Source organism: Pseudomonas sp. V88_4, assembly GCF_029967985.1.
Classification (GTDB): domain Bacteria; phylum Pseudomonadota; class Gammaproteobacteria; order Pseudomonadales; family Pseudomonadaceae; genus Aquipseudomonas; species Aquipseudomonas glycinae.
The window spans coordinates 286,717-517,402 of the sequence record NZ_JASCAF010000001.1; the positions used below are offsets into that span (position 1 = coordinate 286,717).

206 protein-coding genes, 1 tRNA gene and 2 pseudogenes (1 of these 209 cut by a window edge) are annotated in these 230,686 nt (G+C 60.2%); 109 read left to right on the forward strand and 100 right to left on the reverse strand.

Going from position 1 to position 230,686, the window contains the following annotated elements:
- The first annotated feature begins 35 nt into the window (after nucleotides 1–35).
- On the forward strand, nucleotides 36–1,553 hold the full coding sequence (locus tag QLG12_RS01295) for an MDR family MFS transporter (protein ID WP_197868548.1): 1,518 nt from the start codon (nucleotides 36–38) through the stop codon (nucleotides 1,551–1,553).
- 43 nt (nucleotides 1,554–1,596) lie between these two features.
- On the opposite strand, the gene QLG12_RS01300 is transcribed toward QLG12_RS01295, so the two are convergent.
- The 4 genes from QLG12_RS01300 to QLG12_RS01315 form a co-directional block, all read right to left on the reverse strand.
- Nucleotides 1,597–2,445: a cache domain-containing protein gene (locus tag QLG12_RS01300; protein WP_197868547.1), complete on the reverse strand. Its 849-nt coding sequence runs from the start codon at nucleotides 2,443–2,445 to the stop codon at nucleotides 1,597–1,599.
- Nucleotides 2,446–2,569: 124 nt separating this feature from the next.
- Nucleotides 2,570–3,445 carry an ATPase gene (locus QLG12_RS01305; protein ID WP_282473752.1) on the reverse strand — a complete coding sequence of 292 codons (876 nt, stop codon included), beginning with the start codon at nucleotides 3,443–3,445 and terminating at the stop codon, nucleotides 2,570–2,572.
- A gap of 116 nt (nucleotides 3,446–3,561) precedes the next feature.
- Entirely contained in the window at nucleotides 3,562–4,554 is a 993-nt protein-coding gene (locus tag QLG12_RS01310) for an NAD-dependent epimerase/dehydratase family protein (protein WP_282473753.1), read from the reverse strand.
- A gap of 108 nt (nucleotides 4,555–4,662) precedes the next feature.
- Nucleotides 4,663–5,550: a LysR family transcriptional regulator ArgP gene (locus QLG12_RS01315; RefSeq protein WP_282473754.1), complete on the reverse strand. Its 888-nt coding sequence runs from the start codon at nucleotides 5,548–5,550 to the stop codon at nucleotides 4,663–4,665.
- A 96-nt stretch (nucleotides 5,551–5,646) separates the two neighbouring features.
- On the opposite strand from QLG12_RS01315, the gene QLG12_RS01320 reads away from it, so the two are divergent.
- The 10 genes from QLG12_RS01320 (at nucleotide 5,647) to QLG12_RS01365 (ending at nucleotide 19,645) form a co-directional block, all read left to right on the forward strand.
- Entirely contained in the window at nucleotides 5,647–6,048 is a 402-nt protein-coding gene (locus QLG12_RS01320) for an ACT domain-containing protein (protein WP_197868544.1), read from the forward strand.
- Nucleotides 6,049–6,053: 5 nt separating this feature from the next.
- Complete coding sequence (locus tag QLG12_RS01325; RefSeq protein WP_011335710.1) at nucleotides 6,054–6,656, forward strand: LysE/ArgO family amino acid transporter; 603 nt, start codon at nucleotides 6,054–6,056, stop codon at nucleotides 6,654–6,656.
- A gap of 176 nt (nucleotides 6,657–6,832) precedes the next feature.
- Nucleotides 6,833–7,429 (forward strand): Fe-Mn family superoxide dismutase, encoded by a 597-nt coding sequence (locus QLG12_RS01330; RefSeq protein WP_003227660.1) that lies wholly within the window; start codon nucleotides 6,833–6,835, stop codon nucleotides 7,427–7,429.
- 355 nt (nucleotides 7,430–7,784) lie between these two features.
- Nucleotides 7,785–9,836 (forward strand): bifunctional diguanylate cyclase/phosphodiesterase, encoded by a 2,052-nt coding sequence (locus QLG12_RS01335; protein WP_064383811.1) that lies wholly within the window; start codon nucleotides 7,785–7,787, stop codon nucleotides 9,834–9,836.
- A 196-nt stretch (nucleotides 9,837–10,032) separates the two neighbouring features.
- Nucleotides 10,033–11,379, forward strand: a complete 1,347-nt coding sequence (locus tag QLG12_RS01340) for an imelysin family protein (protein ID WP_282473755.1) — start codon at nucleotides 10,033–10,035, stop codon at nucleotides 11,377–11,379.
- 293 nt (nucleotides 11,380–11,672) lie between these two features.
- Complete coding sequence (locus QLG12_RS01345) at nucleotides 11,673–13,100, forward strand: di-heme oxidoredictase family protein (RefSeq protein WP_282473756.1); 1,428 nt, start codon at nucleotides 11,673–11,675, stop codon at nucleotides 13,098–13,100.
- A 26-nt stretch (nucleotides 13,101–13,126) separates the two neighbouring features.
- Nucleotides 13,127–14,191 (forward strand): imelysin family protein, encoded by a 1,065-nt coding sequence (locus tag QLG12_RS01350; RefSeq protein WP_197868540.1) that lies wholly within the window; start codon nucleotides 13,127–13,129, stop codon nucleotides 14,189–14,191.
- A gap of 14 nt (nucleotides 14,192–14,205) precedes the next feature.
- Complete coding sequence (locus tag QLG12_RS01355; RefSeq protein ID WP_197868539.1) at nucleotides 14,206–15,306, forward strand: DUF1513 domain-containing protein; 1,101 nt, start codon at nucleotides 14,206–14,208, stop codon at nucleotides 15,304–15,306.
- A 147-nt stretch (nucleotides 15,307–15,453) separates the two neighbouring features.
- Complete coding sequence (locus tag QLG12_RS01360; protein ID WP_197868538.1) at nucleotides 15,454–16,602, forward strand: efflux RND transporter periplasmic adaptor subunit; 1,149 nt, start codon at nucleotides 15,454–15,456, stop codon at nucleotides 16,600–16,602.
- Between the two features lie 13 nt (nucleotides 16,603–16,615).
- Entirely contained in the window at nucleotides 16,616–19,645 is a 3,030-nt protein-coding gene (locus QLG12_RS01365; protein WP_282473757.1) for a multidrug efflux RND transporter permease subunit, read from the forward strand.
- 72 nt (nucleotides 19,646–19,717) lie between these two features.
- Here QLG12_RS01365 and QLG12_RS01370 read toward each other — a convergent pair whose 3' ends face one another.
- From QLG12_RS01370 to colR, 5 genes are all read right to left on the reverse strand, one after another.
- Complete coding sequence (locus QLG12_RS01370) at nucleotides 19,718–19,945, reverse strand: hypothetical protein (protein WP_236193576.1); 228 nt, start codon at nucleotides 19,943–19,945, stop codon at nucleotides 19,718–19,720.
- A 2-nt stretch (nucleotides 19,946–19,947) separates the two neighbouring features.
- On the reverse strand, nucleotides 19,948–20,661 hold the full coding sequence (locus QLG12_RS01375; protein WP_236193574.1) for a lipopolysaccharide kinase InaA family protein: 714 nt from the start codon (nucleotides 20,659–20,661) through the stop codon (nucleotides 19,948–19,950).
- Nucleotides 20,662–20,665: 4 nt separating this feature from the next.
- Complete coding sequence (locus tag QLG12_RS01380) at nucleotides 20,666–21,334, reverse strand: class I SAM-dependent methyltransferase (protein ID WP_197868535.1); 669 nt, start codon at nucleotides 21,332–21,334, stop codon at nucleotides 20,666–20,668.
- Between the two features lie 161 nt (nucleotides 21,335–21,495).
- Nucleotides 21,496–22,770, reverse strand: a complete 1,275-nt coding sequence (locus QLG12_RS01385; protein ID WP_236193573.1) for a HAMP domain-containing sensor histidine kinase — start codon at nucleotides 22,768–22,770, stop codon at nucleotides 21,496–21,498.
- Entirely contained in the window at nucleotides 22,760–23,443 is a 684-nt protein-coding gene (colR, locus tag QLG12_RS01390) for a response regulator transcription factor (protein ID WP_197868533.1), read from the reverse strand. The genes QLG12_RS01385 and colR overlap by 11 nt, the downstream gene beginning before the upstream one ends.
- 203 nt (nucleotides 23,444–23,646) lie before the next feature.
- Between colR and QLG12_RS01395 the strand changes: the two genes are divergently transcribed.
- Together QLG12_RS01395 and QLG12_RS01400 are read left to right on the forward strand one after the other, a co-directional pair.
- On the forward strand, nucleotides 23,647–25,596 hold the full coding sequence (locus QLG12_RS01395; protein ID WP_282473758.1) for an LTA synthase family protein: 1,950 nt from the start codon (nucleotides 23,647–23,649) through the stop codon (nucleotides 25,594–25,596).
- Between the two features lie 51 nt (nucleotides 25,597–25,647).
- On the forward strand, nucleotides 25,648–26,391 hold the full coding sequence (locus tag QLG12_RS01400) for a phosphatase PAP2 family protein (protein WP_282473759.1): 744 nt from the start codon (nucleotides 25,648–25,650) through the stop codon (nucleotides 26,389–26,391).
- A gap of 74 nt (nucleotides 26,392–26,465) precedes the next feature.
- Here the strand turns inward: QLG12_RS01400 and groL are convergent, their stop codons facing one another.
- The 4 genes from groL to QLG12_RS01420 all read right to left on the reverse strand — a co-directional run bounded on the left by groL (nucleotide 26,466) and on the right by QLG12_RS01420 (nucleotide 29,987).
- Entirely contained in the window at nucleotides 26,466–28,112 is a 1,647-nt protein-coding gene (gene groL / locus QLG12_RS01405) for a chaperonin GroEL (RefSeq protein WP_197868530.1), read from the reverse strand.
- A gap of 49 nt (nucleotides 28,113–28,161) precedes the next feature.
- On the reverse strand, nucleotides 28,162–28,455 hold the full coding sequence (locus tag QLG12_RS01410) for a co-chaperone GroES (protein WP_064383823.1): 294 nt from the start codon (nucleotides 28,453–28,455) through the stop codon (nucleotides 28,162–28,164).
- Nucleotides 28,456–28,713: 258 nt separating this feature from the next.
- A complete protein-coding gene (locus QLG12_RS01415) occupies nucleotides 28,714–29,190 on the reverse strand; it encodes an FxsA family protein (RefSeq protein ID WP_039765871.1) in 477 nt (158 codons plus the stop codon).
- 65 nt (nucleotides 29,191–29,255) lie between these two features.
- Nucleotides 29,256–29,987 carry a HugZ family protein gene (locus QLG12_RS01420; RefSeq protein ID WP_197868529.1) on the reverse strand — a complete coding sequence of 244 codons (732 nt, stop codon included), beginning with the start codon at nucleotides 29,985–29,987 and terminating at the stop codon, nucleotides 29,256–29,258.
- Between the two features lie 160 nt (nucleotides 29,988–30,147).
- Between QLG12_RS01420 and QLG12_RS01425 the strand changes: the two genes are divergently transcribed.
- Nucleotides 30,148–30,906 carry an SDR family oxidoreductase gene (locus QLG12_RS01425; RefSeq protein ID WP_011335726.1) on the forward strand — a complete coding sequence of 253 codons (759 nt, stop codon included), beginning with the start codon at nucleotides 30,148–30,150 and terminating at the stop codon, nucleotides 30,904–30,906.
- A 68-nt stretch (nucleotides 30,907–30,974) separates the two neighbouring features.
- Here the strand turns inward: QLG12_RS01425 and apbC are convergent, their stop codons facing one another.
- Nucleotides 30,975–32,069 carry an iron-sulfur cluster carrier protein ApbC gene (apbC, locus tag QLG12_RS01430; protein WP_011335727.1) on the reverse strand — a complete coding sequence of 365 codons (1,095 nt, stop codon included), beginning with the start codon at nucleotides 32,067–32,069 and terminating at the stop codon, nucleotides 30,975–30,977.
- Nucleotides 32,070–32,224: 155 nt separating this feature from the next.
- Between apbC and metG the strand changes: the two genes are divergently transcribed.
- The 8 genes from metG (at nucleotide 32,225) to QLG12_RS01470 (ending at nucleotide 39,260) form a co-directional block, all read left to right on the forward strand.
- Complete coding sequence (gene metG / locus QLG12_RS01435; RefSeq protein WP_197868527.1) at nucleotides 32,225–34,276, forward strand: methionine--tRNA ligase; 2,052 nt, start codon at nucleotides 32,225–32,227, stop codon at nucleotides 34,274–34,276.
- Between the two features lie 131 nt (nucleotides 34,277–34,407).
- On the forward strand, nucleotides 34,408–34,977 hold the full coding sequence (locus QLG12_RS01440) for an Rnf-Nqr domain containing protein (protein WP_197868526.1): 570 nt from the start codon (nucleotides 34,408–34,410) through the stop codon (nucleotides 34,975–34,977).
- Entirely contained in the window at nucleotides 34,974–36,188 is a 1,215-nt protein-coding gene (gene rsxB / locus QLG12_RS01445) for an electron transport complex subunit RsxB (RefSeq protein WP_197868525.1), read from the forward strand. Before QLG12_RS01440 ends, rsxB begins: the two co-directional genes overlap by 4 nt.
- Nucleotides 36,175–37,158: an RnfABCDGE type electron transport complex subunit D gene (locus tag QLG12_RS01450; protein WP_282473760.1), complete on the forward strand. Its 984-nt coding sequence runs from the start codon at nucleotides 36,175–36,177 to the stop codon at nucleotides 37,156–37,158. Before rsxB ends, QLG12_RS01450 begins: the two co-directional genes overlap by 14 nt.
- Entirely contained in the window at nucleotides 37,155–37,760 is a 606-nt protein-coding gene (locus QLG12_RS01455) for an RnfABCDGE type electron transport complex subunit G (RefSeq protein WP_197868523.1), read from the forward strand. Before QLG12_RS01450 ends, QLG12_RS01455 begins: the two co-directional genes overlap by 4 nt.
- Nucleotides 37,757–38,338, forward strand: a complete 582-nt coding sequence (locus QLG12_RS01460; protein ID WP_282473761.1) for an Rnf-Nqr domain containing protein — start codon at nucleotides 37,757–37,759, stop codon at nucleotides 38,336–38,338. Before QLG12_RS01455 ends, QLG12_RS01460 begins: the two co-directional genes overlap by 4 nt.
- Nucleotides 38,335–38,973 (forward strand): endonuclease III, encoded by a 639-nt coding sequence (gene nth / locus QLG12_RS01465; RefSeq protein WP_085647251.1) that lies wholly within the window; start codon nucleotides 38,335–38,337, stop codon nucleotides 38,971–38,973. The genes QLG12_RS01460 and nth overlap by 4 nt, the downstream gene beginning before the upstream one ends.
- A 107-nt stretch (nucleotides 38,974–39,080) precedes the next feature.
- Nucleotides 39,081–39,260: a hypothetical protein gene (locus QLG12_RS01470; protein WP_197868521.1), complete on the forward strand. Its 180-nt coding sequence runs from the start codon at nucleotides 39,081–39,083 to the stop codon at nucleotides 39,258–39,260.
- 88 nt (nucleotides 39,261–39,348) lie between these two features.
- On the opposite strand, the gene QLG12_RS01475 is transcribed toward QLG12_RS01470, so the two are convergent.
- Nucleotides 39,349–39,975, reverse strand: coding sequence for a response regulator transcription factor (locus QLG12_RS01475; protein WP_007953203.1), 627 nt, complete (start codon nucleotides 39,973–39,975; stop codon nucleotides 39,349–39,351).
- Nucleotides 39,976–40,376: 401 nt separating this feature from the next.
- Here QLG12_RS01475 and QLG12_RS01480 point away from each other — a divergent pair, with 401 nt between their 5' ends.
- Nucleotides 40,377–40,958 (forward strand): hypothetical protein, encoded by a 582-nt coding sequence (locus tag QLG12_RS01480; RefSeq protein WP_236193560.1) that lies wholly within the window; start codon nucleotides 40,377–40,379, stop codon nucleotides 40,956–40,958.
- A 114-nt stretch (nucleotides 40,959–41,072) separates the two neighbouring features.
- On the opposite strand, the gene QLG12_RS01485 is transcribed toward QLG12_RS01480, so the two are convergent.
- Nucleotides 41,073–42,290 carry an argininosuccinate synthase gene (locus QLG12_RS01485; RefSeq protein ID WP_007953201.1) on the reverse strand — a complete coding sequence of 406 codons (1,218 nt, stop codon included), beginning with the start codon at nucleotides 42,288–42,290 and terminating at the stop codon, nucleotides 41,073–41,075.
- 129 nt (nucleotides 42,291–42,419) lie between these two features.
- Nucleotides 42,420–43,328, reverse strand: a complete 909-nt coding sequence (locus QLG12_RS01490; protein WP_197868518.1) for an OmpA family protein — start codon at nucleotides 43,326–43,328, stop codon at nucleotides 42,420–42,422.
- 160 nt (nucleotides 43,329–43,488) lie between these two features.
- Between QLG12_RS01490 and pyrC the strand changes: the two genes are divergently transcribed.
- Both pyrC and rnt read left to right on the forward strand, forming a co-directional pair.
- Entirely contained in the window at nucleotides 43,489–44,535 is a 1,047-nt protein-coding gene (gene pyrC, locus QLG12_RS01495; protein ID WP_039765844.1) for a dihydroorotase, read from the forward strand.
- On the forward strand, nucleotides 44,532–45,206 hold the full coding sequence (gene rnt, locus QLG12_RS01500; protein WP_011335739.1) for a ribonuclease T: 675 nt from the start codon (nucleotides 44,532–44,534) through the stop codon (nucleotides 45,204–45,206). Before pyrC ends, rnt begins: the two co-directional genes overlap by 4 nt.
- Before the next feature lie 74 nt (nucleotides 45,207–45,280).
- Here the strand turns inward: rnt and QLG12_RS01505 are convergent, their stop codons facing one another.
- Nucleotides 45,281–45,883, reverse strand: coding sequence for a peroxiredoxin (locus QLG12_RS01505; RefSeq protein ID WP_007963972.1), 603 nt, complete (start codon nucleotides 45,881–45,883; stop codon nucleotides 45,281–45,283).
- A gap of 290 nt (nucleotides 45,884–46,173) precedes the next feature.
- Between QLG12_RS01505 and QLG12_RS01510 the strand changes: the two genes are divergently transcribed.
- Entirely contained in the window at nucleotides 46,174–46,392 is a 219-nt protein-coding gene (locus QLG12_RS01510) for a bacterioferritin-associated ferredoxin (RefSeq protein ID WP_007953193.1), read from the forward strand.
- 199 nt (nucleotides 46,393–46,591) lie between these two features.
- Entirely contained in the window at nucleotides 46,592–47,068 is a 477-nt protein-coding gene (gene bfr, locus QLG12_RS01515) for a bacterioferritin (RefSeq protein ID WP_085684506.1), read from the forward strand.
- A 105-nt stretch (nucleotides 47,069–47,173) separates the two neighbouring features.
- On the opposite strand, the gene grxD is transcribed toward bfr, so the two are convergent.
- The 3 genes from grxD to QLG12_RS01530 all read right to left on the reverse strand — a co-directional run bounded on the left by grxD (nucleotide 47,174) and on the right by QLG12_RS01530 (nucleotide 50,140).
- Nucleotides 47,174–47,515 (reverse strand): Grx4 family monothiol glutaredoxin, encoded by a 342-nt coding sequence (gene grxD, locus QLG12_RS01520; protein WP_039765841.1) that lies wholly within the window; start codon nucleotides 47,513–47,515, stop codon nucleotides 47,174–47,176.
- Between the two features lie 97 nt (nucleotides 47,516–47,612).
- A complete protein-coding gene (locus QLG12_RS01525) occupies nucleotides 47,613–49,718 on the reverse strand; it encodes a molybdopterin oxidoreductase family protein (RefSeq protein WP_282473762.1) in 2,106 nt (701 codons plus the stop codon).
- 131 nt (nucleotides 49,719–49,849) lie between these two features.
- Nucleotides 49,850–50,140, reverse strand: a complete 291-nt coding sequence (locus QLG12_RS01530) for a hypothetical protein (protein WP_007963969.1) — start codon at nucleotides 50,138–50,140, stop codon at nucleotides 49,850–49,852.
- Between the two features lie 406 nt (nucleotides 50,141–50,546).
- Here QLG12_RS01530 and argF point away from each other — a divergent pair, with 406 nt between their 5' ends.
- Both argF and QLG12_RS01540 read left to right on the forward strand, forming a co-directional pair.
- Nucleotides 50,547–51,467, forward strand: a complete 921-nt coding sequence (gene argF / locus QLG12_RS01535; RefSeq protein ID WP_039765834.1) for an ornithine carbamoyltransferase — start codon at nucleotides 50,547–50,549, stop codon at nucleotides 51,465–51,467.
- Nucleotides 51,464–52,573, forward strand: coding sequence for an ABC transporter ATP-binding protein (locus QLG12_RS01540; RefSeq protein WP_282473763.1), 1,110 nt, complete (start codon nucleotides 51,464–51,466; stop codon nucleotides 52,571–52,573). The genes argF and QLG12_RS01540 overlap by 4 nt, the downstream gene beginning before the upstream one ends.
- 49 nt (nucleotides 52,574–52,622) lie before the next feature.
- On the opposite strand, the gene QLG12_RS01545 is transcribed toward QLG12_RS01540, so the two are convergent.
- Both QLG12_RS01545 and ybaK read right to left on the reverse strand, forming a co-directional pair.
- Entirely contained in the window at nucleotides 52,623–53,405 is a 783-nt protein-coding gene (locus QLG12_RS01545; protein ID WP_197868516.1) for a PhzF family phenazine biosynthesis protein, read from the reverse strand.
- Between the two features lie 89 nt (nucleotides 53,406–53,494).
- Complete coding sequence (gene ybaK / locus QLG12_RS01550; RefSeq protein ID WP_007953184.1) at nucleotides 53,495–53,965, reverse strand: Cys-tRNA(Pro) deacylase; 471 nt, start codon at nucleotides 53,963–53,965, stop codon at nucleotides 53,495–53,497.
- A gap of 360 nt (nucleotides 53,966–54,325) precedes the next feature.
- Here ybaK and QLG12_RS01555 point away from each other — a divergent pair, with 360 nt between their 5' ends.
- The 4 genes from QLG12_RS01555 to glpD all read left to right on the forward strand — a co-directional run bounded on the left by QLG12_RS01555 (nucleotide 54,326) and on the right by glpD (nucleotide 59,508).
- Complete coding sequence (locus QLG12_RS01555) at nucleotides 54,326–55,177, forward strand: MIP/aquaporin family protein (protein WP_007953183.1); 852 nt, start codon at nucleotides 54,326–54,328, stop codon at nucleotides 55,175–55,177.
- A gap of 78 nt (nucleotides 55,178–55,255) precedes the next feature.
- A complete protein-coding gene (gene glpK, locus QLG12_RS01560; RefSeq protein ID WP_197868515.1) occupies nucleotides 55,256–56,758 on the forward strand; it encodes a glycerol kinase GlpK in 1,503 nt (500 codons plus the stop codon).
- Between the two features lie 261 nt (nucleotides 56,759–57,019).
- Nucleotides 57,020–57,775 (forward strand): DeoR/GlpR family transcriptional regulator, encoded by a 756-nt coding sequence (locus QLG12_RS01565; protein WP_007953179.1) that lies wholly within the window; start codon nucleotides 57,020–57,022, stop codon nucleotides 57,773–57,775.
- A gap of 197 nt (nucleotides 57,776–57,972) precedes the next feature.
- On the forward strand, nucleotides 57,973–59,508 hold the full coding sequence (gene glpD / locus QLG12_RS01570) for a glycerol-3-phosphate dehydrogenase (protein WP_197868514.1): 1,536 nt from the start codon (nucleotides 57,973–57,975) through the stop codon (nucleotides 59,506–59,508).
- Nucleotides 59,509–59,564: 56 nt separating this feature from the next.
- Here glpD and QLG12_RS01575 read toward each other — a convergent pair whose 3' ends face one another.
- Nucleotides 59,565–60,452: a LysR family transcriptional regulator gene (locus tag QLG12_RS01575; protein ID WP_197868577.1), complete on the reverse strand. Its 888-nt coding sequence runs from the start codon at nucleotides 60,450–60,452 to the stop codon at nucleotides 59,565–59,567.
- Between the two features lie 106 nt (nucleotides 60,453–60,558).
- On the opposite strand from QLG12_RS01575, the gene QLG12_RS01580 reads away from it, so the two are divergent.
- The 18 genes from QLG12_RS01580 (at nucleotide 60,559) to QLG12_RS01665 (ending at nucleotide 78,574) form a co-directional block, all read left to right on the forward strand.
- The gene (locus tag QLG12_RS01580) at nucleotides 60,559–61,926 is read left to right on the forward strand and encodes an MFS transporter (protein ID WP_197868513.1); all 1,368 of its coding nucleotides are present in this window, start codon (nucleotides 60,559–60,561) and stop codon (nucleotides 61,924–61,926) included.
- Nucleotides 61,907–62,323, forward strand: a complete 417-nt coding sequence (locus QLG12_RS01585) for a DUF4440 domain-containing protein (RefSeq protein WP_236193547.1) — start codon at nucleotides 61,907–61,909, stop codon at nucleotides 62,321–62,323. The genes QLG12_RS01580 and QLG12_RS01585 overlap by 20 nt, the downstream gene beginning before the upstream one ends.
- Entirely contained in the window at nucleotides 62,320–63,252 is a 933-nt protein-coding gene (locus tag QLG12_RS01590) for a PDR/VanB family oxidoreductase (RefSeq protein WP_282473764.1), read from the forward strand. The genes QLG12_RS01585 and QLG12_RS01590 overlap by 4 nt, the downstream gene beginning before the upstream one ends.
- Nucleotides 63,253–63,265: 13 nt before the next feature.
- Nucleotides 63,266–64,567, forward strand: a complete 1,302-nt coding sequence (locus QLG12_RS01595) for a Rieske 2Fe-2S domain-containing protein (protein ID WP_282473765.1) — start codon at nucleotides 63,266–63,268, stop codon at nucleotides 64,565–64,567.
- A complete protein-coding gene (locus tag QLG12_RS01600; RefSeq protein ID WP_236193543.1) occupies nucleotides 64,548–65,030 on the forward strand; it encodes an aromatic-ring-hydroxylating dioxygenase subunit beta in 483 nt (160 codons plus the stop codon). Before QLG12_RS01595 ends, QLG12_RS01600 begins: the two co-directional genes overlap by 20 nt.
- A gap of 28 nt (nucleotides 65,031–65,058) precedes the next feature.
- A complete protein-coding gene (locus QLG12_RS01605) occupies nucleotides 65,059–66,759 on the forward strand; it encodes an NAD(P)/FAD-dependent oxidoreductase (RefSeq protein WP_282473766.1) in 1,701 nt (566 codons plus the stop codon).
- Nucleotides 66,760–66,790: 31 nt separating this feature from the next.
- On the forward strand, nucleotides 66,791–68,128 hold the full coding sequence (locus QLG12_RS01610) for an amidase family protein (protein ID WP_236193539.1): 1,338 nt from the start codon (nucleotides 66,791–66,793) through the stop codon (nucleotides 68,126–68,128).
- Between the two features lie 69 nt (nucleotides 68,129–68,197).
- Nucleotides 68,198–69,466: a tryptophan permease gene (gene mtr / locus QLG12_RS01615; RefSeq protein WP_282473767.1), complete on the forward strand. Its 1,269-nt coding sequence runs from the start codon at nucleotides 68,198–68,200 to the stop codon at nucleotides 69,464–69,466.
- Between the two features lie 263 nt (nucleotides 69,467–69,729).
- Complete coding sequence (locus QLG12_RS01620) at nucleotides 69,730–70,656, forward strand: glutamate/aspartate ABC transporter substrate-binding protein (RefSeq protein WP_197868505.1); 927 nt, start codon at nucleotides 69,730–69,732, stop codon at nucleotides 70,654–70,656.
- A 193-nt stretch (nucleotides 70,657–70,849) separates the two neighbouring features.
- On the forward strand, nucleotides 70,850–71,596 hold the full coding sequence (locus QLG12_RS01625) for an amino acid ABC transporter permease (RefSeq protein ID WP_064383850.1): 747 nt from the start codon (nucleotides 70,850–70,852) through the stop codon (nucleotides 71,594–71,596).
- On the forward strand, nucleotides 71,596–72,267 hold the full coding sequence (locus QLG12_RS01630; protein ID WP_197868504.1) for an ABC transporter permease subunit: 672 nt from the start codon (nucleotides 71,596–71,598) through the stop codon (nucleotides 72,265–72,267). The genes QLG12_RS01625 and QLG12_RS01630 overlap by 1 nt, the downstream gene beginning before the upstream one ends.
- Nucleotides 72,264–72,998: an amino acid ABC transporter ATP-binding protein gene (locus tag QLG12_RS01635; protein WP_169842336.1), complete on the forward strand. Its 735-nt coding sequence runs from the start codon at nucleotides 72,264–72,266 to the stop codon at nucleotides 72,996–72,998. Before QLG12_RS01630 ends, QLG12_RS01635 begins: the two co-directional genes overlap by 4 nt.
- Nucleotides 72,999–73,155: 157 nt before the next feature.
- The gene (locus QLG12_RS01640) at nucleotides 73,156–75,069 is read left to right on the forward strand and encodes a sensor histidine kinase (RefSeq protein WP_197868503.1); all 1,914 of its coding nucleotides are present in this window, start codon (nucleotides 73,156–73,158) and stop codon (nucleotides 75,067–75,069) included.
- Nucleotides 75,066–76,394, forward strand: coding sequence for a sigma-54 dependent transcriptional regulator (locus QLG12_RS01645; protein WP_064383854.1), 1,329 nt, complete (start codon nucleotides 75,066–75,068; stop codon nucleotides 76,392–76,394). Before QLG12_RS01640 ends, QLG12_RS01645 begins: the two co-directional genes overlap by 4 nt.
- A 20-nt stretch (nucleotides 76,395–76,414) precedes the next feature.
- On the forward strand, nucleotides 76,415–76,744 hold the full coding sequence (locus QLG12_RS01650) for a GlpM family protein (RefSeq protein WP_162831789.1): 330 nt from the start codon (nucleotides 76,415–76,417) through the stop codon (nucleotides 76,742–76,744).
- Between the two features lie 123 nt (nucleotides 76,745–76,867).
- Nucleotides 76,868–77,788: an arginase gene (locus QLG12_RS01655; RefSeq protein WP_197868502.1), complete on the forward strand. Its 921-nt coding sequence runs from the start codon at nucleotides 76,868–76,870 to the stop codon at nucleotides 77,786–77,788.
- On the forward strand, nucleotides 77,785–78,159 hold the full coding sequence (locus QLG12_RS01660) for an EamA family transporter (protein WP_085730163.1): 375 nt from the start codon (nucleotides 77,785–77,787) through the stop codon (nucleotides 78,157–78,159). The genes QLG12_RS01655 and QLG12_RS01660 overlap by 4 nt, the downstream gene beginning before the upstream one ends.
- A complete protein-coding gene (locus QLG12_RS01665; RefSeq protein ID WP_096818487.1) occupies nucleotides 78,152–78,574 on the forward strand; it encodes an EamA family transporter in 423 nt (140 codons plus the stop codon). The genes QLG12_RS01660 and QLG12_RS01665 overlap by 8 nt, the downstream gene beginning before the upstream one ends.
- Before the next feature lie 45 nt (nucleotides 78,575–78,619).
- Here QLG12_RS01665 and QLG12_RS01670 read toward each other — a convergent pair whose 3' ends face one another.
- Nucleotides 78,620–79,486: a fatty acid desaturase gene (locus tag QLG12_RS01670; RefSeq protein WP_197868500.1), complete on the reverse strand. Its 867-nt coding sequence runs from the start codon at nucleotides 79,484–79,486 to the stop codon at nucleotides 78,620–78,622.
- Nucleotides 79,487–79,553: 67 nt separating this feature from the next.
- Nucleotides 79,554–80,315, reverse strand: a complete 762-nt coding sequence (locus QLG12_RS01675; protein ID WP_197868499.1) for a MipA/OmpV family protein — start codon at nucleotides 80,313–80,315, stop codon at nucleotides 79,554–79,556.
- A gap of 218 nt (nucleotides 80,316–80,533) precedes the next feature.
- Here QLG12_RS01675 and QLG12_RS01680 point away from each other — a divergent pair, with 218 nt between their 5' ends.
- The 6 genes from QLG12_RS01680 to QLG12_RS01705 are packed head-to-tail and all read left to right on the forward strand — an operon-like array spanning nucleotide 80,534 to nucleotide 87,842.
- Nucleotides 80,534–81,247 (forward strand): HAD-IB family phosphatase, encoded by a 714-nt coding sequence (locus QLG12_RS01680; RefSeq protein ID WP_197868498.1) that lies wholly within the window; start codon nucleotides 80,534–80,536, stop codon nucleotides 81,245–81,247.
- Nucleotides 81,240–82,634, forward strand: a complete 1,395-nt coding sequence (locus QLG12_RS01685) for an aminotransferase class III-fold pyridoxal phosphate-dependent enzyme (protein WP_282473768.1) — start codon at nucleotides 81,240–81,242, stop codon at nucleotides 82,632–82,634. The genes QLG12_RS01680 and QLG12_RS01685 overlap by 8 nt, the downstream gene beginning before the upstream one ends.
- Complete coding sequence (locus tag QLG12_RS01690; RefSeq protein ID WP_197868496.1) at nucleotides 82,631–83,512, forward strand: alpha/beta fold hydrolase; 882 nt, start codon at nucleotides 82,631–82,633, stop codon at nucleotides 83,510–83,512. The genes QLG12_RS01685 and QLG12_RS01690 overlap by 4 nt, the downstream gene beginning before the upstream one ends.
- 42 nt (nucleotides 83,513–83,554) lie before the next feature.
- On the forward strand, nucleotides 83,555–84,682 hold the full coding sequence (locus QLG12_RS01695; RefSeq protein ID WP_282473769.1) for a GNAT family N-acetyltransferase: 1,128 nt from the start codon (nucleotides 83,555–83,557) through the stop codon (nucleotides 84,680–84,682).
- Nucleotides 84,683–84,691: 9 nt separating this feature from the next.
- The gene (locus QLG12_RS01700) at nucleotides 84,692–86,464 is read left to right on the forward strand and encodes an ATP-binding protein (RefSeq protein ID WP_197868576.1); all 1,773 of its coding nucleotides are present in this window, start codon (nucleotides 84,692–84,694) and stop codon (nucleotides 86,462–86,464) included.
- The gene (locus QLG12_RS01705) at nucleotides 86,454–87,842 is read left to right on the forward strand and encodes a sigma-54 dependent transcriptional regulator (protein ID WP_197868494.1); all 1,389 of its coding nucleotides are present in this window, start codon (nucleotides 86,454–86,456) and stop codon (nucleotides 87,840–87,842) included. Before QLG12_RS01700 ends, QLG12_RS01705 begins: the two co-directional genes overlap by 11 nt.
- A 37-nt stretch (nucleotides 87,843–87,879) precedes the next feature.
- Here the strand turns inward: QLG12_RS01705 and QLG12_RS01710 are convergent, their stop codons facing one another.
- Together QLG12_RS01710 and QLG12_RS01715 are read right to left on the reverse strand one after the other, a co-directional pair.
- Complete coding sequence (locus QLG12_RS01710) at nucleotides 87,880–88,545, reverse strand: DsbA family oxidoreductase (protein WP_197868493.1); 666 nt, start codon at nucleotides 88,543–88,545, stop codon at nucleotides 87,880–87,882.
- Nucleotides 88,546–88,595: 50 nt separating this feature from the next.
- Nucleotides 88,596–89,630 (reverse strand): alpha/beta hydrolase, encoded by a 1,035-nt coding sequence (locus QLG12_RS01715; protein ID WP_282473770.1) that lies wholly within the window; start codon nucleotides 89,628–89,630, stop codon nucleotides 88,596–88,598.
- 205 nt (nucleotides 89,631–89,835) lie between these two features.
- On the opposite strand from QLG12_RS01715, the gene QLG12_RS01720 reads away from it, so the two are divergent.
- On the forward strand, nucleotides 89,836–95,370 hold the full coding sequence (locus QLG12_RS01720) for a DUF6543 domain-containing protein (RefSeq protein WP_282473771.1): 5,535 nt from the start codon (nucleotides 89,836–89,838) through the stop codon (nucleotides 95,368–95,370).
- Between the two features lie 42 nt (nucleotides 95,371–95,412).
- On the opposite strand, the gene metE is transcribed toward QLG12_RS01720, so the two are convergent.
- Nucleotides 95,413–97,725 carry a 5-methyltetrahydropteroyltriglutamate--homocysteine S-methyltransferase gene (metE, locus tag QLG12_RS01725; protein WP_197868490.1) on the reverse strand — a complete coding sequence of 771 codons (2,313 nt, stop codon included), beginning with the start codon at nucleotides 97,723–97,725 and terminating at the stop codon, nucleotides 95,413–95,415.
- Nucleotides 97,726–97,836: 111 nt separating this feature from the next.
- Between metE and metR the strand changes: the two genes are divergently transcribed.
- Nucleotides 97,837–98,754: a transcriptional regulator MetR gene (metR, locus tag QLG12_RS01730; protein WP_197868489.1), complete on the forward strand. Its 918-nt coding sequence runs from the start codon at nucleotides 97,837–97,839 to the stop codon at nucleotides 98,752–98,754.
- Here metR and QLG12_RS01735 read toward each other — a convergent pair.
- Genes QLG12_RS01735 through QLG12_RS01750 form a run of 4 tightly spaced genes read right to left on the reverse strand, consistent with a single transcriptional unit; the run spans nucleotide 98,738 to nucleotide 101,783 of the window.
- A complete protein-coding gene (locus QLG12_RS01735; RefSeq protein ID WP_011335759.1) occupies nucleotides 98,738–99,268 on the reverse strand; it encodes a GNAT family N-acetyltransferase in 531 nt (176 codons plus the stop codon). The genes metR and QLG12_RS01735 overlap by 17 nt on opposite strands.
- Nucleotides 99,269–99,270: 2 nt before the next feature.
- Nucleotides 99,271–99,909 (reverse strand): LysE family translocator, encoded by a 639-nt coding sequence (locus tag QLG12_RS01740; protein WP_282473772.1) that lies wholly within the window; start codon nucleotides 99,907–99,909, stop codon nucleotides 99,271–99,273.
- Between the two features lie 23 nt (nucleotides 99,910–99,932).
- Complete coding sequence (locus QLG12_RS01745; protein ID WP_282473773.1) at nucleotides 99,933–100,367, reverse strand: NUDIX domain-containing protein; 435 nt, start codon at nucleotides 100,365–100,367, stop codon at nucleotides 99,933–99,935.
- A 60-nt stretch (nucleotides 100,368–100,427) separates the two neighbouring features.
- Nucleotides 100,428–101,783 (reverse strand): HD domain-containing phosphohydrolase, encoded by a 1,356-nt coding sequence (locus QLG12_RS01750; RefSeq protein ID WP_282473774.1) that lies wholly within the window; start codon nucleotides 101,781–101,783, stop codon nucleotides 100,428–100,430.
- A 255-nt stretch (nucleotides 101,784–102,038) separates the two neighbouring features.
- Here QLG12_RS01750 and QLG12_RS01755 point away from each other — a divergent pair, with 255 nt between their 5' ends.
- The 5 genes from QLG12_RS01755 to QLG12_RS01775 are packed head-to-tail and all read left to right on the forward strand — an operon-like array spanning nucleotide 102,039 to nucleotide 110,335.
- A complete protein-coding gene (locus tag QLG12_RS01755; protein ID WP_282473775.1) occupies nucleotides 102,039–104,312 on the forward strand; it encodes an EAL domain-containing protein in 2,274 nt (757 codons plus the stop codon).
- On the forward strand, nucleotides 104,309–106,183 hold the full coding sequence (locus tag QLG12_RS01760; protein WP_282473776.1) for an EAL domain-containing protein: 1,875 nt from the start codon (nucleotides 104,309–104,311) through the stop codon (nucleotides 106,181–106,183). The genes QLG12_RS01755 and QLG12_RS01760 overlap by 4 nt, the downstream gene beginning before the upstream one ends.
- Entirely contained in the window at nucleotides 106,180–107,124 is a 945-nt protein-coding gene (locus tag QLG12_RS01765; protein WP_282473777.1) for a cytochrome c peroxidase, read from the forward strand. Before QLG12_RS01760 ends, QLG12_RS01765 begins: the two co-directional genes overlap by 4 nt.
- Nucleotides 107,124–108,935, forward strand: a complete 1,812-nt coding sequence (locus QLG12_RS01770) for a DAHL domain-containing protein (RefSeq protein WP_282473819.1) — start codon at nucleotides 107,124–107,126, stop codon at nucleotides 108,933–108,935. The genes QLG12_RS01765 and QLG12_RS01770 overlap by 1 nt, the downstream gene beginning before the upstream one ends.
- The gene (locus tag QLG12_RS01775; protein ID WP_282473778.1) at nucleotides 108,932–110,335 is read left to right on the forward strand and encodes an ATP-binding protein; all 1,404 of its coding nucleotides are present in this window, start codon (nucleotides 108,932–108,934) and stop codon (nucleotides 110,333–110,335) included. The genes QLG12_RS01770 and QLG12_RS01775 overlap by 4 nt, the downstream gene beginning before the upstream one ends.
- 7 nt (nucleotides 110,336–110,342) lie before the next feature.
- On the opposite strand, the gene QLG12_RS01780 is transcribed toward QLG12_RS01775, so the two are convergent.
- Complete coding sequence (locus QLG12_RS01780; RefSeq protein ID WP_282473779.1) at nucleotides 110,343–111,668, reverse strand: APC family permease; 1,326 nt, start codon at nucleotides 111,666–111,668, stop codon at nucleotides 110,343–110,345.
- Between the two features lie 144 nt (nucleotides 111,669–111,812).
- Entirely contained in the window at nucleotides 111,813–112,634 is an 822-nt protein-coding gene (locus QLG12_RS01785) for a carbon-nitrogen hydrolase family protein (protein ID WP_197868481.1), read from the reverse strand.
- Between the two features lie 125 nt (nucleotides 112,635–112,759).
- On the opposite strand from QLG12_RS01785, the gene QLG12_RS01790 reads away from it, so the two are divergent.
- Together QLG12_RS01790 and QLG12_RS01795 are read left to right on the forward strand one after the other, a co-directional pair.
- The gene (locus QLG12_RS01790) at nucleotides 112,760–113,560 is read left to right on the forward strand and encodes a LuxR C-terminal-related transcriptional regulator (RefSeq protein ID WP_011335770.1); all 801 of its coding nucleotides are present in this window, start codon (nucleotides 112,760–112,762) and stop codon (nucleotides 113,558–113,560) included.
- Nucleotides 113,561–113,596: 36 nt separating this feature from the next.
- Nucleotides 113,597–115,216, forward strand: coding sequence for an FMN-binding glutamate synthase family protein (locus tag QLG12_RS01795; protein ID WP_064383868.1), 1,620 nt, complete (start codon nucleotides 113,597–113,599; stop codon nucleotides 115,214–115,216).
- Between the two features lie 95 nt (nucleotides 115,217–115,311).
- On the opposite strand, the gene QLG12_RS01800 is transcribed toward QLG12_RS01795, so the two are convergent.
- From QLG12_RS01800 to QLG12_RS01835, 8 genes are all read right to left on the reverse strand, one after another.
- Entirely contained in the window at nucleotides 115,312–116,721 is a 1,410-nt protein-coding gene (locus QLG12_RS01800; protein ID WP_282473780.1) for a glycosyltransferase family 39 protein, read from the reverse strand.
- 43 nt (nucleotides 116,722–116,764) lie between these two features.
- Nucleotides 116,765–117,706 (reverse strand): lysylphosphatidylglycerol synthase transmembrane domain-containing protein, encoded by a 942-nt coding sequence (locus tag QLG12_RS01805; protein ID WP_197868478.1) that lies wholly within the window; start codon nucleotides 117,704–117,706, stop codon nucleotides 116,765–116,767.
- The gene (locus QLG12_RS01810; protein WP_197868477.1) at nucleotides 117,703–118,443 is read right to left on the reverse strand and encodes an SDR family oxidoreductase; all 741 of its coding nucleotides are present in this window, start codon (nucleotides 118,441–118,443) and stop codon (nucleotides 117,703–117,705) included. Before QLG12_RS01810 ends, QLG12_RS01805 begins: the two co-directional genes overlap by 4 nt.
- Entirely contained in the window at nucleotides 118,440–119,756 is a 1,317-nt protein-coding gene (locus QLG12_RS01815) for an FAD-binding oxidoreductase (protein WP_282473781.1), read from the reverse strand. Before QLG12_RS01815 ends, QLG12_RS01810 begins: the two co-directional genes overlap by 4 nt.
- Nucleotides 119,753–121,222 (reverse strand): UbiA family prenyltransferase, encoded by a 1,470-nt coding sequence (locus tag QLG12_RS01820; protein ID WP_282473782.1) that lies wholly within the window; start codon nucleotides 121,220–121,222, stop codon nucleotides 119,753–119,755. Before QLG12_RS01820 ends, QLG12_RS01815 begins: the two co-directional genes overlap by 4 nt.
- Nucleotides 121,219–121,593, reverse strand: a complete 375-nt coding sequence (locus QLG12_RS01825) for a GtrA family protein (protein WP_197868474.1) — start codon at nucleotides 121,591–121,593, stop codon at nucleotides 121,219–121,221. Before QLG12_RS01825 ends, QLG12_RS01820 begins: the two co-directional genes overlap by 4 nt.
- 108 nt (nucleotides 121,594–121,701) lie before the next feature.
- Nucleotides 121,702–123,207: a glucosyltransferase domain-containing protein gene (locus QLG12_RS01830; RefSeq protein ID WP_282473783.1), complete on the reverse strand. Its 1,506-nt coding sequence runs from the start codon at nucleotides 123,205–123,207 to the stop codon at nucleotides 121,702–121,704.
- Nucleotides 123,208–123,378: 171 nt separating this feature from the next.
- Nucleotides 123,379–124,800 (reverse strand): amino acid permease, encoded by a 1,422-nt coding sequence (locus QLG12_RS01835; protein WP_011335773.1) that lies wholly within the window; start codon nucleotides 124,798–124,800, stop codon nucleotides 123,379–123,381.
- 433 nt (nucleotides 124,801–125,233) lie between these two features.
- Here QLG12_RS01835 and QLG12_RS01840 point away from each other — a divergent pair, with 433 nt between their 5' ends.
- Together QLG12_RS01840 and QLG12_RS01845 are read left to right on the forward strand one after the other, a co-directional pair.
- Nucleotides 125,234–128,359: a transglycosylase domain-containing protein gene (locus tag QLG12_RS01840; RefSeq protein WP_282473784.1), complete on the forward strand. Its 3,126-nt coding sequence runs from the start codon at nucleotides 125,234–125,236 to the stop codon at nucleotides 128,357–128,359.
- 151 nt (nucleotides 128,360–128,510) lie between these two features.
- Complete coding sequence (locus QLG12_RS01845; RefSeq protein WP_282473785.1) at nucleotides 128,511–133,565, forward strand: NEL-type E3 ubiquitin ligase domain-containing protein; 5,055 nt, start codon at nucleotides 128,511–128,513, stop codon at nucleotides 133,563–133,565.
- A gap of 52 nt (nucleotides 133,566–133,617) precedes the next feature.
- Here the strand turns inward: QLG12_RS01845 and QLG12_RS01850 are convergent, their stop codons facing one another.
- From QLG12_RS01850 to QLG12_RS01875, 6 genes are all read right to left on the reverse strand, one after another.
- Entirely contained in the window at nucleotides 133,618–134,880 is a 1,263-nt protein-coding gene (locus tag QLG12_RS01850) for a hypothetical protein (protein ID WP_197868471.1), read from the reverse strand.
- Nucleotides 134,881–134,932: 52 nt separating this feature from the next.
- Nucleotides 134,933–135,436, reverse strand: coding sequence for a CS1 type fimbrial major subunit (locus QLG12_RS01855; protein WP_064383880.1), 504 nt, complete (start codon nucleotides 135,434–135,436; stop codon nucleotides 134,933–134,935).
- Nucleotides 135,437–135,494: 58 nt separating this feature from the next.
- Nucleotides 135,495–136,235, reverse strand: a complete 741-nt coding sequence (locus QLG12_RS01860) for a hypothetical protein (RefSeq protein WP_064383881.1) — start codon at nucleotides 136,233–136,235, stop codon at nucleotides 135,495–135,497.
- 33 nt (nucleotides 136,236–136,268) lie between these two features.
- Nucleotides 136,269–137,492 carry a hypothetical protein gene (locus QLG12_RS01865; RefSeq protein WP_197868470.1) on the reverse strand — a complete coding sequence of 408 codons (1,224 nt, stop codon included), beginning with the start codon at nucleotides 137,490–137,492 and terminating at the stop codon, nucleotides 136,269–136,271.
- 3 nt (nucleotides 137,493–137,495) lie between these two features.
- Entirely contained in the window at nucleotides 137,496–140,018 is a 2,523-nt protein-coding gene (locus QLG12_RS01870) for a CS1-pili formation C-terminal domain-containing protein (RefSeq protein WP_197868469.1), read from the reverse strand.
- Nucleotides 140,019–140,100: 82 nt separating this feature from the next.
- The gene (locus tag QLG12_RS01875) at nucleotides 140,101–140,595 is read right to left on the reverse strand and encodes a CS1 type fimbrial major subunit (RefSeq protein ID WP_011335783.1); all 495 of its coding nucleotides are present in this window, start codon (nucleotides 140,593–140,595) and stop codon (nucleotides 140,101–140,103) included.
- A 503-nt stretch (nucleotides 140,596–141,098) separates the two neighbouring features.
- Between QLG12_RS01875 and QLG12_RS01880 the strand changes: the two genes are divergently transcribed.
- Together QLG12_RS01880 and QLG12_RS01885 are read left to right on the forward strand one after the other, a co-directional pair.
- Entirely contained in the window at nucleotides 141,099–141,674 is a 576-nt protein-coding gene (locus QLG12_RS01880; protein ID WP_064383884.1) for a PadR family transcriptional regulator, read from the forward strand.
- Nucleotides 141,671–142,456 carry a siderophore-interacting protein gene (locus tag QLG12_RS01885; protein ID WP_197868467.1) on the forward strand — a complete coding sequence of 262 codons (786 nt, stop codon included), beginning with the start codon at nucleotides 141,671–141,673 and terminating at the stop codon, nucleotides 142,454–142,456. Before QLG12_RS01880 ends, QLG12_RS01885 begins: the two co-directional genes overlap by 4 nt.
- Nucleotides 142,457–142,474: 18 nt before the next feature.
- Here the strand turns inward: QLG12_RS01885 and QLG12_RS01890 are convergent, their stop codons facing one another.
- Together QLG12_RS01890 and QLG12_RS01895 are read right to left on the reverse strand one after the other, a co-directional pair.
- Nucleotides 142,475–143,113 (reverse strand): Pr6Pr family membrane protein, encoded by a 639-nt coding sequence (locus QLG12_RS01890; RefSeq protein ID WP_197868466.1) that lies wholly within the window; start codon nucleotides 143,111–143,113, stop codon nucleotides 142,475–142,477.
- Between the two features lies 1 nt (nucleotide 143,114).
- Nucleotides 143,115–143,345 (reverse strand): VF530 family protein, encoded by a 231-nt coding sequence (locus QLG12_RS01895; RefSeq protein ID WP_007956650.1) that lies wholly within the window; start codon nucleotides 143,343–143,345, stop codon nucleotides 143,115–143,117.
- 301 nt (nucleotides 143,346–143,646) lie between these two features.
- Between QLG12_RS01895 and QLG12_RS01900 the strand changes: the two genes are divergently transcribed.
- The 11 genes and pseudogenes from QLG12_RS01900 to cmoB all read left to right on the forward strand — a co-directional run bounded on the left by QLG12_RS01900 (nucleotide 143,647) and on the right by cmoB (nucleotide 155,919).
- Nucleotides 143,647–145,008, forward strand: coding sequence for a carbohydrate porin (locus QLG12_RS01900; RefSeq protein ID WP_197868465.1), 1,362 nt, complete (start codon nucleotides 143,647–143,649; stop codon nucleotides 145,006–145,008).
- A 137-nt stretch (nucleotides 145,009–145,145) separates the two neighbouring features.
- Nucleotides 145,146–147,557 carry a glucose/quinate/shikimate family membrane-bound PQQ-dependent dehydrogenase gene (locus QLG12_RS01905; protein ID WP_197868464.1) on the forward strand — a complete coding sequence of 804 codons (2,412 nt, stop codon included), beginning with the start codon at nucleotides 145,146–145,148 and terminating at the stop codon, nucleotides 147,555–147,557.
- 716 nt (nucleotides 147,558–148,273) lie between these two features.
- The gene (gene lon / locus QLG12_RS01910) at nucleotides 148,274–150,697 is read left to right on the forward strand and encodes an endopeptidase La (RefSeq protein ID WP_282473786.1); all 2,424 of its coding nucleotides are present in this window, start codon (nucleotides 148,274–148,276) and stop codon (nucleotides 150,695–150,697) included.
- 160 nt (nucleotides 150,698–150,857) lie between these two features.
- A complete protein-coding gene (locus tag QLG12_RS01915) occupies nucleotides 150,858–151,307 on the forward strand; it encodes a hypothetical protein (RefSeq protein WP_197868463.1) in 450 nt (149 codons plus the stop codon).
- Nucleotides 151,308–151,336: 29 nt separating this feature from the next.
- Nucleotides 151,337–151,768 carry a hypothetical protein gene (locus QLG12_RS01920; protein ID WP_282473787.1) on the forward strand — a complete coding sequence of 144 codons (432 nt, stop codon included), beginning with the start codon at nucleotides 151,337–151,339 and terminating at the stop codon, nucleotides 151,766–151,768.
- Between the two features lie 156 nt (nucleotides 151,769–151,924).
- Nucleotides 151,925–152,317: a protease inhibitor I42 family protein gene (locus QLG12_RS01925; protein WP_197868461.1), complete on the forward strand. Its 393-nt coding sequence runs from the start codon at nucleotides 151,925–151,927 to the stop codon at nucleotides 152,315–152,317.
- A 2-nt stretch (nucleotides 152,318–152,319) separates the two neighbouring features.
- Complete coding sequence (locus QLG12_RS01930) at nucleotides 152,320–152,976, forward strand: lysoplasmalogenase (RefSeq protein WP_282473788.1); 657 nt, start codon at nucleotides 152,320–152,322, stop codon at nucleotides 152,974–152,976.
- Nucleotides 152,977–153,295: 319 nt separating this feature from the next.
- A pseudogene (locus tag QLG12_RS01935) lies at nucleotides 153,296–153,376 on the forward strand (lysoplasmalogenase); the annotation flags it as partial.
- Nucleotides 153,377–153,566: 190 nt separating this feature from the next.
- Entirely contained in the window at nucleotides 153,567–153,998 is a 432-nt protein-coding gene (locus QLG12_RS01940) for a hypothetical protein (RefSeq protein ID WP_197868459.1), read from the forward strand.
- A 260-nt stretch (nucleotides 153,999–154,258) separates the two neighbouring features.
- Nucleotides 154,259–154,966, forward strand: coding sequence for a carboxy-S-adenosyl-L-methionine synthase CmoA (gene cmoA / locus QLG12_RS01945; RefSeq protein WP_236193704.1), 708 nt, complete (start codon nucleotides 154,259–154,261; stop codon nucleotides 154,964–154,966).
- Nucleotides 154,963–155,919 (forward strand): tRNA 5-methoxyuridine(34)/uridine 5-oxyacetic acid(34) synthase CmoB, encoded by a 957-nt coding sequence (gene cmoB / locus QLG12_RS01950; RefSeq protein WP_236193473.1) that lies wholly within the window; start codon nucleotides 154,963–154,965, stop codon nucleotides 155,917–155,919. Before cmoA ends, cmoB begins: the two co-directional genes overlap by 4 nt.
- Before the next feature lie 134 nt (nucleotides 155,920–156,053).
- Here cmoB and tadA read toward each other — a convergent pair whose 3' ends face one another.
- Nucleotides 156,054–156,551: a tRNA adenosine(34) deaminase TadA gene (tadA, locus tag QLG12_RS01955; RefSeq protein ID WP_282473789.1), complete on the reverse strand. Its 498-nt coding sequence runs from the start codon at nucleotides 156,549–156,551 to the stop codon at nucleotides 156,054–156,056.
- Complete coding sequence (locus QLG12_RS01960) at nucleotides 156,551–157,927, reverse strand: multicopper oxidase family protein (protein WP_197868456.1); 1,377 nt, start codon at nucleotides 157,925–157,927, stop codon at nucleotides 156,551–156,553. Before QLG12_RS01960 ends, tadA begins: the two co-directional genes overlap by 1 nt.
- A gap of 198 nt (nucleotides 157,928–158,125) precedes the next feature.
- On the opposite strand from QLG12_RS01960, the gene QLG12_RS01965 reads away from it, so the two are divergent.
- Complete coding sequence (locus QLG12_RS01965) at nucleotides 158,126–161,206, forward strand: membrane-targeted effector domain-containing toxin (RefSeq protein WP_282473790.1); 3,081 nt, start codon at nucleotides 158,126–158,128, stop codon at nucleotides 161,204–161,206.
- A gap of 79 nt (nucleotides 161,207–161,285) precedes the next feature.
- On the opposite strand, the gene guaA is transcribed toward QLG12_RS01965, so the two are convergent.
- From guaA to QLG12_RS01985, 4 genes are all read right to left on the reverse strand, one after another.
- On the reverse strand, nucleotides 161,286–162,863 hold the full coding sequence (gene guaA / locus QLG12_RS01970) for a glutamine-hydrolyzing GMP synthase (RefSeq protein WP_197868453.1): 1,578 nt from the start codon (nucleotides 162,861–162,863) through the stop codon (nucleotides 161,286–161,288).
- 99 nt (nucleotides 162,864–162,962) lie between these two features.
- The gene (gene guaB / locus QLG12_RS01975; protein WP_011335798.1) at nucleotides 162,963–164,432 is read right to left on the reverse strand and encodes an IMP dehydrogenase; all 1,470 of its coding nucleotides are present in this window, start codon (nucleotides 164,430–164,432) and stop codon (nucleotides 162,963–162,965) included.
- Between the two features lie 115 nt (nucleotides 164,433–164,547).
- Nucleotides 164,548–165,096 carry a hypothetical protein gene (locus QLG12_RS01980; RefSeq protein ID WP_011335799.1) on the reverse strand — a complete coding sequence of 183 codons (549 nt, stop codon included), beginning with the start codon at nucleotides 165,094–165,096 and terminating at the stop codon, nucleotides 164,548–164,550.
- 163 nt (nucleotides 165,097–165,259) lie between these two features.
- The gene (locus QLG12_RS01985) at nucleotides 165,260–166,027 is read right to left on the reverse strand and encodes a sulfite exporter TauE/SafE family protein (RefSeq protein ID WP_282473791.1); all 768 of its coding nucleotides are present in this window, start codon (nucleotides 166,025–166,027) and stop codon (nucleotides 165,260–165,262) included.
- 100 nt (nucleotides 166,028–166,127) lie between these two features.
- Here QLG12_RS01985 and QLG12_RS01990 point away from each other — a divergent pair, with 100 nt between their 5' ends.
- The 4 genes from QLG12_RS01990 (at nucleotide 166,128) to leuA (ending at nucleotide 171,253) form a co-directional block, all read left to right on the forward strand.
- Nucleotides 166,128–167,015: a LysR family transcriptional regulator gene (locus QLG12_RS01990; RefSeq protein ID WP_282473792.1), complete on the forward strand. Its 888-nt coding sequence runs from the start codon at nucleotides 166,128–166,130 to the stop codon at nucleotides 167,013–167,015.
- Nucleotides 167,016–167,025: 10 nt separating this feature from the next.
- Nucleotides 167,026–168,405: an exodeoxyribonuclease VII large subunit gene (gene xseA / locus QLG12_RS01995; protein ID WP_169431769.1), complete on the forward strand. Its 1,380-nt coding sequence runs from the start codon at nucleotides 167,026–167,028 to the stop codon at nucleotides 168,403–168,405.
- A gap of 3 nt (nucleotides 168,406–168,408) precedes the next feature.
- Nucleotides 168,409–169,230, forward strand: a complete 822-nt coding sequence (locus QLG12_RS02000) for a peptidoglycan DD-metalloendopeptidase family protein (RefSeq protein WP_236193456.1) — start codon at nucleotides 168,409–168,411, stop codon at nucleotides 169,228–169,230.
- A 343-nt stretch (nucleotides 169,231–169,573) separates the two neighbouring features.
- Nucleotides 169,574–171,253, forward strand: coding sequence for a 2-isopropylmalate synthase (leuA, locus tag QLG12_RS02005; RefSeq protein WP_197868449.1), 1,680 nt, complete (start codon nucleotides 169,574–169,576; stop codon nucleotides 171,251–171,253).
- 201 nt (nucleotides 171,254–171,454) lie between these two features.
- On the opposite strand, the gene QLG12_RS02010 is transcribed toward leuA, so the two are convergent.
- From QLG12_RS02010 to trmJ, 21 genes are all read right to left on the reverse strand, one after another.
- On the reverse strand, nucleotides 171,455–172,246 hold the full coding sequence (locus QLG12_RS02010; protein ID WP_282473793.1) for an amidohydrolase: 792 nt from the start codon (nucleotides 172,244–172,246) through the stop codon (nucleotides 171,455–171,457).
- Nucleotides 172,234–173,382: a pyridoxal phosphate-dependent aminotransferase gene (locus QLG12_RS02015; RefSeq protein WP_282473794.1), complete on the reverse strand. Its 1,149-nt coding sequence runs from the start codon at nucleotides 173,380–173,382 to the stop codon at nucleotides 172,234–172,236. Before QLG12_RS02015 ends, QLG12_RS02010 begins: the two co-directional genes overlap by 13 nt.
- Nucleotides 173,383–173,538: 156 nt before the next feature.
- Nucleotides 173,539–175,011, reverse strand: coding sequence for a ribosome biogenesis GTPase Der (gene der / locus QLG12_RS02020; RefSeq protein WP_197868447.1), 1,473 nt, complete (start codon nucleotides 175,009–175,011; stop codon nucleotides 173,539–173,541).
- A 136-nt stretch (nucleotides 175,012–175,147) separates the two neighbouring features.
- Nucleotides 175,148–176,299: an outer membrane protein assembly factor BamB gene (bamB, locus tag QLG12_RS02025; protein WP_039765728.1), complete on the reverse strand. Its 1,152-nt coding sequence runs from the start codon at nucleotides 176,297–176,299 to the stop codon at nucleotides 175,148–175,150.
- Entirely contained in the window at nucleotides 176,292–176,933 is a 642-nt protein-coding gene (locus QLG12_RS02030; protein WP_011335807.1) for a tetratricopeptide repeat protein, read from the reverse strand. Before QLG12_RS02030 ends, bamB begins: the two co-directional genes overlap by 8 nt.
- A gap of 41 nt (nucleotides 176,934–176,974) precedes the next feature.
- Nucleotides 176,975–178,264 carry a histidine--tRNA ligase gene (gene hisS / locus QLG12_RS02035; protein WP_064383908.1) on the reverse strand — a complete coding sequence of 430 codons (1,290 nt, stop codon included), beginning with the start codon at nucleotides 178,262–178,264 and terminating at the stop codon, nucleotides 176,975–176,977.
- A gap of 22 nt (nucleotides 178,265–178,286) precedes the next feature.
- A complete protein-coding gene (gene ispG, locus QLG12_RS02040; RefSeq protein ID WP_007956680.1) occupies nucleotides 178,287–179,396 on the reverse strand; it encodes a flavodoxin-dependent (E)-4-hydroxy-3-methylbut-2-enyl-diphosphate synthase in 1,110 nt (369 codons plus the stop codon).
- A gap of 3 nt (nucleotides 179,397–179,399) precedes the next feature.
- On the reverse strand, nucleotides 179,400–180,458 hold the full coding sequence (locus QLG12_RS02045) for a RodZ domain-containing protein (RefSeq protein ID WP_282473795.1): 1,059 nt from the start codon (nucleotides 180,456–180,458) through the stop codon (nucleotides 179,400–179,402).
- Nucleotides 180,458–181,216 carry a type IV pilus biogenesis/stability protein PilW gene (gene pilW, locus QLG12_RS02050; RefSeq protein WP_007956682.1) on the reverse strand — a complete coding sequence of 253 codons (759 nt, stop codon included), beginning with the start codon at nucleotides 181,214–181,216 and terminating at the stop codon, nucleotides 180,458–180,460. The genes QLG12_RS02045 and pilW overlap by 1 nt, the downstream gene beginning before the upstream one ends.
- 12 nt (nucleotides 181,217–181,228) lie before the next feature.
- Entirely contained in the window at nucleotides 181,229–182,377 is a 1,149-nt protein-coding gene (rlmN, locus tag QLG12_RS02055; RefSeq protein ID WP_064383910.1) for a 23S rRNA (adenine(2503)-C(2))-methyltransferase RlmN, read from the reverse strand.
- Between the two features lie 28 nt (nucleotides 182,378–182,405).
- Complete coding sequence (gene ndk, locus QLG12_RS02060) at nucleotides 182,406–182,831, reverse strand: nucleoside-diphosphate kinase (RefSeq protein ID WP_039765715.1); 426 nt, start codon at nucleotides 182,829–182,831, stop codon at nucleotides 182,406–182,408.
- Nucleotides 182,832–182,919: 88 nt separating this feature from the next.
- Nucleotides 182,920–183,120, reverse strand: a complete 201-nt coding sequence (gene iscX, locus QLG12_RS02065) for a Fe-S cluster assembly protein IscX (RefSeq protein ID WP_064383911.1) — start codon at nucleotides 183,118–183,120, stop codon at nucleotides 182,920–182,922.
- A 14-nt stretch (nucleotides 183,121–183,134) separates the two neighbouring features.
- A complete protein-coding gene (gene fdx / locus QLG12_RS02070; protein WP_007956685.1) occupies nucleotides 183,135–183,476 on the reverse strand; it encodes an ISC system 2Fe-2S type ferredoxin in 342 nt (113 codons plus the stop codon).
- The gene (hscA, locus tag QLG12_RS02075) at nucleotides 183,476–185,341 is read right to left on the reverse strand and encodes a Fe-S protein assembly chaperone HscA (RefSeq protein WP_236193453.1); all 1,866 of its coding nucleotides are present in this window, start codon (nucleotides 185,339–185,341) and stop codon (nucleotides 183,476–183,478) included. The genes fdx and hscA overlap by 1 nt, the downstream gene beginning before the upstream one ends.
- 51 nt (nucleotides 185,342–185,392) lie before the next feature.
- The gene (gene hscB, locus QLG12_RS02080; RefSeq protein ID WP_197868442.1) at nucleotides 185,393–185,914 is read right to left on the reverse strand and encodes a co-chaperone HscB; all 522 of its coding nucleotides are present in this window, start codon (nucleotides 185,912–185,914) and stop codon (nucleotides 185,393–185,395) included.
- An 8-nt stretch (nucleotides 185,915–185,922) separates the two neighbouring features.
- Complete coding sequence (gene iscA / locus QLG12_RS02085) at nucleotides 185,923–186,246, reverse strand: iron-sulfur cluster assembly protein IscA (RefSeq protein ID WP_003227904.1); 324 nt, start codon at nucleotides 186,244–186,246, stop codon at nucleotides 185,923–185,925.
- A 34-nt stretch (nucleotides 186,247–186,280) separates the two neighbouring features.
- Nucleotides 186,281–186,667 carry a Fe-S cluster assembly scaffold IscU gene (gene iscU, locus QLG12_RS02090; RefSeq protein WP_003227907.1) on the reverse strand — a complete coding sequence of 129 codons (387 nt, stop codon included), beginning with the start codon at nucleotides 186,665–186,667 and terminating at the stop codon, nucleotides 186,281–186,283.
- Between the two features lie 101 nt (nucleotides 186,668–186,768).
- The gene (locus QLG12_RS02095) at nucleotides 186,769–187,983 is read right to left on the reverse strand and encodes an IscS subfamily cysteine desulfurase (protein WP_282473796.1); all 1,215 of its coding nucleotides are present in this window, start codon (nucleotides 187,981–187,983) and stop codon (nucleotides 186,769–186,771) included.
- 50 nt (nucleotides 187,984–188,033) lie between these two features.
- Nucleotides 188,034–188,525, reverse strand: coding sequence for a Fe-S cluster assembly transcriptional regulator IscR (gene iscR / locus QLG12_RS02100; protein WP_007956690.1), 492 nt, complete (start codon nucleotides 188,523–188,525; stop codon nucleotides 188,034–188,036).
- A gap of 168 nt (nucleotides 188,526–188,693) precedes the next feature.
- Nucleotides 188,694–189,470: a serine O-acetyltransferase gene (cysE, locus tag QLG12_RS02105; protein ID WP_007956691.1), complete on the reverse strand. Its 777-nt coding sequence runs from the start codon at nucleotides 189,468–189,470 to the stop codon at nucleotides 188,694–188,696.
- 2 nt (nucleotides 189,471–189,472) lie between these two features.
- Nucleotides 189,473–190,243 (reverse strand): tRNA (cytosine(32)/uridine(32)-2'-O)-methyltransferase TrmJ, encoded by a 771-nt coding sequence (gene trmJ, locus QLG12_RS02110; RefSeq protein ID WP_282473797.1) that lies wholly within the window; start codon nucleotides 190,241–190,243, stop codon nucleotides 189,473–189,475.
- Nucleotides 190,244–190,388: 145 nt separating this feature from the next.
- Here trmJ and suhB point away from each other — a divergent pair, with 145 nt between their 5' ends.
- Complete coding sequence (suhB, locus tag QLG12_RS02115; RefSeq protein WP_007941397.1) at nucleotides 190,389–191,207, forward strand: inositol-phosphate phosphatase; 819 nt, start codon at nucleotides 190,389–190,391, stop codon at nucleotides 191,205–191,207.
- A gap of 97 nt (nucleotides 191,208–191,304) precedes the next feature.
- Here the strand turns inward: suhB and QLG12_RS02120 are convergent, their stop codons facing one another.
- The 6 genes from QLG12_RS02120 to queA all read right to left on the reverse strand — a co-directional run bounded on the left by QLG12_RS02120 (nucleotide 191,305) and on the right by queA (nucleotide 197,393).
- Nucleotides 191,305–191,853, reverse strand: a complete 549-nt coding sequence (locus QLG12_RS02120) for a glycine zipper 2TM domain-containing protein (RefSeq protein WP_011335818.1) — start codon at nucleotides 191,851–191,853, stop codon at nucleotides 191,305–191,307.
- A gap of 121 nt (nucleotides 191,854–191,974) precedes the next feature.
- The gene (gene secF / locus QLG12_RS02125) at nucleotides 191,975–192,889 is read right to left on the reverse strand and encodes a protein translocase subunit SecF (protein WP_197868441.1); all 915 of its coding nucleotides are present in this window, start codon (nucleotides 192,887–192,889) and stop codon (nucleotides 191,975–191,977) included.
- Nucleotides 192,890–192,898: 9 nt separating this feature from the next.
- On the reverse strand, nucleotides 192,899–194,770 hold the full coding sequence (secD, locus tag QLG12_RS02130) for a protein translocase subunit SecD (RefSeq protein WP_011335820.1): 1,872 nt from the start codon (nucleotides 194,768–194,770) through the stop codon (nucleotides 192,899–192,901).
- Nucleotides 194,771–194,834: 64 nt separating this feature from the next.
- Nucleotides 194,835–195,170 carry a preprotein translocase subunit YajC gene (yajC, locus tag QLG12_RS02135; RefSeq protein WP_007956696.1) on the reverse strand — a complete coding sequence of 112 codons (336 nt, stop codon included), beginning with the start codon at nucleotides 195,168–195,170 and terminating at the stop codon, nucleotides 194,835–194,837.
- Nucleotides 195,171–195,213: 43 nt separating this feature from the next.
- A complete protein-coding gene (tgt, locus tag QLG12_RS02140; RefSeq protein ID WP_161794909.1) occupies nucleotides 195,214–196,329 on the reverse strand; it encodes a tRNA guanosine(34) transglycosylase Tgt in 1,116 nt (371 codons plus the stop codon).
- 14 nt (nucleotides 196,330–196,343) lie between these two features.
- Nucleotides 196,344–197,393, reverse strand: coding sequence for a tRNA preQ1(34) S-adenosylmethionine ribosyltransferase-isomerase QueA (gene queA, locus QLG12_RS02145; protein WP_197868440.1), 1,050 nt, complete (start codon nucleotides 197,391–197,393; stop codon nucleotides 196,344–196,346).
- Nucleotides 197,394–197,501: 108 nt separating this feature from the next.
- Here queA and QLG12_RS02150 point away from each other — a divergent pair.
- From QLG12_RS02150 to QLG12_RS02160, 3 genes are all read left to right on the forward strand, one after another.
- Nucleotides 197,502–197,586, forward strand: a tRNA-Leu gene (locus QLG12_RS02150).
- 93 nt (nucleotides 197,587–197,679) lie between these two features.
- A complete protein-coding gene (locus QLG12_RS02155; RefSeq protein ID WP_085649337.1) occupies nucleotides 197,680–198,009 on the forward strand; it encodes a hypothetical protein in 330 nt (109 codons plus the stop codon).
- 110 nt (nucleotides 198,010–198,119) lie between these two features.
- Nucleotides 198,120–198,485 carry a hypothetical protein gene (locus QLG12_RS02160; RefSeq protein ID WP_197868439.1) on the forward strand — a complete coding sequence of 122 codons (366 nt, stop codon included), beginning with the start codon at nucleotides 198,120–198,122 and terminating at the stop codon, nucleotides 198,483–198,485.
- Between the two features lie 24 nt (nucleotides 198,486–198,509).
- Here QLG12_RS02160 and QLG12_RS02165 read toward each other — a convergent pair whose 3' ends face one another.
- Nucleotides 198,510–199,259 (reverse strand): hypothetical protein, encoded by a 750-nt coding sequence (locus tag QLG12_RS02165; protein WP_282473798.1) that lies wholly within the window; start codon nucleotides 199,257–199,259, stop codon nucleotides 198,510–198,512.
- Between the two features lie 120 nt (nucleotides 199,260–199,379).
- Between QLG12_RS02165 and QLG12_RS02170 the strand changes: the two genes are divergently transcribed.
- The 5 genes from QLG12_RS02170 to QLG12_RS02190 all read left to right on the forward strand — a co-directional run bounded on the left by QLG12_RS02170 (nucleotide 199,380) and on the right by QLG12_RS02190 (nucleotide 203,308).
- On the forward strand, nucleotides 199,380–199,754 hold the full coding sequence (locus QLG12_RS02170) for a hypothetical protein (protein ID WP_282473799.1): 375 nt from the start codon (nucleotides 199,380–199,382) through the stop codon (nucleotides 199,752–199,754).
- A 111-nt stretch (nucleotides 199,755–199,865) separates the two neighbouring features.
- Nucleotides 199,866–200,612, forward strand: a complete 747-nt coding sequence (locus tag QLG12_RS02175) for a hypothetical protein (RefSeq protein ID WP_282473800.1) — start codon at nucleotides 199,866–199,868, stop codon at nucleotides 200,610–200,612.
- Nucleotides 200,613–200,683: 71 nt separating this feature from the next.
- Nucleotides 200,684–202,603 (forward strand): alkaline phosphatase D family protein, encoded by a 1,920-nt coding sequence (locus QLG12_RS02180; RefSeq protein ID WP_282473801.1) that lies wholly within the window; start codon nucleotides 200,684–200,686, stop codon nucleotides 202,601–202,603.
- A gap of 199 nt (nucleotides 202,604–202,802) precedes the next feature.
- On the forward strand, nucleotides 202,803–203,057 hold the full coding sequence (locus tag QLG12_RS02185; protein WP_039765667.1) for a type II toxin-antitoxin system prevent-host-death family antitoxin: 255 nt from the start codon (nucleotides 202,803–202,805) through the stop codon (nucleotides 203,055–203,057).
- Complete coding sequence (locus tag QLG12_RS02190; protein ID WP_011335833.1) at nucleotides 203,054–203,308, forward strand: Txe/YoeB family addiction module toxin; 255 nt, start codon at nucleotides 203,054–203,056, stop codon at nucleotides 203,306–203,308. The genes QLG12_RS02185 and QLG12_RS02190 overlap by 4 nt, the downstream gene beginning before the upstream one ends.
- On the opposite strand, the gene QLG12_RS02195 is transcribed toward QLG12_RS02190, so the two are convergent.
- Nucleotides 203,302–204,489, reverse strand: a complete 1,188-nt coding sequence (locus QLG12_RS02195) for an aspartate aminotransferase family protein (protein WP_282473802.1) — start codon at nucleotides 204,487–204,489, stop codon at nucleotides 203,302–203,304. The two genes, QLG12_RS02190 and QLG12_RS02195, sit on opposite strands and share 7 nt — an antisense overlap.
- A gap of 102 nt (nucleotides 204,490–204,591) precedes the next feature.
- Here QLG12_RS02195 and QLG12_RS02200 point away from each other — a divergent pair, with 102 nt between their 5' ends.
- The 4 genes from QLG12_RS02200 to QLG12_RS02215 all read left to right on the forward strand — a co-directional run bounded on the left by QLG12_RS02200 (nucleotide 204,592) and on the right by QLG12_RS02215 (nucleotide 207,414).
- The gene (locus QLG12_RS02200) at nucleotides 204,592–205,497 is read left to right on the forward strand and encodes a LysR family transcriptional regulator (RefSeq protein ID WP_007956710.1); all 906 of its coding nucleotides are present in this window, start codon (nucleotides 204,592–204,594) and stop codon (nucleotides 205,495–205,497) included.
- A 45-nt stretch (nucleotides 205,498–205,542) separates the two neighbouring features.
- Nucleotides 205,543–205,947: a GNAT family N-acetyltransferase gene (locus QLG12_RS02205; RefSeq protein WP_282473803.1), complete on the forward strand. Its 405-nt coding sequence runs from the start codon at nucleotides 205,543–205,545 to the stop codon at nucleotides 205,945–205,947.
- A gap of 64 nt (nucleotides 205,948–206,011) precedes the next feature.
- A complete protein-coding gene (locus QLG12_RS02210; RefSeq protein WP_197868432.1) occupies nucleotides 206,012–206,536 on the forward strand; it encodes a hypothetical protein in 525 nt (174 codons plus the stop codon).
- 173 nt (nucleotides 206,537–206,709) lie between these two features.
- Nucleotides 206,710–207,414 (forward strand): hypothetical protein, encoded by a 705-nt coding sequence (locus QLG12_RS02215; RefSeq protein ID WP_197868431.1) that lies wholly within the window; start codon nucleotides 206,710–206,712, stop codon nucleotides 207,412–207,414.
- A gap of 70 nt (nucleotides 207,415–207,484) precedes the next feature.
- Here QLG12_RS02215 and QLG12_RS02220 read toward each other — a convergent pair whose 3' ends face one another.
- From QLG12_RS02220 to cyoA, 8 genes are all read right to left on the reverse strand, one after another.
- Nucleotides 207,485–207,976 (reverse strand): RidA family protein, encoded by a 492-nt coding sequence (locus QLG12_RS02220; protein ID WP_007956714.1) that lies wholly within the window; start codon nucleotides 207,974–207,976, stop codon nucleotides 207,485–207,487.
- A 198-nt stretch (nucleotides 207,977–208,174) separates the two neighbouring features.
- Nucleotides 208,175–208,489: a helix-turn-helix domain-containing protein gene (locus QLG12_RS02225; RefSeq protein ID WP_007956715.1), complete on the reverse strand. Its 315-nt coding sequence runs from the start codon at nucleotides 208,487–208,489 to the stop codon at nucleotides 208,175–208,177.
- A complete protein-coding gene (locus QLG12_RS02230; RefSeq protein ID WP_065261338.1) occupies nucleotides 208,486–208,830 on the reverse strand; it encodes a toxin in 345 nt (114 codons plus the stop codon). Before QLG12_RS02230 ends, QLG12_RS02225 begins: the two co-directional genes overlap by 4 nt.
- A 125-nt stretch (nucleotides 208,831–208,955) precedes the next feature.
- Nucleotides 208,956–209,843, reverse strand: a complete 888-nt coding sequence (gene cyoE, locus QLG12_RS02235) for a heme o synthase (protein ID WP_039765651.1) — start codon at nucleotides 209,841–209,843, stop codon at nucleotides 208,956–208,958.
- Between the two features lie 10 nt (nucleotides 209,844–209,853).
- Nucleotides 209,854–210,189: a cytochrome o ubiquinol oxidase subunit IV gene (gene cyoD / locus QLG12_RS02240; RefSeq protein WP_011335842.1), complete on the reverse strand. Its 336-nt coding sequence runs from the start codon at nucleotides 210,187–210,189 to the stop codon at nucleotides 209,854–209,856.
- Entirely contained in the window at nucleotides 210,189–210,815 is a 627-nt protein-coding gene (locus QLG12_RS02245) for a cytochrome o ubiquinol oxidase subunit III (RefSeq protein ID WP_007956720.1), read from the reverse strand. Before QLG12_RS02245 ends, cyoD begins: the two co-directional genes overlap by 1 nt.
- A gap of 3 nt (nucleotides 210,816–210,818) precedes the next feature.
- Nucleotides 210,819–212,849: a cytochrome o ubiquinol oxidase subunit I gene (cyoB, locus tag QLG12_RS02250; protein WP_007956721.1), complete on the reverse strand. Its 2,031-nt coding sequence runs from the start codon at nucleotides 212,847–212,849 to the stop codon at nucleotides 210,819–210,821.
- Between the two features lie 3 nt (nucleotides 212,850–212,852).
- The gene (cyoA, locus tag QLG12_RS02255; protein ID WP_011335843.1) at nucleotides 212,853–213,794 is read right to left on the reverse strand and encodes a ubiquinol oxidase subunit II; all 942 of its coding nucleotides are present in this window, start codon (nucleotides 213,792–213,794) and stop codon (nucleotides 212,853–212,855) included.
- A gap of 27 nt (nucleotides 213,795–213,821) precedes the next feature.
- Between cyoA and QLG12_RS28685 the strand changes: the two are divergent.
- Nucleotides 213,822–214,087 (forward strand): annotated as a pseudogene (locus tag QLG12_RS28685) (hypothetical protein).
- Nucleotides 214,088–214,618: 531 nt separating this feature from the next.
- Here the strand turns inward: QLG12_RS28685 and QLG12_RS02260 are convergent.
- From QLG12_RS02260 to hmpA, 3 genes are all read right to left on the reverse strand, one after another.
- On the reverse strand, nucleotides 214,619–215,128 hold the full coding sequence (locus QLG12_RS02260) for a disulfide bond formation protein B (RefSeq protein WP_007968385.1): 510 nt from the start codon (nucleotides 215,126–215,128) through the stop codon (nucleotides 214,619–214,621).
- Nucleotides 215,129–215,153: 25 nt separating this feature from the next.
- Nucleotides 215,154–215,714, reverse strand: a complete 561-nt coding sequence (locus QLG12_RS02265) for an ester cyclase (protein WP_282473804.1) — start codon at nucleotides 215,712–215,714, stop codon at nucleotides 215,154–215,156.
- 229 nt (nucleotides 215,715–215,943) lie between these two features.
- Nucleotides 215,944–217,125, reverse strand: a complete 1,182-nt coding sequence (hmpA, locus tag QLG12_RS02270; RefSeq protein ID WP_197868429.1) for an NO-inducible flavohemoprotein — start codon at nucleotides 217,123–217,125, stop codon at nucleotides 215,944–215,946.
- 163 nt (nucleotides 217,126–217,288) lie between these two features.
- Here hmpA and norR point away from each other — a divergent pair, with 163 nt between their 5' ends.
- From norR to QLG12_RS02295, 5 genes are all read left to right on the forward strand, one after another.
- Nucleotides 217,289–218,842, forward strand: coding sequence for a nitric oxide reductase transcriptional regulator NorR (gene norR / locus QLG12_RS02275; protein ID WP_197868428.1), 1,554 nt, complete (start codon nucleotides 217,289–217,291; stop codon nucleotides 218,840–218,842).
- A 124-nt stretch (nucleotides 218,843–218,966) separates the two neighbouring features.
- Entirely contained in the window at nucleotides 218,967–219,869 is a 903-nt protein-coding gene (locus QLG12_RS02280; protein WP_007956731.1) for a chemotaxis protein, read from the forward strand.
- A gap of 27 nt (nucleotides 219,870–219,896) precedes the next feature.
- The gene (locus QLG12_RS02285) at nucleotides 219,897–220,355 is read left to right on the forward strand and encodes a GNAT family N-acetyltransferase (protein ID WP_282473820.1); all 459 of its coding nucleotides are present in this window, start codon (nucleotides 219,897–219,899) and stop codon (nucleotides 220,353–220,355) included.
- A gap of 170 nt (nucleotides 220,356–220,525) precedes the next feature.
- The gene (locus QLG12_RS02290) at nucleotides 220,526–220,843 is read left to right on the forward strand and encodes a hypothetical protein (RefSeq protein WP_197868427.1); all 318 of its coding nucleotides are present in this window, start codon (nucleotides 220,526–220,528) and stop codon (nucleotides 220,841–220,843) included.
- An 87-nt stretch (nucleotides 220,844–220,930) separates the two neighbouring features.
- Complete coding sequence (locus tag QLG12_RS02295) at nucleotides 220,931–221,680, forward strand: YkgJ family cysteine cluster protein (RefSeq protein ID WP_197868426.1); 750 nt, start codon at nucleotides 220,931–220,933, stop codon at nucleotides 221,678–221,680.
- Here the strand turns inward: QLG12_RS02295 and QLG12_RS02300 are convergent.
- The 3 genes from QLG12_RS02300 to QLG12_RS02310 all read right to left on the reverse strand — a co-directional run bounded on the left by QLG12_RS02300 (nucleotide 221,650) and on the right by QLG12_RS02310 (nucleotide 224,070).
- Nucleotides 221,650–223,266: a PAS domain-containing methyl-accepting chemotaxis protein gene (locus tag QLG12_RS02300; protein WP_282473805.1), complete on the reverse strand. Its 1,617-nt coding sequence runs from the start codon at nucleotides 223,264–223,266 to the stop codon at nucleotides 221,650–221,652. The two genes, QLG12_RS02295 and QLG12_RS02300, sit on opposite strands and share 31 nt — an antisense overlap.
- Before the next feature lie 147 nt (nucleotides 223,267–223,413).
- Nucleotides 223,414–223,653: a hypothetical protein gene (locus QLG12_RS02305; RefSeq protein ID WP_197868424.1), complete on the reverse strand. Its 240-nt coding sequence runs from the start codon at nucleotides 223,651–223,653 to the stop codon at nucleotides 223,414–223,416.
- A 111-nt stretch (nucleotides 223,654–223,764) separates the two neighbouring features.
- Nucleotides 223,765–224,070, reverse strand: a complete 306-nt coding sequence (locus QLG12_RS02310) for a type 1 fimbrial protein (RefSeq protein WP_197868423.1) — start codon at nucleotides 224,068–224,070, stop codon at nucleotides 223,765–223,767.
- Between the two features lie 692 nt (nucleotides 224,071–224,762).
- Between QLG12_RS02310 and QLG12_RS02315 the strand changes: the two genes are divergently transcribed.
- The 4 genes in view from QLG12_RS02315 to QLG12_RS02330 are tightly spaced (at most 8 nt apart) and all read left to right on the forward strand, a layout consistent with a single transcriptional unit that may run on beyond the window.
- Nucleotides 224,763–225,923 carry an efflux RND transporter periplasmic adaptor subunit gene (locus tag QLG12_RS02315; RefSeq protein WP_197868422.1) on the forward strand — a complete coding sequence of 387 codons (1,161 nt, stop codon included), beginning with the start codon at nucleotides 224,763–224,765 and terminating at the stop codon, nucleotides 225,921–225,923.
- Nucleotides 225,920–229,021 carry a multidrug efflux RND transporter permease subunit gene (locus QLG12_RS02320; protein ID WP_282473806.1) on the forward strand — a complete coding sequence of 1,034 codons (3,102 nt, stop codon included), beginning with the start codon at nucleotides 225,920–225,922 and terminating at the stop codon, nucleotides 229,019–229,021. Before QLG12_RS02315 ends, QLG12_RS02320 begins: the two co-directional genes overlap by 4 nt.
- A gap of 8 nt (nucleotides 229,022–229,029) precedes the next feature.
- The gene (locus QLG12_RS02325) at nucleotides 229,030–229,707 is read left to right on the forward strand and encodes a heavy metal response regulator transcription factor (protein ID WP_282473807.1); all 678 of its coding nucleotides are present in this window, start codon (nucleotides 229,030–229,032) and stop codon (nucleotides 229,705–229,707) included.
- Nucleotides 229,697–230,686 carry the 5' portion of a heavy metal sensor histidine kinase gene (locus QLG12_RS02330; protein ID WP_282473808.1) on the forward strand. Its footprint extends 375 nt past the window's final position, so the window shows 990 of its 1,365 coding nt (coding positions 1–990); the start codon lies at nucleotides 229,697–229,699; its stop codon lies off the right edge, out of view. The genes QLG12_RS02325 and QLG12_RS02330 overlap by 11 nt, the downstream gene beginning before the upstream one ends.

The following is a 230,686-nucleotide window of genomic DNA, read 5'->3' on the forward strand; positions in this document are numbered from 1 at the left end:
ATCTGCGGGACCCTCACTGCCCGCAGGTTTTGCCCGTGACCAATCTCAACCATCCCGAAACGCCCAAACCGGCCATTCGCAGCGTGCTGGTCGCCCTGATGATGGCGATTTTTCTCGGCGCGCTGGACCAGACCATCGTCGCCGTTTCGATGCCGGCCATCTCCGCCCAGTTCAAGGACGTCAGCCTGCTGGCGTGGGTGATTTCCGGTTACATGGTGGCGATGACCGTGGCGGTGCCGATCTACGGCAAGCTCGGCGATCTGTACGGGCGGCGCAAGCTGATGCTGTTCGGCATGGGCCTGTTCACCCTCGCCTCGCTGTTCTGTGGCATGGCCCAGAGCATGGAGCAACTGGTGCTGGCGCGGATCTTCCAGGGCATCGGTGCCGGCGGGATGATTTCGGTGAGCCAGGCGATCATCGGCGATATCGTGCCGCCTCGCGAACGCGGGCGTTATCAGGGTTATTTCAGCAGCATGTACGCGGTGGCCAGCGTTGCCGGCCCGGTGCTCGGCGGTTACATGACCGAATACCTGTCGTGGCGCTGGGTGTTCCTGATCAACCTGCCGCTGGGTCTTGGCGCCTTCTGGGTTGCGCGACGTAACCTGATCGGCCTGCCGATTCCGCAACGCAAACCAATCATCGATTATCTCGGCACGCTGCTGATGATCATCGGCCTGACGGCGCTGTTGCTGGCGATCACTCAGGTCGGCCAGGGCCATGCGTGGCGCAGCAGCGAAGTGCTCGGCCTGTTCGCTTGCGCGGTGGCGGTACTGGCAGTGTTCGTCTGGCACGAGCGACGCGCCCGGGAGCCGTTGCTGCCGATGCACCTGTTCACCAATCGCAGTGCGCTGCTGTGCTGGTGCACGATTTTCTTTTGCAGCTTCCAGGCGATTTCCCTGATCGTGCTGATGCCGCTGCGCTTTCAGAGCGTAACCGGGGCCGGTGCCGACAGCGCTGCGTTGCACCTGCTGCCGCTGGCGATGGGTTTGCCGATCGGCGCGTATTTCGCCGGACGTCGCACCTCGATCACCGGGCGCTACAAACCGCAGATTCTGACCGGCGCGCTGCTGATGCCGGTCTCGATCCTCGGCATGGCCTTCAGCCCGCCCGATGCCACATTGCTCAGCAGCCTGTTCATGTTGCTCAGCGGGATCGCCGGCGGCATGCAGTTCCCGACCTCGTTGGTCGGTACGCAAAATTCGGTGGAGCAAAAGGACATCGGCGTCGCCACCAGCACCACCAACCTGTTCCGCTCCCTGGGCGGCGCGGTGGGTGTGGCGTTGATGTCGGCGCTGTTGCTGGCGTTGTTGCAGGACTCCAGTTTCGCCCACCTGGCCGGCAGCTCGCTGATGAGCGAAGGGCATTCCGGCAACGTGCTGCTCGATGGCCTGAACGCGGCACCCGGCGATGCGCAGGATGCCTTGCGTGCCGAATTGCTGGTGACATTCCGGCATTTGCTGATGGTCAGCGCGGCGGTTTCGCTGCTCGGGCTGGCGGCGGCGATTGCCATGCCCAACCGGTTGCTGCGCGGGCGTGAGCACGGCGCCCGCTGATTGATGCCGAAGGCTCCCACGCGCTGCGTGGGAGCGTTAGGAATCAAGCACTGTAATAACCGACCGCCACCAGGAAATTCCCGACCTTCTTCAGGTAGGCATGCTTGTCCTCGACCTTGCCGGTCACCGGGTTTTTCCAGCGGTACTCGTACTCGCCCTCATCCTGTTTGCCGATCAGCGCCAGAATCGGTTCGCCCACCGGTTTGCCTTCCGGGTCCTTGACCTTCGCGAAGTCAGTATTGATCAATCGCAGATTGGTGCCATGGGCGACGTAACGTTGCGTTTTCAGGTCCACCACGAACACGTAAAGGTCGTCCTGCAAGTAACCGCCCTTGAGCGAGTTGACTGCCGTCAGCGTGCCCTTTTCGTCCCTGGTCAAATCGGTGGAGGCCTTGTCGAGCAACGCTTTCGCCTGCTCCGCCGACGCACGCGGCAAGTAATAACCCACCGCCAGAATCCGCTGACCGATGCGTTGATAGTAAACGTGCTTGCGCTCGACCTTGCCGTCGGACCAGTTCTGCCAGCGGTACTCGGCCTGCTGGATGCCGTTGCCTTCCGGCACTTTCAAGGCGTCCTTGAAGGACTTCTGCAAGTCCGGCCCGAGCACTTCGCTGACGTCGCGACCGATCAACGCCGATGACGGCCCGCCGCTGGCGAGCATCACGCCCTTGGTGTCGACCACGAACACGTAACGGTCCTTGTCGACGAATTCGCCCTGGCGGCTGAACGCCGCGAACGCCTTGTCGCCGTTGTCGTGGTAATAGGCCAGAGCCTTTTCCAGCAAGGCGATGGCGGCCTTGCTGTCGTCTTTTTCCGTGGTGGCCGCGTTGGCCTGACCGAAACTCAACAGCAGCACCGCGCCGAGCCAGGCCAGCTTGTGCACAAACCCCATGACGCATCCCTCGTTCTTGTTGGTGTTTCAAGAGCGTAGACGGCCTGAAGGCATGTATGGATATTCAGATGGCTTCTGAATGTTGCTGTGGCGAGGGCATTCGCTCCCTCGCCACACGAGAGACTTACGGACGGGCGTTGAGTTGCTGTTGCAGGTTCTGGATCTGCGCTTGCAGGGTGTTGATGTTGCGGGTCATCTGCCCACGAAACGCGTCGAACTCGGCGGTGTTGGTGCCACCCTGGGCAGCGGCCGGACGGTTGTCCTGCTCGCTCTTGAGGATGACGATTTCCTGCTCCAGACGATCGATCGCAGGGTTCGACCCACCTTGTTTCTTCAGGGCCGTGATGTCGGCACCGAGGCTCTTGAACTGGGCATCGAAGCCTTTGACCTGTGCATCCAAGCTCTTGAGCTGGGCGTCGAGCTTGCTGGTGTCGGCCGGCGTGCTCTTCAGGGTCGCCAGTTCAGCGCTCAGGGTTTTGACCTGGGCCTGCAACTGGGCATTGGCAGTCTGGAGTTCAGTGGTCTGGGCGGTCATCTGCGCCAGGCGCTTGTCCAGATCCGTCGCCTGCCCGGCCACGCCCTGCTGCTGTTTACTCTGATCCTGAAGCGCGCTTTGCAGCTGTTTGATCTGCAACTTCAACGCTTCGCTGTCGGTGGTGACATTGGTCTGGCTGGCCACGACCTTGCCGGAAATGTCCTGCAGGCGCCCCGCCGCTTCCTCACTAATGCGCGCGAAACTTTCCTGGGTCGCCACCAGTTGCTGCTCCATCAGTGAAATCTGCTGGAAGCTCCACCAGGCCAGACCGATGAAGGCGAAGAACAATGCGCCGACCAGTGCCCACAACGGGCCGGTGCTGGCGGCCTTGACCTTGACCACCGGCGGCGTGCGTGAATGTACGGAGGTGCGGGCGGTGACCGGAAAATCGTCGTCATCGAGGGTATCGGCGCGCAGGCTCGGTACATCGTCGAAATCGTCGTGGGCATCGTTACGCATGGACATTGAGGCAACCTTTGTAAAACGCGGTGATGGCAGATTGGCGCGAAGTATAAACCCCGCGGCCGCTGGGGTTGACCCTCAACCCGTGGCGCGGTTCAGTGCCGGCCGGCAGATTCGTATCAACGAATGTCCTGAGCCTTCCACCAGCCACAGAACTCATCGAGGGCCGTCCACAGACTGACTTTCGGATCGTAGTCCAGATAATGCCGGGCGCGACTGATGTCGAGGGTGAAATTTTTGTTCATCACCTGCATGCCCAGGCGCGACAGGGTCGGCTCGGGACGCCCGGGCCAGAGCTTGCACACACCTTCGTTGAGTGCCGCCATGCTGTAGGCCAGACCGTAGGAACGGTACTTGGTGACCTGTGGGACTTCCATCTTGCGCATCACGTAATTGACCACATCCCACAGCGGCACCGGGGCGCCGTTGCTGATGTTGTAGGCCTTGCCCAGCGCCGAAGCGTCGGCCAGCAGACTGCTCAGCAACGCTTCGTTGAGGTTGTGCACGCTGGTGAAATCGACCTTGTTCAGACCGTTGCCGATGATCGCCAGACGGCCTTTGCGCTGCATCTTCAGCAGGCGTGGAAAGATGCTCATGTCGCCGGCGCCGGTGACGAAACGCGGGCGCAGGGCGAGGGTTTCGAGGCCGAACTCCTGGGCGCCGAAGACCTTTTGTTCGGCCAGGTATTTGGTCGCGGCGTAGTGATGTTTGAAGCGCTTGGGCACTTGCTCTTCGGTCAGGCCGAGATGGTCGCGACCGTCAAAGTAGATCGAGGGCGACGACAGATGCACCAGTCGCCGAACCCTTTGCTTCAGGCAGGCCTCGACCACGTTTTCGGTGACTTGCACATTGCCCTGATGGAAGTCCTGATAACGGCCCCACAAGCCGACCGCGCCGGCGCAATGCACCACGGCTTCGACATCGCTGCACAACGCACGCACCAGATCCGGGTCGCTCAAATCGCCCTGAACGAACTCGGCACCACGACGCACCAGATGCTCGACACCCTCGGCCCGGCGACCGTTAACCCTCACGTCCAGGCCCTGCTCCAGGGCGAAACGCGCAAAGCGTCCGCCAATGAAGCCGCTTGCGCCGGTGACCAGAATTTTCATGTAGAGCTCCAACAAAACCAGCTGCAAGCTTCAAGCTTCGAGCTGCAAGGTAAAAACAGTACGCAAGCGCTTTACTTGGCGCTTGCAGCTTGACGCTCACAGCTGCTTTCAGGCCACCAGCCATTGCCCCGACGAGCGCACCAATTGCTCGGTCAACAGCCCGAGCAACTGACCGCCATTGCGCCAATGATGCCAGTACAAGGGCACGTCGATCGGTTTATCTGGCAACAGTTCGCGCAGTACACCGCGCTCCAGTTGCTCGCGCACCTGTAATTCCGGCACCAGTCCCCAGCCGAGTCCCGCTTCGGTGAGGCGCAGGAACCCCTCGGACGACGGACACAGGTGATGTTCAAAACCGCCATCGACGCCGAGGGAGGCAAGGTATCGATGCTGGAGAAAATCGTCCGGGCCGAAGACCAATGCGGGGGTGCGCGGCAATTGTTCGGCCCGCACGCCGTCGGGAAAGTGCCGCTCGATGAACGCCGGACTGGCCAGCGCCCGATAGCGCATCGCTCCGAGCAGCACACTGCGCGCGCCTGCAACCGGGCGCTCACTGGCGCACAGGCAACCGGCCACTTCACCGGCGCGCATGCGTTTGAGGCCGACGGTCTGGTCTTCGACGATCAGATCGAGCAACAGATGTTGTTCGGCGCAGAAGTCGCCCACCGCCTCGGCCCACCAGGTGGCAAGACTGTCGGCATTCAGGGCGATTCGCAGCCGTTCCGGCAGGCCTTCTTCGTCCAGCGCCGGCACCAGCGTCTGCAAATCTCGCTCAAGCAGACGCACCTGCTGCACATGGTTGAGCAGGCGCCGGCCGATCTCGGTCGGCGACGGCGGTGTGCCGCGCACCAAAACCGGCTGGCCGACCCGCGCTTCCAGCAGTTTGATCCGCTGGGAAATCGCCGATTGCGAAAGGCCCAGCACCTGCGCCGCCCGTTCGAATCCGGCCTGCTCGACCACGGCGGCCAGAGCGGAAAGCAATTTGTAGTCGAACATCAGTTTTCCTAATGAGCGATCAGCACTATTGGTTTTTCTTATACAGCGTCAACCGGGAGAATAGCCAGCAAGCACTCTTTATCAAGGACTCCCACGATGGCTGGCGAAACCTCGTTGACCACCCTGCTGCGCAGCATGAGCCCGCAGCTCAATGCCGGCGAATACGTGTTCTGCACCTTGTCCGACGGCGAGTTGCCGAGCGGCCTGGAAATCGTCGGCAGTTTCCGTGAACAGGAAGGCCTGACGGTGATCCTGGAACGTTCCCACGCCGAGCGCGCCGGCTTCAGCTTCGACTATGTCGCAGCCTGGATCACGTTGAACGTGCATTCAGCGCTCGAAGCGGTCGGCCTGACCGCCGCATTCGCCACAGCACTGGGCAAGGCCGGCATCAGCTGCAACGTGATCGCCGGCTATTACCACGACCATTTGTTCGTCGGTCAGGCGGACGCCGAACGCGCCATGCAAGTGCTGCGCGACCTCGCAGCCAACGCGGAGTAACCGTCATGTGGCAAAGCTATACCAACGGTTTGCTGGTGGCGTTCGGGCTGATCATGGCGATCGGTACGCAGAATGCCTTTGTCCTGGCCCAGAGCCTGCGGCGTGAACATCACCTGCCGGTCGCTGCACTGTGCGTCGCCTGCGATGCGCTGCTGGTGGCGGCCGGTGTGTTCGGTCTGGCCACGGTGCTGGCGCAGAACCCGACCTTGCTGGCGGTTGCCCGCTGGGGCGGCGCGGTGTTCCTGATCTGGTACGGCAGCCAGGCGCTGCGCCGGGCCTGTTCGAAACAGAGCCTGCAACAGGGTGAAAACCAGACCGTACGTTCGCTGCGGGCGGTGATGCTCAGCGCTCTGGCGGTGACCCTGCTCAACCCGCACGTCTATCTCGACACCGTTTTGCTGATCGGCTCCCTCGGTGCGCAACAGTCGGTACCCGGCGCTTACGTCGTCGGCGCGGCGAGCGCTTCGCTGCTGTGGTTCTTCACCCTGGCGTTCGGCGCGGCATGGCTCGCCCCTTGGCTGGCACGGCCGAGTACCTGGCGGATTCTGGATCTGTTGGTGGCGGTGATGATGTTCACGGTGGCAGGGCAATTGATATTGGCTTCATGATTTATTCCAAACAGCTCTGGAACCTCTATCCCACACAGTTGTTGCGTGGTTAAGCCGCACCCCCGGTGCTATGATCCGAACCCTGCGCCGCAAAGAGTAAAAACTCGCCGGTGCATTTCTGGCCGCCCGTGATCGGCCTTGCGCTCACCGCAACAGACCTGATTAGGAGAATCATCATGGCTTTCGAATTGCCGCCGCTGCCTTACGCACACGATGCCCTGCAGCCGCACATTTCCAAGGAAACCCTGGAATTCCACCACGACAAGCACCACAACACCTATGTCGTGAACCTGAACAACCTGGTGCCAGGCACCGAGTTCGAAGGCAAGACCCTGGAAGAAATCGTCAAGACTTCCTCGGGCGGCATCTTCAACAACGCCGCTCAGGTCTGGAACCACACCTTCTACTGGAACTGCCTGGCGCCAAACGCCGGCGGTCAACCAACCGGCGCACTGGCTGAAGCCATCAACGCGGCTTTCGGTTCGTTCGACAAGTTCAAGGAAGAGTTCAGCAAAACCTCGATCGGCACCTTCGGTTCCGGCTGGGGCTGGCTGGTGAAAAAGGCTGACGGTTCCCTGGCTCTGGCCAGCACCATCGGCGCCGGCAACCCGCTGACCAGCGGCGACACCCCGCTGCTGACCTGCGACGTCTGGGAACACGCTTACTACATCGACTACCGTAACCTGCGTCCGAAGTACGTCGAGGCGTTCTGGAACCTGGTCAACTGGAAGTTCGTGGCCGAGCAGTTCGAAGGCAAGACCTTCACCGCTTAAGCTGCACGCCAGACAAAAACCCGGCTTTGCCGGGTTTTTTTATACCTGCAAAAATCATCGTGGGTGCGTTGCATCGCAAACATGGCCTTTTCCCACATCTGATACGGCCCTTCTCCCCTTGCTCCCAAGCCACGGCGGACTAACATCAAAAAAAGGAAAAAATGTCCGACACCCCTCAAGTTGGAGACCGAAACTACCGACACAGTACAACCAGGGCAAAGACTCCAGACAGCAGCATTTCGGCCAAGGCCACGGACAAATATTCTGCGGCTCGATTGTCCCTTTGACTGCCAACACGGGATTGCCAATACTCAGGGCAACTTGACGCTACCCGCACGGAACAAGGAATAACCCTTTGAAGCTGGAACTCAAGAACAGCTTGTCGGTGAAGTTGCTCCGGGTCGTGCTCCTGTCGGCATTGATCGTCGGCGTGGTCTTGAGCTGCGCGCAGATCGTGTTCGATGCCTATAAAACACGCCAGGCCGTCGCCGGCGATGCCGAACGCATCCTCGACATGTTCCGCGATCCCTCCACCCAGGCCGTCTACAGCCTGGACCGGGAGATGGGCATGCAGGTGATCGAAGGCCTGTTCCAGGATGACGCCGTGCGCCAGGCCTCCATCGGTCATCCCAACGAAGCCATGCTCGCGCAAAAATCCCGTGAGCTGCAGCAATCCAACAGCCGCTGGCTGACCGACCTGATCCTCGGCCAGGAGCGCACGTTCACCACCCAACTGGTGGGACGCGGGCCCTACAGCGAATATTACGGCGACCTCAGCATCACCCTCGACACGGCCACCTACGGTCAGGGCTTCATCGTCAGTTCGGTGATCATCTTCATTTCAGGCGTGTTGCGCGCCCTGGCCATGGGCCTGGTGCTGTATCTGGTCTATCACTGGCTGCTGACCAAACCGCTGTCGCGGATCATCGAACACCTCACCGAGATCAACCCCGACCGCCCCAGCGAACACAAGATTCCGCAACTCAAGGGCCACGAGAAAAACGAACTGGGGATCTGGATCAACACCGCCAACCAGTTGCTCGAATCCATCGAACGCAATACCCACCTGCGCCACGAAGCGGAAAACAGCCTGCTGCGCATGGCCCAGTACGATTTCCTCACCGGCCTGCCGAACCGTCAGCAATTGCAGCAGCAACTGGACAAGATTCTGGTGGATGCCGGCAAGCTGCAACGCAGGGTCGCCGTGCTTTGCGTAGGTCTGGACGATTTCAAAGGCATCAACGAACAATTCAGCTACCAGACCGGCGACCAGTTATTGCTCGCCCTGGCAGACCGGCTACGCGCCCACAGCGGTCGCCTCGGCGCCCTCGCCCGTCTTGGCGGCGACCAGTTCGCCCTGGTGCAGGCCGATATCGAGCAACCCTACGAAGCGGCGGAACTGGCGCAAAGTATCCTTGATGACCTGGAAGCGCCGTTCGCCCTTGATCATCAAGAGATTCGCCTGCGCGCGACCATCGGCATCACCCTGTTCCCGGAAGATGGCGACAGCACCGAGAAGCTGTTGCAGAAAGCCGAGCAGACCATGACCCTGGCCAAGACCCGCTCGCGCAACCGCTATCAGTTCTACATCGCCAGCGTCGACAGCGAGATGCGCCGCCGTCGCGAACTGGAAAAAGACCTGCGCGATGCGCTGTTGCGCGATCAGTTCTACCTCGTCTATCAGCCGCAGATCAGCTACCGCGATCATCGTGTGGTCGGGGTCGAAGCCCTGATCCGATGGCAGCATCCTGAACACGGTCTGGTGCCGCCAGACCTGTTCATCCCCCTGGCCGAGCAGAACGGCACCATCATCGCCATCGGCGAATGGGTGCTGGATCAGGCCTGCAAGCAACTGCGCGACTGGCACGATCAGGGTTTTGTCGACCTGCGCATGGCGGTCAACCTGTCCACCGTGCAACTGCACCACGCCGAGCTGCCCCGCGTGGTCAACAACCTGTTGCAGATGTACCGCCTGCCACCGCGCAGCCTGGAGCTGGAAGTCACCGAAACCGGCCTGATGGAAGACATCAGCACCGCCGCCCAGCACCTGCTGAGCCTGCGCCGCTCCGGCGCCTTGATCGCTATCGACGACTTCGGCACCGGCTATTCGTCGCTGAGCTATCTCAAGAGCCTGCCGCTGGACAAGATCAAGATCGACAAGAGCTTCGTCCAGGACCTGCTGGATGACGACGATGACGCGACCATCGTTCGCGCCATCATTCAACTGGGCAAAAGCCTGGGCATGCAGGTGATCGCCGAAGGCGTGGAGACCGCCGAACAGGAAACCTACATCATTTCCGAAGGCTGCCACGAAGGTCAGGGCTACCACTACAGCAAACCGCTGCCGGCACGCGAGTTGAGCATCTATCTCAAGCAGGCCCAGCGCAGCAACGCGGCCATCCTCTGAAATCTCCCTGCGAAGCCCGGCAAACCCCTTGATCCGCCAGGCTTGCTCTACGCTGTTGATCCAGCGCAAACCCCGCGCAAATAAGAAATATTTCCAGCTACAACCCTTTACACATAATGCGAAAGATTTGCATTATGTCGCAGCTTTTGCGCACCCCCGCGCCTGTCCACTCAATTACCGAAGCAGGATGTTCGCCATGATTCGTATGCCTCTGGCTACCGCCAGTCTGCTGGCCATCGCTATTTCCCTCGCCGGTTGCGGCGAAGGTAAAGACAAAGAAAAGGCCGCCGCTCCTGCGCCGACCCCGGCTGCCAGCACCGCTGCACCGGCTGCGCCTGCTGCCGCCGGTAAAGTCGACGAGGCCGCCGGCAAAGCCGTTGTTTCGCACTATGCCGACATGGTCTTCGCCGTTTACAGCGATGCCGAATCCACCGCGAAAACCCTGCAAACCGCCATCGACGCATTCCTAGCCAAGCCGAACGCCGACACCCTGAAAGCCGCCAAGGCTGCCTGGGTCGCCGCCCGCGTTCCTTACCTGCAGAGCGAAGTGTTCCGCTTCGGCAACACCATCATCGACGACTGGGAAGGTCAGGTGAACGCCTGGCCTCTGGACGAAGGCCTGATCGACTACGTCGACAAGTCCTACGAACACGCACTGGGCAATCCAGGCGCCACCGCCAACATCATCGCCAACACCGAAGTACAGGTCGGCGAAGACAAGGTCGACGTCAAGGACATCACCCCGGAAAAACTCGCCAGCCTGAACGAGTTGGGCGGTTCCGAAGCCAACGTTGCCACCGGCTACCATGCCATCGAATTCCTGCTCTGGGGCCAGGATCTGAACGGCACCGGCCCGGGCGCCGGCAACCGTCCGGCTTCGGACTATCTGGAAGGCAAAGGCGCCACCGGCGGTCACAACGATCGTCGTCGTGCCTACCTGAAAGCCGTGACCCAGCTGCTGGTCAGCGATCTGGAAGAAATGGTCGCCAACTGGAAGCCGAACGTGGCCGACAACTACCGCGCCACCCTGGAAGCCGAACCGGCTGAAAGCGGCCTGCGCAAAATGCTGTTCGGCATGGGCAGCCTGTCCCTGGGCGAACTGGCCGGCGAGCGCATGAAGGTGTCCCTGGAAGCGAATTCCCCGGAAGACGAACAGGATTGCTTCAGCGACAACACCCACAACTCTCACTTCTACGATGCCAAGGGCATTCGTAATGTTTACCTGGGCGAGTACACCCGTGTCGACGGCACCAAACTGACCGGCGCCAGCCTGTCGTCGCTGGTAGCCAAGGTCGACCCGGCTGCCGACACCGCGCTGAAAGCCGATCTGGCCGCCACCGAAGCCAAGATCCAGGTCATGGTCGATCACGCCAACAAGGGTGAGCACTACGACCAGTTGATCGCAGCCGGCAACACCGCTGGCAACCAGATCGTGCGCGATGCCATCGCTTCGCTGGTCAAGCAGACCGGTTCGATCGAAGCCGCTGCCGGCAAACTGGGCATCAGCGACCTGAACCCGGACAATGCCGATCACGAGTTCTGATCACAACGTCCGTGTTAAGAAAGGCGACCTTCGGGTCGCCTTTTTCATCACTGCTTTTTGTGATGCTGCTGATGGCCCCATCGCTGGCAAGCCAGCTCCCACAGGTTTCCGGGTGTTTGCAAAATCCATGTACGCCATCAATCACTGTGGGAGCTGGCTTGCCAGCGATAGGCACACCTCGGTCTCAAGTGAAACCCTGCCGCAAATCAAGCAAACGATAATTCCTCTTATTCAAACCCCCTAGCCCTGTTAGACTTTGCGCCTTTGATTTTGCCCCTCTTGCAGGATGTCTGATGCCCTCGCTGCCTCTTCGCTTGTCCGCACTGTTTCTGGCCCTGGGCCTGAGTGCCTGCGACGACGCCCCGCGTTTCACCAAGGCCGAGCCGGGTGAGGCCCGTTCCGGCGGCGCGGCGACCGTGCGCAAGAGCGATCAGAACGCGTTTTCCCTGCCGTCGGCCAATCTGCCGCCCTCGCGGCGGGTTGACTTCAGTGTCGGCAACAGTTTCTTTCGCAGCCCGTGGGTGATCGCGCCGTCGACCACCACGGCCCGCGATGGCCTGGGCCCGCTGTTCAACACCAACGCCTGCCAGAACTGTCACATCAAGGATGGCCGCGGCCATCCGCCGACGCCGGATGCAGCAAACGCGGTGTCGATGCTGGTGCGTCTGTCGATCCCCGATGCGCCGCAGTACGCCAAATTGATCGAGCAGGTCGGTGTGGTGCCCGAGCCGGTGTACGGCGGCCAGTTCCAGGACATGGCCGTCCCCGGCGTCGCACCGGAAGGCAAGGTGCGGGTCGATTACACGCCGGTGCCTGTCCGCTTCAAGGACGGCACCGAGGTCGAACTGCGCAAACCGGCCCTGCAGATCACCCAGCTCGGCTACGGCCCGATGCACCCGGACACTCGTTTCTCGGCCCGTGTTGCCCCGCCGATGATCGGCCTGGGCCTGCTCGAAGCGATTCCCGAAGAAGCGATTCTCGCCAACGCCGCCGCACAGGCCAAAGAGAACAATGGCATCAACGGCCGGCCAAACCGGGTCTGGGATGACGCGCAGCAAAAGACCGTGATGGGGCGATTTGGCTGGAAAGCCGGTCAACCGAACCTCAATCAACAAAATGTTCACGCGTTTTCGGGTGATATGGGCCTCACCACCAGCCTGAGACCGTTTGATGACTGCACCGACGCGCAAACCGCCTGTAAACAGGCGCCGAACGGCAACGGCCCGGACGGCGAACCTGAAGTCAGCGACAACATCCTGCGCCTGGTGCTGTTCTACAGCCGCAACCTCGCCGTTCCCGCCCGCCGTGGGGTCAACGATGCGCAAGTGCTGGCCGGCAAGAATCTGTTTTTCCAGGCGGGCTGCCAGTCCTGTCACACCCCGAAATACACCACCGCCGCCAACGCCGCCGAACCTGAACTGGCCAATCAAGTGATTCGCCCGTACAGCGATCTGCTGCTGCACGACATGGGCGAAGGTCTGGCGGACAACCGTACTGAATTCCAGGCCTCCGGCCGCGACTGGCGCACCCCGCCACTGTGGGGCATCGGCCTGACGCAGACGGTCAGCGGCCACACCCAGCTTCTGCATGACGGCCGCGCCCGCAACCTGCTCGAAGCCGTGCTCTGGCATGGCGGCGAGGCGAAAGCGGCGCAGCAACAGGTTTTGTCTTTCAACGCCGAGCAGCGTGCCGCGCTGCTGGCGTTCTTGAACTCACTTTAAACATTTGAACGAATCGGGAGCCCGACATGTTCCGTCCCAAGCTGTTGTTCACCAGCCTTGCCGCACTGGCCCTCGGCGCGTGCTCGCCGCAGGATCCGCAAGCCGTCACCTCGGCGGCCATCGCCAAATCGGTGATCCTGCCGACCTACACCCGCTGGGTCGAAGCCGACAGGCAACTGGCCGTCAGTGCCCTCGCCTACTGCCAGGGCAAAGAGACCCTGGACACCGCCCGCGCCGACTTCCTGCATGCGCAGAAAGCCTGGGCCGAGCTGCAACCGCTGTTGATCGGCCCGCTGGCCGAGGGCAACCGTTCGTGGCAGGTACAGTTCTGGCCGGACAAGAAAAACCTGGTCGGCCGTCAGGTCGAGCAACTGGTCACCACTCAGCCGCAGATCGACGCCGCCGCCCTGGCCAAATCCAGCGTCGTGGTTCAGGGCCTGTCCGCCTACGAGTACATCCTGTTCGACGCCAAGCCTGACGTCGCCAACGACGCGCAGAAAGCCAAATACTGCCCACTGCTGGTGGCCATCGGGGAGCGTCAGAAACAACTGGCCGAAGAGATTCTCAGCAGCTGGAACAACACCGACGGCATGCTCGCGCAGATGAGCAAATTCCCGAACCAGCGCTACGCCGACTCCCACGAAGCGATCGCCGATCTGCTGCGGGTACAGGTCACCGCTCTCGACACCCTGAAGAAAAAACTCGGCACGCCGATGGGCCGTCAGAGCAAGGGCGTACCTCAACCGTTCCAGGCCGACGCATGGCGCAGCCAGTCGTCCATGGAGGCGCTGGAAGCCAGCCTCGCGGCGGCGAAAACTGTCTGGGAAGGCGTCGACAACAAAGGCCTGCGTGGCCTGCTGCCGGCTGAACAGAAGCCGTTGGCGGACAAGATCGATGCCGCCTACGCAGCGTCGCTCAAACTGTTCGACAGCACCCAGCGCTCGCTGACCGAAATGCTCAACGATGACGCTGGTCGCCAGCAACTCAACGACATCTACGACAGCCTCAACGTCGTCCATCGCCTGCATGAAGGCGAACTGGCCAAGGCGCTGGGCATCCAACTGGGCTTCAACGCCAACGACGGTGACTGATGAGGGCACGTGCCATGCTGCGACGCCAGGCTCTGACTTTAGGTAGTTTGCTGCTGGGAGCAGTGACACTGGGCGGCTGGACGCTGTTCAAACGCAAGGACCAAAGCCCGCTGCTGCTGTCGGCGCGGGACGACACCGACGGCAAGCACTACGCCGTCGGCTATCGGCTGGACGGCACCCAGGTGTTCGCCACCGAAGTCGGCCAGCGCTGCCACGACATCATCAATCACCCGACGCTGCCGATCGCGCTATTCGTCGCCCGCCGGCCGGGCACCGAGAGCTACCTGATCGACCTGCGCAGCGGTGTATTGCTGCAAACCGTGACCTCGCAGCCGAACCGGCATTTCTACGGACATGCGGTGATCCACCACAGCGGCGACTACCTGTACGCCACCGAAAACGACACCACCGATCCGGGCCGTGGCCTGCTCGGGGTGTACAAGTTCGAAGGCGAACGGCTGGTGCACAGCGGCGAGCTTTCCACCCACGGTCTCGGGCCGCATCAGGTGTCGTGGATGCCCGACGGTGAAACCCTGGTGGTGGCCAATGGCGGGATCCGTACCGAGGCCGAAAGCCGGGTCGACATGAACCTCGACGCCATGGAACCAAGCCTGGTGCTGATGCAGCGCGACGGCACCCTGCTGAGCAAGGAAACCCTCGCCCAGCAGATGAACAGCGTGCGCCATCTGGGGATCGCCAGCGACGGCACCATCGTCGCCGGCCAGCAATTCATGGGGCCCTCCCACGAGCGCTCGGAGCTGCTGGCGATCAAACGTCCCGGCCAGCCATTTGTGGCGTTCCCGGTGCCGGAGCATCAGTTGCAGTCGATGGGGCATTACACCGCCAGCGTCGCCGTGCACAGCGACCTGCGTCTTGTGGCGCTGACCGCACCGCGCGGCAACCGCTTCTTCATCTGGGATCTGGACAGCGGTGAAGTGCGCCTCGACGCGCCATTGCCCGACTGCGCCGGGGTCGGTGCTGTGAAGGACGGCTTTGTCGTGACCTCCGGTCAGGGACGCTGCCGTTACTACGATTGCCGCCAGGATGAACTGCTGGCCAAACCGCTGGATTTGCCCGCAGGGCTCTGGGACAACCATCTTCATCTGATGGCCTGAAATTCGCCGTCGACCGCTCGGTCGGCGGCCCCGCTTTTTTGTATCGTCTCCTTTCATACCCTGTAAAAACTGGCAGTTGGAATCCCTGCCGGACTCGCGGTAATGTGCCCGCCTGTCTCGCCTGATTTTCTCCAAGGAACTGGAAATATGCTGCGTCGCCGCATGCTGATCATGTTGGGTGTTGTACTGCTGATCGTACTGCTTCTCGCCGGTTACAAGGCCTTCTCGATCTATACGATGATCCAGGGCTTTTCCAAACCGAAGCCGCCGATCAGCGTCGCCGTGGCCACCGCCGTCGAGCGCCCGTGGCAGATGCGTCTGCCCACCGTCGGCACGCTGAAGGCGCTGCAAGGCGTCGACCTGAGTCTGGAAAACGCCGGCACCGTCACCGAGCTGAAATTCGAATCGGGGCAAAAGGTCAAGGCCGGCCAACCCTTGCTGCAACTGGACAGTGCCGTCGAAGCCGCCTTCCTCGAAACCGCCAAGGCCGATCTCGGCCTCGCGCAGCTGGATTACGGTCGCGGCAGCCAACTGGTCGGCAGCAGCGCCATCTCCAAAGGCGAATTCGACCGGCTCTCGGCGCAGCTGCAAAAGAACAAGGCCACGGTCAATCAACTCAATGCGGCGCTGGCCAAAAAACGCATCGTCGCGCCCTTCAGCGGCACCATCGGCATCCGCCTCGTCGACATCGGCGACTACCTCGCCAGCGGCACCAAGATCGCCACCCTGCAGGATCTGAGCAGCCTCTACGCCGACTTCTACGTGCCCGAACAGTCGGTGCCGAAACTGGCCATCGGGCAACCGGTACAGATTACGGTCGCGGCGTATCCCGGCCAGAACTTCACCGGCGCCATCAGCGCGATCAACCCGATCGTTGAAAGCACCACCCGCAACATACTGGTGCGTGCCACCCTGGCCAACCCCGACGGCAAGCTGCTGCCGGGCATGTTCACCAGTGTCGAGGTGCTGCTGCCGGATCCGCAGAAACACATCGTGGTCCCGGAAAGCGCGATCACCTACACCCTCTACGGCAACTCGATGTACGTGGTCACCCAGAAGAAAGCCGAAGACGGCACCGTCGAAAAAGACGACAAGGGCCAACCGGTGCTGATCGCCGAGCGTCGGTTCGTCGAGACCGGCGAACGCCGCGATGGCCAGGTGATGATCAACAAGGGCGTGCAGAGCGGCGAACAGGTGGTGACGGCCGGCCAGATCAAATTGGACAACGGCGCCCACATTGCCATCAGCGACGACAAGACCCTCGGCGAGCAGAACAGTCCGCCCCGCGCCGACTGATCAAGGAAACCCCATGGCTTTTACCGATCCGTTCATCCGCCGCCCGGTGCTCGCCACCGTGGTCAGCCTGCTGATTGTGCTGCTGGGCTTCCAGGCCTGGAGCAAGCTGCCGCTGCGCCAGTATCCGCAAATGGAAAACGCCCTGATCACGGTGACCACCGCGTACCCCGGGGCCAACGCCGAAACCATTCAGGGCTACATCACCCAGCCGATGCAACAGAGCCTGGCCAGCGCCGAGGGCATCGACTACATGACCTCAGTCAGTCGCCAGAACTTCTCGGTGATTTCGATCTACGCGCGCATCGGCTCCAACAGCGACCGCTTGTTCACCGAACTGCTGGCCAAGGCCAACGAGGTGAAGAACAAGCTGCCTCAGGATGCCGAGGATCCGGTGCTGAGCAAAGAAGCCGCCGATGCCTCGGCGCTGATGTACATCAGCTTCTTCAGCAAGGAGTTGAACAACCCGCAGATCACCGACTACCTGTCACGAGTGATCCAGCCGAAACTGGCGACCCTGCCGGGCATGGCCGAGGCGGAAATTCTCGGCAACCAGGTGTTCGCCATGCGCCTGTGGATCGACCCGGTGAAACTCGCCGGCTTCGGCCTCAGTGCCGGCGACGTGACCAACGCCGTGCGTCAGTACAACTTCCTCTCCGCCGCCGGCGAAGTGAAAGGCGAGTACGTAGTCACCAGCATCAACGCCAACACCGAACTGAAGTCCGCCGAAGCCTTCGGCAAGATCCCGCTCAAGGTCAGCGGTGACAGCCGGGTGCTGCTCAGCGATGTGGCGCGGGTCGAGATGGGCGCGGAAAACTACAACTCGATCAGTTCGTTCGGCGGAACGCCTTCGGTGTACATCGGAATCAAGGCCACGCCCGGCGCCAACCCGCTGGACGTGATCAAGGAAGTGCGCAAGATCATGCCAGAGCTGGAAGCCCAGCTGCCGCCCAACCTCAAGAGCGAAATCGCCTACGACGCCACGCTGTTCATTCAGGCCTCCATCGACGAGGTAGTGAAAACCCTGTTCGAGGCGGTGCTGATCGTGATCGTGGTGGTGTTCCTGTTTCTCGGTGCCCTGCGTTCGGTAGTGATTCCGGTGGTGACCATTCCGCTGTCGATGATCGGCGTAATGTTCTTCATGCAGATGATGGGCTACTCGATCAACCTGCTGACGCTGTTGGCGATGGTGCTGGCCATCGGGCTGGTGGTGGACGACGCGATTGTGGTGGTGGAAAACATCCACCGGCACATCGAGGAAGGCAAGACACCGCTGGAGGCCGCGCTCGAAGGCGCCCAGGAAATCGCCATGCCGGTGGTGTCGATGACCATCACCCTGGCAGCGGTGTACGCACCGATTGGCTTCCTGACCGGGCTGACCGGGGCGCTGTTCAAGGAGTTTGCGTTGACCCTGGCCGGGGCGGTGGTGATCTCCGGCGTCGTCGCCCTGACCCTGTCGCCGATGATGTGCGCCATGCTGCTGCGCCATGACGAAAACCCCACGGGCCTGGCCCACCGCCTCGACCGGATTTTCGACAGCCTCAAGCGGCGTTATCAAAGCATGCTGCACGGCACGCTCAATACCCGGCCGGTGGTGCTGGTGTTCGCAGTGATCGTGCTGTGCCTGATTCCGGTGCTGCTCAAGTTCACCAAGTCGGAACTGGCACCGGACGAGGATCAGGGCATCATCTTCATGATGGCCAACGCGCCGCAGCCGACCAACCTCGATTACCTGAACACCTACACCGACGAGTTCATCAAGATCTTCAAGGAGTTCCCGGAGTACTACTCATCGTTCCAGATCAACGGCTATAACGGCGTGCAGAGTGGCATCGGCGGCTTCCTGCTCAAGCCGTGGAACGAGCGCAGCCGCACGCAAATGGAAATCCTGCCCGAGGTGCAGGGCAAACTCGAGGGCATTCCGGGCCTGCAGATCTTCGGTTTCAACCTGCCATCCCTGCCCGGCACCGGTGAAGGCCTGCCGTTCGAGTTCGTGATCAACACCGCCAATGACTACGAGCTGTTGCTGCAAGTGGCCGACCGGATCAAGAAGCGCGCCATGGAGTCGGGCAAGTTCGCCTTCGTCGACCTTGACCTGGCCTTCGACAAACCCGAAGTGGTGGTCGACATCGACCGCGCCAAGGCCGCGCAGATGGGCGTATCGATGCAGGATCTGGGCGGTACGCTGGCGACTTTGCTGGGTGAGGCGGAAATCAACCGGTTCACCATCGAAGGCCGCAGCTACAAGGTCATCGCCCAGGTGGAACGGGCCTACCGCGATAATCCGGACTGGCTGAACAATTACTACGTGAAAAACACCCAGGGCGAACTGCTGCCGCTGTCGACCCTGATCACCGTGACCGACCGCGCACGACCGCGACAGCTCAACCAGTTCCAGCAACTCAACGCGGCCAAGCTGTCCGGGTTCCCGCTGGTGAGCATGGGAGAAGCCATCGACAGCGTGTTGCAGATCGCCCGGGAAGAAGCCCCGGCCGGTTTTGCTTTCGATTACGGCGGCGCATCGCGGCAGTTCGTTCAGGAAGGCAGCGCGCTGTGGGTGACTTTCGCGTTAGCACTGGCGATCATTTTCCTGGTGCTGGCGGCGCAGTTCGAAAGCTTCCGCGATCCATTGGTGATTCTGGTGACCGTGCCGCTGTCGATCTGCGGGGCGCTGATTCCGCTGTTCCTCGGCTGGTCGAGCATGAACATCTACACCCAGGTCGGGCTGGTGACACTGATCGGGCTGATCAGCAAACACGGGATCCTGATCGTCGAGTTCGCCAACCAGTTGCGCAAGGAGAAGGGCCTCACGCCTCGGGAGGCGGTGGAGGAAGCGGCGGCGATTCGTCTGCGCCCGGTGTTGATGACCACGGCGGCGATGGTGTTCGGCATGGTGCCGTTGATCGTGGCTACCGGCGCCGGTGCGGTCAGCCGCTTCGACATCGGGACGGTGATTGCCACGGGGATGTCGATCGGGACACTGTTTACGCTGTTTGTCCTGCCGTGCGTTTATACCGTGCTGGCGAAACCCGATCCCAAGGCATGACGCAGTAACACGAGCCATGACGCAATAAAAAAGGCCTCGCATTGGCGAGGCCTTTGGCTCTTGTCGAACGATTCAACTTTGCGGCCTCATCCCTTGAGAAAGTCCGAACATGAACAGCAACAGATCATGGTCCGGCTGAGTCGCCACGGCGGCTTTCGCCACCCGTGGCATCGGGCAATGCGGGTCGCTGGCTGATGTGCCAATGACCTGCATGCGTGGCTGTTCCCAGGCCGCCACCGCCAATGATGCAACTGCCAAGGCTCCTACCAGAAACAAACCTCGTGCAATTTCTAGTTTCATCGCTATAAACCTTTGATAGCGCTGCCAAACGCCGTCTCATAAAAGTAGACGAGTTTTTTCCAGTCGGTAGCGCTGAACGACGAGTGGCGGCGCAATTGCTTCATGTCATGGGCGGCCGCGCGATAAGCGGTCAGGCGCTGACGGCATTTTTCCAGATCGATCAGAGCGACTTCGACCTTGGCCGACTCACCTTCGCCGGTCACGCTGACGAAGACGTGCTTGATGTAGATGCAGCTGTGCTGCCAGCGACCTTTGTGCATGCGGGCCAGGTTTTCGGCGAGGTCCTTGAGCACGCGTTCATAGACGGCTTCGCCATATTGCTCACGACCGCCGGCGGCCTCCCATTGCTCAAGCTCCTGAAAGCCATCGAGGGATTTGGTCACCAACAGCGCCCGCCACTTGTGCTGAGGATCGGGTTGAGCACCGCAAAAGACGATTTCAGGAACCCGAACCCCGAGACGGGAAACCCCGGTCAGCGCATCCAGTTCACGCAACACGGTCGGTCGCCCGAACGGATGCAGCCAGCTGCGATAAATATGTCCTGTCTGGCGTTTGGCATACAGCAGTTGACCATCGCGTCCCACCACCCGTTGCACACCACTTTCGCCACCACGACGCACGTTGGGTTCTTCCACCCACTCACCGCGCTGGTTCCAGTAGTAGTCGAAGCGGTCCTGGGGAGCGGCTTCCGTTTCTGCTGCAAATTGCACTGCCATCCTTTTACCTCTTGCGTAATACGTAAACTCGCCACATGGCATAGAGCGGAATGAAGTCCAGTTGTTCCTGGATGCGGAATCCCGCGTCTTCGAATTCCTTTTCAACTGTTGCGGCCGGTAACACAAACCGGTTCTGGTAACCCTCCTGCCCACGCTTTTGCTCGGCGCGCTTGCGTTTCCAGGCCTTGAAATTGCCGTCCACCCACAGCGAAATGATCACGCTGTCGCGGGTGACGCGCTCGAACTCACGCAGAATCGCCCGGCGGTGCTCGGCTTCACCGATGTGATGCAGCAGTCGCATGCAGAAAATGCTGTCGACGGCGTTATCAGGCAAGGCAATGTCGAACGCAGACGTGTGCAAGGGTTGTACCCGTTTCACCACATCCGCCGGTTGCGCCTGCATGGCGGTCTTGATCATCGACTTGGAGTTGTCCGCCCCGATGATCACCCGATTGGGTTTTTCCGCCAGCAATGGCCAGAAACGTCCTGCACCGCACGGCAGGTCCAGCACCAGCCCCGGCTCGCCGACAAGGGTCAACGCCTTGCGGGCCAACTGCTGATCCCGCCAGTTGGACAAACGACGCCCCAGACCGTCCTGATGCTTGCGCAAATATTTCTGCGCATGGTTGTCGTCGTACTTTTCGGAAAAATCGAGCTTGATCGGGCCGGCCATCACCAGAACTCCTGAATTACTGATGACGCCACCTTAAGCAGCGGCGTGTCAGTGTCAGGTCATCCCTTTGTGAAAAAAACGTCATGTAAATCGGCAAACTATTTCAAGCTTATACAGGATTTAGACAGGTTGAAGACACTCTCGTGTCAGATGCAACCCACTCAACGCTTGCCCAGATCCACCTCGAAACGGCAGCCATTGGGCTCCATCGTACTCAAAGTGACGCTCCAGCCCTGGTTTTCACAGATGCGCTGCACCAGTGACAACCCCAGTCCAAGGCCTTCTCCGCGTTTTTCACTGCCGCGCACGAACGGTTTGAACATTTCCTCGCGCTTTTCCTCGGGAATGCCGACGCCCGAATCCTCGACAACGAAACCGTTGGCATTGAGGGTCAAGCGAATGAACCCCTGCTCGGTGTAATGCAAGGCGTTGCGCAGCAAGTTGCCCATCACGGCATTGAGCAGCGTTGCGTTGTAACGGGTGTCGGGCGGATTGCCCGGTTCGAAAATCAGCTGCAAACCCTTGGATTCGATGGGCTCTCGCCACAGGCACAGCAAACTCTCAGCCACTTGCGAGAGGCTTTGCTGGGGCGCTGCGCCGGCGTCTTCACGTTGGGCGCGAGCGAGCATCAGGAAGGTCTGTACCAGCTCACGCATCTCTTCACTGGCCCGCGCAATGCGCTGAACCTGAGCCTTGCCGCGCTGATCGATGCCTGGATTTTCCAGCAGCAGCTCACAAGAGCTGGCCAGCACCATCAACGGCGTACGCAATTCGTGACTGACGTCGCTGGTAAACAAGCGCTCCCGCGTCAGTGCCTGACGCAGGCGCCCGAGCGTAGCGTCGAACGCCACTGCCAGCTCGCCCACCTCGTCTGCCGCATAATCCGGCGCCAGCGGAGGCGCCAGCCCGAGCAGTTGATCGCGATGACGCACCTGGCGTGCCAGCCGCACCACCGGGGCCATCACCTTGCGCGCCAGCACCCAGCCAAGGAACACCGCCAGCGCCAGACTGAGCACAAAGCCCACCAGCACCACGGCGAACAGCACACGCTCGCGCTCTTCGAAATCGCTTTGATCCTGCAGCAGCACATAGCGGCGACCGTCGACCACCTCGACCATCGCGTGGTACGACAGCTGCTCGCGAAAGACTTCATGGAAACCCGAATCCAGGTGTCGCAGGTCCTTGGGCAGCTCGAAGTCGCCCGGCCCGCCGCTGAAGTAGAAGAGTTGATCCGGTTCCGGCCGGTGGCTCCAGTCCGAGACGTTGTCCATCAGCAGCAGGCGTTGCAGGTCCCCGCCCAGCCCGGCGGAAATCAGTTTTTCCTCGACCAGGTGCACGGTCGCGACGATGCCCATGGCAAACGCCCCGGCCACCAGCGCACTCATCAACGCAAAAGCGATGATGATCCGCTGGGCAAGACTTTGCTTAAACTCCATCGCGGCCCTCGGCCAAGCGATAGCCCACGCCATGCACGGTGTGCAGCAACGGTTTGGCGAACGGTTTGTCGATCACCTGACGCAACTGGTGGACATGACTGCGCAGGCTGTCGCTGTCCGGGCAGTCATCGCCCCACAGCGCTTCTTCGAGAATTTCCCGACGCAGGACATGCGGGCTCTTTTGCATCAGCACCGCCAGCAGTTTCAGGCCGACCGGGTTGAGCTTGAGCAATTTGCCTTCGCGGGTCACTTCAAGGGTATCAAGGTCGTAGCTCAGATCGCCGACCTGCAGGGCACGACGACCGCCGCCCTGAGAGCGGCGCATCACCGCTTCGACCCGGGCCGCCAGTTCCGACAGCGCGAACGGCTTGACCAGATAATCGTCGGCCCCGGACTTGAAGCCCTGCAAGCGGTCATCGAGCTGGTCGCGCGCGGTGAGCATGATCACCGGCGTATCGCGACGGGCGTCTTCGCGCAGGCGTTTGCACAGGGTGTAGCCGTCGATGCCCGGCAGCATGATGTCGAGCACGATCAGGTCGTAATGCTCGGTGGCGGCCAGATGCAGGCCCGACAGACCGTCCTGGGCGCAATCGACGGTATAGCCTTTGAGCCCCAGGTAATCGGCCAGATTGGCCAGGATATCGCGGTTGTCTTCGACCAGTAGAATTCGCATGGGCACCTCCTCCGTACACGGTAGCGGCCGTCTTGGCCCGCGCAGCTTACGGCCATCGCCGACTCACGGCTAGGGCGGCAAGCAGCACAAATCCAGTCTTTCAACCAAATTCATTCGTTAACAAGTTTTTCACTATCGGTTCACAACCTGACTACAGTGACCTAGCGAAACTCTCGCGCCATTAGTTATAAGGAATGTAGACAATGGACTTCTTCAAGACGGCGCCCATGCGCTTTCTGCTGCTGGTCACCGGCGCCTGGCTGGTGGTGTTTCTCCTGACCCGAACCGTGTTGTTGCTGACTCACCTGGATGAGGCCGGCGGCGTAGCACTTTCCATGTTCGGCATTGGTTTGTTGTATGACTTGGGCTTCCTCGCCTATGCCGCGCTGCCGATGGGGCTGTACCTGTTGCTGTGTCCGCCGGCCCTGTGGCGTCGGCGCGGTCATCGCTGGTTCCTTCAGGGACTGCTGACCGTCAGTCTGTTCGCCATGCTGTTCACCTCAGTGGCCGAATGGCTGTTCTGGGACGAGTTCGGCGTGCGCTTCAATTTCATCGCCGTCGACTATCTGGTGTATTCCGATGAAGTCCTGAACAACGTGCTGGAGTCGTATCCCATCGGCATGTTGCTGAGCATCCTTGCGCTGCTCGCCATGGCGCTGAGTTTCGCGTTGCGCAAACCTTTCAACGCGGCGCTGGACGCCCCGCTGCCGCCACTGCGCGCTCGCCTGTTCAATGCCCTCGGCCTGTTGGTCGTCGCGGGACTGAGCCTGCAACTGCTCAGTCAGGACGCGCCGCGCGCTCAGGGCGGCAATGCCTATCAGAATGAACTGGCGAGCAATGGCCCGTATCAGTTCTTCGCCGCGTTCCGTAACAACGAACTGGACTATGGCCAGTTCTACAGCAGTCTGTCGCCGGAAAAAGTCGCCGGCCAGATACGTGCTGAATTGAGCGAACCCAACGCGCGCTTCATCGGCCAGGATCCACAGGACATCCGCCGGGTGATCGACAATCCTGGCACCGTGCGTAAACCGAACATCGTACTGGTCACCATCGAAAGCCTCAGTGCCAAGTATCTGGGCAGCAATGGCGATGAGCGCAACCTGACACCGAATCTGGATGCCTTGCGCAAGCAGAGTCTGTACTTCAACAATTTCTACGCCACCGGCACCCGCACCGATCGCGGCCTGGAAGCCATCACCCTGGCCATTCCGCCGACGCCGGGCCGGTCGATCGTCAAGCGCATCGGCCGCGAAAGCGGCTTCGCCAGCCTCGGCCAGCAACTCAGCGCCGTCGGCTACGACAGCGTGTTCGTCTACGGCGGACGCGGTTATTTCGACAACATGAATGCGTTCTTCAGCGGCAACGGCTACCGCGTGGTCGATCAGAGCAGCGTCGATGAATCGGAAATTCACTTCAAGAATGCCTGGGGCATGGCCGACGAGGATCTGTACAAACAGACCCTGAAACTGGCCGATGCCGATTACGCCAGGCAGCAACCCTTCCTGTTGCAGTTGATGACCACGTCCAACCACCGTCCTTATACCTATCCGGACAACCGGATCGACATCAAGTCCGGCAACGGTCGCGATGGCGCGGTGAAATACACCGACTACGCCATCGGCCAGTTCCTGGAGCAGGCGCGGCAGAAACCGTGGTTCGACAATACGATCTTCATCTTTGTCGCCGATCACACCGCCGGCAGCGCGGGCAAGGAAGACTTGCCGATCAGCAACTACCAGATCCCGCTGTTCATCTATGCACCGAAGCTGATCGAACCACGGGAAAACGCGCAACTGGCCAGCCAGATCGACCTCGCACCGACCCTGCTGGGCTTGCTGAACCTGGATTACCAATCGACGTTCTTCGGTCGCAACCTGCTGCAGGACAACCCACTGCCACCGCGAGTCGTGGTCGGCAACTATCAACATCTGGGACTGTTTGATGGGAAGGATCTGGCGATCCTCAGCCCGCGCCAGGGCCTGCGCCGGCATGACGATGCGCTGACCGAAAGTCGCGAGTCCAGGGCCGGCAGCGACGACCCGCTGATCAGCCGCGCCATCACCTATTACCAAACCGCCAGTTATGGCTTCAAGCAACAGCTGCTTGGCTGGAAAGCGCCCAGGGAGGGTGCCGAGCAAGTCAGCGAACGTTAATCGAAGCGCCCCGGGCTGATGCCCCGGGGCGTTTCCCGCTCTGGATATGTCATGTCATCAAGCGTTGTACGCCCTGCCCCTCGCCCACTGAATTTCTGGTTGTGCCTGGGGATTCCCGCCGTGGCGGCCGTCATTCTGGTGTTGCTGGAGCTGACCGATCTGGACATGGATCTGGCCCGGCTTTTCTATGACCCGGCTGCCGGTGACTTCATTGGCCGTCACAGCTACTTCCTGGAAAACATCCTCCACGACCGCGCCAAACAAGTGGTGATCGCCTTTTCGGTGTTCTCCATCATCGGGTTCATCGGCGCGTTTTTCATCGATCGGCTCAAACCGTTCAAACGCGAGCTGGGTTGCCTGGTGTTGTCGCTGGGTCTGGCCACGTCGTTTGTCACGCCGGTGAAAGCCGTGACAGCGGTGCAATGCCCATGGAGCCTCGAACAGTTCGGCGGTCACGAAACCTACAGCAAACTGCTGGAGCATCGCCCGCCGACCGACAAGCCCGGCCGTTGCTGGCCCGGCGGTCATGCGGCCACCGGTTTTACCTTGTTTGCGTTGTTCTTCGTGCTGCGTGACCGTCGCCCGCGGCTGGCCCGTCAGGCGTTCATCTTTGCCTTTGCGTTGGGGTCGGTGTTCTCGATCAGCCGGATGATGCAGGGCGCGCACTTCTTTTCCCACAACGTGTGGACGGCGATCTTCTGCTGGCTGATCTGTCTGGGGTCGTATTACTGGATTCTGTATCGACCGGCAGTAAAGGCTGAAACAGCAACACAGGCCCGGCCGGTCAACGCCTGAATCCTGGAACGCGGGCAATAAAAAACCCCGTCTGCTCACGCAGACGGGGTTTTTCGTTACTGGGTAAGGCTGGCTTACATCATGCCGCCCATGCCACCCATGCCGCCCATGTCTGGCATACCGCCACCAGCTGCACCTTCTTTCTTCGGTGCGTCAGCAACGGCAGCTTCGGTGGTCAGGATCAGACCGCCGATGGAGGCTGCAGCTTGCAGAGCCGAACGGGTGACCTTGGTTGGGTCCAGGATGCCCATTTCGATCATGTCGCCGTATTCGCCAGTCGCAGCGTTGTAACCGAAGTTACCTTTGCCGTTCTTGACTTCGTTGACGACTACGCTTGGTTCGTCACCGGAGTTGGCAGCGATCTGACGCAGCGGCGCTTCAACAGCGCGACGCAGCACAGCGATACCGACGTTCTGGTCAGCGTTGTCGCCGGTCAGTTCGGTCAGGGCTTCCAGAGCACGGATCAGAGCAACGCCACCGCCAGGCACCACGCCTTCTTCAACGGCTGCACGGGTTGCGTGCAGGGCGTCTTCAACGCGGGCTTTCTTCTCTTTCATTTCGACTTCGGAACCGGCGCCAACCTTGATCACTGCAACGCCGCCGGACAGCTTGGCCAGACGCTCTTGCAGTTTTTCACGGTCGTAGTCCGAGGAAGTCTCGGCCACCTGGGCACGGATCTGAGCGATACGGGCTTCGATGTCGCCTTGAACGCCAGCACCGTCAACGATGATGGTGTTTTCCTTGGACAGGGTCACACGCTTGGCGCTGCCCAGGTGTTCCAGGGTGGTGCTTTCCAGGCTCAGGCCGATCTCTTCGGAGATCACGGTACCGCCGGTCAGAACGGCGATGTCCTGCAGCATGGCCTTGCGACGGTCGCCGAAGCCTGGAGCCTTGACGGCTGCGACTTTAACGATGCCACGCATGTTGTTCACAACCAGAGTCGCCAGGGCTTCGCCTTCAACGTCTTCGGCCACGATCAGCAGTGGACGGCCGGCTTTGGCTACGGCTTCCAGCACTGGCAGCATTTCGCGGATGTTCGAGATCTTCTTGTCGACCAGCAGGATCAGCGGGCCGTCGAGCTCGGCGACCATGGTGTCCGGCTTGTTGACGAAGTATGGAGACAGGTAGCCACGATCGAACTGCATGCCTTCTACAACCGACAGTTCGTTCTCCAGGCCCGAGCCTTCTTCAACGGTGATCACGCCTTCTTTACCGACTTTTTCCATGGCTTCGGCAATGATGTCGCCGATGGAGTTGTCGGAGTTGGCGGAGATGGTGCCGACCTGAGCGATGGCCTTGGTGTCAGCGCATGGCTTGGACAGGGCTTTCAGTTCTTTGACGATCGCGATGGTCGCTTTGTCGATACCGCGCTTCAGGTCCATCGGGTTCATGCCGGCAGCGACGGCTTTCAGGCCTTCGTTGACGATCGACTGAGCCAGAACGGTAGCGGTGGTAGTACCGTCACCAGCGTCATCGTTGGCACGGGAGGCAACGTCTTTGACCAGCTGCGCGCCCATGTTTTCGAAGCGATCTTCGAGTTCGATTTCCTTGGCGACGGAAACGCCGTCCTTGGTGATGGTCGGAGCGCCGAAGCTCTTCTCGAGGATCACGTTACGGCCTTTCGGGCCCAGGGTCGCTTTTACCGCGTCAGCCAGAACGTTGACGCCTTTGAGCATCTTGGAGCGAGCGGCATCGCCGAACTTAACTTCTTTAGCAGCCATGATCGATATTCCTTAAATACTTTGTAGTAGCGGGAAAATGAGCGGGGTATCAGCCTTCCAGTACAGCGAGAATCTCGTTCTCAGCCATTACCAGCAGGTCTTCGCCGTCGACTTTCACAGTGTTGCTGCCGGAGTAAGGACCGAACACAACCTTGTCGCCGACTTTAACGGCCAGCGGACGCACTTCACCGTTTTCCAGAGTCTTGCCCGGACCTGCAGCGACGATCACACCGTGGTTGGCCTTTTCAGCAGCCGAACCTGGCAGGACGATACCGCCAGCGGTTTTCTTTTCTTCTTCGCTGCGACGGATAACGACGCGGTCATGCAGAGGACGAAGCTTCATTGTCGATCTCTCCTAATTGTGGTTTTCATCGGCCGGTGTAGTCCCGGCGGGTTTAACGAATCCGGCCTGCGCCGGTTGCGGCTCGTCGAGCGAACCGCGGAAGTCTGTCCGACTCATATGCCGGAACCTTGCGGTGACCGATACATAAGGGCGCATAAGCTGATTACAAGGGCTGAGGACAAAAAATTTTCATGCAGGCTGGCTGAATTCGTCCCATAAAAGAACACGGCACCCGAAGGTGCCGTGTCGATGCAGAAGTCACTTGCTGTCGCGGTGTTCGAATTCGCCTTCGATCACATCACCTTCGCGGCCAAGAGGCTGGCGCGGTGCAGGACCACCGCGAGGTTGAAGATCATCGGCGAACGCTCGCTGGCGCATGGCCTGTTCTTCGGCGCGCTGACGCATTTTGTTGGCGACCAGTCGACGACTGAACGGCAACAGCAGCACCAGACCGACCACGTCGCTGATGAAGCCCGGCAGGATCAACAGACCACCGGCCAGGGCCAGCATCAGGCCTTCAAGCATGGTTTGCGCAGGCAGTTCGCCGCGGTTCAGGCTTTCACGGGCACGCAGTGCGGTGGCCAGCCCGGCGACGCGCAGCACGAACACGCCGAACATCGAGCCGAGAATGATCAGCAGCAGGGCCGGGAAAAATCCGATCGATCCTGCCACTTTGACGAATACGAACAGCTCCAACACCGGGAACAGCAGAAAGAGCAACAAAAAAGGGCGCATCAAAGTTTCCTCAACGCAAGAAATGCCTTGCAGTAAGCCTTAGATGACGTCGCCCTTTCGTGAATTCAAGCGTCGGCCACCGCATTTTTTGGCCAGACCTCGGCGTGAGCCAGAGAAACCAAGGCCTCGCGCACTTGTATCGGCGTATGACAAGGCGCTTGAAACGGCAGCCAGTAGAGCGCCTGACCGATGCGCAAGTGCATGCCTTCGGTGTCGATCCCGGCCAGTTGCGCCGGGACGGTTTTCGGCAGGCCGGCGAGGTCGACGTAATGCGCAATGGCCTTGGCGTGGTCGCTGTTCATGTGCTCGACCATGCTGACTTCAGCCTTGCCGGCGAACGGGTTGGCCAGGGTCAGGTGATCGACCCAGTGGATCGCGCCAAAACCGCCGATGTAGCGATGACGCACCGGTTTGAGCACCCAGAAATCGAAATCGTGGGCCTTGTGGTAATTCTGCGAATCGGGAAAGTAGCGGTAGTAACGCTCGGCGGCAGCTTCGATGGCTGCGGCGTCCTCGAGCTTTTCCGCTTCAGCCAGATAGGTCAGGCGACCAACGGCTTGCACATCGTCAGCCTCGCGCTCACCCACCAGCAGCGAACATTTCGGATCTTTCTGCAGGTTGTGGGTGTGCTGGGCGATACGGCTGATCAGGATCAGCGGCCGGCCCTGCTCGTCCAGGCAGTAGGGAACCACGGAGCCAAACGGAAAACCGGGCATTGATTTGGAGTGGGTCGACAGCACGCCACGGTATTCCTTGAGAAGCAATTCTCGGGCATTCTTAGCCGCTTCAACGCTCAATTTATGACTCCTTAAATAGAATCCGTCGAAAAAACGGACAGGCGCATGGGTTTTGTCCCACTCGCCATCGGGCAGTTCTCATGTGCAACAGGCCACCGGCCGATGCAGATCGAGAGGCTACCTGTAAGGACCACTCTGATCTGCTCTCGGGGGCATGCGAATGCAACTCAACGACAAAGTAATCATTATCACTGGCGGTTGCCAAGGCTTGGGCCGCTCGATGGCCGAGTATTTCGCAGGCAAGGGCGCGAAGCTGGCACTGGTCGACCTGAACCAGGAAAAACTCGATGACGCCGTCGCGGCCTGCAAGGCCAAGGGTGTCGAGGCGCGCAGCTATCTGTGCAACGTCGCCAACGAAGAGCAGGTGACGCACATGGTCGCTCAGGTCGCCGAAGACTTCGGTGCGATCCACGGCCTGATCAACAACGCCGGGATCCTGCGCGACGGCCTGCTGCTCAAGGTCAAGGACGGCGAGATGACCAAGATGAGCCTGGCCCAGTGGCAGGCGGTGATCGACGTCAACCTGACCGGCGTGTTCCTCTGCACCCGTGAAGTGGCGGCGAAAATGGTCGAGCTGAAGAACAGCGGCGCGATCATCAACATCTCGTCGATCTCCCGCGCGGGCAACGTCGGCCAGACCAACTACTCCGCCGCCAAGGCCGGCGTCGCTGCGGCGACCGTGACCTGGGCCAAGGAACTGGCGCGCTACGGCATTCGCGTAGCCGGTATCGCACCGGGCTTCATCGAAACCGAGATGACCCTGGGCATGAAGCCGGAAGCGCTGGAAAAAATGACCTCGGGTATTCCGCTCAAGCGCATGGGCAAGCCGGAAGAGATCGCCCATTCGGCGGCGTACATCTTCGAGAACGACTACTACACCGGCCGGATTCTGGAGATGGACGGCGGGTTGCGCATCTGACCTCTGTCGCGCAATGCAAAACGCCCCGGTGCACAGGCACCGGGGCGTTTTTGTTTAAAACACAGCCATCAATCGTCGCTGATGGTGATGTTCGGCATCGCCGGCGAGGCTGCTTCCTGCAATACGATCCGCGCCCCCACATGTCGGGCCAATTCCTGGTAAACCATGGCGATCTGGCTGTCCGGCTCGGAAATCACCGTTGGCTTGCCGCCATCGGCCTGTTCGCGGATCAGCATCGACAGCGGCAACGACGCCAGCAGCTCGACGCCGAACTGGGTCGCCAGCTTCTCGCCACCGCCCTCACCGAACAGATGCTCGGCATGACCGCAGTTCGAGCAGATGTGCACGGCCATGTTTTCCACCACGCCCAGCACCGGAATATTGACCTTGCGGAACATCTCTACGCCTTTACGCGCGTCGAGCAGCGCCAGATCCTGCGGCGTGGTGACGATCACCGCGCCGGCCACCGGGACTTTCTGCGCCAGGGTCAACTGGATGTCGCCGGTGCCTGGCGGCATGTCGATCACCAGATAATCCAGGTCGCCCCAGGCGGTTTGCGTCACCAGTTGCAGCAGTGCGCCGGAGACCATCGGCCCGCGCCAGACCATCGGCGTGTTGTCGTCGGTCAGGAAGGCCATCGACATCACTTCCACGCCGTGAGCCTGAAGCGGTACGAACCACTTCTGATCCTTGACCTGCGGACGGGTACCTTCGGGAATACCGAACATGATGCCCTGGCTCGGTCCATAGATATCGGCATCGAGAATCCCGACCTTCGCACCTTCGCGGGCCAGTGCCAGCGCCAGGTTGGCAGCGGTGGTGGATTTGCCCACACCGCCCTTGCCGGAGGCCACGGCGACCACGTTCTTGACGTTGGCCAGCCCCGGGATCTGCGCCTGGGCCTTGTGCGCGGCGATCACGCTGTTGACCTCGACCCTGGCAGTCACCACGCCGTCGAGGTTTTCGATGGCCAGTTGCAGCAATTGCGCCCAGCCGCTCTTGAACAGACCGGCGGCATAACCGATTTCCAGCTGCACGCTGACGCGATCACCGGTGATTTCGATGTTGCGCACGCAACCGGCGCTGACCGGATCCTGGTTCAGGTAAGGGTCGGTGTATTGGCTGAGGACGGCTTCCACCGCTGCGCGAGTGACGGCGCTCATGGGCAACTCCGATAACAAGACTGGGAAAAGATGGCGGGTATCCTACCCCTTCTGTCCTCCGGACGGCATGTCCGGCAACGATTTGCAGAGGTGAAATATCTTTCCCGGCGCTTTATAGTGGCCGACCTCCGTTTCATCAAGTAGCGAAGCCCCACATGTCCGAACCACGCAAGATTCTCGTCACCAGCGCCCTGCCCTACGCCAACGGTTCGATCCACCTTGGCCACATGCTGGAATACATCCAGACCGATATGTGGGTGCGCTTCCAGAAGCATCGCGGCAATCAGTGCATTTATGTCTGCGCCGACGACGCCCACGGTTCGGCGATCATGCTGCGCGCGGAAAAGGAAGGCATCACCCCGGAACAACTGATCGCCAACGTCCAGGCCGAACACAGCGCCGACTTTGCCGAGTTCCTGGTGGACTTCGACAACTTCCACTCCACTCACGCCGAAGAAAACCGTGAGCTGTCGAGCCAGATCTACCTGAAGCTGCGTGACGCCGGGCACATCGCCCAACGTTCGATCACCCAGTATTTCGACCCGGAAAAGAAAATGTTCCTGGCCGACCGCTTCATCAAGGGCACCTGCCCGAAGTGCGGCACTGAAGACCAGTACGGCGACAACTGCGAAAAATGCGGTGCAACCTACGCACCGACCGACCTGAAGGATCCGAAGTCGGCCATCTCCGGCGCCACGCCGGTGCTCAAGGACTCCCAGCACTTCTTCTTCAAACTGCCGGACTTCCAGGAAATGCTCCAGGCCTGGACCCGCAGCGGCACCCTGCAGGACGCCGTGGCCAACAAGATCGCCGAATGGCTGGACGCCGGCCTGCAACAGTGGGACATCTCCCGCGATGCGCCGTACTTCGGCTTCGAGATCCCGGGCGAGCCGGGCAAGTATTTCTACGTGTGGCTGGACGCGCCGATCGGCTACATGGCCAGCTTCAAGAACCTGTGCAACCGCACGCCGGAGCTGGACTTCGACGCGTTCTGGGGCAAGGACTCCACCGCCGAGCTGTACCACTTCATCGGCAAGGACATCGTCAACTTCCACGCCCTGTTCTGGCCGGCGATGCTTGAAGGCGCGGGTTTCCGCAAGCCGACCGGGATCAACGTGCACGGCTACCTGACCGTCAACGGCCAGAAGATGTCCAAGTCCCGCGGTACGTTCATCAAGGCCCGTACCTACCTGGATCACCTGTCGCCGGAATACCTGCGCTACTACTACGCCGCCAAGCTGGGCCGTGGCGTGGACGACCTCGACCTGAACCTCGAGGACTTCGTGCAGAAGGTCAACTCCGACCTGGTCGGCAAAGTCGTCAACATCGCCAGCCGTTGCGCCGGTTTCATCCAGAAGGGCAACGCCGGCCTGCTGGTGGACAAAAACGCCGCACCGGAACTGACCGAAGCGTTCCTGGCTGCTGCGCCAAGCATCGCCGACGCCTATGAAGCCCGCGACTTCGCCCGTGCCATGCGCGAAACCATGGCTTTGGCCGACCGCGCCAACGCCTGGATCGCCGACAAGGCGCCATGGTCGCTGAACAAGCAGGAAGGCAAGCAGGATGAAGTCCAGGCGATCTGCGCCACGGCGATCAACCTGTTCCGTCAGTTGGTGATCTTCCTCAAACCGGTGCTGCCAGTGCTGGCCGCCGATGCCGAGGCGTTCCTCAACGTCGCCCCGCTGACCTGGAACGACCACACCACCCTGCTGGCCAACCACCAGTTGAACGAATTCAAACCGTTGATGACCCGCATCGACCCGGTAAAAGTGCAAGCCATGACCGACGCCTCCAAAGAAGACCTGACCGCCAGCCAGACCGACACCGGTGCCGCCGCACCTGCCGGCAATGGCGAACTGGCCAAGGATCCGCTGTCGCCGGAAATCGACTTCGACACCTTCGCTGCCGTCGACCTGCGCGTGGCGTTGATCGTCAAGGCCGAACACGTTGAAGGTGCGGACAAGCTGCTGCGTCTGACCCTCGACATTGGTGGCGAACAACGCAATGTGTTCTCCGGGATCAAGAGCGCTTACCCGGATCCGTCGAAACTCGACGGTCGCCTGACCATGATGATCGCCAACCTCAAGCCACGAAAAATGAAGTTCGGCATCTCCGAAGGCATGGTGATGGCGGCCGGCCCTGGTGGTGAAGAAATCTACCTGCTGAGCCCGGACAGCGGCGCCAAGCCGGGTCAGCGCATCAAGTAAGGTTCTGCCCTGACAGATCCCACAGGCGTGCTCCGTGCGCCTGTGGGATTTTTCATATCTGGCCCGCCCTCCCCGGCTGCCGGATAATGCCTAACCTTAAGTGACACCCGTCCGTTCCTGCCGGCAGAACCATGACCGAACTCGTGCTTACGCTCTTCAGTGCTGCACTGATCAACAACTTCGTGTTGCACTGGCCGCTGGGCGTCGATCCGCTGTTGGCGGGCGAACGCCGTCAGGTGCATGCGCTGGGGCTGGCAACGTTGTGTCTGATGCTGATTGTCGGCATGGCGGGTTATGCGATCTGGCATTGGCTGCTGGTGCCGATGCAACTGGAATTCCTGCGGCAGTTTGTGTTTCTGCCGTTGAGCGTCCTGCTGATCGCGCCGTTGCTGAAGCTGTTGGCACATTGGCGACCCACGCTGCCATTCGAAGGTTTGTGGCCGCTGCTGCTGGGCAATGCCGGTGTGCTGGGGCTGACGCTGATCAACGCGCAAACGGATAAAGGCCTGTTGCATGCGACAGCGCTGAGCCTTGGCGCCGGTCTGGGTTTCTGGCTGGTGTTGAGCCTGTTCAGCGATTTGCGCGAACGCACGGCCGACAACGATATTCCCCTGCCCTTTCGTGGCTTGCCGATCCTATTGATCGGCGCCGGACTGATGGCCGTGGCTTTTCTCGGATTCAGTGGACTGATCAAAACATGAGTCTGATTCAACGCATCGATGCCTTGCTGCCGCAGACCCAATGCGGCAAGTGCGGCCATCCCGGATGCAAACCCTACGCTGAAGGCATCGCCGACGGCGAGCCAATCAACAAGTGCCCGCCGGGTGGCGACGAAACCATCGCGGCGCTGGCCGAACTGTTGAAAATCCCGGTGCTGGAGCTGGACATCAGCCGTGGTTCGGCGCCGCCGCAAGTGGCCTACATTCGCGAGGCCGAATGCATCGGTTGTACCAAATGCATCCAGGCCTGCCCGATCGACGCGATCGTCGGCGCGGCAAAACTGATGCACACCGTCATCATCGACGAATGCACCGGTTGCGATCTGTGCGTAGCGCCCTGCCCGGTCGACTGCATCGAGATGCACCCGCTGCCGCTGGGCACGCTGCCGGTGGTCGGTGGGCTGGCCGCCAGCCTTGAAGAACAGCAGGCTCGTGCGGCCAAACGCGATCACGCCCGCCAGCGTTTCGAACGGCGCAACGCTCGCTTGCAACGCGAAGAACAGCAGAAGCAGGCCGAACGCGAAGCCCGGGCGCAGCGCGCGGCCCAGGCCGAAGCCACCGCCACCACACTCGATCCGGTGCAGGCGGCGCTGGAACGGGTGCGCGCACAAAAGGCCGCGACCGCCGATGCTGCGCTGAAAAAAGCCAAGATCGACGTGGCCATGAGTCGGGCGCAATTGAACAAGTCGCTCAAGGCATTCGGTCATCCGCCAACTTTCGATCAGCAATCGCAACTGATCGTCCTGCAACAACAGTTCGAAGCGGCCGAACAGGCACTGGCGAAGCTGGAAAGCAGCGCGGCACCCGCGCCGGTCGTGGCCACTCCGGCGAAGGACGCCGATCTGAAACGGGCAAAAATCCAGCTGGCAATGCGCCGCGCCGAGCTGAAAAAAGCGCAAAACGCGGAGGCTCCGCCAGCCGAGATCGCCGCTCTGGAGCAAGCACTGCGTGACGCCGAACAGGCTCTGCACAGCGCCGAAGCGTCCAGCGATCAACCGGCGCCCGAGCTTGTGCGTGTGGAGAAACGTCCGATCGACGACCATCTGCGTCAGTTGAAAACCGAACTGGCCTACGCTCGTGCCGATCTGAACAAGCTGCAACGGCGCGACGGCACACCCGCCGACATCCTCGAAAAGGCCCGCGCTCGCCTGCAAGAAGCAGAGCGGCTGGTACAAGCTCATGTCAGCCATTGAAACCAGAGACGAGCGCCTGCAACAGGCAATGAAGCTGGTGTTGCTGGCGACATTGCCGGGATGGCTGGCGTTGTTCTGGTTTTACGGCTGGGGCGTGTTGATCAACCTGATCCTCTCCGTCGGCGCGGCGCTGGCTGTGGAAGCTGCGGTGACACATCTGCGCCGCCAGCCATTGCAAGCTAGCTTGACCGATGGCAGCGCGGTCGTCAGCGCCACGCTGCTGGCAATTGCCCTGCCGCCTTATTGCCCGTGGTGGCTGACGGTCACGGCGATCGCCTCGGGCCTGCTGCTGGGTAAACATCTGTACGGTGGCGTGGGCCGAAACCCGTTCAATCCAGCCATGCTCGGCTTTGCCCTGGCGATGATAATGTTCCCGCAACCGATGACCCACTGGCCCGCCCATGGCATGGGTCTGGCGGCGACTTTTGGCCAGGTGTTCAATCCTGGCTCACAGCCGGATGCCTGGGTTCAAGCCACTGCTCTGGACAGTTTGCGCATCAATAAAAGCCTGACCATGGACGAACTGTTTGCCGCCAATCCGGCATTCGGTCGCGTTGGCGGGCACGGCGTTGAGTGGGTGAACCTGGCATTCCTCGCCGGCGGCTTGTTCCTGTTACAGCGTCGGGTGTTTGGTTGGCAGGCGCCGGTCGGCATGCTCACCAGCCTGTTTGTGATCGGCCTGTTGTGCTGGAACGGTTCGGGATCCGACTCCCACGGTTCGCCACTGTTTCACCTGCTGAGCGGCGCGACCATGCTTGGCGCATTTTTCATCGTCACTGAACCGGTATCGGGCGCCAGGAGTCCACTCGCCCGTCTGCTGTTCGGCGCGGGCGTGGGGCTGTTGACGTACGTGATCCGCACCTGGGGCGGTTACCCGGACGGCGTGGCGTTTGCGGTGCTGTTGATGAACCTCTGCGTGCCGGCGCTGGAGCGCTTTGCGATGGCCCGTCAGGCGCGGGTAACAACATGAACCGGACGAACAGCCTGATCACACTGTTGTTGATAAGCGCGCTGGGCATCGGCGTGACGTGGCTGGTGCAACGCAGCAATGCGCCGCAGATCGCCGCCGAACAGCGTCTGCGTGAGAGTCGTAAATTGCTGGACGTGCTGCCGGTCGACGCTTACGACAATCAGCCGCTTCAACAACCTCTGACGCTGACCGACATCAACCTGAGCCATAGTCAGCTGCTGGGCGGTTATCGGGCGAGCAAAAACGGACAACCCGTGGCAGTCCTGTTGCGCAGCCAGACCCAAGGTTACGCTGGCAATATCGAATTGCTGATTGCCATCGACGCCAAAGGCCGATTGCTCGGCGTGAAAACCCTCGAGCAGAACGAAACGCCTTCGCTGGGCGGGCATATCGGCGACTGGCCACATGGCTGGCTTCAGACCTTCAGCGGAAAATCGAGCAACCAACCGACGGATGTCGGATGGGCGCTGAAAAAGGATCAGGGAGAATTCGACCAGATCGCCGGGGCAACCATTACGTCTCGCGCGGCGATCAATGCCATCCACGATGCCCTGCGCTACTTCGATGAACACCGGACGACCCTGATCGGGAGCGCGTCATGAACACGTCAGCGACACTGTCGAACTCAATGATGCTGGTGCTATTGATCGGAGCCAGCGACTCCGTGGCGGGTGCGCTGGCGACGCTGTTGATATTCGCGGTTGTCGTGGGCGTTTACGGTGTGTGCATGGCACCGCTGCGCTCACGCCTGAGCAGCAAGAGCCTGTTGCCGGTCAGTCTGGTGCTGGCCGCGACGCTGACGGGCTGCGCCGATATTTTCCTGCAACGCAGTGCAATGCAGTGGCATCAACTGATCAGCCTTTATGTTGGGCTGATTGGCTTGCAATGCGTCGTGCTGGAGCACAATGGATTCTTTCGCCAACCTGTCCGCGCACCGCTGAACCTGTGTGGCCTGTTTGCCGCGCTGATGGTTGTGCTCGCGGTGTTGCGTGAGCTGATCGGGCAGGGCAGCATCGGCCATCATCTGTCGGAACACTGGCAAGGTTTGATTCTGCTCAGCAATGGCCTGCATTTTGCGACGCTGGCGCCCGGCGCCTTCATACTGCTTGGACTGCTATTGGCCGCCCGTCAGGCCTGGGCTCGCCCTGCCGACCTACCCGAGGAAACGCATCACCCATGAATGCCGCAAAACGTCTGGAGATCTTCCGCAGGCTGCACGAGGACAACCCCGAACCCAAGACCGAACTGGCCTACTCCTCGCCTTTCGAACTGTTGATCGCGGTGATTCTGTCCGCGCAGTCGACGGATGTCGGGGTGAACAAAGCAACGGCCAAGCTGTTCCCGGTGGCGAACACGCCGGCAGCCATTCATGCCTTGGGCGTTGAAGGTCTGTCCGAATACATCAAGACCATCGGACTCTATAACAGCAAAGCCAAAAACGTGATCGAGACCTGCCGCCTGCTGGTCGAGCTGCACAATGGCGAGGTCCCGCAGACGCGCGAAGAACTGGAAGCCTTGCCCGGTGTTGGCCGCAAGACCGCCAACGTGGTGCTCAACACCGCGTTCCGCCAGTTGACCATGGCAGTGGACACCCACATCTTCCGGGTCAGCAACCGCACCGGCATTGCACCGGGTAAAAATGTGGTAGAGGTGGAAAAAAAGCTGATGAAGTTTGTGCCAAAAGAATACCTGCTCGACTCGCACCACTGGCTCATTCTTCACGGGCGCTACGTGTGCCTGGCACGCAAACCCCGTTGTGGCAGCTGTCGGATCGAAGATTTGTGTGAGTACAAGCACAAGACTTCAGACGATTGAGCGGCTATTGGAATTATTGATTTATCGATTGAAAAAATCTTTTTTACCATCGGCGGGAATATCGATATAAGGAGCGCCAACGGCAGTCTTAGCCTGGAGTTAACCTTATGACTGACAGCAAAGAACAACTGGATGTAGACGACGATTTCATCGCTGCCGAAACCGACGACGCCGAACCGGTGGTTGAAGTCGCCAAGACCAATCTCAGCAAGCGTCGAACCATCGACAACCTGCTTGAGGAGCGCCGGTTGCAGAAGCAATTGGCCGATTACGATTTTGATCTCTGACATTTGAAAGCCTCCCGAAACGGAGGCTTTTCTCTTTCTGGCATACGCTGATTCCGATCCGCCCATGATCCGTCAGCCACAGAAACTCTCAGACCAGGCCGTTCCGCTGCGCCAACTCAATCAGATCCACCAACGACCGCGCGTTGAGTTTTAAAAGCAATCGGGTTTTGTAGGTACTCACGGTCTTGTTGCTGAGGAACATCCCGTCGGCAATTTCCTTGTTGGTCTTGCCTCGCGCCAGTTGCTGCAACACCATCATTTCACGCCCTGACAGGCGATCAACCATGTCCGCTTCGCTGGCGTTTCCCAGACTGGTTCGCACGGTGTGCAACGCCTGATTCGGAAAATAGCTGTATCCGGACAGTACCGCCTTGATTGCACTCAGCAACTCAGTGAGATCCTGTTGCTTGCAAACATAACCCGCCGCCCCCGATTGCATGCAACGCATGGAAAAGTGCCCCGGTGACTGTGACGTCAGCACGAGCACTTTCAACGGCATTGCACTTGTTGTAAGGCGCGCAATGACTTCCAGTCCATCCAGTTTCGGTATACCGATATCAAGAATGACAATATCGGGCATCTGGTCGCGGGCAAGCTGTAATGCATCCACTCCATTATCGGTTTCTGCAATGACTTCGTAGCCATGACGCTCCATCAGCATACGTACCGCAAGACGAATGACGGGGTGATCATCCACGATCAGCACTTTATTCATGGGCAAGTCCAGTTTCGCTGTTCGAATTTTTAGAACCGGCACAATAACGCAGTCATTTCATCCATGGCATGGATAAGTTCATTCACACCGGCATCAAGAGACACTTCCTACAATCCATAAAGATTAGTCCTACAGAAATGGCCCACCAGAGCAAAAGCATGAAGGCAAAAAGAACTAAAGCCTCACTTCCGACCGATCGATAACCAACGAGAATTCGACCACTCATTCCAGAAATGACAAACACATCCATCACAAAAGACCTGAAACAACAAACTGATGTTCACCCGGCCACTTTTAATATAAACACCCGTTAACGAGCAATGAATACACCACTCATCGCTCCCCTATACAAACCACTAAAAACATCACAACGAGAACAGCCAAGTTCATGAGAAAAGACCATGTTGAAAAAATACAAAAAAGTCACAAACCCTATAAGCATCATCGCCATATTTGCGTTGATAACCGAAACTTCGGCGGCGGTCTCCCTGCCTTTTCTTGATAATGAAGAGCGAAAAACATATATCTGGCTTTTGATCAGCTTCCCGTTCTTCTTGTCATTCCTGTTCTTCATCACACTCAACTTTAACTATCGTTCACTTTATGCACCGTCGGACTTCAATAACGAAAATAATTTTCTAAAGGCATTTGAAGATACCGCAACGAATTTGATGGGGGTACAACCGCAGCCCAATCCAGCACTGCATACGGTAAAACTGCCAAAACCATTCAGCACGCTATATATCATTGATACCAGGGGAGGAATTTCCGTATCGGAAACAGAAGTATTATTGGAAAAAATCCCACACCCGCCCAAGCACTCACTCAGGATATTCGTGTTTTTGAGCAGCTCGATATCAGACGATTCAGCAACGGAAAACATCTTCAAATCGTTTAAACAGGGAAAGAAAGCCGTCGGAACTACTTACTGTATTTTTTACGACGCGGACTCAATGAACATGATCCAGGCAGGGAAAGTTTGAGAAGGCGGAATATCGCGGAGATACTGACCATTGCTGATCAGGTCAAGCAGGGGAATTTGCGCAGTGGCGGCCTTGTCACACAGACAAGGCCGCCATTTTCATCACACCAAAAACTCAGAACAGCTTGCGGCCCTTGTTGGCAGCAATACGCATGCGCAGTGCGTTGAGCTTGATGAAGCCCGCCGCGTCGGCCTGGTTGTAGGCGCCGCCGTCTTCTTCGAAGGTCGCGATGTTGGCGTCGAACAGCGAATCGTCGGACTTGCGGCCGGTCACGATCACGTTGCCCTTGTACAGTTTCAGACGGACAACGCCGTTCACGTTGACCTGAGAAGCGTCGATCATCTGTTGCAGCATCAGACGCTCAGGGCTCCACCAGTAGCCGGTGTAGATCAGGCTGGCGTACTTGGGCATCAGCTCGTCTTTGAGGTGAGCGACTTCGCGGTCCAGGGTGATCGATTCGATGGCGCGGTGAGCGCGCAGCATGATGGTACCGCCCGGGGTTTCGTAGCAGCCACGGGACTTCATGCCGACGTAACGGTTCTCGACGATGTCCAGACGGCCGATGCCGTGCTCGCCACCAATCTTGTTCAGGGTCGCCAGTACGGTGGCCGGGGTCATTTCGACGCCGTCCAGCGCGACGATGTCGCCGTTGCGGTAGGTCAGTTCCAGGTATTGCGGGGTGTCGGGAGCCTTCTCCGGGGAGACGGTCCAGCGCCACATGTCTTCCTCGTGCTCGGTCCAGGTGTCTTCCAGCACGCCGCCTTCATAGGAGATGTGCAGCAGGTTGGCGTCCATCGAGTACGGGGATTTCTTCTTGCCGTGACGCTCGATCGGGATCGCGTGCTTCTCGGCGTAGTCCATCAGCTTCTCGCGGGACAGCAGGTCCCACTCGCGCCACGGAGCAATTACTTTCACGCCTGGCTTGAGCGCGTAGGCACCCAGTTCGAAACGCACCTGGTCGTTGCCCTTGCCGGTGGCGCCGTGGGAAATGGCATCGGCGCCGGTTTCGTTGGCGATTTCGATCAGACGCTTGGCGATCAGCGGACGCGCGATGGAAGTACCCAGCAGGTACTCGCCTTCGTAAACGGTGTTGGCGCGGAACATCGGGAACACGAAGTCACGCACGAATTCTTCGCGCAGGTCGTCGATGTAGATTTCTTTGACGCCCATGGCCTGCGCCTTGGCGCGAGCCGGCTCGACCTCTTCGCCCTGACCCAGGTCAGCGGTGAAGGTCACGACTTCACAGTTATAAGTATCCTGCAGCCACTTGAGGATCACCGAAGTGTCCAGGCCGCCGGAATACGCCAGAACGACCTTGTTTACGTCCGCCATGCCATCACTCCACGGGGTTCTACGGAAAGCCGAGGAGTCTACCGCCCAAACGCGATAATTTACAGAGGCGCGACAGCTTAAGACGACAAAGCGACAGAATCTGTCGAGAGAGCGACGATGACCGGCAGGTCAGGAAGTCGCCGCCGTGTTGGCAGGCGTGCTGGCCTGAGGCGCTGGAGCAGTCGTCGGTGCCACCCGTGCCAGGTGCACGTTGACCCGCCGGTTCTTGGCCCGGTTGGCGGCACTGGTGTTCGGCACCAGAGGATAACGCTCACCATGGAAACGCACGGTGATCTGCGACTCCTGGATGCCGTTGGCCTTGAAGAAGTCGACCACGGCCAGCGCGCGGCGGCGCGACAGCTCGCGATTGGTCAGGCGATTGCCGCTGTTGTCTGAGTGGCCATCGAGTTCGATGTGATTGACCGTAGGATCGGCCTTCATGTACTCGAGCATCACTTGCAACTTGGCCTTGGCGGCGGCGTCCAGTTCGACGCCTTCGCCGGGAAAGCCGATCTGCGATTGTTTGACCTGATCGAAATTCTGCGGCAAGAGTTTCGCCACGCAGGTCTGATAGTCATTGAACGCCTTGCTGAACTTGACCGGCAACAGGCGCACTTCAGACACCCGACCATCGCCCGATGCCCGGCGCACCACGGGGCTGCGACCGTCCATCAAACCGCTGATCAGTTGCCCGGCCTGGGACTGAGAACTGTTGAACAGCACGTTGCCGCTGCCCAGTCGAACCGTGCCCAGATTGATGTCGCCACGCCCCGGCTGCCACGGCGCGGCCGCCGCCAGCAAAGTCGCCGAACCGCCGCCGAGCATGGCGTTGTAGGCGTTCAGGCGAAAGGTCGCCTGCTCGCCGGCCTTGCGCACGAATTGCCCTGAGCCAAAATCAGTGATCGGCTGCGTCAGACGGCACTCGAACTTGTCGCCCTCGACCGTCCACTCAATGTTCTCCAGACGGGTCTGGTAGGTCAGTGCCATCGCGGGAAGGCTGGCAAACACACTGAGCAAGGCTAAATATCGCTGGCGCACGGGAGGCTCCATTGGCTTCTACAACAAAAAAGACCGAGACATACATCTTTACGGCATACCTATGGGATATCGGACGCTCGTCGCAAAACTTGATAGCGAGTGCCTGCAAGAGTCTTTTCCGGTAGCATTCGCCTCAGTTTGACCCGCCTGGAATCCCCTCATGTCCGACCGCCTGACCCTGCTGCGTCCCGACGACTGGCACATTCATCTTCGCGATGGTGCCGTGTTGACCAATACCGTTGCGGATGTCGCGCGCACCTTTGGTCGCGCCATCATCATGCCCAACCTGGTACCTCCGGTGCGCAACGCCGCTGAAGCCGACGGCTATCGCCAGCGGATTCTCGCTGCCCGCCCGGCCGGCAGTCGTTTCGAACCGCTGATGGTGCTGTACCTCACCGACCGCACCCAGCCCGAAGAAATCCGTGAGGCCAAGGCCAGCGGTTTCGTGCACGCCGCCAAGCTGTATCCGGCCGGCGCCACCACCAACTCCGATTCCGGGGTCACCAGCATCGACAAGATTTTCCCGGCGCTGGAAGCCATGGCCGAAGTGGGCATGCCGCTGTTGATCCACGGCGAAGTCACCCGTGGCGACGTCGACGTGTTCGACCGCGAGAAGATCTTCATCGACGAGCACATGCGCCGCGTGGTCGAGCGTTTCCCGACGCTGAAAGTGGTGTTCGAACACATCACCACCGGCGATGCCGTGCAGTTCGTCAACGAGGCTTCGGCCAACGTCGGCGCGACCATCACCGCGCATCACCTGCTGTACAACCGCAACCACATGCTGGTGGGCGGGATCCGGCCGCACTTCTATTGCCTGCCGATCCTCAAGCGCAACACGCACCAGGAAGCCCTGCTCGACGCCGCCACCAGCGGCAGCGCGAAATTCTTCCTGGGTACCGACTCGGCACCGCACGCCCAGCACGCCAAGGAAGCCGCCTGCGGCTGCGCCGGCTGCTACACCGCGTATGCCGCCATCGAGCTGTATGCCGAAGCCTTCGAACAGCGTAATGCGCTGGACAAGCTCGAAGCGTTCGCCAGCCTCAACGGCCCGCGTTTCTATGGCCTGCCGGCAAACACCGATCGCATCACCCTGGTTCGTGACGAATGGACCGCCCCGACCAGCCTGCCTTTCGGCGAGCTGACCGTTATCCCGCTGCGCGCCGGTGAAAAACTGCGCTGGCGCCTGCTGGAGGAACACGCGTGAGTGAAGACCATTTCGACGACGAACTGGACGGTCAAGGTGGCGGCGGTTCCCGTCATCCAATGGCAGCACGCTTTCGCGGCTACCTGCCGGTTGTCGTCGACGTAGAGACCGGTGGCTTCAACTCGGCCACCGACGCATTGCTGGAGATTGCCGCGACCACCATCGCCATGGATGAAAAGGGTTTCGTCTACCCGGACCACACCTACTTCTTCCGCGTCGAGCCGTTCGAAGGCGCCAACGTTGAACCGGCCGCGCTGGAGTTCACCGGGATCAAGCTCGATCATCCGTTACGCATGGCCGTCAGCGAAGAAACAGCGCTGACCGACATCTTCCGTGGCGTGCGCAAGGCCTTGAAGGCCAACGGCTGCAAGCGGGCGATCCTGGTCGGCCACAACAGCAGCTTCGACCTGGGCTTCCTCAATGCTGCCGTCGCGCGGCTGGACATGAAGCGCAACCCGTTCCACCCGTTCTCCAGCTTTGACACCGCAACCCTCGCGGGTCTGGCGTACGGTCAGACCGTACTGGCCAAGGCCTGTCAGGCAGCCGACATCGATTTCGATGGCCGTGAAGCGCATTCGGCGCGTTACGACACCGAAAAGACCGCCGAGCTGTTCTGCGGCATCGTCAACCGCTGGAAACAGATGGGCGGCTGGGAAGACTTCGACGACTGAAGGTCGTCGGGTTAAATCCCGCGCATGAAAAAACCGGCTCAAGAGCCGGTTTTTTTGTACCTCGACGTTGCGCCTTACAGGGCAGCAGCGTTCTCGGTCAGGTAAGCCGCAACGCCTTCTGGCGAAGCGTTCATGCCTTTGTCGCCTTTTTTCCAGTTGGCAGGGCAGACTTCGCCGTGCTCTTCGTGGAATTGCAGAGCGTCGACCAGACGGATCAGCTCTTCCATGTTACGGCCCAGCGGCAGGTCGTTGATGATCTGCGAGCGGACAACGCCTTTGTCGTCGATCAGGAACGCGCCACGGAAAGCCACGCCGCCTTCGGACTCAACGTCGTAGGCCTTGGCGATTTCGTGCTTCATGTCGGCAGCCATGGTGTATTTCACCTGGCCGATGCCGCCATTGTTGACCGGGGTGTTGCGCCAGGCGTTGTGGGTGAAGTGCGAGTCGATCGAAACGGCGACTACTTCAACGTTGCGTGCCTTGAAGTCGGCCATGCGGTTGTCCAGAGCGATCAGCTCGGACGGGCAGACAAAGGTGAAGTCCAGCGGGTAGAAGAACACCAGGCCGTATTTGCCTTTGATGGCCGAGGACAGGGTGAAGCTGTCAACGATCTCGCCATTGCCGAGTACGGCCGGGACGGTGAAGTCAGGGGCTTGTTTGCCTACGAGTACGCTCATTGATATCTCCTGGTGTAGAAACTTGAAGTTCAGGGTTCGGGCCAGCCTGCCACCCTCAGGCGACAGCCCTGTGACACGAACCCCCTTCGCAAGGGCCGACCATCATACACTGCGTTTTTCGGCTGTCCTTAAAGGTTTTTCGCGAAAGCCCGCTGGCATTCAGCCATGCACCACCGTTCGTCAGTCACAGCCGTTGGCGATGAAAACCCTTCGGAAAGCACTTTGACAATCATTCTCGTTAACATTAAGATCCATCGCAATTGAGTCACAACCAGCGACGGTTCTCACTTATGTATGTTTGCCTCTGCACTGGCGTCACCGACGGACAAATCCGCGAAGCGATCTATGAAGGTTGCTGCAGCTATAAAGAAGTCCGTCAGGCCACCGGCGTCGCCAGCCAATGCGGCAAATGTGCGTGCCTGGCGAAGGAAGTGGTTCGCGAAACCCTGACCAAGCTGCAAACCGCCCAGGCCGCGATCCCCTACCCGGCAGAATTTACCGCCGCGTAATTATCCCGATTTTGAAGAACCGGACTTAAGTCCGGTTTTTTTATGCCTGAAAATCAATTGCTTAGCGCCTAGACGCGGAACACAAACATTCTTATTCAGATTAATTTTCATTTATTATTCAATAACTTAGGTTTGACACTTATAAATCCCAAGCTCAAACTCTGCCTTATATACCGCTACTTAGGGCAGGACTCCCATCATGAAAGGCGACGTAACAGTCATCCAGCATCTCAACAAGATCCTTGCCAATGAGCTGGTCGCGATCAATCAGTACTTCCTGCATGCACGCATGTATGAAGATTGGGGCCTGAACAAGCTCGGCAAACACGAGTACCACGAATCCATCGACGAGATGAAGCACGCGGACAAGCTGATCAAGCGCATCCTGTTCCTCGAAGGCCTTCCGAACGTGCAGGACCTGGGCAAGCTGCACATCGGCGAGCACACCAAGGAAATGCTGGAGTGCGACCTGCGTATCGAGAAGACCGGCCATGCTGACCTGAAGGTCGCCATCGCCCACTGCGAATCCGTCGGTGACTTCGGCAGCCGCGAACTGCTCGAAGACATCCTGGAATCCGAAGAAGAACACATTGACTGGCTGGAAACCCAACTCGGCCTGATTGATAAAGTCGGTCTTGAGAACTATCTGCAATCGCAGATGGGCGAAGACGAGTAATTAGCCAGCGCTAAACTCGCGACACTAAAAAGCCCCGCCCTCTTTCGAGAGGCGGGGCTTTTTATTGCCCGGACTTCAGCTCGCCGAAATCCGGGCAGAAGCCAATCAGGCTTCGGACTTGGCCGCAGCAGCCTTGGCGGATGCTTCCTTGACCAGGGTCTGCAGCTCACCGTTGGCGAACATTTCAGCCATGATGTCGCTGCCGCCGACCAGTTCACCGGCTACCCACAGCTGCGGGAAAGTCGGCCAGTTGGCGTACTTCGGCAGGTTGGCGCGGATTTCCGGGTTCTGCAGGATGTCGACGTAGGCGAACTTCTCGCCGCAGCCCATCACAGCCTGCGCAGCTTTCGCGGAGAAGCCACACTGGGGGGCATTCGGCGAGCCTTTCATGTAAAGCAGAATGGTGTTGTTGGCAATCTGCTCTTTAATCGTTTCGATGATATCCATGGAGCACCTCGGCTGAACTTTCCGACTCATGGGTCGGCACGGTGGCGCATTGTAACGGAATCCCGAGCGCCCTGCTCGGTCTCCCCGACAGACTTGCTCACGCCGCCGCCACGGTCACCGGCACGCCATTGAGCGCCGCATTGCCTGACAGCTCGTCGAGCTGGCATTCATCGGTCAGGTCATTGGCGCTGGAGCCGGGTTGGCTGCTGGCAATCGCCATCTGCACACCCGGCCGGGCGTGGCCCCATCCGTGCGGCAGGCTGACCACGCCCTTCATCATGTCCGCGCTGCCCAGCACCTCGACCTCGATCTGCCCGACCCGCGAACTGACCCGGACAAGCTGACCATCACTGAGCCCGCGACTGGCGAGATCGTCCGGATTCATCAACAACTGATGACGCGGCTTGCCCTTCACCAACCGGTGGTAATTGTGCATCCACGAATTGTTGCTGCGTACATGACGGCGACCAATCATCAACAGCTCATCGGCGGCCGGCGCCTGCAACGCGGCGAAGCGCGCCAGGTCGGCGAGGATTTCCGGCGGCGCCGCCTGAACTCGTTGATTGAAGGTCTTCAATCGCGGTGTCAGGTTGGGTTTCAGCGCTCCCAGATCAACGCCGTGCGGATGATCGAACAACGTCGCCAGCGACAATTTATGCTCGGACGCATCGCCATAGGCGCCCATGCGCAATCCCATGTCGATCATCTTCGACGGCGGCATCGTCGGTTTCAGCTCCTTGCCGGTTTTCGCGGCGAAGGCCTTGGCCAGGCCGACGAAGATTTCCCAGTCGTGGAGCGCCCCTTCGGGTTTGGCGAGAATTGCCCGGTTGAATCGGGTGACGTTGCGCACCGCGAACAGATTGAAAGTGGTGTCGTAGTGATCGTTCTCCAGCGCCGAAGTCGATGGCAGGATCAGGTCGGCATAGCGCGTGGTTTCGTTGATGTACAGATCGACGCTGACCATGAATTCCAGCCCGTCCAGCGCCTGCTCCAGTTGCCGGCCATTGGGCGTGGACAACACTGGATTGCCGGCCACGGTGATCAGCGCGCGAATCTGCCCTTCACCCTCGGTGAGCATTTCTTCGGCCAGCGCCGAGACCGGCAGCTCACCGCCGTACTCAGGACGTCCGGACACGCGGCTCTGCCATTTGTTGAAATGCCCGCCCGAAGTCGACGCCACCAGATCCACCGCAGGCTCGGTGCACAGGGCGCCGCCGACGCGATCGAGATTGCCGGTCACCAGATTGATCAACTGCACGACCCAATGGCACAGCGTGCCGAAGGCCTGTGTGGAAACCCCCATCCGGCCGTAGCAAACGGCGCTGGGCGCAGCGGCGAAATCCCGGGCCAACTGGCGGATCTGTTCGGCGGGAACGGCGCACAACGGGCTCATGGCTTCAGCGGTGAATCCCGCCACCGCCGCGCGCACGTCGTCCAGACCGTCCACCGGCAAATGACTGTCCGAAGTCAGGCCCTCGGCGAAAAGAGTATTGAGCACACCAAACAACAACGCCGCATCGCCGCCGGGGCGCACGAACAAATGCTGATCGGCCATCGCCGCCGTCTCGCTGCGCCGTGGATCGACCACCACCACTTTGCCGCCCCGGGCCTGGATCGCCTTCAGACGCTTCTCGACATCCGGCACGGTCATGATGCTGCCGTTGGACGCCAGCGGATTACCGCCCAGGATCAGCATGAAATCGGTGTGATCGATGTCCGGAATCGGCAGCAGCAAGCCGTGGCCATACATCAAGTAACTGGTCAGGTGATGGGGTAGTTGATCGACCGACGTCGCCGAGTAGCGGTTGCGGGTTTTCAACAGGCCGAGGAAGTAATTGCTGTGGGTCATCAGCCCGTAGTTATGCACGCTGGGGTTACCCTGATACACGGCAACCGCGTTCTGCCCATGACGCTCCTGAATCGCCGAGAGTTTTTCGGCGACCAGCTCGAACGCTTCGTCCCACTCGATGGGCAGCCATTCGTTGCCGACCCGGCGCATGGGCTGGCGCAGGCGATCCGGATCGTTCTGGATGTCTTGCAGCGCCACGGCCTTGGGGCAGATGTGCCCACGACTGAATGTGTCCAGGGCATCGCCCTTGATCGAGGTGATCTGTACCTGGCCGTCGGTTTCGGTGGTTTCGATGGTCAAGCCGCAGATGGCTTCACACAGGTGGCAGGCACGGTGATGGAGAGTCTTGGTCATGGCCAGTCTCTGTCTTGTTCTGGGCAGGCAATCACGCCTGCGGGAACAAAACTATGGCCCGCGACCCGGTGCAGCGCCAGCGACGTTCGTCTTGTGAATCGGTGGCCATCAGGCCGGCCGATAGACCCGCGTCAGTTCGCCGGAAGCTGTGGCGGTGCGGCCAGCTGGATTTCCTGGATGGTCTCGATCTGCTCATGGGCGACGTGGACGCCGGTGAGCTCGCCGATCAGTCGCCAATGCTCGTCGAGCCCGGCGCTGATGGTCGCCATGCGGTCGATCATCTGCCGGCTGGCGGCCTTGACCACGTCGTCTTCGCTGCGCAGCAGTTCGAAGGACATCGAAGTCATCGAGGCGGTGAGGTGGGTCAATGAGCGTGCCGTGTGGCCCAGCAGTTCCATTAACAGTTTTTCTTTCGATTCCATGCGGAGGCTTCCTGCGTCGCTCGTGATTTATTTATAACCCAGCACTTTGCTTTAGCAAATGTTTCAACCTGCGCATCCGACCAAGCGAATCGGTGGTTCACCGGTCGCAAACCGACCAGAGCTGTGCCATCCCCGCCGCGCCTGATTGCCAAGCCCGGTGGGGCCAGTGTACAAATGCCTCGCTGCCCTCTCGAAAACTGACCGGAAATCACAGTGTTCGCACTGTTCCAACCCCGGCGCATTTCTGCAAAAACCGTAGCCTATTGGAAAAACGCGACATTTAGTGTCAATATCGCGCCTTCCCCTATTTCGTCGCCCCCGTGCGGCTTACGCCGCAGGTCTCGCCCGTTGTTCCGATAAACAAGGCTTTGAGCATCTGCGGTTTGTAGCAAAAAGGTAGTCAATGATGAGCGCAAGGCACTTTCTCTCCCTGATGGATTGCACGCCCGAAGAGCTGGTCAGCGTGATCCGTCGAGGCGTTGAGCTCAAGGACCTGCGTAACCGCGGCGTACTGTTCGAGCCTCTGAAAAACCGCGTCCTGGGGATGATCTTCGAAAAATCCTCGACCCGTACCCGGATCTCCTTCGAGGCCGGCATGATCCAGCTCGGCGGCCAGGCGATCTTCCTGTCGCCGCGCGACACCCAGCTGGGCCGTGGCGAGCCGATCGGCGACTGCGCCATCGTCATGTCGAGCATGCTCGACGCAGTGATGATCCGTACCTTTGCCCACAGCACCCTGACCGAATTCGCCGCCAACTCCCGCGTGCCGGTGATCAACGGCCTGTCCGATGACCTGCACCCGTGTCAGTTGCTGGCCGACATGCAGACCTTCCTCGAACACCGCGGCTCGATCCAGGGCAAGACCGTGGCCTGGATCGGCGACGGCAACAACATGTGCAACAGCTATATAGAAGCGGCGATCCAGTTCGACTTCCAGTTGCGCGTGGCCTGCCCTGAAGGCTATGAGCCGAATCCTGAATTCGTGGCCAAGGCCGGTGACCGCGTGACCATCGTCCGCGACCCGAAAGACGCCGTGCGCGGCGCGCATCTGGTGAGCACCGACGTCTGGACCTCCATGGGTCAGGAAGAGGAAACCGCCAAGCGCCTCAAACTGTTCGCGCCGTTTCAGGTCAACCGCGCCCTGCTCGACCTGGCTGCCGATGACGTGCTATTCATGCACTGCCTGCCCGCTCACCGCGGTGAGGAAATCAGCCTCGACCTGCTCGATGATCCGCGCTCCGTCGCCTGGGATCAGGCAGAAAACCGTCTCCACGCACAGAAGGCCCTGCTCGAGTTCCTCGTCGAACCGGCATATCACCACGCATGAGTCATGAATTACTGCTGAACCTGCGCAACCTCGCTTGCGGCTATCAAGATCAACGTGTGGTGCAGAACCTCAATCTGCACCTCAATGCCGGTGACATCGGCTGCCTGCTCGGCTCGTCCGGCTGCGGCAAGACCACCACCCTGCGCGCGATTGCCGGTTTCGAGCCGGTCCACGAAGGGGAAATCTCTCTCGGCGGTGAAGTGATCTCCAGCGCCGGTTTCACCCTCGCTCCGGAAAAGCGCCGGATCGGCATGGTGTTCCAGGATTACGCGCTGTTCCCGCACCTGAGTGTCGCGGACAACATCGCCTTCGGCATCCGCAAGCACCCGAACAAGGAGCGCGTGACCGAAGAGCTCCTGGAACTGGTCAACCTGAAGAACCTCGGCAAACGCTTCCCCCACGAGCTGTCCGGCGGCCAGCAACAACGTGTCGCCCTCGCCCGAGCCTTGGCGCCGGAGCCGCAATTGCTGTTGCTGGACGAGCCGTTCTCCAACCTCGATGGCGAGTTGCGCCGCAAACTGAGCCACGAAGTGCGCGACATCCTCAAGGCCCGTGGCACCAGCGCGATTCTGGTGACACACGACCAGGAAGAAGCCTTCGCCGTCAGCGATCACGTCGGTGTGTTCAAGGAAGGCCGACTGGAACAGTGGGACACGCCGTACAACCTCTATCACGAACCGGCGACGCCGTTTGTGGCCAGTTTCATCGGCCAGGGTTACTTCATTCGCGGCCAGCTCGGCAGCCCGGAATCGGTGCAGACCGAACTCGGTGAACTGCGTGGCAATCGCGCCTATACCTGGCCGGTCGGTGGCGCGGTGGATGTGCTGCTCCGGCCGGACGACATCGTTTACGCGCCGGAAAGCGGGTTGAAAGCGCGGATCGTCGGCAAGACGTTCCTCGGCGCCTCGACCCTGTATCGCCTGCAACTGCCGACCGGTGCGCAGCTGGAATCGATCTTCCCAAGCCATGCCGACCATCAGGTGGGTGCGGATGTCGGGATTCGGGTGGCAGCGGAACATCTGGTGCTGTTCCAGGCGTCCGGCAGCACGGCGGCGCAGATTCCGGCGGTGGAAAACGGCGTCCGCCGTTACAGCACCGCGCACTGATCTGCACCCAAACAATAAGGGAGCCTGATGGCTCCCTTGTTTTTTGCTCTCAGCCCAGCATCAATGTGCCGCTGGCCACCAGCGTCGCATTCCCGCCGATCTTCACCCGCTCACCTTCCAGCCGACAGAACAGCTCACCGCCCCGCGCCGAACGCTGGCACGCGGTCAGGCTGGATTTGCCCAGACGTTTCGACCAGTACGGAATCAGGCTGCAATGGGTCGAGCCGGTGACCGGGTCTTCATTGATACCGATCGCCGGGGCGAAATAACGCGAGACGAAGTCATGCTGATTGCCCCGCGCGGTGACGATCGCGCCCAACCACGGCAGCTTGGCGAGGGCGACCATGTCCGGCGTGCAATCGAGCACCGCCTGCTCGGACTCCAGCACCACAAATAGCTCGTTGGAACTCAGGACGTCCACCGCCTGAACATTCAGCGCCCGCTCGATCTCCAGGGTGACGCCTTTCTCCACCGCTTCGATGGCCGGGAAATCGAGCCACAACCTGTCGCCTTCGCGGCTGACGCTCAACGGCCCGGACTTGCAGGTGAAGTCCAGACGCTCGGCTGTTTCCTTGTAAACCTCAAACAGCACATAGGCGCTGGCCAGGGTCGCGTGACCACACAGCGGCACTTCGGTGGTCGGCGTGAACCAGCGGATGTGCCACGCCCGCCCTTCGCGCACCAGAAACGCGGTTTCCGCCAGATTGTGTTCGGCGGCGATCTTCTGCATCAGTTCGTCCGCGAGCCACGCGTCGAGCCGATAGACCATCGCCGGATTGCCGCTGAATGGCCGATCACTGAACGCGTCGACCTGATGAAACTCGAGCTGCATAACTTTCTCCCTGTGTCAGTCGAACGAGCATGCAGCGCCGGCCGGATCAGCGCCAGTGACAGTGCCGGCCAATTTTCTTCATACAGACGTCAAGGGCGCCCGATGTCGGCAAATTTCGCCTGGGTGTGCTCTGCCAGGACCGCCGGCGCCAGCTCCACTTCCAGCCCGCGCCGGCCGGCACTGACATAAATGGTCGCAAAAGGCTGGGCCGAATTATCGATGAAGGTCCGCAGGCGTTTTTTCTGCCCCAGCGGACTGATGCCGCCCAACAGATAACCGGTGGAGCGCTGCGCGGCGGCCGGGTCGGCCATCTCGACTTTTTTCACGCCGGCGGCGTGGGCGAGCCCCTTGAGGTCGAGACTTCCGACGACCGGCACCACTGCTACCAGCAACTCACCCTTCTCGCTGGCCGCCAGCAGCGTCTTGAACACCTGCGCCGGATCGAGTCCCAGTTTTTCCGCGGCCTCCAGGCCATACGAGGCAGCCTTCGGGTCATGTTCGTAACTGTGCACGCGATGTTCGGCACGAACTTTTTTCAACAAGTCCAACGCAGGGGTCATGGCAGCTCCGGGTTCGGCAGTAGCGAAAAATCCTGCGACGGATTTTAGGCCATCGCGGTGCAAAAGGCTCTACCACGCGCCACGGTTCCCGGGGTTTGCAGGCCAATAACAACTGCGCAGGCCGGGTGACCGGCAGGATCATTCACATGACTGATAGTTTATTTGTGACTGACGGTTCACTTTCGACCTTTGACAGGTTTGTTTCTTGTCTATATTTTTTCGAATCTGAATAATGTAAGAATTATCGTCATCGCAGCACACAGCAGTAAACCGGGAACAGGATGGGGATCCTGCCTCGGCGAAAATCGCGCCTTGCCCTGTTGGCAACGCGCCAGACAACAACAAAAACCGAGGTTTTCAATGACAACTGCGTTACAGCAACCTTCGCTCTCCAGCCAGTGCCTGGCCGAGTTTCTGGGTACTGCACTCCTGATCTTTTTCGGCACGGGTTGTGTCGCCGCGCTCAAGGTCGCGGGCGCCAGCTTCGGTCTCTGGGAAATCAGCATCATCTGGGGCGTCGGCGTCAGCATGGCGATCTACCTCACCGCCGGCGTTTCCGGCGCGCACCTGAACCCTGCCGTCAGTATCGCCCTGAGCATTTTCGCCGACTTCGAAAAGCGCAAACTGCCGTTCTACATTCTCGCGCAGGTTGCGGGCGCCTTCTGCGGCGCGCTGTTGGTTTACACGCTGTACAGCAACCTGTTCTTCGATTTCGAACAGACTCACCATATGGTTCGTGGCACTGAAGCCAGCCTCGAACTGGCCTCGGTGTTCTCCACCTTCCCGAACCCTGCGCTGTCGACGGCCCAGGCGTTCCTGGTCGAGGTGATCATCACCGCGATCCTGATGGGCGTGATCATGTCCCTGACCGACGACAACAACGGCCTGCCGAAAGGCCCGCTGGCGCCGCTGCTGATCGGTCTGCTGATTGCCGTGATCGGCAGCTCGATGGGCCCGCTGACCGGTTTCGCGATGAATCCGGCTCGGGACTTCGGCCCGAAACTGATGACTTTCTTCGCTGGCTGGGGTGAAATTTCCTTCACCGGCGCACGTGAAATCCCGTACTTCCTGATTCCGATTTTTGCACCGATTGTCGGTGCCTGCCTCGGCGCTGCCGGGTATCGCGGGCTGATTGCCCGTCACCTGACCGGCGCCACACCTGCTACAAAGGATGCAGAACCGGCCATTGACGGCAAACCAAGAACTTCTTGATACAGTCGGCGCGGGCTCCTGCCCTTATAGAGCTCGCGCCACGGCCCACTCTCCCTTATTTCGTCCAAGGCAATCGACATGACCGACATTGAGAATAAGAACTACATCATTGCCCTCGATCAGGGTACGACCAGCTCCCGCGCGATCATTTTCGACCGCGATGCAAACGTGGTCTGCACCGCCCAACGCGAATTCGCCCAGCATTACCCGCAAGCCGGTTGGGTCGAACACGACCCGATGGAAATCTTCGCCACCCAGAGCGCGGTGATGGTCGAAGCGCTGGCCCAGGCCGGTCTGCACCATGACCAGGTCGCCGCCATCGGCATCACCAACCAGCGTGAAACCACTGTGGTCTGGGACAAGACCACCGGCCGCCCTGTGTACAACGCGATCGTCTGGCAATGCCGGCGCAGCACCGAGATCTGCCAGCAGCTCAAGCGCGACGGTCATGAAGACTACATCCGCGACACCACGGGCCTGGTTACCGACCCGTACTTCTCCGGCACCAAACTGAAGTGGATCCTCGACAACGTCGAAGGCAGCCGTGAGCGCGCGCGCAACGGCGAACTGCTGTTCGGCACCGTCGATAGCTGGCTGATCTGGAAATTCACCGGCGGCAAAGTCCACGTCACCGACTACACCAACGCCTCGCGCACCATGCTCTTCAACATCCACACCCTGAAGTGGGACGCGAAGATGCTGGAGATCCTCGACATCCCGCGCGAGATGCTGCCGGAAGTCAAAGCCTCTTCGGAAATCTACGGACGCACCAAGAGCGGCATCGCCATCGGCGGTATCGCCGGCGACCAACAGGCTGCGCTGTTCGGCCAGATGTGCGTCGAGCCGGGCCAGGCGAAAAACACCTACGGCACCGGTTGCTTCCTGCTGATGAACACCGGCGACAAAGCGGTGAAATCGCAACACGGCATGCTCACCACTATCGCTTGCGGCCCACGCGGCGAAGTGGCTTACGCCCTGGAAGGCGCGGTGTTCAACGGCGGTTCGACCGTACAGTGGCTGCGCGATGAACTGAAGATCGTCAACGACGCCCACGACACCGAATACTTCGCCAATAAAGTGAAGGACAGCAACGGCGTCTATCTGGTGCCAGCCTTCACCGGCCTCGGCGCGCCCTATTGGGACCCGTATGCCCGTGGTGCGCTGTTCGGCCTGACCCGTGGCGTGCGTGTGGATCACATCATCCGCGCGGCGCTGGAATCGATTGCCTACCAGACCCGCGACGTCCTCGACGCCATGCAACAGGACTCCGGCGAACGCCTCAAGGCCCTGCGCGTGGACGGCGGCGCGGTGGCAAACAACTTCCTTATGCAGTTCCAGGCCGACATCCTCGGCACCCAGGTCGAGCGTCCGAAAATGCGCGAAACCACGGCGCTCGGCGCAGCTTATCTGGCCGGCCTGGCGTGCGGTTTCTGGGGCAGCCTGGAAGAACTGCGCGGCAAGGCCGTGATCGAGCGCGAGTTCGAACCGAGCCTGGACGAAGCGGCCAAAGAGAAGCTGTATAAAGGCTGGAAAAAAGCTGTCAGCCGTACCCGTGACTGGGAGCGTGAAGACGCTGAATGAGCCAGTCTGAGGACTGACTAAAGCTGGTCCAAACAGCGTGAAAGCGTAGCGAGCGAAGGCAAGACAAGGCAAAAACAGGCGAGGACGCGGAGTTTACGGGTTTGTAAATGAGCAGTCCGAGCCTGTTTTTAACGCAGGATTGCTTGCGTAACGCCGAAGGCGCCCAGCACGAAGTAGCTTTCACGTTGTTTGGAAACTGGTCGGGAGGAGATTCCTGCGTCATCATGGGCAAATTTTGCACGGCAGCCCAAAGGAAGCCCCATGAATCTGCCTCCCCGTCAGCAGCAAATCCTCGAACTGGTCCGCGAACGCGGCTATGTGAGCATCGAGGAAATGGCCACGCTGTTCGTTGTTACCCCGCAAACCATCCGCCGCGATATCAATCAGCTGGCGGAAGCCAATCTGCTGCGTCGCTACCACGGCGGCGCCGCCTATGATTCCAGCGTCGAAAACACTGCCTACGCGATGCGCGCCGATCAGATGCGCGATGAAAAGCAACGCATCGGCGAAGCCATCGCCGCGCAGATTCCCGATCACGCCTCGCTGTTCATCAACATCGGCACAACGACCGAATCGATTGCCCGCGCCCTGCTCAATCACAGCCACCTGAAGATCATCACCAACAACCTGCACGTCGCTTCGATGCTCAGCGCCAAGGATGATTTCGATGTGCTGCTGACCGGCGGCAACGTGCGTCGCGACGGCGGCGTGGTGGGTCAGGCGAGTGTGGACTTCATCAATCAGTTCAAGGTCGACTTTGCGCTGGTGGGTATCAGCGGCATCGACGAAGACGGCAGCCTGCTCGACTTCGATTACCAGGAAGTGCGGGTGTCCCAGGCAATCATCGCCAATGCCCGGCAGGTGATCCTGGCGGCGGACTCCAGCAAGTTCGGTCGTAACGCGATGATCCGCCTCGGCCCGATCAGCCTGATCGATTGCCTGGTCACCGATCAGCAACCAGTGCCGGCCCTGGCGCAACTGCTGAGCCAGCACAAGATTCGCCTGGAAGTCGTTTAACCCTCCCTCGCACAAGGCGCCTGCACCGGCGCCTTATGCGCATCTGATGTTCGAATATTTTCTTTTAGCCGCCCTTCGATGAGTTTTTTCAATCGAAGTCGACTGGCTGCGCGCGTCTTTATGGGCTACCATTTTCGCAAATGAACATTCATGTTCGATTTCCAAGACAGAAAATCAAAAGAGCCCGAGGCCAGCCGATGTCCACCTCTACCTTGCGTACCCCCCCTATCTCCGAGATCTACGATATCGCCGTCATCGGCGGCGGGATCAATGGTGTGGGGATCGCAGCGGATGCCGCCGGTCGCGGTCTTTCGGTGTTCCTTTGCGAAAAGGACGACCTGGCCAGCCACACCTCGTCAGCCAGCAGCAAGTTGATCCACGGTGGTCTGCGCTATCTCGAACATTACGAATTCCGTCTGGTGCGTGAAGCCCTGGCCGAGCGCGAAGTGCTGCTGGCCAAGGCGCCGCACATCGTCAAGCCAATGCGTTTCGTGCTGCCGCACCGCCCGCACCTGCGTCCGGCGTGGATGATCCGCGCGGGCCTTTTCCTGTATGACCACCTCGGCAAGCGCGAAAAACTGGCGGGTTCGAAAAGCCTGAAGTTCGGCGCCGACAGCGCGCTGAAAAGCGAAATCAGCAAAGGCTTTGAATACTCCGATTGCTGGGTCGACGACGCCCGCCTCGTGGTGCTGAACGCCATGGCCGCCCGTGAAAAAGGCGCGCACATTCACACCCAGACCCGCTGCGTCAGCGCCCGCCGCGCCAAGGGCCTGTGGCACCTGAACCTGGAACGCGCCGACGGCAGCCTGTTTTCGATCACCGCCAAAGCGCTGGTGAACGCCGCCGGCCCGTGGGTCGCCAAGTTCATCCGTGACGACCTGAAGATGGAATCGCCGTACGGCATCCGTCTGATCCAGGGCAGCCACATCATCGTGCCGAAGCTGTACGAAGGCGATCACGCGCACATCCTGCAAAACGAAGATCAGCGCATCGTTTTCACCATTCCGTACCTGAACAACCTGACCCTGATCGGCACCACCGACCGCGAGTACACCGGCGACCCGGCCAAAGTGGCGATCACCGACGGCGAGACCGATTACCTGCTCAAAGTGGTCAACGCCCACTTCAAGAAGCAGATCAGCCGTGGCGACATCCTGCACACCTACTCGGGCGTCCGCCCGCTGTGTAACGACGAGTCCGACAATCCTTCGGCCGTGACCCGCGACTACACCCTGGCGTTGTCCGGCAGCACCGAAGAAGCGCCGCTGCTGTCGGTGTTCGGTGGCAAGCTGACTACCTACCGCAAGCTCGCGGAATCGGCGATGGCGCAACTGATGCCGTTCTTCACCCAGATGCGCCCGAGCTGGACGGCCACCGCCACCCTGCCCGGCGGCGAGGACATGACCACGCCACAGGCCCTGAGCGCGCAGATCCGCGACAAGTTCGACTGGGTACCGACTGAAATCGCCCGCCGCTGGGCCACCACTTACGGCAGCCGCACCTGGCGCATGCTGGAAGGCGTCGACACATTGGCCGACATGGGCGAACACATTGGTGGCGGGCTCTACACCCGTGAGGTCGATTACCTGTGCACCGAAGAGTGGGCCACCACGGCACACGACATTCTGTGGCGTCGCAGCAAACTGGGCCTGTTCACCACCCCGGCCGAACAGGAAAAACTGGCGACCTACCTGAACAAGGTCGAGCAGAACCGCAAGATCGAAGCGGCCTGATCTTCAAGCCGCGTTGACGAAAGCCCCTGAATCTCGCGATTCAGGGGCTTTTTGCGTTACTGCGCCAGGTGCAGCAGGAGGAAATCGATAAACGCCCGCGACTTGTGCGGCAGATGCGCGGTATTGGGGAATACGACGTTGATCGACTGAGACGGCAACGTATAGGCCGGCAACAGGCGAACCAGGCGTCCGCTGGCGATATCGTCCTCGACCACCCAGCCCGGCAACACCGAGACACCGAGCGACGACAAGGTCATCGAGCGAATCGCCGTGGAGGAATTGGATTCGAAATGGCTGGTGCCACTGACCTCCACCGTACTCCCCCGATCATCGCGCAGTACCCATTGCGTGGGTGCCTGCAAATTGTTGTTGGCAATCCATGGCACACCGTTCAGGTCTTGCGGGTGCGCCACCGGGTGGCGCTCGACAAACGCCGGAGTCGCCACCAGTACGATTTGATAATCCGCCAGCTTGCGACTCTTGAAAGCCGAATCCGCCAGATTGCCCAGACGCACCACCAGATCCAGCTTTTCCGCCACCAGATCATTCAGTGACGAGTTGAAGTTGTAGCACAGGCGAATTTCCGGATAACGCTCGCTGAACAATGGAATCAACGGAAGTATGAACTTCTCGCCGTATTCACTGGTTGAACTAATTCGTAACTTTCCAGAAACCCGATTATTACCCTTCAGCACATTGTCAAAGGCATTATCGATGTCCGCGATAATCCCCTTGAACTCTTCATAAAAGTCCTGGCCAATTTCCGTCAGCGATATATTCCGGGTATTGCGGATCAGCAACGTTGCCGAAAGAACTTCCTCCAGCGCCTTGACATGCAGGCTGGCCATGGCTTTGCTGATACTCAGGTAGTTCGCGGCCTTGGTGTAAGAGCCGAAGTCGACCACGGCGAGAAATGTCTGAACCCGATTCAGATGAGAATGCATGGCGGTAGCGTTCACTGTTTAATCCTTTCAAACATTGTTTCAAGGATAGTCGTATCGACACTCCAAGTCCATCGCCCCTATGCTTTGCGACAAAGAGGAAACAACAATGAACTATCGCTACAAGATCGCGCTGATCTTTCTGATCGGCTTTTTTATTGACTGCATAAACATATTCATGTCTGCCGTGGCATTACCGAGCATATCGGCAACATTGCAAGTAAGCAGTTCTTCGGTGGCCTGGGTGGCGAATGCCTACATCCTTGGCCTGACCCTGATCATTCCGGTCAGCACCTGGCTCGCCGGGCGCTTCGGCAGCCGCGAGATTCTCACCGCTTCGATGCTGGTGTTTACCGGCTCCGTATGGATGTGCGGCCTGGCCGACAGCTTCCATGAACTGGTGATCTGGCGCTTCGTCCAGGGCATCGGTGGCGGGTTGTTGATTCCCGTGGGTCAGGCTTTGACCTTCAATCTGTTCCAAGGCGAGCAACGGGCGAAAATCTCCACCCTGGTGATGGCCGTGGCCCTGATCGCCCCGGCCATTTCGCCGACCGTCGGCGGCATCATCGTCGACAGCAGTTCGTGGCGCTGGGTGTTCTACAGCAACATTCCGTTTTCGCTGATCGCTGCCGGATTATCCTGGTTCTGGATTCGCGAGAGCCGACCTGCCAGCCTGGCACGTCCGGATATCCTCGGCCTGCTGCTGGTCAGTGCCGCGCTGGGCAGCCTGCTGATGGGCATGTCGCTATACGGCGGCGACTATCCTGCCATCGAGGCCATTGCCTGTGTCGCGGCGGGCCTGATGTTCGTGGCGCTGTACCTGCTGCATTACCGTCGCAAGAGCGACGCGATCATTGACCTGAGCCTGCTCAAGAGCAAAAAGCTCAGCACCTCGATCTTCATCTATTACGCGATTCCCGGCGTGTTCACCGGGGTCAACCTGATGAGCATCTTCTTTCTGCAGAACACCCTGCACTTCAGCGCCCGCCTGACCGGCATGTTCATGATCCTCTACGCCATCGGTGCCTTCATCGCGATGCTCACCTGCGGCCGGCTCTACAACAAGGTCGGCGCCCGACGCCTGTTCACCCTCGGCATGCTGATCCACAGCGCCGGCATCGCCACCCTGATGCTGGTGGATGCGCCGACCGATATCGGGGTGATCGTCATCGCCTACAGCCTGATGGGCATCGGCGGCGGGATCGGCGCCAACACCGCGCAAACCACCTCGCTGATGGACTTCAAGGGCAGCGAAACCCACAAGGCCAGTGTGATCTGGAACATCAACCGGCAGATGTCGTTCAGCGTCGGCGCGGCCTTGTTCCTGATGATCTACAACCTGCTGCTCAAACAGTTCGACTCAACCCCGGCCTATCACGCCACGTTCGCGATTGCTGCGCTGGTCGGGCTGTTCCCACTGCTTCAAATGAGCCAACTGAACCCTCCAAAGGAATGCCATGAACAACAACCCGGTTGAACTAGCCCGCCACAGCATCCACCACGTACATGAACTGATTCATCGTGTCTTCACCAATGCCGACGACGCCGGCGAGGCCGCCATCGCGCCACTGATGGATGTCTTCAGCGAAGACTTCAGCATGGTCACCACCTCGGCCGCCGTGGTCGGGCGGGCCCAGGTCGAGCAGCTGTTCAAAGGTGCGGTCGGTGCCCGTCCAGGCCTGGAGATCGACATCAGCGAGCTGCACACAATCTGGCACGAAGGCCCGACTGTCGCTCTTCGCTACAAAGAAACCCATCGCCAGAACCAGTACGAGACGTCGCGCATCTCCGTGGCGATCCTGCGCGTGCACCAGCACAGCACCCGCTGGCTGTACCTGCACGAAACACCGCTGGCCCAGGAAAACCCGGCATGAATTACACCGTTACCCATTGCCGGATGCTGTCGGCATCGATCAAGGAAATCACCGTCACCGGCGCTCCCGTCGCCACGCTATCGACCCATGCCGGTGGGCACTTCAAATGGCTGATAGCGCCCTCGGGTGAATGGCGTCATTACTCCACCGTGGAGCTGGGCGACAGCGCCGAAGGTCATTTCACCTTCGCCATTCGCCTTAGCGACGATTCCCTCAGCAGCCAGTACCTGCGCTCGCTGGTGGCCGGCGACCAGGTGCAGCTCGAGGGCCCGTTCAACACTTTCAACTACCCGCTCGACACTCGGACCGGTCGCGACATCGCGATTGCCGGCGGCATCGGCATCACTCCGCTGACCGGCATCCTGCGGCATCTGACAGCCCTGGATCGTTCGGCGCACCTGCATTACTTCGCCCGCAGCGTCGACGATGCGGCCTACGCCGAAGATCTGCGTTCACTGCTGCAAGACCGCATGAACCTGCACCTGTCCGGCGAGCGCCCGGCGATTCACCAGGTACTCGCTGACCTGTGCGCCGAAGACCGGCTCTACGTCTGCGGCCCGGCGGCGATGCTCAACGACATCCTGAGCCACGCCGAATCCGCAGGGCTGCCCCGCGATCGCATTCATCTGGAGGTGTTCAACATCGCCCCGGATGAAGGCGCCCGGGGTTTCACGGTCGAGGCGGCGGATTCCGCTGTGAGCATTGAGGTCGGTCCCGACCAGACCTTGCTCGAAGCCCTGGAGGCCGCGGGCCTGGACCCGATCTCTGACTGCCGTCGCGGCGAGTGCGGCGTCTGTGCGCTGGACGTGCTGGAAGGCGACGTCGAGCACCGGGATTTCATCATGAGCGAACAAGAAGCGGCCTGCAGCGCACGGATCTATCCCTGCGTTTCCCGGGCGAAAAGCCCACGCCTGAAGCTGGCGATCTGAAGAGGACACCCCGTTGAACAACTATTTCAATGGCAGAGAAGTGCACAAGTCTCTGTTCCTTGATCAACAACTGTTCGAACAGGAGCAGCAACGCGTCTTTGCCGCAAGCTGGTGCTACCTGGGCCACGACAGCCTGATCCCAGAAACCGGCGATTACTTCACCGCCACCCTCGCCGCCCAGCCGCTGGCCATGGTGCGTCAGAAGAACGGTGACATCGTGGTGCTGCACAACCGTTGCCCGCACAAAGGTGTGAAAGTGCTGGCGCAAGCGCGTGGCAACGTGGGCCGCTTCATGCGTTGCCCCTATCACGCCTGGACGTTCAAGACCGACGGCGAGCTGTTGAGCATCCCGGTGAAAAAGGAATACGACGACTGCGATCTGAGCAGTTGCTCGGCCCACAAGGGCATGCAGCCAGTCGCGGCGGTACGCAACTATCGCGGCTTCGTGTTCGTGCGCCTGAGTGAAACCGGCATGGGTTTCGACGAGTTCTTCGGCGACTCGCTGTCAACGCTGGACAACATGGTCATGCGCTCCCCGCAAGGCAAGCTGCGCGTGGTCGGTGAGCCGCTGCTGCACAAGCATCGCTGCAACTGGAAGATGGTCGTCGACAACCAGACCGATACCTGCCACCCGATGATCGCCCACGAGTCCTCGGCCGGCGAAGCCATTCGCCTGTGGAAGGAAACCGGTGACCAGAGCCAGCCTCCGCCGATGGCCGTGGAACTGTTCTCGCCATTCATGGCTTCGTACGAATTCTTCGCCGGCATGGGTATCCGCGTCTGGCCCAACGGCCACGGACACACCGGGGTCAGCAACTCGATCCACAAAGCCTACACGGGCATTCCCGGCTACTGGGAGCTGATGGTGGAAAGCTACGGCGAAGACCAGGCCCGAGCCATCCTCGACGATACCCGGCATAACACCGTGTATTTCCCCAACCTGATGGTCAAGGGCCCGATCCAGACCCTGCGGGTGATCCGCCCGGTCAGCGCAACGGAAACCATCGTCGAGTCGTGGATCTTCGAACTGCAAGGCGCCCCGGTGCAGCTGCTGGAGCGCACGGTGCAGTACAACAACCTGATCAATTCGCCATGCTCGATGGTCGCCCATGACGACGTGGAGATGTACGAGCGCGCCATGGAAGGCCTGCACAGCGACGCCAACGAATGGGTCAACGTTGCCCGACTGTTCGAACCGGGCGAGACCTACGATCAGACCCGCGTAGTGTCTGGCACCAGTGAACTGGCGATGCGCAACTTCTACGACAACTGGCAAAACCTGATGCGGGACGACCATGCACCACGATCAAACTGAACGGGCCATCGAGCGTTTGCTCGAGACCGAAATGCACCTGCTCGATCAACAGGACTTCGACGCCTGGCAGCAATTGCTGAGCGATGACTACACCTACTGGATTCCGATGACCCGCGAACAGCGCAGCCCGCTGCACGAATCCTCGCTGGTGTATGAAGACCGCTTCCTGACCACCCTGCGTATCAACCGCCTGGCCAATGCCCGCAACTTTTCCCAACAGCCGAAAAGCCGTTGCCTGCACATTGCCCAGCGCCCCCGAATCACGATTGAAGAGCCGTCGTACAGCGCCATCGCCAGCAGCAATCTGCTGTATTGCGAAGCCCGCGGCGAGCGCGAATGGCATTACCCCGCCACCGTCGAACATCGCCTGATCAACCTCGGCGGCGAGTGGAAAATCCAGGGCAAGAAGATCCTGTTGCTCAACCCCGACCGCGCCCTCGAAAGCCTGCAGCTCATCATCTGACCGACCGAGAATTACCCCTGTGAACTCCATGAACAATCCTGTCAGCCAGGATACCGCGTGCCTGTCTTTCCCTTATGTCGACCTGCTTTACGATTACGGTCAGTTCCTGCGCAATGCCGACCAAGGCATCGGATGCCTGTCGGCACTCACGGCGGAAAAACACATCGGCATCGTCGGCGCCGGCCTGACCGGGCTGGTGGCGGCCTATGAACTGCTGCGCGCCGGTGCCCGTCGCGTGACCCTGTTCGAAGCCGAAGAAAGCCACATCGGCGGTCGCCTGTTGACTCAATGCTTCGATGAAGAACAGCCGCAGTTCATCGCGGAAATGGGCGCCATGCGCTTTCCACCGAGCGAGGTCGGGCTGTTCCATTACCTGAACAAGTTCGGCATTCAGACCACCGAAGCCTTTCCCGATCCGGGGGTGGTCGATACTGAGCTGCACTACCGTGGCGAGGCCCATCACTGGGCCGCGATGCAACCGCCGCCGGCGCTGTTCAGCACCGTGCATCAGGGCTGGAATGCCTTTCTGCGCGAAGGCGCGGTACTGGACGACGGCACCCGCCTTGCCCCGCCGCTGCTGCTGACCGAAATGCTCAAGCAGCACAATTACTGCGAAGTGCAGCCGGAATGGCAACGCTATCTGGACTGCTTCGGTGACAGCTCTTTCTATTCGGCAATGGTGCGTATCTTCACCAGCAAGAACCCGCCGGGCGGCAAGGTCTGGCGCAAACCGGAAGACTTCCACCTGTTCGGCTCGCTGGGCATCGGTTCCGGTGGTTTCCAGTCGGTCTATCGCGCCTCGTTCACCGAGATTCTGCGGCTGGTGGTCAACGCGCTGGAAGTCAATCAGCGACTGGTGCCGAACGGCATCTCCTCGCTGGCAGAGCTGATCGCCGACACCCGGTTCAATGGCATGCAACTGCGCGACATGATCTGCCGTACCCGCATCGAATCGATCAACAGGGGGGCCGACGGGCAAATCCTGCTGGCCGGCAGCAACGGTGAAACCTACGCCTGCGACCGGGTGATCACCACCACCACGACCCGCGCCTTGCAGGTCAATCTCAAGCTCACCCAGAACCAGGCGTTCGTCAATCGCGACGTGGCCCGGGCCATCAACGAAACCCACATGGTCGGGTCCTCCAAGCTGTTCATCCTGACCAGGGACAAGTTCTGGCTCAAACACGGCCTGGCGCAGAACATCCAGACCGACACCCTCGTCAAGGGCGTGTACTGCCTGGATTACGCGCCACAGGACCCGGATTCATGGGGCGTGGTGCTGATCAGTTACACCTGGGAAGACGACTCGCACAAGATGGTCTCCATGACCGACAAAGTGCAGCGCTGCCTGCGCCTGGTGGACGAGCTGGCGATGAGCGCGCCGGAATTCGCCCGCCACCTGATCCCGCTCAACGGCGACTACCAGCGCTACGTGCTCGAATACGACTGGCTGACCGACAAGCATGCCCTCGGCGCCTTCAAGCTGAATTTCCCCGGCGACGACATCTATTCCGAACGTCTGTTCTATCAGTTCCGCACTGCTCTCGATCCGCGTCAGGACACCGGTCTTTACCTGGCGGGCTGCGGCGCTTCGTTCACCGGCGGCTGGGCCGAAGGTTCGATCCAGACAGCCCTGAACGCAGCCTGCTCGGTCATCAGCAGCCTGGGTGGCGATCTGATCGACGGCAATCCGCTCGACGGGCTGGTTCCACAGTACCGCTACTGCTGATTGCGTCCCTTTCTTTTCGCCGAGACTCTCCATGTACAGACAGTTTTCCATCGAACAACTCGTCAACGGATTTCGCCGTGGCGAGCTCTGCCTCGACACTTGGCAGCAAGCCCTGCGCGAACGCCATGACCGGGCGCAGCATCTGCACAGTTTCATCACCTTCGACCCCGCGCTGTTCGCCTACACGCCGGACGCGGATCGCCAGGCGCCGCTGTACGGGCTGCCGGTATCCTTCAAGGACAACATCAATGTCAGCGGCATGCCGACCACCGCCGGCACTCCTGGCCTGGCCGATTACCGGCCGCAGCACGATGCCGGTATCGTGGCGCGCTTCAAACAACTGGGCGCGCGGGTAGTGGGCAAGAACAACATGCATGAACTGTCGTTCGGCGTGACGTCGGCCAACCACACCTACGGCGCGGTCATCAACCCGGCCAACGAGCTGCATGGCGCCGGTGGCAGCAGCGGTGGCTGTGCCGCCGCTGTCGCCGCCGGGCTGGTGCCCTGCGCGGTAGGCACTGATACAGGCGGCTCGGTGCGTATACCGGCGGCGTTCTGCGGCGTGGTCGGGATGCGCCCGACGACCGGCGAATACCCGGCCGACGGCATCGTCCCGGTCTCGCAGACCAAGGACACACCAGGCCTGCTGACGCGTACAGTGGAAGACTGCCGGTTCGTCCACGGCCAACTGAGCGGCCGACACCTGCCAGCACTGCCCGAAGATCGCGCTCTGCGCATCGGAATTCCCGAGCGTTTCCTCTGGGCCGATCTGGACAACAACGTCAGCCGCGATTGCCGTGCCGCCATCGATGCGCTCGCCAGCGCCGGCATGGAAATCGTTGCGGTCGACGATACGGTGATCGGCGAGATCAACGAGTGCATCCAGTTCCCGCTGCCGATCTACGAATTCTTCATCGACTTTCCACGGTTTCTGATGAAGGAAGGCCGCGGCGCAGAATTCCTCGACATCCTGGCGCGGATCGGCGATCCCGGAATCAAGAAAATCCTCACTGCACAGCTGCAAAGCCCGGCAATTTCCTATACCGACTATGTGCAGGCCTTGATGGGCAAGGTCCGGCTGGAGCAGGAGTACCGGCAACTGTTCAGCCACCACCAGCTGGATCTGTTGGCCTACCCGACGGTCAGTTGCAGTGCGCCGTTGCTGGCTGATTGCGCGGATGAAAGCCATTTCGAGCGGTTCGTGCGCAACACCGATCCGGCCAGCAACCTGGCAGCGCCGAGCATGACCGTGCCGGTGGCGGCGAAGGGTTCGCTGCCGGTAGGCCTGTCGTTCGATGCATTGCCGGGGCAGGACGGATTTCTGTTGCAGGCAGTGAGTCGGTTGTCCCCCCTGCTGAACATCCGATGAGCACGGCTCGCCCCGGCAAGGGGCGAGCCGGATCGAATCCTTCATGACAAAATCAATGCAGGCCCTGCCATGCGTGCCACGCCACTTGCTTCATCCACTTCCACCGCCGTACTCGAACGCTCGCCCTCGGTCCTCGGCGGCGCCATGATCATCGGCGGAACCATCGTCGGCGCCGGAATGTTTTCCCTGCCGGTGGTCATGTCCGGGCTATGGTTTTACGGTTCAGTCGCCGTGTTGGTGTTTGCCTGGTTCTGTACTTTGCATTCGGGCCTGATGATTCTCGAGGCCAACCTCAACTACCACGAAGGCGCGAGTTTCTCGACCATCACCCGTGATCTGCTGGGGCGCACGTGGAACCGGATCAACGGCCTGAGCATTGTTTTCGTGCTCTACACGCTGACCTACGCTTACATTTCCGCCAGCGGTTCAGTGATCCATCACACCGTCCAGTCCATGGGCATCTCGCTGCCACCGCGCATCGGCGGGCTGGGCTTCACCGTGCTGGTGGCGTTCATCGTCTGGCTCAGCACCTCGGCGGTGAGCCGGATGACCACCGTGGTATTCGGCGCGAAGATCCTTGCATTCTTTCTGACCTTCGGCGGCCTGCTCGGCCATGTACAACCGGCCACGCTGTTCGACCTGAACAGCGGCACTGCCCACTACTGGCCCTACTTGCTGGTGACTCTGCCCTTCTGCCTGACTTCGTTCGGATTTCACGGCAACGTACCGAGCCTGATGAAGCATTTCGGCAAGGACCCGCAGCGAATCCGTGCCTGCCTGCTGGGCGGCACGCTGATCGCTCTGGGCCTGTATCTGATATGGATGCTGTGCAGCATGGGCAACATTGAGCGCGAAGCCTTCAAAGGCATCGCCCAGCGCGGCGGCAACATCGACGTGCTGATCAGCGCTCTGGGCTCACGTCTGGACAGTGCCAATGTCGACCTGTTGCTGACTTTCTTTTCCAACTTCGCCGTGGCCTGCTCGTTTCTCGGCGTGACCCTGGGCCTGTTCGACTATCTGGCTGACGTGCTCGGTTTCGATGATCGGCCCATGGGCCGCCTGCGAACCGCTGCCGCGACCTTCCTGCCACCGATGCTCTGCGGGTTTCTCTGGCCGGAAGGCTTCATTCACGCCATCGGTTTCGCCGGGTTGGCCGCCACGCTCTGGGCCGTCATCACCCCGGCATTGCTGGCCAGGGCCTCGCGCAAACGCTTTGGCAGCCCGCTCTATCGGGTCTGGGGCGGGACGCCAATGATCGGCCTGGTACTGTTTTTCGGAGTGATCTGCGCGGTTTCGCACCTGCTGTTCACCCTCGACCTGCTGCCGGTCTGGCGCTGAATCGCCGCATTCGGTTTTCCGAACGCGACCCGTCGGTCGGTTCGGATTACCGGATCAGAAACGTTGAAAAACACCATCACAAAACTTTAATAACCAACAAAATCAACCAGTTAACTTGTTGCAACTGGTCTGGCACGACTCATGCTCTACACTCCTTCGACGAATGCCTGTTGCGCCAACACAACCGGAGCCGTCAGGCATTCGAAGTACAAAAGGGCCCGCTCAAACGGCTCCATAAAAAAAACAATGTCGAGGAAAATTTGATGCGCATCGTTCCCCATATCCTGGGCGCAGCCATTGCTGCCGCTCTGATCAGCACACCAGTTTTCGCTGCTGAACTCACCGGCACCCTTAAGAAGATCAACGACTCGGGCACCATCACGCTCGGTCACCGTGACAGCTCCATCCCGTTCTCCTACATCGCCGATGCTTCGGGCAAACCCGTGGGCTACTCCCACGACATTCAGGTCGCTATCGTCGAAGCCCTGAAAAAAGACCTGAACAAGCCTGACCTGAACGTCAAGTACAACCTGGTCACCTCGCAAACCCGTATCCCGCTGGTACAGAACGGCACCGTGGACATCGAGTGCGGCTCCACCACCAACAATGCCGAACGCGCCCAGCAAGTCGCCTTCACCACCAACATCTTCGAAATCGGCACCCGCCTGCTGGTCAAGAAAGACAAGGATGGCAACCCGTCCTACAAGGACTTTGCTGACCTGAAAGGTAAAAACGTCGTGACCACCGCCGGCACCACGTCCGAACGCATCATCAAAGCGATGAACGCCGACAAGCAGATGGGCATGAACATCATCTCCGCCAAAGACCACGGCGAATCCTTCAACATGCTGGAAAGCGGCCGCGCCGTTGCCTTCATGATGGACGACGCCCTGCTGGCCGGTGAAGAAGCCAAGGCCAAGAAGCCTGACGACTGGGTCATCACCGGTACGCCACAGTCCTTCGAAGCCTATGCGTGCATGGTTCGCAAGGACGACCCGGCCTTCAAGAAGGCTGTCGATGACGCCATCGTCGGCCTGTACAAGTCTGGCGAGATCAACAAGATCTACGACAAGTGGTTCACCCAACCGATCCCGCCAAAAAACCTCAACCTGAATTTCAAGATGAGCGAGCAGGTCAAGAAACTGATCGAGAACCCGAGCGACAAGCCGGCGCCTGACGTAAAAATCTGATTCCTGACTAACCTTATCGCCTGAGGGAGCCACCCTCCCTCAGGCGTCTGTTACTACCTGCTGGCTTTACTGTGGAACACTCGACCTGGCGGTTTCCGAGCCGATCGCGTGTGCCCGGCGTTCAACGTCGGACGGGAAAGGATCTTCCCCAAGCGGGTGCTTGTACATCGATCGATTTCGAGGGGAGACCCTAATGAATTACAACTGGGACTGGGGCGTGTTCTTCAAGTCCACCGGCGTGGGCAGCGAGACTTATCTCGACTGGTTCATTTCCGGTCTGGGCTGGACCATCGCCATCGCCGTCGTGGCCTGGATCATCGCCCTGCTGCTCGGCTCGCTGCTGGGCATCATGCGCACCGTGCCGAGCCGCCTCGTATCGGGCATCGCGACCTGCTACGTGGAACTGTTTCGCAACGTGCCGCTGCTGGTTCAGCTGTTCATCTGGTACTTCCTGGTGCCCGACCTGCTGCCGCAAAACCTGCAGGACTGGTACAAACAGGATCTGAACCCGACCACTTCGGCCTACCTGAGCGTTGTCGTCTGCCTGGGCCTGTTCACCGCCGCCCGGGTCTGCGAACAGGTTCGCACCGGCATCCAGGCGCTGCCACGGGGCCAGGAATCCGCCGCCCGCGCCATGGGTTTCAAACTGCCGCAGATCTACTGGAACGTGCTGCTGCCCCAGGCCTACCGGATCATCATTCCGCCGCTTACCTCGGAATTCCTGAACGTGTTCAAGAACTCCTCCGTGGCGTCCCTGATCGGTCTGATGGAGCTGCTGGCGCAAACCAAACAGACCGCCGAATTCTCGGCCAACCTGTTTGAAGCCTTCACCCTGGCGACCCTGATCTATTTCACCCTCAACATGAGCCTGATGCTGCTGATGCGCATGGTCGAGAAGAAAGTCGCCGTGCCCGGCCTGATCTCCGTGGGGGGTAAATAATGGAATTCGATTTCAGTGGCATCGTTCCGGCCATTCCCGGCCTGTGGAACGGCATGCTGATGACCCTCAAGCTGATGGCGCTGGGCGTGGTCGGCGGGATCATCCTCGGCACCATTCTTGCGCTGATGCGTCTGTCCCACAGCAAGCTGCTGTCGAGCATCGCCGGCGCGTACGTCAACTATTTCCGTTCGATCCCGCTGCTGCTGGTGATCACCTGGTTCTACCTGGCAGTGCCGTTCGTGCTGCGCTGGATCACCGGCGAAGACACCCCGATCGGCGCGTTCACCTCGTGCATCGTGGCGTTCATGATGTTCGAAGCGGCGTACTTCTGTGAAATCGTCCGGGCCGGCGTGCAGTCGATCCCGAAAGGCCAGATGGGCGCGGCGCAGGCACTGGGCATGACCTACGGCCAGATGATGCGCCTGATCATCCTGCCCCAGGCGTTCCGCAAGATGACCCCGCTGCTGCTGCAGCAGAGCATCATCCTGTTTCAGGACACCTCGCTGGTCTATACCGTGGGCCTGGTGGACTTCCTCAACGCTTCACGCGCCAGTGGCGACATCATTGGCCGTTCGAATGAGTTCCTGATCTTCGCAGGTCTCGTGTACTTCATCATCAGCTTTGCCGCCTCGCAGCTGGTCAAGCGTCTGCAAAAAAGGTTCGCCGTATGATCTCTATCAAGAACATCAACAAGTGGTATGGGGACTTCCAGGTGCTGACCGATTGCAGCACCGAGGTCAAAAAGGGTGAAGTGATCGTGGTCTGCGGTCCGTCCGGTTCGGGCAAGTCGACCCTGATCAAGTGCGTCAACGCACTGGAGCCGTTCCAGAAAGGCGACATCGTGGTCGACGGCACATCGATTGCCGATCCGAAGACCAACCTGCCGAAACTGCGCTCGCGCGTGGGCATGGTGTTCCAGCATTTCGAACTGTTCCCGCACCTGACCATCACCGAAAACCTGACCATTGCGCAGATCAAGGTGCTGGGCCGCAGCAAGGAAGAAGCGACCAAAAAAGGCCTGCAACTGCTCGAGCGCGTCGGCCTGTCGGCTCACGCCCACAAGCACCCCGGCCAATTGTCCGGCGGTCAGCAACAGCGTGTGGCGATCGCCCGTGCGCTGGCGATGGACCCGATCGTCATGCTGTTCGACGAGCCGACTTCGGCGCTGGACCCGGAAATGGTCAACGAAGTGCTCGACGTGATGGTGCAGCTGGCCCACGAAGGCATGACCATGATGTGCGTGACCCACGAAATGGGCTTCGCCCGTAAAGTGGCCGACCGCGTGATCTTCATGGACGCCGGCAAGATCATCGAAGACTGCCCGAAAGAGGAATTCTTCGGCGATATCAAAGCTCGCTCCGAACGCGCGCAGCATTTCCTCGAGAAAATCCTGCAGCACTAAAAGCACTGCGTTTCCTGTGGGAGCGGGCTTGCCCGCGATGGGGCCCTGTCAGTTGTCGATGTTGGCGACTGACAGACCGCTATCGCTGGCAAGCCAGCTCCCACAGGGGCAGTGACAGCTATCAGGTAAGTGTTGTGGTTGACCCAAGGCATCTGTGATGAAATGCGACCCCACCCTCTATCGCGCCACGCCGCCATCACTTGCCGTGAAACCCCGTCTGATCCGCCACCTGTTCCTGCCACCGCTGGTCATTGCCCTGATGATCGGACTGGGTTACATCGGCTTCTGGACCAGTGAACATTTCGGCATCCGCAGCCTCGGCGAAAACGGCCAGCGCCAGCTGGAACTGCACGCTCGCGCGGTCGAAAGCGAGATCAGCAAATACACCTACCTGCCCAGCCTGCTGGAACTCGAGTCGAGCGTTGCGCAGTTGCTGGACGACCCGACCCCGGAACACCGGCAAACGGTCAACGATTACCTTGAAGGCCTGAACCGGCGCAGCCGCAGTCGGGCCATCTACGTCATGGACACCACCGGCCGCGTCATGGCCACCAGCAACTGGCGCGACGTCGACAGCTACCTCGGTGAAGACCTGTCGTTCCGCGCTTACTTCCAGAACGCAGTACGTGGCCAGCCCGGACGTTTTTACGGGATCGGCAGCACCAACGGCGAGCCCGGTTATTACCTGGCCCACGGCCTTGAAGAACACGGCAAGATCATCGGCGTCGCGGTGGTCAAGGTGCGTCTGGAAGCCTTGGAGGAACGCTGGCAGCGGGCGCGCCTTGAAGCGTTCGTCAGTGACGAAAACGGCATCATCATCCTGTCCAGCGATCCGGCCCGGCGCCTGAAATCGGTCATACCGCTGAGCGACGAGACCAAGGAAAAACTCGCCCGCAGCCTGCAGTACTACTGGTTCCCGCTGAACGAGCTGCAACCGCTGGCCCGGGAAACCCTGTCCGAAGGCGTGGAGAAACTCACTTTCCCGGCCAACAGCGAAGTGCCGAGCCAGCAGGATGGCGATGAGGAAAACATCAGCTATCTGGCGCAAACCCGACCGCTGAGCGATACCCCGTGGAATTTCACCCTGCTCACCCCGTTACAGGACCTGCGGCGCGAGGCGATCAATCAGGGGATTCTGGTGGCCGTGGCGTTTGCCCTGGTGGCGTTCCTGCTGATCGCCTGGAACGAGCGGCGCAAGGTCATCGCCACCCGCCTCGCCGCCCGCGAAGCCCTGCAGGAAGCCAACAATCAGCTGGAGCGTCGGATTACCGAACGCACCGCCGACCTGCGCGCCAGCAACGAACGGCTCAAGAGCCAGATCCGCGAACGGCGTCAGGCCGAAGAGACTTTGCGCCGCGCCCAGGACGAACTGGTGCAGGCCGGCAAACTCGCGGCCATCGGCCAGATGTCCACCAGCATCGCCCACGAACTGAACCAGCCGCTGGCGGCGATGCGCACGCTGTCGGGCAACACCATTCGCTTCCTTGAGCGCGGCCAGCTCGATGTCGCCAGCACCAACCTCAAAACCATCAACGACCTGATCGACCGCATGGGCCGGATCACCGCCAGCCTGCGTTCCTTCGCCCGGCGCGGCGACGACAAGGGCCGCGCCAGCCTCGGAAAAGCGGTGGATGCCGCACTGCAAGTGCTCGGCGCCCGCGTCGAAAGTGCATCCCTGCAACTGCATCGCCAGTTCGACGATGTGCAGGTGCAGATCGACCAGACGCGCCTGGAACAGATTCTGGTCAACCTGATCGGCAACGCCCTCGACGCCATGCAGGCGCAACCGCTGCCGGAACTGTGGCTGGAAGGTGAAGAATTCAACGGCAAATATCGCCTGCGAGTGCGCGACAACGGCCACGGCATCGACGCCGAAGCGCGCAAGCACCTGTTCGAACCGTTCTTCACCACCAAACCCGGCGAACAGGGCCTGGGCCTCGGCCTGACCCTGTCGGCCAGCCTCGCCGCCGCCACCGGCGGGCATCTGGGTGTCGAGCACCCGGCCAGCGGTGGTACCACTTTCGTCCTCAGTTTACCGTTGGTAAGCCCTACTCCTGCCGAGCCAATATGAACAACGACCTCAGTGTATTGATCGTCGAAGACGACCCCCATGTCCTGCTCGGCTGCCAGCAGGCGCTGACCCTCGAAGACATCCCCTGCATCGGCGTCGGCAGTGCCGAAGAAGCGCTGGAGCAGGTCGGCGACAACTTCGCCGGAATCGTCATCAGCGACATTCGCCTGCCGGGCATCGACGGCCTGGAACTGCTGACCCGGCTCAAGCAACGCGACCGCAGCCTGCCGGTGGTGCTGATCACCGGCCACGGCGACATCTCCATGGCCGTCGGCGCGATGCAGAAAGGCGCCTACGACTTCATGGAAAAACCGTTCTCCCCCGAGCGTCTGGTCGATGTGGCCCGTCGTGCGCTGGAGCAGCGCAGCCTGAATCGCGAAGTCTCGTCCCTGCGCCGGCAACTGGCCGAACGCGATTCCCTTGAAGGGCGGATCATCGGGCGTTCGCCGGCCATGCAGAACCTGCGCGAACTGATCGCCAACGTCGCCGACACCTCGGCCAACGTATTGATCGAAGGCGAAACCGGCACCGGCAAGGAACTGGTCGCCCGCTGCCTGCACGATTTCAGCCGACGCCACACCAAGCAATTTGTCGCGCTGAACTGCGGCGGTCTGCCGGAAAACCTGTTTGAAAGCGAAATCTTCGGTCACGAGGCCAACGCCTTCACCGGCGCCGGCAAACGGCGGATCGGCAAGATCGAACACGCCGACGGCGGCACGCTGTTCCTCGACGAAGTGGAAAGCATGCCGCTGCCGTTGCAGATCAAACTGCTGCGGGTGTTGCAGGAGCGCACCCTCGAACGCCTCGGCTCGAACCAGAGCGTGGCGGTGGATTGCCGGGTGATCGCAGCCACCAAGTCCGATCTCGACGAATCGAGCAAGGCCGGGGCATTTCGCAGCGACTTGTACTACCGCCTCAACGTGGTGACGCTGGAACTGCCCCCCCTGCGCGAGCGCCGCGAAGACATCCTGCAGTTGTTCGAACACTTCACCCAGCAATCGGCCCTGCGCTTCGACCGGGCGCTGCCGGAGCTGGACAACCAGACGTTGTCGAGCCTGATGAGCCACGACTGGCCGGGCAACGTGCGCGAACTGCGCAACGTCGCCGAGCGTTTTGCCCTCGGCTTGCCGGCGTTCAAGAAAACCGGCGCGGGCAGCGCAGGTCAGGGCCTGGCCTTCGCCGAAGCGGTGGAAGCGTTCGAACGCAACCTGCTCAGCGACGCCCTGCAACGCAGCGGCGGCAACCTGACCCAGGCCAGCCTCGAACTGGGCATGGCCAAGACCACGCTGTTCGACAAAGTGAAAAAATACGGCCTGAGCCATTAAGCGAGCACGATGTGGATCTGATTTTCAAGGCAATGCTCGGTGCAGCGGTGGTGGTGATTCTCGCCATGCTGGCCAAGACCAAGAACTACTACATCGCCGGGCTGGTGCCGCTATTCCCGACCTTCGCCCTGATCGCCCACTACATCGTCGGCAAGGGCCGTTCGATCGACGACCTGAAGACCACCATCGTGTTCGGCATGTGGTCGATCATTCCGTACTTCGTGTATCTGGCGACGCTGTACGTGATGGTCGACCGCATGCGCCTCGAAGCTTCGCTGGCGGTGGCGGCTGTGGCGTGGCTGATGGCGGCGACGGTGCTGGTTTCTGTTTGGGTGAGGCTGCACGCCTGACGGCTGCCGTGTGACAGAAGGCCTGGCCCGTCCCTTGCATTTACCCCCGAAAGCCCACCCGGCCGGCGCTCATGTTCGATGAGGCCGGTGTCTGGGAGGGTCTGCCAAGGGTGAATTGCGACCTTGAATATTTTAGATCTCGACCACAGCCTGACCGGCCAGGCGTCCATTGCGCGGCTGCTCGACCGCGGCCGCGCCCAGCGCCTGGACCTGCTCGACCTCGGCCCGAAACTGCGGCTCTGGTCCAGCGAACGGACGTTCCGTCGTTTTACCGAACGCCTGCGTGAGCGGCCCCGACATAACGGCCCGGCACCGGAAATCTTTTTCGTCGGCTCCGGCGACTATCACCATCTGACACCGGCCTTCCTGACTGATTTGCCGGAGCCGGTGAGCCTGATCCACTTCGACAATCATCCCGACTGGGTTCACTTTGCCCCCCGTCGGCATTGCGGCTCGTGGGTCAATCAGGCCCTGAAACTGCCGAACATCGAGCGCATCGTCACTCTCGGGCCGTGCAGCGACGACCTGCAAAATCCGCAGATCAAGGGCGGCAATCTCGGTGCCCTGAAACGCGGTGTGTTGCAGCTGTTCCCGTGGCAGCACCCGCCGTCGAAAGTCTGGGGCCGGGTCGGCGATGGCGCCGGCCATCAGCAACAGGAAAACCTGCTGCACTGGCGTAATCTGGCCGATCAGGACTGGGCAGCGTTTCTCGACCAGATGATCGCCAGCCTTCCAACTCAAGCCGTGTGGATCACCATCGACAAAGACGTGCTGGCCAGCGAGGACGCCGCGACCAATTGGGATCAGGGGCAGATGCGCCTGAGTCACTTGCTCCAGGCTATCCGTAGCCTGGCCGCCCGCAAGCGCATCATCGGCATCGACATCTGTGGCGAGTTCGCCCGCCCGGCCTTCAGCAACGCGTTCAAACGCTGGGAGGCCAAGTCCGACCAGCCGCCGGCCGAACGCTGGAGCGAAACCGATCTGCTGCGCAACTCGGCGACCAATCAAGCGCTGATCGAGTTGTTCGAGGAGTTGTTCCCATGACCCTGACCGTGATTTTGCTGGTGGCGTTTTCCATCGTGCTCGACGTGATCGGCCAGCTCTGTTTCAAACTCGGCCTGGACCGTTTGCCTGAGCTTGAGGGTGGTTTCAGGCTCGGCGCGTTCTGGGGGCAGGTATTTAACGCACCGCTGTTGTGGTGCGGGATCGGCGCTTACGTGATCGAGTTTTTCGTCTGGCTCGAAGCCTTGTCCCGGGCACCACTGAGCCTGCTGTTTCCCGCCGCCGCGCTGGCGTATTGCGGCGTGGTGCTGGCCGGCAAGCTGTTCCTCGGCGAGACCGTCAGCCGCCGTCGCTGGATGGGCACACTGGTGATTACGGCGGGCGTGATGCTCGTGTGTGTCGGCCATGCCTGATTCTCAACTGATACTCAAAAGGAACGGCTCGATGGATTGGCTTCACGGCCGCCTGGGCACCGTGGTGCTCTGGGCGTTGCTGATCATTCTGGAAAGTGGTGGGCAGATCGCGACCAAGGTCGGCGGCGATCAATTGGGGCAAATGGATTTCACCCTGCAATGGCTGCTCAACGTCGCTCAGGCGCCGGGGGTGCTGCTGGCGATTGCCTGCTACATCGGCGCGTTCTTTGTCTGGATGCTGATTCTGCGGCGCAGCAGCCTGTCCCTGGCGTTCCCGCTCAGTTCGCTGGTGTTCGTCGGCGTGCTGCTGGGGTCGTGGCTGGGGCTGGGTGAGCAGATCAGCGTGCTGCACTGGGTCGGTGTGGCCGTGATCATGGGCGGCATTGCGCTGCTGGCCGAAGGCGAGGAAAACTGAGGTGAACGGTCGTGGGAGCCTGCGGGCTCCCACGTTTTGTACGGTTCAATCCTTGCGATGAGCCACCAGAAACCCGAGGCCATGGGCCACCGGAATATCCTTCACCCCCGCTTCCCGCTGCTGCCCGGCGATCTCCCGGTGAAAGGCCTTGACCCGGGTCCAGTGCATTTTCGGCCGGTAGTGGTGTTCGGCGTGATAACCGTTGTTCATCCACAACAAGTTGTAGAGCGGGCTGTAGGCGCTGACGCCCCAGGCAATCGGTGAATCCGGATTACCGCCAAAATGCTCGTAATAGCCGTTGAGCGAAGACAGTGCCTGGCCCAGGTACCAGAACGGCAGCAACACCAGCACCGCCCGCCAGTCATAGGCAGCCAGCCCCAGGTAAAACGCCACTGTCACGCCGATCTCCACTTTGACCCAGCGCGCATCGTCGGGACGCTTGCGGCGCATCTCGTCGTAGATCGGCTTGGGGTCGTCGCGAAAGAAACTCAGGAAGGTGTAGGCCCAGGGATTCTCGGGCTGGCCGTCCTTGCCTCGCTGGTAGATCGACAGCGGATCGATGGTCTTGCCATCCGCCCCCGGCCGGTCCGAGTTGCCCCGGTGATGGCGGTTGTGGATATCACGGTAGAGGGTCTGGGAGAAACCGATGGTCACCGACAGCAGCAGATCAAAGGCGCGGTTGAGCCACGCCGGGGTGAAATAGGCGTTGTGGATCTGGTTGTGGGAGATGCTGTTGATGCTCCACGACAGGCTCACCGCATAGCCCAGCGCCAAGGGCACCAAAGCCCACCAGGACAGCGCATGAAAGGCTGTGACCAGCCACACGACAAAGGCGAAATGGGCCAGGCCGAGAGCGATGGGAATCAGGTCCCACAGCGAGTGGGCCAGCAGACGATAAACAGGGCGAGCCATGAAGAACATCCTGAAACAATGGGTTCGACACGGCTGTCTGCAAAGGCCAGACCAGTTCCCGCAGGGCTCACTTGAATTTATAGGCGATCGCCATCTGCACCTCGCCCTGATTGGTATCGCCGACGCTTTTGACGATGCTGCTGTCGGCCGCCGAGTTCGTCAGATGAATCCAGCTGGCGCTGGCCACCAGCGACCATTGCGGCGCGATGGGGAACTCGAAACTCTGGGTCAGCGCGATGTTCTGCAAGCCGCCGCCGGCGTTGTACGCGCGGATGCCGGAGGCCTGGGATTCTTTGCCGCTGACACCGAAGAACGTATTGTTCTGCCGGGCATTGGCGAAATGCGCAGTCAGGTTGCTGCTGCCGATCACACCGCCGCCCAGTGGATAACCGATCTCGCCACCGACCCGACCGAGCACGCCGCCCTGCCCGCCATTACCGCCGATGGCCTGGCCGACGGAGGCGAACACCCGCCAGAAGTCGGCCGGGGCGTACTGCACGAACCCACCGGCCTCGGCCATGTCCGGCACATCGCGCAACCCGCGCAATTCGCCGTTTGAGGTACGGCCCGGCAGGTAATTCACATAGGGCCCGGCACTGAAACCATTGGCCTTCAAGGCGCTCCAGGTCAGGCCATCGTCGGTACTGAGGCTGACATCGCCCCAGTCCAGATCGAGATAGGGCAACGGCCGGGTTTCGTAGCGGCTGCCGCTGGGATCGTGAGGCTGATACCCCAGGCCCAGGCCCGCCTCCCCGGTAATGCCATCCGCCATGGCGCTCGCTGAAAAAGCGCTCAGCGCCGCGAGCAACAACAGTGTCTTCCTCTGCATGAGGCCATTCCTTTAATTGAACATGCGCGCATCAATCCCCGGATGCCACCCACCGCGCAAGCACTCATGTTGTTTGTAGCAAGCTACAAAAATTGTAGCTTCGAATTGCCAAAGCCCCTCATCGGCCCCGCCGGCAAGGGGCTGATGGCACTTGGCACAGTCCCTGCTCTACCCCTCGGCAAGCGCACACAACGCGCTCTGACCAATAGGTAATGCAGATGATTGACTGGCATATCGTGTGTGATTTCGACGGGACCATCACCCGCACCGACGTGATCGACAGCATCCTCGAACGCTTCGCCGACCCGAGTTGGGAAACGATCGAAAACCAGTGGCTGGCCGGTGAAATCGGTTCCCGTGAATGCCTCAGCCGCCAGCTCTCGCTGGTCAAGGCCACGCCCGGACAATTGCTGGAATTCTTCGACAGCATCGAGATCGATCCGGACTTCCCCGACTTCGTCGACCACGCCATCGGCCTGGGCGCTTCGTTCGAAGTGGTCAGCGACGGCATCGAGCAAGGCATCGCGCGGATCCTGTCGCGCAACTACGTGACCCTGCTGCCGATCCTCGCCAACCGCCTGCGACAGCTCGATCACGAAAGCTGGCGCATCGACTTTCCGCACTCCAGCGATGCCTGCCGCGCAGCGTCCGGCAACTGCAAATGCAAATCCACGCCCGGCAACAAACGGGTGCTGGTGATCGGTGACGGCCAGTCCGACATGTGCGTGTCGTCCACCGCCGACTTCGTCTTCGCCAAGGGTCGCCTCGCCGAATACTGCGAACGCAACGCGATCCCTTACGCCCGTTTCGACAGCTTCGCCGAACTCCCGGCGCTGCTGGCCCTGCTGCCAAAGGCCAGCGCTGCCAACGCCACCTCTTTCAACTCCGACACCTTCAATACCGAAACCCAGGAACTCTTCCACCATGTCTGATATTCGAATCGCTACCCAGGAAGACCAGATCCTTCTGGAAAAAGAAGCCAAGTACTGCTCCTACGGCGACACCGTTCACTACATCGAGCCGCCGCGCATTTTCAGCCGCTGCGAAGGCTCCTATGTCTGGGACACCGAAGACCAGGCCTACCTCGACCTGCAAATGTGGTACTCGGCGGTCAACTTCGGTTACGCCAACCCGCGCCTGAACAACGCGCTGAAACAGCAGATTGACACTCTGCCGCAGATTGCCAGCCAATACCTGCACAAAGGCAAGATCGAGCTCTCGGAAATGATCGCCGTGGACGCCAAGAAGAAGTTCGGCCTCGACGGTCGCGTGCACTTCAACGTCGGCGGTTCGCAGTCCATCGAGGACTCGCTGAAAGTCGTGCGCAACGCCAGCAACGGCAAGAGCCTGATGTTCGCCTTCGAGGGCGGTTACCACGGTCGTACCCTCGGCGCCTCGTCGATCACCTCCAGCTACCGCTATCGCCGCCGCTACGGCCACTTCGGCGAGCGCGCCAACTTCATCCCGTTCCCGTATCACTTCCGCGGCCCGAAAGGCATGACCAAGGAAGAGTACGGCAGCCACTGCGTGCAACAGTTCGCCCGTCTGTTCGAGACTGAATACAACGGCGTCTGGGACCCGAAAGTCGGCCAGAGCGAATACGCAGCGTTCTACGTCGAGCCGATCCAGGGCACCGGCGGCTACGTGATTCCACCGATGAACTTCTACAGCGAACTCAAGCATGTGCTGGATCAGCACGGCATCCTGATGGTGGTCGACGAAATCCAGATGGGCTTCTATCGCACCGGCAAGCTGTGGTCGATCGAACACTTCGACGTCAAACCGGACGTGATCGTCTTCGGCAAGGCACTGACCAACGGCCTCAACCCGCTGGGCGGCATCTGGGCCAAGGAAGAACTGATCAAACCGAAAGTCTTCCCGCCAGGTTCGACCCACTCCACCTTCGCCTCCAACCCGCTGGGCACTGCCGTGGGCCTGGAAATGTTCAAGATGACCAGCGAAGTCGACTACGGCGCGATGGTCATGGCCAAGGGCAAATACTTCCTGGAAGGCCTGCAGGATCTGCAGAAGCGCTACCCGATCATCGGCGACGTCGATGGCCTGGGCCTGGCCCTGCGCTGCGAAATCTGCGGCCCGGACGGTTTCACTCCGGACAAGGCCACCCTGGACTTCATGGTCGAAGAAGGCATGAAGGGCGACATCGAGATCGACGGCCGCAAACTGGGCCTGATCCTCGACGTGGGCGGCTACTACAAGAACGTGATCACCCTCGCGCCGTCGCTTGAAATCAGCTATCCGGAAATCGACCTGGGCATCGCCCTGCTCGACCGTCTGCTGGCCCGGGCGATGAAACGATGAACGCGGCCGGGATCGATCTGGGCGAAGGCGACGCCGGTTTCGTTCTCGGCACAGGGGAGGTCGCGGTGTTGTTGATCCACGGCCTCACCGGCACCCCGACGGAGTTGCGTCGGGTCGCCGTGGGACTGGCCAAGGCCGGTTGCACGGTGTACGTGCCGACCCTGGCCGGGCACTGCGGCGGCAATGCCGACCTGCAGGCCACCGGCTGGCGCGACTGGTACGAAGGCGTGCGCAGAACCTTCGTCGGCATCCGTCGCCAGCACAGCAAAGTGTTTGTCGGCGGCCTGTCGATGGGTGCGGTGATGTCGATGTACGTGGCGTCCGAGCATCCGGGCCAGGTCGCCGGATTACTGATGTATTCCACGACTTTGAAGTACGACGGCTGGAGCATCAACAAACTGGCGTTCCTCACGCCGTTGCTGATGAAAATCCCGTTCGGCGTGCACATCTGCAAGTTCGAAGAGAAACCGCCCTACGGCATCAAGAACGAGCGCCTGCGGGCCATCGTCGAACGGCAGATGAAAGAAGGCCACAGCAGTGAGGCCGGCCTGTTGACCATGGAAGGCGTGACCGTGCGCGAACTGCACCGGATGAACGCCGTGGTGCGCAAGCGCATGCCTTCGATCACCGTGCCGGCGCTGGTGCTGCATTCCATCGAGGACGACATCACCAGCCGCTGGAATGCCGACTACGTGGAACGCAAGCTCGGCGGCGACGTGGTGAAGATCCTGCTGGACGACTGCTATCACATGATCACCGTCGACCTGCAGTACCGACGCGTCGTGGAACTGAGCGTGCAGTTCATCAACAACCATCGCACCGACCTTGCGCCCTCCGCTCATTCCCTGCCAACCGAGGAATACCGGCAGCGAGCGTAAAGCGACTGCAAAACGACATGCCATGCCGGTTAAGGAAACGACGTGATCACGGCCCAAGCCTTTTCAACCATCGAAGCGATTGATCGCGACGCGTGGAATGCCTGCTTTCCCGAGGAGCTCGAAGACTGGGCCTACTATCGCGCCGTGGAACAGGCCGGCATCGACGGTTTCCAGTGGCGCTACCTGGCGCTGTTTGAAGACAACCACCTGATTGCAGCGGTCGTGGCTTTCACGACCGCCTATTCGCTCGACACCACCCTGCAGGGCACCGGCAAGCGCTTGAGCCAGTGGCTGCGCAGTTGCTGGCCGGGGCTGTTCGACATTCGTCTGTACGCCCTCGGCTCGCCGGTGGCTGAGCAGTGCCACGTCGGCACCCTCCCGTCTGTCGAACCGTCCCGTTTGCCGGTGCTGTTCGCGCGCCTGCTGCAACTGGCTCGCGAGGATGCCGACCAGGCGGGGGTCGGCCTGCTGGCCGTCAAGGATGCTTCCCACCGCAATCCGCAATGGCTGCGGGCCTGCCGCGAGGCCGGGTTGCAAAGCATGCCGGGGTTGCCCGGGGCCGAGTTGCCGATCACCTTCGGTTCGGTCGACGCCTACCTCGGTACCCTGGGCAAATCCACCCGCAAGGACCTGCGCCGGACCCTGCGCGGTTCCGGCCCGCGAATCGAATGGCGACGTTCAGTGGACGATCTGCTGCCGACCATGATGCGGCTTTACGAAGCCACACTGGCACGCAGCGACCTGACCTTCGAATGCCTGCCTGCTGCGTATTTCCGCCAGGTGCTGGAACACCTCGACGAGCGTGCCGCGTGCGTCTTGTACTGGGTCGGCGACGACCTGGTGGCGTTCAATCTGGTGCTGCTGGACGAGCAACGGCTGGTGGACAAGTTTTTCGCCCACGATCTGGCGCAAACCCGTGAGCACAAGCTGTACATGCGTAGCTGGCTGGCCAATGTCGGCTACTGTATTGAACACCGCATCCCGATCTACGCGTGCGGCCAGGCCGGCTATGCCAGTAAGCTGCGTCTGGGTTGCTCGTTCGTCGGCAACACCGTGTTTTTCCGTCACCGCCATCCCGTGCTCAATCAACTGCTGCGGCTGGTGAAGTTATTCATCCGCCCGGATCGTACCGACCCGGCCATGGCGACTGCGATAAGCGAACAACAATAAGCGAGCATGATGACCAACGACCGACGCGCCACCGCCCGACCTTTCGCCCTCTCCGGCTGGAGCCTGCAACGCAAACTGGTACTGGCGTTCTGGCTGGTCAGCGTGATCCCGACCATGATCGCCGCAGAACTGGCGGCCACCACCCTGTCGCAGATTTTCGACAGCAACGTGCGGATCTGGCTGCAGGAGTCGACCAAGATCGTCGAAGACGAGATCAGCGAGATCCTGCGCGACAACGCCCGGGGCGCGCAGTTGTTCCTGCGCTACACCCGTCCGCCCACGGATCGGCAGTCAGCCAAGCACAACAAGCTGACGGCGGACATCGCAGACTCGATGGGTATCGACGTGGTCGCGCTGATCCGCAACAGCGACCACAAAGTGGTGTTCAGCACCGCTGCCGATGACATCGTGCGGCAAATCAGCACCGCGCCCAAAGCGGTGTTGCAGACCCTGCAAGTCGGCGGCGTGGCGACCGGCACCGTGGTCTCGACTTTCGAGACCGATCAGGGCGGCACTGACTACAAGCTGGTTGTCGCGACCTACCTCGACAACAGTTTCCTGACCAGCGTGGCCGACGTGCACTCCCTGGATTTGCGTCTGTATCTGGCCAAGGGCGCGGACTTCTCGGAGATTTTTTCCACCCAGCGCTTTGAAGATCACCCTGCGGTCGTTCCGGAAAACATCGAACAGCAACTGCGCAGCACCAAGCAACCGATCGAGCAGTCGACCAACCGTTACAGCGGCATCTACCGGCCGATCCTCAATGAAGGCGGCGAGCTGCAAGGCGTGGTCTTCAGCGGTTTGCTGCGCCATACCACACTGGTCGGGCTGGTGAACCAGAGCAACCTGTTCATCCTGATCTTCATCCTCAGCTCGGCGGCGTCGCTCGCGGTGGGCTGGCTGGTCTCCCAGCGCCTGACCCAGCCGCTGCGCGGTCTGGCCAAAGGCGTGCAAGCGGTGATCGCCGGGGATTACCGTCAGCGCCTGCCCGTCACCGGTGGCGATGAACTGGCGGAACTGAGCAGCACCTTCAACCACATGAGCGAACGCCTGGGCGAGTTGCAGCATCTGGAGTCGCAACTGCGCCGCCGCGATCGGTTACATGCGCTGGGCGAAGTCGCGATGGGCCTCGCCCACGAAATCCGCAACCCCCTGGGCATCATCAAGACCGCCACGCAATTGCTGCACCGGCGTGCCGACCTGCCGGAGACCGACAAGCGCCATCTGGAATACGTAGTCAGTGAAGTCAGCCGCATCAACGACCTGATCACCGAATTTCTCGACTTCGCCAAACCCAGTGCGCCGCTGCGCTCGACCCAACTGGCGCGGCCGCTGGTGGATGAGCTGGTCGGGTTCTGCGCCCCGGAACTGGCGAGCCACAATATCGATGTGCGGATCGAAGACCGCGCCCCCGCCGCCACCCTGTATGCCGATGCGCGGCAACTCAAGCAGGCGGGCCTGAACCTGATCGTCAACGCCATCGACGCCATGCCCGACGGCGGGCGCCTGACCCTGGGCATCCACAGCGATCAGCACAACACAGTCATCAGTGTCAGCGACACCGGACAGGGCATCGAAGCCGATATGCTTGAACGGATCTTCACGCCGTTCGTCACCACCAAGGCGTCCGGCACCGGGCTCGGCCTGGCCAAGGTGTTCTCGATCATGGAAAGTCATGACGGGCGCATCGAATGCGTCAGCGAAAAAGATGCCGGGGCCACGTTCAGTCTGTACATTCCGGCCAACGGTGAAGATTTCGACGAGGACAGCGATGACACATAACGTACTGGTGGTCGACGACGAGCCCAAGCTCTGCGACCTGCTGGCATCGGCCTTGAGTCAGAACGACATCGTGGTGTTCACCGCCGGCAACGGCCTGCATGCGCTCAAGGTGCTGGAGTCCGAAGACATCGATCTGGTGATCAGCGACTGGCGCATGCCCGGTATGGACGGCCCGCAACTGCTGGCGGAAATCAAAAACCGGTTCCCGCAGTTGCCGGTAATTGTCATGACCGCCTACAGCACGGTGAAAAATGCCGTGCAGTCGATGCGCAACGGCGCCTTCGATTACATCGCCAAGCCGTTCGACATCGATGAACTGGACATCACTGTCAGCAAGGCCCTGCAATTTCGCGACATCCTCAAAGACAACCAGCGCATGCGCGCCGAGCTCGACGAGCACCAGCAGATCGACAGCCTGGTCGGCGACAGCCCGAGCTTTCGCCGGGTATTGAGCGCGATCGACTCGGTACGCGAGAGCAACGCAACGATCCTGCTGACCGGCGAAAGCGGCACCGGCAAGGAAATGGTCGCCCGGGCGATCCACAAGCATGGCAATCGCGCCGACAAACCGTTTGTCGCGGTCAACTGCGCGGCGATCCCGGAAGGGCTGCTGGAAAGTGAAATGTTCGGCCACCGCAAAGGCGCGTTCACCGGCGCGGTGGCGGATCGGGTCGGGCGTTTCCAGCAGGCGGACAAGGGCACGCTGTTTCTCGACGAAATCGGCGAAATGCCCCTGGCGTTGCAAGCGAAAATCCTGCGCGCCTTGCAGGAACGCATCATCGAACCGGTAGGCGATCCGCGCGAGCGCAAGGTCGATGTGCGGGTCATCGCCGCAACCAACAAGAACCTGCTGGACGCCGTGGCCAACAAGGAGTTTCGCGAAGACCTGTATTACCGCCTCAACGTATTCCCGATTCCGTTGCCGGCCTTGCGTGAGCGGGTCGAAGACATTGCCCCGCTGGCCCGGCATTTCGCCCATACCCTGGGCGCTGCGGCGGGCAAGCGCTTTAGTGGTTTCAGTGCCGAAGCGTTGCAGGCGATGGCCCGCTATTCGTGGCCGGGGAACATTCGTGAACTGCAGAACTGCGTCGAACGCGCAACCATCGTCGCCTCCGGCGCGGAGATTGAAGAGCAGGACCTGCCGGCCTATCTGTTCGCCTCACAGCCGACCGAGCCCGGTGCTCTGGTCGCTGAAGGCAGCGTGCCGGCGGACCTTGAAGCGGCACTGGCTGAGGTGGAAAAAGCCTATATTCTCGCCGCGCTGGCGCAGAGCAACGGCGTGCAGGCTGCGGCGGCGCAGTTGATCGGGATTTCCGAGCGCAGCTTCTGGTATCGGTTGAAGAAACTGGGGATACACGTGGACAAGATCGTCCGCTGATCAGGGTGCCCGGACATTGCCCGGGCACCTCGCGGCATCAGTTCACCGTGCCGCCCTTCGCCTCGCTCATGATCTGCCGGATCGCCCCGACAAAGGTCTCGACCGGCTGCCCGCCGCTGACAGCGTATTGCCCGTTGAACACCACGGTCGGCACCGAGCTGACGCCGCGTGACAGCCACAATTGTTCTTCCTTGCGCACTTCGCTGGCGAATTCGTCTGAGGCCAGAATCGCCTCGGCGCGCTGCCGGTCCAGACCGACGCTGTCGGCAATCTGCGCCAGTTGCGAGTGATCGGACGGGTTGCCGCCATCGGTGAAGCAGGCCTTGAACAGCGCCTCTTTCAACGGCAGCTGCAAGCCCTCCTCGCCCGCCCAATGCAGCAGTCGATGTGCATCGAAAGTGTTGTAGATGCGACTGTTGGAATCGGTGCGAAAACTGAAACCGACGTCGGCCCCACGGGAGCGGATCACTTCACGATTCTTCTGCGACTGCTCAGGCGTCGATCCGTATTTTTCCTGGATATGCTCGCCGATGTTCTGCCCTTCCGGTCCCATCTTCGGGTTCAGCTCGAACGGCTGGAAACGGATCTCGGCCTGCACCTCGTTGCGCAGGATTTCCAGCGCCTGCAGCAAACCGTACAGACCGACGACGCACCACGGGCAGGACACGTCGCTGACAAAATCGATTTTCAGGGCAGAACTCATGGCTCACCTCGCGCGTTCAATCGTGGTCAAAGACCCGCACGATACACCCGCTAGAGCAAGTTGCGCTCGGCCACCGGTTCGATCTGCGCCCAGTGCGACGTGTCTTCGCGATGCTCGCGCAAATACGGCAACACCGCCGCCAGCAGCGGCTCCTTGAACGCTTCCTGAAAACGGTGTGCCAGCCCCGGAATCAGCCGCAACTGACTGCCGCGAATGTGTGCCGCCAGGTGCACGCCGTGCATCACCGGCAGCAGCGGATCGGCCGTGCCGTGCACCACCAGGGTCGGGACTCGCAATTGATTGAGCAACGCCACCCGGCTCGGTTCGGCGAGGATGGCCATGATCTGGCGCTTCACGCCTTCGGGATTGAACGCCCGGTCATAGGACAGCGCCGCCTGATGCAGCAACGCCTGCCGATCATCGCTGACTGAAGGGCTGCCAAGTGCCGCCAGCAGATCGGCCTGTTGCTCCAGCGCCACTTCGCGATTGGGAGCACCACGCCGTGACAACAACTGCACCAACGCCGCGCTCGGCGCCGGCAGCCCTTCGGCACCGGAGCTGGTCATGATCAGCGTCAGGCTTTCGACCCGTTGCGGCGCCATCGCCGCCATGTGCTGGGCGATCATGCCGCCCATGCTCGCGCCGAGCACGTGGAATTGCTCGACGTGCAACGCGTCCATCAGGCCCAGTGCATCGTCGGCCATGTCGGTCAGGCTGTAAGGCGCCGCCACCGGCAGGCCGAGCTTGTAGCGCAGCACTTCAAAGGTCAGGTTGGCCTCGGCCGGTGCCTGGCGCCAGGTCGAAAGACCGACATCGCGGTTGTCATAGCGGATCACCCGGAAACCCTGCTGACACAGGGCGACCACCACTTCATCCGGCCAGTGGATCAACTGCCCGCCCAGCCCCATCACCAGCAGCAGCGCCGGATCCGACGCACGGCCGATGCTCTGGTACGCCAGGCTCACCTGCTCCAGATCGACCCGTTCGGTCGGTACATTGACGTCGCAACGTGACGCCGCATAGGACGCCGGAACGAAAAAAACCGCGGCCAACAACGCCGCGACTGCAAAAAATCCCTTGAACATGAAAAACACCGAAACGCAGAACCCCAGTAGAGCGCGAGTCTGATGAAGTTTGTTCAAGCGCGCTGCCACAGTTCGATGACAGTTTGATGAAGAGTGCCGAGCGGTCAGCCGGACCCGATAACCATGCACCACCCGCTCCCTGACCATTGCTCTTGAATGGCGCCTGAATGAGCGGATCCGCCGCTCTTTGTCTGAGCTTGTCGCCATGGTCGAACGATCCTTTTTAGAAAATCTCCCTGCCCAGCTGAACCTGCAGCACGAGTTCCCCCCTCTGCCCGTCTCTGTCGATGAAAGCCTGCTACAAGGCGCGGCAATCCGTCGGCGGATATGCAGCGAAGGGCTGCGCCAACTGTGCGCTGGCGCGCCCGCGGTTCGCGATACCCTCGACCGCTTGCTCCACGAAAAACTGGGGCTGGACGGGCAGCAGTGCGGCTTGCTGTTTCACCCGACCAACAGGCATGCGCAGCGTTTTGTCAGTCTCACGGCAGCCTGCGCCTTCGTCGTTCAGCATCCGCGACTGGAAGAATGGCTCGACAATCGATGCCGGCTGACCGGTGTGAACAGCGCCCACGCCCTGTCGACACTCACCCCGTCGCAATTGCTTGAACAAATCAAGGCTCTCGAACCGGCACTGGCGCTCGATGAGCGCTGGCAGGCTTACTGGAGCTCCCGAGCGCCGGGCACGCCGCTGTCCCGCCGGGATCAGGCCGATCGTCTGTATCGGGGACATGTCGAGGCCGCTGCACAAATGGCCTTTGCCCGGCGCACGGTAACGGCTGAACAGCTGGAACCCCTGTGGGCGCTGATGGACGGGGCGCAAACGCGCAGCGCTTCGGACGATACCCTGCATATCGAACTGCCGACCCTGCGACTGCACAACGGCGTGCGGGTCAGACCGGCGGCCGCCTGGGTCATCAGTCGCGCAGACGACGCTGCCCACTTGCTGTACGTGCCCGACCAGGCGGATGCGATCCAGGCCTTCGCCCGACGCAGTGATGTGCAGACCTGGCTGGCGCAGCCGCCATTCGTGCCCGCCGGATTGCCGGTCGAGAACCTCCAGGTCGAATATGCCGCGGTCGGCCGCTCACTGACGATGGTCTTCACTGAGTGGCTGTCGCAGCAGCAAATGACCCAAGTCGCCGCGTTGCGCAACGGATCGGACGGCAAACGCGATCTGGCCGAGCACGGCCCTCGCTCGCTGGAGATCGCCGAGCGGATCGACCGCCAGCGCAACCTCGCCACGTTCAGCGCACCTCCCGGTCTGGACGGCCCGACCCCGACGCCGGAGAGCGAAGACGAACCGTCACTGTTCGGCAACCTGCAGGCCGATGTGCCCTGGTCCCTGCGACAGGTTGCCGTCAAGCGAGCGTTCGATGCACTGGAGTCATTGGCAGATGATGAAGCCCTGCGCTCGTTCAGAGCGCTGCAAACGACGCAGGAAAACGCCGAGCAAGCCGCCGACCTCGCCGCGCGGGCGCTGCTCGAGCGTGAGCGAACGTTGGACATCCCCACGTTCAATCGGCAGTTCACCGCACTGTACAACGCCCACAGACAAGGGCTGATTGCCGAAGCGCAAATGCAAAGGGCCTTGAATCAGATCAGCGTTGAAGAACATCACCTGCTCACAGCAATGCTTGGCACAGCCGACAGCGCCGACAGCGATTTTGTAGCAGCCAGCCTCACGCTGTCGTTGACCGAATCCGAAGAAAGCAGCACCACGATCAACCATCAAGAGATCAACGGCGCGTTCGTGCTGATGCACCGGCAGCGCCCGCCAGACCACGCGCAAAGCCTGATGCTCTACTGGCCCGGCAGCGGCGGCGGACTGCAACGGTTTGCCGATCGCCAGGCCCTGGAACAGCAGTTGTTCAAGGTGCATGCAAATGCAGACAGCCCGGCGCTGGTGTTGACACCACTCTCAGGCGATCCGCTGCACTACGCGTTGAATCAGCTGACCGGCGAGTTCGAAACCCGGGCGGCCACCATTCGCCAACGCAACAGCGAACCCTCGCAGGCACGACAGCGTGCAGATGAGCTGCAACACCTGCGCAGCCAGACGCTTGCCCTTCTACAAGTGCCAAACCACGCAGCCCGACGGCTGGCCATGGACTTTCGACTGGATCAGCAACGCAGCGCCACCCTCGCCACACAGTTGCCCGACTGGCTGCGCAATCTGCCGCAAACCGAACAACGCCCCCTCAAGGAACTGATCCAGGCGTGGATCGTTGCGATGAACCGCAGTCACGCATTGCTGACCGTCACGTTGCCGCCTCGTGAGGATTTCACCCGCCAGCGTCTGCAGGAACGGCTGCGTCGGGACTTCTCCCTTGAAGGGCATTTTTCGGTGCAACTGAACCTGCCGGATTCGGTGGCACTGCAGAAGCAGACATTCAACGCGCCCGGCGCCCCCGGCACACCTCAGAAGCTGGTGGCGATACCCAGCGCCACCCGCAGCCGCCTGTCGCTGGAGACCCTGGCGCAGCTCAACATCGACAATACACCGTCGATGAATCTGGAACCCTTGCTGATGCGCTTGGACTTCATGCAGGTCGAAGTCAGTGCCAGCGATGACCGCGAACGCTCCGTCCTGCTTGAGGGGATCACCCTTCCCTATCTGCGCAAGCTGCTGCCGGAGCTGGATCTGCCCAAGGCCTACGAGCAACTGATCTACTGCACCTTCAAAGGCGCGACCGACGAGCCGCCGTTCCGCCGGGATCATCGGCGCGAATGCCTGCTCGAACCCTGGCGCCTGATGCTCAGGCTGCAAGGTCGATGCGCATGGCTGCAACATCAGATCGACCAATCTGCGTTGCAGATCTTCGAGACGGCCATCGATGCCGACACCGACGAAGCCTGGAACCATGGTGATCGACGTATCGTGCTGCGCCCGGCGTTCCTGTCCGCCGGGGGTCCGGACACACCGGGCGAAGGGCCCGCTACGCTGTCCGGCGTGACCTTTATCGAAGAACAGGCAGGCGGCACGACATTGCTGTACCTGCCGGACGCGCCCGACGGTCGATTCCTGCGTGGTTACGACAGCCTCGAAGCGGCTCGCAAGGATCTGTTCCATCGCTGCAGCCAGGACACGATGATCCGCTATCTCGCCGGCCGCGCCTTGCAGGGCAGCGTCCGGGCCCACGAAAAACGTATCGCTGAAGCCGTGGATAAACGCTTTGACGGCATGATCGGCGTCGGACTGAAATGGCCACCCACCACATCGCTCGCCGCGCATCTGCTCGATGCCCACATGGGCCGCCTGATCGAGGCCCATCGCGGCACCTCGCGCTCAAATGAAGCGCTGTACCAAGAGCGCTATGCCCTCAATGGTCCCCGAGTATTCAACTACCTGAAAATGGCTTTGGGGCTGGTGCCCTTCGTGGGTACGGCAATCGCGCTGTATGACGCCTGGCTCGCCGGCAATCAGGCCGTCGCGGCGTTTCTGCGGGGCAAGGTCGGCGATGGGCTGGCCGAGGTCGAATCGCTGCTGCTGTGCCTGATCGATGCCGCCATCGATCTTTTGCCCGGCGCCGGCGCGAGCCTCAAAGCCCGTTCGGCGACCCGCACCCGCCTGCTTCGGAACCTGGCGACAGACTCAGCAGCGCTGACGTTGCGCAATCAAACCCAGACGCGCCGCATCGTCGAACGATTCGCCGGATACGAATATGAGAACCCGCTCTCGCTGGCCGGTGTGCAACCGGTCGACAGTGGCGTGTGGCGAAACATTTACCGGCATGCCGACGGGAATTTCATCGTCCGCCAGGGCAGGGTCTACAAGGTCGAATGGAGTCGTGATTCACGCAACTGGCGTTTGAGCGGCACCGCCCGCAAGACCTATAAACAACCCATCGCCCTGAACGAGGCAGGTGAGTGGGATACCTGGTTCGGTGTCTACGGCACCACGTTCGAGGGCGGGGGACTCGGTGGCGGCAATGTGCTGGGGTACATCGCCGACACCCTCGATCCGGTCTGGCCGCAAGCCATCCGCAACCGCCTGCCGCGCCGGTGGGTCGATCGCGCTTATCGGTTGCACCATCGGCTGACCCTTGAATGTGACAGCTTGAGCAACCGCATCGACGCCCAGGTCCGAAGAAGCGATGTGGTGATCAATACCCACTATCAGAACCCCGATAATCTGTTGTTCAGACTGGCCGCAGAAAAATGCTGCCGGGATGACATTGCCTTGGCCAAGCGTCAGTTTCAGACAGTGGCCGAGCTGCGTCCCCTTTCTCACGGCAACAAGCTGCGTGCGTTGCTGGATATACAGAGCCGCGACGCCAAACTGATCACCGACCGCCTCAAACACCGCGCGCTGATCACCAACCAGCGCATCAGGAAAAGACTGGATGACCTCGATGCACAGCATGAGGCCCTCGATGCGCTGCCGGCGGAGTCGATCGACGCACGCTGGAGACAGCGTCAGGACATGCACCGGACCCGTCTCGAGATCATCAGCGCTATCGAGGACGTAGAAGGATTCATGAGCGATCTCAACCGTTGGTACAGCCTCATCACCGTGCAAACGGACAGGGCCAGACTGAGGGCGGTGGTCGATGACATGAACCGACGCATGACCGATTTCAATCTCGGGTACGTCAAGACTTCGCAACGCCTGGAGACGGTGCAGAACTTCGAACACAGCGGCGATATCTCCTGGCGTTATCTGCAACAAAGTGCCTGGCAATTGCGGGCCGACATGGACCGATCCCTGTTCACTCAGTTCAGTCTGTCGGAAGTCAACGCCACGCGGGCGCAGCGCATGCAGATACTGACTGACTGCCTCGACACCTATGCAAAATATCGCCGGGAAATGAACCAGTGGACCGCCAGTTACCCCCAGTACTTTCATATGGAAGAGTTCGAACCATTGATGGCCGGCGTGGAAGCCATGGCCGAGCGTGCCAGAAAGGCCATCGACCTTCCGGTACCCGCTCGCCCTGGCGGGCAGCGCGACAAGAAAATCTTCCGGACCGAAAACGATCAGTGGCTGATCGGGGTGGAGAACTGGGAACTCAGAACCCGCAAACGGCAATTCGTCCTGAACCATGGCAAAGCCGGGCAGCAAGTCTGGGAACAGGCAACCAACGGCCGGTATCGCCAGGTGACGCCACAGCCACAAACACTGCCGCCGGCGCCCCGCCATCTGCCGTCACTGCTGGCCGATGCGCGCAAGCGGCTTGATGGACAACCGGCCTATCAGGCAGAGGTGCAGACCTATGCCGAACACGACATGCTCCCGGTGGATCTGGAACACATGATGGTCAGTGAAGCCAATGACTTGTCGCGCCGGGCCAGAGATATCGAAGCCCTGTCCGCCGGACATCCGGTGATCGCAGAACTGAACGCCATGGCGGCCCGAATGCGTATTCAAGGACGGCAAATGCGCACCCGGCAGACCCTTGCCAGCCGAAGCCCCACCGATGGCATGCTCGAAGATCTGCTGCAACAAAATGCCGTGGAGGTCCGCAAGGTCGCGCTGATGAAGCAACTGCGCAATCGCACCGACGGCCGGCCAGATTACCTGCAGGAATACGAAATTCGCGATCTGAGCCTCCAGCCGCCCCGGCTGCTGTGGTATGCACATTTTCACTACAGCAAGGCCAGGCCAGCGTTCGGCGACTTCGAAAAAGCCCATTTGAAACTGCCTGAACACCGTGGCAAAACCCACGCTGACGATCAAACGTTGCCCTACGCCGACATCGGCAAACGTTCGCCAGTGCTGCCCTGGTTCGAAGCGCTTTGACACGACCCGGGGAGCGGTTCGCCGCTCCCTGTCTCTTGCGTGTTACGCCAACTGACTGCGCAACTGCCGCGCCGCCGCGACCATGTTGACCAGCGCTGCTTCGGTCTCCGGCCAGGCGCGGGTTTTCAGCCCGCAGTCGGGGTTGACCCACAGGCGCTGCGCCGGGATCCGTTTTACGGCCTTGCTCATCAACTTGACCATCTCGGCAGTGTCCGGCACCCGCGGCGAGTGGATGTCGTAGACACCCGGGCCGATGTCGTTCGGGTAGTCGAACGCTTCGAAGGCCTCGAGCAATTCCATGTCCGAACGCGAGGTTTCGATGGTGATCACGTCGGCATCCATGTCGGCAATTGCCTTGATCACATCGTTGAATTCGCTGTAGCACATGTGGGTATGAATCTGGGTTTCATCCTTCACGCCCGAGGCTGTCAGGCGGAACGCTTGCACCGCCCAGTCGAGGTATTCCTGCCATTGTTCACGGCGCAGCGGCAGGCCTTCGCGGAACGCGGCTTCGTCGATCTGCACGATCTTGATCCCGGCGTTTTCCAGGTCCACCACTTCGTCCCGCAGAGCCAGCGCCAGTTGTTGCGCCTGGACTTTGCGCGACACGTCTTCGCGCGGGAACGACCACATCAGCATGGTCACCGGGCCGGTCAGCATGCCTTTCATGACCTTGTCCGTCAGGCCCTGGGCATAAGTGATCCAGTCCACGGTCATGGCGTTAGGACGGGACAGATCGCCATAAATCACCGCCGGTTTCACACAGCGCGAGCCATAGCTCTGCACCCAGCCGAAGCGGGTGAGCAGGTAACCGTCGAGCTGTTCGGCGAAGTACTCGACCATGTCGTTGCGCTCGGCTTCACCGTGCACCAGCACATCCAGGCCCAGGCGTTCCTGCACCTGCACCGCGTGGCGGATTTCGCTGCGCATGGCATCGTGGTAGTCGTTGGCCGACAGCTTGCCCTGCTTGAACGCCTGACGGGCCAGGCGGATCGAACCGGTCTGTGGGAACGAGCCGATGGTGGTGGTCGGGAACGTCGGCAATTTCAAACGCGCCTGTTGTGCGGCGATGCGTTTGGCGAACGGCGAGTGACGCTGGCTGTCGTCGGCATTGATCGCCTCGACCCGCGCTTGTACGTCGGCTTTGTGAATGCGCGGCGAGCGGGCGCGACTCTCTTGAATCACGCGGCTCTCGGCCAGAGCGTTTTGCACTTTTGGCGCCTGTGGATCGTTCAGCGCATCACGCAACACCGAGATTTCGCTGCACTTCTGCACGGCGAATGCCAGCCAGCTTTTCAGTTCCGGATCGAGCTTGTCTTCACGCTCGACATCCACCGGGCTGTGCAACAACGAGCAGGAACTGCTGACCCACAGGTTGTCGCCAAAACGCTCCTGCGCCGGTTGCAGTTGCGCCAGCGCCTGCTCCAGTTCGCAGCGCCAGACGTTGCGTCCGTTGACCAGCCCGACCGACAGAATCTTGTAGGTCGGCAGGCGATCGAGCACCTGACCGAGTTGCTCCGGTGCACGCACCGCATCGATGTGCAGGCCTTGCACCGGCAGGCCGACGGCCAGACCAAGGTTGTCTTGCAGGCCACTGAAATAGGTCGCCACCAGTTTCTTCAGCGGCGAGTACTGAAGGATGTGATAAGCGCGTTCGAAAGCGCTTTTCCAGGCTTGCGGCAGGTCGAGGGTGAGGATCGGCTCATCGATCTGCACCCATTCCACGCCTTGTTCGGCGAGGCGACCGAGGATTTGGTTGTACACCGGCAGCAGGCGCTCGAGCAGATCGAGCTTGTCAAAGCCGTTGCCTTTCGCCTTGCCCAGCCACAGGTAAGTCAGCGGGCCGATGATCACCGGTTTGACGTTGTGACCGAGGGCTTTGGCTTCTTCGACTTCATCGAACAGCTGTTCCCAGCTCAGCTTGAATTGCTGGTCCGCGCTGAATTCCGGGACCAGGTAGTGGTAGTTGGTGTCGAACCACTTGGTCAGCTCTTGGGCGTATTGAGTCTTGCCGTGCTCGCCGCCGCAGCAGGAAGACGTGGCGCCACGGGCCATGGCAAACAAGGTGTCGAGGGTCGGCAGGCCGCGTTCGTCGCGCACAGCGTCGAAGCGCTCGGGGATCACACCGAAGGTCAGCGAGTGGGTCAGCACCTGGTCGTACCAGGCGAAGTCGCCGACCGGCAGCAGGTCGATGCCGGCGTCCTTCTGCAGTTGCCAGTGTCTGGCACGCAGTTCGCGGCCGACCTGATTCAAAGCGGCCTGATCGAGATCGCCTTTCCAACAGGCTTCGAGGGCTTTTTTCAGTTCGCGGTCGGCGCCGATGCGCGGGAAACCCAAGGTGTGTGCCACGGCCATGTCGAGTGTTCTCCATTGCGTAAAAGATGGCGCCATTGTCGACAGCCAGGACAACATGAGACAAACTCAACCTTTTCGTGTTGATCACAAATTTTCCTCATGGAGCCTGCGGTGCTTGAGATCCGTCACCTGAAAACCCTGCATGCCCTGCGCGAAGCCGACAGCCTGGTGGACGCGGCCGACCGCCTGCACCTGACCCAGTCGGCGCTGTCCCACCAGTTCAAGGAGCTGGAAGAGCGCATGGGCATGCCGTTGTTCGTGCGCAAGACCAAACCGGTGCGCTTCACCAGCGCCGGCCTGCGCCTGCTGCAACTGGCCGACGCGACCCTGCCGCTGCTGCGCGCCGCCGAACGTGACATCGCGCGTCTGGCCGGTGGCACCGCCGGACGTCTGCACATGGCCATCGAATGCCACAGCTGCTTCCAGTGGCTGATGCCGACCATCGACCAGTTCCGCGATGCGTGGCCGGAAGTCGAACTCGACCTCGCTTCGGGTTTCTCGTTTGCCCCGCTGCCGGCGCTGGCCCGGGGCGACCTGGATCTGGTGGTGACGTCCGACCCGCTGGAAATCGCCGGCATCACCTACGTGCCGCTGTTCACCTACGAAGCCATGCTGGCGGTCGCCAACCAGCACGCGCTGGCAAGCAAACCGTACATCGTCCCCGAAGACCTGCTGACTGAAACCCTGATCACCTACCCGGTGGAACGCGATCGGCTGGACATCTTCACCCGCTTCCTCGAACCGGCCGACATCGAACCGGCGCAGGTGCGCACCTCGGAGCTGACGGTGATGATGATGCAACTGGTGGCCAGCGGCCGTGGCGTGTGCGGCATGCCGCACTGGGCGCTGCATGAATACAGCTCGCGGGGTTACGTGAAAGGCAAACGACTGGGCGAGAAGGGTCTGTTTGCGACGCTGTACGCAGCGATCCGCGCCGACATGCTGGATGCGCCGTACATGCGCGACTTCCTGCTGACGGCCAAGGACACTTCGTTCTCGACGCTGGATGGGGTCAGCGCGGTTCGTTGAGGCTGGCGGTTGGCACGAAAGGCGCGCACCACATGTGGATCTTGTCGAAGTAGTCCTCGCCGACCCGCACCGCCATCGGTTCGAGGCCGAACTGGATGAAGCCGCAGCGCTGATACAACTTGAACGCCGCGTCATTGCCGGCGGTGACGGTCAGTTGAATGACTTTCAGCGCCGGATGCTGCTGCGCTTCACCCAGCACCGCCTCCATCAGTTTCAAACCCAGACCGCGCTGGCGATACTCGGCCGACACATACATGCCGAACACCGTTGCCTTGTGCCGGGCCTTTTCCCGAGGCTCGAACGCCAGGCCGACGATACCCGCCAGCCGGCCGTCTTCGAACGCGCCGAACACCGCGTCGAGCTTGCTGGTCAGGCGTGATTCCCACCAGCTCAGCGGCATCACTGCGCGCTCGCGCACGCTGGAGGTGAACGCCTGCGGATGCCGGTCATAGGCTTCCAGCATCAGTTCGCGATAAGCCAGCGCATGACTGGCGTCCAGCCGTTCGATCCACATGCTCAAGCCGACCGGCGCTGTTCAAGCATCAGCCGCACGGCCAGGCCGCCGAGCACAAACCCCATGAAATAACGCTGCGCCGCCAGCCAGGTCGGATTGCTGACGAACCACGAAGCGATGCCCGCCGCGAACAGCGCGATCAACAGATTGACGCTGAAACTGACGCTGATCTGGGTCAGGCCGAGAATGATGCTTTGAGTGAACACCGAGCCGTGTTCCGGGGTAATGAACTGCGGAAATACCGAGAGGTAGAACACCGCGATTTTCGGGTTCAGCGCGCTGGTGAGAAAGCCCATGGTGATCAGTTTGCGCGACGAATCCGCCGGCAGTTGCTGCGCCTCGAATGGCGAACGGGCGCCGGGTTTCACCGCCTGCCAGGCCAGCAACAGCAGATACAGCGCACCGGCCCACTTCAACACTTCATAGGCCATCGGCACCGCGAGAAACACCGCGGTCAATCCGGCCGCCGCCGCGAACAGATGCACGAAGAACCCCGCCACCACGCCGAGCAGCGAAGTCACCCCGGCCCGGCGCCCCTGACAGATCGACCGCGAGATCAGGTAGATCATGTTCGGCCCTGGCGTCAGTACCATCAGCAGGGCGGCGGCGGCAAAAATCAGCAGGTCTTGAAGCGGGATCATGACGAAGTCCTTTGCACGAATGATCAGGCGATCGCGGTCAGCGAGGCTCGATAAAACGGCAGGATCAGGTCGCGTGTCAATGGGGCGAGAACCACATCGCCGTCGGTGGCAGGATCAATCCAGATCACCTCTTCGATCTCGGCGGCCGGAGATACCTTGACGTCGATGGTCAGCTGAAAGATCTCGGCCCGCACGACGAATCCCGGCTCGTTGGCGGCGGGTGCCGAGAACTGGCCGAGAAAGCTCGCCTGCACCGGATCGATCACCAGCCCCAGCTCTTCTTCCAGCTCACGGGCCAATGCATGCACCGGCAGCTCGTGGGCCTCGATCTTGCCGCCCGGTTGCATGAACGCCGTGGTGTTGCGCTTGCGCACCAGCAGGGTCTGGCCGGCGGGGTTAAGCAGCAACGCGGCGGCAATACGAATGATGCGGGGGGAAACAGCGGATACAGAGGTCATGTGTCAGCCATCGGCCTTGGGAAAAACCGCAAGGATCCCACGCCGGTCGCGCCAGCGTCATCATCCCTGGGCCAGAAGCACACTCTCTCCCTCCTCCGGTACTTTCACGAACACCTTGTATTTAGCGCCCTCCATGGCTTCGAAACTGATCAGTTTGTCCACCAGCAAAGCACTCAGCACCTTGCCGGCATTGAGCAGCAACATGCCGTTGTCGGCATTGAGGTTGCGCGCCAGGATCATCCCCGCTGCCAGCTCCCGGGTGCCCAGCACCTTGACGTTCGGATCGGTCAGGGTGATGTCGCTGACCATTGCACAGACCTTGATGAAATCCTCGATCAGTTCGGGATCGTAAAGTTTGCCGGCGTACTGGCGCAGGTACAGCAACGCTTCATCACTGTTCATTTGCCGTTCGAGAATCAGCCCGCGCTGCAACTCGACGAAATCCACCGCCAGTTTCAACAGCCGCGACCCCTGGGGAATGGCTTCGCCCTTGAGCCGGTCGGGAAACCCGCTGCCATCCCAGTGTTCCTGATGATGCAGAATCAGCCGCGCGGCATCCTTCATCGGGTCCAGGGTCATCAACAGCGATTCGCTCTGTTTCGGATACGCCCGATAGCGATCGCGCTCGGTGCTGTGCAACAGGTCCGACGGCGTGGTCATCATGCTGTCGGTCCAGCTCAGCTTGCCGATGTTGTAGAGCGCGGCGGCCATGGTCAGGTCGCGGCTGGCGGCTTCATCAAACCGATGTTCGCGGCAATAGCAGCGCACCAGTTCGATGATCTGCCGGTTGGTCTGCTTGGTCGGCGGCAGGCGCAGGTTGGCCAGCAACGAGAACATTTCGGTGCCTGTCAGGAAACTGCGCTTGAGCTCCTCGTAGGCCAGATCGAGCATGTCGGCGGTCTGCTGCAGCTCGGCGGTGCGGGCGGCGACGCGCTTTTCCAGGGTGCTGTTGAGCAACTTCAACTGATCGTTTTGCGCTCGCGTCAGTTGTTCCAGACGCTCGCGCTCGCGCACCAGGTGCTGATGCGCCAAGGCCTGGCGCAAGGTCAGGAGCATTTCTTCGTCGTTCCAGGGTTTGCTGATGTAGCGCTCGATCTGGCCTTCGTTGATGGCCTTGATGATTGCAGAAGGTTCGGCGTAGCCGGTGAGCATGATCCGCGCGGTCGCCGGGTACAGCTCATGAACGCGAGCCAGCAGCGTGGCGCCATCCATGTTGGGCATGCGCGCATCGCTCATCACCAGATTCACCGGTTGCTGCTCGAGGATTTCCAGAGCCTGGGCACCGCTGGTGGCCAGCAACACGTCATAAGGCTGGCCGCGCAGCAGGCGGCGCAGGCTGTTGAGGATCGGCTCTTCGTCATCGACCAGCAGGACCTTGGGTCGCAACGATGAATTCTGGGCGGTTGGCTCTTCCATGGCGATGCCTCACGGGAAACGGTAGACGTGGCTGGCGCGCCGACAGACCTCTCCGCTTGCCCGCGCCTGAACCAAAGGCTAGATGATTTTCGCCGGGGCCGTGTAAATCCTCTGTTACACCGCGACAGGCGAAGTTGCGCCCCTGCAACTATGCTCAAGTGGCTGGACGACACCATCGGCCTGCGCGCAGGCATGGGATGAGGGGAAAGGGATGCTCCCGATGACGAATGTGCGTGTACAGGCGGGTATTGCGTCATGAGTGCGCAAACCGGCCCTATCAACCGTCGTGTGCTGATCGTCGACGATACCGCGTCGATCCATGAGGATTTCGCGAAAATCCTCAAGTCGGCCACGGTTACAGACGACAGTCTGGACGAAACCGAAAACCTGCTGTTCGGCGATCCGACCTCCGCTCCCGCCGCCCCCAGGGACCCTTTCGAGCTGGACTCGGCCTATCAGGGCCGCGAAGCGCTGGACAAGGTCGAAGCCGCACTGGCCGCGGGGCGTCCCTACGCCATGGCCTTCATCGACATGCGCATGCCGCCGGGCTGGGATGGCCTGGAAACCATCGAGCGGCTGTGGCAGGTCGACCCCAAGCTGCAAGTGGCCCTGTGTACCGCTTATTCCGATTACTCCTGGGAGGACATTGACCAGCGGCTGGCCCTGACCGATCGCCTGCTGATCCTGAAAAAACCCTTCGATGCGATCGAGATCCGGCAGCTGGCCAGTGCCCTGACGGTCAAGTGGCAGATGACCGAAGACGCCGCCATGAAGATGAACCTGCTGGAGCAAGCGGTTCAGGCGCGTACCCGGGAGCTGTCCGACGCCAACATCATCGTGCAAAACAGTCCGACCATCCTCTACCGGTTGCGCGGCGAACCGTCGTTTCCGCTGATGTACATCTCCCACAACATCACCCGTTACGGCCATGTCGCGGCTGATCTGGTGGGGTCGGCCACTTGGGCGCAGACGCTGATTCACCCGGACGATCAGCCCAGTGTCGATGCCGCCATGGGTCGGGTGCTCGATCGCCATGCCGAAGGCGCCTCCATTGAGTTTCGTCTGCGCACGGGCGCAGGCGACTGGCGCTGGGTGGAAAACCGCTACATCCCGGTACGCGATCACGACGGCCGACTGCTGGAAGTCGAAGGGATCATTCTCGATATCACTGAACGCCGGCTGGCCGAAGAAAAGATGAACCTGTTGGCCCGCACCGACGGCCTCACCGGGCTGGCCAATCGCGCCACCTTGATCGAGCGCCTGCATCAGGCCTTCGCCGCCGCTCGCCGGGGTGCGGCACCCTTCGCGGTGTTTTATCTGGATCTGGACCATTTCAAGCGGATCAACGACACCCTCGGCCATCCGGTCGGCGATTTGCTTTTGCAGGAAGTGGCGCAGCGGATCAAATCGAATGTGCGGGAAAACGACGTAGTCGCACGACTGGGCGGTGACGAATTCGCGATCCTGCAGTTGGATGTCAGCGACCCGACCCAGTCCGCCACCGTTGCCGCCAAGATCCGCGATGCACTGTCGCAGCCTTACCACTTGACGGGCAATGCCCTGCACACCTCCGTCAGTATCGGCATCTGCCTCTACCGGGCCACAAGTCTGGATGCCGACAGCCTGCTGGCCGGCGCCGACATGGCGCTGTACCGCGCCAAGGAAACCGGGCGCAATCAGTACCAGTTCTACTCCGAGCAAATCACCCGGGAAGTGGCCGAGCGCATTACCCTTGCCGAAGAGTTGACGACAGCGCTCATTCAGGGAGGACTGAAGCTCGATTACACGCCGGAAGTGGACATGCACAGCGGCAAGATTCTCGGCATGGCCGCGCAGGTCAAATGGCAACATCCCAGGCTGGGTCTGCTGCCGGCGTCGGCCTTCGTACCGGCAGCGGAAAAGACCGGTGCAATCATCCCGCTCGGTCGCTGGATACTGGATCACGCCTGCTGGCAGATGCGCCAATGGCAAAACGAGGGAGTGGCGCCTCCGGTGATGGCGATCAGGATTTCCCTGGCGCAACTCAAGAGCGGGCCCGAGCTCATTTATGACGTGCTGCGCACCACCGCCCGTTGGGAACTGGCACCGTGGGATCTGCGTTTCGATGTCACCGAAGCGACCCTGGCCCAGACCAAATGGACTCACAACGATGTGCTGCCGCGCCTGAGTGAGCTTGGGGTGAAGATCGCCATCGACGATTTCGGCACCGAATACTCATCGTTCGATTACCTGAAAACCTACCGGGTCAATCACCTCAAACTCTCCCAATCCCTGATCGACAGTGCGGCCCAGGATGAAGGCAGCGCCAATACCCTGCGCGCGATCGTCAATTTCGCCCGGGATCTGGCAATCGACATCAGCGCCGAAGGCGTCCAGCCCGCAGATCGGGATGACGCCATCGGCTCGTCGGCACCGCTGAAAAACGTGCAAGGCGTTTGCTTCAGGGAAGCGGTCAGCCCCGAACAGGCGGCGCGTCTGCTGAAGGGCGGGAACGCGACTGCCCCGCTGCCCAGGGAGGATGAGGGATGAAAACACCTTTTCCCCAGACCAACCGGCGCATTCTGATCGTCGATGACACCCCGGCGATCCATGCCGACTTTCGCAAGATCCTCACCCCGGACACCCACGGTGAAGCGGATCTGAACACGCTTGAGCAAACGCTGTTCGGCACCCGCCAATCGCCGCACCTGACGTTCCAGCTCGACTCCGCCTATCAGGGCCAGGAAGCACTGAAACTGGTGCAAAACGCCCTGGACGAAGGCCGGCCCTATGCCCTCGCCTTCACCGACATGCGCATGCCGCCCGGTTGGGACGGCCTGGAAACCATCGAGAAACTCTGGGCAGTCGACCCCAATCTGCAAATTGCGCTGTGCACCGCCTATTCCGACTACAGCTGGGAGGCCATGGCAGAACGGCTGGAGTTCGGCGATCAGTTGCTGATCCTGAAAAAGCCGTTCGACACCCTGGAAATCCGCCAGATGGCCAATGCCCTGACGTGGAAATGGCAGCTCGCCCAGGACGCTGCACTGAAGATGCTCAACCTCGAGCAGACCATCGAAGCCCGCGTGCACGAATTACTCAAGGTCTCGCGCCTGTTGCAGTACGACAGCCTCACGGGACTGCCCAACAGCACCTTGCTCGGTGACCGTCTGACTCAGTCGCTGGCCGCTTGCCGCCGCCATGACAAACAACTGGTGGTGATGTTTCTCGGGCTGGATCGCTTCAAGCGCATCAACAATGCCCTGGGCCATCCGGCGGGCGACGAGATGCTCAAACGGGTCGGCCAGCAATTGCTCGCCTGCGTGCGCGAATCGGATTCGGTCTTTCGTTATGGCTCCGACGAATTCGTGGTGATGCTCAGCGACATCAATCACCCGCAGCAGTCGCGCAGCATCGCCGAGAAGCTACTCAGCGCCATCCGCGCTCCACAGACAATCGTCGGGCATGACGTGAGCGTCACGGCCAGTCTGGGCATCAGCCTCTACCCCGATGACGGGCTCGAGGCCATCGAGCTGATCAAGAAAGCTGAAACGGCCATGCGCAGCGCCAAGGAAAACGGACCGAACGAAATCGGCTTCTTCATCGAAGCCATGAACCAGCGCGCCCGGGAGCAGCAAAGCATCGAGTCGGGCATTCGCCAGGCCCTGCAACGCCAGGAATTCGTCCTGCATTACCAGCCGAAAATCGAGCTGGCCAGCGGCCGGGTTGTCGGTGCCGAGGCACTGGTGCGCTGGCAGAAACCGGGGCATGGCTGGGTCTATCCCTCGGAGTTCATCCCGGTGGCCGAAGACAGTGGCCTGATCGTGCCGCTGAGCAAATGGGTGCTGGCCGAGGCCTGTCGTCAGACCCGTGAATGGCAACAGGCGGGATTGCCGCCGATTCGCATGTCGGTCAACACCTCGGCCATCGACTTTCGTCAGCGCCACTTCGTCGAGGGCATCGAGCAGGTGCTGGCACAGACCGGACTGGATCCCCGTCTGCTGGAACTGGAGATCACCGAAGGCGTGCTGATGCAGAACGTCGACGCGACGATGAGCGCGCTGAACCGGCTGAAGGCGCTGGGCGTCCGGCTGGCGATCGACGACTTCGGCACCGGCTATTCCAGCCTCAGCTATCTGCGCCGGTTTCCCATCGATGTGCTGAAGATCGATCAGTCGTTCATTCGCGGTCTGAGCCACGACAGCAGCGATGCGGCACTGGTCGGCGCGATCATCAGCCTGGGCAAGAGCCTGAATCTGAACGTCATCGCCGAAGGGGTGGAGACCGCGCAAGAGTTGGCGTTCCTAAAGGATCACCACTGTGAGGAAGGCCAGGGCTACTACTTCAGCAGAGCCTTGCCGGTGGACGCCTTTGCCCGATTGCTGGCGTCCGCTCAACCTGGTCCGTGGGGTGTTTCATGAATCGCCCGGCGTTGTTTCTACTGTTCGCGCTATGCGCAAACACCCTCGCCGCGCCACTGGACGAGCCGCTCAAGCCCTTGCCGGCCATCCCGCCACAAGACCCGAAGCGGGTCGAACTGGGACGTCAGCTGTTCCATGACCCACGGCTGTCGATCAACAACACGCTGTCTTGCGCCAGTTGCCATCAACTGGATAAAGGCGGCGCCGACACCCGCGCCTTCTCCAATGGTTTCGGTGGACAACCGGTCGCCGTCAACACACCGACCGTGTTCAACGCCAGCCTCAATTTCCGCCAGTTCTGGGACGGTCGCGTCGAAACCCTGGAAGAACAGAGCAACGTCGTGATCACCAGCCCCCACGAAATGGGCAGCGACTGGAACACCGTGGTGCAACGGATCGCCGCCGACGCAACTTATCGCCAGGCCTTCAGCGCTGCCTATCCCGACGCCGTGACCCGGGCCAATATCCAGAGCGCCCTGTCCGCCTTCGAGCGCACGTTGCTCACGCCCGGTTCGCGCTTCGACCAGTATCTGTTGGGCAACACCGACATCCTGACCCTCGAAGAAAAGTACGGCTATCAGCGTTTCAAGGACTATGGCTGCATCGCCTGCCACCAAGGGGTGAACATCGGCGGCAACATGTTCCAGAAATTCGGCGTGTTCGGTGACTACATCGCCGACCGCGGCAACCCGACAGTAGCGGACCAGGGCCGCTTCAACATCACTGGTGACGAAGCCGATCGCGCCGTGTTCAAGGTGCCGAGTCTGCGCAATGTCGCCCTGACCGCACCGTACTTCCACGACGGCTCCGCGCCCACCCTCGAACGGGCGGTTGACGTGATGTTCCAGTATCAGTTGGGGCGCATGCCCAGCGAAGAAGACAAGACCCTGATCGTGCTGTTTCTCAAGACCCTGACCGGCCAGTGGGAGGGCAAGCCATGATGAAGGTTTCACGCCGTGTCAGCCTGCTGTTGCTTGCCCTTGTCACCGTGCTGCTGGCCTCGATTCTGGTGTTTCTGTACCTGAAATCGAGTTCCGAGCAGACGACGGCCTATACCGAATCCCGGGATCTGATCCGTCAGATCAAGCAACAGGATTCGTTATGGGAAAACGAAATACTGAAGGCCCGGGTCGCGCTTTCGCACAATTACGATCCGTTGATTTCACCCATGAACGAAATGAACCGTTTGTGGGAACGCTTCGACACCATGGAGTCCGGACACGGGCGCAGCGACTCGAAACAATGGAACGAGGCTCACGACAGTTTTCTCACGGCCATGCAGGAAAAGACCCGGCTGGTGGAACAGTTCAAGTCGCACAACGCCCTGTTGCGCAATTCCCTGGCGTTTCTGCCCACCGCCGAAGATGACATTCAGGCGCAACTGGCTGACCTGTCCGACCTCGACAAGATCCAGGTGCAGAACATCGCCACCGACACCTATGACCTGCTGCTCAGCGCCCTGGAGTTTTCCCAGGTCACCTCCGACGACAAGGCCGCCGACATCGTACTGGGCTTGAACAAACTGGCGGTGAATGCGCAACGCCTGCCCCAGGACTTCCAGGCCCCGATCCGGATCCTGAGCAATCACATCAACCTGATTCTGCGCGAGCAGCCAATCGTCAACCGCTTGCTCGAAGAGATAGAGGCGATCCCCGTGGCCGAGCGTCTGGACAACATCACCACCATGCTCAACCAGGATCAGCAACAGGCCGAAATAATCGACCGTCAATATCACTTCTATCTGCTGCTGTTTTCCGTCCTGCTGATGTTGTCGCTGTTGTGGCTGGCCATCCGCCTGATCCGCAGCTTTGCCGAGATCAACCGGGTCAACGCGGCCCTGCAAACCGCCAACGATGTGCTGGAGCAACGGGTCGAGGAACGCACCCGGGAACTCAAGAATGCCCAGAGTGAACTGCTCGGCGCCGCGCGTCAGGCCGGCATGGCCGAGATCGCGACCAACGTGCTGCACAACGTCGGCAACGTGCTCAACAGCGTGAACATCTCCTCCGACCTGATCTCGCGCAAACTGCGCAGCAGCAAGGCCCTGGGGCTGGGCAAGGCCATGCAACTGATCAACGAACACCCGGATGACCTCGGCCATTTCCTCAGCGAAGACCCCAAGGGCAAGCTGCTGCCCGGCTACCTCAATCAACTGGTCGGCGCCATCGCCCAGGAACAGCAGGAGATGGTTGACGAGCTGAACCAGATGAACAAAAGCGTCGATCACATCAAGGACATCGTCGCCACCCAGCAATCCTATGCCGGGGCCAACAGCATGACCGAGCCGCTGTACATCAATGAGCTGCTCGAAGATGCGCTGCGCATGAACGCCGGCGCCCTCACCCGGCACCACGTCACTGTGGTCAAGGAATACGCCGAAGTACCCCAGGTCATGGGCGACAAACACCGCTTGCTGCTGATCCTGATCAACCTGATCAGCAACGCCAAGTACGCGATGTCCGACCTGAGCAACCGCCCGCGCACCATGACCCTGGGGGTAAAGATCGTCGACGACAGTTTTCTGGAAATCAGCGTCAGGGACGACGGCGAAGGCATCGCACCGGAAAACATGACGCGGATCTTTGCCCACGGTTTCACCACCCGCAAGGAAGGCCACGGCTTCGGCCTGCACAGCTGCGCGCTGGCGGCCATCGAGATGAACGGCCACCTCACCGCCCACAGCGACGGGCCGGGACTGGGCGCCTTGTTCACCCTGCAGATTCCGCTGATCACCGTAATGGAGAACGCATGAGCGAGCTGTCGAACCGCCGCATTCTGCTGATCGATGACATGCCGTCGATTCACGAAGACTTTCGCAAGATCCTCGCCCCGGCGCCGGCGCACTCGGCAAAACTGGACGAGATGGAAGCCGCCCTGTTCGGCGTGCCCGCCAAACCCCGGCAAGCACCTTTCGAGCTGGATTCGGCCTACGGTGGAGAGGAAGGCCTGGCCAAACTCAACCTGGCCCTGCAGGAGCAATGCCCGTATGCCCTGGCCTTCGTCGACATGCGCATGCCGGACGGTTGGGACGGGGCGCGCACCATCGAAGAACTCTGGAAGCAGGATCCGCAGTTGCAGGTGGTGGTCTGCACCGCCTATTCGGATTACTCCTGGGACGAACTGCTGGATCGTCTGCACGCCCATGACCGACTGCTGATCCTGAAAAAACCCTTCGACAACATCGAAGTCCAGCAGATGGCCAACACCCTGTTGACCAAATGGCAGATGACCGAACGCGCCTCCCTGCAGATGCATCACCTGGAACATCTGGTGGATCAGCGCACCGCCCAGTTCCGGCAGGCCAGTGAAGCCTTGCAGCGGGAAATCGACGAACGCAAACAGCTGGAAGGCCAACTGGTGCAGTCGGAAAAACTCGCCTCGCTGGGTCAACTGGCCGCCGGGGTCGCCCATGAAATCAACAACCCGATCGGCTTCATCTCCTCCAACCTCGGTACGCTCGACGGTTATTTCCAGCAACTGCTGGCCATGCTCGGCGCCTATCACACCGCCGGGCAGGAATTGCCCGCCGAAGCCGCCGCGCAGTTGCAGCAATTGCGCGAGCGTCTTGAACTGGACTATCTGCTGGAAGACATCCCGACGCTGATTCGCGAATCCAAGGAGGGCATTGGTCGGGTCGGACAGATCGTCCGGGATCTCAAGGATTTCTCCCGGGTCGACAGTCAACAGGAATGGCAGTGGGCCAATCTGCAACAGGGCATCGAATCGACCCTGAACATCGTTGCCGGCGAGCTCAAGTACAAGGCCGATGTGATCAAGGAATATCAGGATCTGCCGGACATCGAATGCCTGCCCTCGCAAATCAATCAGGTGATCATGAACCTGGTGGTCAACGCGGCGCAGGCCATGGGCCCGGAGCGCGGCACCATCACCCTGCGCACCGGGGTGCAGGGCGAAACCGCAATCATCGAAGTGGCCGACACCGGTTCGGGCATCGCCCCCGAGACCTTGCAGAAAATCTTCGACCCGTTCTTCACCACCAAACCGGTGGGCCAGGGGACAGGCCTGGGCCTGTCCCTGTCGTATGGCATCGTGAAGAAACACGGCGGCGATATTTCCGTGCGCAGCACGTTGGGCGCCGGCACGACGTTTCGCGTGCAGTTGCCGTTGCGCCAGACTCGCCCGGCGGCCTGATGTAAGGTCAGGCGGCTTCCTGGAAATCCATCTCCGGCGGTTGTCGGCGGAAACCACCCGTAAGCACCGCCAGGTACACCACGCCAATCGCCAGCCAGCTCAGGCCCAGATACACCGCCAGGTGATCGAGGCTGACCATCAGCCACAAGTCCGCAGCCAGGCCGATGAACGGGAAGATCAGGAACAGGATCAACTCGCGCAGCCCCTTTTTCTCGCCGCCGATCCAGTAGTGAAAAATTACCGACAGGTTGACCAGACTGAACGCCAGGAACGCCCCGAAGTTGATGAACGAGGTCGAGGTGGTCACGTCGAGTTTCAGCGCCAGCAAGGCCACCACCGCACACAGCAGGATGCTGTTGACCGGCGTGCCGAAGCGCTCGTGCAAGGTGCCGAAGAATGACTTGGGCAGCACGCCGTCACGGCCCATCGCAAACAGCAGCCGCGAACCGCTGGCCTGGGCGGACAGACCCGAAGCGAACTGACCGACGATCAGGCCGATGAGGAAGATCGACACGAACAGGTCACCACCGATGTTGCGTGCAATCTCGTAGGCCGCCGAGTCGACGTTGTCGAACTGGAACGACGGATGGGCGATCTGCACGAAGTACGAGACGCCGACGAAAATCAGCCCACCGATCAGGGTGATCAACATGATTGCCCGAGGGATGGTGCGACGTGGATCGCGGGTTTCTTCGGTGAGGGTGCTGACCGCATCGAAACCGAGGAACGAATAGCAGGCGATGGCCGCGCCGCTCATGATCAGCGGCATCTGCATGTCGCCATTGAAGAACGGTTTGATCGACCACAGCGGCGTGCTGGCATCGCCGCCAACGTAATGCACGCACAGGGCGACGAAGGCGATCAGCACCAGGAATTGCACCAGCATCAGCAAGGCGTTGATGCCGTTGGCCAGTTTCAGGCCGATGATGTTGATCGCGCTGGTGATGCCGATGAACGCCAGCACCCAGATCCACTGCGGGATCGACGGGAAGGCCGACGCGAGGTACGCGGCGCCGATCAGCCAGATCGCCATCGGCAGAAACAGATAATCGAGCAGCACTGCCCAACCGGCGATGAAGCCGAGTTTCGGGCTGATCGCCTTGCGCACGTAGCTGTAGGCCGAGCCGGCCACCGGGAATGCGGCGGCCATGCGCCCGTAGCTCATGGCGGTGAAAAACATCGCCACCAGCGCCGCCAGATACGCGGCGGGCACCATGCCGGCGGTGGACTGGGCGAGGATGCCGAACGTGCCGAGGACAATGATCGGCGTCATGTAGGCGATGCCGAACAGCACCACCGACCCTAGCGAAAGGGTGCGTTGCAAACGAGCCATGGGCGACTTACTCCGGATTTTATTGGATTTATGGCAGAGGCCGAGTTCGGCGAATGTTTCGGGTGTTGCTTTGTTGTTCTTGGGTCAAACAGATGTGTTGTCTGGACGGGCCCCATCGCGAGCCGTGGTGCCACAGGATCAGGATCAGCGCGAGGGGATCAGCAGCTCACGTACTCCCGAGGCGTGTTCAACCACCTCCCCCGGCAACCTCAACCGCTGATCATCCAGATACCGATAATCCTTGCGCGCAATCTCCAACTGAGCGAAATCCAGCTCGACACTGAACCGCCCTTCCTCACGCCCGGCCTCGAACAGCAGCGTGCCCAGCGGATCCACCAGCGCACTGCCGCCGGCGAACATCAGCCCGTCATCCCCCGCTTCCACGCGGTTGACCATCAGCGCAAACGCCTGGTTTTCCTGGGCCCGGGCCATGATCGCGGTGCGGTGGGTCGGGCCGTACGGGTCCATGTTGCCGTTGGTCACGATCAGCAATTCGGCGCCCAGTTGCGCCAGGGCCCGGGCCGACTCGGGGAACTCGATGTCGTAGCAGATCAGCAGACCGACCCGCACGCCGTTCCACAGGCAGGTGGCGTAACGGTCGCCTGCCTCGAACACACCGCGATCAGAGGCCCATAGGTGGGTCTTGCGGTATTTCAGGGCGATGCCTTCGGGAGTAATCAGCAGCGTGGTGTTGTAGTAGCGGTCGTTGTCGTTCTCGGCCATGCCGATCACCACGGCAATGTTGCGCTCACGGGCGGCGGCCTGCACGGCGCTGACGGTCGGGCCGTCCAGCGGTTCGGCGATCTGCGCCACGGTGTCGGCGGTCGGGAAGCCCATCAGGTGGGTCTCGGGGAACACGATCAATTGCGTGTCGGCGGCGCAGGCCGCCATCGCCGCGAGGGCGCGTTCGAGGTTGTACGCCGTGTCTTTGTCACGGCCCGCCAGCTGGGCGAGTTCGACTTTCATGGGGAGTCCTTGTTATGAGCGCCGGGCGCCGAAAGATTGCCCGGCGGCTGTCTGTGGGCCAGTATGCTTCGCATTCGACCGGCCAGGGAATTACGCGGCCGGGGTAACCCGATAGGGGTAGAGGCATGACTCTTTCGTTTGACGACATCACCTGGCACCGCGCCGTCGGGCAGTTGATCGACGCCCTCGACAAGCCGAATTTCTGGGCGCAACTGGTGCGCCTGCTCGACCAGTACGTGCCGTTCGATAGCTGGGTGGCGCTGCTGTTCAGCGCCGACCGCCACCCGCAGGTGTTCGCCGAGTGCCCCGGCGCGGACGGCAGCCCCGATCAGCTGTTTCAGGACTACCTGCGCGGTCTGTACCTGCTCGACCCTTTCTACATTGCCTGCCGCGAACAATCGCGCACCGGGCTGTATCGCCTGTCGGAGGTCGCGCCGGAGCACTTCGAACTGACCGAGTATTACCAGCGATACTTTCGTCTGAATGTGGTGGCCGACGAAATCCAGTTCAATTGCCAACTCGAAGGTGACCGCACGCTGTGCCTGTCGCTGGGCAGTCAGCAGCGCTTCACCGGCGAGCAGATTGCCCTGCTGTCGCTGATCCAGCCGTGGGTGCTCGGCCTGTTGCGCCAGCGCCTGCCCTATGAAATCAACGAAACCGTGGCCCTGGCCCCGGCCCCTGCGCAACCGGACTGGCGGGTGCAGCTCGAAGCGTCGGTGCAGCAACTCAAGGGCGCGCAACTGACCGCCCGGGAACTGGACGTCGGGCGCCTGATGCTCAGCGGTTGCTCCAGTAAAGAAATCGCCCGTAAGCTGGAAATCTCTGTTGAAACCGTGAAAGTCCATAAGAAACACATGTACAGCAAGCTGGGGATCAAGTCCCAGTCGGAGCTGTTTTCGATCTTTCTGCAGGCGCAGAACGCCTGACTGCCGCAAAAAAACCGTCCGAACCAAGGAAACCGTATGAGCCTGTCACTCCTGAGCCGCTACGCCTTCTTTGCCGTCTGCGTGATTTTCACCCTCGCCAGCCTGCCCTTTCTCGAACATGACTGGCTGTGGCCGATCACCGCCGTCACCGGCGTATTGAGCCTGATCGGTCTGTTCGACCTGATGCAGAGCCCGCACGCGGTGCGCCGCAACTATCCGATCCTGGGCAACATCCGTTATCTGGTCGAGGGCATCCGCCCGGAAATCCGCCAGTACCTGCTGGAGTCCGACAGCGACGCCCTGCCCTTTTCCCGCGCCCAGCGTTCGCTGGTGTACTCGCGAGCGAAGAATGAAACCGCCGACAAACCGTTCGGCACCCTGATCGACGTGTATCAGTCCGGCTTCGAATTCATCGGCCACTCGATGCGCCCGGCACCGCTGAGCGACCCGAGCAGTTTCCGCGTCACCGTCGGCGGCCCGCAGTGCACCCAGCCGTACTCGGCGTCGGTCTTCAACATCTCGGCCATGAGTTTTGGCTCCCTCAGCGCCAACGCGATCCGCGCGCTGAACCAGGGCGCCAAACTCGGCAACTTCGCCCACGACACCGGCGAAGGCAGCATCAGCCCGTATCACCGCGAACACGGTGGCGACCTGACCTGGGAACTGGGCAGCGGCTACTTCGGCTGCCGCACCAGCGACGGCCGCTTTGACCCGGAACGCTTCGCCGCCCAGGCGCAGACCCCGCAAGTGCGAATGATTGAAATCAAAATGAGCCAGGGCGCCAAACCCGGCCACGGCGGGATCCTGCCCAAGCACAAGGTGACCCAGGAAATCGCCGACACCCGCGGCATCCTGATGGGCGAAGACTGCATTTCACCGTCGCGACACAGCGCGTTCTCCACGCCGATCGAGATGATGCATTTCATCCAGCAACTGCGTGAACTGTCCGGCGGCAAACCGGTGGGCTTCAAGTTCTGCCTCGGCCATCCATGGGAGTTCATGGGCATCGCCAAAGCCATGCTGGAAACCGGCATCCTGCCGGACTTCATCGTGGTCGACGGCAAGGAAGGTGGCACCGGCGCCGCGCCGGTGGAGTTCACCGACCACATCGGCGTGCCGATGCGCGAAGGTCTGCTGTTCGTACACAACACCCTGGTGGGGCTGAATCTGCGGGACAAGATCAAACTCGGCGCCAGCGGCAAGATCGTCAGCGCCTTCGACATCGCCAGCGTGCTGGCCATCGGCGCCGACTGGGCCAACTCGGCGCGCGGCTTCATGTTCGCCATCGGTTGCATCCAGTCGCAAAGCTGCCACACCAACAAATGCCCGACCGGCGTCGCCACCCAGGACACCCTGCGCCAGCGCGCGCTGGTAGTGCCGGACAAGGCCCAGCGGGTCTATAACTTCCATCGCAATACGTTGAAGGCCCTGGCGGAAATGCTCGCCGCCGCTGGCCTCGATCACCCGTCGCAACTGTCGGCCAAGCATCTGGTGCGGCGCATGTCGGCCACCGAAATCAAACTGTTCTCGCAGTTGCATGTGTTCCTGAAACCGGGGGAATTGCTCACCGGGGAAGTGAACGGCGAGTTCTATTCGCGGATGTGGCAGATGGCGCGGGCGGACAGTTTTGAGCCGCAGGAAATTGCGGCTGCCTGAGAATCAAACCGGCGCACTCCCTTTACAGATGTTGCGCCGGTCTCCCTTAATATAGGCCATCCTGAAAAGCGGGTAATGCGCACATTTTAAGTGCCTTAACGCCTAGAGATACAATCAGCTCCATCCCTGGACTTCAACAGTGCGATGGAGCTTTGCTGATAATCGTTTTTTTCAACCACCATCGTATCCAACTGCTTTGAGTAACTGCTTAATTCATCAGCATCCAGATCGATTACATAGAAACAAGGTCCCGTACTCCCTTCTTTCAGCTGCCTCTTCAACTCCTCGAAGGGTTTTGTACGAACCGACGACCCCAGTATCTGGAGATAATCGGAGTAAACCGAGTAGGCATAGACTGGTAAATCTCTACCCTCCTCTATTACTTTTTTCACGGGTGATCGCAGATCGCTCTCAATTCTGAACTGGCTGCGATCCGGGTCACTCAAAATAAACGAAGTGGAAACTCCACAAACGAATATCAACATCGTCCACCTGACAAAACCATCACGTACCAGACCAAAACCGTACGACACTAAAACAACAGTTATCGGAAGAAAAACCATTGCATTTTTCAGCGTCAGGATTGGCGTAAAAAACAATGACCTTAGGTAAGCTACCGTCACACCAAAGAACCAGCAAAACAACAAAACCTTCAATACATCCTTCTTATCCTGAACCCGAAACAACTCCACCAGCGCGAGAACCAGCAAGAGCAGACACAGCAGCACTACCGGCAAACTTCCGAACTGCACGACAAACATATCTATAAAAAAACTTTCTGGCGGTTTTCTTATCCACGTCCCGGTCCTGCCAAAGTTTTTCAATAGGTATTGGAACAGTGGAATCAATGAGCTGCAGATCAGCAGTCCAGCGATAGCACTCGCACTAAACAAACGCCTTTCAAAACCAGCTCGAATAGAAAAATAAATTAAAAGAAAAAACTGCGCCGCCATCGGAAGAAAACCAAAGTAATGGGTATTCACAAGCATTGAGCCAACAACTGAATACAACAAAACAGTTCTGAAATTTTGTGTCTCAAGCAAATTGAAAAACATCAGTAGCGACCACACCATCAACAAGACCAGAAGACTGTAAGATCTTGTTTCTTGCGCTTCGACGACAAGAATAAAGCTGACCGTGCTTAACAAGGCTGCAATCACGCCAACCCGACGATTAAACAACGCTGCCCCCAAGCAATACATTGAAGGAATTACTGCAACACTCAAGACAAGCGAGAAAATCCGTCCCACCCGTTCCCCATAACCAAAAACCTGATACACGAGCCAAAGCAAGATCTGATACAGCGGCGGATGAACATCTTCGACGGTCAGCTGAAAAACTGTATTTAAACTATTAGCCGGATTACTGACATTAACGCTAAAGACTTCATCAAACCAAAGACTCCGCTCAAACAGGCCATGGCCTCTCAAGACCCCTCCAATTATCACAAAAATTAATAATGCGACGTGTTCTCTCTGCACCACACTGATTGCTTTTGAAAACATGAACCTCTCCTGTGTTCCGGAGCTGCACCTGCGAATGGAGTATTTATTGTTTGATGTCTACAAACATTACTGCACCCAAACCGACTGCCAGCCACAGCGTGACGAGCCGCAACAAGACTGTTGCCGCAATGGAATCCGGTAAACCGACACCATCCGAAACCAGCAGCCCCACCATCACCGCTTCAGCACTGCCCAACCCACCGGGCATGAAACTCAGCGCGCCGGCCAGCATCGAAACGGCATAAATAAAAATCGCGGATATCAGAGTTACGTCTGCCTTCATCGCCAGCAAAATCCAGTAAAACGCCAACCCTTCCAATCCCCATGCCAGGACGCTCAACAGCGTCGCGCCAATCTGGCGGCCTGGGGTGTGGCAGCTGCGAGACTGATGCAACACATGAACGCAATGGCGTAGTAACCGGGAAAACCAGCCGTGCCGGTGCTCGATGCGCCGATCAATTGCGCTGACAAGACCCGACCGGGACACCAGCAACATGCAGCAGGCCAGCAGCACCAGACAGGCGACAATCATCGACAGCCATTCGGGATGAGCGCTCAAACCAAAAAGAGCCAGCGCAACTATCCCCAGCAAGTCGGAAAGTCGTTCACTGAACAACGCAGCAAAACTGTGCACGTAAGGCACATCCCAACGCTTGAGCAGGACGCCGCGCAACGCCTCGCCAGCCTTGCCAGGGGTGGTGGTCAGGGCGAACCCCGCCAGGTAGATTTTCAGGCTTGGCCACCATGGCATCGGATGGCGCAAGGCATTGAGATAAATCTGCCAACGCAAAAAGCGAAGACCGTAGCCAAGCAGAACCAGCCCGATGATTTTCCCTGCCTCCCATCCTCCCACCCGGCTGACCGCCGCGCTCACGGCCGCCCCTCCGCCCCACAGGGAAAAAGCCAGATAAACGAGAGCGGAGCAGACTGCCGAGCCGATCAGAACTCGATAGCGCCATCCGGAGAGCTTCACAGACTGATTCATAGATTCAGTCTCTTGAAAATCGGCTGGGGTATAGCCCGTATCAGACACATGATCCAAGCCCAGAATCCGGGTACGTAAAGCACCGCTTTCCTGGATTCGATGCCCGCGACAATCCGTCGGGCGACTGTCTCCGGTTGTGCAACCAGCAACGCCGGTATCTTCAGCCCCTGCGTCATCGGCGTGTCGACAAATCCGGGTTTGATCGTGATCACATGCACGCCCGACTTGAACAGACGTGGGCGTAAACCTTCACAAAATGTGGAAACAGCTGCCTTGGCTGAACCGTAGACATAGTTGCCGGGCCGCCCGCGATCCCCGGCAACCGAGGAAATAACCGCCAGCGTGCCGCTGCGCTGGACAGCCATCCGGTCAGCCAGCAGCGTCAGCAGCGCAATCACCGAAGTGCCATTGGTGACGAATGCCTGCACAGTCAGCTCGATGCTATTTTCGCACGCGGTCTGATTCGGCAAGGAGCCGTAGGCAATCAGGCAAATATCCACCGTCTGCAATGTCGCCAGGCAGTTCTCCAACATCATCGAGTGCGCGGCGATTTCGTTGACATCCATCACGTACGGCGTAACCGCACTCGCACCGCGTATTTGCAGGTCGGCGCAGGTCTGTCGCAGTTTTGGCGCATCCCTGGCGACTAGAAAGAACTGACTGCCTTCAGCCGCCCAATGACGCGCGCAAGCGCTGGCGATCGCCGATGTGGCGCCCACAATCAGTATTTTTTTCATTGAATGACTCGCTGCCAGAAACGGGAAATCAGGGCCGGGTCACGCATCGCTTCCACTTGCTCCCAGGCGGGATAGGCTCGGCGGAAATCACTGCCGCTCATATGGGCGTCTTTTGCCGGATACAAACGGCCACCCGCTTCCCGGACGATGGCATCGAGGCTCGGCAGGAGTTTGCTGCTCAAGGTTTTGTTCTGTGGAAAGTCCAGCGCCAGTGAGGTGCCCGGCATTGGAAATGACAGCAGCCCGGGCGATGCGATATCGCCGCAGCGCTTGAGTACTGCGAGAAAGGAACCGCTGCCGCTGCGGGCAATGGACTTGAGCAGTTCGGCCAGTGCCGCTGGGGCCACCGAGCTTGGCAAGACACACTGAAACTGTTGGAAGCCCTTGTGTCCGTAAAGGCGGTTCCAGTGCTCGATGCTATCCAGTGGATAGAAAAATGGACGGTAAGCAAGCGTCCGACATTGCCTGATTACCGGTTGCCGATGCCAATAAAAATGGTTGAACAGTTTCAATGTGATTGGATTGACCAGCGACACGGGCAGCCGAATCGGCAAACGCAGCGAATGTGAAGTGGCAGCCTCAAGCGAACCCGTTTCGCAATGATTGCCGGCCGTATAAACACCCCGCCCTTGCGCACTTCCCTTGGCCAGACAATCGATCCACGCAACGCTGTATTCGTGGCCGGCATCCATTTCACCCGACAGGTCAAAGAATGCCTTCAAGCTGTCAAAGCGCACCCGCAAGGTATCGATGAGGTTGGACTGGATTCTGCGCAGGCGAAGACTTACCCAGGTGATGATCCCCGTCAGGCCCAATCCTCCTATTGAGGCGGCAAACCACTGCGGGTTTTCCGATGCGGAACACACCATCGGCGGTTGCATGGATCGATGCAAACCGAAACTCATCACCGAATGGGCAAACGTGCCGCAGCGATGATGATTTTTGCCGTGCACATCATTGGCCACCGCACCGCCCAGCGTCACATGTTGAGTCCCGGGCGTAACGTGCAAAAACCAGCCGCGCGGGATGGCCAGTTGCAGAATCTCGCCCAAGGTGATTCCGGCCTCGGCACAGATCCAGCCGTTATCCCAATCGGCATCTATCAAGCGATTCAGAGTACGCATTTGCAACACATGATCACTGGCAGCCAGACAGCTGTCGCCATAGCTTCGGCCATTGCCGAAGGGCAAGGTCGATCCATGGAGTCCGGTAAGCTGCTGCAACTGCGGTCCGACTTCGCTTTGCCAGTGGCATGAATGGCCGCTCTGCAACACATGGGGATAATGTCCCCACGAGGTCAGTGGCGGCTTCATGCCGCCACCCAGAAAACCAGACAAAACACTGCGCCCATGGCCAGGCTCAGGCGATCACGCACGGCAAAGACCACCGGGTCGTCATTCATCCGGCCGCGATGGGTCAGCAACCAGATTCGGGTAATCCAGAGCAGCAGCACGGGGCACGCCAGCCAAATCCACCGAGGGTGCGCATAAAGCGCGGTAGTCGCACCGTCATGGATATAAAGCGCCAGCACCATGACAGCCAGATACCCGGATGCAGCCCCCAACGAGGAGAGCATTGCCAGATCCGCTGGAAAGTAGTCGCGTCCACCGGTTCTCCCGGTGATGCCGCTGTTGAGCGCCAACAACAGTTCGGCGTAGCGCTTGATCAGCGCCAGGCTCAAAAACATGAACATGGAAAAGGCCAGCATCCAGACCGTCAGTTCCAGTTCGAAAGCGGCTCCGCCAGCAATGATGCGCAGGGTATATAGAAGGGCCAAAACAATGACATCGAGCGCCATAAGCCGCTTCAGCACCAGCGAATAAACCAGCGTCAGCAAGTAATAACAGGCAAGTACCACCACGAATTGACGCGGCAGCCAGATCCAGGACCCCGTGAAGGCCACCAGCAACAGCAGAGGAAAAACCATCAACCCGGACTTGATCGACAAATCCCCACTGGCGAAGGGCCGATCGTGTTTGGTTGGATGCTTGCGATCATCGGCAAGGTCAAGCAGGTCGTTCAGAACATAGACGCCCGATGCGCATAATCCAAAAAACAGGAAGGCCAGCACGCCGTGCCACAACGACATCGGATTGACCAGTTGATGCGCGGCGAGCAAGGGAATAAAAATCAGGGTGTTCTTCACCCATTGATGAATGCGAAAGGCTTTGTACCAACTCCTGAAGTTCGAAGCGTAGACACGCTCCACCTGAACGACGTTGCCCAGGTGCCTGGCGGCAAGTTCGACACCCGGTAACGGATTGACGACATAGCCTTGCCTGGCGGAACGCCATACCGGGAGATCGTCGAATGAGTTGCCGACGTAGTCGAATCCCCCGTCACCGTACAGCTCCACCAACAAATCACGCTTATTCATCCCCGACAGGTTGCACTCAAGCGTGGTTGCCAAAACCTCATCGAACACCTTCAGGTGCTCAGCTATGCGTAACGCCAACGAATGATGGCTGGCCGTGGCCAGCACTATTTTCCGGCCGCTGTTGCGTTGCGCCTCGATCATCCATAGAACATCCGGATCGTAGGGCAATGTCGTGACATCGATGGCCGTTGCATGAGCTAACTGTTCTTTCAGATAGGATCGACCGCGACCGAGCCAGATCAAGGGTTTGCAACATTGCAGCGGGGCCTGCCTCATAAAGGCCATTGCACATTCGAACAACAGATCAGTCTTCAGAAGCGTTCCGTCCAGATCGACGACGAATGGCGTCGTCGACAGGCAAGGGGCGTTTACCGACGGTGCATCAGGCAGAGATACGTTCATGGCTTGCGCTCCCGACACAACACAAACCGAAAAAAGCAGTACCCCAGCAGCAGATTCATCAGGGAAAACCCAGACACCGTCACCAGCCCCGGCAAATTGCGTGAATCGGCAAATACGCCCACGCCATAACTCAAAACACCCATCACGCTCATGAACATCAGGTACGCCAGCACCGACGTTCCGGTCTCGAACGTGTACAGCGCGTTCATGTAAAACGCGAAGGATGCGGCAACGCAAAACGCGGCGAAGTTACTGGCTGCCTGGTCTAGCTGGACCGCGCTGCTCAGTACAAAAAAAATCTGCCAGTGAACCAGCGTTGCGGCGAGGCCAATTGCCGTTTGTGCGGGAAATCCTTTCCACAAGATCCTCATCGTCAATCCTTGCTGTCACTGCAACGGGCGGGGCTTTCACGCTAGGGCAAGGTTCGGGTGCGGTCTACTGTCAGAAATTACAGGTAGGCGCTGGTTTCTGACCAACGGTCACCATTGCAATAACCGCCCGTGGGGCGGCTCTTTCATGACGATGAAGCCGTAGTCGCCGATCAGGTAGAGGCGGTAATAGAGGCTGTCCACCAAGGGTGGATAGCCCATCAGACCGGCGTGGGTCGCGTTGCGCCGTTCGCGTTCTGCAACCACATTGGTGATGCCCGCCGACGGCAGGTTTTCGGCGAGCATGAAGTAGTCGATGTTCAGCAAGTAACGCAGCACCGGCAGTTGTTTGAACGTCCCTTGCGCCCCCGCGAGCCAGCGGTCGGAGTACGTCACCGAGAGATAAATCCGTTTGGCTTCGCGCAGTTCTCGATGGGACGAGATGTCGTGGCTGAGGCTGTAGAGCGCACTGCTGGCGAAGGTTTTTTCCATCGTCAGCACCCGGCCATAAGCGAAGGACAGCGACAGCGTGGCCAGAAGCGCAATCGCCAACACCAAAGGCAACCGTTGATGCAGCGGCATCAACCCCAGCCAAGCCAGATAGAACAGCAGCATCAACAGCACGCCAAACCCCATCAGGGTGCGTGCGCCTTCGTTGAAATCGCGAAACAGCAGGGTCATACCCGGCACCAGCAGCACAACCAGCGGCAATGCCAGCAGGCAGCTGAAGTTCAGCAGCAAGCCCTTGGCGCGCGACAGGTGGCGCTCGCGAATCTGCCGCCCCAACTGCACGGCGCCGGTCACAGCACACAGCACCAACACAAAAAAAACCACCGTGTAGCCGCCGTGAAACAGCAGCGCAACCTTCTCCATCACCCGGCCGATATTGACGCCGATCTGCAGCAACGGGTCAGCGCTTGCCTTCAGCAATTGCGTGCGCCCGTGGTCAGTGAACGGATAGGCCGTGACGCTGTAAATCAACACTGCCAGCAGCAGTTGCGCCAGCCGCCAGCCTGACTGGTGCCAGAGCTCCGACCACGGTACTCGCCGGTGAACATTCCTGAGCAATTCCAGGCAGCACAACCCGAGAAACACATTCAGGCTGATCTGATACAGCCCGATCGCCAGCGCCAGCAACGCTGACGGCACCAGCCATCGCTGAATGCGTGAAGCGCCGCAAAAAGTGATCGCGTAAATCACCGCGACCAGACTCAGTGCCATGCCGGCCCCGTCGTATTGATAGGACAGGTTCTGCAACAGGAACGGGTTGTACCAGAGCGGCAACGGCACCAGACAGCACGCCAGGGTCGGTTCGGGAAAATAATGGAAGGTCAGCCGGGTCAGAGCGAACGACATCGCTACGGTGGCGAGCAACAGCGGCAATGGGAAAATATTCGGCGCAGCGCCGGTGAAGGTCAGCACCTGATACAACCAGTCCATGAACAACCGCCCCTGCGCCGCCCAGGCATTGCCGGCAGCCAGAGTGCGCCAGTTGTCGTCGATGTAGGGGAAGTCGGCGAGGATCAGCGGCAGGATGTAGAGCAGCGTGGCGAGCAGGAAGAACAGCACAACCTGACGGCGGCCGAGTTCTCGTACGAGAAAATCGCTGATCCTCATACCGGCGCCTCTGTTCACGGCTGCGCTGGAAACAACGTAGATAAACCTTCGAACATGACTCTGAATCAGAAGTCGTTTTTTGCGCTGATTTCAGACCAGCGGCAATCAACTCACACCCATGAAAAAGCCCCGGACTTTCGACCGGGGCTTTCAGGTTTCAGCGACAACGAATTACGAAGCCGAACGCATCGCGCCCTGTACCGAATCCTTCGGTTGCAGCTTGAACACGTAGAACAACACGGTCAGCAGCACCAGGAACGCCGGGCCGACATACAGCGCCACGCGAGTGTCCGGGAAGTACGCCATCAGGCCGACCACCAGCACCAGGAACGCCAGCGCCAGATACGAGCTGACCGGGAACAGCCACATCTTGTACTTCAGGCCGGCCCGTTCGCTGGCGCTCAGGCCTTTACGAAATTTCAGCTGGGCCAGCAGGATCATCACCCAGGTCCAGATCGCGCCGAAGGTGGCGATGGACGTCACCCAGACGAAGACTTTTTCCGGTACCAGGTAGTTGAGCAACACGCCCAGCAGCAGGGCGAAGATCGACAGCAGCAACGCCCGACGCGGTACGCCGTTGCTCGAGGTGCGAGCGAAACCGGCCGGCGCCTGACCGTTCTGCGCCAGGCTGTAGAGCATGCGACCGGTGCTGAAGATGCCGCCGTTGCACGACGACAGCGCTGCAGTGATCACCACGAAGTTGATGATGCCGGCGGCGGTCTTGATGCCCAGACGTTCGAAAGTCATCACGAACGGACTGCCCTGGGTGCCGATCTCGTTCCACGGGTAGATCGACAGGATCACGAACAGCGCGCCGACGTAGAACAGCAGGATCCGCCAGAACACCGAGCCGATTGCATTCGGGATGGTCTTCTGCGGGTTCTTCGCTTCACCGGCGGTCAGGCCGATCATTTCCACACCGAGGTAGGCGAACATCACCATTTGCAGGGACATCAACACGCCCGTCACGCCGTTGGGCATGAAGCCGCCGTGAGCCCACAGGTTGGAAATCCCCAGCGCCACACCGTCGTTGCCGAAACCGAAGGCGATGATGCCGATACCGCCGAGCACCATGGCGATGATGGTGACGATCTTGATCAGGGCGAACCAGAACTCGAACTCACCGAAGGCCTTGACCGCGATCAGGTTGATCGAGCCCATGCTGACCAGCGCCGCCAGCGCCCAGATCCAGCGCGGGACATCGGGGAACCAGATGCCCATGTACACCGCCACCGCCGTGATTTCGGCGACGCAGGTCACCAGCCACAGGAACCAGTAGTTCCAGCCGGTCAAAAAGCCCGCCAGCGGGCCGAGGTAATCCTGTGCATAGCGACTGAAGGAGCCGGCGACCGGGTTGTGCACGGCCATTTCGCCGAGGGCGCGCATGATCACCAGGATCGCCAGACCGCCGATGATGTACGAGAGCATGATCGCCGGGCCGGCCATTTCGATGGCCTTGGCCGAACCGAGAAACAGACCGACACCGATGCAGGCGCCGAGCGCCATCAGGCGGATATGCCGTTCACCGAGTTCGCGTTTGAGCGGACCGCCTTGAGCGGTTTCGCCATGGGGCGGGTGATTGCCGACTGGCATGGGGGACTTCCTCGTCTTGTTATTGGATGTGACCACCGAGTGTTCAAGCGTCGGCCGATAAGCCTGCGCCTGGGTAAAACCGGCCCGGCCTCGTGGGCAGGGCCGTCCCGCAGAAGCAACCTGCGGGATCAGCGGGGCGTGCAGTATAAAAAGCTTGCGACAGGTTTTTTCACTCTATAAGGCATCTGATTCAGACGTAAACCTCGTCAATCTTGCGGTTTACGAGACAAATCATCCTGCATTTCGAGGATTATTCACTGCGCAAATGGGCGCGGAGTATTGCACAGCAATGGTGCAACGTCATGCCGCAACCGGGTTTGAGGATTTGCTCAGATGACGCCGGCCACCGTTCTTCACAATTTTTTCACCGACGCCAACCACCGACTAAGCTTCAGACAAGTCCGATCAATCTGCGTGAATGGATCAATCGACTATGGGCGCTTTGTGGCAAACCGATTCGAGTGAAAAAGTGGTTCCGACTGAACGTGTGGATGAAGCGCCTGTCCCTGAAAAACCCCGTCGCAATCGGCACGGGTGGAAGGCTTTCTGGCTTCTGGTGGTGATCATCGCGATTGTCGTGGGCCTGGCTGCGATGAAGGAAATGCGCACCTCGCGTTTTCAGTCCCGCGAGGTCAGCCAGTACGCCGCCAAACTCAAGTACGAATTGCAACCGGGGCCCAGCGAAGCGATCCGCTATCCAGGCAACGGTCCGTTCGATCTGCGACTGGGTTACAGCTCGCTCGACGAGTTCCTGCCACGGCTGATCAAACGCAACTACGTGATCACCGAGCAGACGCGCTTCTCCCCGGCCCTGCTCAATTACACCGACAAGGGCCTGTTCGTGCCCTATTCAGAGAAGATCCAGGCCGGGCTGTCGATCACTGATTGCCGGGCCGCGCCGCTGTATCAGTACAACTATCCGCAACAGCTGTATTCGAGTTTCGAGTCGATTCCGCCGGTGGTGGTCAACAGCCTGCTGTTTATCGAAAACCGCTTTCTGCTCGACCCCAGGCAACCGCTGGCCAACCCGGCGGTGGACTGGCCGCGCTTCGGCATGGCCGCGTGGTCGCAAGTTGCCAAGCTGCTGCACTTGCCGGGGCAGTCGGCCGGTGGCAGTACCCTGGCCACGCAACTTGAGAAATACCGCCATTCACCCGATGGCCTGACGGTGTCCGGCGCGGAGAAAATCCGCCAGATGATTTCCGCCAGCGTGCGCGCCTATCAGGCTGGCCCGGACACCTTGCCGGCGCGGCAGAACATCGTTCGCGATTATCTCAACAGCGTGCCGCTGTCGGCGGTGCCGGGGCATGGTGAGGTACATGGCATGGCCGAGGGCCTGCGGGTCTGGTATGGCGCCGATTTCAACGAGGCCAACCGAACACTCGCCAGTACCGCCACCGATCCGAAATCCATGGCGGACAAGGGCCTGGCCCTGCGCGAGATGCTCTCGCTGATGATCGCCCAGCGCCGCCCTTCGCATTACCTGACCAAGGGTCGCGAAGAACTGGTCGAACTGACCAACAGCCACTTGCGCCTGCTCAAACAGAACGGCGTGATCGACGCTGCCCTGGCCGATGCCGCGCTGGCCAGCACCATCAGCTACCGCGACTGGCAGACCCAGCCGACGATTCAGCCGATCGAAACCAACAAGGGCATCAGCGTCGCCCGCAGCCGGCTGGCGTCGATGCTCAACCGTCCGCTGTACGACCTTGACCGCCTCGACTTGTCCGCCACCAGCACCCTGCAAGGCGAACTGCAAACCCAGACCACCACTTACCTGAAGAAACTCGCCGACCCGGCCTATGCCGCTGAAATCGGCCTGATGGGCGAACGCCTCCTGACGCCTACCAGCACCACCCAGGTGCGCTACAGCTTCACATTGTTCGAGCTGACTCCGGACGGTTCGCGCGTGCGGGTGCAGACCGACAGCACCGACCAGCCGTTCGACATCAACGAAGGCAGCAAACTGGAACTAGGCTCGACCGCGAAGATGCGGGTGCTGACCACCTACCTGCAAATCATCGCGGAACTGCATGACAAGTACGCCGCCATGAGCGTGCCGGAACTGAAGAAAGTCGACGTTCCGGATCAGGATCGCCTGAGCCAGTGGGTGATCGATTACCTGATCCAGAACAAGGATCACGACCTGTCGAAGATGCTCTCCGCCGCCCTCGACCGCAAATACTCGGCCAGTCCTGGCGAGGCGTTTTTCACCGGTGGCGGCCTGCATGTGTTCCATAACTTTCGCAAGGAAGACAACGGCCGCCTGCCGACCCTGCGCGATGCCCTGCGCGAGTCGATCAACCTGCCGTTCATTCGTCTGATGCGCGATCTGGTGCGTTACACCACCTACTCGGGTCCCAACAACAGCGCCGAACTGCTCAAGGACGACCGCGATCCAAGACGTCAGGAATACCTCGCCTCGTTTGCCGACCGAGAGGGCACCTCGTTCCTGCTCAAGTTCTGGAAGAAGTACCGGAACAAGGACACCCAGGCCCGGCTCGATACCTTCCTCGACAGCATGCGCCCGACCCCGATCCGCATGGCCGCCGTGCACCGTTACCTGCTGCCCAACGCCAGCCAGGAAGACTTCAACACCTTTGTGCGCTCGCACCTCAAGGGCGTCAAAATCACCGAAAAACTCACCGACGAACGCCTGGAACGGCTGTATCTGGCCTACGGCCCCGGCACCTACGACCTGCCGGATCAGGGTTTCATCGCCAAGGTTCACCCGCTGGACCTGTGGATGATCGGCTACCTGCTCAACCACCCGGACGCGACGTTCAAGGACATCGTCAAGGCCAGCCAGTTCGAGCGCCAGGAAGTCTACAGCTGGCTGTTCAAGAGCAAGCACAAGGGCGCCCGCGACAGTCGCATCCGAACCATGCTGGAAATTGAAGCGTTCCTCGACATCCATCAGCGCTGGCAGAAAGTCGGCTATCCGTTCGATCACCTGGTGCCGTCGCTGGCCACCGCCATCGGCAGTTCCGGCGACCGTCCCGCCGCGTTGGCCGAACTGATCGGCACCATCCTCAACGACGGCGTGCGCATGCCGACCCTGCGCATCGACAGTCTGCACTTTGCCGCCGGCACGCCTTACGAAACGAAACTGGTCAATGATCCTCACGTCGGCAAACGGGTGATGCCGTCCGAAGTCGCCACGGCGATGCGTGAAGCGCTGTCGCAGGTGGTGGACTCGGGAACGGCCAAACGTGTTTCCGGCAGTTTCAAACTGGCTGATGGAACACCGCTGACCATGGGTGGAAAAACCGGTACCGGTGACAACCGGATCGAGGCCATCGGCTCCGGCGGGCGAATTCTCAGCTCGAAATCGATCAACCGCACGGCGACCTTCGTGTTCTACATCGGCGACCACCATTTCGGCACGCTCACCGCGTTCGTGCCGGGGCGTTCGGCGGAGAACTTCAAGTTCACCTCGGCCTTGCCGGTACAGGTCCTCAAGGGCATGGCGCCGATTCTGATGCCTTACCTGCAACCGGGCAGCGACTCACAGTGCCGTGCCTCGCAGACAACGACCGTAGCCCTGGCTTCAGATTGAACCGATAGTGGGCGGTAGTTATGTGTTTTATACATATCAATATTCAATGATTAACGTATCAACCCGACACGGAGACAACAGGCATTTAAACTAATTAATCGAGACATTGAACGTTAGGCTGAGAATTCATTACTTGTTCAAGGCCTGCACAATGACAGCAACATCCACATATAAAGGGCAACATTACGATTTAATTAAATCGCGCATCGATCCGGTATTCAGGGCTATGCAATTGCATCGGGCCCGAGCCCTGGGAAAGACGTCACTCAACCGTGAGTCATGGTTGGTCACGACTCCGGATGCCGAGCTGGAACGCCTGTCCGCCGATAACCGCCGCGCCTGGGGCGCGCAGAACCGCATTGACAGAATGCTCGCGAGCCTTCAGGACGTTTATGCATTTGCCGAGCCTTTGCTGAAGAAGAAGTTGCTCGAACAGTTCAATGTCGAAGTCGATGTGAGAAATACATACGTCAGACTGTACGAGGCGGCGACAACCCCCTGGTACGTGATTGATATCACGAAAGCGTCACGGGCCCGCACCGTTTCAATGCTCGACGCCGCGTTGCACAACTTCGCGCACGATGAAATCTATCAACACTTTTCGACATTCATTATCAAAACCGATGCGGCCCGCGACTTGTTCGACGTCTCGCCGATTGGCAAAACAATCAGCATCAGCCAGTTTCAGTCGCTGTGCCGGGAACTGGACATCGGGGCCCGTTACAGGGCCCATCTCGAAACATTCCTGCTGAACAAGGAGCCAGTCGCCGAGACCTATCTGCGCACACGGGTCGAGCAAAGTCAGCAAGCTGCGCTGAAGGCTGCCGCCCGCATGGCGCAAATCAAAAAGGACATTGGCTCCGGTGCCTATGTGTTGATTCGCGAGCTGTTGCTGGGCCGGCAGAATCTGGTACTCGACGGTCAGGCCATGTGCGTCTGCGATCTGGGCCTGATGGACCTGACCTTGACAGGGATCCTGATCATTCGCCCCGACCCGGCACAGGCACAACACTCGCAGAAAATGATTGCCTACGTGCCGCACGACCCCGACCACCCGCTCAAGGAATACGCTTCGACACTGGCGTTCATGGACGAGCTGACACGCCAGTTACGGGCAAACAGAACGTTGCCGTCTTCCGGTATCAGCTATCGCCAGTTTTTCAGCCAGTTTGTTGATCAGGAACAGCGCGGGCACTTTTTCGCCGGGCTCGAGCAGCGCCTGACGTATGTCAAATGGTACGCCAGGGAACCGGGGGATCCGCGACCGTCCTGGCGGGAAACCCCGGTCGAGAAACCTCAGCTGCAATTCAGCGCACCGCCGATCACAGCCCCCCTGTGGACGTATCTGTACCAGCAACGACTCAATAAAATTCTCAACGACGCGCGCGGTCTCGCAGTATCGACCGCCGATGCCGACAGCCAGGCGCGCTGGGCCTGGTGGGAGAACTTCAAGAAGATCGCCTCGGACATCTTCAATGCCGCGCTACTGGTGATGACGCCCTTTGTTCCGGGACTGGGCGAACTGATGATGGCCTATACCGCTTACCAGATCGTCAACGACGCCGTCGAGAGCGTGGTGGACATGATCCAGGGGCATTGGGTCGAGGCGGCAGAATATGTGGTGGGAGTCTTGACCGATGTCCTGCAACTGGAAATCTTTGCCGCCGGTTCTGAAACAGGTCACGCTTTGGGGCTCAAACCGTCACTCTTGGTCGAGGGAATGAAACCGGTACAGTCGTTCGACGGCAAAACCCGTCTCTGGCACCCGGACCTCAGACCTTACGAACAACCGCAGCTGGCGCCACCGCAGACATCACGCCCCGATGCACTGGGGCTGCACAGGCATGCCGGCAAGATTGTTTTGCCACTCGAGGGCAAGCACTACGAAGTGCAGCGCGACCCGCGCAGCGGACTTCATCGGATTCGCCACCCGACACGCCCAAACGCCTATTCGCCCGAGCTGCGCCATAACGGTCAGGGAGCCTGGGTTCATGAAGGGGAAAAACCGCAGGACTGGCACGGGCCCAGGCTCATGCAACGCCTTGGTCATAGCGTCGATGGCTATACCACCGCCGAACAGGATCACCTGCGCAATATCAGCGGGACGCCGGAAGCTTCGCTGCGACGCATGCACGTCGAAAATGCCGCTCCCCCGCCCCTGTTGACCGACACGCTCACACGCTTCAACACCTGGAATGAGGCCAGAAACGTGGGCCGGCTGATCCGCTCGGGGCAGCCGCTGGACCCGGCCTCGTACTGGTTTGAACGAATGGTGCCGGACATGCCCGGCTGGCCGGCCGACAAAGCCCTGAAGGTTTATGAAAACGCCGATCTGAGCGGTAGTTATCGCCAGTACGGCAACCGGCAAGCCACGGACCGGCAGACGCTCGGCATCAGCCTGGCCGACATGATGGCCGGCAAGCTCCCGGAGCGGCTCGTGAATTTTCTGGACGATACGCAAATGAAAGCGTTGCTAGGCAACCAGTATCCGAAAAACCAACGGGCACAGGTCTTGCGCAACCAACTGGCGGATATCGTGGAAACCCGCACGCCGGACATCTTCCAGTACCAGTACCGACTCAAGGATCACAACAGCGATGCCCGGGTTCAACTGCTGCAGCAGCAGTATCCGCAACTGCCTTCCAGGGTCGCTGAAACCCTGCTGACAAGAGCGACTCCCGATGAACAGCAGGTCATGCTCGAGGAGCGACGCATCCCGCTGCGCCTCAAGGACCAGGCCCGGGAAAGCGCTTTTGAGGTCAGCGCTGCGCGCGCGGCTGAAGGCTTGCATGAGCCGGCACTGAGGGGGGCCGACACCGAACGCCTGACCCTCAATGCCCTGAAGTTTCATACCGACACGTTTGCCGATTTGCGCATCGATGTGCGCGAAGGCACTGATGACGGTCCGCTACGCTGCAGCGCAGGCAGTACAGAGGCCACGACCCGACGTGTGTTGATCAGGGACGAACATGGCCAATATGAAGTGCGCGACGGCGCGAACCATAAGCTGCACGAGGCCGGCGACTTGTATGAGGCCATCCTGCAGGCGCTGCCTGCTGACAAGCGCGCGGCCCTGGGCTATCGCACCGGGCAGGGAGAAATGTTCAGGCAATGGGTGATGGCCAAAACCCAGGCGCCCGCCGAGCGCAGGACATTACTCGCCCGGCCCCCGATCCGCCCGGTCGTACCACTGGAAACCGAGTTGCTGCTGCGCGGAGGGGGACTGTCCAGAGAGGCCCGGACCGTGGAAGAAAAAGTCAGGAACCTCTATCCGCATTTCAACGAAAACGAAGTAGCGGCTTTCAGCCGATCGCTGCATGCCAATGGCGATCCTCATGCGCATATCGATCGGCTTGAACGCGAGCTCAAGACGTTGAAGCAGGAACTCGAACAGTGGCGACAACGCTACCTGAGCAATTGGGATCCCGATGCCGCCGATACCAACCTGCCTCAAGGCTACTGGGACTATCATCGCAAGGGCGGACGCTTCATCGCCGACCGGCTGCTGGAGTGTTTCGAAAGAAAGTCCGAAGTGTTCGGCGAGCGCTCCACGAGTCTGGAGAGCGGCTATGCGCTGGATCTGTCCAAGGAGTTTCTAGCCCATGATCTTCAACGTTGGTGGCGGGAGATGCCGAGCGAGCTCAAGCCCTGGCTCGAACAGGTCACGACCCTGAACCTGGATGGCTCACGATTCTCCCCGGCACCGAACGGTCTGCTCAAGGACTTTCATCATCTGCGTCAGTTCAGCGCCAGAGGCTGTGAATTGCCCGCACTCCCTGAAAGCGTCGGCAAGATGCGGCTGCTCGAGACACTGCGCCTGAACGACAATCAGATCCGGTTGACGCCTCCCGCCCTTGAGCAACTGCGTAATCTGACACGCCTTGAAACCCTCAGGCTGGATGACAACCCTCTGGGCACGCCGCCGAATATCGAGCGGATGCCCAGACTCAAGGTGTTGAGCCTGGTGAACGCCCATATCGACACCTGGCCCGAGGGTCTGTTTGCGAAGGCCCGGCCTCGGGGCTTCTTTCTGGACCTGCGGATGAACACGATCAGGGATGTCCCCCAGGTACCTCTGGGCTCCAATGAAGCGCAGCTGATTGCACGTTCCCGACTTCACGGGGACCGGTTGTCGTCGTCCGCGCGCGCCACGTTCGAGGCGTACAGAACGTCGGTGGGCAGGGCCCCTCACGACACCTATTCCACTGTCGCCGACGACCTGCTCGAACGGTGGCCCGTCTCTGTCGACACGTCCTTTATGGAAGAAACGGCGGGCGTGGGTGCCTACCGGGCGGAAGCCTGGCATGCGGTGGCCAGCGAACCCGGTTCCGACGGATTTTTCAGGGTTGTGCAAGACCTGACCCGTTCCGCCGATTACGAGCAGGGGGGAGAGGCGCAGGACCAGTTGACCGACCGTGTATGGCGAATGATCGGAGCCATGGACATCGATACGCCGCTGCGCGAAGACCTGTTCCTCATGTCGACCGATCCTGAAGGCTGCGAGGATGCCGGCGCCCAACTGTTCAACAACATGGGGGTCAAGGTACTCGCCTCCGAGGCCCGCTCGTTTTCCACCCACCGCGCGGAACTGGAAAGCAAGCTGGTAACGCTGGCCAAGGGATCGGCGCGTCTTGGACAAGTCGGCGAAATCGCCAGGGCAGACATCCGGGCGCGCGAGGGCAACCCCGATGAGGTCGAGGTGCATCTGGCCTATGAAACCGGACTGGCCAAACGCCTGGAACTGCCCTGGCAGTCCGAAGCCATGAAGTTTCGCCCGGTCGCCGGGGTCGATGACGCGACCATCGACCGTGCGTACGACACAGTGATCGAGCGCGAGACAGGCGACGGTCTGGTCAACCAGATGATCGAGCAGCCGTTCTGGGAAGCGTACTTGCGTGAGACCTGGCCTGGAGAATTCGAAAGCAATAAACGTGTTCACCTGGAAAAATTCGATCTGCTGGAGGATCTGCGCTCGGCCCAGGAGGACTGGGTTCGTTCGGCACACCTGCCGCCGGAACAACGCTACCTGCGCAGGCATGCCCTCAGTGAGCTTGCCCGCAAACTTTCCGTACCCGAGGAGGAAGTCTTCACACCAGAACCGATGAGCGACCAGACCTACGAACGCTTGCTGCGAGACATCGGCTATCAGGAGAAGGAACTGAGCAGAAGGCTGACCCGCGAGGCCATGAGCCGGGCGAGGATCTGACCCTCGCCACGCCCTGAAGGCAACTGCCTTCAGGGCGTGGCACAGGCGCGACCTAGACCTCCGAATCCCAGATCACGGTGATGTTACCGGCATACCGTCTGGCCTTGCCGGGTTGCAACATCTGCTCCACGTAGAACGCCGGTATTTCAAAGTGCAAGGTGCCCGCCGCCCGCTCCAGAAAGCGCTTGGGTTGAAAGATCGTTCCCTGCGAATCGTCCGTCAGAGGCCTTTGTCTGACCGGTTGATCGGCCATGTCGGTGATGCCGTGAGGCAGGCTCACGCTGAGGTAGACCTGCGGGAACGTCGAGCCGCTTTCGGTATCACGCAGGGCACAGGCACCGATACCGCCATACTCGCACTGGAAGAACATCTTGAATTTCGAAGAGGCGGAAATGTTGAAGGTCTGATCCCGGAACAGTCGTGCAGGCCGGCGGCCTTCCTGAAGCCAGGCCTGCCAGCCGCCCTGCGGCACCAGTTCGATCCTGTTGCCGCCCGGCGGCAGGGCGACCTTGAGCACATGCTGGACATCCAGTACGAAGCGAAAGGTCAGGCTCGAATTGTCCGGCAGCATGTTGTCGCCCATGTCAAAGTCGCCGCCAGGCGCGATGGAATAATTCAGTTCCCCCGTGTACAGCCCCGCCGACATGACCAGGGGATCGGGTGTGCGCAGTTCGTAACCCAGATCCAGGTAGTCGTAGGTCATCCACGGAATGGAGAAGGCTGCTGCCTTGCTGCACGCCGAATCGCTCGGTGTCCGCCAGAAAAACGTATAACTGTCAGGCCCGTAGGTGGCCATCGCGCCATGCTGACAGGAGCCGGGCGCACCTCCCCATGAGCCACCGACCCACAATCGATTGTGTCCCTCCAGATCGTTCGAGGCACCCGTCAGATCGGTCACGGTGTCGCTCAGGACATATTGCGATCCAAGGGCTCCGATCCGGATTTCCACGGGATGCGACTCCCCCGTCACCACATTCGAGACGTTCAGACTTCGCCACTGCGCCGGCGCCTTGAGCGTCGCCCCGGCCCGTTCGGGCGCTCCGGGTTCGATGGCGTGGATTGCGGAAAAACGCAGTGGCAACCGTAGACCGGACAGGTTGTAGGCCTTGCAGTCATTGACGTACGTGGCGCAATAACCACTCTGCGGGGTCTGGTTGATGAATTGATTGTTTTGCGGATTGGCGGGATCGGGAATGAAACTGGCGCGAATCTCTTGAGTGAGCGCCAGCGCCGAGGACGAAAACACTCCTGCGAGCACGTGAACAAAAAACCATCCTTTACCGAACGTCCTGACTGTTCCAAAGCTGAAATCCATTGACACTTCCTTGCACTGAAAGCCGTGGTGAATGCTTGAGGTTGTCCTTCAATTACCCCGCCGGAGCTGCCGCGCTGAACATGATGTTGACGGTGCCGTAGTAATCACCCGGTTTGTAGCCTCCGGCCTGCTCCCTGGGCTCGATCTCCAGGGGCACCCGCACGCCGAGCTTTGCCTCTTCGGCCGACACCACTTGCAGCGGGAACGGATTGTTGGTGAGCTCCTTGCCGTTGAATGTCACCCGCAAATTGATGTTTTCCCGAGAATCGCGGCCATTGGTCAGGTAGGGAAAACTCTCCAGGCGTGCTTCTATGGCACTGCTGTCATGTTTCACATCAAAGTTGCGACGCAGCGTTCCCAGCTTCGAAGTGTGCACATTCCAGTGCAGGCGCTGTTCACGATGTATCCAGTCCGGCTCGCTGGGAATGACATAGAAGTTCAAGGTGGGAATATCCACCGAAACGAAGAATTCGATCTCCTCGCGCGCGGCGAATGCCCAGGTGCCCGTCAACGCCAGCCCGCTGGCCGAGGTCAGAGCGATCCATTGTCTGATCATTTTCCGATACCCGTTACTTGCATGAATGAAGAGCGATTGCCTGTGCCTTCGGACGCTGTCACCCGGCGACACGCAGGTTTTTCTTCGCCTCACCTTCGACCAGAATGAAGCGGTACTCACGTCCCGGTTTCTTCTCGAACTCGAATGACTTGCCCGCCATGACATGGTGCTTGGTGGTTGGCTCGCAGTCGGTTTCATCGGTTTTCGAACAACTCTTGAACTCATCGATCACCACCACCGTATTGCCGTTGTTACGCACCTTGTAAGCACCGGCACTGTCTTCGATCACGCTGTCGAAACGCGCATTGGCCGGACGCACGAAGAAAATGGTGCCGAAGCCGGCCATGACGTTCACGCCCGCCGTCAGCGTCTTTTTGTAGTCCTCGCGCTCTTCCTGAGAGACCGCGAATTCGTCTTCCTTTTCCGGCACCACCGGCACGAACCGCACCCGGAAATAACGCTCCTTGTCCCGCTCGCCCATAAACAGTAAACGGGTGCCCTGCATGCCCTGGGCCGGAATGATCAAACGGGCCGGGCTGGCCATCAGACCGTCCCGCGCACTGGCATCGGCCTGGACTTTCACGGGCACTTCGGAGGACGTGCCATCGGCGTTGTAAATGATTTCCAGCACATTGATCTTGACGAATGCTGTGCTGTCACCGCTGTTGTAGACACGTTTCAGATACGTGCTTTTATCACCGGCCAGATAGTCGTAGACGACGCCGATATTGATGTTCGGACCGGCGTACGCACTTTGAAAAAGCAAACCTGCCACCAGCAGAGCAACGAGTTGTTTCATCAGCAGAACCTCGATTTGAGTACAGTGACTCGATCAGATTTCCGAATCCCAAATCACCACGACCGTACTGGAATACCTGTTTCCACGATCAGCCTTGAGTATTCGTTCGGTGTTGGCCTTGTCGATTTCGAAATGCAGGGTTCCGGGCTTGCGATCGACATAGATTCCTGGTTGAAAAACGATGGCCCTCGATTCGAGCGGGAACAGTTCCTGTCGCTTGACTGGCCGTCCACTGGTGTCGGTCAAACCGTTGGGCAGGGTCACACTGACGATCATCGGTGTGCCGTAGCTGGTCCCCTCATTCCATAATCCACAGGCCGTTACCGTTCCGGAGCCGCACTCCAGGTACATCTTGAATCTGGAGCTGGCCGAGATGTGGAAGGTCTGGTCGCTGAACAGGCGTTCCGGGGCCCGCCCTGAGTTCAACCAGCGCTGCCACCCGCCCTCGGGTTGCAAGGTAATCCGGTTGCCACCCGGTGGCAGATCCACCTTCAGTGTGTGCTGTACGTCCAGCACGAAATCCAGCGTGAGGTTGCCGTCATCCGCCCCCATGAACGGCCCCATCGTGAAATCGGCGCTGCCTCGACCGACGCTGTAGGTCAACGACCCGGTGTACAACCCGGACGACATGCTCAAGGGATCAGGCGTGCGCAACTCATAGGCGATATCGAGGTAGTCGAAGGACATGTGCCCCACATCGAACGCAGCCGTCTTGATGCAGGTTCCCGGCTGAGGCGTTTTCCAGAAAAACTGGTAAGTGGTCGGGCTGTAATAGCCAACGCCGCTGTACTCGCATGGCGGCGGCGCGTATACCCAGGAATTGCCGGTCCACAACTTTCGATGCCCCTCAAGCACATCGGTCTGTCCCGTCAGTTCGGTGACCGGTTTACTCAGTTGAAACTTCGATCCGATACCGCTGATACGGACTTCAACGGTGCTCGTTTGCTGAGTTTCATGATTGATCACGTTCAACTGTCGCCATTCGGACGGCACTTTTACCCACACGCCGTTACCCGAAAACATGGGGGTGAAGGAGCTGAAGCGAATCGGCACCTGAATACTGAACATGTTGTTGTCCGCGCATTGGGCCGGATGACTGGCGCAATAACCACTGTTCGGCGTCTTGTTGATGAACACGTTTTTATTGGGTTGCGACGGATCGGGCTGGAACAGCGCCCGGATCTCCTGGTTTGCCGCGTGCGCACCTGATGTGCCCAGCACGCTCAGCAAGCCCAGCCAACAGGCTGTTTTTTTCATCGTTCAGCCCGCCTTCTGATCGGTGAATGTGGCATCGGCCAGGGTGTCGGGGCTGCAACGCAGGTCACCAATCATCAGCACGTTGTTCTCCACTCGCCCCTGTTGCGGATCGAGGCGGAACTGGCACAGCAACTGGTCCGCGTAGCGAACCTCCAGCGTCGGAGAACCCTCGTTCATTTCCATGGAGAAGAACCCGTCCACTTCGCTCACTCCGCGGCTGGCGTGATTGATGACGTGATGCCCCTTGAGCGGTCGCCCCTGGGGGTCGAGCAGACGGCCGAGTACGGTGAGGGTTTTCATCACTTTCACCTTGCGATACTCCACGCCGCCCTTGTTCAAGTGATAACGGGTGCGCGGCGGTTCGATGGACGCTGCCGGCACGTCGTTGCCTTCGAAGTCGAAGCTCACGGAACTGTTCTTGTAGGCCGTGAGGGGAATGAAGTTGCGTCCCGGCCGCAGGGCTGCGCTGCCACCACTCAAGTCGTCGGCGCGCAAAGCGATGCCGTCGATATCGGACTCGACATCCACGATCATTCCCGCCCCTCGCCCCTGATGCTGACTGGTCATCACGATCTGCTGCCCGCCAATCGCTACGGTGCTGTCGAGGTTCAGCCCCCCCGTGTAATTGCCGTTGTAGGAAGAGCGCTGAACGAAACCATCGCCGTTGATACTGTCGGTGCTGAAATATGCCTGGCCGTTCAGACCGACTCCGTAGGTGTCGGTGATGAGCGTTGCCGCCACGCTCTGCAGCGCGTGACCTTCAAGGGTTTTGCGATAACCCAGAGAAGCGTTGTTATCACGGCTGCCATCGCGGGCCGTGCGGGTACCGATGCTGCCGGAAATCTGCTGACCCGGACCGCCGAGCGCGACGTTGAGGCTCAGATCGATGCCCCGGTTGCGTGCATCGCCACTGCTGTAACTGCCGGGACGGTCGAACACTGACAGACGCCAGTTCGAGTCACTGCCAAACACCGTGGTGCGCTGGGTCCAGCCCAGGTCGACACCGATGCCGTCGACGTTACCCTCGCTGTGAGCCACCCGGGCGTTGATCGAACTGTTGCGGCTGAGACGATGATTGAGCGCCAGCGACGAATTGCTGGTCTGCCCGACGAACACATTGCGCTGACGAATGCGTGTGCCGTCCGGCAAGGTGTCGTAGGTGTCAGTGGTGTCCAGCCAGCTGCGGTTGTGACTGATCACCAGACTGCCCGAGCCATAGTTGTACAGGCCTTGCAGGTCGAGACCGGTGCCATGGTCCTCGGTCTGGTAGAAATTGGCATACAGGCTGATGCTGTTGGCCAGGGTCCAGTCGACGGAAGTGCCGTATTGCAGCTTTTCCCGGACTTGACGCGCCGACAGCCCGAGGATGACGCGCGGGTGCAGCAAGTAGTTGAGCGAAGCCCCTGCGGTTGCGTCGCCACTGGCCTGTTTGTCCCAGTTGCTGAGCAACTTGGTCTCCTGACCGGCAAACAGGTTGTAGCGCCAGCGCTCGTCGGGGTTGCGCCAGTTGTTCGGCTTGTAGACCAGCTCCTGGGTGGTCGAGGTTGTCTGGCCGTCTTCGATCAGACGCACCTCCACTTCATAAATGCCCCCGGGCAACGGCCGGGTGTCGAGGGTCTGCAAACCGGCGGGCACCGACTGGGTGTTGATGAGCAGTCCGTCGCGGTAGATTTCCACCGACGCCTGACGGTTGGCGGTGACATAGATCGGGTAGACGCTGGGGTTTTGCAGGTCGATCGCCAGGCTGTCGGAACTGCCGTACATCACGCCCACAGTGGTATCGGGGCTGGTACCAAAGGAACGCGGCTGACGGGTCAAGCCTTCCGACGTGGGGGTGAAATAGCCCAGGCGCAGAAAACTGCCTTGCAGTTCGCGTTGCGTGTGCAGCTCGTAGACCGCGTGATAGAGCTGGTCGTCGGGGCCACCCAGGCGGGCCAGTTGCATATTGAACGTCTGGCTCCAGTTGCCCAGGCTGCTGCTGGCTTCGAGGCCGAAACGCCCACCCAGATCCTGCTCCTGGCCGCCATTGAGATTGAGCTGATTACGCACGATCAGGCCGGTGCTGCCCTGATCCGGCTGGTCGTAAAAACGCTTGGCCTCGGTGTCGCGCTCGGCATTCTCGGTGAGGATGGAAACCAGCGAGTTTTCCAGGTTGTAGTGCACCGCCAGCATTTGCTCGGGGCATTGACCGGTGCAGGATCCCAGCGCCACGCCGGGTTTGAGGTAGCTTGCCCATTTTTCCCGTTCGACGGCGCCGAAACGGTTTTCGCTGGTATCGGTGAAGTCGAGCAGGGTCAGGCGGTCATCACGAGACAGCACGATCATCGCCTCGCCCAGCGGCTGCTGATCGAGTTCGACCCGAACAGCCAGGGGGACATCAAAAAAGTGCTCCTCGAAGTCTTTCGGCAAGCCTTTGGCCTGCGCGAGCAAACTACGCGGTGTCGTACCGACAGGTTCGGGAGCCGCTACTGCGCCAGCACACAACAACAGCGCAAACGCAGCCGCGACGGGGGTCATCGGGAACATGAACACGGACTCTGATGGCGATCGGAAAAAGTCCGGCTGACAGACATTCGCGTCAGCCAGCCGGCTTTTGTTACTTCAAGGGTTAGAGCGCGGCGCCGACGGGAGGAACAGCGTCGAACATCATGGTGACTGCGCCGGTGTAATCGCCCGGGGTGAAGTTGGTGCCGGCGGCGGTGATGCGCAGCGGTGCACGGTAGTTCACATCGGACTCGGCCTCGCCAACAACCATTTGCGGGGTCTGGGTCAGAACCTTGTTATTGAACTCGACTTTGAGATCAATGATGCTTGAGCCGCCGACCAGTTTCGGCACGCCTTCCAGATAGCCATGAACCGAACCGTTGGTGTTGCGCACATCGAAGAAACCTTCCACGGGTTTCATGGTTCCGGTAATCGGGCTGAAGCTCATGTCCTGATCCTTGTTGACCAGGTCAGCATCCGTTGGCACCACATAGAATCCGTTGGTCGGTACATGGGCGACCAGGCTGATGGAGTGACGTGCTTCACCGGCAGCGAAGACCACGGAAGAGCTCAGAGCCAGAACAGCCAGTGGGGCAGCGAAAGCGATTTTCTTGAACATCGGTCAGTACCTGTTTTCTTTTAAAGGATCGAAGCGTTGAACCTTCAAATCATTCACGCCGACAAGGCTGTATTGACATGAAGTTTCAACGCCGGGGCATGATCGACTGTTCACTCCGGAATGTAAGCAGGCAACTTCCCACAAACTTGTAGTTAAACCGGCTCATGACCAGAAAGAAAAAACGCGATATTTTCGATATTCAAAATAACGACTGTCAGTTTAACCCTACATACAGTTTCATATAAAAAACCATACAGCAATTCCAACTAAGCAATGCGGGAATAATTGCACTTTCCAGAGCATTTACTCAATCATTTATAGAGTTTCAACTTTAACTTTCCGGTCATTGATACAGATATTTCTCAGCGTTACAGACGCTCGAAAATTCGCCTTCAGATCCGCCCACCGCTCGTCAGGGAGAAGGCACGCTCAGTGAAAAAGCCCTTGCTCGCAGCAAAAGATATATCTTAAGTTGTATCTAAACACGACGAGAGAACACTGAAATGAGAGACCATCATTCCCCCCACCGCGAGCATGGCGACAGCCGTGACGGCTTCGAAAAACGCCATGGTCGCGAACGCGGCGGTCGCGGCCCGCGGGTATTCGCTCCGGGCGATCTGAAATTGCTGCTGCTGGCGCTGATCGCCGAGCAGCCGTGCCACGGTTACGACCTGATCCGCCAGATCGAAACCATGTTCGACGGCGCCTACAGCCCCAGCCCCGGCGTGATCTACCCGACCCTGACGTTTCTTGAAGAAAGCGAAATGATCACCGGCGACGCCGAGGGCGGCAAAAAGCGTTACGCGGTGACTGATGTCGGCCGCCAGTCCCTCAGCGAACAAGCGGTGGCGCTGGACGGCGTGCGCATGCGCATCGACGTCAGCAAGCGCTCGCTGCGCGGCCACGACCGGCCGCCGGAAATCCATGAAGCGGTGCACAACCTGCGCCACGCCCTGCAGATGCATCACGGTCGCTGGAGCCCGGAAGAAATCCTGCGCGTACGCGACCTGCTTAACGACACCGCCAAAGCCATCGTCGACGGCCCCGCCGTTCAACCTGCCCCGGAGAAAGCCGAATGACTGAAGTCCAGACCCAAGGCATCCACCGTGTGATGCATGAAATCAAACGCCGCCGACTTGAGGTTTTGCGGGTGGTCGACCTGACTCCGCGCATGCGCCGCATCACCCTCGGCGGGCCGGAACTGGCAGGTTTCATCAGCCTGGGCACCGACGATCACGTCAAACTGCTGTTCCCGCAGAACGCGGAGCAGGCCGCCGCACTGGAAACCCTGGTGCTCGGCGCCGGCAAGAGCGATGTGCCGATGCCCGAGATGCGCGACTACACCCCACGTCGTTATGACCTCGACAAACTTGAACTGGACATCGATTTCGTCCTCCACGGCGACGGCCCTGCCTCGACCTGGGCCGAACAGGCCCAACCTGGGCAGTCCCTGCACATCGGCGGCCCGCGTGGCTCGATGATCGTGCCGGACATTTTCGACAGCTACCTGCTGATCGGCGACGAAACCGCCCTGCCCGCCATCGCCCGCCGCCTCGAAGGCCTGGCGGCCAATCGCAAGGCGCTGGTGGTGATCGAAGTGGAGAACGGCAAGGAGCAGCAAACGCTGGAAAGTGCGGCGCAGGTCAACGTGATCTGGGTGCTGCGCGAGGGCGGCAAGGACAACCTGCTGACCACTGTCAAACAATTGCAGGTGCCCAAGGGCAATCTGTATGCGTGGGTGGCGACCGAGACCAAGGTTTCGCGGCAGATCCGCCGGGTGCTGCTCGATGAACACGGACTCGACGAGAAGTTCGTCAAAGCAGTCGGTTACTGGCGCGCCGAGGGCTCCGAAGAAGAGTGAATGCGAGCGGCGGCGCTGCTAAAGGCGCCGCCCCTGCCAGCGATCAATCCCGATCACCAGCAACGCTATCAGCACAAACCCCAGCAAAATCCCCCCGGCATTGACAAACACCTGTGGATAACCCAGCAGTGCCACGTCGATGAACGGGTACGCGTAAGCCCCCAGCAAATGCCCGCGCAGCAATGCATAGGCGAAGTACACCAGCGGATAAATCAGCCACAGCGGCAGGTGCTTCACACGCAAAGTGCCCTTCGGCACACACAACCACCAATAAGCCAGAAACAGCAGCGGCATTACGTCGTGGAGCAATTCGTCCGCGATAAACTGCCAGCCCTGCGGGTGCCACAGATGTCGCAGCAGAATGCTGTAGGCCAGTCCCACTACGGCAATGCTCACCGCGATACCACTGCTGACCCAGGGTTGCCGAAACCAGCGGCGCGCGGCGGATTCGCGCTCGGTCACCGCGCAGGTCAGCACCACCGCCACCAGGGTGTTGGTGAGCACGGTGAAGTAACTGAAAAAACTCACCAGCCCGCCGAGCAGGCTGGCGCCGACGCTCAGCCGGGCGAAAAAAATCAGGTACAGCTGAATTCCCAGCCCGGCCCAGCCCAGCACCGCAACCGAAGTGATCAGGCGTCGCCGCAAGACGGCGTTCATCTCAGAGCGGACGCTTGGTGCGCATCAGTTTCACGTACAACCGCTCGACTTTCTCCCGCGCCCAAGGCGTCTTGCGCAGAAAGGTCAGGCTCGACTTGATGGTCGGATCGCTCTTGAAGCAACGGATGTCGATGCGCTCGGCCAGCCCCGACCATTCGTAGTGGGTCACCAGCGCATTGAGGATCTGTTCGAGGGTCACGCCGTGCAGCGGATCGGGGTTGTGGTCGTTCATGCCGGGCCTTTGGGCGAAGTAAAAATGCAGAAGCCGCGCACCTTAGCCGAGGGCATGGGCGGGTGGAAGGCCTTGGGTTAAATGTAGGCCAACCGAAGAAGATCGCAGCCTGCGCCAACGCCTGCAATGCGCTGTATTGCCGCACTGTTACCGAATCCGAAAGGGTTCATGTCAGCAAAAGCCCTTTGTGTTTTTGTAACAGGACATTATCCTGCCGCCCTTCTGCTGAACCGCTTCACTGCCTGCGTCAAATCGTAGCGGCCAGCTTATTCCCCAAAAAAGATCAAGAAAGACCCAATTCATGCCCGATTTTCCGTTCTCCCGAGACAGCGCTATCTCAACCCTGCGCCTGATCGGCGGCTGCACCGCCCTTGGCCTCGCCACCTGCACCCAGGCCGCTCCGGCCTTCGACAGTGAATCACCGTGGATGCTCGGTGACTGGAACGGCACCCGCAGTGAACTCGCGGCAAAAGGTATCGACTTCAAACTCGACTACACCGGCGAAATGGGCAGCAACCTGCACGGCGGCTACGACCATGACCGCACCGCACGCTACAGCGACCAGTGGGGCCTCGGCACCCATCTGGATCTGCAAAAACTGCTCGGCTGGAACGACGCCGAATTCCAGTTGACCGTGACCAAACGCAGCGGCAACAACATCAGCAACGACCGCATCAACGACCCGCGCGTCGGCGGCTTCACCTCGGCCCAGGAAGTCTGGGGCCGTGGCCAGACCACTCGCCTGACGCAGATGTGGTACCAGCAGAAATTCTTCGACCAGAAGCTCGACATCAAGGTCGGTCGCTTCGGTGAAGGCGAAGACTTCAACAGCTTCCCGTGCGACTTCCAGAACCTGGCGTTCTGCGGCTCACAGGTCGGCAACTGGGTCGGCGGCATCTGGTACAACTGGCCGGTCAGCCAATGGGCGCTGCGCGTCAAATATCACCTGACGCCGGAGTTGTACGCGCAAGTCGGCGCCTACGAGCAGAACCCGTCGAACCTCGATCGCGGTAACGGCTTCAAGCTCAGCGGCAGCGGCACCCAGGGCGCGATCCTGCCGATCGAACTGGTGTGGAAGCCCAAGCTCAACGGCCTGCCGGGCGAATACCGCGCCGGTTACTACTACAGCAACGCCAAGGCCACCGACGCCTATAAAGACAGCAACGGCCAGCCGGCGGCCCTGAGCGGCGAAGCCTATCGCAGCGCTTCGAGCAAGCACGGCGTGTGGCTCGGCGTGCAGCAGCAGATCACCAGCGTCGCCAGCGACAACTCCCGTGGCCTGAGCGTGTTCGCCAACGGCACCATGCACGACAAGAAGACCAACGCCATCGACAACTACGTCCAGGCCGGCGTGGTCTACAAAGGCCTGTTCGACGCCCGCGCCAAGGACGACATCGGTTTCGCCCTGGCCCGCGTCCACGTCAACCCGGCCTACCGCAAGAACGCCGAGGCGACCAACCAGGCCCGCGCTGTCTACGACTACGACGATCCGTCCTTCCTGCCACCGCAGGACACCGAATACAGCGCCGAACTCTACTACGGCGTGCACGTCACCAACTGGCTGACCGTGCGCCCGAACCTGCAATACATCCGCCATCCGGGCGGTGTTGACAAGGTCGATGACGCACTGATCGGCGGGATCAAGATTCAGTCGTCGTTCTAACCGACACCGCAGCTCCCACAGGGATCGAAGAAAAATTCGATAGCAAGACAAGTTTTTATCTGAACCATGCCCGCGCCCAATCGTCATCTAAAGTGACTACAGCGCGGGACTACATTAACGTCACGGAGAATCACACTATGAGCACTGAAGGTGCTTCGAGTCGAAGCCGTCTTCTGCCGAACCTGCTCGGCATTCTGCTTCTGCTGATGGGCCTGGCCATGCTGGCCGGGGGAATCAAGCTGAGTACGCTCGGCGGCTCGCTGTATTACCTGCTGGCCGGTATCGGCATCACGCTGACCGGCATTCTGATGCTGATGCGACGTCGCGCCGCATTGGGCCTGTACGCCATCGTGCTGTTCGCCAGCACCGTCTGGGCGCTGTGGGAAGTCGGCCTGGACTGGTGGCAACTGGTGCCGCGCCTGGCACTGTGGTTTGTACTCGGTTTCGTAATGCTGCTGCCGTGGTTCCGTCGTCCACTGCTGCTCAACGGTCCTGCGCCGATGGGCACTGGCGGTCTGACCGTAGCCGTGATTCTGGCCGGCGTCACTGCCCTGGCCAGCCTGTTCACCCACCCTGGCGAAACCTTCGGCGAACTGGGTCGCGAGACCGCCGACACCACCAGCACCGCGCCGCAAATGCCGGACGGCGACTGGCAGGCCTACGGCCGCACCGAGTTCGGTGACCGCTACTCGCCGCTGAAGCAGATCACCCCGGCCAACGTCGGCAAGCTGCAGGAAGCCTGGCGCATCCAGACCGGCGACTTGCCGACTGCCGATGACCCGGTCGAGTTGACCAACGAAAACACCCCGCTCAAAGCCAACGGCATGCTCTACGCCTGCACCGCCCACAGCAAAGTGCTGGCGCTGGACCCGGACACCGGCAAGGAACTGTGGCGCTTCGACCCGCAGATCAAGAGCCCGGTCGGCTTCAAGGGCTTCGCCCACATGACCTGCCGTGGCGTGTCGTACTACGACGAAGCCGCTTACGCCAAGTCGGAAAATGCCGCGTCCGCCGTCATCTCCGAAGCCGGCAAAGCCGTCGCCCAGGCCTGCCCGCGTCGCCTGTACCTGCCGACCGCCGATGCCCGCCTGATCGCACTGAACGCCGACACCGGCAAAATCTGCGAAGGCTTCGGCAATAAAGGCGTGGTTGACCTGACCCAAGGTATCGGCCCGTTCACCGCCGGTGGCTACTACTCCACCTCGCCGGCCGCAATCACCCGTGATCTGGTGATCATGGGCGGCCACGTGACCGACAACGAATCGACCAACGAGCCATCGGGCGTGATCCGCGCTTTCGACGTGCGTGACGGTCACCTCGTCTGGAACTGGGACAGCGACAAGCCAGACGCCACCGAGCCTTTGGCGCCGGGCGAAACCTACAGCCGCAACTCGGCGAACATGTGGTCGCTGGCCAGCGTCGACGAAAAACTCGGCATGGTTTACCTGCCACTGGGCAACCAGACTCCTGACCAGTGGGGCGCCGACCGCACCCCGGGCGCCGAGAAATTCAGCGCCGGCGTCGTGGCTCTGGACCTGGCCACCGGTAAAGTGCGCTGGAACTACCAGTTCACCCACCACGACCTGTGGGACATGGACGTCGGCAGCCAGCCAACCCTGCTGGACATGAAAACCGCCGACGGCATCAAGCCTGCGCTGATCGCCCCGACCAAACAGGGCAGCCTGTACGTCCTCGACCGTCGCGACGGCACGCCGATCATCCCGATCCGCGAGATCCCGGTTCCGCAAGGCGCCGTGAAAGGCGACCACACCGCCCCGACCCAGGCCCGCTCGGACCTGAACCTGCTGGCCCCGGAACTGACCGAAAAAGCCATGTGGGGCGCCAGCCCGTTCGATCAGATGCTGTGCCGCATCCAGTTCAAGGAACTGCGCTACGAAGGCCAATACACGCCTCCGTCTGAACAGGGCAGCCTGATCTATCCAGGTAACGTCGGCGTGTTCAACTGGGGCGGCGTCTCGGTCGACCCGGTTCGCCAGATGCTGTTCACCAGCCCGAACTACATGGCCTTCGTCTCGAAAATGGTGCCACGCGAAAAAGTCGCGGCCGGCAGCAAACGCGAGAGCGAAACCGCTGGCGTGCAACCTAACACCGGCGCGCCGTACGCCGTGATCATGCACCCGTTCATGTCGCCCCTGGGCGTACCGTGCCAGGCCCCGGCCTGGGGCTACGTCGCCGGTATCGACCTGACCACCGGCAAAGTCGTCTGGAAACGCAAAAACGGCACCAGCCGCGACAGCTCGCCAATCCCGATCGGCTTCACCCTGGGCGTGCCAAGCATGGGCGGCTCGATCGTCACCGCCGGCGGCGTCGGCTTCCTCAGCGGCACTCTCGACCAGTACCTGCGCGCCTACGACGTGAACACCGGTAAAGAACTGTGGAAATCGCGCCTGCCGGCCGGCGGCCAAGCGACTCCGATGACCTACACCGGCAAGGACGGCAAGCAATACGTCCTGCTTGTGGTGGGTGGTCACGGCTCGCTGGGCACCAAGATGGGTGACTATGTGATTGCCTACAAACTGCCGGAATAAGTTGTAACGGCAGTAAGAAAGAAGGCGACGCCCTGTGAGGGGCGTCGCCTTTTTTTGTGGGCTGCAGTTTTTTAAACGGGGTGTGTATGTCCTACAGACGGGGTGTTTGCAGGGGATGTTTCTGACATGTCGCGTCGGTTGTTGCTCGGAAATGTGGCGGATAGGCTTTGGGGGCAGTCCAGAGCGTGGGAACGATCAAGTTACAGCCATGCGCGGGAGGGCCTACGCCCTGCCAGGTTCCATTCCCCGGTCGACCAACCCGCGCATGGCACCCCAAAAAACAGGATGAGCGTTAGCTCGACAAAGCTCTTGATCTTGATCCACCCGTCCCTTCGGAAGGCTGAGTGGAGGTGTTCATCCGGGGATTGGCGCGCAGCGCCGTTTGGCGAAGCCGAACTCATCGACGAAGTCGATGCCCCCGGAGGGACGCCGGAGCGAAGGAACCCGAGCCTGCGAGGGCCGAACGCCGGGACGAGCCTTTTTGGGTACTTTTTTGGCGTTTGAAAAAAGTGCCTCGCCGTAAGGGCGAAACGGCCAGCGGGCGCCCCCGAAGAAACGGATATGTACTCGATAAAACCGCAGCATGGCCGGCCCAAAGGCCACCAAGCTCAAAACCCTGTCAAAACCCTGAACACACAAGCAGAAACACCCACCCCCATTGAAACCACCAAAAGCCTGCCCCATCTAACAGCCATACCCAATTGCGCAGGTGCCCCATGAGCGACCAGCAAGAATTCCCCGAAACCCCCGACGACATCACCGAAACCGACGCCGAACACATCGAACACCACGTCCCCGGCAAAGGCCTGGCCCTGCCCGGCCAGAACCTGCCGGACAAGGTCTACATCATCCCGATCCACAACCGCCCGTTCTTCCCGGCCCAGGTCTTGCCGGTCATCGTCAACGAAGAACCCTGGGCCGAAACCCTCGAACTGGTCAGCAAATCCGAACACCACTCCCTGGCCCTGTTCTTCATGGACACGCCCCAGGAAAACCCGCGCCACTTCGACACCAAGGCATTGCCGCAATACGGCACCCTGGTCAAGGTGCACCACGCCAGCCGCGAAAACGGCAAACTCCAGTTCGTCGCCCAGGGCCTGAGTCGTGTGCGCATCAAGACCTGGCTCAAACACCATCGCCCGCCGTATCTGGTGGAAGTCGAATACCCGCACCAGCCCACCGAGCCGACCGACGAGGTCAAGGCCTACGGCATGGCGCTGATCAACGCGATCAAGGAACTGCTGCCGCTCAACCCGCTGTACAGCGAAGAGCTGAAGAACTACCTCAACCGCTTCAGCCCCAACGATCCGTCGCCGCTGACCGACTTCGCCGCCGCCCTCACATCGGCGACCGGCAATGAGCTGCAGGAAGTGCTCGACTGCGTGCCGATGCTCAAGCGCATGGAAAAAGTCCTGCCGATGCTGCGCAAGGAAGTCGAAGTCGCGCGCCTGCAGAAAGAAATCTCCGCCGAAGTGAACCGCAAAATCGGCGAGCACCAGCGCGAGTTCTTCCTCAAGGAACAGCTCAAGGTCATCCAGCAAGAGCTGGGCCTGACCAAGGACGACCGCAGCGCCGACCTCGAACAGTTCGAGCAGCGTCTGGAAGGCAAGGTCCTGCCGACGCAGGTACAAAAGCGCCTCGAAGAAGAGATGAACAAACTGTCGATCCTCGAAACCGGATCGCCGGAGTACGCGGTCACCCGCAATTACCTCGACTGGGCGACCTCGGTACCGTGGGGCGTGTATGGCGAGGACAAACTCGACCTCAAGCACGCGCGCAAGGTGCTGGACAAACACCACGCCGGCCTCGACGACATCAAGGACCGCATTCTCGAATTCCTCGCGGTCGGTGCCTACAAAGGCGAGATCAGTGGCTCCATCGTGCTGCTGGTCGGCCCGCCGGGCGTGGGTAAAACCAGTGTCGGCAAATCGATCGCCGAATCGCTCGGCCGGCCGTTCTACCGCTTCAGCCTCGGCGGCATGCGCGACGAAGCCGAGATCAAGGGCCACCGCCGCACCTACATCGGCGCGCAGCCGGGCAAACTCGTACAGGCGTTGAAAGACGTCGAAGTGATGAACCCGGTGATCATGCTCGACGAGATCGACAAGATGGGCCAGAGCTACCAGGGCGACCCGGCCTCGGCGCTGCTGGAAACCCTCGACCCGGAACAGAACGTCGAATTCCTCGACCACTATCTGGACCTGCGGATGGACCTGTCGAAAGTCCTGTTCGTCTGCACCGCCAACACCCTGGATTCGATTCCCGGCCCGTTGCTGGACCGGATGGAAGTGATTCGCCTGTCGGGCTACATCACCGAAGAAAAAGTCGCCATCGCCAAGCGCCACCTGTGGCCGAAACTGCTGGAAAAGGCCGGCGTGTCCAAGGGCAGCCTGAGTATCAGCGACCCGGCGCTCAAAGCCTTGATCGACGGTTACGCCCGTGAAGCCGGCGTGCGCCAGCTGGAAAAACAGATGGGCAAACTGGTGCGCAAAGCGGTGATGAAGCTGATCGACGACCCGAAAGCGGCGATCAAGATCGGCCCGAAAGACCTCGAAGCGTCCCTCGGCCATCCGGTGTTCCGCAACGAGCAAGTGCTGTCCGGCACCGGCGTGATCACGGGACTTGCCTGGACCAGCATGGGTGGCGCGACCTTGCCGATCGAAGCCACGCGCATCCACACACTCAACCGTGGCTTCAAACTAACCGGGCAACTGGGCGATGTGATGAAGGAGTCGGCGGAGATCGCCTACAGCTACGTCAGCTCGCACCTGAAACAGTTCGGCGGTGACGCGAAATTCTTCGACGAAGCTTTCGTCCACCTGCACGTACCGGAAGGCGCTACACCGAAAGACGGCCCAAGCGCCGGCGTGACAATGGCCAGCGCCCTGCTCTCCCTCGCCCGTAATCAGCCGCCGAAAAAAGGCGTGGCCATGACCGGTGAACTGACGCTGACCGGCCATGTACTACCGATTGGCGGGGTGCGTGAGAAAGTAATTGCGGCAAGACGGCAGAAGATTTTCGAGTTGATTTTGCCGGAGCCGAACCGGGGTAACTTCGAGGAACTGCCGGATTACTTGAAGGAAGGCATCACTGTGCATTTCGCCAAGAAGTTTTCGGATGTGGCGAAGGTGCTTTTCTAATTTGAAGACTGGCCCCGCCCATTGGACGAGGCCTTCTCCCTATAAAAAACAGCGATAGCCATAATTATAAAAAGGCATAAAAAACTGTCATATCTGACAGTTTCAATATCATTCCTGGAAAACCACACTGCCTGCTCGATCCAACGAGCAGGCCGCCATCATGCCCCAGCAAATCAAATATTTGTTCGCAAGCGGAAAAGCTGACTTTAAAAGAACCGGAACAATAGCAAACATCCCTGCCCCGCTCACCGACCTCGAAATGTCCCCTGAAGGAGCATTCAGTCGATTGAGCAACAGCGTTAGTATCGATTTGGTTCAATACAAGGGACAAGCCAGTGAAGTTCAAGTGCAAATCTCGCTTGTAGACCCCGACAACCCTAAAGTCGTTGGTTATCATGAGTACAGGAACACTGCAGACCACAGACCTTCAAGGGAACTTTTTTCCTTTGAAATTTCCAACTCCATGATCACTTCAATAAAAACACAACTGACACCCACGACATCCTTTTTTGAGATAACCCAATTAAGTTTTGAGGCACTCTCTAATGATGGCGATCACAAGCGCACAATAACAGGAACCGCAAAACTCCTGATTGATGAAATGCAATAAACCAAACGACAACCCAGAGCGACAAGATCATGTCAAACCTGAACGCTGTTGTTGTAACCGCGAAATTTCAATTAACGATCGATATCAAAGCTGAAGGATTAAGCTTTTCTTCAAAAAAAATTGAAACGGAGATCGTGGATGGCTGGACGCCTGACGGAAAAACCACAGAACTGGACATTCTGACGGAAAACTCTGCATCCAAACAGAGAATCACTTTCAAAATCTCTCAAGAGGAAGCTCCCATAGTTACCGCTATCATCCAAAGCACATTGGGAAAAAATGGATTGAACCAAGTGCATTACAACAACATTCAACAAGAGCTGGAAAGTACAATAACCAAATTATCAAGCAACCTGTTCAAATACGATGTATCAAAAATAGAACTGGATGCAACTTCTGGCTTACTTGACCAGAGCTGTAAAATTTCAGGCTTCGGAAGTATTCTGATCCACCATGTCTAGGCATTGACTCTATCTGTGGATTCTCTTGAAAAACTTCACAGATAGATCTCCATCACTCACAGCGAAAGGCCCCTGAATCGCGTCCTTCGTCGTCACAATTTGTCTCATCTTCAGTTATGCTCGCCGTTCGTCGCCAACGCCGGAGCCACTGAATCCATGTCTACCCTTCGCCTGTTTGTCCCACTGTCCCTCGCCCTGCTGGCCGCCTGCGCCACGCAACCGAAAACCAACGTGACCGTGGAAAAACAGAGCGAATGCCCAGTGCGGCTGAGCAACGGGCAAAACCTGATCGTCATGCTCCCGAGCAACCCGACTACCGGTTACCGCTGGGCCATCCAGGACTCGGCCGGCGGCGTATTGCGCGCCCTCAGTCCCGAGGTCTACAGCAACCCGGAAGATGCCGGCGTGGTCGGCGCGGCCGGCCTGTCGACCTGGCGCTTCCAGGCCTTCGCCACCGGCACCGGGCGCCTGCGCCTGACTTCACAGCAACCCTGGGCGCCGGAAGTGTTGCCAGTGGACACCTTTGACTGCGCCATTTCGGTGAACTGATCGTGGGCTGGCTGATCCTGGCGCTGATGGGCGCAGTGACCTTTCTCTATGGCCTCAGCACCCATGCGGTGCTGCTGTGTCTGCTGGTCAAACCCTTGCCGGTGTTGGCGTTGCTCGGCTGGCTGCATGACGCGCCACCCAGCGACTATCGGCGCTGGATCAGCCTCGGTCTGATTTTCTCGCTAGTCGGCGATGTATTGCTGGCGTGGCCGGGGGATCTTTTTCTGTTTGGCCTGGGGGCGTTTCTGCTGGCGCATCTGTCGTACCTCAAGGCTTACCTCAGCGATTGCCGGCGCCTGGCCCTGCTGCCGCTGATTTTGGCACTCAGTGTGGGCGCCGTGTTGTTGGGTATCCTGATTTCCAGCGGATTGGGGCCGCTGACCGTGCCGGTGATCGTTTACGGCACCGCCATCAGCGCCATGCTCTGGCGCGCTCTCGCCCGACTCGGCAGCGGCGTACCGCAACGCTCAGCGCTGCTCGCGGCGGGTGGCGCGGTGGCGTTCGTGTTCTCTGACAGCGTGATCGGCATCAACCGGTTTGTCGCACCATTTCATGCCGCACCTTACGTGATCATCCTCAGTTACTGGTTGGGGCAGTGGGGGATTGCGGCATCGGCATTTGCGAGAAACCAAAAAAATTTATACTCCGACACAAATTAAGCTTGTGTCGGCATATTTTATTACGCAACGATCTAAAGCACTGTCATTTATTACAGCAGACGCTCATTTTCCAACTTCATAAGATCAGCCAGCCCTAAAGACAATAAAGTTTTCAGGCTATTAAAAGGATCTGATCATGAATTCACCAAACAACACGTCGCCCTAAATGGCAACCGGCACCTTGACCGCCAGTGTAAATGGTATTGATAACTTTAATGCCGAAAGTCTTTTATTGATAACCGATGGAAAAACTATTGCTATTGGCGGGATCCAAAGAACCCGATCGCATATTCGCCCAGCCGATGGCCCAGGTGCCTGAATCCTCATTCCCAGTGGACTCGGGCCGTTGACCGTGCCGGTGATCGTCTACGGCACCGCTATCAGCGCCATGCTCTGGCGCGTTAGCGTTCGTGTTCATCACCGCCTCCACTTTCCAAAATAGAGATAGATATATTTGAACTAAAAATCCGCCACCCATAATTAAGTAGAATTAAAAACTGTAAGTTCTGACAGTTATCAGCCGCTTTGTCCAATTTTAAACTGCGCCAGCGACTTTACTTCCTTTTGTCGCACATCAGAGGATTTTGAATATGGGCATTCAGAGCGGTTCATCCAATTCGACGGCCAATACGTTCACTTACCAAATTGATAGCGGTGAGGCAGGCGAGTTTTACTATGCGCAGGGATACTCGGGAAGGTATCTCGAAATCACTGGGGCACGGGACGACTGGGAGCATCAACTTGAGCAAATGATCTTTCGATTTGATCCTGCTATCACAAGCGGGCAATACTCGCTCGACAGCCCTGTCGTTCAAGTCGGAGTACTGACTGGCTGGGTCAATATCCGTTACACCCCAATATCCATGACCCTGAAGCTCACGGTCGATCATGCGTCCCAGCACATTTACGGTGTGTACGACATTCAGACGAAAGAGGATTACGCGGGTGGCAACAACCCCGGTATCAGAGTAAATGGGCTGTTCGACGTGAACTGGAGCACCACCAATTCGCGCCGTCGATAATCAAAAAACTCTCCCAGATATAAACGTCAGACTCAGGCGGCAAACCCTGCGGTTGCCAGAGCCTGAGTCTGAAGACGTGTGAAGTCCTCAAACAACAGAATGAAGCCAATTCACACAAGGCCTCCCCCCCCACGCCCCGCTACACGGTTTATCAGACAACCCGCGCATCTGCGCGCCAGTTTGGCTAAAATGCCGGCCTTTTCATCGACACCGCCGGAACCGCCGTGAGCAAAGAACCCGATCGCATATTCGCCCAGCCGATGGCCCAGGTGCCTGACTTCGCCTTCAACGAAGACGTGGTGCGGGTGTTCCCGGACATGATCAAGCGCTCGGTGCCAGGCTACCCGACCATCGTCGAGAACCTCGGCGTGCTCGCGGCGCAGTTCGCTCAACCGAACAGCGTGCTCTACGACCTCGGTTCGTCCCTCGGCGCCGTCACTCAAGCCTTGCGCCGACACGTGCGAACCGACGGTTGCCGGGTGATCGCGGTGGATAACTCGGCGGCGATGGTCGAGCGCTGCCGCGAGTATCTCAACGGTCAGGACTCGATGTTCCAGGAGCTGCTGCCGGTCGAGGTGATCGAAGGCGACATCCTCGCCGTCGATTTCAAACCGGCCTCGGTAGTGGCGCTGAACTTCACCCTGCAATTCATTGCTCCGGAACAGCGCACGGCGTTGCTGTCGCGCATCCGCCAGTCGCTGCTGCCGGGCGGCGCGCTGATTCTGTCGGAGAAGCTGCGCTTCAACGATGCCGAAGAACATGCGCTGCTGACCGATCTGCACGTCGCGTTCAAACGCGCCAACGGCTACAGCGAACTGGAAATCGCCCAGAAGCGCAGCGCCATCGAAAACGTCATGAAGCCCGACAGCCTCGAAGAACACCGCGAGCGCCTGCTGGCCGCCGGGTTCTCGAAAGTCGTGCCGTGGTTCCAGTGTCTCAACTTTGCCTCGTTGATTGCCTTGCCATGATTGATCTGTCCCCCCTCGCCCGCCGGCTGGCCGGCACGCCGCTGGCCGAATGGGCCAATACCCTGCAAGTGCAGCTCGACAAGAAAATGGAGAAAGGCCACGGCGATCTCGAGCGCTGGCAAAGTGCGCTGGACGCCCTGCCGAAGATCCAGCCGAGCGAAGTCGACTTGCTCAACGGTTTGAAACTCGATACCGATTGCGACGATGAAACCCGTGCACAAATGCGCACCGCGCTGATGGGGCTTTCGCCGTGGCGCAAGGGGCCGTTCGATCTGTTCGGTGTGCACGTCGATACCGAATGGCGCTCGGACTGGAAGTGGTCGCGGGTCTCTCCGCATCTGGATCTGAAGGGCAAACGCATCCTCGATGTCGGTTGCGGTAACGGCTATTACATGTGGCGCATGCTCGGTGCCGGCGCCGACAGCGTGATCGGCGTCGATCCTAACTGGCTGTTCTTCTGCCAGTTCCAGGCGGTACAGCGTTATCTGTCAGAGCCGAATGCCTGGCACCTGCCGTTCCCCTTCGAAGACCTGCCGCCGAATCTGGAAGGTTTCGACACGGTGTTTTCCATGGGTGTGTTCTATCACCGTCGCTCGCCGATCGAGCATTTGCTGGCGCTGAAGGATTGCCTGGTGAAGGGTGGCGAGCTGGTGCTGGAGACGCTGGTGGTCGAGGGCGACAAGCATCAGGTGCTGGTGCCGGAAGACCGCTATGCGCAGATGCGTAATGTGTGGTTCTTGCCATCGGTGCCGGCGCTGGAATTGTGGCTGCGTCGTGCCGGGTTTACCGACGTTCGTTGCGTGGATGTCAGCATGACAACGGTCGATGAACAGCGCGGGACCGAGTGGATGAAGTATCAGTCGCTGAGTGATTTCCTGGATCCGGAAGATCACAGCAAGACGATTGAAGGGCTGCCGGCGCCAATGCGGGCGGTGATTGTCGCGAAGAAGTAACGATCCCTTCCAGACACTGCAAAAAATTGTGGGAGCTGGCTTGCCAGCGATAGCGGTGGATCAGTCGACATCAATGCTTGATGTGCCGACGCCATCGCTGGCAAGCCAGCTCCCACAGGGTTTGATGTAGTGCTTCAGTCTGCGGGTTTTGCCCGCCGCGCCCTGAAGAACTCAGTCAACACCGCCCCACACTCCTCCGCCAACACCCCACCTTCATATAACACTCGATGGTTGAGAAAACCCTGAGTGAAGAACTGCCCCTGACTCTGCACAATCCCGGCCTTGGGCTCCAGCGCGCCGTACACCACCCGCGAAACCCGCGAATGCACGATCAGCCCGGCGCACATGCTGCACGGCTCGAGCGTCACGTAGAGCGTGCTGCCCGGCAGACGATAGTTATCCACCGCTTGCGCGGCAGCGCGGATCGCGACCATTTCTGCGTGTGCGCTGGGATCACTGGTACTGATCGGGCAGTTGAAGCCACGGCCAATGATCTCGCCGTCCTGCACCAGCACCGCGCCCACCGGCACTTCGCCGAGGGCCGCGCCTTGGGTCGCCAGCGCCAGCGCCTCGCGCATGAAGTCGCGGTCACGGCTGCGGTCGATGATCGCCGCGGGGCGAATCTGACGCATCACTTCACCTCGATGGCGGCCATCAGGCCGGTTTCCATGTGGTCGATCACGTGGCAGTGGAACATCCACACCCCGGGGTTATCCGCCACCAGCGCCACTTGCGCGCGCTCGTTCTTGCCCAGCAGGTAGGTGTCGGTGAAGTACGGCACGATCTTGTGCCGGTTCGACGCAATCACCTTGAAGCTCATGCCGTGCAAGTGGATCGGGTGCTGGTACTGAGTCATGTTCTTCAGTTCGAAAATATAGCTCTGGCCGAGTTTCAGGCTGGCGATTGGCCGGTCGGCGCAGGTCTTGTCGGTGATGTCCCAAGCCTTGCCGTTGATCTGCCACAGGCTCGGCGGCTTGCCGTTGTCGACGTTGACCGACACCGAACCGACCCATTCGAAATTGAAGTTGAGTTTCTCGGCATTGGCCAGATCCGGCTCGGCCACCGGATTGGCCGGCAGTGCTTTCGGCCAGTCGGTCGGCGCGTCAGTGTTGGCCACTGAACGCAGAGTGCCCAGGCGAACCGGGCCGTTGCGCAGCGACAGTTCTTCACCGGCCGGCGGTGCCTTGATCGCCAGGCAGATGCGCATGCCCGGGCCGAGCCAGTATTCCTTGCCCAACGGGCGCGGCTCGACCGGGTTGCCGTCCAGCGCATAGATTTTTGCCTCCACGCCGGGAATGTTGATGCGATAGGTCAGAGTGTTGTCGAGGTTGAGCAGGCGTACGCGGGTGATCTGCCCGGCCGGCAACTCGATCACTGGGGTCGGCACGCCGTTGATGGTCGACAGCCGCCCTGCCGTACCGCCACGGGCGGCTTCGCGCGGGATGCTGAATTCGACGAAGTTGCCCTCGTCGTCGATGTGCCAGTTCTTCAGGCTCAGGGTCTTTTCATACTTGAACCCGGTCGGCTCGCGCTCCTCGACGATCAACGGCCCGACCAGCCCGCGCCCGAGCTCCTCGCTGCTGCTGACGTGCGGGTGATACCAGTAGCTCCCGGCGTCCGGTACCCGGAATTTGTAATCGAAGTATTCACCCGGCAGTACCGGCAGTTGCGAAACATAGGGTACGCCGTCCATTTCCAGCGGCAGACGGATCCCGTGCCAGTGAATGGTCGTCGCCACGGGCAGATGGTTGATGAAGCGCACCCGCAGCCACTCACCCTGACGCACGCGCAATTCGGTGCCCGGCGCCGATGGGCCGAAGGCCCAGGCTTCGGTCTTGCGCCCCGGTACCAGCTCGACGTCCAGCGGTGCAGCGATCAGCTCATAGTCATGCCCTGCGTCGGCATCGGCCATCTTGCCCAGCCAGTAACGCGACGCGCCCCCCGCTCCCACGCCAACGACAACAAGACCGGCCAGGCCACCGAGGATTTGGCGACGGGTAAAGGACATGAACTCAACTACCTCACGTATCTGCGGCGGGCCTGTGCGCCCGCAAAAGGCGAATACGATACACCTGCGCCTGCGAAACGGTAAGGGCAGCGTGGCGGAAGGCCGCACATCAAAGACGATCTCGGGTAGTAACCCTGTACCGCACTTCCCTTGAGGGAATGGGTCACCCTCCGACCTCACTCTCAAGGAATAGAGCGAATGAACCCGACAGAACAACGTACGCTGCCCAATGACGCAGACAGAGCTGCACTCAAGGTCATGGCCACCCAGGTGGTCACGGCTTGCCCGAGTCTTAACGACACGGCCCGACAGGTGGCTATTGAAGTTCTCGCCAGGCAGGGCGTTACCGGCCTCGACCCCGATCACGTCTATTACCATCGATTCAGAACAGCTCAGAGCCTGGCCACATCATTCACCGGTTGGCAGCACTATGGCGAAAAGCCCTATGAAAGCCTGACCCTGACGCAACTGGTAATACACCGGTTCCGCGCCACGGATCAGGACAATGCCGACTTGCTCGGTGTATACGGCGGTTTTTACAGCGCAGGACCAGACTCCGAAAACTTCGATGCAAGCAACGAAGTCCGGCTGCACGGTCACGAGGTGATCAACGACTTCTGGAACCTCAATTTCAGCGAGCGTTACCGCGACGGGCTGCAGTCGTTCTGGAATCAGCACTCCAGCGAATTCCGCACACTGGCCAAATGCAACTTCCTCGGCAAAGCCGTTGAGGCCCAAGCGCTCGGCCATCTGAACGACAAGGACTTCCAGACTGCAATCAGCGCGGTCATCGGACCGCTGACCTGGCCCGTGAGCCTGCACAGTCTGCAAACCGAGTTCATCCCCGGCCATGGCCTGCGGGTTTGCACGCTGGATATCGACGGCCGCATGGCCACCGATATCCTGCGCATCATTGACTCGACAGGCCGGCAGATCCTCTATGTGCCCGGCGACAACCAACCATTTCATGTGCTGGACACTCCCGCCGACCTGCATTGGTGGGCCTTGCAACAGTTGAACGAGAAAGCGCCGCGTGAGCTCTTCCTCAAACATTTCTCGCTGGCTGACCGGCACTGGATGACCGAACACATCAGTGACCTGATGAATCGACTGGTCAGCACCTGGGGGCATTCGGATCATAATCTGATCAACCGTAACGATCACACGGTCACGGTGGATGCATTCAGCTGGCTGCGTGACTGTGCCCATAGCGCGATGTTCGCCGAAGCGGATCTTTCCCTGACCTCAAACGCGGATCTGCGCAAGAAACTGTGGATCGGTTATCTGAGCGCCGGCCTGAAAATATTTGGTCCGATGACCGCAGTGGGCTGGCCCGTGGCATTGCCGGTCATTGGCGCCAGTCTCGCCGACATGGGGCTGAACATCGACAGGGCGGTCAATGGCAGGACTGCCGCGGAACGCAAGGAAGGTGTCCTGGCGGCCATTTTCAGCGGCATCGACGCGCTGTTTAATATTCCGTTTCTCAAGGGCACAGGCGCACTGGCGGAGCTCGACATGCCGTCCGAAGCCATCGAAGCAAGCGAACTGACAGAAGCCGATACAGCAGCGGAACTGGAGCCAGAACAACCGAACGACATCGTGCCTGTTCTGCCAGAACAGCCCTCGGTCATATCCGAACCAGTGCAAGCTTCACAAATCCCGCAACGCTTTCAATCCAACGCAATCCTCGACGGTCTTGATCCGGTTACGGAGCCGGGCAAATATCGCGGCATCTACAGACTCGACACCGACCCGCCCTATGCCATCCTGATGGATGACACGGCCTACTGCGTCCGTTACTTCAACGACTCACAGGGTGGCGGATTCTGGGCGATCATCGACCCGGCCAAACCCAGCCAACTGATTCACGCCATACCCGTGCGCTTGAACAGCGAAGGCCTGTGGGAGCGCATGACCCGACTGGGACTCAAGGGAGGCGGCCAGTGCCTGGGCAGGCAATGCACCGTCGATGTGGCACTTGAACTTGATACACGCGAACCCTCGCCCGCTGAGCCGGAGCCGTTGGTCACACAACCTGGACCGTCAAACCCTGCGCCCAGCGCGCCCCCGAACATCCGACTGGTCAAGACGCCTTACGCAGTCGATCCGCAGCGGGAGTTCGAACTGAGGCGTTGGGCCCTGCAATTACGTGAAACCCATATTCAACTGCGAATTGGTCCTGACGGCGGGCTGATCGCTCCGGATCGCTATGCCCTGTATTTCGCCGATAAAGCCCGCGCGCTTCGGATCTCCGCCAGGCGCTTCTACAAGAATCTGCCATGGGCAAAACTGCCGCCACGCCCGCCGATACCTGCAATTACCTCTTCAATGACCTTCATGGATTTCGTTGCACAGGCACTCAAGGAAGCGCCCGGTCTGGTGATCAGCGAAACGCCCGGCCGTATCACCAGCATGCGACTGATCATTGAAAACATGCCTGCTCTGGCGCGCGAAGGCGTCAAGACGCTTTATGTGCGCCGACTGCTCAGCGACTTTGCCCAGGCTGACCTGAATGCATACTTCAAGTCCGGCGTCATGTCCGAGGACTTGCAGCAGTACCTGAGTCGCCTCGGTACCGATCCGACAGAGCGGTTCGACGAACTGGCACTGGTCAAAAGCGCCCGAGAAAACGGTATTCGAGTCCAGGCGACCGATTGCGCGGCCTCCTACAAAAGGCCCGATACGCTCGCACGGCCCGAGGAGCAAATCATGACCAACCACCTGACAGCCGACATCATGTTTATCGACAAGAACCTGAATGACGTCGGCAAGTGGGTGGTACTGACAGGCGTGGAAAACACCAATACGTTCAGGGGCGTTGCCGGCATCAGCGAACTGGAAGGCGGCATTGGTTTGCGCATTGAAGAAGTTGATCCGGGGCTGGGCGAACGTGTCTCACCGGACCCAGGCATCGATATAGAACGGGGCCCGCATTCAGAAACGCTGATACAACGCGGGACTTTCGATACCCATTACGTCGACGCGCTGGTGCAATTGGAAGCGGCCCCGGTCAGCCGAAGCGAACTGCAAATACACCGACTGCTGTATCGCGCGGGCATGTATGTTTTCGAACGTTCACAAGGTATCTATCGGTTATTCCACAGAAGTGTGAACGGCGAGATTGTACAAACCCCTGTCCAGACCTTCGCAGACGGGCGCTATTACATTGATCGCCCATCCTGGGGTCCGGTACACCGCGTCCCCTACGATAATCTTGAGCAGTTATCCAGCGCACTGAAACAGATGGGGCTGCAACTGCAAAGCCGCCTTCCCCACTGACCTGCCCATTGCCACAAACAAAAAAACCCTGGCCGAAGCCAGGGTTTTTCATTGCATCAATACAACCGGTGTCGCGGGATCACTCCCACTCAATCGTCGCCGGCGGCTTGCTCGACACGTCGTAAGTGACGCGGGAGATGCCTTCGATTTCATTGATGATGCGGCCGGAAACGGTTTCCAGCAGTTCGTAAGGCAGGTGTGCCCAACGTGCGGTCATGAAGTCGATGGTTTCCACGGCACGCAGGGCCACGACCCAGGCGTAACGGCGGCCATCGCCGACCACGCCCACCGATTTCACCGGCTGGAACACGACAAACGCCTGGCTGACCTTGTGGTACCAGTCGGCCTTGCGCAGTTCTTCGATGAAGATGTGGTCGGCGCGACGCAGCAGGTCGGCGTATTCCTTCTTCACTTCACCGAGGATCCGTACGCCCAGGCCCGGGCCCGGGAACGGGTGACGGTAGACCATGTCGTACGGCAGGCCCAGTTCCAGACCCAGACGACGGACTTCGTCCTTGAACAGTTCGCGCAGTGGCTCGACCAGTTTCAGGTTCATTTCTTCCGGCAGGCCGCCCACGTTGTGGTGCGACTTGATCACGTGGGCCTTGCCGCTTTTCGCGCCAGCCGACTCGATCACGTCCGGGTAGATGGTGCCCTGGGCCAGGTACTTGATGTTGTCCAGCTTGCAGGATTCGGCATCGAACACGTCGATGAAGGTACGACCGATGATCTTGCGCTTCTTCTCCGGATCGGCTTCGCCGGCCAGGTTGTTGAGGAACTGCTCTTCAGCATTGGCGCGGATCACTTTGACGCCCATGTTCTCGGCGAACATGGCCATCACCTGCTCGCCTTCGTGCAAACGCAGCAGGCCGTTGTCGACGAAGACGCAGGTCAGCTGATCACCGATGGCCTTGTGCAGCAGTGCCGCAACCACCGAGGAATCCACACCGCCGGACAGACCCAGCAGTACGTTGTCGGTACCGACCTGTGCGCGGATGTTGGCGATGGCGTCTTCGGCGATCTTCGACGGGGTCCACAAGGCTTCGCAGCCGCAGATGTCGAGAACGAAACGCGACAGGATGCGACCGCCCTGCTTGGTGTGGGTCACTTCAGGGTGGAACTGTACGCCGTAGTAAGCGCGCTCGTCGTTGAACATGCCGGCGATCGGACAGCTCGGGGTGCTGGCCAGGATGTGGAAGTCGCTTGGCATCTTGGTGACCTTGTCACCGTGACTCATCCACACGTCGAGGCCGAACAGGCCGTCGGCGTCGATGTGGTCTTCGATGCCGTCGAGCAGGCGGCTCTTGCCGACCACGTCAACGCGGGCATAACCGAACTCACGCAGTTCGGAGCCTTCAACCTTGCCGCCCAGTTGCTCGGCCATGGTCTGCATGCCGTAGCAGATACCGAAGACCGGAACGCCCAGGTCGAACACCGCTTGCGGGCAGCGCGGGCTGTTGGCTTCGTGCACGGACTCGGGACCGCCGGCGAGGATCACGCCTTTTGGCGCAAATTCGCGGATCGCATCTTCGTCCATGTCGAACGGGTGCAGTTCGCAGTACACACCGATCTCGCGCACGCGGCGGGCGATCAGTTGGGTGTATTGCGAGCCGAAGTCGAGGATCAGGATGCGGTGAGCGTGAATATCGAGGGCCATGATTCAGTCTCGTCTAAGTCATTCAGAAACAGTCGTGATTCAGAAACAACTCGGGGCTGAATAAAACAGCCCCGGTTGCTTAGCTTGTTGCTTGAAGGCTCAACCTACGCGGTAGTTTGGCGCTTCCTTGGTGATCTGCACGTCGTGAACGTGGGACTCGGCCATGCCGGCACCAGTGATCCGCACGAACTCAGGCTTGGTGCGCATTTCTTCGATGTTGGCGCTGCCGGTGTAACCCATCGAAGAACGCAGACCGCCCATCAACTGGTGGATGATCGCGCTCAGGGTGCCCTTGTAAGGCACACGGCCTTCGATCCCTTCAGGTACAAGCTTCTCGGCGCCTGCCGAGGAGTCCTGGAAGTAACGGTCGGAGGAACCTTGCGCCTGGGACATGGCGCCCAGCGAACCCATGCCGCGATAAGCCTTGTACGAACGACCCTGGAACAGTTCGATCTCGCCCGGCGCTTCTTCGGTACCGGCGAACATCGAGCCCATCATCACGCAGGAAGCACCGGCCACGATGGCCTTGGACAGGTCACCGGAGAAACGGATACCGCCGTCGGCGATCAACGGAACACCGGTGCCTTCAAGGGCAGCGGCAACGTTGGCGATGGCACTGATTTGCGGAACGCCGACACCGGCGACGATACGGGTGGTGCAGATCGAGCCAGGGCCGATACCGACCTTGACCGCGTCGGCGCCGGCTTCGGCCAGGGCCTTGGCGGCTGCGCCGGTGGCGATGTTGCCGCCGATCACCTGCACTTCAGGGAAATTCTCTTTGACCCAGCGAACACGGTCGATCACGCCTTTGGAGTGACCGTGTGCGGTGTCGACCACCACCACATCCACACCGGCATTGACCAGGGCTGCAACGCGGTCACCGGTGTCTTTACCGGTACCGACTGCAGCGCCAACGCGCAGACGACCTTGATCGTCCTTGCTGGCCAGCGGGTAGGCCTTGGCTTTTTCGATGTCTTTGACGGTCATCATGCCTTTGAGGGCAAACTTGTCGTCGACGATCAGGACTTTTTCCAGGCGGTGCTTGTGCAGCAGCTCGCGGACTTCGTTCTTGTCGGCGCCTTCGCGAACAGTGACCAGACGCTCTTTGGGCGTCATCACTTCACGAACGGTGGCATCCAGACGGGTTTCGAAGCGTACGTCACGGGAAGTGACGATGCCGACCAGGTCGCCATCGTGCAGCACCGGAACGCCGGAAATGTTGTGCATGCGGGTCAGTTCGAACAGATCACGAACCGTGGCGTCAGCCTCGATGGTGATTGGGTCCTTGACCACACCGGCTTCGAACTTCTTGACCTTGCGAACTTCGGCAGCTTGCTGCTCGATGGTCATGTTCTTGTGGATAATGCCGATGCCACCTTCCTGAGCCATGGCAATTGCCAGACGGGCTTCGGTGACGGTGTCCATGGCGGCAGAAACCAGAGGAATGTTCAGCTCGATGCCACGGGTAAGGCGGGTCTTCAGACTGACTTCGTTAGGAAGCACCTCGGAATAACCGGGCACTAGGAGAATGTCGTCGAAGGTCAGAGCTTCTTGGCTGATACGCAGCATCGCGGGGGCTCCCGAGCGGGAAAATGGAAGCGCGCCATTATACTCAGACACCCTACCGGGCTCAATGTAAAACTTGTCTTATATCAATGTTGCTGATGTACGGGAAAAACGCCCCTTACAACTCGACCTTGACCCAGCTCACCGGCTGATCCAGCCAGTCGGCGAATTCGTCGATGAAACTCTGCTTGAACCCCGCCTCCAGCCAGTTGTTGAAGATGAAACCGAGGTTGGAAAACCCGCATTCCTGCAAGTACAGGAACCCGTTGATGTCGTCTTCATGCCCGCATTCCGGGCAGGTGAAGTTGTCGGTACGGCCCGGCATCCAGTCTTCCAGACTTTCGAACAGCGCTTCGCCGATCTCCTGGCGGCACTCGGCGCAACCGGCCTCTTCGAGAAAACCCTTGGCCGGGGTGTAGATGCAGCGCTTGGTGATGACCTCCAGACCATTGATCGGCTCACCGAACGGCAGCGCCTCGGGATGCAGCACCACCGCGCGGGCACCATCGGCGATGGCGTAGGCCATGCGATTGCCAGTGCGTCCGCAGGTGCTCAGTTCTTCCTTGACAATATTCTTGCGCACCAACCAGCGCAGGATCGCCCGGGCGCGGGGCTCGTGCACCGGCAGGTTGGAGATTTTCGGGACGATGATGCTCTGCGAATTCATGAAAAGTCCTGCGGTATGGCTTCTGACGCCTTCGCGGGCAAGCCCGCTCCCACAAGGTTCTCAGTCGCTCACACATCCTGTGTACATCTGAGAAACCTGTGGGAGCGGGCTTGCCCGCGAAGAGGCCCTAGAGGCCGGCAGCTTAATCCCTGAGACAATCCGGTCAAGTGCTTAAATATCGACCGATCAGCGCCAGACCGCTCGCCAGCACCAGCCAGGTCACCAGCCGCACGAAGGCTTCGCGGGACAATCGCATGGTCAGTCGACGTCCAATCCACAGCCCCAGCGCCATAGCCGGCAACAGGCACAGCGCGAGCATCAACAAGGGTAGCTCGGCATACACCCCGGCGATGGCGAACAGACTCAAACGCACCACCGTGCTGCAACTGATCAGCGCACTTTGCGTGGCCCGCGCCGCGTCCTTGGGCAGTCGGCTGTTGAGGTAGATCGCATACAGAAAGCCGCCACTGCCGAACAACGCTCCGAACAGCCCGCCTACCGTACCCATCGGCAACGCCCACCCGGCGGACAACTGCGCCGGTCGCGCCTTGATCCACAAGCTATAAACCGCGTAGGCACTGATGAACAGCCCCATCAGCAGCAACAACAGATCGGACTTGAGGTTAAGCAGGAAAATCACCCCCAGCGTGCACCCGACCGCCATGCACGGCAGCAGCCGCAGCAATTCCGGTTTCGCCACATCCCGCCGCGACGGCAGCAGATTGCCGAACGCCGCGACGAAATCCAGCAGCACCAGCAACGGCACGATCTTCGACAGCGGCATGAACAGAATCAGGATCGGCCCCGCCACCAGCGCCGTGCCGAAACCGGCAATCCCGAACACGATGTAGGCTAGCGCGATGGCCAGTCCGATCATCACCCAGCCCTGCGCGCCCCACGACCATTCGCTCAACAACCCCGCCACGCTCATTCGCTCGCTTCCTTTATAAGCCTGCGATGACTTTAGCCAGCGCCGAGGGTTGCGACTAATATCATCGAAACCGCCAAGCCATCTCGAAAAGGCATGCCTCGTGCTTTCAACCCGTCAATTGCGCTACTTCGTGGAAATCGCCGAGAGCGGCAGCTTCAGTGCCGCGGCCGAGCGCCTGTTCATTGCCCAGTCAGCGTTGAGCCGACAGATCAAGGACATGGAAACCCGCCTGCAAACGCCGCTATTCGAACGCACCGCGCGCCAGCCTCGGCTCACCGCCCCTGGCGAAGCGTTCCTGCCCCGGGCGAGAAACCTGCTGAATGAATTGAACAAGGCCAGCACTTTGGCCACGGAAATTGGCCAAGGGCAGCGCGGTACTTTGCGAGTGTGCCACTCGAGTACCGTGCCGATCAGTGGTCGGTTGTTGCGCGACATGAGCGTTTACCTGGAGCAGCAGCCCGGCGTTTCGCTGGACATCGGCACGCTCTCCTCGGAGGCACAACTTGAAGAGCTGGCCGAGGGCCGGCTCGACATCGGCCTTCTGCGCCTGCCGGTGCTGCGCCAGCGCGAGGGCATTCAGATTGTGCCGCTCTACACCGAACGTTTGCTGCTTGCAGTGCCGGCGGATCATCGACTGGCGTTGGCAGAGGCGGTCGATCTGGCGCAATTGAAGGACGAAGCCTTCATCTCCATCCCGCATCCGCAGCGCGGCGGGCTGAGTTATTTGTGCGCCGACCTGTGCATGCGTCACGGTTTCTTCCCCCAGGCTGCTCGGGTGATGTCGCGCAAGACTACGCAATTGCAGTTGATCCAGGCCGGATTCGGCATTGCTCTGCTGCCGGAATCGATGCAGGACATCGCGCCTGCGGGTGTGAGATTTCTGCCGCTGACCGGCGATTGCCAAAGCACTGTCGCCCTCGCTTCTCGGCAAAATCCCACACCGCTGGTGCAACACTTCCTCCAGACATTCACCGGCGAATGCCTTTAAACTGCGCCCCATGATTAAAGATCCCTTTGCAAGACTCGGCCTCGACCGCGAAGTCCTGACCGTCAGCCAGCTCAACGGCCGCGCGCGGGTGTTGCTCGAAGACGTGTTCAGCAACATCTGGGTCGAAGGCGAAATCTCCAACCTCGCCCGCCCGGCGTCCGGCCACGTGTATTTCACGCTCAAGGACAGCGGCGCGCAGGTGCGTTGCGCACTGTTCCGGCAGAATGCGGCGCGGGTGCGTCAGGCGCTCAAGGATGGCTTGGCGGTCAAGGTGCGCGGCAAGGTCTCGCTGTTCGAAGGGCGTGGCGACTATCAGCTGATCCTCGACACCGTGGAGCCTGCCGGCGACGGTGCCCTGCGCCTTGCTTTCGATGCCCTGAAGGAAAAGCTCAGCGCCGAAGGCCTGTTCAGTGCCGAGCGCAAGGTGCCGCTGCCGGCCCATCCGCAGCGCATCGGCATCATCAGTTCGCCGACCGGCGCGGTGATTCGCGACATCATCAGCGTGTTCCGCCGCCGCGCGCCGCAGGTACAACTGACGCTGATCCCGACCGCCGTTCAGGGCCGTGAAGCCACCGCACAGATCGTCCGCGCCCTGAAACTGGCGGACGCCCGTGGCTTCGACGCGCTGATCCTGGCTCGCGGCGGCGGCTCGCTGGAAGACCTCTGGTGCTTCAACGAAGAAGCCGTGGCCCGGGCGGTGGATGCCTGCGTGACGCCGATAGTCAGCGCGGTCGGCCATGAAACCGATGTGTCGATCAGCGACTTCGTGGCGGACGTGCGCGCCCCTACACCGTCCGCCGCGGCTGAACTGCTTGCCCCGGATTCCAGCCACCTGATCCGTCAGGTCGAAAGCCTGCATCGCCGACTGGTGATGCGCATGCGTGATCGCCTGATGCGCGATCGCCTGCGCCTGGAAGGCATGGCCCGTCGCCTGCGCCATCCCGGCGAGCGTCTGCGCCAGCAGGCACAGCGTCTGGATGACCTGGACATGCGCATGCGCCGCGCCTTCGAGCGCCAGCTCAATACCCGCCGCGAACGCCTGATCCGCCTGGAAACCCGCCTCGCCGGGCAACATCCGGGACGCCAACTGGCGCTGTTGCGCCAGCGCCTCGACAGCCTCGCCGAGCGCCTGCCACGCGCCATGAACGAAGGCCTGAAACGCCGGCGCCTGCAATTGCAAAGCCAGATGCAGACCCTGCACGTGGTCAGCCCGCTGGCGACTCTCGGCCGTGGCTACAGCATTCTGCTGGATGAGCGCGGCAACGCGATCCGCAACGCCGCACAGACCCACACCGGCCAGCGCCTCAAGGCCAGACTGGGCGAAGGCGAACTGCAAGTGCGCGTCGAGGACAATCACCTGACGCCCGTCACTCTCTCTTTACTGGACTGATCCATGCCGCGTTTTCTCGCTCCGCTGCTGTTGCTGTGCCTGACCTTCAACGCCCACGCCGACAGTTACATCACCCGCCTGCTGAACAAACCGGTGCCGGGCGGCGTGGCGGTCGTCGATCTGGGGACCGCTGCGCAAGCGCCGAAAGCCACGTATCAGGGCAAACCGGTGCTGGTGATCAAGGAACAGAACAACTGGCTGGCGATTGTCGGCATTCCGTTGACCGTCAAACCCGGCATTCAGCAGATCAGCAGTGGCAGCCGTAACCTCAACTTCAGTGTCGGCAACAAGAAATACCCGGAACAGCACATCACCCTGAAGAACACTCAGCAGGTCAATCCGAACCCGGCCAACCTCAAGCGTATCGAGGGCGAGCTGGCCGAGCAGATCAAGGCTTACCGCAGTTTCAGCCCGAATACCCCGAGCAATCTGCTGCTGGACAAACCGGTCAACGGACCGCTGTCGAGCAAGTTCGGCGTGCGCCGTTTCTTCAACGGCGAAGAGCGCAATCCGCACGCGGGTCTGGACTTCGCGGTGCCGGCGGGCACACCGATCAAGACCCCGGCAGCGGGTAAGGTAATTCTGATCGGCAACTACTTCTTCAATGGCAACACGGTGTTCGTCGACCACGGCCAGGGCTTCATCAGCATGTTCTGTCATATGTCGAAGATTGACGTGCAAAACGGCCAGCAACTGGCGCGCGGCGCGGTGGTGGGCAAGGTGGGCGCTACAGGTCGAGCGACCGGGCCGCACATGCACTGGAACGTCAGCCTGAACGATGCACGAGTCGATCCGGCGATTTTCATTGGGGCTTTCCAGCCTTGATTTCAGGCTGAAGCCGCTCCAACAGGGATTGCGCACGACGAACGGACTGCGCAATCTCTGCAAACATTCACTTTGATTCAGAGAATAAAATCTCGGAAAAAACCGCTTTCCGGGTATTCCTCTCAATTTTTTTCGACTGCTTGCCATCCTTATCCCCCGCGGTTAGGGTTGAGGGCATGAAAACCTCTCACACCCTCATTCAGCTTCGCCAGCACCGCAGCCTGTGCCTTGTCAGCGCACGACTGCCGGGCTGAATCGCTGCACCTCGTCCCACGCTTTTCCAAGAACGTTCGTTCCACCGGCAGGCCGCCTCTTTTCGGCCCAGACAATAAGGAATTTCCCGATGAGCATGCTCAAAGACCCGTCTTCGAAATACCGCGCGTTTCCAGTGATCAACCTGCCGGATCGCACCTGGCCGTCAAAAACCATCGATGCCGCGCCGATCTGGTGCAGCTCCGACCTGCGTGACGGCAACCAGTCGTTGATCGAGCCAATGGACGCGGTGAAAAAGCTGCGCTTCTGGAAAACCCTGGTGCAGGTGGGCGTGAAGGAAATCGAAGCGTCGTTCCCGGCCGCTTCGCAAACCGACTTCGACTTCGTGCGTACCCTGATCGAGGACGGCCACATCCCCGACGACACCACCATTCAGGTGCTGACCCAGGGCCGTGAAGACTTGATCGAGCGCACCTTCGAATCCCTGCGCGGGGCGAAGAAAGCCATCGTTCACCTGTACAACGCCACCTCCCCTTCTTTCCGTCGCATCGTCTTCAACCAGGACAAGGACGGGATCAAGGCCATCGCCGTGAACGCCGCCAAGCTGTTCGTCAAATATGCCGCCATGCAGCCGGACACCGAGTGGACCTTCGAGTACTCGCCGGAAACCTTCAGCGCCACCGAGCTGGAATTTGCCAAGGAAGTCTGTGACGCGGTGATCGAGGTCTGGAACCCGACGCCTGAGCGCAAGATCATCCTCAACCTGCCAGCCACCGTTGAATGTGCGACCCCGAACGTCTACGCCGACCAGATCGAGTGGTTCCACCGCAACATCAACCGTCGTGACAGCGTGATCATCAGCCTGCACACCCACAACGACCGGGGCACCGGCGTGGCCGCCACCGAACTGGGCCTGATGGCCGGCGCCGATCGCGTCGAAGGCTGCCTGTTCGGCAACGGCGAGCGTACCGGCAACGTCGACCTCGTGACTGTGGCACTGAACATGTACACCCAGGGTCTCAATCCTGGGCTGGACTTCTCGGACATCGACGGCGTGCGCAAAGTCGTCGAAGAGTGCAACCAGATACAGGTTCACCCTCGTCACCCGTACGTCGGCGACCTGGTGCACACAGCGTTCTCCGGCTCCCACCAGGACGCGATCCGCAAGGGCTTCGCCCAGCAGAAATCCGACGCACTGTGGGAAGTACCGTACCTGCCGATCGACCCGGCCGACATCGGCCGCAGCTACGAGGCGGTGATCCGCGTCAACAGCCAGTCGGGCAAGGGCGGCATCGCCTACCTGCTGGAACAGGAATACGGCATCAGCCTGCCACGTCGCATGCAGATCGAATTCAGCCAGGTCGTGCAACGTGAAACCGACCGCCTGGGCCTGGAAATGACCGCGCAGCAAATCCACGCGCTGCTGCACAGCGAATACCTGCAAGCCAACACCCCGTACGCGCTGGTCAGCCATCGCCTGCAGGAAGAAAACGGCAACAGCGCCGTCGAAGTGGAAGTGGCGAGCAAGGGTCAGGGCGAAACCAACCTGCACTGGCGCGGCAAGGGCAACGGCGCGCTGGAAGCGCTGGTGGCCGGTCTGCCGATTCCGGTGGAGATCATGGACTACAACGAACACGCCATCGGCGCGGGCACCAACGCCAAGGCAGCGGCCTACATCGAACTGCGTGTGAACGGCGAACGTGCGGTGCACGGCGTGGGCATCGATGAAAACATCACCACCGCCAGCTTCAAGGCACTGTTCAGCGCGCTGAACCGCTCGCTGAGCCAGCCGGAAGCGAAAGCGGCGTAACGGGACCGCTGCAATGCAAAAGGCCCCGGGGTTTGCACCTCGGGGCCTTTTTTTGCCTGTGATATTTAAATTGTCTGGTTTGGCCCCATCGCGGGCAAGCCCGCTCCCACAGGGTTTTCTGGTGTAAATGACATTGAGTACGAACCGGTCACTGTGTGAGCGGGCTTGCCCGCGATAAGGCCCGCACAGTCACGCAAAAATTCAGGTGAATTCGAAGGTGTCCGCATCCAGATTCGCCGGAAACCGCTCGCGGTAAGCCGCCAGCGAAGCCGATTCCAGAATCACCTTGAACACCCCGTCAGCCTCCCCCGCCGCCAGCAACGTCTCGCCCTGAAAATCCAGCACCTGACTGTCGCCGGTATAGGCAAAGCCCTTGCCATCGGTGCCAACCCGGTTGACCGCCGCCACATAGCACAGGTTTTCGATGGCCCGGGCCGGCAGCAAACGGTTCCAGTGCTGACGCCGCGCGCCCGGCCAGTTGGCGGTGTACAGCAACAGATCGGTGTCCTGAGCGTCGCGGCTCCACACCGGGAAGCGCAAGTCGTAGCAAATCAGCGGACGCACCCGCCAGCCCTTGAGTTCGAACTGCACCTGGCGTTCGCCGGGGGTGTAGTGATTGTGCTCGCCGGCCATGCGGAACAGGTGGCGTTTGTCGTAATGCAGCACTTCGCCGTCTGGCCGCGCCCACAGCAAGCGGTTGCGGTGGCTGCCGTCGGCGGCCTGGATGATCACGCTGCCGGTGACGACCGCGTTCAGTTTCGCCGCCTGGATCCGCAGCCATTTGCTGGTCGGGCCGTTTTCGGCTTCGGCCAGGGTTTCGGACTCCATGGAGAATCCGGTGGTGAACATTTCCGGCAGGATGATCAGATCAGCACCGCGCGCCTGCTCCAGCAACGCGTCGAAATGCTCGAGATTGGCCTGACGATCATGCCAGGCCAAGCTGGTCTGGATCAGCGCCAGATTCAGATCAGGCAACGCACTCAGATCACGCATAGTTTGGCCGCCGCTTCCCGCAGCGTCTCCTCACGTTTGGCAAAGCACAGGCGCACCAGGCGCTGGCCTTCGGGTGGATGCTGGTAGAACACCGACACCGGAATACTCGCCACGCCGTGCTCGCGGGTCATCCACATCGCCATCTCGACATCGTTAAGGTCGGGGCGAATCTGCGAGTAATCGACCAGTTGGAAATAAGTGCCGGTGACGCGGGTGAAACTGAATCGCGACGGCGCCAGCAGATCACAGAAAAGATCGCGCTTGGCCTGATAGAAACCCGGCAGCTCTTCGACGTGTTCCGGATGCTCGGCCATGTAATCGGCCAGGGCGTATTGCAACGGCGTCACTCCGCAGAAACTGACGTACTGATGCACCTTGCGCAGCTCCGCCGTCAGGGCCGGCGGCGCCACGACGTAACCGGTTTTCCAGCCGGTGACGTGATAGGTCTTGCCGAACGAGCTGACCACGAAGGCGCGCTGATACAGCTCTTCATGGGCCAGCACGCTGACATGCGGCACGCCGTCGAACACCAGATGCTCATAGACTTCATCGCTGATCACGTAGATGTCGCGATCACGGATCAGCGCCGCCAGTTGATCCAGCTCGGCACGGCTGATCAGCGCACCGCTCGGGTTGTGCGGGGTGTTGAGGATGATCATGCGTGTGCGTGGGCTCAGGGCTGCGCTGAGCTTTTCGAAGTCGATGGAGAAATCTTTCAGCCCAAGCTGCACATGCACGCAGCGCCCGCCGGCCAGTTCCACCGACGGCTCGTAGCTGTCGTAGGCCGGGTCGAACACGATGACTTCGTCGCCGCTGTGGATAACCGCCTGAATGGCACAGAAAATCGCCTGGGTCGCGCCGGGGGTCACGGTCACTTCATTGTCGGCATCGACGCTGGCGCCATAACTGCGGGCAATCTTCGCCGCAATCTGCTGGCGTAGCGCTGGCAGGCCAGTCATGGGCGAATACTGGTTATGGCCGCTGGCAATGTGCCGACCGACCGCGTCGCGCAGTGCCTGCGGGCCGTCGAAATCGGGAAAACCCTGGGAAAGGTTGAGCGCTCCGGTCTGCGCCGCGAGCTGAGACATCTGCGTGAAAATAGTGATGCCGACATTCGGCAGCTTGCTGGTGATCATCGGGAGCCCCTTGCAGGTGAGCTGCAAGTTTCAAGCTGCAAGCGACAAGTTTCAAGCATCAATCCTTCGCCCACAAAAAAGGGCTCTGAACAGAGCCCTTCCTTGCTTCCACGCTTTAACTCGAAGTTTGCAGCCAGAACCCCGCAGCTGCTCTTTTTACTTCTTGTCGCGACGCTTCTTGTCGGCCTTCTTGTGGTGCGACATCAAGCGACGCTTCTTGTTGACCTGGCGGTCGGTCAGCGTGTTCTTGTTGCCTTCGTACGGGTTCTCGCCACCCTTGAACTCGATACGGATCGGCGTACCGACCAGTTTGAGCACACGGCGGTAAGTGTTTTCCAGATAGCGCACGTACGACTTCGGCACTTTCTCGATCTGGTTGCCGTGGATCACGATGATCGGCGGGTTCGCCCCACCCAGGTGAGCGTAACGCAGCTTGATTCTGCGGCTGTTGACCATCGGCGGCTGGTGCTCGCTGACCGCGTCTTCGAGAATCTGCGTCAGGCGGCTGGTCGGCCAGCGGGTGACCGCCGACTTGAACGAGTTCTGCACCGAAGCGTAGAGGTTGCCCACGCCAGTGCCGTGCAAGGCCGAGATGAAGTGAATGTCGGCGTAATCAACGAAGAACAGACGACGTTGCAGCTCGACCTTCACATAGTCGCGCTCGCTCGGGGTCATGCCGTCCCACTTGTTGATCGCGATCACCAGCGCACGACCCGCCTCGATGGCGAAACCCAACAGGTTGAGGTCGTGATCGACCACGCCTTCGCGGGCGTCCATCACGAAGATCACCACGTTGGCGTCTTTGATCGCCTGCAGGGTTTTGACCACGGAGAACTTTTCGACTTCTTCGTGGATCTTGCCGCGCTTGCGCACACCGGCGGTGTCGATCAGCGTGTACTTCTCGTCGTTACGCTCGAACGGGATGTAGATACTGTCGCGGGTGGTGCCGGGCTGGTCGTAGACGATTACCCGGTCTTCACCGAGCATGCGGTTGACCAGGGTCGACTTGCCGACGTTCGGACGGCCGATGATGGCAATCTTGATCCCGTCTTTTTCGCTCGGGCCAGGAATGCGCTTGGCTTCCTCGCCTTCGGCGACCACTTCGTCCTCTTCACCTTCCGCCGGCTCGTCATCATCGCGCGGGAAGTCGCTCAGGGCGGTTTCCAGCAGTTGAGTGATGCCGCGACCGTGGGCACCGGCGATCGGGATCGCATGGCCCATGCCCAGCGGGGCGAATTCGGCGCGGGCCATTTCCGGGTCGATGTTGTCGACCTTGTTGGCCACCACGTGGGAACGCTTGTTACGTTTGCGCAAGTGTTCGGCGATCATCTGGTCGGCGGCGGTGAAACCGGCCTTGGCATCTACCAGGAACAGAACCACATCCGCTTCTTCGATGGCCAGCAGCGACTGCTCGGCCATTTTTTCGTCCATACCATGCTCGTCACCGGAGATACCGCCGGTGTCGATCAGAATGTAGGAACGCCCTTGCCACTTGGCCTCACCGTACTGGCGATCACGGGTCAGACCGGACAAGTCGCCGACAATGGCGTCGCGAGTCCTGGTCAGGCGGTTGAACAAGGTGGACTTGCCGACGTTCGGTCGGCCCACCAGGGCGATTACGGGAACCATGCGGCTCTCCACTTCGTTATTTCAGAAAATACAAAAGCCGCTGCGAGGCAGCGGCTGGTGCTCGGGGCAACACCCGTGGGTGCTGCAAACCCTGCAGAAGCAAGGCCGCCTGGGGAATTAACCCCAAGCATAGTTGTTACTTGATGGTCAGGGCTTCCAGTTTGCCGCTGTTGCCATACACATAAATCGTGTCACCCACCACCAGCGGACGGGCACGCAGGCCGTCGCTGTCGATGCGCTCGCGGCCGACGAAGCGACCGTCCACCTGACTCAGCAGGTGCAGGTAACCTTCCAGGTCACCGACTGCAACGTAGCTGGAGAACACTTCCGGCGCCGACAGTTGACGACGGGCCAGCGAATCGTTGCTCCACAGGGCTGTGGTGGAACGCTCGTCGACGCCTTCAACCGTGCCCGACGACAGGCTTACGTAGACATTGCCGAAACCCTGGGCAACACCGGCGTAGCTCGACGCATCGCGCTGCCAGAGTTGACGACCGCTTTCCAGATCCAGTGCCGCGACGCGACCCTGATAGCTGGCGACGTACAGGGTACCGCCGGACAGCAGCAGACCGCCGTCGATGTCGACCACGCGCTCCAGTTCCGAACGACCTTGTGGAATAGCGATCCGCTGTTCCCAGACCGGCACGCCGTTGGAAATGTCGAGCGCGACCACTTTACCGGTCGACAGGCCAGCCACTGCGAGGCGGTTGGTGACGATCGGTGCGCTGGTACCGCGCAGGGTCAGTACGGCCGGCGTGCTGTCATACACCCAACGCTGGTTGCCGGTGGACGCGTCCAGACCGATCAGACGATCGTCCTGGGTCTGTACCACCACCACGTCACCGTTGTTGGCCGGTGGCGCGAGGACTTCGCTGTTGACGCGCGAGCGCCACTTCTCTTCGCCGTTGATGGCGTCGAGGGCAACGACTTCACCGCGCAGGGTGCCGACCATGACCAGACCGTAACCCACGCCAACGGCGCCGGACACAGGCAGTTCGAGGTCTTTCTTCCATTTCACGTCGCCGTTGCCGCGATCCAGGCCCATCACGATACCGGTCACGTCGGCCGCGTAGATGGTGTCACCGTCGATCGCCGGCACCAGCATGTTGTAGGTTTCGCCCTGACCGTCACCGATCGAGCGGCTCCACTGCTTGTGCAGGACCACTTCTTCTTTGAAGTCAGTCAGCTCGGCCGGTGGCAGTTCTTTTTTGCTGTTGCTGCTGCAACCCGCGGCCAGAATGGCCAGAGCCAGCAATGCTGCATGCTTCCAACGGATCACGTCACGCATCCCCTTTGGCCAGGTCGTCCAGCTTGATTTGAAGGCCACCGACCGCCGCTTCATCCGACAGTGCCGCCTTGGCTTTTTGATACGCCGCGTTCGCTTCGTCGGTACGGCCCAGCTGCACCAGCAGGTCGCCCTTGAGTTCTTCGCGAGTGGCCAGGAACGACTTGTCGGCATCGCCTTCGAGCAGTTTCAGGGCTTCATCGGCCTTGTTCTGTGCGCCCAGTACCTGCGCCAGACGCTGACGGGCGATTTCGCCCAGCGCCGGGTTGGCCGGTTTGGCCACGATGGCCTTGAGTTCGGTCGCCGCGTCGTCCAGCTTGCCGCTGTCGACCGCGACCTTGGCCACGAACAGGCTGCCGTACTGCGCGTAGGCAGAACCGCCGAACTCGCTGTTGAGCTTGCCGGCCAGATCCGCAACGCGCGCGGCGTCAGGCTTGCCGTCCGGGGTCAGCGTGGTTTCCAGCAATTGCTGATAGAGCACCGAGGCGCCTTGCGACTGGTTGCTCTGATACTTGTGATAAGCCTGCCAGCCGAACACGATGACCAGTGCCAACAGGCCGCCGGTGACCAGAGGTTTGCCGTTGCGTGTCCACCAGTCCTTCAAATCCGCCAACTGTTCGTCTTCGGTACTCGACACCCCAATACTCCTTAATCGCTAAATCGGCTGTTTGGACAGCTTCAACCCTGCACGACGCAGGTGGCCAGGTGTGCAGCGAGCGCATCCCAGGCAATACTTTGTTGTTCGCCCTGGCCACGCAGGGGTTTGAAACCTACCACTTGCTGGGCCATTTCGTCGTCACCGAGGATCAGTGCGTACAGCGCACCGCTCTTGTCGGCTTTCTTGAACTGGCTCTTGAAGCTGCCGGCGCCGGCATTGACTTGCAGGCGCAGGTTGGGCAGCTGGTCGCGTACCCGCTCGGCCAGAGCCAGACCGGCCAGCTCTGCTTCTTCGCCGAAGGCGCAGAGATAGACGTCGACCTGACGGGAGATCTCCTCCGGGATCTGCTCCAGGGTTTCCAGCAGCAGCACCAGACGCTCGATGCCCATGGCGAAACCGACGCCCGGGGTCGGCTTGCCGCCCATCTGCTCGACCAGACCGTCATAGCGCCCACCCGCGCAGACGGTGCCCTGGGCGCCGAGCTTGTCGGTGACCCATTCGAATACGGTTTTGCTGTAGTAATCCAGACCACGCACCAGCTTCGGGTTGAGCACGTAAGGAATGCCGACGGCATCCAGACGGGCCTTCAGGCCTTCGAAGTGGGCACGGGATTCGTCATCCAGGTAGTCGGCCATTTTCGGCGCATCGACCAGCACGGCCTGGGTGTCGGCATTTTTGGTGTCGAGCACGCGCAGCGGGTTGGTCTTCAGGCGACGCTGGCTGTCTTCGTCCAGTTTGTCGTGATGCGCCGAGAGATACTCGACCAGCGCTTCACGATAACGGCCGCGGGACTCGCTGGTGCCGAGGCTGTTGAGCTCGAGCTTGACCGCATCGCGGATGCCCAGTTCGCCCCACAGGCGCCAGGTCATGATGATCAGTTCGGCGTCGATGTCCGGACCGTCAAGGTTGAACACCTCCAGACCGATCTGGTGGAACTGGCGATAACGGCCTTTCTGCGGACGCTCGTGACGGAACATCGGGCCGATGTACCAGAGTTTCTGCACCTGGCCACCGCCGGTGATGCCGTGCTCGAGCACTGCACGCACACAGGCGGCCGTGCCTTCCGGACGCAGGGTCAGGGAGTCGCCGTTGCGGTCTTCGAAGGTGTACATCTCTTTTTCGACGATGTCGGTCACTTCACCGATCGAGCGCTTGAACAGCTCGGTGAACTCGACGATCGGCATGCGGATCTGCTTGTAACCGTAGTTATCCAGCAGACGCGAAACGGTGCCTTCGAAATAACGCCATACCGGCGTCTGTTCCGGCAGGATGTCGTTCATGCCACGAATGGCTTGCAGAGACTTGCTCACAGAAATTCCTTAATTCGTTCGATCAGCCGCGCGCGATAACCGCTGCGTCAGCTTCGACCTTCTCGGCCGCTTTCTCGCGGATCAGCTTTTCCAGCTCGTCCACCAGATTGTCATTCGTCAGTTTCTGCGACGGCTTGCCGTCGATGTAAATCAGGTTTGGCGTGCCGCCAGTCAAGCCGATATGGGCTTCCTTGGCTTCGCCGGGGCCGTTGACCACGCAACCGATCACCGCGACATCCAGCGGCACCAGCAGGTCTTCAAGGCGCCCTTCCAGCTCGTTCATGGTCTTGACCACATCGAAGTTCTGCCGCGAGCAGCTCGGGCAGGCGATGAAGTTGATGCCACGGGAACGCAGATGCAAAGACTTGAGAATGTCGTAACCGACCTTCACTTCCTCGACCGGGTCGGCCGCCAGCGAGATGCGGATAGTATCGCCAATCCCCTCGGCGAGCAGCATACCTAGGCCCACGGCGGATTTCACTGTACCGGAGCGCAATCCACCGGCTTCGGTGATGCCCAGGTGCAGCGGCTGAACGATTTCCTTGGCCAGCAGACGGTAGGCTTCAACGGCCATGAACACGTCGGAAGCCTTCACGCTGACCTTGAAGTCCTGGAAATTCAGGCGTTCGAGATGCTCGACGTGACGCAGGGCGGACTCGACCAGCGCGGCCGGGGTCGGCTCGCCGTATTTCTTTTGCAGGTCTTTTTCCAGGGAACCGGCGTTGACGCCGATGCGGATCGGGATCCCGCGGTCACGGGCGGCATCGACCACCGCACGCACGCGGTCTTCGCGACCGATGTTGCCCGGGTTGATGCGCAGGCAGTCCACACCCAGTTCGGCCACGCGCAGCGCGATCTTGTAGTCGAAGTGGATGTCGGCAACCAGCGGCACCTTGACCAGTTGCTTGATCTTGCCGAACGCCTCGGCGGCGTCCATGTCCGGTACCGAAACGCGGACGATGTCGACGCCGGCGGCTTCCAGACGGTTGATCTGCGCGACGGTGGCAGCGACGTCATTGGTGTCGCTGTTGGTCATGCTCTGCACGGCGATAGGGGCATCGCCGCCCACGGGCACGTTACCGACCCAGATCTTGCGCGATTCGCGACGTTTGATTGGAGATTCGCCGTGCATGACTTATTGACCCAACTTCAGGCGAGCAGTCTCGCCACTGGTGAACGGAGCGACATCGACCGGCTGGCCGTTGTAGCTGACCTGCGCGCCACGGGCAACGCCCAGACGCACGGCAAACGGAGGCTTGCCGACGACAGACAGGCTGTCGCCCTTGCGCTTGAGGCCGCTGTACAGCACTTTGCCGCTGCCATCGGTCACTTGAGTCCAGCAATCGGCGATGAACTGCACCTGAACCTGGCCTTGACCAGCAGCCGGAGCAACGGGCGCTGTCGGCGCGGGTGCCGCGACGGCCGGAGCTGCCGGGGCAGTAACGGTCGGTGCAGGCGTGGCCGGAGCGGCAGGTGCCGGATTTGCAGGAGCAGCAACCACAGGCGCTGGCGTATGAGCCGGTGCAGCCGGAGTCGCAGCTGGCGCTGCGGGTGCCGGAGCAACCGGGGCGTTGGCTGGCGCTGCGGTCTCGGTTTCGGCACCGCTCGATTCAGCCGTGGTTTCCGATTGAGGCAGCGCCAGAGCGGTCGAGCCCTCGGCTTCGCCTTCCGCGACGGCCTGGTCTTCCGGCTCGTCCAGCGGATGAATCTGGGTCGTGCCGTCGGCGCCTTCGACTTCTACGTGCTCCGGGGCCAGGCCAATCAGGTCCTTGGTGCGCTGCGAAGTCTGATCCTGCCACCAGACGAAACCACCGCCGATGACCGCAATCAGCAACAACAGGCTGACGATACGCAAAATAGTGTGGGAAACCCGCACCGGCTCTTCGATACGGCCCAGCGCGTGGACATTGCTGCCCTGGGAATCGGTGCCGGTGGACTGGTCGAATTGCTGGACCAGAACGGTTTGATCCATGCCGAGCAATTTGGCATAGGCACGAATGTAGCCGCGAGCAAAGGTATGCCCGGGCAACTTGTCAAAAGCCCCGGCTTCAAGGTTGCTCAGGGAGGCCACGGTGAGGTTGAGCTTGAGGGCCACTTCGGCCAGCGACCAGCCATTGCTTTCGCGGGCCTGGCGCAGGGTCTCACCGGGGTTAACGCGATTCGCTGCTACAACTTCGGGATGCGCCGCTTTCATCATTGCTCCGACAGGTATTGCTGATATTCCGGCGTACCGGGATAGAGTCGTTTTAATTGCAGGCCCGCACTGGCGGCCTTGTCGCGATCTTCAAATACTTTTGCCAACCGAACGGCGAGCAGCAGACTACGTGCATTTTGCTCGGAGAGCTGGCTGAAACGGTCGTAATAGTCACGCGCGGGCACATAATGCCTGTCTTCGAATGACAACTCAGCCATTTCCAGCAATGCCCGTGGCTGCTGACGGTTCAAACGCAGCGCCTTTTCCAGCTGCTGCTGCGCCAGATCACGCTGACCGAGCTTTGCCGCCGTCATGCCGAGGTTCTCGAACACCCGCGAACGCTCAGGATACAGGGTATCGGCGGCCGCCTGTTCAAAACGCTCGTAGGCTTCCTTGTAACGCTGTTCTTCGTAGAGAAAACTGCCGTAGTTGTTGAGGATGCGCGCATCGGCGGGACGGGAGGACAAAGCCTTGCGGAAGTGTTCATCAGCAAGCGCAGGCTCCATTTCGGCCTGGAACACCAGGCCCAGCGCGGCGTTGGCGTCGGGATCCGACCCGTCCAGCTCCAGGGCTTTCTTCAGTGGAACCTTGGCCCGTTCGGTCATGCCCTGCTGCAAGTATCCCAACCCCAGCTGCACGTAGGCAGCTCGCGCTTCGTCACGGCCTTTGCTGGTCTTCATCGGGTTGTAGTCGCCCGACAGGACACAACCAGCACACAGGCTGGCCAACAGCAACAGCAGCGCAAAGCGCAGGGACATAGAGATCCTCTCTTAGTTAGTGTTCGCGGCGTTCTGTGCCAGATCGCTGTCGGCGCTCAACTCGCGCACGGCGATGTAACGTTCGCTGCGACGGGTGCGATCCAGCACCTGCCCTACCAATTGACCACAAGCCGCGTCGATGTCTTCACCACGGGTGGTGCGCACGGTGACGTTGAAACCGGCCTGGTGAAGCTGATCCTGGAACCGGCGGATGGCGTTGTTGCTCGGCCGCTCGTACCCGGAATGCGGGAACGGGTTGAACGGAATCAGATTGATCTTGCACGGAATATCCTTGAGCAGCTCGATCATTTCCACCGCGTGCTCAAGCTTGTCGTTGACGTCCTTGAGCAAGGTGTACTCGATGGTCAGCACACGTTTCTCGCCAAGGGCGGACATGTAGCGCTGGCACGACTCGAGCAGCATCTTAAGCGGATATTTCTTGTTGATCGGCACCAATTGGTTACGCAATGCGTCATTCGGTGCGTGCAGGGACAACGCCAGGGATACGTCGATGTGCTTGGCCAGCTCATCGATCATCGGCACCACACCCGACGTGGACAGGGTCACGCGGCGCTTGGAGATCCCGTAGCCCAGGTCATCCATCATCAGATGCATGGCGGCCACGACGTTGTCGAAGTTCAGCAGCGGTTCGCCCATGCCCATCATCACCACGTTGGTGATGGCGCGGTCGATGGTAGCCGGAACACTGCCGAAGGATTTGTTGGCAATCCACACCTGACCGATGACTTCGGCGGCGGTGAGGTTGCTGTTGAAGCCTTGCTTGCCGGTGGAGCAGAAACTGCAGTCCAGGGCACAGCCTGCCTGGGACGAAACGCACAGAGTGCCGCGTTTGCCCTGGGGAATGTAAACGGTCTCGACGCAGCTGCCGGACGCCACGCGCACCACCCACTTGCGGGTGCCGTCGCTGGAAATGTCCTCGCTGACCACTTCGGGACCACGGACCTCGGCAACAGCCTTGAGCTTTTCGCGCAAGGCCTTGCTGACGTTCGTCATGGCGTCGAAATCATCGACGCCAAAGTGGTGAATCCATTTCATTACCTGACCGGCACGGAAACGCTTCTCCCCGATTGAGTCGAAGAATTTTTCCATTTCCGGCTGGGTCAGACCCAGCAGGTTGGTTTTAACAGTCGATATCGTCATGGATTCACCTTCACTCTTAAGCCAATGCTTAGCGAGTGGTTACTTCAGTAGCTGCGAAGAAGTAAGCGATTTCGCGAGCAGCAGCGGCTTCGGAGTCCGAACCGTGAACGGCGTTGGCGTCGATCGATTCAGCGAAGTCAGCACGGATGGTGCCTGGAGCAGCTTCTTTAGGGTTGGTAGCGCCCATCAGCTCACGGTTGCGAGCGATGGCGTTTTCGCCTTCCAGAACCTGAACAACAACAGGACCCGAAGTCATGAAGGCAACCAGGTCGCCGAAGAAACCACGAGCGCTGTGCTCAGCGTAGAAGCCTTCGGCTTCGGCTTTGGACAGTTGCTTCAGTTTCGAAGCTACAACGCGCAGGCCAGCGTCTTCGAAGCGAGTGGTGATCTTGCCGATCACGTTTTTAGCAACGGCGTCAGGCTTGATGATGGAGAAAGTACGTTGAACAGCCATGGTGTAACTCCAGAAACGGTAATTTGCGAAAAATTAAACCCGCGAATTATACGCGGGTTCTTGGGTATTGCCTAACCTGCGAGGACGATCAGTCCAATTCATCGGCCCAGAGAGTCTGAACCGCCTCCAATACCTTCTCGCCAACACGACCAGAGGTATTGTCGAAGTCCGGCAGCTCTTTGATCCACTGCTGCAACTCGACGAAATTGACAGAATACGGATCTACACCCGGCTTGGCCTCAGCCAGCTCTTCTGCAATACGTTGAACATCATTCCAACCGTAGCTCATGACAGTCTTACCAGTCAGTGCGGCGCTTCGGCCGCATGGTTAAGCGAATATTTCGGAATCTCGACGGTGATGTCTTCTTCACCGACGATCGCCTGACAAGCCAGGCGCGACTGGGCTTCCAGACCCCAGGCACGATCGAGGAAATCTTCCTCCAACTCGTCGGCCTCTTCCAGCGAGTCGAAACCCTCGCGAATGATGCAGTGACAAGTGGTGCAGGCGCAGACGCCGCCGCAGGCGCTTTCCATCTCGATGTGGTGTTCGTGAGCCAGTTCGAGGATCGACGTGCCGGGTGCAGCGTCAACGACCATGCCTTCAGGGCAGAACTTCTCGTGGGGCAGAAAAATGACCTGCGGCATCAGATATCCTCGATTTCATTCAGATTGCGCCCGGACAGAGCGGCCTTCACCGTCTGATCCATACGACGGGCTGCAAAAGCATCGGTCACTTGCGACAGACGCTTGGTCTGCTGCTCGATGGCGTAACCATCGGTGCCTTTCATCAGTTCGGTCAGTTCCTGCACTTGCAACTCGATGACCATGCGCTCTTCAGCGTCGAGCAAACGCTCGCCATCCGCCTCCAGGGCGCCCTGCACCGCTTCGATCAGGCGCTGGGCATCGACCTGCTGCTCGCGAAGAACGCGGGCGACCTTGTCGTCATTGGCGTGCTGGAACGAATCTTTCAGCATCTTGGCGATTTCGCCGTCGGTCAGGCCATAGGACGGCTTGACCTGAATGCTCGCTTCAACGCCCGAACCCAATTCACGGGCAGAGACGCTGAGCAGACCGTCAGCATCGACCTGGAAGGTCACGCGAATTTTCGCTGCACCGGCCACCATCGCCGGGATGCCGCGCAATTCGAAGCGAGCCAGGGAACGACAGTCGGAGATCAATTCACGCTCGCCCTGCAACACGTGGATCGCCATGGCCGACTGGCCGTCTTTGTAAGTGGTGAAGTCCTGGGCGCGAGCGACGGGGATGGTGGTGTTGCGCGGAATCACCTTCTCCATCAGGCCGCCCATGGTTTCCAGCCCCAGGGACAGCGGGATGACGTCGAGCAGCAGCAGTTCGCCGCCATCGCGCTTGTTGCCGGCCAGGGTATCGGCCTGGATCGCGGCACCGATGGCCACCACTTGATCCGGGTCGATTTCGGTCAGCGGCTGACGGCCGAAGGCTTCGGCGACAGCTTCGCGAACACGTGGAACGCGGGTCGAACCACCGACCATGACCACGGCGTGCACATCTTCCAGTTCGACGCCGGAATCACGCACGGCGCGGCGGCAGGCCTTGAGGCTGCGGGCAACCATTGGCTCGATCAGCGCATCGAAGGCTTCGCGGGTCAGCTGAGCCTTCCAGTCGCCGTAGGCAACTTCAACACTACTGGCATCCGTCAGGGCTTCTTTGGCGGCGCAGGCAGCTTGCAGCAGGCTGCGCTGTGCGCCCGGATCGAGGTCGGCGGACAAACCGGCGCTCTCGATGATCCAGCCGGCAATCGCGTGATCGAAATCATCGCCGCCCAGCGCGCTGTCGCCGCCAGTGGCCAGGACTTCGAAGACACCGCCAGTCAGGCGCAGAATCGAAATATCGAAGGTGCCGCCGCCCAGGTCGTAAATGGCGACCAGGCCTTCGGCATGCTGATCAAGACCGTATGCCACCGCTGCGGCGGTCGGCTCGTTGAGCAGACGCAACACGTTCAGACCGGCAAGTTTCGCCGCGTCCTTGGTAGCCTGGCGCTGAGCATCGTCGAAATACGCCGGAACTGTGATCACCGCGCCCACCAGCTCACCGCCAAGGGTGGCTTCAGCGCGCTGACGCAATACTTTCAGGATATCGGCGGACACTTCGACCGGGCTTTTCGGGCCCTGTACGGTGTCGATGAACGGCATGTGCGATTCGCCGCCGACAAAGCGGTACGGCAGCTGATCGCCCAATTGCTTGACGTCGGACAGACCACGACCCATCAGGCGTTTGACCGACAGCACGGTATTCAGGGGATCGGAGGATGCGGCCAGCTTGGCCGACTCGCCGACTTCGACGCGATCGGCGTGATAACGCACGGCGGAAGGCAGGATGACCCGCCCTTCGGCATCGGCCAGCGGCTCGGAAAGACCACTGCGCAACGCAGCGACCAGCGAGTTGGTAGTACCCAAGTCGATTCCCACAGCCAGACGACGCTGGTGCGGTTGAGGACTTTGGCCGGGTTCGGCGATCTGCAGTAGGGCCATCGTGATCAGGACTTATCTGTATATCAGGCGTGCGACCGGAGCGGCACTGGGTTAATCGTCGAGGCGCTCTTCTAACTGGCGCACTTCGTAGGTGAGCTTGTCGAGGAACTGCATGCGCCGCATCAGGCGTTCGGCCTGTTCGCGTTGCGCTGCATCATCCCAACAGGCTGCGAAGCTTTCGTTGAGCTCTTCCTGGGCGGTTTTCAGGCGACGCTTGAAAGCCGCGACACCGTTCAGGTCGGCACTGTCCTGCAGATCTTCGAGCTCTTCGCGCCATTGCATCTGCTGCAGAAGAAACTCGGGATCGTGAACGGTGACTTCCATCGGCACTTCATGCCCGCTGATGGTCAGCAGGTAGCGTGCACGCTGGGCCGGACTCTTGAGTGTCTGGTAGGCATCGTTGAGCCGCGCAGACTGCTCAAGCGCCGACCGCTGCTCGCGCTCGGAAGCATCGGCAAAGCGGTCAGGGTGAACGCCGCGCGCCAGCTCGCGATAGCGCGTGGCCAACTGCTCGAGATCCAGACGAAAGCCCGGTTGCAGCTCGAATAAAGCGAAATGACAAGGAATACCCACGACAAGCCTCAGATGTTGAAGCTTTCGCCGCAGCCACATTCACCGCGTACGTTGGGATTGTTGAACTTGAAGCCTTCGTTCAATCCTTCCTTGACGAAGTCGAGCTCGGTGCCGTCGAGGTAGGCCAGGCTCTTCGGGTCGATGATCACTTTCTCGCCGTGACTCTCGAACACCTGATCTTCTGCAACCACCTCGTCGACAAACTCCAGCACGTAGGCAAGGCCGGAACAGCCTGTGGTGCGAACACCCAGACGAATCCCTTCACCCTTGCCGCGCCCGTCGAGGGAGCGCCGCACGTGTCGAGCAGCCGCTTCTGTCATGCTGATAGCCATCGTTGACTCCTTACTCGTCGCCAAATCTTGAAAGTCAGATCAAGCCTTTCTTCTGCTTGTAATCGCGAACGGCCGCCTTGATAGCGTCTTCAGCGAGAACCGAGCAGTGGATTTTCACTGGCGGCAGGGCCAGTTCTTCGGCCAGCTGAGTGTTCTTGATGGTTTCAGCCTCGTCCAGAGTCTTGCCCTTCATCCACTCGGTAGCGAGGGAGCTGGAGGCGATAGCCGAACCGCAGCCGTAGGTCTTGAACTTGGCATCTTCGATAACGCCCTGATCGTTGACCTTGATTTGCAGACGCATCACGTCGCCGCACGCCGGAGCGCCGACCATGCCGGTGCCGACATCAGGATCTTCCGCGTTCATCTTGCCGACGTTGCGCGGGTTTTCGTAGTGGTCGATGACCTTTTCGCTGTAAGCCATGATTCTCAATCCTCACTCATCAGGGCCGCTCTTGAGACCCTGCAACTGCGCTGCGTAAACCGCCGCGTCGCTACAGGATCTGTACCCGGCGGCTTCTATATTTAGTGTGCCGCCCACTCGATCTTCGAGATATCGACGCCGTCTTTGTACATGTCCCACAGCGGCGACAGAGCGCGCAGCTTGGTAACGGCCTCGCAGACTTTCTGCGCGGCGTAGTCGATTTCTTCTTCGGTGGTGAAACGGCCGAAGGTGAAACGGATCGAGCTGTGTGCCAGTTCGTCGTTCCGGCCCAGGGCGCGCAGTACGTACGAAGGCTCAAGCGACGCCGAGGTGCAGGCCGAACCGGACGAAACCGCCAGATCCTTGAGTGCCATGATCAGCGACTCACCTTCAACGTAGTTGAAGCTCAGGTTCAGGTTGTGCGGAACGCGGGCGGTCAGGCTGCCGTTGACGTACAGCTCTTCCAGGTGCTCGACCTGCTTGTAGAAGCGGTCGCTCAACGCCTTGATGCGGACGTTTTCGGCAGCCATGTCTTCCTTGGCCACACGGAACGCTTCGCCCATGCCAACGATCTGGTGGGTCGCCAGAGTCCCGGAACGCATGCCGCGCTCGTGACCGCCACCGTGCATGGTCGCTTCGATGCGCACACGCGGCTTGCGGCTGACGTACAGCGCGCCGATACCTTTAGGGCCGTAGGTCTTGTGAGCGGAGAACGACATCATGTCGACTTTCAGTTTCTGCAGGTCGATTTCGACCTTGCCGGTGGACTGAGCGGCGTCGACGTGGAACAGAATGCCTTTGGAACGAAGCAGCTCGCCGATGGGGGCGATGTCGTTGACGGTGCCGATTTCGTTGTTCACGTGCATCACAGACACCAGGATGGTGTCTTCGCGCAGCGCGGCTTCGATCATGGCCGGGGTGATCAGGCCATCTTCGGTCGGATCGAGGTAGGTGACTTCGAAACCTTCACGCTCCAGCTGGCGCATAGTGTCGAGAACAGCCTTGTGTTCAATCTTGGAGGTGATCAGGTGCTTGCCCTTGGAGGCATAGAAATGTGCCGCACCCTTGATTGCCAGGTTGTCGGACTCGGTGGCACCGGAGGTCCAGACGATTTCACGCGGGTCGGCGTTGACCAGATCGGCCACCTGACGACGGGCGTTTTCGACGGACTCTTCGGCTTTCCAGCCGAACACGTGGGAACGGGACGCCGGGTTGCCGAAGTTTCCGTCGACCAGCAGGCATTCACTCATTTTTTGCGCAACGCGCGGATCGACCGGGGTGGTCGCAGAGTAATCAAGGTAAATCGGCAATTTCATGGACTATCTCCTAAATCAGGCTGGCTGGCGTGCCGCTAGCTCTCTGGCTGTCATTCGACGGCGGACGCTTCAATCTTGTCCAGGCGCGGCGCCTTGCCATTGCAACGACGCTGATCCTGACGCTGGGCCACTTCCTGCACCTCACGGCGAGTTACGAGGTCGGCCAAGCTGATACCGCTGAGAAATTCGTGAATCTGCAGGCTCAGGTCGCACCACAGGTGATGGGTCAGGCAGGTGTCACCGGAGTGGCAGTCGCCCTGGCCCTGGCATTTTGTTGCATCGACCGATTCGTTCACCGCATCGATCACCTGAGCCACCTGAATGCCCTGCATGTCACGGGACAACTGGTAGCCACCGCCCGGACCGCGAACACTGGAAACCAGGTTGCTGCGGCGCAGCTTGGCGAAAAGCTGTTCGAGATAGGACAGGGAGATGCCTTGGCGCTCGGAGATATCGGCCAGGGACACCGGCCCGTGTTGCGCGTGCAACGCCAGGTCAAGCATGGCGGTCACGGCGTATCGGCCTTTTGTAGTCAGTCGCATGGACAATTACCACGGAGTTCGGAATGGGCGGGAGTATGCAATTCCCGAGCATTTAAGTCAACTATAAGACCTAGTGCTTTAGTCGGGTTTACCCGCAAAAGAGCGCGCGAATGATAGCAGGGTCTGCGGCCTAATGGCACACCAGTCGGCAGCAGCCCTGCAGGGACATCAGTGGAGCTTGGATTCGTCCTTGCCCTTGACGCAGGCAAAGTCTTCTTCACGCAGTTCAGGCAGATCTTTCGCGCAGTAATTACTGCCCAGATCCTTCAGCGCGCCGCACATTCCCTCCAGACGTCCGTCCACCGCTTGCAGGTGATCGAGCAACTGGCCGATGGCGCGCGCCACCGGATCGGGCATGTCCTCGCTGACACCATAGGCGTCGAAGCCGATCTTCTCGGCCATCGCCTTGCGCTTGGCGTCGGCCTCATCATCGGACTTGACGATGATCCGGCCCGGAATCCCCACCACAGTGGCACCCGGTGGCACTTCTTTGGTGACGACAGCATTGGACCCGACCTTGGCGCCGGCACCCACAGTGAACGGACCGAGCACCTTCGCACCTGCGCCCACCACCACGCCATCGCCGAGCGTCGGGTGACGCTTGCCCTTGTTCCAGCTGGTACCGCCCAGGGTCACGCCCTGATAGATCGTCACGTCATCGCCGATTTCAGCGGTTTCGCCAATCACGATGCCCATGCCATGGTCGATGAAGAAGCGCCGACCGACCTTGGCCCCCGGATGGATCTCGATCCCGGTCAGCCAGCGACCGAAGTTCGACACCAGCCGCGCCAGCCATTTCAGATCATTGCGCCAGAGCATGCCGGCCAGTCGATGAATCCAGATCGCATGCATGCCGGGGTAGCAGGTCAGGACTTCAAAAGCGTTACGCGCCGCCGGGTCTCGGTGGAATACGCTCTGGATATCTTCACGCAAACGCTCGAACATCATTAATCCTTCCGCTTAAGGAGCTCGCCACGGGCCGCTTTCTGGGTTTCCGTGAGGATGCCACGCAAAATATTCATTTCCGCCCGGCTGACCGAGCTGCGTCCGTACAACCGGCGCAGGCGCGCCATCAAGTGCCGCGGCTTTTCCGGATCGAGGAATTCGATGGCCACCAGGGTCTGCTCCAGGTGCTCATAGAACCGCTCCAGCTCATCCATGGTCGCAAGCTCTGCGCTTTTCACGGAGGCCACTTCTTCCTTCTCGATCTTGGTCGGCTGGCCTTGTGCGGCCAGCCACGCCATGCGCACTTCATAACTCAACACCTGCACCGCCGCCCCGAGGTTCAGCGAGCTGAATTCAGGATCGGAGGGGATGTGCACGTGATAGTGACATCGCTGCAGCTCGTCATTGGTCAGGCCGGAATCTTCACGACCGAACACCAGCGCGATCTCCGCGCCCTGCCCGGCCTCCTCGACCACTTTGATTCCGCACTCGCGCGGATCCAGCAATGGCCAGGGAATGCGCCGGTCACGGGCACTGGTGCCGAGCACCAGATTGCAACCAACCAGGGCGTCTTCCAAGGTGGCGACGACTTGCGCGTTTTCAAGGATGTCACCGGCACCGGAGGCACGGGCATCGGCTTCGTGATGCGGAAAGACGCGCGGATCAACCAGCACCAGACGCGACAGGCCCATGTTTTTCATGGCGCGCGCGGTCCCGCCGATGTTTCCCGGGTGGCTGGTATTGACCAGGACGACACGAATATTTTGCAGCACGGCGGGCGCTCTCGGACTCGGCAAAGGGGTGCAAATCTTACAGAACAGCCTACCGTTAAGCTATGAAAGCGAACAGCGACCTTCACCTGAAGAAAAGTTCTGATAGAATGCGCGGCTTTCTTTAACAACCTTAGGTGACACATCCATGCAGCCAATGCTGAATATCGCGCTGCGCGCCGCCCGCAGCGCCAGTGAACTGATCTTCCGCTCCATCGAGCGCCTGGATACCATCAAGGTCGACGAAAAAGACGCCAAGGATTACGTATCCGAGGTCGATCGCGCCGCCGAACAGAAAATCATCGACGCCCTGCGCAAGGCTTACCCGAATCACTCGATCATGGGTGAAGAGACCGGCCTACATGCCGGCACCGGCATCGAAGGCGAAGAATACCTGTGGATCATCGATCCATTGGACGGCACCACCAACTTCCTGCGCGGCATTCCTCACTTCGCTGTCAGCATCGCCTGCAAATACCGTGGTCGCCTGGAACACGCTGTTGTTCTGGATCCGGTTCGCCAGGAAGAATTCACCGCCAGCCGTGGTCGCGGCGCTCAACTGAACGGTCGTCGCCTGCGTGTCAGCGGTCGTACCAGCCTGGACGGCGCCCTGCTCGGCACCGGTTTCCCGTTCCGTGACGACCAGATGGACAACCTCGACAACTACCTGGGCATGTTCCGCGCCCTGGTTGGCCAGACTGCCGGCATCCGCCGCGCTGGTTCGGCAAGCCTGGACCTGGCTTACGTAGCCGCCGGCCGTTTCGACGCGTTCTGGGAGTCGGGTCTGTCCGAGTGGGACATGGCCGCTGGCGCCCTGCTGATTCAGGAAGCAGGCGGCCTGGTGAGCGACTTCACCGGCGGTCACGACTTCCTTGAAAAAGGCCACGTCGTTGCCGGCAACACCAAGTGCTTCAAGGCAGTTCTGACGGCGATCCAGCCGCACCTGCCGGCCTCGCTGAAGCGCTAAGCGTTTCGCGAAACCCAAAAAAACACCCTTCGGGGTGTTTTTTTATGGGCATGAAAAAGCACCCCGAAGGGTGCTTTTCTTATAAGCCGTCAACCAATCACTGGCCCGGCTGGTTCTGCGACAGGATCAGCTTGCCTTCCTTGTCGACCGGGATCTGGTTGCCCGGATCACGATCCATCCGCACCTTGCCTTCCTTGCCGTCCAATGAATAACGGACGTCATAGCCCACAACCTTGTCGCTGATGTCATTCACCGTGTTACAGCGAGTCTGAGTCGTGGTGTAGGTATCACGCTCCTGCATACCCTCCTGAACCTTGTTACCGGCGTAACCACCACCGACCGCACCGGCCACCGTGGCAATCTTCTTGCCGGTGCCGCCGCCGATCTGATTACCCAGCAGACCACCTGCCAGCGCACCGACCACGGTGCCGGCGATCTGGTGTTGATCTTTCACCGGTGCCTGCCGGGTCACCGTCACATCCTTGCACACTTCACGTGGAGTCTTGATCTGTGTTTTGACCGGCTCTACGGCCAGCACTTGCGCATACTCAGGGCCGCTTTTAACCAGGCTGTAGGTGGCAACAGCACCCCCGGCAGTCACACCGACAGCACCCAATACCGCACCAACCAGCAACGACTTGTTCACATGAACCTCCTGACCATCACATGCGGGAACGCGCCCGCGCTTCTCCCAGCCTTGGAGCAAAAAAAAAGACGCGAGTTCAACTCGCGTCTTTTTTGACTGACAGCCGGGGAAACGATGGCCGTTATGGACGGTCGTCGACTTCCTTCTCGGTATTGGCCGGTGGAATCAGGTCTTCCGAAGACAGGTTCAGCCAGATCAACACCACGTTCGCGATGTAGATCGACGAGTAGGTACCCGCCAGAACACCGATAAACAGGGCGATGGAGAAGCCGAACAGGTTATCGCCACCAAAGAACAGCAGCGCCGCGATCGCCAGCAGGGTGGAGATCGACGTCGCCATGGTCCGCAGCAAGGTCTGAGTCGTCGAGATATTGATGTTCTCGATCAGCGAAGCCTTGCGCAGGACACGGAAGTTCTCACGCACCCGGTCGAATACGACGATGGTGTCGTTGAGCGAGTAGCCGATGATCGCCAGCACCGCCGCCAACACCGTCAGGTCGAAGGTGATCTGGAAAAACGACAGGATACCGATGGTCACGATCACGTCGTGGATCAGCGATACGATGGCACCGACCGCGAACTTCCACTGAAAGCGGAAAGCCAGGTAGATCAGGATGCCGCCGAGTGCCAGCAGCATGCCGAGGCCGCCCTGGTCACGCAGCTCTTCACCGACCTGCGGGCCGACAAACTCGACACGCTTGACGGTAGCGGGGTTATCGCCGCCGACCTTTTGCAGCGCTTCTGCCACCTGATGACCCAGTTGCGGGTCTTCACCCGGCATACGCACCAGCAGGTCGGTGGTTGCACCGAAGTTCTGCACGACGGCTTCGTGGTAACCCGAAGTCACCAGCTGCTCGCGCACCTTGGTGACGTCAGCCGGACGCTCGTAGGTCAGCTCGATGAGCGTACCACCGGTGAAGTCCAGCCCCCAGTTCATGCCCTTGTGGAACACACTGAAGATTGCCAGCAAGGTCAGAAATACGGTGACGCCGAACGCAAAGTTGCGGACGCCCATGAAGTTGATTGTACGTAACATGGCAGCCCCTTAAATCCACAACTTCTTGAAGTCACGTCCGCCAAAGATCAGGTTGACCATTGCGCGGGTCACCATGATGGCCGTGAACATCGAGGTAAAGATCCCGAGGGACATGGTCACTGCAAAGCCCTTCACCGGGCCGGTGCCCATGGCGAAGAGGATGCCGCCGACCAGCAAGGTGGTCAGGTTGGCGTCGAGAATCGCAGTGAATGCCCGGCCGAAGCCTTCGTTGATTGCACGTTGCACGGTCATGCCGGCGGCGATCTCTTCACGAATCCGCGAGAAGATCAGCACGTTGGCGTCGACCGCCATACCCATGGTCAACACGATACCGGCGATACCCGGCAGGGTCAGCGTGGCCCCCAGCAGCGACATCAGCGCCAGCAGCAACACCATGTTCACCGCCAGTGCAACGGTAGCGATCAGGCCGAAGAAGCGGTAGATGGCGATGATGAACAGCGAGACGAACAGCATGCCCCACAGCGATGCATCGATACCCTTGGTGATGTTGTCCGCACCCAGGCTCGGGCCGATGGTGCGTTCTTCAGCGAAGTACATCGGAGCAGCCAGACCACCGGCACGCAGCAACAGCGCCAGTTCGGACGACTCGCCCTGACCGTTCAGGCCGGTGATACGGAACTGCGCACCCAGCGGCGACTGAATGGTCGCCAGGCTGATGATTTTCTTCTCTTCCTTGAAGGTCTGCACCGGCACGTCTTTTTCGACGCCGTCGACCACTTGCTTGACGTAAGTAGTCACAGGGCGCTGTTCGATGAAGATCACCGCCATGCTGCGACCGACGTTGCTGCGGGTCGCGCGGTTCATCAGATCGCCACCGTGACCATCCAGACGGATGTTCACTTCAGGCGTACCGTGCTGCGAATCAAAACCGGCCTTGGCGTCAGTCACCTGGTCACCGGTGATGATCAGGCCACGCTCGATCTGCGCAGGAGGACGCTTGCCTTCACGGAATTCGAAGGTCTCGGAAGTGGCTTTCGAAGCGCCCGGCTCCGCAGCCAGACGGAACTCCAGGTTGGCCGTCTTGCCGAGGATACGCTTGGCTTCGGCAGTGTCCTGCACGCCCGGCAATTCAACCACGATACGGTTGGCACCCTGACGCTGGACGATCGGTTCGGCTACACCCAGCTCATTGACGCGGTTACGGACCGTGGTCAGGTTCTGCTTGATGGAGTATTCACGGATTTCCGCCAGCTTGGCCGGGGTCATCGCCAGACGCAGCACCGGTTGACCGTTGAGATCGGCCGGCACAATGTCGAAATCGTTGAAATTCTTGCGGATCAGCGCACGGGCCTGTTCACGGGAATCAGCATCGCTGAAGCCCAGCTGAATGGCGCCATTGAGTTGCGGCAGGCTGCGATAACGCAGTTTCTCTTTGCGCAACAGGCTCTTGACGTCGCCTTCGTAGACTTTCAGGCGGGCGTCGAGGGCTTTGTCCATGTCCACTTCCAGCAGGAAGTGCACACCACCGGACAAGTCCAGACCCAGCTTCATCGGGTGCGCAGCCAGGTTGCGCAACCATTGCGGGGTGGTTTGTGCCAGGTTCAGCGCGACGACGTAGTCATCACCCAATGCCTTGCGGACAACGTCTTTGGCCGGCAGCTGGTCTTCAGCCTTGGTCAGACGGATCAGACCGCCCTTGCCGTTCGCAGCCAGGCTCGAAGCCTTGACGTTGATCCCGGATTCCTTGAGCGCGGTGCTCACGCGATCCAGGTCGGCCTGATTGACCTGCAGGGCCGTGCTGGCGCCGCTGATCTGAATGGCCGGGTCATCGGGGTATAGATTCGGAGCGGAATAAATCAGACCGATCGCCAGCACCGCCAGGATCAGAATGTATTTCCACAGAGGATATTTGTTCAGCATCACGCCGCCCGTTATGAACGCGGGGCGCCTTGCGCGCCCCGTCGATTGAGTAGAAGTTGGAACCTTAGATCGCTTTCAGCGTGCCTTTTGGCAGCGTGGCGGCGATGGCGCCCTTCTGGAACTTCATTTCCACGGTGTCGGAAACTTCCAGAACCACGAAGTCATCGGCCACTTTGGTGATCTTGCCGGCGATGCCGCCGGTGGTGACCACTTCGTCGCCCTTCTGCAGGCTGCTCAGCAGGTTCTTCTGCTCTTTGGCGCGCTTGGCCTGTGGACGCCAGATCATCAGGTAGAAGATGACCAGGAAGCCGACCAGGAAAATCCACTCGAAGCCGCCGCCCATAGGCGCTGCAGCCGGTGCAGCCGCGTCAGCCATGGCATTAGAGATAAAAAAGCTCATTTAGCACTCCAGTTGCAAATGTTGAATCTTGGGGTCAGAAAACTCAGTCCAAAGGCGGAACGGGAAGCCCGCGTTTGGCGTAGAAGGCATCGACAAAGGCGGCCAATGTACCCTGTTGAATAGCCTCGCGCAAACCAGCCATCAGCACCTGATAATGGCGCAAATTGTGGATGGTATTGAGCATGCTGCCGAGCATTTCGCCGCACTTGTCCAGATGATGCAGATAAGCGCGGGAGAAGTTCTGGCAGGTATAGCAATCGCAGGTCGGATCCAGCGGCGAATCATCATGGCGATGGAACGCGTTACGGATCTTCAGCACGCCTGTATCAATGAACAGATGCCCATTGCGGGCATTACGGGTTGGCATCACGCAATCGAACATGTCCACACCGCGGCGCACACCCTCAACCAGATCTTCCGGTTTGCCAACGCCCATAAGGTAACGAGGTTTGTCAGCCGGCATCATGCCCGGCAGGTAGTCCAGCACCTTGATCATTTCATGCTTGGGCTCGCCCACCGACAGACCACCGATGGCCAGGCCGTCGAAACCGATCTTGTCCAGGCCTTCCAGCGAGCGCATGCGCAGGTCCTGGTGCATGCCGCCCTGAACGATGCCGAACAACGCCGCCGTGTTGTCGCCATGGGCATTCTTCGAACGCTGGGCCCAGCGCAGCGACAGTTCCATGGACACACGGGCCACGTCTTCGTCAGCCGGGTACGGGGTGCATTCGTCGAAGATCATCACGATGTCCGAGCCCAGGTCGCGCTGGACCTGCATCGACTCTTCCGGGCCCATGAACACTTTCGAGCCGTCGACCGGGGAGGCGAAGGTCACGCCTTCCTCTTTGATCTTGCGCATGGCGCCGAGGCTGAACACCTGAAAACCGCCGGAGTCGGTCAGGATCGGGCCTTTCCACTGCATGAAATCGTGCAGGTCGCCGTGCTCCTTGATCACTTCGGTACCCGGGCGCAGCCACAGGTGGAAGGTGTTGCCCAGAATGATTTCCGCGCCAGTGGCGACGATGTCACGCGGCAACATGCCCTTGACCGTGCCGTAGGTGCCCACCGGCATGAAGGCCGGGGTCTCGACGGTGCCACGGGGGAAGGTCAGACGACCACGACGGGCCTTGCCATCGGTGGCAAGCAGCTCGAACGACATACGACAGGTGCGACTCATACTGTTTCCTCTGGGCCGCGCGGCGCGGGATTACGGGTGATGAACATCGCATCACCGTAGCTGAAAAAGCGGTATCCGTTGTCCACGGCGGCTTTGTAGGCGGCCATGGTTTCCGGATAACCGGCGAACGCCGAAACCAGCATCAACAGCGTGGACTCGGGCAAATGGAAATTGGTGACCAGGGCGTCGACCACATGGAACGGCCGGCCCGGGTAGATAAAGATGTCGGTGTCGCCACTGAACGGTTTAAGTACGCCATCGCGGGCGGCGCTTTCCAGCGAACGCACGCTGGTGGTGCCGACAGCGATGACGCGACCGCCACGCTCACGGCAAGCGGCGACGGCATCGACCACGTCCTGACCGACTTCCAGCCACTCGGTGTGCATGTGGTGATCTTCGATCTTCTCGACGCGCACTGGCTGGAACGTGCCGGCGCCGACGTGCAGCGTGACGAACGCCGTCTCGACGCCCTTGGCGGCGATCGCTTCCAGCAGCGTCTGATCGAAATGCAGCCCGGCGGTCGGCGCCGCCACCGCGCCGAGTTTCTCGGCATACACGGTCTGATAGCGCTCGCGATCCGAACCCTCGTCCGGGCGATCTATATAAGGAGGCAACGGCATGTGCCCAACGCGATCGAGCAGCGGCAGCACTTCTTCGGCAAACCCCAGCTCGAACAGCGCATCGTGACGCGCCAGCATCTCGGCTTCACCGCCGCCGTCGATCAGGATCTTCGAACCCGGTTTCGGCGACTTGCTGGAGCGCACATGGGCCAGCACGCGGTGGGAATCGAGCACGCGTTCGATGAGGATTTCCAGCTTGCCGCCGGACGCCTTCTGCCCGAAAAGCCGCGCCGGAATCACCCGGGTATTGTTGAACACCATCAGATCGCCGGGGCGCAAATGCTCCAGCAGATCAGTGAATTGACGGTGTGCCAGGGCGCCGCTGACCCCATCCAGGGTCAACAGGCGACTACCGCGACGCTCGGCCAAAGGATGGCGGGCAATCAGCGAATCAGGAAGCTCGAAGGTAAAGTCAGCAACGCGCATGATGGGGTTCGTCTAGCAGGGCCGGAAAGTCTAGCGGAAATATCGAAAATTGACCATGAAACGTGATTGACCAACGGTAGGCACCTCTCTATACTTCGCCGCCATTGAGCCCTGATGGCGGAATTGGTAGACGCGGCGGATTCAAAATCCGTTTTCGAAAGGAGTGGGAGTTCGAGTCTCCCTCGGGGCACCAAAATTAAAAAAGGTCTTGCTTAGCAAGGCCTTTTTTTTCGTCTGTCGGAAAGTGTCGCTGGCTCTCCGGCGAGATCTCACACAGGTTCACCCCATGGAAACGTCACTGGAAACCGTCGCCCTGTTCTCCCTCAAACTCGCCTACGAGGAAGAAGGCCTGAGCCCGATTCTGCGCGATGACATGGTCATGGGCGACTATCAGAAAGACGTGTTCGAATTGCTGGTGCGCCGGGGTGATGTCGAGACGATCCAGTTCAAGATGAACGAGTGCCTGACGCTGGCGATGGATGCGTTGGGTGGCGTCGAGAAACCGTTGGGGCGGGAACTGCACAAGTTGTCGACCGACTTCCGCCAGGCGCAATCGTTGGAGCAACTGGATCAGCCGCTCCTCGCGCTCAAGGGTTATTTGAAGGACATTCTTTAAGCTACGCAGATGAAGCAAGTGGCGCGAAGCTTCTATTTTGATATCTTGCCGTCCACTCGCCAGAGGCCTGTCAACCGCCTCTGTTATCGCGCACTCGGGAATAAACCAAAATGGATGCTGTGTTGTGCTTGCTGGTGATGGCTGGAACCTGGCTGTGGGTAGTGAAGCAACGGGGTGAGTGGAACCTGTTGCTGGCCAACCTTGCCGGCGCCGGAAGTGGCGTGGTTACCGGCATTGTGTTCACGCTGCTTTACGACGCAGTCATTGGTACGTCGATGGCGACACCCAACCTGAATCGCAGTCTGTTGGTGTTCATCACCAGCGCGGGCGTTCTGGCGGGGGTATGGCTGTGGATTGCCAATCGCCGTCAACCCGAACATCCGGTTGCACGTCAGTTGCTCGGCGCGGTGTGTGGCCTGGTCGCCGGCATGGCGACCCTGCTGTTTCTGGCGGTGAATTATTTCCCCCACACCTGAGTGGACGGCGCGGCTGTTTTGCAGTCAGCGCCGAACCTTCAACACCCGAATATCCGTCGCAAATCCGTCGGCGCCGACAATTTTCTTCCAGCCCACATACTGAAACTCGCCCCGCTCATCGATGTAATCGCCCTTCTCCACCGACCTGCCGCCGACAATCGCCACGCGCTTTTCCTCACCACACCCGCCATCCGACGGCCGAACGGTGTAGATCACATACGGCTTCACATATTGCGTGGCACGAAAGTATTGGCCGCAGACTTCATCGACGGTAATCAGCATGGTTTTCAGGCGCGCTGCGCCGTCCATGTCTTCGTGAAGTTTGAGGAAGGAGATTTCGCCGACATCGCTGTAGCCGAGTGAACGGGCGCGTTGGTATTCGGGGGAGTTCTGGTGGGCAATGCGGCCTTGCTCGGCGGCCTGATTCATTCTGTCGGCGAACTCGGCTTTGCCACGGGCAATCATCGCATCGGCCTCGGCCGCCACGTTTTCGCATTGAGCGAACTCCCCGGAGGCAAGGTATTGGGGAGGCAGATTTGGGCGGTGCTCATTCATGCTCCCCTGGCTGTTCTCCAGATCGCCCATCACCTCAAAGGCGCCGGGCACGCGACCGCTCTGGACGTCGGCCATTTTTTCCTGCATGCGCTGACAGTTGGCGAGGTAATACTTCCAGCTGTTTTCCGGGTGCTCTTTCCAGGCGGCGAACGCCGGGGTCATGGCGCTGGCGAAAGTAATTGCGCACAGCAGACGCAAAGCAGGGGCGACTTTTGACATGAGTAGTCCATTACAGGAATCAGGAAAGTGGCGCGAAGCTACTATTTTGCTATCTTGCCGTCCACTGTCGCCAAGCTTATCAAGGGCATGCAAAGCGACTGATTCAAAAGGATGAATTCGATGGATGGTGTGCTTGCTTTAATGGCTTGGGCCGGCATGTGGGTGTGGGTCGTCCGAAATCGCGGCGCCTGGAATCTGCTCCTCGCCAACGTGCTGGGCGCAGCCAGCGGCATGGTGGTGGCTGTAGCGGTCAGTGAGCTTTGGATTGGCCTGTTCGGATCAACCCGACCGCCGATTTACGGCGTCATGGGCATATTGCTGGAAATAATGGCAACGGTTGCCGCGCTGGTGGGTGTCTGGATGCTGGTGGCCCGTCGCTCGCAGGCTGAACATCCCGTCATGCGTCAGCTTCAAGCCGCCGCGTGCGGCATGGTGGCGTGCTTAGCGGCGATCATATTGTTTGCAATCATCAATTCACCCAAAAGCGGCATGTAAATGTCTTCGTGGCGTCAGACTTCCATTTTGGTATCTTGCCGCCGATCGTCAGAACTCATTCTGCGCGACGTACTGTTTTCAGTTTTTTTGCAGGTTTAAGGAAAGGATCGAATGGAGTTTCTGCGTTTTCTGGCATTTGTCGCGGCCTGGGGTTTCATGTGGCGCTGGGTGGTGAAAAACCGCGGCAGCTGGAATCTGTTTTACGCCAACCTGGTCGGTGTCGCGGGCGGTTTCATTGTTTCGATGGTGGTGTTGGCGATCACTTTTTCGTTGTTCCCGTCGGCGCATCGCTACGAAGCCGCGCAGACTGAAAACGTCGTGGCACAACAGCAAGCCGAGCCGACCTCGTTGCTGCCGGAAGCCGAGGCCATTGCAAGCCCTGCTGCGCTGAAAGATGCGCCGGTGTTTGCCGCTATCGAGCCGGACAACAAGCCCTCCCCGGCGGATTCCGCGTTGCTGCCGAACTACGCCAGTCGCGCGCCGAAGACGATGTCGGTGCAAACCGTGATCGACCAGAGTGACGATCAGGGGCGCAAGGCCCTGACGGCGCTCAGCAAAAAATTGCGCGCTGACGCCCAGGGCGATAAATCGATGCTCGCGTATGTCATGTGCAGCCCGTTCGTGACCAGCACTTTGCGCTTCCCCGCGTCTGCCCGGTTTGCTGACAGCAAAAGTCTCACGCCGCAGCGCTTCAAGGATCAGGTTTACTCCTTCAGCAACACCGTCACCGCGCGGAACATGAATGGCGACGACGTGACGTACCGCTTCGACTGCTCCGTACAGGAACAGCCAAGAGTCGACGCGACACCTGCCGAATGGCGCCTGTTGGCGCTGAAGCTGGAAAAAACGGGCTCTTAAGCCTGGTTTAAGGGTTCGAGGCGCCGGCTGCGCTATCATCGCCGGCCTGTGCGCCTTGAGCTTTTCCCCCGATGCCTCCGACACCTGATGACCTGAGCCCGCTGCCCGCTGTTCTGGCCGGGCCGTTGCTGCGCCGACTGGAACCGACGCGCTTAGTGTTTTGGCTGGTCGGCAGCCGCGAGCTGTCGCTGACCCTGCGCCTGCAAGGCGTAGGGAACATTCCTCTCGATAGCGGGAAATGCACCGTCATTCCGGTAGGCACCCGGGCGTTTGTTCACCTGATCGACGTTCCGCTGGAAACCGCCCTGCCCTGCGATACCCGCATCGACTACGACCTGTTGATCGATGGTCAGCAGCCAATCGCCGACTGGGCGCCACACCTGCTCTACGACAACGCCACCGGCCCGAATTTCGTCCTGCGCTCGCGCATCGACCAGTTACTCCACGGCTCCTGCCGCAAGCCCCATCATCCGGCCGCCGACGGTTTGCTTTGCGTTGACCGGTTACTGGCCGCCGAAACCGATCCGCAGCAACGCCCAGCGCTGTTGATGATGAGCGGTGATCAGGTCTACGCCGACGACGTTGCCGGCCCGATATTGCGGGCGATTCATGCCTTAATCGAGCGCCTCGGTCTGTTCGGTGAACACCTAGAAGGCGCGGTGGTCAGCGACAGCGCGAAACTCTACGAACACCCGGCCAGCTACTACCATCGTGCGGATCTGCTGCCGGCTCTGGAAAGCAACGAGACATTGCGCGAGCGTTTCTTCGGGGGTGCGCGCAAGCCGATTTTCACCAGCAGCAGCGCCGACAATCACCTTGTGACGTTTGCCGAAGTCATGGCCATGTATTTGCTGGTGTGGTCGCCAACCCCGTGGACACTGGTCAATCCACAGCCGCCAGCACTGACGCCCGAACGCCTCAAGCGCTACGCCCTCGAACAGACCCGCATCGACGGCTTCAAGGCCGGCCTCAGCCAAGTGGCCCGGGCATTGGCGCATCTGCCGAGCCTGATGATTTTCGACGACCATGACATCACCGACGACTGGAACCTGTCCGCGCAATGGGAGGAAACGGCCTACGGCCACCCGTTCTCCAAACGCATCATCGGCAACGCGCTGATCGCCTACATGTTGTGTCAGGGCTGGGGCAACAATCCGGATGCATTCAGCGCAGTGCTGGAGAAAACCCGAGGCCTGAGCGCCAGCGACGATGACCGCTATCTCGACGCTCCCGTGCAGGACGAACTGATTGATGAACTGTTGCGCTTTCAGCAATGGCATTTCGTCTTGCCGACCAGCCCGGCGCTGGTGGTGCTCGACACCCGTACCCGACGCTGGCGCAGCGAAATGGCGCTCAAGCAACCGTCGGGTTTGCTGGACTGGGAAGCCTTGAGCGAACTGCAGCAGGAACTGCTCGACCATCCTTCGGCGATCATCGTTTCGCCGGCACCGATCTTCGGCGTGAAGCTGATCGAAACCGTGCAGCGAGTATTCAGCTGGTGCGGTTATCCACTGCTGGTGGACGCGGAAAACTGGATGGCCCATCGCGGCGCCGCCCAGGTGATCCTGAACATTTTCCGACACTCGCGTACACCGGGCAGTTACGTGGTGCTGTCAGGCGACGTGCATTATTCCTTCGTCTACGAAGTCCTGATCCGACACCGCAAGGCCGGCCCGCGCATCTGGCAGATCACCAGCAGCGGCATCAAAAACGAATTCCCGCCGACCCTGCTGGAATGGTTCGACCGTCTCAACCGCTGGCTCTACTCACCGCGCTCGCCCCTCAACTGGCTGACCAAACGCCGCCGCATGCGCATCGTTCCGTACGTGCCGGAACACGCCGAAGCGGGCGAACGACTGTGGAATTCGGCGGGGATCGGCCAGGTGTTTTTCAATCAACAAGGACAGCCGAACGACATCATCCAGCACAACTCGAACGGCGCGCCGAAGACCCGGATGCTGGCGCCGGATTTGTCGGACTACCCTGATTAGAAAAATCTCACTTAGAGAGTGAGAGAGATGGCAGACTCGTCGGAATCAGCTTACAGAAGACCCAGAAACGTCTCGATGAGACTTCGGTGATACTCAGCACACCGCAGGCAGCCCGTCTGCGGCACAACCACTGATAGGTATCGCCTTGTCTTCCTGTACTCATTTCTGTACGTTCTTTGCATCAAGCGAGGACTACAACATGGACACTATCAACTACACCACAGCTCGTGCGCACTTGGCTGAAACCATGGATCGCGTGAATGAAGACTGCGCCCCACTTCTGGTAACCCGCCAAAAAGGCGAGCCTGTAGTGATGATGTCTCTGGCCGAATACAACGCGCTGGAAGAAACGGCTTATCTGCTGCGCTCTCCGGCCAATGCCGAGCGCTTGATCAAATCGATTGGCGAAATGCGCGCTGGAAAAGCCAAAGTCAGGCAACTGATTGAAGAATGAAAATCCAGTTCACGCCAACGGGCTGGGAAGACTACTTATGGTTTCAACAAAACGATAAGGCCGGTCTCAAACGAATCAATCTTTTGATCAAAGCGATCCAGCGCCAACCCTTTGAAGGCTTGGGTAAACCGGAGCCGCTCAAGCACAACATGAGCGGCTTCTGGTCACGGCGGATAACTGCCGAGCATCGCCTGGTGTATGCAATCGTAGACGGCGAAATCTGCGTCATAACTTGTAGATTTCACTACTGACCGAGGGATGAGACATGGCTCAGGGAACGGCCAACACCTCTGACAATCATCCCCACCTCCCGCTCATCAATCGTCAGCGGCGGCAGCAGCCGGATCGTCTTGCCGCGCGTGACGTTGATCAGCAATCCATGATCCCGCGCGGCAATCAGTGTCAGGTCGCGGATCGGCTGTTTGAGCTCGATGCCGATCATCAGCCCTTGCCCACGAATCGCCAGCACATTCGGATTGTCCGCCAGCTCTGCACGCAGGCGGGTCAGCAGGCGCTCGCCCTGGACCCTGGCATTTTCCAGCAGGCCCTGTTCCTCGATGATCTCGAGCACGGTGCAGCCCACCCGGCACGCCAGTGGATTGCCGCCGAAGGTGCTGCCATGGCTGCCGGGGGTGAACAGATCGGCAGCCCGGCCCCGTGCCAGACAGGCGCCGATCGGCACGCCGTTGCCCAGGCCCTTGGCGAGGGTCATGACGTCGGGAACGATGCCTTCGTGCTGGAACGCAAACCAGCGACCGGTGCGTCCGATACCGGTCTGGATTTCGTCGAGCATCAGCAGCCAGGCGTGACGATTGCACAATTCACGCAGGGCCTTGAGGTAGCCGGGCGGTGCCAGTTGCACACCGCTTTCACCCTGAATCGGCTCGACCAGAATCGCCACGATTCGCTGGCCATGCTTGCGCTGCACAAGCTCCAGCGCCTGAAGATCGCCGAACGGAACCTTGACGAAATCCCCGGGCAACTCATTGAAACCCAGGCGCACCGCCGGGCCATCGCTGGCGGACAAGGTGCCGAGGGTACGGCCATGAAACGCGTTGGCCATCACCACCACCAGCGGCTGTTCGATGCCTTTGCGCCAGCCGTACAGACGCGCCAGTTTCAGTGCGGTTTCGTTGGCCTCGGCACCGGAGTTATTGAAAAACGCCCGCTCCATCCCCGCCAGTTGCGTCAGCTTGTGCGCCAGCGACTGTTGCCAGTCGATGCTGTAGAGGTTGGAGGTGTGCAGCAGCAATCCCGCCTGCTCGCTGATCGCCGAGACGATGCGTGGGTGCGAGTGGCCAACATTGGTCACCGCCACGCCCGCCACCGCGTCCAGATACTCGCGGCCCGCCTGATCCCAGAGTCGGGTGCCCAGGCCTTTGATGAAGCTCAATTCCAGCGGTTGATAGGTGTTCATCAGGGCGGCGGTCATGTCGGCAAACTCCAGCGAGGTGAGAGGTGCTGGCAGTATGGTTATCCACCTGAACTGGATAAACTCGGCAAAACTTCAATCATTTAAAAGCCGGGCTTGATAATGGATCTGTTCCAGTCGATGAGCGTGTACGTCAAGGTTGTGGAGTCCGGCAGCATGACGGCGGCCGCGCTGCAGTGCGAAATGTCCACGACCATGGTGGGCAATCACCTGCGGGCGCTGGAGCAACGACTCGGCGTACAACTGTTGCAACGCACCACCCGGCGTCAGCGGCTGACCGAGTTCGGCAGCGTTTACTACCAGCGCTGTCTGGAAGTGCTCGGCCTGGTCGCCGACTCCGAACGCCTCGCTGAGCAGACGCTCGATGAACCGCGCGGCATCCTGAGGGTGACCGCGCCGCTGACCTTTGGTGTCGAACGCCTGGCCCCGGCACTCAGTGAGTTTTCCCTGCAATGTCCGCAGGTCAAACTCGACGTGATCCTGACCAACCGCCGCCCGGATCTGCTGGAAAGCGGTCTCGACGTGGCCTTCCGACTGGGCCACTTCGACCAATCCAACCTGATCGCCCGCCCGCTGATCGACTACACCCTGACCGTCTGCGCCTCACCGGAGTACGTGGCCCGACGTGGCATGCCACTGACCCCTGAAGAGCTGCGTCAGCACGACTGCCTGTCCTTCGCCTACCCCGCCGGCGATGACTGGCAATCGGTGGAAAAACAGTGGCGCCTCAGCGGCCCGGACGGCGAAATCATGGTCGACGTCAAAGGTCCGATGCTGATCAACAGCTCAGCCGGTCTGCATCAGGCCGCACGCACCGGTATGGGCATCGTGATGCTGCCGGACGCGCTGGTGGAACAGGACCTGCGCGATGGCAGACTGGTCGTCGTGATGCCTGACTACCAGCCGCCGAACCGCCCGATGCATCTGCTCTACGCGCCGGATCGCTACCGGCTGCCGAAACTGCGTCGCTTCGTCGAGTTCGCCATGCAGATGTGGGGCAGACCGTAAGCAACGCGACTACTGTTGGAAACACACCAGGGACGGAATCAACGAATGAAAAAAGAGATTTCAATACGCGACCTCCTGCCCACGGAAGTGGAGGCGGCAAGACAGTTTCTGGAGCGGCACGGCTGGGGCCATCGCACCGGCACCGCCGAACATTTCGCACAGCTTGTTCAGAACTCTCAGCGCACCGCTGTGGCATTGAGCGGCCAGCAGATTGTCGGTTTCGCCCGTGGCCTCACCGATGGCTTGTCCAACGGTTACCTGTCGATGGTCGTGGTCGACGGGCAACATCGGCGCGCGGGTATCGGGCGGGCGCTGGTCGAACAGGTGATGGGCGACAATCCTGACATTACCTGGGTCCTGCGTGCCGGACGCGAAGGTGCAGAAGCGTTTTTCGCCACCCTGGGATTTGAAACGTCGGCGATCGCGATGGAGCGTTTGCGACTGAAATAGCCGACGGTTTCTGTGGCCCCGGCTATGCTCCACCCTCCTCCTTTTCCAGCATGGATGCTGCGCAATGCTCACGATTCTGCAAAACACTCCGATACGGGTTTACCTGATTTTTCTGCTGGTGGTTTATTTCGGTATCAAGTCGTTTTCTCCCCGCCGCGAGAGCCGTGCCTCGATGCTGATTACGCCCCCGGCGTTTTTGGCGTGGTCGCTGTACTCCTTGAACCTGTCGATCAACCCGGTCTTGTTTTTCAGCACCTGGCTCGCCGCGCTGTTGCTGGGCGGTTTCTCGGCCTGGCTGGTGTTTTCCCGCCGAGGCGTGGTGCTCGACGACTCCGCGACAGGGCTGATCATGCCGGGCACGGTAAAAATCCTGATCATGTACCTGATGTTCTTTTCCGCGAACTACTATTTCGGCTATCAGCATGACGTGAATCCGGAGCGTTCCGCGTCCCCGGACATGCAGCTGCTCAAGTCCGGCATTGCGGGTTTCATGTGCGGCCTGATCGGCACCCGTTCTCTGAAGCTCTACTGGACGCTGCGTGGCCTGACATCCCGGCGGTTACCGGAGAACGCTATCGCCAATGAATGAGACAGGGCACGCGCGGTGCCTGGTAGCCCTTCACAAATCATCCAGACAAATAATCGGCACCACCGGCCCCTTGCTCCGTGACAACGCCGCTGCGCTCCCCTAAATTAGTCGGCCTGAAAAAGCCCCCAGCGCTTTCTCGTCTCATCTCAAGTTAAAAAAGTAGTGAAATTTCAATGTCCGATTTCAACACCGCTGAATCCGTAGTCACTCTGTCGTCCAAAGCGGAATACGAAAACTCCATCAATCTTTCACAACACATCCCACAGGCGAAAATCATCAGCGAGATGGTGCTGGACGCGTTCCAGTCGAGCCGCGAGAGCGATCAGATCCGCGAACTGCGCGCCGCGATCCGTCAGGCCCACGACCGCTTCGATGATGACCAGGCCTACGAGCTGATGGGCGAACTCAAGCGCCTGAAGGACGCCGAGGCTGCCGACATCGCCGCCCTCGAAGACCTCAGCAGCAAGTTCCCGATCAGCCGCATCCTGTCCAGCTTCAAAGACGATCCGGCGTTCCAGGAAATCGTCTACGGCCTGGCCCTCAAGGTGCTGAACCAGACCCATCAAGCAATCAGCAACCCGAGCGGCGGCAAGAGCAAGGCCGCCCGCGCCAAGAAAGACGTCGAAGTGTTCAACATCAGCAAGGACGGCATCAGCGTGACCCTGCCAATGCGCACACCGCGTTCGCGTCTGAGCGTGGATCGCGAGGCGCTGGAATTCCTCGGCTTCACCTTCGTCGGTGAAGGCGACGAGGCGGAAATCGAAGGCGAGACCTTCGTCGACAACGCCGGCACCGAGCACGCGATCAACCGCAAGAACATCATCACCGCCCTGCAACAGCAAACCGCGTTTGATGGCTACAGCATCGCCGCCCAGTAATACCGGCGCAGACGAAAAAGCCCCGCTCTGAATTTCAGGCGGGGCTTTTTGTTGTCCGGCGATTGGCGATTTATGCCGAGGGATGCACCGCGGCAATCATGTCGACTTCGATGGCTGCGTTTTTCGGCAACTGATAGACACCGACGGTGGTGCGGGTATGGCGCCCGACATCGCCCAACACATAACTGAATACGTCCGATGCACCGTTGGCGACTTCGCTGAGGTCGACGAAATCCGGCGTGGACTTCACGTACACCGTGACCCGCAACAACGACCGGACCTTGTCCAACGAACCGACCGCATCGACGATAAAAGCCAGACAACGCATCGCGCTGATACTCGCCGCAGCCTGCGCATCCTTGAGCGTCAACTCCTGCCCCACCCGCCCCGGATACTGAATCTTGCCCTCGGTGCGCGGCACCATCCCACTGATGTAAATCTCATCGTGATGACGGATCAACGGCGCGTAATTGCCACCCACCGTGTTCTCGCCATTGATGTCGTAATTCAGCTCTTTTGCCAGGGCAATGAAGCGCTCGTCGCAGGTCATCCTCTCAGTCATTTCGCCCAGCCTCTTGATCGATGCATGAAAACCGCAGATTACGACAGTCGAGCGCCGAACAGTGCTTGGCGCCATAACTGACAGGGTTGGATCCAAATCTAGGTCGCTTGCCAGTACACCGCAACCCGTGGCTGCTACAACGAAAAAGCCCCGCACGACATAAACCGCGCGGGGTTTTATTTAGACTTGGAAATGACTTTAAACAGCACTCAACCGCTCGACCATGTCAGGGAATTTTTCCACCAAACGGATCAGCAAGGCAGCCTGAGCGTTGGGCTTTGATTTCTCCTGCTCCCAGTTTCTCAGAGTGCTTGGACTTGTCCTGATTCGCCTGGCAAAAACCGCCTGTGACATGTGCAGTTTTTCCCGTAGCGCTACGATTTCCTGAGCACCGACTTCAGGGGCGGGTTTGTCCTCGAGTGTCGTATTACGTAGCGTGATTTTTCCTTCGCGTTGAGCCGCCATCTCATCAACGCCCTGCATCAATTCTGCAAACAGGTCGCGTTTTTTCATGGGGTACCTCGTGTTTTCAACTCTTTCTCTATAGCTCCCTTGAGCGCCTTCTCTTGCTCGGCAGTCAAATTCTCAAGCTCATCTTTGTCATAAATCGCAAACATCCAGAACTGGCCATCATTCATAAGCCAATAATAGATAACTCGCAAGCCGCCTCGCCTGCCCTTGCCTCGACGAACATCAACCCAACGCAGTTTTCGGAAGCCGCCTGTTCGTGGCATGACATCGCCCGCATGCGGATTGCTTTGCATGTAGGTCTGCAGCTCACGGTATTCGTCGTCCGTGAGGTAATGACCCAGGTTTGCGGTGAATAGTGTGGTTTCAAAGAATACTGTTCTCATCCAAAAACTATAAGCAAATTGCCTATAGCTGAACAATAAACACTTTTCGCAGCGAATAAACAATCCTCAACAAAAAACCCCGCTCATCTCTCGATGAACGGGGTTTCTCGTACAACGTTCGAACCTTACGGCGCGTACGTCAGCAGCAGCTCGGTCGGCACCTTGAAGTCCAGGGACATCATGACGCTCAGCGCGGTGATGGTGAAGATCGAGAACACGAACAGCTTGCGTGCCCAGACCGTGTCATCCACCGCCTTGTAGCCGGTCCAGGCCATGTACAGCCAGTACATGCCCATGGCCGCGGCGACGGCGAGGTAGCTCATGCCGGCGTAACCGCTGAAGGTCAGCATCAAGGTCGCCACGAGGAAGGCCAGGATGTAGAACAGGATGTGCTTCTTGGCCACCTGGATCCCGCGCTTCACTGGCAGCACCGGAATCGATGCGGCCAGGTAATCGTTGAAGCGGAAGATCGCGATGGCGTAGGAGTGCGGCATCTGCCACAGGCTGAACATCACCAGCAGGGTCAGCGCGGCCATGTCGAAGCTGTTGGTCACGGCCACGTAACCGATCACCGGCGGCATGGCGCCCGACAGACTGCCCACCAGCGTGCCGTGAACCGACTTGCGCTTGAGGTACAGGCTGTAGAAGCCGACGTAGATGATGAAGCCGATCACGGCGAACAGGGCAGCCAACGGGTTGGCCACCTTGTACAGCAACGCAACGCCGGCGACACCCAGGACGGTCGCATAGACCAGGGCCAGTTTCAGGGAGATCAGGCCCTGGACCAGCACCCGGTTCTTGGTGCGTTCCATCTTCAGGTCGATGTCGCGGTCGATGCAGTTGTTGAACACGCAACCGGAGGCCACAACCAGGGAAGTGCCGATCATGGCTGCCAGAAACACGGCCAGATCGACATGCCCTTTCGAGGCCAGGAAGAACCCGCCTGCCACAGAAAGCACGTTACCGAAAATGATCCCCGGTTTGGTGATTTGGATAAAGTGCTTGAGCGACATCGGGTTTACCTCACTTCGCCATCATGTAGGTGTGGATGCTGAACATGATCCACAGCGACAGACCGACCAGCAGCACGATCACGATGGCCGTAAAGACGAACGCAATCACGTTGTTACGTTGAGCGATGGAACGGTCCAGGTGCAGGAAGTAATACAGGTGAACGATCACCTGGATCACGGCGAACAGCAGGACGATTGCCAGCGTCGTCGACTTCGGCAGGGTCGGGTACATCACCAGGCCGAACGGGATGACGGTCAGGATTACCGACAGGATGAAGCCGATGGCGTACGACTTTACGCTGCCGTGGCCAGCATCATGGCTGTCATGGGAGTGTGCATTAGCCATTACAGGGTCCCCATCAGGTAAACAACGGTGAATACGCAGATCCACACCACGTCCAGGAAGTGCCAGAACAGGCTCAGGCAGCTAAGACGGGTCTTGTTGGTCGCCGTCAGGCCGTGCTTGTTGACCTGGTACATCATGATGCCCATCCAGATCAGACCGGCGGACACGTGCAGACCGTGGGTACCGACCAGCGTGAAGAACGCCGACAGGAAGCCCGAACGGCTAGGACCGAAGCCCTCGGAGATCAGCAGGTGGAACTCGTTGATCTCCATGGCGATGAAGCCTGCGCCGAGCAGGAAGGTCATGAACAACCAGCCCAGAACCTGCTGCTTTTTACCCTTGTACAACGCCAGCATGGCGAAGCCGTAGGTGATCGAACTGAACAACAGCAGAGCGGTTTCGCCCAGCACGTATGGCAGTTCGAAGATGTCGTGGCCCGACGGGCCACCGGCGACGTTGTTTACCAGTACCGCGTACACCGCGAAGATCGACGCAAACAGAATGCAGTCGGTCATCAGGTAGAGCCAGAAACCGTAGACGGTCATCTCGCCCGAGTCGTGGTGATGGTCATCGTGCCCATGGTCATGACCATGGGCGTGTCCAGCATTGGTCACTAAGTTCGACATTGTTTAAGCCTGTTCCAACTTGGTTTCAACACGGGTTGCGGAAGCAGGGATCTTCCCGGCCGCTACCAGACGCTTGTGCTGCTCGGCTTCGATGCGCTCGATTGTTTCAACCGGCACCATGTAGCCCTGATCGTCACGTGCTGCGTGGATCACGAAGTAGATGACAGTGCCGGCCAGGCTGGCGATCGCCAACCACCAGATGTGCCAGATCATCGCGAAACCGAACACGGTCAGCAGTGCGCCCATCACCACGCCAGTGGCGGTGTTGTTCGGCATGTGGATCGGTTCGTACTTGGCCGGAGCCTTGTACGCGGTACCGTTTTCCTTGGCCTCGGTGAACGGATCGATGCAGTCTGCTTTTGGCAGTACAGCGAAGTTGTAGAACGGAGGTGGCGACGAGGTCGACCATTCCAGGGTATGGGCATTCCACGGGTCACCGTGTTCGCACATGTTTTCTGGCTTGTTGCGGTCACGCACCGACACGTACAGCTGGATCAGCTGGCAGGCGATACCCACAGCGATCATCACCGCACCGAACATGGCAACGTACAGGTACGGTACCCACTCAGGGTTGGTAGTGGCGTTCAGACGACGGGTCATGCCCATGAAGCCCAGAGCGTAGAGCGGCATGAACGCGACGAAGAAGCCCGAGATCCAGAACCAGAACGCTGCTTTACCCCAGCCTTCGTGCAGCTTGAAGCCGAACGCTTTCGGGAAGTAGAAGCCGAAACCTGCGATGTAGCCGAATACCGCGCCGCCGATGATCACGTTGTGGAAGTGAGCGATCACGAACAGGCTGTTGTGCAGAACGAAGTCAGCACCCGGGATGGCCAACAGTACGCCGGTCATGCCGCCGATGGCGAAGGTCACCATGAAGCCCAGGGTCCACAGAACCTGGCTGGTGAAGCGCAGACGGCCCTGGTAGATGGTGAACAGCCAGTTGAACAGTTTCACACCCGTCGGGATGGAAATCAGCATCGTCGCCAGACCGAAGAAGGCGTTGACGCTGGCACCCGAACCCATGGTGAAGAAGTGGTGCAGCCAAACCATGAAGCCCAGTACCGAGATCGCGCCCGAGGCGTAGATCATCGAGTGGTGGCCGAACAGTTTCTTGCCGGTGAAGGCCGAGATGACTTCCGAGAAAATGCCGAATGCCGGCAGGATCAGGATGTAAACCTCAGGGTGGCCCCATGCCCAGAACAGGTTGACGTACATCATCGGATTGCCACCAAGTTCATTGGTGAAAATGTGGAAATCCATGTAACGGTCAAGGGTCAGCAGTGCCAGGGTAGCGGTCAGGATCGGGAACGAAGCCACGATCAGAACGTTTGCCCAGGTGCAGGTCCAGGTGAAGATCGGCATGTCCATCAGTTTCATGCCAGGGGTACGCATTTTCAGCACGGTCGCGAGGAAGTTAACCCCCGTTAGCGTTGTACCCAGACCCGATAGCTGTAGCGCCCAGATGTAGTAGTCCATCCCCACGCCAGGGCTGTATTGCAGACCCGACAGCGGTGGATAGGCAACCCAGCCGGTCTTGGCGAATTCGCCGACGCCCAGGGACAGGTTGATCAGCACGACGCCGGACACCAGCAGCCAGAAGCTCAGGGAGTTCAGGAACGGGAACGCAACGTCACGCGCGCCGATCTGCAGCGGCACTGCAAGGTTCATCAGGCCGGTGAAGAATGGCATCGCCATGAAGATGATCATGATCACACCGTGAGCGGTGAAGATCTGGTCATAGTGTTCAGGTGGCAGGTAGCCAGGCGAACCCTCGGTGGCCATGGCCAGCTGGGTACGCATCATGATGGCGTCGGCAAAACCGCGCAGCAGCATGACCATGGCGACGATGATGTACATCACGCCGATTTTCTTGTGGTCGACCGACGTCAGCCACTCGGTCCACAGGTAAGTCCACTTCTTGAAGTAGGTGATTGCAGCGAACAACGCCAGACCACCGAGCGCGATCATCGAGATGGTGACCATCACGATCGGCTCGTGGAAAGGGATCGCTTCCCAACTTAATTTACCAAACATCGTTTACTCCTCTGCCCCGGCAGCTGAATGCGAATTCGAGTCCATATCCGTTGCCGCCACTTCTTTCTCTTTCTTCTCGTGCTTCAGCGGCTTGCCCGGTTTCATGCCTTCGTACTTGTCGACGATGGTCTGGAACAGGTTCGGCGTGACCGAGGAGTAGAGCTCGACTGGATTGTTCTGGCTTGGCTTGGCAAGGGCTGCGTATTCAGCGGCTTCAAGCTGTTTAGGTGCCTTTTTGACTTCACTTACCCAGGCGTCGAAATCTTCCTGAGAAGTTGCGATCGCTTTGAATTTCATACCGGTGAAACCAGCGCCGCTGTAGTTGGCGGAGATACCGTCCATTTCAGCGTTGCGGTCAGCGATCAGGTGCAGCTTGGTGGTCATGCCCGCCATCGCGTAGATCTGGCCGCCCAGGCCCGGGATGAAGAACGAGTTCATCACCGCGTCCGAAGTGATCCGGAAGTTAACCGGCGTGTGCGCCGGGAACACGATCTTGTTGACCGTGGCGATGCCTTGTTCCGGGTAGATGAACAGCCACTTCCAGTCCAGCGCGACCACTTCGATGGTCACCGGCTTGACGTCGGATTCGATCGGACGATACGGATCCAGCGAGTGGGTCGACTTGTAGGTGATGTAACCCAGGGCAATGATGATCAGGACCGGGATGGTCCAGACTGCCACTTCGATCTTGGTCGAGTGCGACCATTTCGGGGTGTAGACGGCGTTCTTGTTCGAGGCGCGGTACTTCCAGGCGAACAGGAACGTCATGACGATGACCGGCACAACGACCAACAGCATCAGCAGCGTGGCGGTGATGATCAGGTTGCGCTGTTCCAGGCCGACCTGGCCCGTTGGATTGAGCAAGGTCATGTTGCAGCCTCCCAGCAACAACGTGCCGAGCAGCGGCACTAGGCCTAGTAATCTGGGGTACCTGTTTTTACTCATCTCACGACCTCTAAAGCAGCTTGCGCAATGCAGTTGGGTTTTGATCGCCAACACTTCACCCTGCCAAGGGTTGGCATTTTCTTTGGATTGAATAAGGGCTGCCCGTCGCGCGTCAGACGCTCGACAAAACCTGGGACAGCGGTCAGTTCTTATTCGAATTCGTGGTCAAAGGCCTTGTTACAGACCAATTCCATTTGGTGCGGAAAGTTGGAAGGCACCGACACCTGGGTGTCTCGCAAGCCTCTCGGCTGCCCGACACCCGACTTCCTGCTCGCCTCCTTAATAAAGGCTGAACAGTGCCGGGAATTCAGTGCGGGCGATTGTAGATAGGTAGCGCCCTATACACCATGTCTTATCCCGAAATAATTTTTATCGCTCAGAGCAACAATCCATCACCGTTTTTGCAAAAGTGAGCCATGTTATCGAAATCGATTCTCAACAAAAACACCAAAAAGTGTACGTCTACCCGCATCAGTTCAGACAGCTCCGTGGGCTTTTTCCCACCGCACGATTCGCGCAAAGCCCGATATCCCAAGGCTTTTGGCCATCTGTCAGAGTCTGTTAAAACTGCCTGATCCGGCACCCCCGTGCAAAGAACGAAAAACGCCGGAACAGACCAATCCTTTTTTGTAACAGCACTCCAATCCGAGCCGGTGAAACGCGCTGCGACACGGCGCGTGTGACAACATGTCGCACACCTGTCGCACCCTTCCTTGCCGTTCGTCACGGTGTTTTCACACAGACCCTGAAATGCCAAACGCCTCGATCTGCGTCACCGCAAATCGAGGCGTTTGTATTATCGGCGCAGGTGCCGAAAAGTTGATTCAGCGCAATGCTTTTCGGTTACGCGAGGTCAGCAGCGGCACCAGGATCACCACCAGCACGAAGGCCACCAGCGCCCATTGAGCGAGCGACAGACCGAGGATCGGCGGGTACGGCGTCGAGCAGAAACCGTCGACCTGGAAGCCCAGCGGGAAGATCTTCGCCAGCGGCAGGTCATCGACGATCGGCTGCAACACATCGATGCCGCAGCTCACCGCCGGATAGAACTGGGTGTACACGTGATGCCCGGCGACACCGGCCCCGGCGATGGCACAAATCACCACCAGCACCTCGAACACGGTGATGCTGCGCCGGGTGCGCATGGCCGCGCCGATGAACGCGAACAACGCGATCAGCAGCAACGCATAACGCTGCAGGATGCACAGCGGGCAAGGAGCCTCGCCCAGCACGACCTGCATGTACAGCGCGCCGCCGATCAGCGCCAGGCAGATGATGCCCAGCAGCACCAGAAAGCGCCGCTCACGTCCCAATCGAATCGTTTCCTCGCTCATCGCGTTTCCCTTTCATGTCCATGGTTCAGCTGGCCGGCGGCTGCGCTTGCAGTTGCGCCATCAGGCTGATGTTGTCTTCGATATGCCAATTGGCCGCGATGCGACCGTTGTCGATCTGATAGATATCGGTTGCCCGGAAGTCTACACGCTGGCCCTGCCCTTTGAGAGCCTTGAACGTGCCGGTGAAATGGCCGCGAAAGTGCAGATGCACCACCACGCGATCCCCGGCGACGATCATTTGCTCGATCTCGCAACTCAAGTCCGGCACCGCCGTGCGAAAGAGCTTCGACGCCAGCAACGGCCCGGTCGGCCCCTGCACCCGGCCTTCCGGCGGGGTCTTGTCGACGAACTGCGGCGACAGGGCGGCGGTGGCCAACACCTCTTCGCCCGTGTTCCAGAAACTGCCGTAACGCCGCGCCGCCAGTTCCATCGCATCACGCTGGGCCTTGGGCAGGCTCTGATCGACGATCAGGGTCTGGGGTTCGATCAAGACGGATTCGGCGAACGCGAACGGACTGGACAGCAAGGCAACCGACAGGCCCAACGTGGCCAGGCTGAAACGACGGTAAGAGGCGAAGTGCGACATGGGGGCGATCCTGATCATGTAAACGAACGAGCGCCTATCATCAGCATCGGGGAATAAACGATAAACCGGTTAAGAAACGATTAACCTTTAAACAGAATTTAAGAATCAAGTCAGCGGCGCCCCCATCGCGGGCAAGCCCGCTCCCACAGGTTCGGCGTCGCTCATGCTGTGTACGACATAAATCCTGTGGGAGCGGGCTTGCCCGCGATAGAGGCGACTCGGTCCTGGATTACTCCAGAGCCGCAGCCGGCCCGAAGAACTCATACCGGCTCTGCTTCTCAGGCACGCCCAGCGCCTTCAGGTGGCGCTTGATCGCCCCCATGAAACCTTTCGGCCCGAGGAAGTAGGCGTCCACATCACGCTGTTCCGGCAACCACTCGCCCAACTGTTCCTGGCTCAACAACCCGACCTTGTCCGCCGCCGGGCTCACGCCGTCATCTTCGGCGTAGCAATAAAAACGCTTGAGCTGCGGATGACGCGCGGCCAGACCATCGATCCAGTCACGGAACGCATGCACGCTGCCATTGCGCGCGCTGTGGATGAAGTACACCGGACGCTCGGTTTCCAGCGCCGCTTCCAGCATCGCCAGCGTCGGAGTGATGCCGACGCCGCCGCTGATCAGTACCAGCGGTTTTTCGCTGGCGGTCAGGGTGAACTCGCCCGATGGCGGGAACAGCTGGATGCTGGCACCGACATGAAGCTGATCATGCAGGTAATTGGAGGCACGGCCGCCCGGTTCGCGCTTGACGCTGATGCGGTATTGGCCTTTGTTGGCCAGGGCCGACAGCGAATAGTTGCGGCGGATTTCCTCACCATCGAGGATCAGCTTCATGCCGATGTACTGGCCTGGTTCGGCCGCCAGGATCGGGCCCTTGTCCGCCGGCTCGAAGTAAAACGAAGTGATTTCCGCGCTTTCCTCGACCCTGGCCGCGACGATGAACTCCCGCGCCCCGCGCCAGCCGCCGACGGCCTGTTCTTTCTGGTCATAAATGGCGGTTTCGGCACCGATCAGAATCTTGGCCAACTGACCGTAGGCTGCGCCCCAGGCGCTCATCACCTCTGGGGTGGCGATTTCTTCGCCGAGCACTTCGGAGATGGCGCGCAGCAGGCAGGTCCCGACGATCGGGTAATGCTCCGGCAGGATCTGCAACGCCACGTGCTTGTTGATGATTTTCGCCACCAGATCGCCCAACTGGTCGAGTTGATCGATGTGGCGCGCATACATCAACACGCCGTTGGCCAGGGCGCGAGGCTGGTCACCGCTGGCCTGGTGGGCCTGGTTGAACAGCGGGCGGACTTCCGGGTACTCGGAGAGCATCATGCGGTAGAAATGGGTGATCAGCGCTTCACCGCCGCTTTCCAGCAGAGGCACGGTGGATTTGACGATGGCACGATCCTGGACGCTAAGCATAAGGGTGACTCCTGAGCTTTCTCTAAAAGTGCCTTGTTCATTCCAGTATTCGTGCCAACTATTTTTTTAATATAAATCAATAGCTTGAAAATTATGTAGTCAGATCGACACAAGCACCTCTATAGTCGCGTCGACTACAACGTGTCTCTTTGACTACAGGCCTATGTCCGCCAAATCATTGCTCACCGCCCTGCTCCCACTGGTTTCCGACCTGTCCCGCGAACTGCCCGAAGGCGAGCGCTACCGGCGCCTGCTGGAAGCCATGCGCGCCCTGCTGCCCTGCGATGCCGCCGCCCTGTTGCGCCTCGACGGCGAGTGGCTGGTGCCGCTGGCTGTGGACGGATTGAGTACCGACACCCTCGGCCGCCGGTTCAAGGTCAGCGAACATCCTCGCTTTGAAGTGCTGCTGGCCGGCGAAGGGCCGACCCGTTTCGCCGCCGACAGCGATCTGCCCGATCCGTACGACGGACTGGTCGACGGCCTCGACGATCATCTTGAAGTTCACGATTGCCTCGGCTGTCCGTTGTTCGTCGATGAAAAGCTGTGGGGGCTGATCACCCTCGACGCCCTCGATCCGGAGCGCTTCGAACCGATCGAACTCGACGCCCTGCAAGCCTTCGCCAGCCTCGCTTCGGCCACGGTCAACGCCGCCGAACGCATCGAGCGTCTGGCGATCCGCGCCGAAGACGAACACCAGCGTGCCGAGGTCTATCGCCAGGCCAGCGGCCAGCAGAACCGCGAAATGATCGGCCAGAGCAAGGCGCATAAACGGCTGGTGGAAGAGATCAACCTGGTCGGCGGCAGCGACCTGACCGTGCTGATCACCGGCGAAACCGGGGTCGGCAAGGAACTGGTGGCCCAGGCCATTCACGCAGCTTCCAAGCGCGCCGAGAAACCGATCATCAGCCTCAACTGCGCAGCGCTGCCGGACACGCTTGTCGAAAGCGAACTGTTCGGCCACGTGCGCGGCGCCTTCACCGGCGCCACCAGTGACCGGCGCGGAAAGTTCGAACTGGCCAATGGCGGCACGCTGTTTCTCGATGAAGTCGGTGAGTTGTCGCTGACCGTCCAGGCCAAGCTGTTGCGGGTTTTGCAGAGCGGCCAGTTGCAGCGTCTGGGTTCGGACAAGGAGCATCAGGTCGACGTGCGCCTGATCGCCGCGACCAACCGCGACCTGGCCGAAGAAGTGCGCAGCGGCCGCTACCGTGCCGACTTCTACCATCGTCTCAGCGTTTACCCGTTGCGGGTCCCCGCGCTGCGTGACCGGGGCCGCGATGTGTTGCTGCTCAGCGGTTATTTCCTGGAACAGAACCGCTCGCGCATGGGCCTCAATAGTCTGCGCCTGAGCAGCGACGCCCAGGAAGCGCTGCTGGCCTACACCTGGCCGGGCAACGTGCGGGAACTGGAGCACTTGATCGGACGCAGTGCACTGAAGGCGCTGGGCAACTGCAAGGTGCGACCGAAGATTCTCAGTTTGAGCGCGATGGACCTCGATCTGCCGCGCGAGGTTGTGGATAACTCGCCGGCGCCGTCCGAAGCGACTGCCGCCCTGCCCTTGATCAGCGGCGACCTGCGCACCGCCACCGAGCAGTATCAGCGGCAGTTGATCAGTGCAGCGCTTGAGCGCAATCAGGACAACTGGGCCAGTGCTGCGCGTGAACTGGGGCTGGACCGGGCGAATCTGGGTCGGATGGCAAAGCGGTTGGGGATGAAATAAAAGTTCCGCCGTCGGATTGACGCCGGAATCCCTAAAGCCTGCCGATTACAAGTCGATAACCCGGCATCGATACCTGCTGGCGATCCGTGCGATCGCCGCTCACCTTTTTCCACAGAAGGTTTTTATGTCTTCCAACAAAGCCCGCGCAGATTCACTTTCGCTTCTGCTGTTTACCTTGCGCAGCGGCAAGCTGATGGCGATCAACCTGCTGAAGGTCAGTGAAATCATCCCCTGCCCGCCGCTGACCAAGCTGCCGGAGTCGCACCCGCACGTCAAAGGCATCGCCACCCTGCGCGGCGCTTCGCTGTCGGTGATCGACCTGAGCCGCGCCATCGGCGAGCGGCCGCTGGAAGATCCGAATGGCGGCTGCCTGATCGTCACCGACGTCAGCCGTTCGAAACAGGGTCTGCATGTGCAGGCGGTGAGCAAGATCGTGCATTGCCTGACCACCGACATCAAACCGCCGCCGTTCGGCTCCGGCGGTTCGCGCGCCTACATCACCGGCGTGACCTCGGTGGACGGCACGCTGGTGCAGGTGCTGGACATTGAAAAAGTCATTCACGGTATCGCCCCGGCGCAGATCGAAATGGCCCCGACCGAACTGAGCATGGAAGACGCCGAAGTACTGGGCAACGCACGGATTCTGGTAGTCGACGACAGTCAGGTGGCGTTGCAGCAATCGGTGCACACCCTGCGCAACCTCGGCCTGCAATGCCACACCGCCCGCAGCGCCAAGGAGGCCATCGACTGCCTGCTGGACCTGCAAGGCACGGCGCAGCAGATCAACCTGATCGTCTCCGACATCGAAATGTCCGAGATGGACGGCTACGCCTTCACCCGCACCCTGCGCGAAACCCCGGACTTCGCCCACCTCTACGTGCTGCTGCACACCTCACTCGACAGCGCGATGAACAGCGAAAAGGCACGCCTCGCCGGCGCCAACGGTGTGCTGACCAAGTTCTCCTCGCCCGAGCTGACCCATTGCCTGATCGAAGCGGCCAAATTCGTCGCCGCTCAGGGCCACTGAGTCTTGAGCGAGACGTTCTGCTTTTTGATGCGGCGCGACCTGATCCAGGACGTGCCGGCCATCGAATGGCCGAACGGCATCGAACTCACCACCTACAGCGCCGAACGTGCAGCCGCCGTGCATGAACTGATGCAGATCGGTTACCGCGAAGGCGGTGGTCGGGTGCCGGCGCCGGACGTCTGGCAACAGCAGTTCGAGAACGATCCGGAATACGATCCTGCACTGTGTTTCATCGCCAGCGATGCCGAAGGCGTCATCGGCGTGGCGCAATGCTGGACCAGTTCCTACATCAAGAATCTGGTGGTGCATCCTCGCGCCCAGGGCCGTGGATTAGGCCGGGCGATGCTGCTTCATGCATTCAAGGTGTTTCAGGATCGGCGCGAAGGATTTGTCGACCTGAAGGTGCTGGAAGACAACGGGCGAGCGCAACGCTTGTACGAAAGGTCGGGAATGTATGTCGTCCGCCGGGAACTGGTGCCGGACTGACAGACCGCCATCGCTGGCAAGCCAGCTCCCACAGGTTTCCGGGTGTTTGCAAAATCTGTATATGCCATCAATTCCTGTGGGAGCGAGCTTGCCCGCGATGACGGCCTCAAGACAACTTTTCCCGCTCAGGCATACTCCAACCCTGGCCTGAACCCAAGGATGCCCGAACCATGAAACGCCTCGCCCTCTCCGTACTTTGCCTCATCGCCCCGTTCGTCCACGCCTCCAGCCCCGACGCCTGGGCGGCCTACGACAAAACCGTGCTCGCCAGTTGCACCAAGGCCAGCGGCTTGAAAAACGCCAAACCGGTCGGTAGCGCCGCGCAATTCGATGACCGGGTCGGCTACACCGCGCTGTTGCTGCAAGGCCAATACCCGCAAAAACACATGAAGGGCCAGCAAGGCACCGAGCTGTGCCTGTACAACAAAAAGTCGAAAACCGCGTTCGTCACCGAATGGGACTCGATCCGCCCGACCGCCAAACCCTGAGCGAATGGCGCACAACTTGCTTCACTCCGGGCCTGTACGGCGGCTTTATGTCGCCGATTCACACCCTGATTGAAGATTGCCCGCTTAATGAATACGACCTTTTCCTGCGTAGGTTGCGGCAAATGCTGCACCGATCACCACGTGCCCCTGACCCTGGCCGAAGCCCGCATGTGGGCGGCCGACGGCGGTCAGGTGATCGTGCTGGTGGAGGGGTTTCTCGCCAACGGCCTCGGCCTGCCGGAACAGCAGCGCGAACATGCGCAACGGCGTTCGGCGGTAGTACGCAGCGGAATGTCCGACGCCCATGTGGCAATCACTTTCGCCGCCTACAACGTCGGCCCCTGCCGGAATCTTGACGAAAACAAACTGTGCCGCATTTACGAGCGCCGGCCGCTGGTGTGCCGCATCTATCCCGCCGAAATCAATCCGCACATCCCGTTGAATCCTGCGGCCAAGGACTGCCCGCCGGAGTCGTGGGAGCAAGGACCGGATCTTATCGTCGGCGGCGAACTGGTGGATCAGGAACTGGTGACGCTGATCCAGCGCTCCCGTCAGGCCGATCGGGATGACATCCAGACCAAGGACGCGATCTGCGGCCTGCTCGGCATTCGCACCACCGCGCTCAAGGGCGATGGGTTTACCGCGTATCTGCCGGACATGGGCGCGTTTGCCTCGGTGATCGATCAGGTCACGGCGCAGCCATTGAGCGAAGTTTCCAGTGAATGGCTGTTCCATGTCTCCGGCGACGACATCGCCGGGCAAGTACGGGCGGCCGGGGCACACGTGGTGTCCGAACCGCCGCAGACCTACGCGTTCATCTCGTTGCGGGCAGCCTGAGCGCCCTGCCGCCGCCCCCAGAATTCCCGCGCCAGCGAACGCAAATCCCCCGCCAGCCCCGCCACATCCTGTGAGTTGAGCTGGCTCTGGCGCCCCTCATCCACCGTCAGCTCGCACGCCGTGCGAATACTGACGATGTTGCGGTTAATGTCCTCACTCACCGCGCTCTGCTCTTCAACCGCCGCCGCAATCTGCAGACTCATTTCGGTGATCTGCTCGACCCGCCCGCTGATCCCGTCCAGGGCCCGGGCTGCACGCTGCGCCTGTTCGACGCTGTTATCCACATGCTCGCTGCTCTGCTGCATCACCAGCACCGCATCCCGCGCGCCGTTTTGCAGGGTGCTGATCATCCGTTGAATCTCGTTGGTCGACTGCTGAGTACGCTGGGCCAGACCGCGCACCTCATCGGCGACCACCGCAAACCCGCGTCCGGCATCCCCGGCCCGGGCCGCTTCGATCGCGGCGTTGAGCGCCAGCAGATTGGTCTGCTCGGCGATGCTGCGAATCACCTCCAGCACCCCGGAAATCTCGCTGCTGTGGCCTTCGAGCTGATGAATCACTTCGGTCGCCCGCCCCAACTCCTCGGCCAGCCGCAACACCGCACTGCGACTCTCGCCGACCAGCAGATGCCCCTCACGGGTTTCCGTCCCGGCCATATCCGCCGCCACCGACGCCTGCTGCGCATGGCTGGCGACCTCGGCCACACTGGCCGCCATCTGATGAATCGCCGCCGCCACCTGATCGGTTTCCGCCTGCTGAGCCAGGGTGCTGGTGTGACTGCTGTGCAGGTGATCCACCAATTGCGCCGCATGCCCGGCCAGCCGTTGCGACGCATCACCGATCCGCCCCACCACCGCACCGACCTGCGCTTCAAGCATCTGCAACGCAAACTCGATCTGCCCGAACTGATCCCGCCGCCCGGTATAAATACCCTGACTCAACGGGTTGTCGGCAATCCCTCGCGCCCGCTCGGTCAGACGCTCCAGCGGCCGTAATAGCCAACCCACGCCCAAGGCACACGCGCCGCTGCCGACCACCAGCGCAGCAGCCTCGATTCCCATGGACTCCGGCCGCAGCCAGGCTTCAATCCCCAGCACCACCGCCAGCACTGAACTGGTCAACGCCATGATCTTCGCCCGCAAACTCAGGCTCGGCAGCCACTGCCACCGCGCCACCCGCCCCTCGCGCAACTGCGCATACGCCTGCTCCGCCGCCGCCATCTGCCGCGCATCCGGCCGCGTGCGCACCGACTGATACTCCACCGCCGCACCGTTCTGCGTGACCGGCGTGACATAGGCACTGACCCAATAGTGATCACCGTTCTTGCAACGATTCTTCACCAGCCCCATCCACGACCGACCGCCCTTGAGCGTTTGCCACATATGGGCAAACGCCTGCGCCGGCATGTCCGGATGACGCAGCAAATTGTGCGGCGCACCCAGCAGCTCGTCGCGGCTGTAACCGCTGATCCTGATGAAGTCGTCGTTGGCGTAGGTGATCGCGCTGGTCAGATCGGTGGTCGAGAGAATGTTCGCATCCGGCGCAACATCGACATTGCGCCCGGTCACCGGGAGATTGATCTTCATGGAAAGCGCGCTCGTTTTATTGGAAAGAGTCGGCAGGGCTGCTGACTCTAAGCGCACTCACTGGTTAAACGTTGATCTGGCTCAGGAACTGAGCAATTAGCCATCACTGTGACCGAAAATCACAGCGACGGCCGAGGCGGGAATGAATCAGCGCTTGCCCATCGAACGGCGAGTGCCCGACGGCGCCACACCCGGAATCTTGGCATGACGATCACCGTCCTTGCCCTTGAACTGCGGCTGCTTGGCCGCTTTGGCTGCCGCCAGGTCACCTGGTTTGAACGGAAACTTGAAGGCCGGGATCTTGGCTTTGGTGTCGCTGGTTTCAGCATGCTCGGCCGTGACGTCGCTGATAGCGTCATCAACTGGCGGTTGGGTCGGGGAAGTCATAAAAGCTCCGCAAAGCAAAAAGTCGGGCCCGAACAGTGAGCCGCGAAGGCGCGCAGTATACCTGCGCGCCCCGCATCGGCACCTGAAGATTTGCACCGCACGCCGAACGGCCTACAGATAACTGATGGTCACAATGCCCTTGTCGCTCGAAGTCTTCAGCGCCTCATAAGACACCGACAACGGCAACGTCTCATGGCTGCATGCATTGCGATAGGTATCGACATCAAGCGTCACGCCAGGCTTGACCTCAACCTGTCGCGACTCCTTCGAACCCAAAGCCCCGACACGCCCAACCTCACAACCGGAATCGACAATCCGCCCACTGAACCGGATCTCACCGGAACTCGTCTGCGGCGCGGCAAAGACACAAAGCGGAAGCAAAACAAGCCCAGCCGATATAGCAATATTCAACTTCATGGCAAAGACACTCCCGAAAGACCCACCCCAATGGCGTCAGGGCTGTACAACGTGTATCCGCTGGTGGGGGCGGATCTTTAGGAGCGTAGATGGCAGGGGCCGGGAAAGAAGGAAATCCAGAGATCGCCAAGACGAATATGAAAAGTGAATCACACTTTCAAAACCGCATTGCTGAGAAACCGCCACCACCACCACCACCACCACCACCACCACCACCCCGCTCTTCACCACTCAAAACAATGAGCGTTAGCTCGAGTACCGCTCTTGACGTGCCGGCCCCATCGGCAGGCTGAGTGGAGGGATTTATCCGGGGGTGGGAGCGCAGCGACCGTGCGGCGCAGCCGCATGCATCGAGAGGAGGTGCAGCGAAGCAAACCGTAGGCGATGCCCCCGGATGAATCCCGGAACGAAGGAACACCGAGCCAAAGCGAGGTGCCGAACGCCGGGGCCCAGACCTTTGGTTCCTTTGGGGCGTTTGCCAAAGGGACTCGCCGTAAGGGCGAAACCGCCAGTGGCAACACCCGCAGAAACGGATATTCACAAAGAACACCCAAGAGCATGGTCGGCCCACAGGCCGCCAAGTCAAAGCCGAACCTGACAGCCGCGACAGCTAGCCGTCACCCTCCTGACCCCCAAACAAGTTTATAAAGACAAAACCTGCCCAAACCCCGTCCCCCTGGCGCCCCACAAGCATGCAAATCCAGAAGAAAAAGGCCCTGCTCGCCACCCTGCTGATCGCCCTCGCAGCCGCCGGTCTGTGGTACGCATACAAACCCGCTCCGGCCAAACTCGCGGCCCCTACCGCGATCCCGGTACGGGTCGTCGCCGTCAGCGAAAAAGACGTCCCCCGCTACACCAGCGGCATCGGCTCGGTACTCTCGCTGCACAGCGTCGTGGTGCGCCCACAGATCGACGGCATTCTCACCAAGCTCTTGGTCAAAGAGGGGCAACTGGTAAAACAGGGCGACCTGCTCGCCACCATCGACGACCGCTCGATCCGCGCCAGCCTCGACCAGGCCCGGGCGCAACTGGGCGAAAGCCAGGCGCAACTGCAAGTCGCCTTGGTCAACCTCAAGCGCTACAAATTGCTCAGCGTCGACGACGGTGTATCGAAGCAGACCTACGACCAGCAGCAGGCACTGGTCAACCAGCTCAAGGCCACCGCCCAGGGCAATCAGGCCGCGATTGACGCGGCGCAGGTACAACTTTCCTACACCCAGATTCGCTCCCCGGTCACCGGCCGCGTCGGGATTCGTACGGTAGACGAAGGCAACTTCCTGCGCATGACCGACACCCAGGGTCTGTTCACCGTGACCCAGATCGACCCGATCGCCGTCGAGTTTTCCCTGCCCCAGCAAATGCTGCCAACCCTGCAAGGCCTGATCGGCGATCCGCAGCGCGCACTGGTGAAGGCCTACATCGGCGCCGACACCGATGGCGAAACCGGCAACCTGCTCGGCGAAGGTCACCTGACCCTGATCGACAACCAGATCAACGCCAACACCGGCACCATCCGCGCCAAGGCCGAGTTCGACAACCCCAACCAGAAGCTCTGGCCGGGCCTGCTGGTGACGGTAAAGATTCAGACGGCGCTGGATAAAGATGCACTGGTGGTCCCGCCCACCGTCGTACAACGCGGCCTCGATCAGCACTTCGTGTACCGGGTCAACGGCGACAAGGTTGAAGCGGTGCAGGTGCAAATGGTTTATCAGGGCAGCGGCCAGGACATCATCAAGGGCGTGAAACCCGGCGACGTATTGGTCAGTGACGGCCAGTCGCGGCTCAAGCCCGGTTCGACCGTGCAAGTCATGAGCGAACCGCCGCAGGTGGTGCAAGCGGAGCCCAAGCCATGAAGCAGCACAAAGGCGTTTCGACCTGGTGCATCGATCACCCGGTGGCGACGATTCTGCTGACCATCGCGCTGGTGCTGGTCGGGGTGATTGCCTTCCCGCGCCTGCCGATTGCCCCACTGCCGGAAGCGGAATTTCCTACGATTCAAGTCTCAGCACAGTTACCCGGCGCCAGCCCGGACACCATGGCTTCGTCCGTGGCCACGCCGCTGGAGGTGCAATTCAGCGCCATTCCCGGCATGACCCAGATGACCTCCAGCAGCGCGCTGGGCTCCACGTTGCTGACCCTGCAATTCACCCTCGACAAGAGCATCGACACCGCCGCCCAGGAAGTGCAGGCCGCGATCAACACCGCCGCCGGCAAACTGCCGAAAGACATGCCGACCCTGCCGACCTGGAAGAAGGTCAACCCGGCCGACAGCCCGGTCCTGATCCTCAGCGTCAGCTCCACGCAAATGCCCGGCACTGAACTCAGCGATCTGGTGGAAACCCTGCTCGCCCGTCAGATCAGTCAGATCGACGGCGTAGGCCAGATCAACATCACCGGTCAGCAACGTCCGGCAATCCGCGTACAGGCCTCGGCGGACAAACTGGCGGCCATCGGCCTGACCCTCGCCGATATTCGGGTGGCGATCCAGCAGACCAGCCTCAACCTCGCCAAGGGTGCGTTGTACGGCGACTCGAGCATTTCCACGCTGTCGACCAACGACCAGTTGTTCCACCCCGAGGAATACAGCCAGCTCATCGTTTCCTACAAGGACGGCGCCCCGGTTCACCTCAAGGATGTCGCCAAAGTCGTCAACGGTTCGGAAGATGCCTACGTGCAAGCCTGGGCCGGTGATCGGCCAGGCGTGAACCTGGTGATCTCGCGCCAGCCCGGCGCCAACATCGTCGAGACCGTGGACCGGATTCAGGCCGCCCTGCCCGGCCTCGAAGCCATGCTGCCGGCCTCGGTGCAAGTCAAAACCCTGATCGATCGCACCCAGACCATCCGCGCCTCGCTGCACGAAGTGGAAATCACTTTGCTGATCGCGATCCTGCTGGTGGTGGCGGTGATGGCGCTGTTCCTGCGCCAGTTGTCGGCGACGATGATTGTCTCGGCGGTGCTCGGCGTGTCGCTGACCGCCAGTTTCGCCCTGATGTACCTGCTCGGTTTCAGCCTGAACAACCTGACCCTTGTGGCCATCGTGGTGGCGGTGGGGTTCGTGGTCGACGATGCCATCGTGGTGGTGGAAAACATTCACCGCCATCTGGAGGCCGGCGACAGCATGCGCGACGCGGCGATCAAGGGCGCGGGCGAGATCGGTTTCACCGTGGTGTCGATCAGTTTCTCGCTGGTGGCGGCGTTCATTCCGCTGCTGTTCATGGGCGGCGTGGTCGGGCGCTTGTTCAAGGAGTTCGCCCTGACAGCCACTTCGACCATCATGATTTCCGTGGTGGTGTCGCTGACGCTGGCGCCGACACTGGCGGCGCTGTTCATGCGCAAACCGGTGCATCACGCCCATGACAAACCGGGCTTCAGCGAACGGCTGCTCGGCTGGTACGAAAAAGGCCTGCGCCGCGCCCTCGCCCACCAGAAACTGATGATCGGCGTGTTCGGCATTTCCGTCGCGCTGGCGATTGGCGGCTACGTGTTTATCCCCAAGGGTTTCTTCCCGGTGCAGGACACCGGTTTCGTCCTCGGCACCACCGAAGCTGCCGCCGATATCTCCTACAGCGACATGGTGAAAAAACACCTGGCGATGGCCGAAATCGTCGCCGCCGACCCGGCAGTCGAGGCATTTTCCCACTCAGTCGGCGTGTCCGGCAGCAACCAGACCATCGCCAACGGCCGCTTCTGGATCGCCCTGAAAAAGCGCGGTGACCGCGATGTTTCAGCCAGCCAGTTCATCGACCGCATTCGTCCGCAACTGATGAAAGTCCCCGGCATCGTGCTTTACCTGCGCGCCGGCCAGGACATCAACCTCAGCTCCGGCCCGAGCCGTGCGCAGTATCAATACGTGCTCAAGAGCAACGACGGGCCGACCCTCGCCACCTGGACCCAGAAGCTGACCGAGAAACTGCGCAGCATTCCGGCGTTCCGTGACATCTCCAACGACCTGCAACTGGGCGGCAGCATCACCCACATCAGCATCGACCGCAGCGCCGCCGCGCGTTTCGGCCTGACCGCCAGCGATGTTGACGAGGCGCTGTACGACGCCTTCGGCCAGCGGCAGATCAACGAGTTCCAGACCCAGGTCAACCAGTACAACGTGATCCTGGAACTGGACACCAAGCAGCGCGGCAAGGCCGAAAGCCTCAACTATTTCTACCTGCGCTCACCGCTCAGCGGAGAGATGGTGCCGCTGTCGGCGCTGGCCCGATTCGACGCGCCGACCATCGGCCCGCTGTCCATCGCCCACGACGGCATGTTCCCGGCCGCCAACCTGTCGTTCAACCTCGCCCCTGGCGTGGCGCTGGGCGATGCGGTCATCCTGCTCAATCAGGCCAAGGCCGAGATCGGCATGCCGACCGCGATCAGCGGCAACTTCCAGGGCGCGGCGCAGGCGTTCCAGAGTTCGCTGAAAAGTCAGCCGTGGCTGATTCTCGCGGCGCTGGTGGCGGTGTACATCATCCTTGGCGTGCTCTACGAGAGCTTCGTCCATCCGCTGACGATCATTTCGACCTTGCCGGCGGCGGGGCTGGGTGCGGTGATCATGCTGTGGATCTGCGGGCAGGACTTTTCGATCATGGCGCTGATCGGGCTGGTATTGCTGATCGGCATCGTGAAGAAGAACGGCATCCTGATGATCGACTTCGCCCTGGAAGCGCAGCGCCATCGCGGCCTGTCGCCGCAGGATGCGATTTTCGAGGCATGTATCACGCGGTTCCGGCCGATCATCATGACCACCCTCGCCGCCCTGCTCGGCGCCCTGCCGCTGATGCTCGGCTACGGCACCGGCGCCGAACTGCGCCAGCCGCTGGGGATCGCCGTTGTGGGTGGTCTGCTGGTCAGCCAGATGCTGACGCTGTTCACCACACCGGTCATATACTTGTGGCTTGAGCGGCTGTTCCACAAGCCCAAACCGGCACCCGTCGCGGCGCTGGCAACGACAGACTGAGGCGGGTCATGCGCGTTCTGATTATCGAAGACGAAGAGAAAACCGCGGACTACCTGCACCGCGGCCTGACGGAACAGGGTTACACCGTGGATCTGGCCCGCGACGGCGTCGAGGGCCTGCATCTGGCGCTGGAAAGCGACTACGCGGTGATCGTCCTCGACGTGATGCTGCCGGGCCTCGATGGCTTCGACGTATTGCGCGCGCTGCGTGCGCGCAAGCAGACGCCGGTGATCATGCTCACCGCCCGCGAACGGGTCGAAGACCGGATCCGCGGCCTGCGCGATGGCGCCGACGATTACCTCGGCAAACCGTTCTCCTTCCTTGAACTGGTGGCGCGCCTGCAAGCGCTGACCCGGCGCAGCGGCGGACATGAACCGGTGCAGGTGAGCATCGCCGACCTGTGGATCGATCTGATCAGCCGCAAGGCCACCCGCGCCGGCACCCGGCTGGATCTGACCGCGAAGGAGTTTTCGCTGCTCAGTGTGCTGGCCCGGCGTCAGGGTGAAATTCTCTCGAAAACCGCGATTGCCGAGATGGTCTGGGACATCAATTTCGACAGCGACGCCAACGTGGTCGAAGTCGCCATCAAACGCCTGCGGGCCAAGCTCGACGGGCCGTTCGACGAGAAACTGCTGCACACCATCCGCGGCATGGGTTATGTGCTGGAGAGCCGTGGTGTCCAGTAATTCCATCGCCCTGCGCCTGAGCGGGATGTTCACGCTGGTGGCGCTGCTGGTGTTCCTGTTGATCGGCGGCGCGCTGTATCAACAAGTGGACAAAGGCCTCGGCCTGTTGCCGGAAGCGGAATTGGATGCGCGTTACAGCGTGCTCGAATCGGCGCTCAACCGCTATGGCACCCCCGAGCATTGGGTGAAGATCAACGCCAAGCTCAAGCTGCTCGGCGAAGAGGACAAGCGCATCCGTTTCTGGGTGGTCAGTGGCAATCCGGGCTACGAGTTTGGCGAGCCGGATGCCTTGATCCGCACGTTTGCCCAAGGCCCGCTGGGCATGCGCGACCTGCAACTGCCCGATCATCCCTATCCGCTGAAAGTGCTGCTCACCGAACTGCCGGCCAAGGATCAGCGCCCGCCCCTGCGCTTCATGATCGGCATCGACACCGAGACCTTTCATCAGACCCAGCATCAGTTGCTGATCGCGCTGGTCAGCCTGGCGGTGATCGGCGTGCTACTAGCGTCGGCATTGGGTTACTGGGTGGCGCGGATCGGCCTCAAACCGTTGATCAAACTGTCCCACGAAGCCCAGCGTCTGGCGCCGCCGTTGCGGGCCGGGCGTCTGCGTCTGTCACCATTGCCACCGGAACTGGAGCAGTTCGTCGACTCGTTCAACTCGACGCTGGAGCGGGTTGAACAGGCCTATTCGCGACTCGAATCCTTCAACGCCGACGTCGCCCATGAGCTGCGCTCGCCGCTGACCAACCTGATCGGCCAGACCCAGGTCGCCCTCACTCGCGGACGCTCCGCCGAGCATTATTTCGAAGTGCTGCAATCCAACCTCGAAGAGCTGGAACGCCTGCGCTCGATCATCAACGACATGCTGTTCCTGGCCAGCGCCGATCAGGGCAGCAAGGCCACCAAACTGACCTCGACCTCGCTGGCCGATGAAGTGGCGACCACCCTCGAATACCTCGATTTCATCCTCGAAGAT

Bases quoted from the DNA above. Each gene is read 5' to 3' on its own strand.
- QLG12_RS01780 (WP_282473779.1), bottom strand. From the start codon at position 111,668: ATGGCTCGTTTGCAACGCACCCTTTCGCTAGGGTCGGTGGTGCTGTTC.
- QLG12_RS01800 (WP_282473780.1), bottom strand. From the start codon at position 116,721: ATGTTTTCAAAAGCAATCAGTGTGGTGCAGAGAGAACACGTCGCATTA.
- QLG12_RS01685 (WP_282473768.1), top strand. From the start codon at position 81,240: ATGTCTGATATTCGAATCGCTACCCAGGAAGACCAGATCCTTCTGGAA.
- QLG12_RS01980 (WP_011335799.1), bottom strand. From the start codon at position 165,096: ATGAATTCGCAGAGCATCATCGTCCCGAAAATCTCCAACCTGCCGGTG.
- QLG12_RS01785 (WP_197868481.1), bottom strand. From the start codon at position 112,634: ATGAAAGTCGAACTCGCCCAGCTGGCGGGCCGTGACAAAGACACGGCG.
- QLG12_RS02225 (WP_007956715.1), bottom strand. From the start codon at position 208,489: ATGAAAAAACGCGACCTGTTTGCAGAATTGATGCAGGGCGTTGATGAG.
- cyoD (WP_011335842.1), bottom strand. From the start codon at position 210,189: ATGGCTAATGCACACTCCCATGACAGCCATGATGCTGGCCACGGCAGC.
- QLG12_RS01545 (WP_197868516.1), bottom strand. From the start codon at position 53,405: ATGCAGCTCGAGTTTCATCAGGTCGACGCGTTCAGTGATCGGCCATTC.
- QLG12_RS01370 (WP_236193576.1), bottom strand. From the start codon at position 19,945: ATGAAACTAGAAATTGCACGAGGTTTGTTTCTGGTAGGAGCCTTGGCA.
- QLG12_RS02320 (WP_282473806.1), top strand. From the start codon at position 225,920: ATGAAGCAGCACAAAGGCGTTTCGACCTGGTGCATCGATCACCCGGTG.
- secF (WP_197868441.1), bottom strand. From the start codon at position 192,889: ATGTTACGTACAATCAACTTCATGGGCGTCCGCAACTTTGCGTTCGGC.
- metE (WP_197868490.1), bottom strand. From the start codon at position 97,725: ATGGCCGTGGCACACACCTTGGGTTTCCCGCGCATCGGCGCCGACCGC.
- cmoB (WP_236193473.1), top strand. From the start codon at position 154,963: ATGATTGATCTGTCCCCCCTCGCCCGCCGGCTGGCCGGCACGCCGCTG.
- rlmN (WP_064383910.1), bottom strand. From the start codon at position 182,377: ATGACGATATCGACTGTTAAAACCAACCTGCTGGGTCTGACCCAGCCG.
- QLG12_RS01870 (WP_197868469.1), bottom strand. From the start codon at position 140,018: ATGTTCCCGATGACCCCCGTCGCGGCTGCGTTTGCGCTGTTGTTGTGT.
- QLG12_RS01605 (WP_282473766.1), top strand. From the start codon at position 65,059: ATGAACAATCCTGTCAGCCAGGATACCGCGTGCCTGTCTTTCCCTTAT.
- QLG12_RS01850 (WP_197868471.1), bottom strand. From the start codon at position 134,880: ATGGATTTCAGCTTTGGAACAGTCAGGACGTTCGGTAAAGGATGGTTT.
- QLG12_RS01440 (WP_197868526.1), top strand. From the start codon at position 34,408: ATGACCGAACTCGTGCTTACGCTCTTCAGTGCTGCACTGATCAACAAC.
- apbC (WP_011335727.1), bottom strand. From the start codon at position 32,069: ATGAGCGCCGTCACTCGCGCAGCGGTGGAAGCCGTCCTCAGCCAATAC.
- QLG12_RS02160 (WP_197868439.1), top strand. From the start codon at position 198,120: ATGGATGCTGTGTTGTGCTTGCTGGTGATGGCTGGAACCTGGCTGTGG.
- QLG12_RS01985 (WP_282473791.1), bottom strand. From the start codon at position 166,027: ATGAGCGTGGCGGGGTTGTTGAGCGAATGGTCGTGGGGCGCGCAGGGC.
- cmoA (WP_236193704.1), top strand. From the start codon at position 154,259: ATGGCCCAGGTGCCTGACTTCGCCTTCAACGAAGACGTGGTGCGGGTG.
- QLG12_RS02165 (WP_282473798.1), bottom strand. From the start codon at position 199,259: ATGTCAAAAGTCGCCCCTGCTTTGCGTCTGCTGTGCGCAATTACTTTC.
- bfr (WP_085684506.1), top strand. From the start codon at position 46,592: ATGAAAGGCGACGTAACAGTCATCCAGCATCTCAACAAGATCCTTGCC.
- QLG12_RS02185 (WP_039765667.1), top strand. From the start codon at position 202,803: ATGGACACTATCAACTACACCACAGCTCGTGCGCACTTGGCTGAAACC.
- QLG12_RS02220 (WP_007956714.1), bottom strand. From the start codon at position 207,976: ATGACTGAGAGGATGACCTGCGACGAGCGCTTCATTGCCCTGGCAAAA.
- QLG12_RS02290 (WP_197868427.1), top strand. From the start codon at position 220,526: ATGAAACGCCTCGCCCTCTCCGTACTTTGCCTCATCGCCCCGTTCGTC.
- QLG12_RS01600 (WP_236193543.1), top strand. From the start codon at position 64,548: ATGCACCACGATCAAACTGAACGGGCCATCGAGCGTTTGCTCGAGACC.
- QLG12_RS01450 (WP_282473760.1), top strand. From the start codon at position 36,175: ATGTCAGCCATTGAAACCAGAGACGAGCGCCTGCAACAGGCAATGAAG.
- QLG12_RS01610 (WP_236193539.1), top strand. From the start codon at position 66,791: ATGTACAGACAGTTTTCCATCGAACAACTCGTCAACGGATTTCGCCGT.
- QLG12_RS02310 (WP_197868423.1), bottom strand. From the start codon at position 224,070: ATGAAGTTGAATATTGCTATATCGGCTGGGCTTGTTTTGCTTCCGCTT.
- QLG12_RS01320 (WP_197868544.1), top strand. From the start codon at position 5,647: ATGGCTGGCGAAACCTCGTTGACCACCCTGCTGCGCAGCATGAGCCCG.
- QLG12_RS02265 (WP_282473804.1), bottom strand. From the start codon at position 215,714: ATGTCGCACTTCGCCTCTTACCGTCGTTTCAGCCTGGCCACGTTGGGC.
- QLG12_RS01890 (WP_197868466.1), bottom strand. From the start codon at position 143,113: ATGAACGCCGTCTTGCGGCGACGCCTGATCACTTCGGTTGCGGTGCTG.
- QLG12_RS01425 (WP_011335726.1), top strand. From the start codon at position 30,148: ATGCAACTCAACGACAAAGTAATCATTATCACTGGCGGTTGCCAAGGC.
- ndk (WP_039765715.1), bottom strand. From the start codon at position 182,831: ATGGCTGTTCAACGTACTTTCTCCATCATCAAGCCTGACGCCGTTGCT.
- QLG12_RS01350 (WP_197868540.1), top strand. From the start codon at position 13,127: ATGTTCCGTCCCAAGCTGTTGTTCACCAGCCTTGCCGCACTGGCCCTC.
- QLG12_RS01770 (WP_282473819.1), top strand. From the start codon at position 107,124: ATGAAGGTTTCACGCCGTGTCAGCCTGCTGTTGCTTGCCCTTGTCACC.
- tgt (WP_161794909.1), bottom strand. From the start codon at position 196,329: ATGTCGTTCGAGCTGCTTGCCACCGATGGCAAGGCCCGTCGTGGTCGT.
- iscU (WP_003227907.1), bottom strand. From the start codon at position 186,667: ATGGCTTACAGCGAAAAGGTCATCGACCACTACGAAAACCCGCGCAAC.
- QLG12_RS01590 (WP_282473764.1), top strand. From the start codon at position 62,320: ATGAATTACACCGTTACCCATTGCCGGATGCTGTCGGCATCGATCAAG.
- rsxB (WP_197868525.1), top strand. From the start codon at position 34,974: ATGAGTCTGATTCAACGCATCGATGCCTTGCTGCCGCAGACCCAATGC.
- QLG12_RS01940 (WP_197868459.1), top strand. From the start codon at position 153,567: ATGGGCATTCAGAGCGGTTCATCCAATTCGACGGCCAATACGTTCACT.
- colR (WP_197868533.1), bottom strand. From the start codon at position 23,443: ATGCGAATTCTACTGGTCGAAGACAACCGCGATATCCTGGCCAATCTG.
- QLG12_RS01505 (WP_007963972.1), bottom strand. From the start codon at position 45,883: ATGAGCGTACTCGTAGGCAAACAAGCCCCTGACTTCACCGTCCCGGCC.
- QLG12_RS02095 (WP_282473796.1), bottom strand. From the start codon at position 187,983: ATGAAATTGCCGATTTACCTTGATTACTCTGCGACCACCCCGGTCGAT.
- QLG12_RS02300 (WP_282473805.1), bottom strand. From the start codon at position 223,266: ATGAAGATCAATCTCCCGGTGACCGGGCGCAATGTCGATGTTGCGCCG.
- QLG12_RS02200 (WP_007956710.1), top strand. From the start codon at position 204,592: ATGGATCTGTTCCAGTCGATGAGCGTGTACGTCAAGGTTGTGGAGTCC.
- QLG12_RS01475 (WP_007953203.1), bottom strand. From the start codon at position 39,975: ATGAATAAAGTGCTGATCGTGGATGATCACCCCGTCATTCGTCTTGCG.
- QLG12_RS01555 (WP_007953183.1), top strand. From the start codon at position 54,326: ATGACAACTGCGTTACAGCAACCTTCGCTCTCCAGCCAGTGCCTGGCC.
- QLG12_RS01530 (WP_007963969.1), bottom strand. From the start codon at position 50,140: ATGGAATCGAAAGAAAAACTGTTAATGGAACTGCTGGGCCACACGGCA.
- QLG12_RS01470 (WP_197868521.1), top strand. From the start codon at position 39,081: ATGACTGACAGCAAAGAACAACTGGATGTAGACGACGATTTCATCGCT.
- QLG12_RS01540 (WP_282473763.1), top strand. From the start codon at position 51,464: ATGAGTCATGAATTACTGCTGAACCTGCGCAACCTCGCTTGCGGCTAT.
- QLG12_RS01705 (WP_197868494.1), top strand. From the start codon at position 86,454: ATGACACATAACGTACTGGTGGTCGACGACGAGCCCAAGCTCTGCGAC.
- QLG12_RS02260 (WP_007968385.1), bottom strand. From the start codon at position 215,128: ATGAGCGAGGAAACGATTCGATTGGGACGTGAGCGGCGCTTTCTGGTG.
- QLG12_RS01645 (WP_064383854.1), top strand. From the start codon at position 75,066: ATGAACAACGACCTCAGTGTATTGATCGTCGAAGACGACCCCCATGTC.
- QLG12_RS01745 (WP_282473773.1), bottom strand. From the start codon at position 100,367: ATGACCTCTGTATCCGCTGTTTCCCCCCGCATCATTCGTATTGCCGCC.
- tadA (WP_282473789.1), bottom strand. From the start codon at position 156,551: ATGCGTCAGATTCGCCCCGCGGCGATCATCGACCGCAGCCGTGACCGC.
- QLG12_RS01660 (WP_085730163.1), top strand. From the start codon at position 77,785: ATGACCCTGACCGTGATTTTGCTGGTGGCGTTTTCCATCGTGCTCGAC.
- QLG12_RS01460 (WP_282473761.1), top strand. From the start codon at position 37,757: ATGAACACGTCAGCGACACTGTCGAACTCAATGATGCTGGTGCTATTG.
- QLG12_RS01310 (WP_282473753.1), bottom strand. From the start codon at position 4,554: ATGAAAATTCTGGTCACCGGCGCAAGCGGCTTCATTGGCGGACGCTTT.
- QLG12_RS01915 (WP_197868463.1), top strand. From the start codon at position 150,858: ATGCCCCAGCAAATCAAATATTTGTTCGCAAGCGGAAAAGCTGACTTT.
- iscX (WP_064383911.1), bottom strand. From the start codon at position 183,120: ATGAGCTACGGTTGGAATGATGTTCAACGTATTGCAGAAGAGCTGGCT.
- QLG12_RS01715 (WP_282473770.1), bottom strand. From the start codon at position 89,630: ATGTTCAAGGGATTTTTTGCAGTCGCGGCGTTGTTGGCCGCGGTTTTT.
- QLG12_RS02045 (WP_282473795.1), bottom strand. From the start codon at position 180,458: ATGAAAGCGGCGCATCCCGAAGTTGTAGCAGCGAATCGCGTTAACCCC.
- QLG12_RS02000 (WP_236193456.1), top strand. From the start codon at position 168,409: ATGCCGCGTTTTCTCGCTCCGCTGCTGTTGCTGTGCCTGACCTTCAAC.
- nth (WP_085647251.1), top strand. From the start codon at position 38,335: ATGAATGCCGCAAAACGTCTGGAGATCTTCCGCAGGCTGCACGAGGAC.
- QLG12_RS01580 (WP_197868513.1), top strand. From the start codon at position 60,559: ATGAACTATCGCTACAAGATCGCGCTGATCTTTCTGATCGGCTTTTTT.
- QLG12_RS01720 (WP_282473771.1), top strand. From the start codon at position 89,836: ATGGTCGAACGATCCTTTTTAGAAAATCTCCCTGCCCAGCTGAACCTG.
- QLG12_RS01665 (WP_096818487.1), top strand. From the start codon at position 78,152: ATGCCTGATTCTCAACTGATACTCAAAAGGAACGGCTCGATGGATTGG.
- QLG12_RS01835 (WP_011335773.1), bottom strand. From the start codon at position 124,800: ATGCCAGTCGGCAATCACCCGCCCCATGGCGAAACCGCTCAAGGCGGT.
- QLG12_RS02155 (WP_085649337.1), top strand. From the start codon at position 197,680: ATGGAAACGTCACTGGAAACCGTCGCCCTGTTCTCCCTCAAACTCGCC.
- QLG12_RS01925 (WP_197868461.1), top strand. From the start codon at position 151,925: ATGTCTACCCTTCGCCTGTTTGTCCCACTGTCCCTCGCCCTGCTGGCC.
- QLG12_RS02195 (WP_282473802.1), bottom strand. From the start codon at position 204,489: ATGACCGCCGCCCTGATGAACACCTATCAACCGCTGGAATTGAGCTTC.
- QLG12_RS01455 (WP_197868523.1), top strand. From the start codon at position 37,155: ATGAACCGGACGAACAGCCTGATCACACTGTTGTTGATAAGCGCGCTG.
- QLG12_RS01395 (WP_282473758.1), top strand. From the start codon at position 23,647: ATGGACTTCTTCAAGACGGCGCCCATGCGCTTTCTGCTGCTGGTCACC.
- QLG12_RS01410 (WP_064383823.1), bottom strand. From the start codon at position 28,455: ATGAAGCTTCGTCCTCTGCATGACCGCGTCGTTATCCGTCGCAGCGAA.
- glpK (WP_197868515.1), top strand. From the start codon at position 55,256: ATGACCGACATTGAGAATAAGAACTACATCATTGCCCTCGATCAGGGT.
- QLG12_RS02325 (WP_282473807.1), top strand. From the start codon at position 229,030: ATGCGCGTTCTGATTATCGAAGACGAAGAGAAAACCGCGGACTACCTG.
- bamB (WP_039765728.1), bottom strand. From the start codon at position 176,299: ATGCGTGACGTGATCCGTTGGAAGCATGCAGCATTGCTGGCTCTGGCC.
- QLG12_RS02280 (WP_007956731.1), top strand. From the start codon at position 218,967: ATGTCTTCCAACAAAGCCCGCGCAGATTCACTTTCGCTTCTGCTGTTT.
- QLG12_RS01775 (WP_282473778.1), top strand. From the start codon at position 108,932: ATGAGCGAGCTGTCGAACCGCCGCATTCTGCTGATCGATGACATGCCG.
- QLG12_RS02305 (WP_197868424.1), bottom strand. From the start codon at position 223,653: ATGACTTCCCCGACCCAACCGCCAGTTGATGACGCTATCAGCGACGTC.
- xseA (WP_169431769.1), top strand. From the start codon at position 167,026: ATGATTAAAGATCCCTTTGCAAGACTCGGCCTCGACCGCGAAGTCCTG.
- QLG12_RS02180 (WP_282473801.1), top strand. From the start codon at position 200,684: ATGCCTCCGACACCTGATGACCTGAGCCCGCTGCCCGCTGTTCTGGCC.
- QLG12_RS01635 (WP_169842336.1), top strand. From the start codon at position 72,264: ATGATCTCTATCAAGAACATCAACAAGTGGTATGGGGACTTCCAGGTG.
- QLG12_RS01630 (WP_197868504.1), top strand. From the start codon at position 71,596: ATGGAATTCGATTTCAGTGGCATCGTTCCGGCCATTCCCGGCCTGTGG.
- iscA (WP_003227904.1), bottom strand. From the start codon at position 186,246: ATGGCTATCAGCATGACAGAAGCGGCTGCTCGACACGTGCGGCGCTCC.
- der (WP_197868447.1), bottom strand. From the start codon at position 175,011: ATGGTTCCCGTAATCGCCCTGGTGGGCCGACCGAACGTCGGCAAGTCC.
- QLG12_RS01340 (WP_282473755.1), top strand. From the start codon at position 10,033: ATGATTCGTATGCCTCTGGCTACCGCCAGTCTGCTGGCCATCGCTATT.
- QLG12_RS01700 (WP_197868576.1), top strand. From the start codon at position 84,692: ATGACCAACGACCGACGCGCCACCGCCCGACCTTTCGCCCTCTCCGGC.
- iscR (WP_007956690.1), bottom strand. From the start codon at position 188,525: ATGCGACTGACTACAAAAGGCCGATACGCCGTGACCGCCATGCTTGAC.
- mtr (WP_282473767.1), top strand. From the start codon at position 68,198: ATGCGTGCCACGCCACTTGCTTCATCCACTTCCACCGCCGTACTCGAA.
- QLG12_RS01830 (WP_282473783.1), bottom strand. From the start codon at position 123,207: ATGAGGATCAGCGATTTTCTCGTACGAGAACTCGGCCGCCGTCAGGTT.
- QLG12_RS01315 (WP_282473754.1), bottom strand. From the start codon at position 5,550: ATGTTCGACTACAAATTGCTTTCCGCTCTGGCCGCCGTGGTCGAGCAG.
- queA (WP_197868440.1), bottom strand. From the start codon at position 197,393: ATGCGCGTTGCTGACTTTACCTTCGAGCTTCCTGATTCGCTGATTGCC.
- QLG12_RS01965 (WP_282473790.1), top strand. From the start codon at position 158,126: ATGAACCCGACAGAACAACGTACGCTGCCCAATGACGCAGACAGAGCT.
- QLG12_RS02230 (WP_065261338.1), bottom strand. From the start codon at position 208,830: ATGAGAACAGTATTCTTTGAAACCACACTATTCACCGCAAACCTGGGT.
- QLG12_RS01305 (WP_282473752.1), bottom strand. From the start codon at position 3,445: ATGTCCATGCGTAACGATGCCCACGACGATTTCGACGATGTACCGAGC.
- grxD (WP_039765841.1), bottom strand. From the start codon at position 47,515: ATGGATATCATCGAAACGATTAAAGAGCAGATTGCCAACAACACCATT.
- QLG12_RS01330 (WP_003227660.1), top strand. From the start codon at position 6,833: ATGGCTTTCGAATTGCCGCCGCTGCCTTACGCACACGATGCCCTGCAG.
- cyoB (WP_007956721.1), bottom strand. From the start codon at position 212,849: ATGTTTGGTAAATTAAGTTGGGAAGCGATCCCTTTCCACGAGCCGATC.
- fdx (WP_007956685.1), bottom strand. From the start codon at position 183,476: ATGCCGCAGGTCATTTTTCTGCCCCACGAGAAGTTCTGCCCTGAAGGC.
- metG (WP_197868527.1), top strand. From the start codon at position 32,225: ATGTCCGAACCACGCAAGATTCTCGTCACCAGCGCCCTGCCCTACGCC.
- QLG12_RS01755 (WP_282473775.1), top strand. From the start codon at position 102,039: ATGAGTGCGCAAACCGGCCCTATCAACCGTCGTGTGCTGATCGTCGAC.
- QLG12_RS01820 (WP_282473782.1), bottom strand. From the start codon at position 121,222: ATGAACGTATCTCTGCCTGATGCACCGTCGGTAAACGCCCCTTGCCTG.
- QLG12_RS01640 (WP_197868503.1), top strand. From the start codon at position 73,156: ATGAAATGCGACCCCACCCTCTATCGCGCCACGCCGCCATCACTTGCC.
- QLG12_RS02215 (WP_197868431.1), top strand. From the start codon at position 206,710: ATGTCCGATTTCAACACCGCTGAATCCGTAGTCACTCTGTCGTCCAAA.
- QLG12_RS01740 (WP_282473772.1), bottom strand. From the start codon at position 99,909: ATGATCCCGCTTCAAGACCTGCTGATTTTTGCCGCCGCCGCCCTGCTG.
- QLG12_RS02175 (WP_282473800.1), top strand. From the start codon at position 199,866: ATGGAGTTTCTGCGTTTTCTGGCATTTGTCGCGGCCTGGGGTTTCATG.
- QLG12_RS01845 (WP_282473785.1), top strand. From the start codon at position 128,511: ATGACAGCAACATCCACATATAAAGGGCAACATTACGATTTAATTAAA.
- QLG12_RS01325 (WP_011335710.1), top strand. From the start codon at position 6,054: ATGTGGCAAAGCTATACCAACGGTTTGCTGGTGGCGTTCGGGCTGATC.
- secD (WP_011335820.1), bottom strand. From the start codon at position 194,770: ATGCTGAACAAATATCCTCTGTGGAAATACATTCTGATCCTGGCGGTG.
- QLG12_RS01385 (WP_236193573.1), bottom strand. From the start codon at position 22,770: ATGGAGTTTAAGCAAAGTCTTGCCCAGCGGATCATCATCGCTTTTGCG.
- QLG12_RS01690 (WP_197868496.1), top strand. From the start codon at position 82,631: ATGAACGCGGCCGGGATCGATCTGGGCGAAGGCGACGCCGGTTTCGTT.
- guaA (WP_197868453.1), bottom strand. From the start codon at position 162,863: ATGGCCCTCGATATTCACGCTCACCGCATCCTGATCCTCGACTTCGGC.
- norR (WP_197868428.1), top strand. From the start codon at position 217,289: ATGTCCGCCAAATCATTGCTCACCGCCCTGCTCCCACTGGTTTCCGAC.
- ybaK (WP_007953184.1), bottom strand. From the start codon at position 53,965: ATGACCCCTGCGTTGGACTTGTTGAAAAAAGTTCGTGCCGAACATCGC.
- QLG12_RS01585 (WP_236193547.1), top strand. From the start codon at position 61,907: ATGAACAACAACCCGGTTGAACTAGCCCGCCACAGCATCCACCACGTA.
- QLG12_RS01865 (WP_197868470.1), bottom strand. From the start codon at position 137,492: ATGAAAAAAACAGCCTGTTGGCTGGGCTTGCTGAGCGTGCTGGGCACA.
- QLG12_RS01900 (WP_197868465.1), top strand. From the start codon at position 143,647: ATGCCCGATTTTCCGTTCTCCCGAGACAGCGCTATCTCAACCCTGCGC.
- QLG12_RS01880 (WP_064383884.1), top strand. From the start codon at position 141,099: ATGAGAGACCATCATTCCCCCCACCGCGAGCATGGCGACAGCCGTGAC.
- QLG12_RS01620 (WP_197868505.1), top strand. From the start codon at position 69,730: ATGCGCATCGTTCCCCATATCCTGGGCGCAGCCATTGCTGCCGCTCTG.
- cysE (WP_007956691.1), bottom strand. From the start codon at position 189,470: ATGTTCGAGCGTTTGCGTGAAGATATCCAGAGCGTATTCCACCGAGAC.
- suhB (WP_007941397.1), top strand. From the start codon at position 190,389: ATGCAGCCAATGCTGAATATCGCGCTGCGCGCCGCCCGCAGCGCCAGT.
- yajC (WP_007956696.1), bottom strand. From the start codon at position 195,170: ATGAGCTTTTTTATCTCTAATGCCATGGCTGACGCGGCTGCACCGGCT.
- hscA (WP_236193453.1), bottom strand. From the start codon at position 185,341: ATGGCCCTACTGCAGATCGCCGAACCCGGCCAAAGTCCTCAACCGCAC.
- QLG12_RS02285 (WP_282473820.1), top strand. From the start codon at position 219,897: ATGCGGCGCGACCTGATCCAGGACGTGCCGGCCATCGAATGGCCGAAC.
- QLG12_RS01415 (WP_039765871.1), bottom strand. From the start codon at position 29,190: ATGCGCCCTTTTTTGTTGCTCTTTCTGCTGTTCCCGGTGTTGGAGCTG.
- QLG12_RS01400 (WP_282473759.1), top strand. From the start codon at position 25,648: ATGTCATCAAGCGTTGTACGCCCTGCCCCTCGCCCACTGAATTTCTGG.
- QLG12_RS02205 (WP_282473803.1), top strand. From the start codon at position 205,543: ATGAAAAAAGAGATTTCAATACGCGACCTCCTGCCCACGGAAGTGGAG.
- QLG12_RS01510 (WP_007953193.1), top strand. From the start codon at position 46,174: ATGTATGTTTGCCTCTGCACTGGCGTCACCGACGGACAAATCCGCGAA.
- QLG12_RS02170 (WP_282473799.1), top strand. From the start codon at position 199,380: ATGGATGGTGTGCTTGCTTTAATGGCTTGGGCCGGCATGTGGGTGTGG.
- QLG12_RS01765 (WP_282473777.1), top strand. From the start codon at position 106,180: ATGAATCGCCCGGCGTTGTTTCTACTGTTCGCGCTATGCGCAAACACC.
- QLG12_RS01525 (WP_282473762.1), bottom strand. From the start codon at position 49,718: ATGACCAAGACTCTCCATCACCGTGCCTGCCACCTGTGTGAAGCCATC.
- ispG (WP_007956680.1), bottom strand. From the start codon at position 179,396: ATGCACGGCGAATCTCCAATCAAACGTCGCGAATCGCGCAAGATCTGG.
- QLG12_RS01825 (WP_197868474.1), bottom strand. From the start codon at position 121,593: ATGAGGATCTTGTGGAAAGGATTTCCCGCACAAACGGCAATTGGCCTC.
- QLG12_RS01375 (WP_236193574.1), bottom strand. From the start codon at position 20,661: ATGGCAGTGCAATTTGCAGCAGAAACGGAAGCCGCTCCCCAGGACCGC.
- hmpA (WP_197868429.1), bottom strand. From the start codon at position 217,125: ATGCTTAGCGTCCAGGATCGTGCCATCGTCAAATCCACCGTGCCTCTG.
- QLG12_RS02315 (WP_197868422.1), top strand. From the start codon at position 224,763: ATGCAAATCCAGAAGAAAAAGGCCCTGCTCGCCACCCTGCTGATCGCC.
- QLG12_RS01355 (WP_197868539.1), top strand. From the start codon at position 14,206: ATGCTGCGACGCCAGGCTCTGACTTTAGGTAGTTTGCTGCTGGGAGCA.
- QLG12_RS01360 (WP_197868538.1), top strand. From the start codon at position 15,454: ATGCTGCGTCGCCGCATGCTGATCATGTTGGGTGTTGTACTGCTGATC.
- QLG12_RS01670 (WP_197868500.1), bottom strand. From the start codon at position 79,486: ATGGCTCGCCCTGTTTATCGTCTGCTGGCCCACTCGCTGTGGGACCTG.
- QLG12_RS01960 (WP_197868456.1), bottom strand. From the start codon at position 157,927: ATGTCCTTTACCCGTCGCCAAATCCTCGGTGGCCTGGCCGGTCTTGTT.
- pyrC (WP_039765844.1), top strand. From the start codon at position 43,489: ATGTCCGACCGCCTGACCCTGCTGCGTCCCGACGACTGGCACATTCAT.
- glpD (WP_197868514.1), top strand. From the start codon at position 57,973: ATGTCCACCTCTACCTTGCGTACCCCCCCTATCTCCGAGATCTACGAT.
- QLG12_RS01485 (WP_007953201.1), bottom strand. From the start codon at position 42,290: ATGGCGGACGTAAACAAGGTCGTTCTGGCGTATTCCGGCGGCCTGGAC.
- QLG12_RS01675 (WP_197868499.1), bottom strand. From the start codon at position 80,315: ATGCAGAGGAAGACACTGTTGTTGCTCGCGGCGCTGAGCGCTTTTTCA.
- QLG12_RS01810 (WP_197868477.1), bottom strand. From the start codon at position 118,443: ATGAAAAAAATACTGATTGTGGGCGCCACATCGGCGATCGCCAGCGCT.
- QLG12_RS01625 (WP_064383850.1), top strand. From the start codon at position 70,850: ATGAATTACAACTGGGACTGGGGCGTGTTCTTCAAGTCCACCGGCGTG.
- pilW (WP_007956682.1), bottom strand. From the start codon at position 181,216: ATGTCCCTGCGCTTTGCGCTGCTGTTGCTGTTGGCCAGCCTGTGTGCT.
- QLG12_RS01790 (WP_011335770.1), top strand. From the start codon at position 112,760: ATGACTCTTTCGTTTGACGACATCACCTGGCACCGCGCCGTCGGGCAG.
- QLG12_RS01565 (WP_007953179.1), top strand. From the start codon at position 57,020: ATGAATCTGCCTCCCCGTCAGCAGCAAATCCTCGAACTGGTCCGCGAA.
- QLG12_RS01855 (WP_064383880.1), bottom strand. From the start codon at position 135,436: ATGATCAGACAATGGATCGCTCTGACCTCGGCCAGCGGGCTGGCGTTG.
- QLG12_RS01760 (WP_282473776.1), top strand. From the start codon at position 104,309: ATGAAAACACCTTTTCCCCAGACCAACCGGCGCATTCTGATCGTCGAT.
- lon (WP_282473786.1), top strand. From the start codon at position 148,274: ATGAGCGACCAGCAAGAATTCCCCGAAACCCCCGACGACATCACCGAA.
- QLG12_RS02010 (WP_282473793.1), bottom strand. From the start codon at position 172,246: ATGCGTGATCTGAGTGCGTTGCCTGATCTGAATCTGGCGCTGATCCAG.
- QLG12_RS01795 (WP_064383868.1), top strand. From the start codon at position 113,597: ATGAGCCTGTCACTCCTGAGCCGCTACGCCTTCTTTGCCGTCTGCGTG.
- QLG12_RS02295 (WP_197868426.1), top strand. From the start codon at position 220,931: ATGAATACGACCTTTTCCTGCGTAGGTTGCGGCAAATGCTGCACCGAT.
- QLG12_RS01365 (WP_282473757.1), top strand. From the start codon at position 16,616: ATGGCTTTTACCGATCCGTTCATCCGCCGCCCGGTGCTCGCCACCGTG.
- QLG12_RS01750 (WP_282473774.1), bottom strand. From the start codon at position 101,783: ATGGAAGAGCCAACCGCCCAGAATTCATCGTTGCGACCCAAGGTCCTG.
- leuA (WP_197868449.1), top strand. From the start codon at position 169,574: ATGAGCATGCTCAAAGACCCGTCTTCGAAATACCGCGCGTTTCCAGTG.
- QLG12_RS02190 (WP_011335833.1), top strand. From the start codon at position 203,054: ATGAAAATCCAGTTCACGCCAACGGGCTGGGAAGACTACTTATGGTTT.
- QLG12_RS01575 (WP_197868577.1), bottom strand. From the start codon at position 60,452: ATGCATTCTCATCTGAATCGGGTTCAGACATTTCTCGCCGTGGTCGAC.
- QLG12_RS01885 (WP_197868467.1), top strand. From the start codon at position 141,671: ATGACTGAAGTCCAGACCCAAGGCATCCACCGTGTGATGCATGAAATC.
- QLG12_RS01480 (WP_236193560.1), top strand. From the start codon at position 40,377: ATGTTGAAAAAATACAAAAAAGTCACAAACCCTATAAGCATCATCGCC.
- QLG12_RS01735 (WP_011335759.1), bottom strand. From the start codon at position 99,268: ATGTGGATCGAACGGCTGGACGCCAGTCATGCGCTGGCTTATCGCGAA.
- guaB (WP_011335798.1), bottom strand. From the start codon at position 164,432: ATGCTGCGTATCAGCCAAGAAGCTCTGACCTTCGACGACATTCTCCTA.
- QLG12_RS01710 (WP_197868493.1), bottom strand. From the start codon at position 88,545: ATGAGTTCTGCCCTGAAAATCGATTTTGTCAGCGACGTGTCCTGCCCG.
- QLG12_RS02210 (WP_197868432.1), top strand. From the start codon at position 206,012: ATGCTCACGATTCTGCAAAACACTCCGATACGGGTTTACCTGATTTTT.
- QLG12_RS01895 (WP_007956650.1), bottom strand. From the start codon at position 143,345: ATGAACGACCACAACCCCGATCCGCTGCACGGCGTGACCCTCGAACAG.
- QLG12_RS01815 (WP_282473781.1), bottom strand. From the start codon at position 119,756: ATGAAGCCGCCACTGACCTCGTGGGGACATTATCCCCATGTGTTGCAG.
- QLG12_RS01840 (WP_282473784.1), top strand. From the start codon at position 125,234: ATGGGCGCTTTGTGGCAAACCGATTCGAGTGAAAAAGTGGTTCCGACT.
- QLG12_RS01300 (WP_197868547.1), bottom strand. From the start codon at position 2,445: ATGGGGTTTGTGCACAAGCTGGCCTGGCTCGGCGCGGTGCTGCTGTTG.
- QLG12_RS01905 (WP_197868464.1), top strand. From the start codon at position 145,146: ATGAGCACTGAAGGTGCTTCGAGTCGAAGCCGTCTTCTGCCGAACCTG.
- QLG12_RS01345 (WP_282473756.1), top strand. From the start codon at position 11,673: ATGCCCTCGCTGCCTCTTCGCTTGTCCGCACTGTTTCTGGCCCTGGGC.
- cyoA (WP_011335843.1), bottom strand. From the start codon at position 213,794: ATGAGTAAAAACAGGTACCCCAGATTACTAGGCCTAGTGCCGCTGCTC.
- QLG12_RS01875 (WP_011335783.1), bottom strand. From the start codon at position 140,595: ATGTTCAAGAAAATCGCTTTCGCTGCCCCACTGGCTGTTCTGGCTCTG.
- cyoE (WP_039765651.1), bottom strand. From the start codon at position 209,843: ATGTCGCTCAAGCACTTTATCCAAATCACCAAACCGGGGATCATTTTC.
- groL (WP_197868530.1), bottom strand. From the start codon at position 28,112: ATGGCTGCTAAAGAAGTTAAGTTCGGCGATGCCGCTCGCTCCAAGATG.
- QLG12_RS01805 (WP_197868478.1), bottom strand. From the start codon at position 117,706: ATGAATCAGTCTGTGAAGCTCTCCGGATGGCGCTATCGAGTTCTGATC.
- QLG12_RS01920 (WP_282473787.1), top strand. From the start codon at position 151,337: ATGTCAAACCTGAACGCTGTTGTTGTAACCGCGAAATTTCAATTAACG.
- QLG12_RS02015 (WP_282473794.1), bottom strand. From the start codon at position 173,382: ATGATCACCAGCAAGCTGCCGAATGTCGGCATCACTATTTTCACGCAG.
- QLG12_RS01680 (WP_197868498.1), top strand. From the start codon at position 80,534: ATGATTGACTGGCATATCGTGTGTGATTTCGACGGGACCATCACCCGC.
- QLG12_RS02245 (WP_007956720.1), bottom strand. From the start codon at position 210,815: ATGTCGAACTTAGTGACCAATGCTGGACACGCCCATGGTCATGACCAT.
- QLG12_RS01860 (WP_064383881.1), bottom strand. From the start codon at position 136,235: ATGAAACAACTCGTTGCTCTGCTGGTGGCAGGTTTGCTTTTTCAAAGT.
- argF (WP_039765834.1), top strand. From the start codon at position 50,547: ATGAGCGCAAGGCACTTTCTCTCCCTGATGGATTGCACGCCCGAAGAG.
- QLG12_RS01380 (WP_197868535.1), bottom strand. From the start codon at position 21,334: ATGGCCGGCCCGATCAAGCTCGATTTTTCCGAAAAGTACGACGACAAC.